Source organism: Vreelandella arcis (genome assembly GCF_900103865.1).
Taxonomy (GTDB): Bacteria; Pseudomonadota; Gammaproteobacteria; order Pseudomonadales; family Halomonadaceae; genus Vreelandella; species Vreelandella arcis.
In genome coordinates, this window is the sequence record NZ_FNII01000006.1 from 1 (window position 1) to 230,686 (window position 230,686).

Below are 230,686 nucleotides of genomic sequence, written 5' to 3' on the forward strand. Positions count from 1 at the left end.
GGCCCGTTGCAGCACCACGGTACGAACTTGGCTGGCCAGAGAGTGACGGATACGCTGCGGGTCGCGCTGATCGACCAGATTATCCTCCAGTGCGTCAATGACACCGCTGTTGTCGAGCGCTTCGCGGAGCAGCAGAGCACCGCTATCACTGGTGGTGCGCTCACCGCTCATTTCGACGCGGATAGACCCGTTGCAGGAGGGAGTCCAGGGAGATAAGATTTCACCCATAGCGAATGGCCTCTTGGAATCGTGTTCTTGCAGGAACTGTATGATTCTATTGGAGTTTACCATTCGCTATCTTCGTTTTCAGCACTCCCTCATGAATATCCCAGGCTAAATGCTGAGTTTTGAGCTGGCCTCCTTAAGATCGATTTGGCTAGGAAAAGCTTGATCGATTTCAACTTGGATCAATAGGTATAAGGGGCGTTGTTCCTCTTCATGACGCCCCTTCTGCTCAATCGTGGCTACATCACGCGGTGGGCGGCACCTGACCGAGAATGTCTAAACCATTGCCCAGCCGCTTTTCGATAGCCTTGCCAATGGCCAATAATCTGGCATCTTGCCAAGGAGCGGCCATCACTTGCAGGCCGACGGGCATGTTGGCGGCGTCCTTACCTATTGGCAGGGTAAGCGCACATAGCCCCATGAAGTTGGCCATAACGGTATTGCGCAACGCTTTCATGTTGGCCTTGGGATAGGCGCCCTCAGGCTCCAAGCTCTCAAGTGTTGGCGGAGTGATGGCCACGGTAGGCGTCAGAATGGCATCTACATGGCGGAGTTGTTCACCGGCCGTGCGGGAGAGCGCATCAATGACCTGACGACGACGAACGTATTCCCAACCGGGCATACCGTCGGCCGCGGCAATTCGAGCAGCAACATTGGGGTCTAGTGCCTCAATGGCCTCTGGCAGTGAGGTATGCAGAAAAGCAGCGAGCTCTGCAGCGGCTACGCCACCTTGTTGGAAGAGCGTGAAAGCGTCGTCGGTGTTGGGCAACTCTAGGGTGATGACTCGCGCACCTGCGGCTTCTAGCTGCTTGATGGCGTCAGATACGGCCTCGGCGATACCTGGGCTGCAATCGTCCCAGAAGAAGGTCTCCGGAACGCCGAATGTCAGATCGGCAAGGTTAGGCGTGGCGGGCACAGCACTTCCGCCAGGGTTTAAGCCAGGGTCGAGGGCGTCGAACGCAAACGCCAAATCATCGACGCGGCGGGCCAATAGCCCAGGTGTATCCAACGTTGTCGACAGCGGTACGATCTGAGCAGTTGACCAGCGCCCCACGCTGGTCTTGAGGCCGGCGACACCGGTCATGCTAGCTGGCACGCGTACCGAACCGGCGGTGTCGGTACCGAAGGCTAGGGCCGTCGTACCGCTTGCTAGAGAAACGCCGGCACCGGAGCTCGAACCGCCCGGCGTGCGGTGTGCAACCGGATCCCAAGGGTTTCTAGGAGCGCCGTGGTGAGCATTGGTGCCCAGGCCACCAAAGGCAAACTCAACGGTGTGCGTCTTGCCCATGACAACGGGTAGCTGGTTAAGAAGGGTGCTGACCACCGGCCCAGGCGTTTCCCACTCGGGCGGCAGACGACGCGAGGAGCCAGCGTAGGTGGGCAGCCCGGGCACGGCGTAGATATCCTTGATCGATACAGGCATGCCCATCAGGCGGCCCGCATCACCACCTTGCTTCAGTAGGGCATCGGTTGCCTGGGCGAAGGCCATGGCGGCGTCTCCGTTCCAGGTCTTATAGGCATGATCCTGCTGCCCACGGGTGCGGTAGGCCTGGATGGCACTTTCCGTGAGATCAACGGCGCTAAGGCTGCCGTCGCGGAGCCCCTGGTGTAAGGCGCGCAGCGGTTTTTGAAGTGGTGATGTCGTCATGGTGGCGTTCCTTGTCATTAGCGAATTTCGAAGATCGACTCTACCTCAACAGCGGCATTACCCGGCAGGGTGGCCACGCCGATGGCGGTGCGCGCATGACGACTGTTGTCGCCAAACAGGTCGATGAACAGTTCCGAGGCACCGTTGATCACTAGGGGTACATCATGAAAACCGGGCGCAACATTGACGAATCCGTTCATTCTGACACAGCGTACGATGCGGTCCATATCGCCATCGACGGCATCATTTAGCGCTGCGAGCAGATTGTGGGCGCAGGCTTGGGCAGCCTGCTTGCCGGTTTCTAAATCGAACTCTGCGCCTACCTTGCCGGGGAAGAGGACATCGCCATGCAGCTCACAGATCTGACCGGCGAGGAACAGCTGATTGTCGAGCCGTGACCAAGGGCGAAAGGCACCGCGCGGCTCGGGGATGGGGGGCAAGGTGAGGCCACGTTCGGCCAGTGCATCTGCAAGTAGCATGTTTATTATCCTTGTGCGCTGATGGGGAAATGAATTAACGGACCAGCAGAGTGCCGACGGCATCAGCCATTGCGCTGACTGCGACCTCGGCATCCTCGCGTTCGATATGCTCATCGGGATGATGGCTGATTCCTGATCGGCAAGGCATGAACAGCATGGCGGTGGGGCATTGATGCGCTAAATGAATGGCGTCATGAAAGGCGCCCGACACCAACTGTGGGGCATCGGGGGCGTATTTCTTTACGCTGGCATCAAGCGTTTCAACCAACTGTTCGTCGAACTCTACCGGCGGCACACGCGAGCTGACGGTCAGCTCGACATTGCAACCGGACCATGTCTCGGCAGCGAGGCGTTGGAAGGCGTTATCCAGTGATGTCAGCACAGCTGCGCTGGGGTGACGGAGGTCGATACTGAACGTCGCTTGCTGAGGGATGGTATTGGTAGCGTTGGGTTCCAGTGCGAACTTGCCGATGGTGAATCGTACCGACTCGCCGTGTTCGGCCACCGCCTCACGAAATGCGGTGATCAGCTGATGAGCGCCCGTAAATGCGTCTCGTCGTGCGTGCTCTGGTGTCGTACCTGCATGGTTGGCCTGGCCGTTTACCGCGATGCTGTACCAGTTAACTCCCTGAATGCCTTTCACAGCGCACGCGGGTACTCCGAGCGATTCCAGCACCGGCCCCTGCTCGATATGAAGCTCAAGAAAGGCGTAGGGGATAAACGGATCAGGACGATAACTTACCTCGTGGGCGTCGAGCTGCGCTAAGCAAGTCGTCAGCGCATCGGCAAAGCGCACACCATCGTCGTCGACAGTGTCCAGAATGCTTGCCGCTTCACGCTGGCCTGCGAACCAAGAGGATCCCGATGCACCAGGTGCGAAGCGGGCGCCTTCTTCGTTGGTCCACGACACGACTTCTACCGGCCGCTGATGAGGCAAGTCACTTGCCTGAAGGGCACGAAGCACCGCCAGGCCAGCAAGCACGCCGAGTGTTCCGTCGTAGCTGCCGGCACTTGGCTGGCTATCGAGGTGGCTGCCGATCAATAGCGGCGGCAGGCTAGGATCCAGGCCCTCTCGGCGAAGGAAAACATTTCCCATGGCATCGTAGAACGCTTCGCAGCCCAATGTGCGGCCCTGGTCGACTAGCCAACAGCGGGCACGGTTGTCATTCTCATCCAGTGCCAGGCGGCGAAGGCCTCGAGGCGTTAAAGCCCCGATCGTTGCCTGCTCGAGCATGTCGTACCAGAAGCGCTGGCCATCGACGCATTCGGCGAGAGATGTAGACGTGTTCATTATCTAATTCTCCTATGCAGGCCGCTCAGTAGATCAGCGACGGCAGCCAGGTGCTGAGCATTGGCACATAAGTGAGAATGATCAAGGCGATGAACATCATCAAGATCATCGGCAGACAGGCTTTAAAGACTTCCACCAGCGACATCTTGGAGATCGCCATGGCGACGAAGAGGTTGAGACCTACCGGCGGCGTGATCATGCCCACCGAGAAGTTCACCAGGGTGATGACACCGAAGTGCACGGAGTCGACGCCGACGCGACCGGCAATGGGCTCGAGCAGTGGCGAGAGGACGATAATGGCTGAGGCGCTGTCGAGAAAGAACCCTGCAATGATCATCACGACATTAAATAGCGCCATTACCTGCACGGGTTCGTCCGTTAGCGATAGCACCTCATTAGCGAGTTGAGTGGGCGTACCGGTAATCGCCAACAGCCAGGAGAAGGCTGAAGCACCCGCAGTAATCAACAGCAGAGTCGCTGAAGTAAGACCTGAACTGCGCAACGTGCCTAACAGGTCCGGCAAGCTGATGGTGCGGTAGATAACCATACCTACGAACAGACCATACATGCAGGCGACGGCGGCAGATTCGGTCGGGGTGAAAACGCCACTATAAATGCCGCCGAGCAGAATGAAGGGCAGCCCCAAACCCCAGGCAGCAGATCTGAATGCCCCCACTATTTCCTTAAGCGTAGGAAAGGGCTCGCGGGCGTATCCCTTGATTGAAGAATAGATGATGCAGTAGGCAATCAGCAGCGAGGCGATCAGGATGGCGGGGAGGAGACCAGCGGCGAATAGCTGTCCCACTGACGTGCCGGTAACAGAGCCATAAATGATCAGCGCGATACTTGGGGGCACGATGGGCCCAAGGGTCCCGGCAGTGGCAATGAGGCCGATCGCGAAGCGCTTGTCGTAGCCAGCGGCGACCAGAGCGGGGAACATGATCGAGCCGATAGCGACAACGGTGGCTGGACTAGAACCAGAAATGGACCCAAACAGCAGACAGGAGAGGACGGTGGCAGCAGCCAACCCACCCGGCACCCAACCCACGAGAGCCTTGGCGAGCTCGATAAGTCGCTCAGAGAGACCGCCAATGCGCATCAGTTCTGCCGCCAGGATGAAGAACGGGATCGCCATCAGCGAGAAATTGTTCATCCCGGTAAACATGCGCATTGGCACGATGACGGGATCTGTGCCGCCGAAAAACTGGATAGCAAGAAAGACCGCGAATGCCAATGCAGCAAAAATCGGCAGCCCTAATAGCAGCACTGCAAAGAAGATGGGCAGAAGTGCTGTAATCATAACGAACTCCAGGCGTTAAACGAGCTTGTCTTTTGCAGCGGCAAGCTCTTCAGCGAGGCTAACCGGCGGTTTGGTCCAGGCTTCATGGATGACCCAAAGGTATCGGACGACCAGCAGCAGCCCCGATATGGCGATTGGCAGATAAAACCAGGCCATGGGTAAACGCAGGGCGGCAGTCAACTGACCTCTTCCCAACGTGCTGAAGAACAGCTGGAAACCGTAGAAGACCATGAAGCCAGCAAATGCGATCCCTAGCGCGGCCGCCGTGATATGAAGCCAGCGATTGACAGCAGGCGGCGCGAAGGCGTTAAGCACGTCGACAGATATGTGCGCGCCGTGGCGAACGCCCATGCTTGCGCCCACGAAACTCATGCAGATGATGGAGTAAATGACGACCTCCTCAACCCAGAATAGCGAGCTGTTGAAGCCGTAGCGATAGACCACTTGGACTGACGTAAGGATGGTGGCAATGGACATGAAGAGCACCATTGCCATGCTTTCCAAGCGGTCGAGCATCTTGTTAAGCGTTGCGAACATGGTTAGGCCATTCGTAGTAAAACGCGTGAATGAGAGAGGGCGCCACAAAGGCGCCCTACGAGTCTTAGTACTCGATGCCGACGACGTCGTAGACCTTGTGAAGCAACTCGGTCGTTACCACGTCTTCGTACTCTTCATGGATCGGAATACTGGCTTCGACGAACGCTTCGCGAGCCTCGTCTGTAATCTCGTTGATCTCGATCTCACTTTCTTCTAGAGAGGCGAGTATGTCCTTTTCATCTTCTAGGGTGAGTTCTCGAGATGCAGTGCGACCACTTTCGAAGGCATCCAGCATGACTTCCTGAAGGTCTTCCGGGAGCGAATTCCACGAATCTGTATTCATCACGGCCGCATAGGCGTGGTAGGCATGACTGGTCAAGGACAGGTAATCCTGCACTTCATGGAAGCGCATGGTGTAAATATTGGCCAGCGGGTTTTCTTGACCTGACACCACGCCTTGCTGCAGGCCGTTGTACACTTCTGTGAAGGCCATGGCCGTCGCATTGGCATCGAAGTGTTCGTAGGTGGAGATAATGATCGGGGCCTGCATGGTGCGCATGCGAATGGCCTCAAGGTCCTCGGGCGTCTCGATGGGGCGTTCATTGTTGGTCATGTGACGGAAACCGGCACCCCAGAAGTTCACCCCGTACATGTTTTGATCATCCAGGGTATCGAGAATCTCTCGGCCGACGTCACCGTCAAGAAGTTCGACCATGGTGTCGTAATCTGAAATGAGGAACGGCAAGTCGAGAATCTGTAAGCGCTCTTCAAAATTGCCGAGCGTGGCAGTCGGCGGTATCCCGATATCCACAAGGCCCATCTGGATCTGCTCAATGATCTCGACATCGCCACCTACTTGGGCGGCGGGCAATACTTGTATGCTGATACGTCCGTCGGAGTTCTCCTCGACTTCTTCTTTAAAGCGTAAGGCAGCTTTACCGTTGGGAGTGTCTTCGATCAGGACGTGAGCGAACGTGAAGTTATACTCGGCAGCATTTGCCTGGCTCATCCCGAAAGTGGCGGCTGCTACGGCAGCAACCAGTGATGTTTTCATCAGCTTCTTATTCATGTCGTACCTCTAGAGGTCGTTGGGTGTGTCCATTACTACATGGCTTGCAGACCTGACAATGCGCGATGTTAGGCGTTATGTGTCGCCGCATCCGCGCTAGTCAGGGTTTTCAAACTCACCTCAATCGACCCATTGGGGGATGAGGCAAGCAGAACGGAGAGTGCCAATCGGGCTTTCCGAGCACTGATATCCTGTAGGGGTATTGCACCTGCGGACACGAGGTCGCAGAGGCTGCCTTCAAATTCGTAAACGGCTTCTATGGGCCCTACGTGGCAACTGCTGACAATCACCACGGGTATACCTTGCGAAACTACCCGAGCGATTGGCGAGCGCCAGTCAGGAGGCACATGACCTCGCCCCAAAGCGTCGATGATCAGGCCATGGCTACCATGGTTGATAACCGTTTCGATGAGGTCGTTAGAGGCCCCGAGGTAGGCGGGCAGTATGTCCACTCGCGGTAGCGTCTTCTCAAGCGTCGCACTGATAGGGTTCGGACGGACTGGCGTGGTGGCCAGGAGTATTCGAGTGCCGTCGATGTAACCGAGGGGACCTGTTTCCGGAGCAGCGAAGCCCGCCAACTGGAAGGTATTGACCTTACGCACTTGCCTGGCGGCAAAAATTGTCTGGTTAAATAACACTAGGGCGCCAAGCCCTTGCGCCTGAGGTGAAGCTGCCAACTTGATGGCATCGGCGATATTGCGAAAAGCATCTGTGCCCGGTTCGTGGGGGGCGCGCTGAGATCCGGTAATGACGACGGGGACTTTGTCGGAAAGGGTTATATCCAGGAAAAAAGCCGTTTCTTCCAAGGTATCCGTGCCGTGCGTGATCACTATGCCCATTACCTCAGGGGACTCAGAAAGCGCCTGACATTGGGCACGCAGCATCATCAAGTCATCCAAAGTGATGGCATTACTTGATTTTTGAAGCACTGATTTCACTTCGACTTGAACCGTCAGTCGCTCAGGCAAAGCGACTTGCGACAGTAAGGACTCACCTTTGAGAGCACCTGAACGATGGCGGCCCGAGTCAGTTTGGCCGCTGGCAATGGTGCCGCCTGTGGTTAGAACCATTATCTTCGGTGTTGTCATTATGACGCCCAATATCATCACATGGCAGACATCTGATGTCTGATATCATGATAATGACTCTAGTCAAAGATTCAGCACTCTTGCAAGCTATACTGATCAACGTTCTTATCTTTACGGTCTCAAAGAAGCGTCAAGACATGCTTGATTTTTACCGCAATGGCACGCCAGCTAATTGTTTCATTTGATAAAATTTAGAAAGACTGACAAAGCGAGAAAATACATGAGTCTGAAACCCCATCTCGCCGAGAGATCCTTCTCAAGCGAACCCTTCGGCGGTTCCATGGAGCGCAGTTCCGTCGCTATGCAGATTCTTGAGCGGATCAAGGCGGCTTTGATTCGTGGTGAACTAAAACCAGGTGACTACCTGCCCTCGGAAAACGAACTCACCCACACTCTGGGCATTGGCAAGTCGAGTGTGCGCGAGGCCATTAAGATGCTGCAGGCGATTGGTGTCGTTGAAGTTCGCCGCGGCCAGGGCACCATGATCCGTCGAGATCCGGGTGACCCGATTGTGGATCCCATGGCATTCGGGATGATCCTTGCGCGGGGGATGACGCGTGATGTGATGGAGTTCCGCCTGATGTTTGAGCCAGCCTACACCCTTCAGGCAATGCACAACGCCACGCCAGCGGATCACTCGCGTATCTGCCAAACGATCAATGAGTTGGAAGCCGCAATCTTGAACAATGAACAAACTGCTCATCATGACGTGGCGTTTCATCGTGCGATCTTGCACGCGACCCACAATCCAATGACCATTCGGGTGGGAGAGACGCTGATTCAATTGATCGAAGCCGCTCTGGAAACATCGATGCAGACATTGCCTGAAGTGGCCTTGAGGGATCATAAAGCGATATATGCGGCTTTTAAGGCAGGTGATGCTGCAGGCGTGCAAACTGCAATCGATATGAGCAGTAAAAGCTGGGAAACCAACCTCACCTATGTTGATTAGATGTTTGATCCTGCAAAGAAGTTGTTGAAAACATCCTAAAATATTTGAGGTACTTCAAGCCGTCCGACAGGGATGCGGCTTGACAGCGATTCATCGGATTAAGCAGACCTCGCGCCGAGCACCCTATCTGAGCGAATTGACGCGGGATAGCGAACGTCGATAGGGCAGCGGTGCCCACGAACGCGACCGGGAGGAATCCGCACAGGAGGCACCGGGAGGGCGACCCATTCGGGTAAGCATCGATGAGCTCTTTCAGACGCACGAAGACAGCCTCGATCTCTTCCTAAGTGCCTATTCAAAATTAATCGGGTGATAAGTTCCGTACCCCCCAGCAGCCGATGTACCTCATCACGTAGGCGATCAACGAGAGATATGCGCTAAAAGGCAGCCAGGTGTACTTCATCTTCCGCCTAAGAATCTCGATCAGGTGCAGCTCTGGTGAATAGGCAGACAGGTAGATCAGATGCACTCGTTGCGACATCCAATCCACTATCTTGCGCTTAAATGTCTTGGAGCTATGCATGCAGGCATTATCGAGCACCACAACGGCAAAGGCATCTGGATCCTTCTGGGCCGCAAACTGATTAAACGCTTCGAAGACCGTTTCCGTGGTCACTGTCTCGGTTGTCATGTGGTAGACCAGTTTTCGAGATAATAGCCTGGCGAATACTGCACCTGAGTACTGACATGGTATATACTTTGTAATACCAGCTTAGCAGGAGGGCAGAAAAATGGCTAAACAAGCTGTATTTACGATGAAGATTGAGTCAGATTTACGCGATGAATTTATGCATGAGGCTGAACTTTCACACCGTCCAGCATCACAGGTGGTACGTGAGCTGATGAGGGACTACGTTCAGCGTCAAAAAGAAGCGCGGGAGTATGAAGCGTTCTTGCAAGGCAAGGTGGATGCCTCCAGGCGCTCCAAACAGGCCGGTGAAGGGCTTAGCAATGCCGAAGTTGAGTTGCAGTTCAAGACACGACGTGTACGCGCTGAGGGGCAAGCATGAGGGTTACATGGTCACCAGAAGCTGTCGCTGATCGTGTTGCAATTTGGGAGTACCTGGAAGAACGTAATCCGCAAGCTGCTATCGGCATGGATCGATTGTTTAGCGCCGCTGCTGACCGGCTGGCGGACTTCCCCAAGCTGGGAGGTGTTGGACTGATAACAGGCACCCGTGAGACGTTCCCTCACGAAAATTACCGACTGGTCTACGAAGTAGATGATGATGAAGTCTGGATCCTCGCATTAGTACACACGTCACAACTGTGGCCGCCCGAGGAATGGGGGTAACTCGCTATACCTCTACTGGCTTTCCTGAAGCGACGCATCGACCAGATTCATGGCAAGAATCAAGGTGAGGGCGTTATCTTACCCCATGCCATCGAACAGGGCGGCCATTGGCGCCCTCCTGTCGGCAAGGGAAAGGCTTGGAATAACGCTTTAACGCTACAAAAAAGCCACCTCGAATGGGCGGCTGTGTAGTGGTTTCTGGTTGCCCTATCAGGCGGAGTGAGTATCGCGTGGAGGCTTGATTAAGCTTTCAGCCGGGATACCGAACATCTTGTGTAGCTTCCAGACCATGATCAAGGTCAGGTTGCGCTTACCGTTGAGTATCTCGTAAACACGGTTGCGCTTGCCGATGGCTGGCTCCAGATCTTTAGCGGTAAGCCCTTCCTGCTCCATGCGGAACTTGATCGCCTCAATGGGATCAGGCAAGTCCACAGGGAATTGCTTTGCTTCGTAAGCTTCGACCAGGGTCAGTAGAATATCGAAGCGGTCGCCGTCCTCGGTGCCGGGTTCGGGCTCGTTGTCGAAATATGCGGATACCTCGCGCAGCACAGCCTTGTAGTCGGCCTCAGTGTGAATCGGGCGAATATTCATAGGATCACTCCATTTCAACTGTCTCGGCGTCCACTTTGTCGTAATCAGCGTGGGTGATCTGCCCCGCTAAAAACGGACACTCGGTTAAGCACTGTTTTTGAGCTCGTAGTCCATGGGACTGACGTAACCCAAAGAACTGTGCCGTCGCCGGCGGTTGTAATCAACTTCAATGTATTCGAACACATGCTGACGAAGCCGCTCCCGGTTCATCATCGGCTCGTGGTGGATTGCTTCCACTTTCATTGAATGGAAGAAGCTTTCCACGCTGGCGTTGACGCTCCTATGTCAAATATTCTCCCGTAATTTTCCAAGATCCCTCATTATCAACGGGAATAGTTCTCGAACAATATATCTTTTCAGGCAGCGATGGATTTCCTTAGACGTAAGGCCTTCCGCTGTTCGGCGGTTCACGTAAGCACGAGTTCGGGGGTCGCTTCGCATTCTAACCATAGCAATCGTCCACAACGCATTGTTAGCAGCTCGGCTGCCGCCTCGATTTAGTCGGTGCCTTGTCGTCTTGCCTGAAGAGGCGGGCAGAGGGTTTACACCGCAAAGCGAAGCCAATGCTGCCTCATTCCTTAGGCGCCCAGGGTTGTCACCGGCAACGGACAAAAGAATAGCCGCAGTATGAGGACCTACGCCAAAGCGACTCCGTAACTGTTGCGCATGTGCTTGGGTAAGTGCCTCCAGCTGCTTATCAAATTGTACTAATTCGGCAGCCAGCCTCAGCCATCGCTTGGCTAGTGATCTGAGCGTTGAGGCCAACGCTTGCAAGAGGACACTATCACCCAAGTTGCGAACCTTTGCACAAGCCTTCACGCAGTCGCCTGTTTTCGCTCTCCATAGCTTCTCGCGGATATCCTGTGGTGCACTAACCAGCAAGGCCCGTAATTGATTGATGGCTTGCGTCTTAGCCTTTACAGCGCTGCGCCTGGCCACGGATATGATGCGCATCGCCTCACACGCACCTGATTGCTGTTTAGGTGTGGCGGTCGCTATACCTGACAACACTGCTCGGGCTGCACTCTCGGCATCCGTCGGGTCGGACTTGCCCTGCTGCCGTCGCTTCGATCTATCAGGTCGGTTAACTTCAAGAACCGTGATTTCATTATCGATCAGGAAACGGCAAAGACCTGCACCGTAGGTTCCTGTCCCTTCGATACCTGCACGAGTCAGTGTGCCAAAAGACGAAGCCCAGCTTAGCAAATCAGAATAACCTGCTGAGGTTGCGGAAACAGACCGAGTTCCAAGTATCTGACCTATCTCGCTGATAACCACACCTACATGTACATCCAGGTGTGTATCTACACCTAGAATAACTTCCTGTTGCGGTTCAAGTTTCATGGGACGCACTCCTTAGTGGTGGCGTATTCCCAATCTCAATCGCAGGACAGGACACTCACGGTGCAGAACAAAGCTCCTATTAGGTCACCAACGCTGAGCCCGGGAAGCCTCGGGGAACATCAGTACTGACCGACAGGTCAATGCAAAGGCAATTAAGCCAATCCCAGCACGGGTCAGGCCAATACGATGTTCACAAGAATAGTAGACTGAGTGTCCCAGCAGTTGCCTTTACGGCTCATACTTTGACGCAACTGATGCGTTCGCAGCCGATCCCGGTAGGCGCGGGAACAGTACTGGCTTCCCTGGTCACTGTGAGATCACCCCGGTGGGGAAATTGTGTCGCCACAGCGCCATTTCCAACGCATCGCAGACCAGGTCTGCGGTCATCCTGGTATTCATGGACCAGCCGACGACAGAGCGCGAATACAGGTCAATGATGACGGCTAGATACAGCCAGCCTTCAGAGCTCATCAGGTACGTGATTTCACCGGCCCACTTCTGGTTCGGGGCGGTCGCCTCAAAGTCCTGCTCCAATAAGTTGGGCGCCACAGGCAAGCTGTGGTCGCTGTCTGTGGTGACGACGAACTTGCGGGCGGCCTTTGGCACCAACGACTGGCGCCGCATACTGGCACCTATCGTTTTGACATCATATGGGTGGCCATTGGTCGCCAGTGTGGCCTGGATGCGTCGAGCCCCATCGCGCTGCTTGCTCTGGCCGAATGCCTCTTTCACGCGACGATCAAGCCTTTCCCTGGTTTGCTCCAGTTGGCTGGGCTGAAATCGAGTCTTCTGCCATTTGTAATACCCACTTCGCGAGACACCGAGAACAGACGCCATCCGGACCACGGAAAACCTGTGACTGTGCTCCAGCATGAACCTGTAACGCTTCACTTTTGGTTCTTGGCGAAGTAGGTCGCCGCCTTTTTTAATATGGCCAGCTCCTCTTCACGCTCGGCCATTTGGCGCTTCAGCCGGGCGTTCTCGGCAGCCAGTTCAGACTCGCGCTCGGAGACGTTGGCCTTCTTTTTCGCTGCCGAACGCCAACCATAGATTTGCGATTCATGGATACTCAGTTCTCGGGCGGCGCTGGCAACGCTGATCCTTTCTGCGAGTTTCAGCGCTTCGGCCTTGAACTCATCGGAATAGCGGTTGCGCGTTTGTTTGCTCATCTTGGATCACCTCATAAGCGGATTGTACTCGCTTAACGCGGTGTCCAGAATCAGCGGGACGGATCAATTTTCAAATGTCCTAGGATATGCGACAGACCTTGAGGCCCGTTGGTATAGTTTTTTAGATCTATAGAAGTAGATCAAAATCGTTCTATGATCTATTATTGTTGATCAATAATTCTTGAGCCTCACCGCATAGTGAGATCTAGTTTAATAGATCAAAATTACCGTGTGATATAGAAAAGTAGATCAAATGAGCTATGGAACGGAACACCTGGCCGCACGCCTCAAGGCCGCACGCGAAGCTAAAAGGCTGAGTCAGCGGGAGCTGAGCGCGCTTGCCGGTGTGCCGCAGTCTCACATCTCGAAGATAGAAAATAATGCCGTTGACCTGCGTGTCTCAAGCCTTTCTTCCATCGCCCATGCGCTGGATCTGGAGTTGATGCTCGTTCCCCGCAAGGCGCTTCCGGCTATCCAGTCTATCGTCCGTAGCGTTTCCAGCGCGCCGGTCATCAACGCGGCTACTCAGCGGGAAATCGATCGCATCCGCGAGAAGGTGGACGCACTCGCATCCCATGCATCCAGCGCAAGCATCGACAACCTCCAGCGCCGCATCCGCGAAATCACCCAAATCCCGAGCCAGCTTGACCCCGACATTCTGCAAAAGGTACGGCGCACCCTCGAGTCTATCGAGTCCTCGGGCAGCAATGAGGCCGTCAATCGGGCTGTCGAAAACATCCGCTCTTTGCGAAACCAGCTCGCCCATCGCGCCTCATCCCAGGAGACGCCACGTGCTCCAAGACCGGCCTATCGGCTGGAGGAGGATCAAGATGGCTGATGTCTCTGTCCTTGATGTCCTGCTTTATGGGGAGCCTATCGGCACGCTTACCAATGTTGGCGGAGACCGGACGATTTTTGCCTTCAACGAAGCCTATATCGACGACCCTGACAGGCCGACGCTGGGGCTGGCCTTCAAGGACGAATTCGGCGCGCTGCTTACGGACTTCCGAGCCTATCAGAAGCGCGTGATGCCGTTTTTCTCGAACCTTCTACCCGAAGGCCATCTGCGTAAATACCTTTCAGAGAATGCGGGCGTAAATCCCGAGCGTGAGTTTCATCTACTTTGGGCATTCGGTCATGATCTGCCCGGTGCGGTCACGATCAAACCCGCTGATGGCGAGGTATGGCCGCCGATTGGCGGTGAGAGTACCGATGCCGATGAGACCCAAGGTGGTCGTCGCGAGAACGCCTTGCGGTTCTCACTTGCAGGGGTGCAGCTCAAATTCTCGGCGGTTCTGGCACCGTCCGGCGGCCTGACAATTCCCGCATCCGGCGTTGGTGGGTCATGGATCGTGAAACTCCCATCGCGCGAGTTCGAAGGCGTTCCCGAAAACGAGTTTTCGATGATGACGCTCGCGCGCCTTATCGGAATAGACGTCCCACCGATTGATCTTGTCGATGTCGGCAGCATCAAGAATCTGCCTGAAGGAATCGACAAGATCGGCCAAAGCGCCTTCGTTATTGAACGGTTCGACAGGCTGTCTGACGGCAGCGCCGTCCATATCGAGGATTTCGCACAGGTCTTCGATGTCTATGCTGAGCAAAAATACAAAACGGCCACCTTGCGCAATATCGCACAGGTACTTGCCGCTGAGACCAGCGACGCCGATATCGCCGAATTCATCCGGCGGCTGGTGTTCTGCGTTCTGATCGGAAACGGCGACATGCACATGAAGAACTGGTCGCTTATTTATCCCGACCGGCGAAACGCTGCGCTCGCTCCGGCTTACGATCTTGTCTCGACCATCCCTTATATCCCCAACGACAATATGGGGCTCAGGATCAGCCGGGCTCGCGCGTTTTCCGAACTGACCAACGACGAGCTTGAGCACTTGGCAGCCAAAGCCGCCATTCCCGAAAAGCTTGTACTGGATACGGCTCACGAGGCTGTCGCACGCTTCCACCAGCACTGGCAGGCCGAGAAGCACCATCTTCCGATGACAAAGCAAGTTCGTGAGGCTATCGAGGGTCATATCAAGCGCCTTCCGATAGCGCAATAAGAAGCGACCACGATCAAGAGCGAAGCCTCCGGGTGATGGAGCTCGGAGGTCTCAACCCCCTGCCTGCTGGATAGGGCTTTGGAAAGGCTTTGAATCGGCATGACGATTTTGCACACTAGCCCATGGTGCGCACGATATTTCCGAGTGTTGCCAGAATATTGCGGCGGTCCGGGGTGTCAGGCTCGGTTTCGTTCAGCAGCATCGAAAAGAGCGGGTGCCGTTCGCCGAGTTCTTGAGCCGTTTAGCTTTGCAGTTCGTTCATAGTGAGAAGCGTGATCATGCGATCCTCAATTTCCTAATCAGCAACAGGCGCTAGTGAGAGGACATCATAGTTGTCGCGGACTGGACAGGATAGTTGACGCCGGTCAGATCATGGTTATCAAAATATACCGCTTATCGTTAAACGTTCAGTGGTTTCGCTTTTTCCTTGACACACGCTGCCGTTCAGCCCTGTGCGGCTGGCGACCATGTGAATGTGGACGTATTCGGTGTCGGAGTGCAGGACGGCAACGAACTGGCATTATGCGGGCCCGGTCCATGCTGCGCTATGTTAAGAAGCGTCTCTAAGCTGATTGAGCAAGTATGTTTGCATGGCCTCGCCCGAAGGAGAAAGCGTTTGGCCTGCACGCCTAAGCAGTCCCATGTTGCGTTGCAAATGCGGGGTCGATAGCGGAATAAAGCGCAGACGATCGTGCTCTTCCTGGAACGCCAGACGGGGCAGGGTGGTGACACCGATGCCAGCTTCCAGCATCGCGGTGAGCGAAATCATGTTGGAAATGTAGAGCGTGCTGTTTTTCAGTAGCTCTTCTGCCGGGGACCCTTCTAGCAACCGAGAGGTGCCATTACGAATGAGGGTGTAGGGCTTGAGCGCGTGCCAGTGTAGCGCGTCTTTCTGAGCGAGCGGATGGTCGTCGCGACACACTACCCCGATGTCATCATGCAAAAGCACCTCAAATGTTAGAGCATCATCCGGTAGCCAAAGACTGGTGATGCCGATCTCAACCTCGCCTTTAAGTACCATTTCATTGACCCGCTCTGAGTGGCCGTCCTGCAAACTGATATCGATACCTGGATACGCTTCCAGAAACCCTGCTAACAAGGTGGGCATCAGCCGGCTTGCAACGGAGGGTACGGCTGCAATATCTACACGCCCTCGCTGTTGGCTCGCAATGGCCAGCGCATCACGGCACACCCGGTCATGATGGGCAACAAGCTCACGAAAACGTGGTTCACACCAACGGCCAAAGGGCGTTAGAACGGCTTTGCCGTTACCTTTCTCAAATAACCGTTGGCCCAGCCGCTCTTCCAGGTCACGCACGGCCATCGAAATAGCCGGCTGGCTGCGATGCAACTGTTTTGCCGCTGCATGAAAGCCGCCTGTGTCGATAATGGACAAGAGGTAGCGTAAAGGCGCGAGTTTCAGGTCGGGTAGCATGTTCCGATCCAGTGGTAAGTTTTGCTGATCATATTATCTGAACTATTGATTATCCTTATCTTGATACCTCTTTTAGCATGTCGTCAACGACTTTAAAGGAGGTAGCTATGTCATCCCCTCATGCGCTCTATATCAACGGCCAATGGGTCGACGGTGAAAGCAGCATCACCAATATGAATCCCTCAGATCTTGCTGAGGTTATCGGTGAATACGCGCAAGCCTCTAAAGATCAGGTTGAAGCCGCCATAAAAGCAGCTCGCCTCGGTCAGCGGGAGTGGGCTAAGACTGGCCTTGAGCATCGCTATAGCGTGCTAATGGCGATTGGCGATGAGCTGATGGCGCGTAAGGAAGAACTTGGCCGCTTACTATCGCGAGAAGAGGGTAAACCCCTAGCAGAAGGAATGGGCGAAGTGGCCCGCTCGGCTCAATTCTTCCATTACTACGCCGCTGAGGTACTGCGCCAACTGGATGAGCGTGTTGAGTCCGTCCGACCTGGGGTTGAGGTCGATACTCGGCGGGAGCCTGTCGGTGTGGTCGGCGTTATCAGCCCTTGGAACTTTCCCATGGCGACGGCGGTTTGGAAGATAGCGCCTGCGCTGGCTTTTGGTAACGCGGTTATATTCAAACCTGCCAATCTCGTACCCGCCAGCGCCTGGGCACTGACCGAGATCATCAGCCGCCAGTCGTTGCCGGCGGGCACGTTTAATTTGCTGATGGGGAGCGGCGGAAGCGTAGGTGAAGCATTAATCACAAGTCCTGAGATCAATGCGTTGACGTTTACCGGCTCGCTCGAAGTGGGGCGTCGGGTGGCCGCCGCGACGGTCGGTAATCTGGTTAAGTGCCAACTGGAGATGGGATCCAAGAATGCGCTGATTGTTGCTGAGGATGCCGACCTGGATTTGGCCGTAGAAGCCGCTTTCAATGGCGCCTATTCCGGTACTGGTCAGAAGTGCACGGCTTCGTCACGTTTGATTGTGCATCAGGCCGTGCATGATGCGTTTGTCGACAAGTTAACTGCGCGACTGGCACAAGCCAAGGTGGGCCCTGCGTTGGAAGAGGGCGTTCAGATTGGCCCTGTGGCGGATGCTCGCCAGTTGGCGTCCAACCTGGAGTGGATCGAACGCGGCAAAGCCGATGGTGCTCACCTGGCTTTCGGTGGAGAAAGAATTACCTGCGCAAGCGACGGCTATTTTATGGCACCGGCGCTCTTCACTGAAACCACCAATCAAATGGCCATTAACCGAGAAGAGGTCTTTGGCCCGGTTGCCTGCGTGATCAAAGTGGCCGATATGGACGAAGCGATCGCGACATTGAATGACACCAATTTTGGTCTGACGGCCGGTATTATCACCAATTCATTGTCGCTGACCAGCCGCTTCAAGGCGGAAGCTGAAACCGGCTGTGTGATGGTCAACCTACCCACCGCGGGTACCGATTATCACGTGCCGTTTGGCGGTCGAAAAGACTCCAGCTTCGGCCCTCGCGAGCAAGGTCGCTATGCCCGTGAGTTTTATACCGTGGTGAAGACCTGCTACGTGAAGGCGTAAGGAGTGATGGATGTCTAGGCAGATGCTGACCGTTGATGGCCTGCAGTACTCCAACTGGTCCCGGGAGATCTTCGAACAGATGCGCGAGGGTGGCGTTGACGCCGTACATGCCACGCTCGTCTATCACGAAACACTGCGCGAAACGCTCACTCGTATCGGTGAGTGGAACCGCCGTTTTGAGATCCATAATGATCTGATCATGCCCGTCCATGGGCCGGACGATATTTTCCGTGCCCAGCAGTCCGGTAAGGTGGGCATCTTCTTTGGTGCTCAGAACTGTTCGCCGATCGAGGATGACATCGACATGGTGGCCGTACTGCGACAGTTGGGGCTTTTGATCATGCAGCTCACTTATAACAATCAGAGCCTTCTGGCGTGTGGTTGTTACGAAAGTGAGGACAGCGGTATTACCCGCTTTGGCCGCCAGGTGATTCGCGAAATGAACCGGGTTGGCATGGTGATCGATATGTCGCATAGCAGTGAGCGATCAACTCTGGACGCGATTGAGCTTTCCGAGCGACCGGTGATTATTTCCCATGCCAACCCAAGCTTCTTCCACGATGCCAAGCGCAACAAATCTGACAAAGTACTTAAAGCCATCGCCGACAACGACGGATTGCTGGGTTTTTCGGCCTACCCCTTTCATCTCAAGAATGGCCCTGACTGCACCTTGCAAGACTATTGCGACATGATCGCTCGCACGGTCGATTTAATGGGCATTGAGCACGTTGGGTTGGGCACGGATTTATGTCAGAACCAGCCAACCTCGGTGCTCGAATGGATGCGCAACGGCCGCTGGTCGAAAGAAATGGATTACGGCGAAGGCAGTGCCAACAATGCAGGATGGCCGAGTCCGCTTGCGTGGCTCCGCGATAGTCGCGATTTCCCCAACCTGATCGAAGGGTTACGCGCTAAGGGGTTCGGCGAGCAAGAAATTGCCCGCATCATGGGCGGCAACTGGGTCTCGCTGCTGGAGCGAACGACCAAGCCTATCGCTTGACGGATCCGGTTTATCACGCCTTTCACTATGACAACTAACAATAATCAATAAAGAGGTGTTCTCATGAACTCATCTAAAGAGACAGGTCCTGACGCAGGGCTTGGCAAGTTCGGCGACCCGGTCGTACTCGGGCTCAGTGGCGGCTTTGTTGTCCTATTCGTAGTGCTTTCTTTAATCGATATCGAAGGTGTCGCTGGGGCGATTTCCGTTGGCTTTGCCTGGACGGCCGCCGTAATGGGATCCTATTTCCAGTTGCTACTGCTACTGACCTTCTTTATCGCCATGGGGTTGGCTGTCTCCCCTGCGGCCAGCGCTAAAGTGGGCGGACTGGATACGCCAGAGTTGAGCACCTTCAAATGGCTTTCCATCATCATGTGTACGTTGTTAGCGGGTGGCGGCGTGTTCTTCGCCGCAGGGGAGCCGGTCTATCACTTTGTGGTCACGCCGCCTGCATTCGATAGCGAAGCAGGGACGGTGGAGGCGGTGGCCGGTGCGTTGGCGCAATCATTCATGCATTGGGGCTTTTTAGCTTGGGCGGTGCTGGGCTCGCTGACGGCCATTGTACTGGCTTACTGGCATTACGACCGCGGGCTGCCGTTACAGCCTCGCACCTTGCTTTACCCGGTGCTCGGCGAGCGTTTGATGCGTAGCTGGGTCGGAGGCGTGGTCGATGCCTGCTGCGTGATTGCCGTCGTGGCGGGCACCGTCGGCCCGATTGGCTTTTTAGCCACCCAGGTCAGTTTCGGCCTGCATGAGTTGTTCGGCCTGAGTGCAGGCTATGCGACTCAGCTCATAATTTTAGTGGTGTTGGGGGCGCTCTATGTGACCTCAGCGGCTACTGGCATTCATCGCGGGATTCAGTTACTCAGCCGGTTCAACGTATTTCTTGCCCTGGCGATCGCGGCGGTGATTTTTATCTTCGGGCCTACGCTATTCTTCACCAATGCTTACCTACAGGGCTTTGGTAAGTACATCAGTTCCTTCTTTGCCATGGCCACCATGACATCAGAAACCGCGCCTGGGTGGTGGATGCAGTGGTGGACCGTGTTCTTCTTTGCCTGGTTTATCGGTTATGGGCCGCTGATGGCGATTTTCGTGGCACGTATTTCTCGTGGCCGCACTATCCGACAGATGATTCTCGCCGTGGCGGTAATGGCGCCTATTGCCACGACTGTCTGGTTTACCCTGCTGGGCGGCGCAGGTATTCATTACCAGTTGACCGGGGCGATTGACCTAGCTGAAGCGCTCAATAACTTCCAGTTTGACGTCGCCACTCTGACCGTTGCTCAGGCGTTACCGGGCGGCATGTTGATGGCCCTGGCGATTCTGCTGCTGACCACCATTTTCGTCGCCACCACAGGTGACTCCATGAGCTATGCGATTGCTGTTGTGTGCACCGGGCATGATGAACCACATACGGCCGTGCGTATTTTCTGGGGCATCACCATGTCGCTGATGGCCGCGATCCTTCTCTACATGGGGTCAGGCCAGATCGGCGTACTGCAGCAATTTATCGTAATTACCGCCATTCCAGTGTCGTTGGTGCTGCTGCCGTCCCTGTGGCTGGGACCACAAGCGGCGTACGCCATGGCGCGTGAGCAGGGTTTGACCACACGCAAGAAGGTAATCGTTAATGAGTAACCGCGAGTGGGCGCTAGCACCACTGGCGCCTCTTTCCCTTCGTCCTGCTGACGACGTCATGCGTCTGGAGCGCTTGGGCAGCTTGCATGCATGCCGACTCAGCTTCGTGCGCACCCTGGTGCGCCAAATGGGTCGCCAGCGTTGGCAGGTAAGTCGAGTACGCTTTGATCTTGATGAAAACGGGTACGGCACCGCTGTCTATCGTTTGCAAACCCCTTATGGACGCTACCACGGCGTCATGTTCGCCCAGGCGCTAGATGATGAGCGTCGCTCTGATCGGGTGATTGCCGAGGCTTGGGATGTCACCTTTGGCATGGTCGAAGGCGACGTGGATGACAGCCTACTGGCTCAGATGGCTGCCAATATCCCGTTGCAAGAAGCAGGGCGTCAGCATCCACGCGTGTTGGTGCTGTCCCGTGCCAATAAAAGTTTGCGTAACTTTGCCCACTTTGTAGAAGCGCTTGCGAGTGGTAAACAGCCTGATCCGGCATGGCTGACGCGCGTTGGTTATCTTTATCGCACTACCGCTGTGTACGGTAATGGCAAGTTTGGCATCGCCGACTTTGCCCGGCTACATGAAAACCCGGATTTTCGTCGCCCTTTCTCTGCGCAAATGGCTGGTGTGTATATGCTGCGGCATTTCTCTATCGAGCAGGTAGAGCACCTTGCGCGTTGCCAATCGCCCGCAACAGCCTGTGAACTAGCCACGGAAATGCGGCGCTATTTGGGGATAGGTAATTCTACTGGTTTGGGGATGGCGCCGTTTTTGATCAATCATCCTCAGCTGATTGCTCAATGGGTCACTCAGCGTGAAACAGCGCTGGCGCTTGCACAGCGTCAGTCGCCTGGTAATGAGGAACGTCAGCGGTTGATCGCGCTGACCCGACGTGCCATGCAGCATCTGTCGGAAACAGTGACCGAAGATGCCGAGCAAAGTGAACGTAATGCGGTCACGGTGGCGGCATTGCCAGATGTGCTGAACTGGTTGGAAAGTGCCCCCTTGGAAGACGATCTATGGCACCAACTGGTTGCCTGGAGCGAAAGGACGCTATCGCTTGAAGCCCAAGAGCTAATCAATACGCTATTGATCGAGCTGTATCCTGAGCAGGTCGACCTGTTGGAAGATCAGATGGGGGTGGATGAAAACCTCGATCTTGAGCCCGATATGCCGTTAATACGCCTACGCCAACTAATGGAGACCTACTATGGCTGGGCACTGGAGCAAGATTACACCAGCCACGATGGTGCTTATTGGTTCTGGTATCGATCGACAGAAAAAGAAGAGCCTCGCCTAGGTATTCGTCACCAAGAACCGGGCGTTGAGAAAGAAGTCCCCATTGCCATGGGGCCCCGAGTCGCGCATAGCCATGCGGCGGTGTGTGTGTATCTAGAGGAGTTGCCACGTGCCAAAGTGGTTGATTTTCTCCTCGCCAAGCCTCGCCATAAAGAAATTATTCGCCGTGTGCAAACGCTGGTGAAAGCTACTTACGGTGATATTCATGCCAACCTTTGGCATCGTGAAATGAAACCGATGCATTTGCTGCGTGCCAAGCTGGCATTTTTTGGGGCCAGCCGGTTCGATCCCAAATCGGATCGCTGGGTGCGGATTACCCTGTTTCAGGGTGCGCCGTTAGTGGAAGAGCTTAACGCCGAGCCAGAAGACCTGGCTCACTTCGATGATTGGAGCTTTCCGTTGGAACCACAGTTTTCCAATGGAACCGTGAATCCTGCGTGTCAATCGCCTCAACATTCGCACGAAAAGTCACTTCACCCACCAGTCGAAGGAGAGAGGTCATCATGAAAGTCTCCTTTAACGAGCTACAAGGGTTATGTAGAAAAGCGTTTACCGGGATTGGGTTTGAAGAAGGTGACGCGGCTGATGCTGCTGACATGGTCGCGTGGATGCAGTGTCATGGCTTTAACGCGATTGACCAGCTGAGTCGTGGACTAGATTTCCTGCTGGAAGAAGACCTCGATGCATTGCCTGAGGTGATTTATCAAGATGGTGATTTGGCCGTTTTGGATGGCCATGGGCAAAGTGTCCTGCGCAGTATCAGCTTGGCCACTGAGTTGGGTTTTGCAAAGGCTCGAGCGCGCGGACTCTCAGTGGTAAAAATTCGAAGATGCCACAATCGCCAGCTGATCATGGGCTATCTGTCGCGTCTGGCTGGACGCGGTATCAATATCACGGCGTTTTGGCGCAATGCCCAGGAGCCACTCACCGAGCAGGTAGTCGGCTTTCGTGCGGGTCATTCAACACCAGAGGTGCGCATTTATGCAGTGCGCGACGTACCTGAAGAGAATGAGCCCAATGATGGTATCACCCTGGTGATGGCCAATCATGTAGAGCTACTTCCGTCCCTGGGAGCTGGCCACGACCTTGATCTGTTGGCTCGTCATTCGGAGTCCGATCTCATGGCGTGCCGTCAGCGGTCTCTGCAGGAAGGTATTGAGGTCGATGAAGCACTTTGGGTACGTTTGAAAACGCTTGCTCATCGAATTCTTGTGGAGTCCTCCGACGCCTCTCGTAGTGGAGCTGGCGCCGGCGTTAACGACAACGACTGACGCGTAACCAAGGAAATTGTAATGATTCAACCGGTAAAAACTAATCTGTATGCAGCAAAAGCCCCTTTAGAGTGGGCCGTGGTTGGTAATGGTATTCTGTTCACAGCACAAATACCTATCGATCCTGATGGCGCTGTGGTTGAAGGGGGCATTGAAGTCCAGACCCGACAGACGTTAGACAATTTGCAACATACCCTGGAAAGCGCCGGTGCCGGGATGAGTCAGCTCACGCAAGTGTTGATCTACGTTACAAAACGTGAGGATCTTGCAACAGTCAACGAAGTTTATGCTAACTATGTTCAAAAGCCTTACCCAAACCGAGCCGCAATCATTGTCTCTGGATTTGCAAGAGAGGAAATGTTGGTAGAAATGGTGGCATATGCAGCTCTTGCTCCCAGCTGGTAGTGAGTGTTCACAATCTGCCTGTCTACTCACTCCTCACATTTGCTGCATGAGAAGTCGGAAGACTCACCCAACGGCAGGAAGCCGACACAGACCTTCAGGACTGAAACCGGCATTTTCTTGCCTACGTATCTTATCGGAACTCGAACATGTGATAAGTAAAGTCTATACTCGCGATTTATTTGGCACCGACTAAGCCTGATTGGAAGGATTCTGAATGACTAAATCAGGACGCTTGCACCGTTCCATCGCCGGGCTCAGCCGGGGGAAAAAGCGCTTCATCATGATAGCGGCCGACCTGGTGGCTTTGCCGTTGGCACTTTGGTCGGCTTATGCACTGCGTTTTGCTGATTGGTGGCCCGAGTACTATATCGAACCTTACTGGTGGCTGTTCCTGATTGTGCCACCGGCAGGCGTTTTCGTGTTTGCTCGGCTGGGGCTTTATCGCGCCGTTGTTCGCTTCATGGGCCCCCAGGCCCTTTGGGCGGTGGTGAAGGGGTCGCTGTTGATGGCGGTGCTGATGTGGGCATCGGCCTTCTTTTATCAGTGGCAACAATTTCCTCGCTCAGTACCGGTTAACTTCGCGTTGGTTACTCTCGTATATGTGGGTGGTACTCGCCTGATTGTGCGTAGTTATTACCATTGGTTGATCAAACACTATACTGAGAAGGAACCCGTTGCCATTTACGGGGCTGGTGGGGCAGGGGCGCAACTAGCGCTGGCACTCTCTAGCGGGCGCGAGTTCTACATTGCCGCCTTCATGGATGACGATCCAGCGCTTTGGGGCAGTACCATCAAGGGTGTGAAGGTTTATAACCCTTCCAATTTTAAGGATTTAGTCGAGCGTTTGGGTATCAAGCGGGTACTGCTTGCTATGCCAACGGCGACCAAGTCGCAGCGTAAGCACGCGCTGGATCAACTTGCCGATTTCCCCGTTCGGGTTCAAACCGTGCCTTCCATGCCTGAGATTATCTCCGGGGTTGCGAATGTTGATCAGCTACGCGAGGTGGAGCTTGAAGATTTGTTGGGCCGTGACCCTGTCCCCCCTCGTCAGGCGCTGATTGATGCCAGCATTCGCAATAAGGTGGTGATGATTACCGGTGCGGGTGGTTCCATTGGCAGCGAGATGTGTCGGCAGGTGATGCGTGGTAGGCCTAAGTCGGTGATCCTGTTTGAAATCAGTGAGTTTGGTCTTTATGCCATTGAGCAAGAGCTTGAAGCGCTTCGCATCGAGATGGGCGAGGCGTTTCCCATCGTGCCGCTGCTGGGGAATGTCTGCGATCGTAATCGGGTCGAGGCGGTTATTCGTCATTATGGAGTGCAGACGCTCTATCATTCTGCTGCTTACAAGCATGTGCCCATTGTGGAAAATAACGTGCTTGAGGGTGTGCGTAACAATGTGCATGGAACCCAGGTCGTCGCCGAAAGCGCCGCCAAGCTGGGTGTCGAACGTTGTGTTTTGATTTCCACCGATAAAGCCGTGCGCCCCACCAATGTGATGGGGGCGACCAAGCGAATGGCCGAGCTAGTACTGCAGGACTTAGCCACGCGCTATGCCTTGAAGGATAATCACAGAACCATTTTTTCCATGGTACGCTTTGGTAACGTGCTGGGTTCCAGTGGCTCAGTGGTACCTCTGTTCCGCCGTCAGATCGAGCAGGGCGGCCCCATCACGGTGACTCATCCAGACATTACTCGCTACTTCATGACCATCCCCGAGGCGGCCTTGCTGGTGATTCAGGCAGGCTCCATGGCCGAAGGTGGAGATGTGTTCGTGCTGGATATGGGGGATTCGGTGAAAATTGTCGACTTGGCAAAGCGGATGATTCAGCTAACAGGCCTTGAAGTAAGAGATGCCGATAACCCCGAGGGCGATATTGAGGTTGTTTTCAGTGGGCTACGACCCGGTGAGAAGCTCTATGAGGAATTGTTGATTGGCGACAACGTAGCTGGGACATTGCACCCCAAAATACTGCGTGCCCATGAAGAGATCCTGCCGCGTCAGGAATTATCCGCACTTTTGAACGAGTTGATTGAGGCGGAAGAAAATCTTGACAGCTACCGCGCCTGTGCGCTGCTAAAGCGGGGGGTCAGCGGCTTCGCCCACAGCGGCGATGTGTGTGATCTTTTACCCAATTACCAGCGCATTGTTCACGAGGCTGAATATCGCCCAGCCAAGCATTGATTCAATAAGCTTCTGATCGCTCAACAAGTTGAACTCTTACAAACCCCTAATCATTAGGGCTTTGTGGGGGTTTGGCTTGTTGGGCGAGAGGTTTAGACAAGGTGATCCAACCTTACATAACAAAGCTTTTGATGCTTCCTTTCTGACGATGCTGGTGTATACATGTGATAGTATCCCGCGCTCAATTAACGTCAGTGTTGGAGTTTCCGTGAGTCAGTCATTTCCTGCTGTTTCCTTTCCCGCTTCTTCCTCATGGTCTTCTCCTTTGTCGATCTATACATCCCTTTCTGCTTTTTTGCTGTGTGCGATAGCGCTAGTCGTGCCAAGCGGTTACTCGCTGGGTGCTGTCATGCTGTTGCTGGGAAGTGTCGTGCTTTTAGTAAAACGCCCGGCGCTTGGTTTGAATCGTCAGGATGCGCTAGTGATGTTGGCCATGGCTGCGTATACGCTGGTGGGGGTGTTGGAGGCATGGTGGGACGGGCAGGGCGTAAGCGGTATGGATAAGCCGCTACGTTTCTTGTTGGCGATACCTGCACTGTTGTTAGTGATGGCTTACCCTCCGCGTCTGGCCTGGTTTTGGGGAGGGGTTACTATTGGCGCGTGTGCTGCCGGCAGTTGGGCGGCATGGTTCAAACTGATAGACGGTGTGGCAAGGCCTAACGGCTATACCAATGCAATCCAGTTTGGCAATTTAAGTATGCTGCTGGGGGTGTTGTGCCTTGCCGGGTTGGGGTGGGCCGCTATTCAGCCGCGTCGTCATTTATGGTACGCGTTATTTATTATCGGGGCGTTTTTGGGGCTCTTGGGTTCACTGCTATCGGGCAGCCGGGGCGGTTGGGTTGGCATTCCTTTTGTACTACTGGTGTTGTTACGTGCCTACGGCGGTTTTGCATCCAAGCGCATGCTTGCGGGGCTTGTAGGCCTCTTGATGGCGGGAGGGCTGAGTGTTTACGCCATTCCTGAGCTGGGCGTGCAAACGCGAGTCAACGAAGCAGTAGAACAAGTTCAGCGTTATGCGTCAGGTGATAGGGCGCCTTCATCTGTTGGTTTAAGATTTGAAATGTGGCGAGGGGCTAGCCATTTGATAGCGGAGAAGCCGATGACTGGCTGGGGCTCAAATGGGTACGAAAAAGGCATGCAAGCATTAGCTGACGAAGGAGTGATCACCGAGCGAGCTGCTGAATATGGCCATGCCCATAATGAGTTTATCGATAGCTTTGCCAAGCGTGGCCTGATTGGATTAGCGGTTCTGCTGGCCGTTTACCTGCTGCCAATGCGCTTTTTTGCCAGGGAAATGGGAGCCGGTGACCTATCTCTGCGCGCCACGGCTACCGCTGGGGTGTTGCTATCGGTGACCTATATTGATTTTAGCCTCACGCAGGGGTTTTTATCCCATAACAGCGGCGTGATGATGTTCGCGTTTTTGCTAGCGGTGCTGTGGGGGATTTATTCCCGCCAGCGGAAGGAGTTGGTTCGCGGGAATTCGCTGCTGTAAGCAGTGGGTTCTTTCAGGCGATTCTTTTTTGTGGCGGGATGATTGCTGATCGCTCAACGAGTTGAGCTCTTACAAAAACCCTCTGCATTGGGCTTTGTGGGGCCGGGTTTGTTGGGCGATTTTTGTTTTAGGGCGGGATAACTGCTGATCGCTCAACAAGTTGAGCTCTTACCAAACCCGCTGCATGCACCCAGCCCATGTAGATACCGTCTCTCGATAACAACCTCCAGCGCCGCGTGCCCCAAGACCGGCCTATCGGCTGGAGGAGGATCAAAATGGCTGATGTCTCTGTCCTTGATGTCCTGCTTTATGGGGAGCCTATCGGCACGCTTACCAATGTTGGCGGAGACCGGACGATTTTTGCCTTTCCGCCGCGAGAACGCCTTGCGGTTCTCGCTTGCAGGGGTACAGCTCAAGTTCTCGGTGGTTCTGGTACCGTCTGGTGGCCTGACAATTCCCGCATCCGGCGTTGGCGGGTCATGGATCGTGCTTCGTTATTGAACGGTTCGACAGGCTGTCTGATGGCAGCGCCGTCCATATCGAGGACTTTACACAGGTCTTTGATGTCTATGCCGAGCAAAAATACAAAACGGCCACCTTGCGCAATATCGCACAGGTACTTGCCGCTGAGACCAGCGACGCCGATATCGCCGAATTCATCCGGCGGCTGGTGTTCTGCGTTCTGACCGGAAACGGCGATATGCACATGAAGAATTGGTCGCTTATTTACCCCGACCGGCGAAACGCTTGTTCTGGATACGGCTCACGAGGCTGTCGCACGCTTCCACCAGCACTGGCAGGCCGAGAAACACAATCTCCCGATGACAAAGCAAGTTCGTGAGGCTATTGAGGCTCATATCAAAAGCCTCCCAATAGCGCAATAAAAAGCGACCATGATCAATAGCGAAGCCACCGGGGGGATGGAGCTCGGAGGTCTAGAAGCCCTGCCAGCTGAACAGGGCTTTGGAAAGGCTTTAATCGGACACCTTTGGATCCAACGTAGTGGAGCAGGCGCAACCTTTTCTGTCATGCATGATTTTCGGAAGGGCCGATGGACTGGCGCGGAAGGAAGGGTGGGGCGAGGGGTTATCGCTGATTGCCGATCACGTGATTTACGCGCGACGGATTAACCCTTAGCCTTGTCTCATTCTGAATCGCCTGAATTCTTGACCGCTCGCGGCCAACCGTCAATATTTTGCCCAAACCACTCCGGCGGGGCCTGACCGAGTGGTGTGTCAGTTCTCGTGAAATGGTGCTTGGGGCACGCCCCAACGGATGCGCGATAGCACGAATCGAGTAGTGGACACGCATCAGCATGATGGCTGCCTTAGCTTCATAAGAAAATTGGCGATAACAGTGAGTCATGGCAACACCCGCCTGATAGGTTAGGTGTTGCACTTCGATTTTGAGGCCGCTTTCCAGTTACTCAGGATTATGCTTAATACCTAAGCATAGATACTTCAGCTCGGTGTACTCGTCGATTCCATAGCGTGAACCCTCACGACCAATGCCCGATGATTTAACGCCGCCGAAAGGCGCTGAAGCAGTTGAGATTAACCCTGTATTGATTCCTACCATGCCATATTCCAACGCTTCCGATACGCGCCATATCCGTGAAGCGCTTTCAGCATAGAAATACGCCGCCAACCCATATTCGGTATCATTTGCCTGGCGAATAACCTCTGCTTCGGTCTCAAACTTAAATACCGGTGCCAATGGACCAAATGTCTCCTCGCGGGCACAGGTCATTTCAGCTGTTACATCAGCAACGACCGTTGGCTCAAACCAGGTGCCGCCTAACGCGTGGCGCTTACCTCCGGTGATTAAGCGTCCGCCTTTATTGAGTGCATCCTGCAAGTGGGCTTCAACTTTCTCTACCGCTTTTTCAGAAATAAGTGGCCCGACTTCAACGCCATCGTCGCTACCTTTACCGACATTCAGTTCACTGGTGCGTTGGGCCAATCGCTCAACAAACGCCTCGTAAACACCGCTTTGTACATAAATACGATTAGCGCAGACACACGTTTGCCCCGCATTACGAAACTTACTGTCCAGTGCCCCGCTTACTGCGTCCTCAATATCGGCGTCGTCAAATACGATAAACGGAGCATTACCGCCAAGCTCAAGTGATACCTTTTTTACTGTTGGAGCACAGGCGGCCATTAAATGCGCGCCCACCGAAGTAGAGCCGGTAAAACTCAGTTTGCGTACAATCGGGCTGTCTGTGAGCACAGGGCCAATCGTTTTGGCCTCACCGGTAACAATATTAATAACTCCCGCAGGAATGCCCGCTTGCTCGGCTAACGCTGCTAGCGCAAGCGCCGTTAACGGGGTTTCCATGGCGGGTTTAACAATAATCGTGCAACCCGCCGCTAAGGCAGGCGCCACCTTGCGGGTAATCATAGCCGCAGGAAAGTTCCAAGGGGTAATCGCTGCACATACGCCCACTGGCTCACGCGTTACAATGATACGTTTGTCATTAGCATGACCGGGAATCGTGTCACCGTATAAACGCTTCGCCTCCTCAGCGAACCACTCGATAAAGCTGGCCGCATAGGCAATTTCGCCGCGCGCCTCTTTTAATGGTTTCCCTTGCTCCAGGGTCATTAACTCACCCAGCGCGGCCTCATTATCTATAATCAGTGCGTGCCAGCGTTTTAAAAGCTGCGACCGTTCCGCCGCGGTTTTGGCGCGCCATGCAGGCAATGCTGCATTAGCAGCTTCGATGGCCTGAGCAACTTGCTCTGCGTTCAAGCTTGGGACGTGGCCAAGCGTCTCATTGCTAGCTGGGTCGGTTACCGTGACGCTACTGCCATCAGTTGCATCCACCCACTTGCCATTGATATACGCGGATTGTTTAAAAAACGATTGTTTTGAGATATGCATTCTATTGTCCATATTTAAGTACATATTAGTGAGTCGTTTGGTGCCAACGTCGCTGTTTTTTGACCAACGTAGATTGGTCTATACCCAATGCAGCGGCGGCCGCTCGGGTAGTGCCATGGCGAGTAAGCGCTTGAAGAATTAATTGCTTTTCAAACTGCATAACCTGCTGGCGAAGATCGCCACTTGCGGGCTCTTGGCTAAACGGCGTGCTTGGGAATACTTCGTTCGGCAGAGCCGTTGTGGTTATCTCCTCGTATAAAGCCGTAACGGCTAAACGCTCGGTTAAGTTGATCAGTTCACGGATATTGCCAGGCCACGAGTAGTTCGAAAGTAACTCCAACGCCTCTGGGGACCAGCACCTTTGAACCTCGTGTAACTGATTAAAATAGTCTAAGTAATAGTTCAGTAATGGGATCACCTCATCGCGCCGTTGCCGTAAAGGGGGCAGCCATAGCGGCACCACGCTAATGCGATAAAATAGATCTTCGCGAAAAAAACCGTGCTTTACCCGGTCGTTTAAATCCTGATGAGTAGCGGTAATCAGGCGTACGTTGGCATGACGAAAGGTCGTCCCGCCTACTGGCAAATAGCGGTTTTCTTCCACCACTTTGAGTAGTTTTACCTGCAATGCAAGTGGTAAATCACCAATTTCATCCAGAAAAAGCGTACCGCCATGAGCCACATCCAATAGCCCCTGTTTACCTCTAGGGGCCGCCCCAGTAAACGCTCCTGCGGCATAACCAAACAGCTCAGCCTCCAATAACCCTTCCGGAAATGCCGTACAGTTAAGCTCCATAAACGGACCATCTGCACGCTCGCTCTGCTGATGAATATACCTGGCCAACAACGTTTTACCGGTACCTGTTTCACCTTGAATCAAGATTTTTGCGGTAGATTTTGCAACTCGCTTAGCAAGCGCAAAGCAGGGCTCTGTTTGCTGACTGGTGATCACTCCCGGGGCACTCAGCGCCTTTACCTCGGGCACTTGATACGCCTCGCGAATTCGTTGGATTTGCTCTAGCTGTTCTTGGGCATGTTTCGCCAGTAGCAGCTCGGTAATATCCCGCACGTTGGTAACGACATAGGCAATTGAGCCATCGGCACTGAACATGGGCGTCCCAGTCACCACGATCTTGCGGCTGTCGTGGATAGTCTGCACCAGCGTAATTGGGCGGCGTTCACGGATCACTTCCAACGAGGCCGATTTAGAGATAAGCCCCGCCTTCACCAAGTCCGCCATATGAAAGCCCACCACCTTATCTCGCGAAATACCGGTGATACGTTCATATGCTTTATTGATCGTCACCGTAATACCATTGGCATCGGTGACATAAACCCCGTCATGCAAAGCATCCAACAGTGAGCGCATAGGCTCCTGGTCGAAACCAAACGCATCAACGTTTTTCACCTCCCCGGACGGTAGCATGCCCGTCACACGGTAGCGCATACACTCGCCCACCAGTTGACCTAACGCTGCATTGTGCTGCGCTTTTTCAATATCAGTGCGGGTTAACACCCCAATTACTTGCCCTTGGGTATTAAAAACTTCTACTGCATCCGTACCGTGTAAATCAAAAAGCGGCAGGGCGGTTTCAAGTGAAAGAGACTCTTCGATCCGTTGCATAACAGTTCCCCTGATAGGCTACCCCCGCTTTCACTACGGGGGTAGCGTTTCAGCCACTATAGAGCTTTAGGCTGTTATTTGCGCAACGGGACTGCCGGTTCAGGGTTCGTCTCTGAAGTCGAGGCCTCGTCCAAATCCTTAACGAAGGTTTTATCCACCTCACCGGAGAAGAAGCGTTTTCCATAAATTAATGCGCAAAGCAAAATGCCTACCCCGAAGGCCCAGGTAGCGCTTTTTATCACCAGCATGGCGGCAATAATCCCTGCGATACCCAAGTCCCGCTGGCTGCGCGCTTCCATAATGCCAATGCGCACACTGACATAGCCTTGAATCAACAGTGTTAGCGCCAGTGCAATACCCAGGATAGGTTCCACCAGACTCACGATCGGCAGCAATAACAAGCCAGTATTGGTGCCCCAGCGAAACGAGCCTGAGCCGCCGAAGATAGAGTTCATCGCCGCTTTACCCTGCTTATAGCGCTCTACCGTTACAACATGCATCGCTGCCCACAATGGGCCACACATGACCACATCGGGACCAAAAATACTCATCCAAAAGTTACGCCCACCAAAAATCATATGGGCGCGGTTAGGGTTATAGTCAATTTTTTCATCCTGGCGCTTCTCATCAGCCTCTTCCAATAGCGCCTTGCTTTGAAGCACATCGCCGAATAGCACAATATAGGCCGCAATAACGGTAGGAATCGCTGTGACAAACATCATCAAAGGCGGTAAGCCAACACCAAATACCGTGTATTCGCTGAACATCAACGCAAAATCGGGCTGACTAAACCCCCACTCAACGTCTGGCCAAGGCGCTTCACCAAACACCGGGGCCACCACAATCGCCAGTACGATGATCGGGAAAATGCCCAATTTACCAATAGTGCCCCACAAGCCTCCTTGCGCTTTAAGCTTGTTGAAATGGCGCGAGAAAATCAGATAAAAAGCGACCCCCACGGCAATCGCAATAGTAAAGGGGTACTGCTCAAAACGGCCGCCTTCATCAAACACCACTACAATTGCGGCTAGGCCCGCGCCCATAATAACCCCTGCTTTAATGGCTGAAGGGATGAGCCGCACCACTTTACTGGCCATACCGGTTACCCCCAGGCCCAGAGCCAGCGCCCCCAGCATCATTTGAAAGGCAATTAGCGCATGAACTCTGTCCACCCCTTCGGGAAAGGTCGACACATAAGCCATCAGCAGCGGGATAGCAGGGGTAATCCACCCAGGAATGACCGGGTCACCTAGTAGGTGATGCACCAAATAGAGCAGGCCATTTAAAATGACGATGGCCAACGCAGCTTCAAACGGCATCCCCAGTAGCTGCATCATCAATGGGATAGCGGCGAGATCCACCGCACACATCAACAGCCCTTGAAGGTAATCTGGCAGTTCAAAACGATAATGGTAAAACGGTAGGCGTACTTTAAACGGCCCTAGTGGGGTGTACGGGCTCTCTTCACCGTCAACGCGATGCTTCCAAGCGCTCATGGCATGAACTCCTGTTTTAAAGTTATTAGTATGTTTAATAAACGTTTTGTAGTTATTCAGTATTAATAAGCGGCGTGGTAAATAGCCTCAACATCCGCAAGCGTTAAGACCCGCGGATTATTCCTCAGCAAACGTTCCACCTTAATGGCCTCGGCTGCTAATTCAGGAATGTCGGCTTCAGGAATATCAAACGAGCGTAAACCGGAAGGAATCTCCACATCAGCGCAAAGTTTATGCATACGCTTGATAACTGCATTGGCTACTTCATCATCGGAAAGCCCAGCCACGGGTTCATCAAACGCCACCGCAATGCCCTGAAAGCGTTCAACGCACGCAAGCTTGTTCCACTCCATCACAAAGGGCAGTAACAGCGAATTAGTCACGCCATGGGCCAAGTGGTAACGCCCACCTAACGGATACGCCAACGCATGGACTGCCCCCACCCCGGCATTACCAAACGCCAGACCTGCCAGCAGGCTACCGGTGGCCATATCCTCACGGGCTTGAAGATGATTGGGGTTGGCAAACGCCTTAGGAAGCGCATGCACAATTAAGTTCATAGCCTTAACGGCTAATGCGTCGGTAATCGGCGTGGCAAAGTTAGACAGATACGCCTCAACCGCATGAACCAGCGCATCCACACCACTGGCCGCCGTTACAGAACGCGGGCAACTCAGCGTTAACTCAGGCGCCACAATGGCGACATCAGGTAGTAAGCAGTCACTAACAATGCCCTTCTTCATCTGCTGGGCTTTATCCGACAGGATCGCGATGTTGGTGACTTCAGAACCAGTGCCCGCTGTAGTAGGCATGGCGATTAAAGGTATTTCGCGTTGAGCAACCTTATTCTCACCAAATAATTCTTCAAGCGGACCATTGTAGTCGGCATATACCGCCACACATTTAGCAATATCCATTGCACTTCCGCCGCCCACGGCGATAACGCTATCGTGCTTTCCAGCATTGAAAGCGCGGGTACACATTTCAACCACTTCAACTTCGGGCTCGGGCGTTACCTGATCAAACATCCCATAGGTCACATTTAGCGCTATGAGTTGTTCGGTAATAATATCAAGCGTGCCTGAGGCTACCACGCCACTATCGGTAACAATTAAGGGGTGCTGCATACCCAGCGATTGAACATATAGCTGCAATTGCTGTGCAGCCCCATGGCCGGTAACCAACTTGCCGGCACTTTTAAAGCTGCTTACTTGCTTAAGGCTACTTAACTGCATTAGGCGTTTCCTATTGACGTATATTTGTTTGTTTTGCTAGCGCCATCAATTCATAGGCGATTTCGATGGCTATAACTAAACAAGCAACAACCGTGCCAATGGGTTATTTTATATAAATTACTGTTTTGTATGTAAAAAATGCTAATTAGATAAAGTGGCATTGAATTGATAAAGAAAAAAATCATCAGTGCTAGGTTTCTGATGATATTTTTCATCAATATAATTCTGGATCTGTGTTTGAAGCTGAAACTATCTCTACCCCGGTTACCATGTAATTGTGACCACTTGCATTTCCATTCTCGACTTGCTTGACGGCTGATGAACCGTCTATCGATCTCTTAGGTCTTCGGTTATAGGCCGTTTTACGACTCTTTCAGTGTCAGACTTAAACCCGCCTCAATCATCAGGGTGCCGAATGGGTGTATTGAACCGTGGGATTGTCGGTACTGACCTACTTCTTCAACGTCACCAAGCCACTTGATAGCCGGTTAGTCTATTCCTTATCCGACTCACGACTCGTCTATTCATACCTTATAAGCATCATGTCGAGCCGCGTCCGACGACCTTCGTTTTGACCGCTCTGTTTGCTGATTGGTTTGTGTGATACCGAGTGTCAAGCCAGGGATGTCAGCCGAGGCTGTCTCTTCAGCAAGCTCGGCCACCATTTGTCGGTTGCATCACCGAGGTGCTCCGTGATGCGACGGATGTGCAGCGATAACGTAACCGCGACCTTCAGCACCTGCTCGTGCATCCGTATCAGGCTCCCCTGGTGCGTCCGGCTGTCCAGCAGGTACTGCAGCCCAGGCAGGATCTGGTAGGCGAGAGGCTCAGCAGCAGGCTTAATTCGTTGCGACCACACGTCCTGGATCGTGGAGTCGCGGCGACCTGTCGGCGATACCACGCATCAGCAAAATGTCTGTGTGGGTGGAAGCATATCCACATGGCGCCGCAGAAAAGATACAGCGTCAAGGATGTGCCACAGACGGCTGGCTAGCAGTTGGGCGCTAGCGTTGGGGTAGGCGATTTTGGGGGAGCATTTTTTTACAGCTTTTATGGGCAGGCAACTTGCACTTACCCTACCGTAACGCCACCACAAACGAAAAGTGTCTGGCCAGTGATGAATCCACTACGCTCGTCGCAGAAGAAGCTTACCGCCTGGGCTACATCTTCAGGCTGGCCCATGCGTTTTAACGGAATATTTTCGACTATGCGTCGGGCACGCTCAGAATCGGGTGGATTGTTTTGCCAGAAAGCGCTGGTGGCTATAGGCCCAGGCGCAACGCAATTCACGGTAATGCCGTGGTCAGCGAGTTCCAGCGCCCATGTTCGGGCCATGGATTGCAGCGCTCCTTTTGTGGCGCTGTATATGGTGCGCGCTTCTTTTCCAAGTACCACTCGGCTCGTGTTCAGGACGATCCGACCCTTACCGTTCGCCTTCATATTAGGCAATAGCGACTGAGTACAGATCAGTGCCGAACGCACATTCAGATGCATTAGTTTGTCAAAGTCTTCAAGCTGTGCTTCCTCAATCAGCGCCGGGGCAACAATGCCGACATTGTTGATCAGTCGTGTCACCTGAAAACACTCGGCAATTTCCGACATGACACGGCGAGTAGCCTCGGCATCAGAAAGGTCGACTTGGTAGGAATCCGCTTGCAGGGATTGCGCTTCGGGTTCGACGATATCCACCACGACCACGCGATAGCCATCTTGCTGTAAACGCAAGGCGATCGCCTGGCCGATGTTTCTCGCACCGCCAGTCACCACGGCGCAGTGGCTTTGATTTGCTTGGCTTTGAGCGGCGTCTTGGCTCATAGGGGGGTCCTCGGCATAGGCATGGTGATTGAGTATGAAGGTGGCAGGCACGGCAGCCTCGCTGACAGATCAGCGAGGCGATGAGGCTTTGGTTATGAGTCGTCCTCACGTATTGACGAGGGATGGCGGCATAGCGGCTTTACCTGGATATCCATGTAGGGAAACAGGGGTAAGCCGCTGATGATTTCTTGCAGTTCGTCGTTGTCATTGACGTCGAAGATGCTGACGTTGGCGTAACTGCCGGCGACTCGCCAGAGATGGCGCCATTTACCCTGTCGTTGTAGCTCCTGTGAGTAGGCTTTCTCTCTTGCTTTGATGTCAGCCACTTGCTCTGTCGGCATGTCGGGCGGGAGCTTTACTACCATTTCTACATGAAACAACATCGTCTTCCTCCAATGTATTGTCGCGACAAGATTGTCCCTGCCCTAAAGGGTGTTCTTTCGGTTCAGGTAGGCCTGCCGCCAACGCACGATCTTGACCTCGTCGAATAGCGCCGCCTGGTGGAATGGGTCGCCCTTGATGAAGCGCTCTGCTTCCTCGCGGCTGTCCAGGTCGAGCAGGTAGATGCCGCCTGAGGCCGTTTCACCGTTATCGGAGAGCTTGGCCCCACAGGCCAGCAGAATATCCACGTTGGCATTCAGGTAATCTAGATGTTGTTGACGTACCTCCAGGCGCAGGGCCTGGAGGTCGGGCTTGTCGAAGGTCTCGATCAAAAAAGGCATTTGCAAACCTCTGTTAATAAACGTGGTTAAGCGCCGAGGTAGCCCCAAATAAGCATGGCGCTACCGTAGATGATTCCCAGGTAGATCAGGATCAACACCATGTAGCCCATCACATCGCGCAACTTCAAGCCGGAAATGGCCAGCACCGGGAGGATCCAGAATGGCTGGATCATGTTGCTCCACTGGTCGCCAATCTGCACCGCGAGCGCTGTGGCCGCTTGAGAAGCGCCAATTTCTGTGGCGGCTTGCACCATGACCGGACCCTGAACCGCCCACTGACCGCCACCGGATGGTGCCAGCAGGTTGATGATAGCGCCGCTGATGAACGACCAGATAGGCAAGGTTTGTGCACTGGAGATATCAACGAATGTATTAGCAAACGAAACCACCAGGCCTGAGCTCACCAGAATTCCCATGATCCCGGCGTAGAAGGGGTATTGCACGATGATACCCGAGACGATACGGATCCCGTCAGCCAGTGCGGCCAAGTAGTTGGCTGGTGATGCAAAAAGGAGTATCCCTAGGAATAGAAAGGCAAAGTTGACCGTGTTGAGGTTCAGCGAGCCGCCGTCGACTGCGTACAGCGCTATATACAGCATGCCCAGCAAACCGATGCCGATACCTACCGCCCGGCTGCGATTCAAGCGCTCTGCAATGGTGACTTTCTTGTCTCCGGGTAAGGGTGCTGCAGAAGGTTTTGCGACACTGCTTGGGTCGATTTCCACGATATCCTTATCCAGCTTGGGGTGTAGCCAAGCATTGAAGAAAGGCAATGTGAGCAGAATCAGAGCGCTGGTGATTAAGAGAATGGGCGAGAAAATCGTTTCGCTTAATGGAATCAGGCCGATGGCATCTTGAAGAAAATGTCCCTCAGTGGCGATCAGCAGCGGGACGCTACCGGACAGGCCGATGCCATAAAGGGCGAAGCCCGAGTACGCCGCGGCGATTACAAGGGGGTAGTGTAAGCCTTTTACGTTGAGCGCCAGCTTCTGAGCAACGATGCCGCCTATTACCAAGCCGAAGCCCCAGTTTAACCAGCTGCCAATGCCGCCAACCAAGGTGGCGACGACAATCGCCATGAACGGTGTCTTGACGCGTGCGGCGAGACGGTTGAGAGCACCATCCACCAAAGGCGTCTTGGCGAGGATATAGCCTGCCAGAAGGATGACCGTCATCTGCATGCTGAAGGCCAGCAAATCCCAGAAGCCGTCGCCCCAGTAACGCACCGCATTCAGTGGGCTAGTGCCTTGCATGAGCACCGCCAGCAGCATAGTAAGTACGGTCAGGAGGATAGCAATGACTAGGGGGTCTGGCATGTACCGATTAACGAGCCTGGTGAAGAAATTTGCCAGCGCATTCATAGGAAGAGGCCTCTTATTGTAGGTGTGTTTATCATGGTCTATTGTGTGCGCATAGCGTACACAAGTTCGTTTATTCTCTTATATTTAACCTGCGAATCATTTTGTTCAATGCGACATTTGTCTATGCCGCTTGAGATAAGTCGCCATTTCAGGCGAAGGGAGAGAGCTGATGCAACAAGACTCTTTGCGAGCTGTCGTGGTGGGTGCTGGCACCATGGGCACCACACTGGCCAAGTTGATGGCGCTGAATGGCGTCAAGGTCACCGTTGTGGATACCAATCCGAAAGTTCTGGAAGCCAGCCGTCAGCGTTTAGGACCCCATGCGGCTATGACGTGCTTCGCCACGGATTTGAAGATGGCGGAAGTCCCTGATTTCGTCATCGAGAGCGTGACCGAAAATGTCGATGTCAAACAGAAGGTCGTGGCGCAAATCGAAGCCAACGTGAATGACGCCACTATCATCATGACCAATACGTCGGGAATACCGATCGACGAAATAGGAAGCGCCCTGCAAGCCCCGCAACGATTCGTGGGGACTCATTTCTTTAACCCCGCGGACATTGTGCCCACTGTGGAAGTCGTTCCTGGTAGCCACACTGAGGCTGAAACAGTGCAAAAGGCTTGCGGTTGGTTAACGCGGTTGGGAAAACGGCCAGCGGTGCTGAAAACTTGCGTGCCCGGCTTCGTGGCCAACCGGATCCAGCATGCGGTCATGCGTGAATGCCTTTCCCTGCTGGAAAAGGGAGTGGTAGAGGCTGAGGCGCTGGATGACATCGTGCAGTACTCCATCGGCGTGCGCATGGCGTTGAATGGCCCCTTGTGTCAGCGCGATCTTAATGGGCTAGACACACATCTGAATATTGCCCGATATCTCTATCCAGATCTCGATGCACGTCAGCAGCCTTCAGCTCTTCTCGAAGAGTATGTTGCTGAGGGGCGTCTGGGAGCCAAGGTGGGGCGAGGCTTTTACCGCTGGGGCGAAGAGTCGCTTGCGCGTCACCAGGCTCAAGAGCGGAACAAGCTGCAGCGTATCATTGAACTCGCTGCGCAAGGCTCAAATGGAGGCGAATCATGAATCAGCCGCGCTGGAAGAAACGTCCCGAGGGGAGCAATTGGGGCGATTACGGATCCAATGACCAATTGGGGCGTGTCAATTTGATTGGGACAGAGCAAGTGCTCAAAGGCGTCAAGGAAGTCCAGGAGGGGGTAACGTTCTGCTTGTCTTTGCCCCTGGATATCCCGGGTGGGAAAGTACTGAACCCTCGCCGTTCGCCACCGACATTGACCCCGACGGCGCTCGATGAAGACCAGTACATCAACTTTCCCCTGTCCACTCATAGTCCCAAGCTGAACGACGTCATCAGTGACGACCAAGTCCAGCTATCGTTGCAGTACTCCACTCAGTGGGACTCCTTGGCTCATGTAGGCGCCCTTTTCGATGGTGATGATGACGGCACGCCTGAGCGTCGCTATTACAATGGCTATATGGCGGCGCAGGATGTGCTTGATTTAAGCGGTGAGCCTTCTCAGCGTCATGATTCTTATGCCAGACGTCTCGGCATCGAAACACTGGCCGCACATGGCATGCAGGGTCGGGCTGTTTTAGTGGATCTGGTGCGAGCCTTCGGTTCGGGAAGAACGCTGGTAGGGTACAGAGAGCTGCTGGAGGCGCTGGAACAGCAGAACGTAGTGGTGGAGCAAGGCGATATGCTGGTAGTGCGCACAGGGTTTGCCGAAGCATTGCTAGACATGAAGGGGACGCCCCAGCCGGATGTTCTGAAAAGCACTGGCGCAGTACTTGATGGTACTGATCAGGCGCTATTGGAGTGGATTACCTCAAGCGGCATTGCGGCGATTTGTGCTGATAACTACGCGGTGGAGAACCTTGACCGCGAATTGGAACCGGACTGTTGCTCCAAACTTCCGTTGCATCACCATTGCCTATTCAAACTAGGTTTGCCCCTGGCTGAACTCTGGTACCTGAAGGATCTGGCGGTTTGGCTTCATAGTCGAGGGCGTAATCGGTTCTTACTAACGGCGCCGCCTCTACGCCTGCCGGGTGCGATTGGCTCACCGGTTACGCCGGTGGCAACCGTATAGGCGCTGATCAGTGACAAGCGGTTATGAGCTCGGTAAACGTAAACTTCTATCTTAAAAACCCTCTTCCATGAAGTGGTTATGACCAACCAGTTTCGGGGGCATTAGTTAGTGCTCAAAGAAAAAACCTCGGTGTAAAACTAAAGTTGGATATCTGGCTTTTGCCCTTTCAAAGTAACCTACGATTGTAATGCGAATAAATGTACGCATAGCAAACAATTAATAGATCAGGGGTAATTATGAATAAGCTGCTCAATGTCCTAGGAATAGCCACCTGCGGCGGTGCGATTGCGCTCTCGCTTTCCGTATCTAGTGCCCAGGCACAGGAATGGCCTACTGACGATGTGCGTCTTGTCGTTCCTTATGCTCCGGGTGGTACCACTGACGTTCTGTCACGCAGTGTGGCTGATCTGCTTCAGGATGAGCTCGATACCAATGTTGTGGTTGAAAATCGCCCTGGTGCTGGCTCTACTGTCGCGACGGGTCGTTTAGCTCGAGGCGGTCGAGGCAATGATCATACGATTCTGATGGCTTCGCCAGGCCACACTATCGGGGCTGCCATATACCCTAACCTTGCGTACGATCCCGTCGAAGATTTTGTTTTCATTCAGAACATGATCGATATCCCTAATGTGATGGTGGTTCCGGCTGACAGCCCATACGATAACGTATCGGAATTCGTCGAGGCGGCTAAAGAAGAAAACATGACCTTTAGCCACAGTGGTGTGGGCAGTTCCATTCATATGTCAGGTGAGCTATTCAAGACGCTGACCGAGACCAATATGACCGCAGTGCCTTTCTCAGGAAGCGGTGCAGCTCTGCCTGCCTTGTTGGGTGGGGATGTCGATGTCTCTTTCGAGAACATGCCTACTGTGTACTCACACATTCAGTCTGGCGATCTAAAAGCGCTGGCCGTAACGTCCGCGGAGCGTTCAGAGTATTTGCCCGACGTGCCAACCCTAAATGAAATCGGTGAATATAACCTTGACCAGTTCACTACCACTGCTTGGTTTGGCCTGATCGCTAATGAGACTTTTCCTGAGGAAGCCGTTGTGGTCATGCAGGAAGCGCTGCAGGAAGTGATGGAGCGCGAAGAGTTTACTGATTTTGTAGATCAGTTGGGTGCACAAAAAGGCACTCTTGCGGGTGACGAGTTCAAAGCCTTCATTGCTGATGAAGTGGCCCGCTGGGACGAGGTGGCGGCTGAAGCCGGTATTCGTCAAGAGTAAGTCAATTTCGAATAATTGGCATGACGAGGCGAGGGTATGCCCCTCGCCTCAGTTGATTTACTTATGGAGCTTTTTACGTCGAGAGGGTATCCCCGATGACGAAGTCTCACTCTAATTCTGGCGCGCTGATCAAGGATCCGTGGGATGTGATCGCTGGGGTTATATTGCTGGGGTTCGCCCTGCTTTTGCTGTACTTCTTAATCCCGAATTACATCGGTCAGCCACCTGTTATGCAAAGCCCTATGATGTCTCCACGTTGGCTGCCAAACATCGTGGGCTGGTTGCTACTGATGTTCTCTCTGCTGATGATCGTCCAGGGTGTGCTAGTTGCCGATGATAATGAGGATACTGGGCGTCGCTTCGAACGGGGCCCATGGTTGCGCTTTTTTCTGATGGTGTCAGCGCTGGTTGTATATGCTGGCTTATTTGAAATGTTGGGCGCGATCATCAGCGGTATCCTTGCCACCTTTATGCTGTTCGTTGCTCACCCGGTGCGTACTTTGTGGGTCTATGGCCTAGCTATCGTCTTCCCCGTAGGCATAACACTATTGTTTACCGAGGTCATGAACGTCCCGCTGCCTCTGTTGCCGTTTTAACCCGGCGGCCATCTTTCAAGATCTGGTGACTTATGGAAACCATTACAGAAGTACTGCAGCTATTTTTGGCTCCAGAGAATTTCTTGGCCATAGCGGTGGGGGTGATAGTTGGCGTGACTGTCGGCTCCATACCGGGCCTTACGGCCACCATGGCGGTGGCATTGGCACTACCTTTTACTTTTTCTATGGAGCCGGTGGCGGCCATACTGTTATTGATAGGTATTTATAAGGGCGGCATGTATGGCGGCTCGATTACCGCTATTTTGATCCGAACGCCCGGCTCGCCTGCTTCGGCCTGTACGCTATTGGATGGCTATCCGATGGCGCAGCAGGGAGAGGCGAAAAAGGCGCTTAAGATGGCGCTGTACTCCTCGGTGATCGCGGATTTCATCTCTAATATTGCGCTGATCTTTTTCGCTGCTTATCTCGCTAAGATTGCCCTTAACTTCGGCGCGCCAGAGTTCTTCTGGCTGATCTGCTTTTCTTTGACCATCATCATCTCGCTTGCCAGTGGCTCAATGATCAAGGGGCTGATAGCGGCTCTTCTCGGTATACTGCTTTCGCTGGTAGGGCTGGACTCAGTGTTTGGCTCGCAGCGGTTAACCTTTGGCAACTATAACTTGATGGATAGCATCTCGTTTATTCCGCTATTGATCGGTCTTTTTGCAATACCCGAGATTATCGAGTTTTATCGCAAAAAGGTGGTTCCGCATCTACGTGCCAAAGCGAGTGGTGCTGGCATTTCATTCAGCGAGCTAAAAGGCAGCCTCACAAGCATCATTCGAGGCAGCTTGATCGGTGTAATGATCGGTGCTATTCCGGGCACAGGGGCTACGGCGGCTGCTTTTATCTCCTATAGCGATGCGAAGCGTCGTTCCCCCCACCCCGAGCGCTTTGGTAAGGGTGAAGTAGAAGGTGTGGCCGCTTCCGAGGCAGGTAACAACGGTGTAGCCGGCGCAACGTTGATCCCGCTCCTGTCGTTAGGCATTCCTGGCGATGTGATCACTGCCATCATCCTGGGTGCCTTTATGGTTCATGGATTGACTCCGGGGCCTATCATGTTTCAGGAAAACCTGCCTCTGATCTATGCACTGTTCCTCGGTATCATGATGAGTTCGGTGATCCTGCTGTTCGTGGGTAATGCGGCAATCCGCTACTTCTCCTTGATCGCGGAGATTCCCAAATCGATTCTTTTCCCGATCGTGTTGATGTTTTGCGTGTATGGGGCTTACGCAGTTAATAACAACACTTTCGATGTATGGTTGATGTTGGCGTTTGGCGTTATGGGGTATGTGTTTAATCGTACCGGTATTCCGACGGCACCTTTCCTGATTGGCTTCATTTTGGGACCGATGTTCGAGGACAACCTGCGTCGCTCATTGTTGATCGGTTCTAACGACCTGTCGGTTTTCGTGCGGGGCCCGATCACATGGTTCTTCATTGCTCTAACAGTAGGCTCTATATCGCTGGCCCTTTATCGATTTATTTCTTCGCGGAACAAAGCCAAACAAAGTGCGAATGAGACAAAGGCGGGAGTGTGAAGCTGCGGGTCTTGCTATAAGTGACGACTTACCTTAAGTCCGCAGGTTGGGCTTAAGGCTCAAGGAAATCGAGCCGACCTCTTAATGGAGGTCGGCTCGACTTATAATGGGGAGGTGGAATCAACCATGGGTCTCGGCAGACATGAACCAGTTGCAAGGGCGTGGTGTAGCCGTTTGCTCGTTGGTGTGGCCGTCCTGGCTGTAGTGCATTTATTGAATGGCGCAACGTGGGCCGAAAGCTTGGCTCAACTCCTGCTGGTTGGTTTTTTAATGCTTGGCTGGCCGCGCTTCAGCTCGATGGCTCGCATGCTGGCCTTGGCCTGTGTCGCCGTTTCGTTCTTTGCGCTATGGAGGCTTCCTGCACCTTGGGCTGTGCTTCATGAGGCTGCAGAAGGCTTTGTATTCCTGGCTGCGTTCATGACGGCACTTGCGGTGCTTCGCCTGCCAGCTTACCGTTCAAAACTCATTCGTCGCTGCGGTCATAGCCTACTGTTGCAGCCACCCACCTGGCGTTATCCGATTCTCGCGTTGGGCTCCACCCTTTTCGGAATCGTGCTCAACTTCGGCGTGTTGAATTTGTTCATGTCGATGATCGACAAGTCCAATACCCTCGGCTCGGCACAAGGTAGAGTATGGCTGCAAGAGGTACGTCGCCGACGCATGCTTCTTGCAACCTTGCGCGGTTTCACCCTGGCGCCGCTGGTTTCACCGTTAGGTATCGGTGTCGCGGTCGTTTTGGCTAATCTTGAAACGCTAACGTGGGGTGAACTCTTTCCCTACGTATTTCTGTCGGCAATCATTCTATTTCTGCTGGGTTGGGCCTGTGATCATGTCGCAGGTCCTTCCCCAAAAGCGCGAGGGTCGATAATCGAACGGCCGTCACTCATGCCGCTGGCAGCTTTTAGCTTGCTGCTGCTTACGTTAGTGATGTTGGTTTTTGCGCTTGCAACAGTGCTCTCGCTTAGGCTGCCTCAGGCGGTTGTGATTGGTGTTCCGTTGGGAGCTTGGATTTGGCTAGCTTGGCAGTGTCGAGGCATTAGCTATGCGGGCGTAGGGCCAGCTACTGTCATGCTAGCCCGTCGATTGCCTGATGTGTTGAGTGGAATTGGCAATGAGATAGTGGCGCTGGGCTCGGGGGCCTACCTCGGCTATCTCAGCGTTGCGCTGCTTGATCCTGCACAACTTGGCGGGGTGGCATCCTTGCTTGTCGATCTTGGTAACTGGTTGCCAGCAGTAGTGCTCTTGTTAATCGTCATTCTTGCCCAGGTAGGCGTTAATCCGATTATCAGCGTGACCTTCTTGACCAGCATGGTTGCTCAAGTGGGGCTAGAAAGCGTGTCTTTGCCATTGCTGGCGGCAGCGATGCTATCGGGCTGGTCGTTGACAATGGTGTCATCGCCGTTCACGGCAGCGATGATGATAATGTCACGTTTCACAGGGATGACGGCTGGGCAGATTGGCCTGCGCTGGAATGGCGCATTTCTGGCGGCATCGTTGGTGATGGCCGCCGTTCTCTTCCGGTTAGCAAGCTGAGAGCGGGCAAGTACTTCGCTAGTTCCAAACTCTGTATGTGAGTAAGTCCTTGCCAGATAGTTTAGCGGACCGGCAAGGGGCGTCGGCAGAAGTAATGCAAGCTGTGTGGTGCTTATTACTGGGCGTTGCGGATCATGTTACGCGAAATGATCACTTGTTGAATTTGAGTAGTTCCTTCATATAGCCGGAACAGGCGCACATCACGGTAAAACCGCTCAACGGCATATTCGCTGATATAGCCAGCGCCGCCATGAATCTGAACGCCTCGGTCGGCCACACGGCTACACATTTCCGTAGCGAACATTTTGGCACAAGAGGCCTCAGTACTGACGTTCTGGCCATCATCCCGCTTGCGAGCAGCATCGAGTACCATGCAGCGTGCAGCATAAATCTCGGCCTTGGAATCGGCCAGCATGCCCTGAATCAGCTGGAACTCGGCAATGGGGGTGCCAAATTGCTTGCGCTCCATGGCGAAGCGCAGGGAGTCATCTAGTATTCGCTCAGCGGCACCGACAGCAATAGCGGCAATGTGCAGGCGACCCTTGTCCAGAACCTTCATGGCGGTCTTGAATCCCACGCCTTCTTGCTCGCCAATCAGGGCGTTGGCCGGTACTCGCACATTATCGAAGATGACATCCGCAGTATGAGCGCCTTTTTGGCCCATCTTCTTATCGCGCTTACCGATGGTAATGCCAGGGGTATTTGCTTCTACGATGAAAGCGCTGATGCCCTTCGCACCCTTTATCTCGACGTTCGTGCGAGCCATGACGGTGAAAATACCAGCGTGCGGCGCATTGGTGATGTAGCGCTTGGTACCGTTTATCAAGTAGTCATTGCCATCTTTCACCGCCGTTGTGCGCAGTGACGCCGCATCCGAACCTGAGTCAGGTTCGGTTAGACAGAAAGAACTTAGGATATCGCCACTGGCTAGCCGAGGGAGATAGTTGGTCTTCTGCTCATCGGTGCCGTCGACCAAAATACCGATTGAGCCAATACCGTTGTTAGTGCCGATGTAAGAACGGAAGGCGGGAGATGTCCGTCCAAGCTCGAAAGCGATATTAACTTCTTCTTCCATAGTCACACCAAGTCCTCCGAACTCCTCGGGGATGGTGAGGCCAAACAGCCCCATATCGCGCATCTGTGTAACGATATCCTCTGGGATGTCATCACTTTCAGCTACTTCTTCTTCACGCGGAATAAGCTCTTCGTTAACAAAACTGCGGATGGAGTCGAGCAGGATCTGCATGGTTTCCTGATCACGAATCATGTGCGCGCCTCTTAAGAATTTGAATGTCGAAATGTCGAAATGTCGTATGGCTTATGAGATTTGGGTCTGTATATCGTTGACCAGTTGCACCAGTTGCGGCCCGATAGACTCTTCTAGTTTTTCGCGTGATATCTGGAATTCGGGGCCGCCACAATTGAACGCGAGGATTCCCAGCTGGGGATGATGGAGGGGCACTGCAACGGCATTAACCTTGCGTTGCCATTCACCAATCGATAGGCAATACCCGTGATCAGCGTAGTCTCGAAAAGCACGCTCTAATGATCTTCGGATAACTGGCCACTCTGTAGGGTGCGAGTTCCGCAGATGATCCATCAGCACATCAGACTCCTGAGTAGACATGGCAGCGAGACACGCCCGCCCCGCTGAACTCTGGTGGATGGGTAGGCGTGTACCGATCTGACGACGGATGGTAGAGCGAAGAGCACTCTGGACCACATCGAGATAAACCATGTCCAATCGGTCGCGAGCGGACATGGCCACTGTTGCACCGACCTCGTTAGCAAGGTTCACCATCAAGGGTTGGGCAATCGCACGAATGGGCAGGTTAGATATCATCGAATAGCCAAAGGCCATGACGCCCACATCCAACTGGTATTTCCCACGTTGCAAAGGACGCAGATAGCCCAGTCGAGCTAGCGTGTGGGTAAGCCTGCTGACGGTAGGGCGCGGCAGGCCCGACTTCTTCGCTAGGTCGAGATTGCTTAGAGCGTTTTCGCTCGGCGTAAAGCAGCGTAATAGCTCAAGTCCTCTGGCCAGCGCCGTCACAAACTGCCGATCCTCCTCCTGCTCGCCTGCTGTGTTCATGGGGTCCACCACGATCTGATAGTCACCCTGACTGTCTGTTGTCTTCACCGAGTTATGCTCCGCTCGTGGTTTGCTTAATGAACCGATTTTGCGATTCCTCACGAAGATATGTCAAGTATGCAGACTAAATGTTCGCATTGCAGACGTTTAGTTTTTATATGTTATGCAACTTTCCAAAAACAATTTTTAGAGTAAATACATGATTAAAATAGGTTTTAACTTGAATCGTATTTGGCCTGATTGACAGCCGTTCTCTAAGCTGTGTAAAAATAACCCATTAGCAAAACAAATGTTCGCAATGCAGACATAAATGATGAGGTTTATATGACGGACAAGCAACCGCCCGCTGAGGTCTATCTTGCTTCGCTTGATAATGGAGTGGCGGTGGTTCGAATAGATCGCCCAGGTGCCAAGAACGCCCTCAATGGCGCTGTTCGGTGTCAGCTCGCCGAGATGTTTTTATCTTTAACCCAGGATGACGAGGTTAGGGCCATCGTGCTAACCGGAGGCGAGCAGATGTTTGTAGCCGGTGCTGACGTGAAGGAATTTGCCACTGCGTCTCCGACTGACATGCATTTGCGACACAACGAGCGCTTTTGGGAGCCAATCGCTAACTGTTCTAAGCCAGTCATAGCAGCGGTCAACGGATTCGCTTTAGGCGGTGGCTGTGAGCTTGCCATGCACTGCGACATCATCGTTGCTGGGGAGTCTGCTCAGTTTGGGCAGCCAGAAGTCAAACTTGGCTTGATGCCTGGCGCTGGCGGGACGCAACGGTTGGTTCGAGCCGTTGGCAAATTTCAGGCCATGCGCATGTTGATGACCGGCTGCATGGTGCCAGCCCATGAGGCGTTGGGCATGGGCTTGGTGAGCGAGGTGGTGGCCGACGATCAGACATTGGAGCGTGCCAATACATTGGCTAAAGACATTGCGCGTTTACCAGCACTGGCGCTAGAGCACATCAAGGAGACAGTCCTCGCGGGTGCCGATCTGCCGTTAGAGAGTGCTTTGGTTCTTGAACGGAAAGCCTTCCAGATGCTTTTTGACACGGCGGATCAGAAAGAAGGGGCCGCTGCTTTTGTCGAGAAGCGCAAACCGAACTATCGAGGAGCGTCGTAATGTCGTTAGACGTGAACCGGCTGGGAATTGTCGGAACCGGCGTGATGGGAGCGGGTATCGCCCAAATTGCTGCCCAGGCTGGCTTGAATGTTGTGCTGTTTGACAAGAATGAAGGTGCGGCCCAAAAGGCTCGTGATGGCCTAAAGGCAACGTTCGACAAACTCGTGGGTAAGGAGAAGATATCTCGCGAATCGGCTGAGGTTGCGATGTCTCATCTTTCTGTCGTCGAGTCTTTGCCGGCCTTGGCAGATTGCGACGTGGTCATCGAGGCAATTGTTGAGGATCTGGGAATCAAGCAAGCGCTATTCGCTGACTTGGAAGCAATTGTTGCCCGAGATTGCATTCTGGCAACTAACACCTCTTCACTTTCTGTTACATCGATTGCCGCTGGCTTGAATTGCCCTGATCGTGTGGCAGGTTGTCACTTCTTCAATCCCGTGCCGTTGATGAAAGTTATTGAGGTGATCGGGGGCATCGATACGGATGAAATTGTCGTCGATAAGTTGCTTAAGCTGGCAAGCCGACTCGGCCATACTGGCGTGCGCGCTCAGGACACCCCTGGCTTCATTGTCAACCACGCGGGACGTGCCTACAGTACAGAAGGTTTGAAAATCCTTGAGGAGCGAGTAGCGCCTACTGAGGATATCGACCGGATTCTTCGCGAAGAGGCTGGATTCCGGATGGGGCCGCTTGAGCTTTTTGATCTAACGGGCCTGGATGTGTCGCATCCTGCGATGGAGGCGATATTCACGCAGTTCTATCACGATCCTCGTTACCGTCCGTCTTATATATCCCGGCAGATGTTGAAAGGTAACCGCTTGGGCCGCAAGACCGGGGTTGGCTTTTATCGCTATGAAAAAGGGCAAAAGGTTGATGTGCCGACGCCACAGCTAGTGCCTGACATCACTGAACTACCGCCTGTCTGGGTGGGATGCGAAGATGCCGACCTGCACACGCATGTGGTGTCATTGTTAGCGTCGCTTGGCGGACGAGTCGAGCAGACGGATTCACCCTCGGAAGAAGCGCTCTGCTTATTGCTGCCCTTTGGTGATGATGCAGTGAGTGCGAGTGCGTACTTCGGTACCGACCCAGAGCGCACGCTTTGCCTTGATGCGCTGATGGGCCTTGAGCGTCATCGTACGCTGATGGTGACGCCGGTCACCCGGGATGAAATGCGCGACGCAGCGCATGCGTTATTGGCATCAGACGGTACCTGCGTAACGGTGATCCGTGACAGCGTGGGATTTGTCTCTCAGCGGGTACTTGCCGCAGTGGTTAACTTGGCCTGCGATATTGCCCAGCGTGAGATTGCTACGCCTACCGATATCGATAATGCCGTCAGACTAGGGCTCAACTACCCCCAGGGGCCGCTGGCGTGGGGAGATGCCCTGGGGCCGAAACGGTTGCTTGGCATACTCATGCGCATCCACGCATTGACGGGTGATCCACGCTATCGGCCAAGCCCATGGTTGCGTCGTCGTGCCACGCTTGGCGTATCTCTGTTGCATCCATCATCGGGTGCTCGGTGATGTCGGAGATTCATGATGTTGGTTCAAAAGAGGGGGGTGTCATGGGAGCGCTAACGGGAGTTCGTGTGCTGGACTTAAGCCGGGTGCTGGCGGGTCCCTGGGGCAGCCAAGTGCTAGCGGATCTGGGTGCGGATGTTGTTAAGGTGGAGCGTATTGGGCGTGGGGATGATACTCGTGCCTGGGGGCCTCCCTACATGAAGACTGCTGACGGTAAAAATACTCAAGAAACCTCTTACTATCAGTCTTCCAATCGCAATAAACGCTCGGTGGCTGTCGATATTGCGACTGAGAAAGGTCAGGAAATTGTTCGTGCGCTGGCTGCCGAGAGCGACGTGCTGATAGAGAACTTCAAAGCAGGCTCTTTAAAGAAATACGGTCTGGATTACGAGTCACTTTCAAGCCTTAATCCAAGATTGGTCTATTGCTCCATTACTGGGTTTGGTCAGACGGGGCCTCGTGCGCAGGAACCTGGCTATGATTTTATTATTCAGGGTATGGGCGGGCTGATGAGCATCACCGGTGAACGTGATGGTGTTCAGGGTGGTGGCCCGCAGAAAGTGGGCGTGGCGGTGACCGATGTGATGACGGGCCTGTACTCAGTTATTGCTATACAGGCAGCGCTACTGGCTCGCGAAAAAACAGGGCGTGGCCAACATTGTGATATGGCATTACTGGATGTACAGCTGGCTGCGTTGGGGAATCAGACCCAAAACTACCTAAGCACGGGCGTATCACCTGGTCGCTACGGTAATGCGCATGCCAATATCGTGCCTTACAACTCCTTCCATGCTAGTGATAAGGACTTCATTATTGCCTGTGGCAACGATTCTCAGTTTGCCGCATTGTGCAATGCTATAGAGCTGCCTGAGTTGTCTGCTGATCCCCGGTTTTCAAAGAATGAAGATCGCGTCAGGAACAGGGAGGCGATTACCCGGATTCTTTCGGAGCATTTCAAACGCGATACAGCGGATGCCTGGGTGAAGAGGATAAGTAAGGTCAATGTGCCCGTCGGGCTAATCAATAACATTGCTGAAGCGTTAGCGGAGCCTCAAGTGGATGCTCGTGGCATGTTAGTCAACATCCCCCACGCCATGAATCCTGACTTCAAGATGGTTGGGAGCCCAATTAATCTTTCTGATACGCCAGTAGAGTATAAAAGGCCAGCACCACTGCTAGGGCAGGATACCAATGATGTGCTTACTGAATACCTAGGCCTTTCACCAGAGCAACTGTTGCAGTTTAAAAGTGACGGCGTCGTCGGTTAATCCATTTTTTATGTATATCACTAAGGATCTCTCATGAAAGTACTTGTCGCGGTGAAACGCGTCATCGACTACAACGTCAAAATTCGTGTCAAAGCGGATCATTCGGATGTTGATCTCACCAACGTCAAAATGGCCATGAACCCGTTCTGCGAAATTGCCGTGGAAGAAGCGGTTCGCCTGAAAGAGAAGGGCGTGGCGACGGAAATCGTGGCGGTCACCGTAGGCCCCAAGGCTGCCCAGGAGCAGCTGCGCACCGCGCTGGCGCTGGGTGCCGATCGTGCTATTCATATTGAAACCGACGAGCGGGCCGAATCGCTGGCCGTGGCCAAGCTGCTGGCCAAGGTAGTCGATGAGGAGCAGCCGGGCATGGTCATCCTTGGCAAGCAGGCCATCGACACCGACAACAACCAGACCGGCCAGATGCTCGCCGCGTTGACCAATCTGCCCCAGGGCACGTTTGCATCTGAAGTCGCAGTAGATGGCGACAAGCTCCATGTGACCCGGGAAATCGATGGCGGCCTGCAAACCGTCGCGTTGACGCTGCCGGCGATTGTCACCACTGATCTGCGCCTCAACGAGCCACGCTACGCCAAGCTGCCGGATATCATGAAGGCCAAGAAAAAGCCCATGGACATGAAAACGCCTGCCGACCTGGGCGTTGAGGTCGCTTCCAAGGTGAGCCTGCTTAAAGTGGAGTCGCCAGCAGAGCGCAAGGGCGGTATCAAAGTGGCCTCGGTAGACGAGCTGGTCGACAAACTGAAAAACGAAGCAAAAGTTCTTTAAGGTCGGTTCTTTAAAACCCGTACTTTGAGATAAGCGCTTTGAAAGGAGCTGATTTTATGAGCATTTTGGTACTTGCCGATCTGCATGAAGGTCAACTGGCGGGCGCCACGGCCCACGTCGTGGCGGCGGCTGAAGCCATTGGTGGCGATATTGACGTTCTCGTTGCCGGTGAAGGTGTTCAAGCTGCGGCCGAGGCGGCCGCCAAGCTTAACGGCGTGACGAAGGTGCGTGTGGCGGATAACGTCGTTTACGCCCACCAGCTTGCCGAGCCGCTGAGCGCGCTGTTGGTCGAACTGGCCGATGATTACACGCACGTGCTGGCCAGCGCCTCCACCACTGGCAAGAACGTGCTGCCGCGTCTGGCGGCCCTGAAGGACGTCAGCCAGCTTTCCGACATTATTGCCGTGGATAGCGCTGACACTTTCAAGCGACCGATTTACGCCGGTAACGCCATTGCGACAGTGAAAAGCGATGACGCGCTGAAAGTCATCACCGTTCGCACCACCGGCTTTGATGCGGTTAGCGAAGGCGGCAGCGGCAGTGCGTCTATCGAAGCGGTCGACGTGGTGGTTGAAAACAGCCAGTCCAGCTTCGTCAAAGAAGAACTGGCCCAGTCGGATCGCCCGGAGCTGGGCGGCGCCAAAGTGGTGATCTCCGGCGGACGCGGCATGGGCAATGGCGAGAACTTCAAACTGCTCGACGGCATTGCCGACAAGCTGGGTGCCGCTATTGGTGCCTCGCGCGCCGCGGTGGATGCAGGCTTTGTGCCCAACGATATGCAGGTGGGGCAGACCGGCAAGATTGTCGCCCCGGAGTTGTATATTGCCGTGGGCATCTCTGGTGCCATTCAGCACCTGGCCGGCATGAAAGACTCCAAGGTGATCGTCGCGATCAACAAAGATGACGAAGCGCCGATCTTCCAAGTTGCCGACTACGGGTTGGTGGGCGATCTGTTCGAGATCCTGCCGGAACTTGAAAGCAACATTTAACAGTTGCTGGTTACGCTAGTGGTCAAGTCTCCTTGGGCGCTAGCTTTTCCTGTGATATCGACCAGGGCATTGTGTGGAAGCGGCTAATAACCCGAAAATTTTAACGATCCACGTATGTAGGTAGCAGTCGGCATGGCTAATTCGTGCCTGACGAGAACTAGGTATTGACCGTTTGACGGATAAGCTGGGCTTTATCCTGTAATAAGGGCTTATAAATATCTAACAGCATTTGCATATCAACGCGTGCGGCGTTGGTGCTGATATTGATGGCACCTATGAGCTTGTCATGGATGTCGATGACGGGAACGGCAATGGATCGCAAGCCAGAGTCTAACTCTTGATCTACTACCGAATAACCTTGTTGACGTACCTCATCGATGCACCTCTTTAACTCCTCTTTATCAGTGATGGTTTTATCGGTGTATCGCTTCAATGAAATGCGTTCTAAATAGGCATTTAGCTCTGTTTCAGTTAACTGCGACAACAATACGCGACCCATGGATGTATGTGCTGCCGGGAGGCGCGTACCCACTGATAAAGAAATCGCCATCAAGCGATGTGGTGCCGCTGAGCGGGCCACATAAATGACTTCGTCTCCATCCAACACGGCAAGTGAGGATGACTCGCCACTTTGAGCGGTAATATCCTCCAGGTATTGTTGTATGACGCTGCGATAATTATTCGCCGAAAGGTATGAATATCCTAGTTGCAGTACTCTAGGGGCGAGTTCAAAGTAACGCTGATTTTTACGCACATAGCCTAATGCGTTCAGGGTTAGCAAAAATCGTCGTGCTTTCGCTCGATTCATACCTGTACGCGCAGCGACTTCGCTCAACGTCATTTTTGGATGGGAATCATCGAAGGCCATAATGACTTCCAAGCCACTAGCCAGTGCTGTCACGAAGTCACGGTCATCAGGTTTAAGCGTTTCTACCTGGGGTAAGTCTTCCATTATTTTGCTCTCATCCAGTTAATGCATGGTCATCTGATAATTTAGCATAGTGTTCGAATAGCGAACAAATGTGCTTTTGGGCTATGCCCGAGTGATGCCTGTGCCCCTTCTTTATACCTTGGTAGTAGCGAAGCACAGTGGAAGTGTGTCTGTGCATGGCTGAATTATGAATAAAGTATTGTTATTTATCATTTTTTAATTTCGATAAGCCTATGGACTGACCCGGCTTTGCTGATATGAGCTCAACAGCAATTTGACCCCGTATACATTCGGCAGTAAATTGTTCGTATTAAGAATCTATGTTCGTTTAACGAACAAAATGCCAATAAGTTAGTAACGTCCAGTTAAGAGGCACCCAACATGGCCGAGTTTCTAAGCTTGCATGACGCGGTAGCGCGCTACGTCGAAGACGGGGCTACCGTGGCCATGGAAGGCTTTACCCATTTAATTCCATTTGCCGCCGGTCACGAAGTGATCCGTCAAAAAAAGCGCGACCTGACGCTGATCCGTATGACCCCCGATATCATCTACGATCAACTGATCGGGGCGGGCTGCGCGAAGAAGGTGATTTTCTCCTGGGGCGGTAACCCGGGCGTGGGCTCATTGCATCGCCTGCGCGATGCGGTGGAGAAAGGATGGCCGCGCAAGATCGAGATTCTTGAACACAGCCACGCCGCCATGGCCTGCGCCTTTGAAGCGGGGGCTGCTGGTTTACCGCTGGCGGTTTTTCGCGGCTACATCGGCAGTGAACTGCCAAGCGTCAATGATCAAATCAAATTTATCGAGTGCCCATTTACCGGGGAGCGTCTGGCTGCTGTGCCGTCGGTGCGTCCGGATGTGTCGATTGTTCACGCCCAGCGAGCAGACCGCCAGGGCAATGTGCTGGTGGAAGGGATTGTTGGTGTGCAGAAAGAGGCGGTTTTGGCGGCCAAGCACAGTATCGTCACCGTGGAAGAGATTGTCGATGACCTCGACACGCACCCCAACGCCTGTGTGATTCCCGGCTGGGCCATCAGCGCCGTTGCCGTCGCGGAAAAGGGTGCTCTGCCTTCTTACACGCATGGTTACTACGACCGGAGCAACCGCTTTTATAAAGAGTGGGATGCGATTGCCCGTGATCGCGACGCTTTTACCCAGTGGCTCGATGACAACGTTTTTAACGATGTTCAACATCATGCAGGGGAGACTATTTAATGAGCCTCGAATATACCTCGTCTGAAATGATGTCGGTGACCGCCGCGCGGGCACTGGAAAATGGCATGACCTGCTTCGTGGGCATCGGATTACCTTCTGAAGCCGCTAATCTGGCGCGTCTGACGCATGCGCCGGATGTGGTGCTGATTTATGAGTCCGGCACGCTGCAAACCAAGCCCGATATTCTGCCGTTATCTATTGGCGATGGTGAGCTGTGCGAATCGGCGCTCACCACCGTGGCGGTGCCGGAAATGTTCCGCTACTGGCTGCAGGGTGGCAAGGTCGACGTGGGTTTTTTAGGTACCGCGCAAATTGACCGCTTTGCTAACCTGAATACCACGCTAATCGGCGATTACAAAGCGCCCAAGGTTCGCCTGCCGGGTGGCGGCGGCGCGCCGGAAATTGCCACCAACGCCGGTGAAGTGTTTATCACCCTGAAGCACTCCAAGCGGGCGTTTGTAAAAGACGTCGATTTTGTCACTACGCTCGGTTTTGGCCGCGACGGTAAAGGCCGCGACAACGTGCCCAACATCGGCAAAGGCCCCACCCGGGTGATCACCGACCTCTGCGTCATGAAGCCCGACCCGGAGACTAAAGAGCTGGTGGTGGTCTCGCTGCACACTGGTGTATCCCGCGAAGACGTGATTGAGGCCACTGGCTGGGAGATCCGCTTTGCTGAGCAGCTTGAGAGCACTCCCGAGCCCAGCGAAAACGAGCTGACAATTTTACGTGAGCTAAAAGCCCGCACCGAGCGCGCCCACGCGGGCGCATAAGGAGTTTTTGATGAGCGATGCCTACCTTTGCCATCCGCGTCGCACTGCTGTGGGCCGTTTCGGCGGTACGCTTGCCAGTGTGCGTCCAGATGATTTCGCCGCGACAATTTTCAAAGCCGTGCTGTCGGAAGCGCCGAACCTCAATCCTGTGTCCATAGACGAAGTGTTTATGGGCTGCGCCAACCAGGCTGGTGAAGATAACCGCAATGTCGCGCGCATGTCAGCGTTGCTGGCGGGTATTTCCGCCTCGGTGCCTGGTACCACTATGAATCGTCTATGTGGATCCGGCATGGACGCGGTGGGCACGGCCTTTCGCGCTATTAAAGCGGGCGAGATGGAGTTGGCGTTAGCAGGTGGTGTGGAATCCATGTCCCGCGCGCCTTACGTGATGGGCAAGGCCGACAGCGCCTTCGCCCGTGGGCAAAAAATCGAAGACACCACCATCGGCTGGCGCTTTATCAACCCGCTGATGAAGAAAGCTTACGGCGTTGAGTCCATGCCGGAGACCGCAGAGAACGTCGCCGAGCAGTTCGACATCTCTCGGGAAGACCAGGACGCTTTTGCGCTGCGTTCCCAGCAGAAAGCCGCCGCCGCGCAACAGGCCGGTCGCTTTGCTCAAGAGATCACCGCCATTGAGATACCACGCCGCAAGCAGGAGCCGCTGATCTTTGATCAGGACGAGCACCTGCGGGAAACCACCCTGGAAAAGCTTGCCGGACTGCCCACTCCCTTCCGTGAAGGCGGCAGCGTGACCGCAGGCAATGCCTCGGGCGTTAATGACGGCGCGGCGGCGATGTTGGTGGCAAGCGAGGCAGCGGTCAAACAGCACGGTCTTAAACCGATGGCCAAAATCATTGGCATGGCGACGGCGGGCGTTGAGCCACGGATCATGGGTTACGGCCCCGTGCCTGCGGTCAATCGTCTGCTTGAACGCACTGGCGTGAGTCTCGATGACATCGATATTATCGAACTCAACGAAGCCTTTGCCGCCCAGGCCTTGGCCTGCATGCGCGACCTGGGCCTAAAAGATGACGATCCACGTGTTAACCCGAATGGCGGCGCCATTGCCCTTGGCCATCCGCTGGGTATGTCCGGCGCGCGCCTGTTGCTGACGGCGGCCCATGAGCTACAAGCAAGCGGCAAACGCTACGCGTTGTGCACCATGTGCGTGGGTGTCGGCCAAGGCATCGCTACGCTGATTGAACGCGTTTAACGGAGGTAGCATGGCATTTCATACCATCAATGGCCGCAGCGTCGCTTACCGGCTGCTCGGCTCGGAAGTGAACCCACTTATCGTGCTGGCGCATCCGCTGGGCATGAGCCAGGCCGTATGGGATGACGTGATTCCCGCGCTACTGCCGCGTTACCGCGTGCTGACCTGGGATTTACCCGGCCATGGGGCAAGCGCGGCGGTAAACGGTGAGCAAATCACCGCAGCCGACTTGGCAGCCGAAGCACTGGCATTGGTGGAACTCGCTGGCGCTACGCGCTTTCACTTCGCCGGCACTTCGATTGGCGGCGTGGTCGGCCAGCAGTTGATTGCTGAGCATAGCGAATGGCTGATTACAGTGACATTGACCAACACCGGTGCGGTGATCGGCAATCCTGATCTTTGGAATACCCGCGCGGGTCGCGTACGTCAGGAAGGCTTGGTCGCGATGTCTGAAGAGATCGTACCGCGCTGGTTTGCCCCGGCGGCATTCGAGGCAAGCTCTGCCCTGAAAGCGGGCTGGTGCACCCAGATGGGCCGTGGCGATGATGAGTCTTATGCCCAGCTGTGCGAAATGCTCGGTCGCGATGTCTTTACTGGGAAGTTAGCTTCAAAGAGCGTCAACGTGCAGCTATGTGGCGGTAGCGAAGATATGGCCACTCCGCCAGCGACGCTGGAGGCTTTGTCTGCGGAACTCGACGGCGCCCCGCTGGAGGTTTTTGAAGGCGTGGGTCACGTGCCTTCGGTGGAAGTCCCGGCGCTGTTCGCGCAAAAGCTACTTTCTGTGCTCGACGCTGATTGAAGCGACGTAGCTAACAGTGGCGTGGTTTGTGTTACCTGCTTGTAAGCCTGCAAGTTGGCGCTAGGATAAAGCCATCACTGTTCACCTTAAAAAACAGGGTTAGGTGGCTTTTCGGGCTAGATTTCTGCCTTCCCCTAACTGTGAATAGCGATGTGATGGATGCCTGGGCAGGCGCTATTTAGCGCACTTGAAATCTACAAGTCCTTTTCACATTTTAACAATACGCTATACAGAGCCTTTAAATGACCCAAACACCGTTCCTTTCTACCGATGATGTTCGCGATCGTTTCTCTAAGGCCATGTCGGCCATGTATCAAACAGAAGTGCCGCAGTACGGTACGCTGCTTGAACTGGTAGAAAGCGTGAACCAGGAAACGCTTCGCCAACAACCGGAACTTTATCGCCGACTGGAAGCCCAGGGCGAGCTGGCACGTTTGAGCGTAGAGCGCCACGGGGCAATTCGTGTGGGAACAGCAGACGAGCTTTCCATGCTGCGTCGGTTGTTTGCCGTTATGGGGATGTACCCGGTGGGCTATTACGATCTCTCCGAAGCTGGGGTGCCTGTTCACTCAACAGCCTTCCGGCCTATCGACGATGATGCGCTGGCGCGCAATCCTTTCCGTGTTTTTACCTCGCTACTCCGTTTAGAGTTAATCGAAAGCGAGACGCTACGCCAGCGTTCAGAAGAGATACTGGTCAAGCGAGATATTTTTACCCCGGGCGCGCGGGAACTCATTGAGCGTCATGAAACCCAGGGCGGGCTAACCAGCAAGGAAGTTGACCAGTTTGTAAAGGAAGCTCTGGAAACGTTCCGCTGGCACCAAGACGCTACGGTAGATTTGGATACATATCATGCGCTGCATGATGAGCATCGTTTGATTGCCGACGTGGTTTGCTTCCGGGGGCCACATATTAATCACCTGACGCCGCGCACCTTGGATATCGATGAAGTGCAGCGCCGTATGCCGGGTATGGGGATGAACCCCAAAGCGGTAATCGAAGGACCACCACATCGTAAATGCCCCATTTTGTTGCGCCAAACGAGCTTTAAGGCGTTAGAGGAGTCGATTCGTTTTGCGGGTAATGCAGAAGGAACCCATACAGCACGCTTTGGTGAAATTGAGCAGCGCGGAATGGCTCTTACGCCTAAAGGGCGTGCACTGTATGACCAGTTACTTAGTGAAGGCCGCAAACAAACCGCAGGTCTGGGTAATGAAGCGCATCAAGCGGTAATGGAAGAGGTGTTTACCGCGCTGCCCGATAACGACGAGGCAATGCGCCTGGAAGGCTTGGCATATTTTCACTATCACCTGACAGTAGCAGGTCAGGCCGCTAAAGGTAATGCTAGTGACGATCTTGAAGTTTTGATCGAACAAGGCCTTGTGGAAGCCCAGCCCATTACCTATGAAGACTTTTTGCCGGTGAGTGCTGCGGGCATTTTCCAATCGAACCTGGGGGGAGGGCAGAACGAGGCCTATGCGGGTAATGCTAATCGCGATGCCTTTGAAGAAGCTTTGGGTGCTCAGGTAACCGATGAGCTATCGCTCTACGCAGAGCGCGAGCAGGCATCGAAAGCAAGCGTCTTGGCGAGTGTGGAAGGCGATACTGTAAGAGTTTAATATAACGGATGCATAGAAACCGGGTTCCGCCTGCACTTGCTGGCAGCGTTCCGCAACATGTCGATCGGTAAGAAATACATGTGTACATAGGATTAAAGAGCCCGTTCACCACTTTTTGAGCGGAAAACGGGCAAAAGACACAAAAATAGCGAAAAACCAGCATCTGAGATTACGATCTTTTTATCGGCTCAAGCGAGAGCTGGGGAAATCGGCAATCATTCAAAGCGATCTTAGAACTGGTAACTCACATTGAACCAGACGCGTGGGTCTTTCTGGCGTCCGTCTGACTGGGCATCGCCACCGTCCAGTTTCCAGGCGGATACGACATCCGCATTCCAGTTACCGTGGTTGGCGCGAAGGCCGAGGCCTGTGCCGGAGATGTTGCGGTCTTCTCCGTCGTTGATGCCGCCATTGGGCGTGTGGCCTCCATCCAACAGCAGGTAGGGGCTCAGACCATTGCCCAGGTTATAACGTAGCTCTAACTGAGCCAGCCAGCCTCGGCTATCGGAGCCTTCACCTACTGGGAACGCGCGTACGCCGTTGGGGCCACCCAGATAAAAGCTTTCAGAGCCATCCAGGAAACGCTGATCTGACCATTGGCCACTGAATCGACCGAACAGGGTCAGATTGGTGGTGAGCATTTGCAGTCGCGCCACATCCAGGTTCAGCTTGGTAAACCCATAGTCGTTACCGGCAAAAGCCGTCTGGTCGATTTCCAGTGTGCCAGGCGTCAGAGTGGCGGCGCCATAGCTGATACCTCCGCCGAACAGGTTGTCGCGATGATCGAACTGGAGTGTGAGCGGTAGTGAGTGGCTTTCAGTGGCCTTGGTATAGTCGATGAAGTCGACGGTGTCGTCCAGGTCCTTGTGCTGGTAGGTGGCGGCAACGCTGAGGTTGCTTTGTTGGCTACGCACCAGCGGATAGCTTAAACCAGCGGACATTACCTCGGCGGTGCCGGTATAGCCTTCGAAGCCTTTGCCAAGCGAGTAATCCGTGTGGTCGTAACCGATCATGCCGCGCAATCCTGAGTACCCAAGCGGCAGTGCGTAGCTGAGCTGGCCGAGCCATGTGTCCTCGTTGGAGTACAGTGCCGCGATGCTCAGCTCGTCGCCGACCGTCAACAGGCGGCTGGCTTGCAGATCCGCCCGGGTGCGATGCTCGCCAGAGAAACGGCTGCCGTGGTTGTCGGCACCCAGCCGGCCACTGACCCGATCATCCGCTTCCACTTGGGTATCTAGATTGCCGGTGCCATATGCCTCACCGGGGCGCATGACGGGCACTACGTTCACACCTGGAAGATCCCCCGCGATCAGCAGGGTTCTTTCCAGTTCCGAGGATTCAATGATCTCGCCAGGCGCTAGCGGGTGCAAAAAGCGCTTAACCGTACCGGCCAACGCCGGTTCGCCGGATGCGGTTACGTTTCCGTAGCGCCCCTCGATCACGGTGATCTGCAAGGTGCCGTTATCCAACGTCTGCGCGGGCAGAATTGCCCGAGCGAAAGGGTAGCCCTGGGCGCGATAAAATTCGCTGATTTGGTTGGCCAGTGACTGAAGTCCAGCTAGATCGTAGCTTGTTTCAAAAACATCGTCGCCCAGGGCGGCTAACAGGGCTTCTGATGAGAAGGCGGTGTTGTCTGTGAACTGGATCTGCGTAACGTCAACTTCGGCACCGCCCGCCTCGCGTTCGGCCAGCGGCTGTCCCTGGATCTGGATATCCACTGAGGGGCGTTGCGGTTCAAGTGTTTCCTGCTGGCTTTCCTGGTAGATTCGACCGGCTCCAGGCGCTTCCTGCGACAATGCAGGCAAAGAATACGTGGTGGTGGCCAAGGCGATGGCAATGGTCATTGGAGAAAATGCAAACAGCTTCATAATCAATCGTCCTGGCTCGTTTATTGTTCGGTGGAGTTATTGGAGTCGTTCAACCGCATGCCGCCTTCCACCACGAATAATGCGAGGGGCCCTAATTGATTACGATTGCTCGCTTGTGCCGTCATTGTGGCGCCATCGGTCTCGACCAGTTCCAACCCACCCGATAACTGACGGTTTTCCTGACTCGGCATGGCAGAAAACACATTGGTGCCCACATCAGCGCCAGGGCGACTGCCGCTGGTCATGCGAGGGGTTGACTGTTGAAGGGCCGCAATTACGCGCGAGGCTCTATTGGCACGGTCAGTGTTGTCAACACGGGTATCGTTACCGCTGGTATTGCCACCACCAGTATTACCACCGCCGGTATGTAGTCCCATCAGTTCGGCCCAGGTTTTTCCTTTGCCTAGGCCGGAGTCATTGGTCTGGTTAATGGCGTTGCCATCAGCATCAGTGGTGGCATAAAAGCTGTTGGTGTCGTTGGCGCCACTAACGCTACTGTATCCAACCAGCCCGCCGAGCTCACTATCGCCAGTAACTCTACCGGTGGCATAACTGTTGGTGATACTGCTGTTACTGCCATAGAGGGAGCCGACCAGCCCACCGACACGGCTGTTGCCTGAAACATCACCGGTGGCATAGGCGTTAGTAATGTTGCCGAGGCTGTACCCAGCCAACCCGCCAATATGATTGCCGTTGCCTGAAACAGTGCCGGTAGCATAGGCGTTGTCGATGTTTCCGTAATAGTTTTGCCCAACCAGCCCACCTACATAGCCACTTTCACCTGAAACAGAACCGGTGGCGTAAGCGTTGGTGATACTGCCATTGTTATATCCAACCAGCCCACCAACGATGAGTTTGCCACTTGCAACAGTGCCGGTGGCATAAGCGTTGGTGATACTGCCATGGTTATATCCAACCAGCCCGCCAACGTAGTTGTTGTCACTTGCAACAGCGCCGGTATTGTAGGCGTTGAGAATTACCCCATCGTTTCGACCGGCTAGACCACCTAGATTGAGGCTGTCTGATGTGACACTCCCCCCAATCAGCCCGACGTCACGCACAACCCCACCTGTATTGATGTAACTAAACAACCCGGTAGATGAGTTACCGCTATTTATAGTTAGGTTGGTGATGGTATTACCGAGGCCGGCAAATGTGCCGTCAAACTGGCTGTATCTATCTCCAACCAGCGCTTGGGAATAAGTAGTACTACTGGCATTCAGATTCTTGGCCAGAGCGTAGTGGCCATTTAGCCCGGTGATGTCAATATTATCCAGCTCGGTCATCGAGTGGATCAGGGTGTAAGCCTGCCCGTTGATGGCAAGGCTGGCGTTACTACCCGAGAGCGTTATCGGTGCTTGAATATGGTAATTGGTTCCATCGGCAACGGTACCAGCATTTTGATAGAACCCCCCATAGTTGAGATATAGCGCGGCAGACTCACCCGTAGCGGTAATCGGGGCGTTAATATTGATATCGCCGTGGGCACGCAGCTCCAGGTAAGTGTTGGCATCCCAGCTAATGGCTGATTCGATATTGATATCGCCTGCTTCGCTGCCAGTATCTGTGCCTGCGGTTTCCAGATAAAAACTGGTGCTGGCAAGGCTGTTAGACAGGGTATCTGCACCAATGCCGCTGCCTGCCTCAACCGCATCGCCAGTGCTGACGGTAAAATCGGTGGGGTCGATCAGCCATTCACCAGTTTGGCCACTGTCGGCGAGTGTGGTAACGCTGGTGCCACTGGCTACCCGTACCTTGGCACCGGAAGTTTCGATAAAGCCACCATCGCCGCCATTCGGTGCGCTGGCATCCAGAGTACCGGCGACTTGCACCTGGCCGCTGTCCATATCGCCCATCAGCATGATGCGGCCGTCTTCGCCGGTGGCGAGGGTGCGCGCTTCGGTGACGCCGGTGTGGTTGATGACGCTGGAGGCAAGATTGCCGGCGGCTTTGGCGGTGAGGTAGACCAGGCCGCCGTCGGCGCGGATGGCACCGCCTTGTTCTATGTAGGTGTCGAGCAGGGCTTCCTCGACTTCAATCTTCACCGGGCCGCCGAGATCCAGGGTGACCTTGCTGCCGGCGCCCATCAGCGTGCTGCCCTGGGGTGTGTTGATGCTGCCGGTGTTGATGATTTCAGCGGCAATCATCGCAACGACACCACCTTCAGCCGTGGTGATATTGCCTCGGTTGACGATGGCGTTGGCGCTGGCACCCTCGAAGTGGTAGTTGCCCGCCATGAAGTCTTCCGTGGAAATATCCAGCGTGGAGGTGACCAGTGCACCGACATCGACGCGGGCGGTAGAGCTGAACATGACGCCGTTGGGGTTGACCAGGAAGACGCGACCGTTGGCGTTGAGGGCACCCCGGATCTCAGAAACATTATTGCCCGTGACCCGGTTAAGCGCGGCGGCTTGAGCGTTTGGCTGGTTAAAGTTGACGGTATGGCCTTCGGCGATGGAAAAGTCCTGCCAGTCGATGGCCATGTTCTGGCTTTTCTGGTTGACCGTCAGTGTTTTGTCCGAGCTGTTGATGCTGCCCTGGCCACCGACAACGGTACCGCCACTGGGTAAGTTGGAGGCATGGAGGGGGAGGGCAATAAGCAGTAAGGCGCCTGCGGAGATGGTTTTCAGTGCCCCGGCGACACTAACTGCGCCACTGGATGAGCTCCGACTTGACTGGCTAAGCTCCGATGCAGCCTGCCAGACGCCTTTGCTTCGATTCCATACAACGTGATAAACCCGATTCATCCCCGCACCCCCAGTTTGTTTTTTTCCCGGGGCTAATGTGCGCGATGTCGTTGTTAGATGTCAGTCTCAAATCTCTCAAGTCTCTCAGCGTAAAGCTGATTTCTACGTTTATTCTTTGATCTGGCCGACAAATACCAGACCTTTACCAAAAATGGAGCGGATCGGCAGGGAGATATCGTGTTTCTTGGCTTTTTTACGCAGCCGGCTGAGGATGACATCAATGCGATGAAGTTCTGGTGTTTCTTCGTATTGAAACATGAGATCCAGCAGCGCTTCTTTGGCAAAAATCTCGCTGGGGGAACGGCCCAGTATGCTCAGTAGTTTATATTCCTGAGGGGATAGCTGAACGGTTGTACCATTGGGTGTCGCCAGGCACTGGTGGCCCGCCATCAGGCGCCATTCAGCGCCGTCGTGTTCTCGCTGATGTGTTACTCCGGTACTTTCCTGCTCATGCTGCATCCGTTGCCAAAGCGTTTGTAAGGTCGTTGCCAACTCGGAAAAATTAACGGGTTTGACCAGGTACAGGTCGGCACCCAGGTTCAGGCCACGAAGCTTGTCTGGCTGTTGGCCGCGAGCTGTGACGATGATCATGCCGAAATTGCCCAGGTCTGCCAGGTATTCGACCACGCTGAAGCCATCTTCGCCGGGTAAACCGAGATCTACCAGCACAATATCTGCGGGGCTGCGGTGCAGCTTTTTCCAGAAACTCTCTGCACTGTCCGCCCCCCAAACGCTGTAGCCTCGGTGCTGAAGAAAGAAAATCAGCTCTTCGCGGAGGTCGCTGCTGTCTTCGATGATGGCGATAGTGGGTTGTCTGGTTGTCATTAACCGACTGACTCCCATGTTTTTTGTTTAAAAAGAAATATAAAACAGCTGCCTTGCGGTGAGCTGCTGAGAAGCTGTAGGTCGCCATCGTGGGCGCGGGCAATCTGCCGAGCGACATAGAGGCCGAGGCCTGCTCCCCGTTGGCTGTGTGTGCCGCGGCGATAACGATCAAAAATCTGTTTGGCATCCTGTTCATCGATTCCAGGACCTTGATCGCATATGCGGACAGTGGGGCGGCCATCTTTCTGGCTGCAGTCTATGTGAATAGCGCCGCTAGCCGAATACTTAACGGCATTATCAAGCACATTCGAAAGCGCAATCCGAATCAGCGCGGTATCGGCGAGCACCGTGCACTCAGGCTTTGGCACTTCGTTGGCTGGCTTGCCCGCTATGGTCATGATGAGTTGGTGGTCATCTGACAGCTGCACCAGGGCCGCTGCAGAATCGATCAGCTCGTAAAGGTTAGCCGGCTGTGGATCCAGGTAGAGGTTTGTGGCGGCCAGCCGGGCATCGGCCAGGCAGTTATCGGTTAGTTGTACCAGCCGTTCAGTGGCCCGCTGAATCTTATTGTAGCGCGGCATGCGGCCACTGTTGGCCTGCTCAAGATACCGCAGGTTCTCGAGACTACCCGAGATGACTGCCAGCGGTGTCCTGAATTCATGCGAGACCATGCCCATGAATTGACGCTGATGAAAACTGGCATCACGCTCCGCCTTGAGTTCGCTGGCCAACTGGTGTTTTTCGATCTCCTCCAGTTTCTTTTCTCTGATGCGGTATACCGCAATTGCCATGACCAGCAGCATATTCACGATCAGGGCATATTGCCAGATAACGTAGATTTCAGGCTTGAAGGGTATCCAGCCAAACGCTGAAAACAAGCCGAACATGCTGGCGGTGATGCAGATTAACGGGCTCAATCCCAGCAGCAGGGTGGATACGCGGTAGTTGTCCAGGTGCCATACATACAGCACAGAGATAACGAACGTTATGGAGGTGGGTAGGTAAAACAGCGCCTGTATTTTGACCGCCAGGCCGTACTGGTTCAGTGGGATGAGAATCAGCAACAGCAACGTTAACCCGCAACAGGCCATCATGATCTTGTAGGCCCAGGGCAGGTGCTGTTTCATGTTGACCGTTTCAACGCAAAGCCAGAGCAACGCGATATAAGAAGTGAGCGTTAATATGCTGGTCATATAGTGTTGCACCGGGACGCCTATATCCGGTAATAACCAGTTCAGATAGCCCTGGACACTGGCAACAAACAGGTAGGTGATCGAAAAGGCGGTGACTGACCAAAGCAAGCGGCCACCTAATACGATCGCCAGTATAAAGGCGAGCAGGGTGGAAATAGCGGCCAGGCCAAAATAGAAGCTCCAGAAGGCCGTGGTGCGGCTTGCATGGCGCATGAACTCGGTCGGTTGCCACAGGCTGGCTCTCAGGATGGTGGTGCTACTGCTTTGTACCCGGATGATCGCTTCATAGCGCTGCCCGTTATCCAGAGGAGGAAGCACGAACACCGGGTTGCGGTAGTCGATATCCGATCGGCCGAGCAGCAGATCTCCCGTTTGTTTTACGTGCCAAGCCTGGTCGGAATGCTTCGGCCGATAGAAAAGCCGGATGTCGTCGACGAAATTCGGCCCCAACTCCAACCAGCGCGGCTGCTCGGCAAAAATGGCATCTGATAACTCAAACCGAAGCCAGAAAGTATCGTGCACATAGCCACGAGAGAAGGTGGCGTGTTCCGTCGGAACTTGTTGCTGGAGCCGTTCTGATGCCTGTTCGAGCGATAACTCCCCTTGCGTGTCTTGAAGGACGCTATACGGAATATCTTCCCCCAGCTTTAACGGCTCGGACATGGCGGCCGTCGTCCAGAGACAACCCAGCAGCAGGCAAAAGGCCAACATACACTGTCGCAGCAGATAGTCTTGCGGGAGCCGATACATCCGTCGGCGGTTAACCAATGCCCATGGTGTCATTAGTGGGGTGTTTTTGTTGTTCAAAATATTTTCTCTTAACTGAGCCTGAGCTGTGCCGGCTCGTAGACCGTTTCGTTTGCGCCAAGCTGTCTTAGACGCCTAAGTTGGGAACTCATCATACAGGGCGATTCAGTGCTCTAAGAAACTCATTGATCATGGTGTTAATTTTGAGGAAGGCTACTCAAAGCAAAAGCAACTGGTGCCGCTTTCCTATGGTAAATGGCACTCGGTGGTGGAAGGTGACGCGCTGATCATGAGGGTGAAACTCAAACGGGCGGGGCATATTCTGGGTTCCAACTATGTAGACGTGGCGCTGAACGATACCGCTCATGGTAACAAGCAGCGCGTTGTTTTTTCCGGCGATTTAGGCGCGCCGCATACACCGCTACTGCCTGTGCCGAAGTCTCCCTACCAGGCGGATGTGCTGGTGCTGGAATCCACCTACGACAACCGCAATCATGAATGCCGCCAAGCGCGTGGCCAGGCGTTGAAAGCCGCCATAGAGCAAGGGCTGACTAACCGGGGGACGGTGATCATTCCGGCGTTTAGCATTGGTCGCACTCAGGAGTTACTGTATGAATTGGAAACCATCGTACATGCGGCCTCCCCAACCTCAGACTGGTGCTCGCTGGAGGTGATCGTCGATTCGCCGTTGGCCGCGCGAAGTACGCCTGGTGCATGGCGATAACCACGCCTGCCGTGCATTGAAAGACGCCATCGAAGCTATGGCCCAGAAAGCCGGCCGGCCGATTAATGTCGTTTTGCCCGCGGTGTATGAATGACGTTTCGTGGCGGGATGCTTGCTTATCGCTCAATGAATTGAGCTCTTACGAATTCCCCGTAATCCGGCTCAGGGGTTATGCCGCTGGTTTCTCGTGTGGGCGCGCTGTGAGATCGACACCCAGTGCACGCGTTACGGCGAGCATGGTTTTTAGTGTGGGATTACCTTGCTCGCTGAATGAGCGGTAAAGCTGCTCACGCGAGAGGCCTGTTTCACGAGCCAGTTCTGTCATGCCCTTGGCGCGTGCAATCACCCCCATCGCTTTTGCGATGTAAGCTGAATCCCCGGTTTCTAGGGCATCCGCGAGAAACACGGCAATCGCTTCCTCACTCTCCAAGGCCGCTGCTGGATCGTATTCATAGATTTTGTCGCTCATGACGCCTCCCACTCTGATGCTAACCGGTGTGCAGTCTCGATATCGCTTTGCTGGGTGCTCTTATCGCCACCAGATAATAGAATGATGACTTCGTTGCCCCGCTGCTTGAAGTAAACACGATATCCGGAACCATGGTGAATACGTAGCTCGCTGATTCCATGCCCCACGGGTTTTACATCGCCTGGTAAACCACTTGCCAACCGAAAAACACGTGCCGCAATCAATGCTTTAGCACGTTGATCGCGGAGTTTCCGCTCCCATTTTCGGTAAGTATCCGTTTGTTTAATATCAAGCATCGCTTTAGTGTAGTTTTTGGACTACATAGACGCAAGATAATTCAAGAGCCTTTTTGGGGGCATCGTTGCTGATCGCCCAATGAATTGGGCTCCTTGTGTCTCTCAAGAGGGAATGATTAGCTACCATTCTCTCTGGCCAGAAGGGTAACCCGTTGGGCTCCTAAGGGGCATTGACCCTGTGTTGTAGATGGGCCCCTTCTGGTTTTTATCTCGTAAATTTGGACGGTATCCAAAGCCCTTCGCACGACGAAAGAGGCTGTACGAACAAGGCGAGACAACGAGATGGCATATATCGGCATTGATGTTAGCAAACAGAAACTTGATTGCCTGTGGGTGCGCGATCTAAGCAAGGGGAAAGTCAAAACGAAAGTATTCCCCAACCGCCATCAGGACTACCCAGGTTTGCTCGACTGGCTCATCAAGCAGACTGGCGAAGACGTCGACAACCTGCATGTCTACCTGGAAGCCACCAGTATCTATCATGAACCCTTAGCTTACTGGCTGCATGACGTCGGTGTCACCGTGTACGTACTGAACCCTGCCCAGGTGCGCCATCACGCCAAGGGGATGGGCGTTCGCAGCAAGACTGACCGCAAAGACAGCATGATGCTCGCCCGCTATGGGATTGAACGGAATCCTCAACCGTGGCAACCAGAGCCAACGGAGGTGAGAGAGCTCAAGCGCCTTATCAACCGGTTAGAGGCCGTAGAAGACGACCTACAGCGCGAGCGTAACCGCCTAGAGAAGGCTGAATTCAATACCGACACCAAAGCAAGCGAATCCATTAGCTATATGCTGGTCGCCCTTGAGCGAGAAGTACAGCGGCTCCAGCAGGCGATCACTGACCATTTCGAGGCGCATCCGCCGCTTAAACAGGATCGCCAACTACTCGAGAGTATTCCCGGCATTGGAAACGTCCTGTCAGCTCGCCTGGTGGCTACGCTACGTAGTCGCGATTTCCGCAGCGCTCGACAGGCAGCAGCCTTTCTGGGCCTCGTGCCGATACTGAAAGAGTCAGGTACATCGGTGAAGCTGCGATCCCATCTTTCCAAGGCTGGGGCGCCCAGTATCCGCCGGAAACTTTATATGGCCGCCGTCGTATCGACCCGCTGTAATCCTGGCGTCAGTGAGCAATTTGCACGACTCAAAGCCCGTGGCAAGCCAACGTTGTCGGCGCTGGGGGCGGCTATGCGCAAATTGGTACATATCGCTTTCGGGGTGTTGAAGTCACAAAGCGAATATCGGCCGCAAGGGACATAAAGCCCCTTGCAGTTGGTATCGAGAGACGGTATCTACGAAAAAACTGCTGCATGTATCCAACCTTGTAGAAGCTCGACTTGTCGGGTGGTCTGGCCTTCTTATGTAAGCAAAATGACATCCTGTTGACAGAAGGAGAAGACAGCCTCATCGCCAATCTCAGGCACTGGCTTGTCTGAGTTGGGTAGGTTTAACAGTACCACGCTCAGCCTCGTTGATGAGTAGGGATCGTCGAGTTCCAGGTAGCTGCGGTCGCCACGGAATGAGACAGTCGCGACCTTTGCCTTGCCAACGAACTCATCTGCCGCGTTGACGGTGGGATTGACGGCGATTCTTTCCGGCCGTACTGCAATGCTTAGGTTTTGGCTTACCTCCGCTGAGTGGTCCGCGTCGCGAGGGAGGTCCATCGTCCATTGCCCAGCAATTTCTACCCTGATGTTAGACGGATTAACGGCGATGATGCGGGCATCGAAAATATTGCTTGTACCAATGAAGTTGGCGACAGAGGCTGAGCGTGGACCATCATAGAGTCTGCGTGGCGTGTCGACCTGGGCGATCGCGCCGTCGAACAAGACGGCTACGCGGTCAGAAAGGGCCATTGCTTCCTCTTGGTCGTGCGTAACGAAAACAAAGGTAATGCCGACTCGCTTCTGTATAGCACGTAACTCAAGCCCCATTTCGTCGCGCAGTGTCTTGTCGAGCGCGCCGAGGGGCTCGTCGAGCAGCAGAACAGAAGGGTCCATAACCAGCGCACGGGCGAGTGCCACCCGTTGTTTCTGACCGCCGGATAAATGCTCAATGTTGCGTTTTTCAAGGCCACTGAGCTGTGTAAGTTCAATTAACCCATTGATCTTCTGGTTTTTCTCATCAGCCGTCAGGCCAGAGCGCCGAAGCCCGTAACCGATGTTGTCGATCACATTGAGGTGCGGAAAAAGCGCGTAGTTCTGGAAGACCATGTTGGTGTTACGTTTGTGCGGCGGCACATCGTTGACATGTTCTCCATTAATGTAGATGTCACCTTCCGTGGGAGTTTCGAATCCGCCGAGCATTTTGAGAAGTGTTGTCTTCCCGCCGCCTGAAGGGCCGAGTAGCGAGAAAAACTCGCCTTCGCGGATATCGAGATCTACCTGCTTGAGTGCATTATGGTCGCCGTAGCGCTTTGAGACGCCCACGATTCTGATGTGTGCTTGCGAGCTCAATCTGAAATCCTCTTGATGAAAACGGTTCATTAGGCTTTACCCCGACGGCGTATTAACTCGCTGGTAACGACAGCAAAGATGCTAAAGCCGAGCATGGCACTGCCAAGCGCCAGGATGACGGGGAGTTGTTCGGGAAAGCGGAGTTGATTCCAAATATAGAGTGGCAGGGTGATATCGGAACCCGAGACAAAGAATGCGAGCATGAATTCGTCTAACGAGATGGTGAAGCACAGGATGAAGCTCGAGATCATGGCGGGCCAGACGATCGGTAAGGTCACCCGGAAGAAGGTCATCCACCAGTTTTCGCCAAGATCTGCCGAGGCAAGCAATAGGTTCTTGTCGAAGCCACGCAAGCGGGCAGACTGCGTCAGAAATGCAAACGGTAGGGTGAGCAGAACGTGGGAGACGCCGATCGTGAACAGCGAGAGTGGCACGCCGAGCCCTTCGAAGAAGAGCAGCAGAAAGATGCCGAGAATGATGAAGGGTATGGCAATCGGCGCTGCGACGATTGCGCTGATGCTGGACTTGCCTTTGATCTCGTAGGTAGTCACGCCGATGGCACAGAATAACCCAAGAACCGTTGAGACAGCACTGACCCCTACCCCAACGATTAGGCTGTTCCACAGCGCTTCCAAAATCTCAGGGGATTGAAGGAGTTGCTCGTACCATTTCCAGGTAAAGTCTTTTAAGGGCAACGATACATAGATCGAGTCGTTGAACGAAAAGATCGGAATGAACAGGATTGGCAAGTAAAGCACGGCGATATAGCCGAGTGCATAGAGTCCAAGCAGCCAGGAAGCGGTTGGGCGAGACATCATTTTACCTCCACCTTGCGGACGCCGAGACACCAGCGAATCAACATCACGGTCAGGGCGATGGCGACGAGCGAAATAAGTGCCATCGCACTGCCTTGTGGCCAGTCATTGAGCTTGCCGAACATGGCGAACATCAAGTTGCCGATCATCGTGCCGTTGGTACCACCGACGAGCTGTGGTGTGACGTAGTCGCCAACGATAGGGATGAACACCAGGACGCTGGCGGAAAACACGCCAGGTAATGTTAGCGGCCAAGTGACCCGCCAAAAGCGCTGGAGCGCTGTATCACCAAGGTCGGCTGCGGCGTCGAGAAGCGTCCGGTCAATGCGTTCCATTGAAAGGAAAATCGGGATGATGGCAAAGGGCGCCCAGGCGTGGGCAAGGGTAATGATGACCGAGAAGTTGTTGTAGAGAATGAACTCAAGCGGTTGGGTGATCAGCCCGAGGTCAAGCAGCGTCGAATTCACGATGCCGTTGTAACCGAGGATGAGTTTCCACGAGAAGATGCGAAGCAGGTAGCTCATCCAGAACGGGAGCGTGATCACCATGATCCACAGGAGTTTATGGCGACTTACCTTGAAAGATACGTAGTACGCTACCGGATAGGCCGCGACCACCGTTACTAGGCTCGCAAGCAGTGCGATCAACAGGGATTTGGCGAGCAGGTAGGAGAAAATCGGTTCGCTGAGGAAATTGACATAGTTCGCCAGGGTTGGCGCGTAGACGATTTCCATGTAGTCCTGCGTCCACACGCTGTAGGCGAGCAAGCTGGCTATCGCGAAGCCGATGATGCCGAGCACGAACACAACGGCAGGCAGGACCAGTAGGATACCTTGACTCGATTTGCTATGCCGCAGGCGACGTAGTGAGCTTATCATTTGCGGGCCCCGTCAGTTGGTTTATTGGTCCACGGCCCTAGGTCGCGTAGCCGCGCATTCCAGATGTCCGGTGCATGCAGGATATGGGCGAGGGAGAGGATCGTTCTTTCGTCGTGGCGACGCCCCACAAGCTGCAAGCCGGTGGGAAGGCCATCCTGACCCAGCCCTGATGGAAGCGTAAGGGCGGGCAGTCGGCCAAAGAGGTTGAAGGGGAATGTCATGTCGAACGTAATGGATTTCCCCTCTGTATCGCATCCATTGAAATCAAACTCGCTCTTACCCAATGGTGTCGCTGTCCTTGGCATCGTCGGGCATGCGAGCACGTCGTAGCTTTCAAAGAGGCGAACCATGGTCTGCCATTCCCGGCTCACCATCATCTCGGTATCCACGAGATCAGCGGCGGAAAGCGAACGTCCGATGTCAAAGAAGTGAAGGAGGGTGGGGTCGAGCACATCGCGATGCGCGGATTCCAGGTGGCCGTAATATTGGTAGATTCGTGCGGAGAACAGCTTGTAGCCAGCGTCATAAAGCGCCTCGGAGAGGCCTAAATCCACCGTCTCGACCACCGCGCCCGCTTCTTCGAGCCGCTTGGTGGCAGCCCGGGCATTGTCCATAACGTCCGACTCAACCGAGAGAAAGCCTAGATCTGGCGAGAAGGCGACGCGCACCCCAGCTAGGTCCGATGCTAAGGGGGCGTCGCAGGCGGTGGACGCTGGCAGGGATATCGGGTCCCGGTCGTCAGGACCTGCGGTTACATGCAAGAACGCCACGATATCATCGACACTGCGGGCAAGGGGGCCGTGGTGCGCGATGGGGTCGTAGAGGCTTGGCATGAGCGCAAATGGAATGCGACCGAGCGCCGGCTTGAGCCCCAGAACCCCGCAAAAGCAGGCAGGGATGCGCACCGAGCCGCCCATGTCCGAGCCTTCAGCCAACGGTACGCAACCTGTCGCCACCGCCACGGCCGATCCGCCTGACGAGCCTCCGCTGCTGCGCGAAGGATCCCATGGATTACATGTCGACCCGGTTAGTGGGCTGTCGGTAACGCTGGCATTGGCGAACTCGGACGTTGTCGTTTTGCCGACAATGATGGCACCCGCCGCCCGTAGGCGCTCGACCACAATGGCGTCATGCTCGGGGATATTGTCAGCGAAAAGACGCGAGCCCATCGCGGTTCGCAAGCCCGCCGTAGGGGTTAGATCTTTGATAGCGACTGGTACGCCATCAAGTGGCCCTAGCGGTACACCGGCTGAAAAGCGTGTTTCAGAGTGTTGAGCATCGCGCATGGCGCGCTCTTCATCGAGCGCACAGAACGCATTGAGGTGAGGGTCGACGGCTGCGATTCGTGAAAAGCTCGCGGCTACTGCCTCGCAGGGCGATAGCTCGCCGCTGCGAAACAGAACACTGAGCTCGACGGCGGACAACCAGTTGATGTCGCTGGTGGTAGCTTCCATAGTTTGTCTAAGCACGCTGAATAAATATCCTCGGCTGGCGGTTTATACCAAACCGAAAAGACTTAGAAGCCTGCCTTCACCTCTTCAATCATTCTGGAGTATTTTTCGCGTATACGTCCTTCTATTTCCTCGTAAAAGACTCCTTTGTTGAGATTGCCGATCGGATCATCAAGACCGAGTTCGACTAAACGCTGGGACGAGACCAAATCAAACGAATTCTTGTTCGAGTGCCCGTAACCGATCTCCTCAATGAGATGTTGGCCTGCTTCCGGAGCGATCCAGGCGTTCATATAGTCGTAGACTTCTTCGTCGGAGGCATTGCCCTGCGTAGTGTGTACAACGCCGTCCAGCCAAGTGAGCATGCCTTCTTTGGGCTGCATGTAGGCGACGGGTATACCTTGCTTCTTGAGAGAATTAACAGAAGTATTCCAGCCGACGGCGGCAACGAGTGCACCAGAGGCAAGGCCTTGCTCCATATCGGTGATGCTCGACCAATAGTTACGTAGGTTTTCATGCTGCCGCTTGAGCAGCTGCTTGACCTCGGCAATCTCTTCATCAGTCATTGCAAAGATATTATCGACGTCTAATTGGAGTGCGGCAGGTAGGACGAGGTCTTCAAGGACCGTGCTTGCCGCGACGCGGCCACGGTACTTCGGATTAGAAAGCAACGCCCAACTGGGGTCTTCGACGTCTTCAGGGTCAACGAGATCGGTGCGATAAATAATCGAGGCGTTACCCCAACCGGTGGGGCAAATGAACGTTTCATCACCTTCCGAAACGCCTTTCAAGTTCTTCACCACGTCGAAAAGGTTCTCCCAATTCGGCAGGCGCGATGTATCAATCGGCTTAATCAACCCTGCGTCACGCCAGCGGCCTACAGAGGATGTGTTTGGGTGGGCGGTGTCAGTGGTGAAGCCACCACGTAGTTTCTGCAGAGCATCTTCGTCGTCGGACATGAAAGAGGCATCAGGAAGGCTGCCATATTTCGCTATATAACCAGGGATGAGCCCTTCCACGTGATAGTTGGTATAGGTCATGACGCTAAGGTTGGTTTGTTGCGCCATGGCCGGGCGAATCCCCATTGGGAGGCTGATACTCGCCAAGCCCAGGGCCGCCATGCTTGCGTTGAAGCGCCGACGGCTAGGATCAAAGGAATGCCGGGGAAGAGAAATCCTGCGTTTCATAACCTATGCCTCTTAGTTTTTAGCGTTCGGAGAGTGCTGCTGAGCCCGGTGAGGGATCTTTTTTTGAATAAGCGGAATGTTCTTGTTGACGGAATGTTATTTGAACAGGCCTGATATAGAAAATATATTTACCACTTGAAGGCTATCAAGTAATTATAGTTACCGGGTTGGGCGCAAATTATCAACGCTGTTGAACCTGCGGAGAAACTTGATGAAAAACCACTACATAGCGCGAGGCGTCTAAACGTCGTTGATATTTGACCGTCTGGTCAACAAGAAGTCTATGTGTGAATCGATTTTTATTAACAGGCTTACTATCTTGGGATTGCAGTCGGTTTTAAGCCAGTTTGAACTCTGTTAGGTGGGCAGGGTGATTCTGCAACGTTTTGAGGGCCGTTAGAGTTAAAATAACATGCTGATTTTTAAGATATAAGATTACCGCGTTTTCAATAAAAGCCAGAATGGCTGAAAAAAGTTCTTGACGTATAGTGGGTGTTGGTCAATATAGTTACCACAGGCGCGGCAGTGATTGCTGTAAATAGTGTAACTACAAGGTTAGCTGACCAATGACAGATACTCGATCCTATAATGTACAGAAAACGCGTTTCTTGAAGTCCGCAAAAGAGAAGGATGCGACCGCTGAGAAAAGCTTATATGAAACGGTAGATAGCATCATCAAAGAAGTACGTGCGCGAGGGGACGAGGCAGTAAGCGAATATTCAAAAAAATTCGATAATGTGGATCTCAAGGTAACAAAAGTAAGTGCTAGTGAAATTGAGAAAGCGCTGGAAAGTTTTGACGAGCAGACTTTAAAAGATAGCAAATTTGCTATTGAGCAAGTGAAGAATTTTGCTGAGGCTCAATACGCTACAATGCAACCGCTAGAGATTGAGACTTTAAAAGGGGTGCATTTGGGGCATCGTATCATCCCCATTGAAACGGTTGGATGTTACGTCCCTGGAGGGCGCTATCCAATTTACTCGGCTCCTATCATGTCAATCGTACCTGCCGTCGTTGCGGGCTGTAAAAATATCATTGCTTGCCTTCCGCCATCTGCACATGAGCAAATGTATGCGTTATGCCATTTAGCGGGGGCCACGAGTATTTATCGGATTGGTGGGGCTCAAGCCATTGCGGCTATGGCCTATGGTACTGAAACAGTGCCCGCAGTCGATAAAATTGTTGGACCAGGCAATGCGTTTGTTAATGAAGCCAAGCGCCAGGTCTTTGGAAAAGTAGGTATTGATGCGTTAGCGGGTCCCAGTGAAATTTTTACCATTGCTGATGAAAGCGCAAACCCTATCGTTATTGCAGCAGATCTTTTAGCCCAAGCAGAACACGATGTTCATACGCGTGTTGGTCTTGCGGTGACCTCGGAAGACATCGCGAATAAAACATTGCTGGAAATTGAGCGCCAATTGGGGAATCTTTCCACTGCGGAAACGGCTGGTAAAGCGTGGGAGGATCAGGGTGAAATCGTCATTTGTGAAGATGAGGAATCACTCGTTGAATTTGCCAACTACATGGCAACAGAGCATCTACAAGTCCATACAAAAGACCCGCACGCGCTGATTCCCAAACTTAAAAATTATGGTTCACTATTTATTGGTGAAAACGCCAGTGTTGTTTATTCCGATAAATGTTGTGGCACTAACCATACGCTTCCCACCATGGCAGCCGCTAGATATACCGGGGGCCTTTGGGTAGGCAGCTACGTGAAAACCTGCACCCACCAATGGATGGAAGAAGAAGGGATTCGTAAGGTTGCCCCGCGCGCTGTTCGACAGAGTTTAACCGAGGGGATGGAAGGGCATGCGCGAGCAGCTGCCTTACGACTTTTCCCATCGGAAATTAATCAAATCACCTCGGGAGATTTTCCGAAGATTTGAAGCAGTAGATCAAAAGGAAACTGTAAGTAACAAGATTTATAAAACCAAAAGGTGAAAAAATGATTCAACTACGACACTCAACAATTGCGGCTACGGCCATTCTGCTTGGTTTCTATACGGCGACGGCTGTCGCCGCAGACTATAATTTGGAAATTGGTGTGCTCGAATCACCAACAGGTGCGAACACACTGGGATGGAAAGCATTCGAGCAGTACGTTGAAAGTAACAGTGATGGTCGTATCGAAATTGATATCCTTCCGTCTGGCCAACTGGGTAATACAGAGGGGTTACTTGAAGGTCTTCAGCTAGGCATTCATAAAATGGCCCAAGGTGATGAGTCCATCACCGGTGCCTACAAACCAATGATGGCCTGGTTTGCTCCTTACCTTTTCCAAAATGAACTTTCAATGAAGAAGTTCTTTGAAAGTGACACCTATGCTGATTTAAATGAGCAAATGGCAGAAGATATGGGTGTTAGGTCTTTAGCAGCGACCCCATACGGTTTTTACAACTTCATTAATAGTTCTCACCCCATTGAAACGTTGGAAGACCTTGAAGGGCTCAAGCTGAGAACGTTGCCTAATAGCCAAATAACGATTAAAACGTGGGATGCCTTAGGTGCTTCAGCTACTCCTGTCCCTTGGGCGGAAATTTATACCTCCATCAATACAGGGGTTATTGACGGGTTAGGCCACACGCCTGGGATTATGATTGATCAACGCTATGATGAAGTGGCCCAGTATGTGACGCTTGATAATAGTATGGGTGTCGCTAATTTATACTTGATCAATGAAGATTTTTACCAGTCGCTACCCGACGACTTGCAAAATGTATTGACGCAAGGTGCTGAGATCGGTGCAAATGTGGAATTCGGCTTGGCGACTTATCGCAATAGAGTCGAATCTCTAAATGCACTCAAAGAAAACGGTGTTGAAGTTTATACACTGCCAGATGCAGAGCGCGAGCGCTTTCGTGAGCAGGCTCAAGAAGCGGTTATTCCGTGGCTCAAAGAGGAGTCTGGAGAAGAAAACGTTGATGCAGTCTTGGCAGAAATCGAAAGAATCGAAGCCGAGTAACATTTAAATTTTTGGGCTGGCTACATTATATTTGTAGCCAGCTTCATTTTTATTTGATCGAAAAAGTTAAAAAATAACACCATGAGTAGCAAGGTGTTGTTGTTAATGGGGTGGGGTCAAGATGATGGTTGATAATTATAACGTTTTTAACGTAGAGAGCTAGTTTGATATGAAAAATATAGTGCTATATGTTGATAATGCAATAAAGGGAGCAGTCGCTGTTTCCATATTCCTAATTATGGCTATTATATGTTTTCAGGTTTTTTTTAGGTTTGTATTGAATAATGCGCAGCCTTGGCCTGAGGAGGCCTCACGTTTTCTAATGATCTGGTCTCTCTTTATAGGAGGGGCATATGCATTTCTTGAAAAAGATCATGCTAGTATTACTTTTCTATCAAAAAGATTTCCTCCAAAGCTTTCTGCTTTCATTGAAATACTAAATAACGTTCTTATTATTTTATTTTTGGCGGCTATTATCTATGGCGGCCTCCAGCAAATGATACGTTTAGGAGGGCATACGACAGGGGCTTTGGGTATTTCACGCGCAATACCTTATGCGGCTATACCTGTCAGCGGCATGATATATGTCTTATTTGCTATCCGCCTGATTTTAAAAATTCTTAGTGGGAGGTCGTCGTAATGGCTTTAACGGTATTGGCAATATCATTTGTTGTATTGGTTATTCTTGGAATGCCAGTTGCTTTTGCTATCGGCGTATCATCATTAGCTGCATTTATAGTTTTAGGGGATCCTTTTGTCGTAATTTCCCATTATATGTTTTCTGGTGTTAATTCTTTCTTGCTTGTAGCTATCCCGATGTTTGTACTAGCAGGTGACATCATGCTGCACTCGGGTATGACAAGAACATTGACTAACTTTGCAGATTTATTTGTGGGCCGTTTACGAGGCGGGCTTGGCCATACTAATATCGGCGGCAGTGTGTTTTTCTCAGGCATAACAGGGTCGGCCACGGCTGACACAACCGCTATTGGTTCTATCATGATCCCTGCCATGGCAGACAAAGGGTATGGTAGGGCCTACTCTACAGCAATTACGGTTGCGTCCTCCGTGATAGGACCTATTATCCCTCCCAGCCTGACGTTTGTTATCTATGCACTGGCGGTGGGCAACGTTTCTATTGGTGGGCTTTTTATTGCTGGAATTGTACCGGGAATTATTACGTGCATTGGTTTGATGGTTATGAATCATATTATTAGTTCAAGGAGAAATTACCCTAAAAGAGACTTCAGTTATACCAGGTCTGACATTTTATCAATAACGAGAAAGAGCATCGTTGTTCTTGTTATGCCTGTCATTATTGCGTTTGGCGTAATTTCAGGTATTTATACTGCAACCGAAGCTGCGGCTGTTGCTGCTGGATATGCATTGGTAGTGGCATTGGCGACACGTTGCATTACCATAAAGGCACTTCCAAAAATATTTTTTGGCGCAGCGCGAACTAGCTCGATCATGTTTTTCTTGTTAGCTACGAGTAGCCTATTATCTTACATTCTATCAACTCAAGGCGTGCCACTTAAAATATCCTCTTTGATGCAGTCAGTGACCGAAAACCCCCTTGTTTTCTTGTTGGTGATGAATATAACACTGCTGTTAATTGGCTTAGTTCTGGATTTGTTTCCAGCCATCTTAATCTTCGGGCCTATTTTTGCTCCTATTGCTCAGCAATATGGCATAGACCCTTTGCATTTTGGTGTTATCTTCTGCGTGAATTTAGTTTTAGGCTTGAATACTCCTCCAGTAGGCTCCGGGCTTTTTGTTGGTGCCTCCATAGGAAAAGTGAGCGTCGAGGAGCTTATTCGTGAAATTACGCCGTTTATCATCATGCAGCTAGTCGTTTTGATGGTAATTACTTACCTACCTTTTCTGACAACCTTGCTGCCATCAATGGTAGGTTTTTAATATTTAATGAAGGCTGTTTTCAATAGCGAGATCTTTAATTAGAAAGTTGGTGGTGTCACTGAGCTAACGACGATGCACTCTTCTTCAAAGACGTTTTCCATCTTGTGAGGAAGAGTGCTATCAAAATAGTAGGCATCGCCGCTCTCAAGTACGCGGCTTTTATCGCCTACTGTAATCAAAATACGTCCCGAAACGACAACGCCGCCTTCTTCTGCATAGTGCTGATAGGTATCATCACCAGTAGATGCACCCGGAGCGTATCGTTCATGGAGAATCATCATTTTCGCATTTTTGAGATTGGCACCGACTTGTCTGTAAGATAGTTCTTTACCATCGGCAAGCTCTACTAATTCACTAGCTTTATAGAATGCAACTCGTTCAACTGAGACCTTTTCTGCAAAAAAATCACTTAGCGTTACATCTAGATTGTCAAGTATACGCTTCAGTGAGCTAATGGACGGATTGCCTGTGTCCTTCTCTATTGATGAAATAAATGGATGGCTTAGTCCACTGCGCTCAGCAAGTGCACGCAGCGACATCCGCTTACTTAGCCTTAATTGCCTTAGTCGGTAACCTAGCGTGGTGTTATTATCGTCCATATAAAAACCCTTTTACGCACATCATAAACAGTTAATATTTTCCTTCCTTAGGAAAAGAGATTCATTAGTTCACTTTATCCTTTCTGCTTGCTATTAACACTTCAGAACCGAGTGACGCGGTGCAGTAACGTTGCTTATACTCTCGGACATGAGTACCGACATTGACGCGTTTCCTACAGGATTTTTGGTTCAATACGCTCTTCTCAGCTTGCCGTGTCAAAATCGGGTCATTATAGCATTGGTAACCGCGATTCTGGACCATTGACTTGAGCCCTATGTGCTTGCGAGGCAATCTTTTTTTGTTGCTGGTGGGATGCCGTTGCATCAAGCCTCTTCACATTTCATAACCCAATCCATCGTTGACACCTCTCGGCCACTGTGGGGACATTAAATGGTTTAACGTTGGCCGATAGGCAGATGATGTTCGTTTTGCCTGCGGTGTATGAATATCGATTCGTGGCGGGATGATTGCTGATCGCCCAATGAATTGGGCTCTTACAAACCCCTTTTCATCTATTCATCTGGGGTCTTCCCCCAGAAGTGCTTTGATGCGTTCGCCATCACTGATGGCCGCTTTCCATAATTCATTCCAGCTTTCCGGTGGGTTACCGTTCTTGAGCATCTTGCGGAAGATAGCGTAAGCGTCCTGTTTGCTGTCATAGGCGCGCTTGGTGGATTCGTCGTTGACCCAGGCGTAGATAAGGATCTTGCTCGCAAGGTCGTATCGAAAGAACAGCCGGTACTGCTGGTAGAACTTTGCCCGGCACCAATGGGTGTGCTCAGACCCGAGGGCGTTTCCTTGACGATACTGAGGGCCAGCCGGATCCTGTGGAATGTCGTTCTTGGCCAGCTTCACAATCGCCGCCAGACGCTTGGTGGCTGGTTTGCTGCGATATCCGAGTGGATCCTTTTCTTGGAGTTGCTTCACCTTGCTGGTGAGCGCATCGACCTGCTCCAGGAATAGCGGATGTGCGTAGATCGTCCATCCGTTTATCTCCAGAGGACTCATGTGTCGTCGTCGTCCTCTGGCAGTTCCTCATCGAGATCTACCTCAATGCCTGCCGTCAGGCGTTCGGCCTCGGCAAAGGTACTGGCAGTGACAGGACGAATGTTTTCCGGGTGCTCGTGCAGATCCCGCTCTAGGAAGGCCAGGAAGCTGGCCATTACGGGGTCTTGGCTGGGCTCATCGCGGGCGCGAGTGAGCACCACTTCTCCATTGGGGCGAATCATGTAGTGAATCCGATCGCGGCGTTTCAGCTTCAACGCGCGACGTACCGATGCCGGAATGGTCGTCTGGTAGCGATCCGTTAGGGTGGAGTCATCCTCAATGGCCGTGGTCATGATTGGCCTCCGCTCAATGGCAATGCAAAAGTAATGCAGTTAAAATAATGCAACCGCATTGCCTCGTCAATGGTAGGGAAAGCGATCAACGTTGACGTATCGCTGAGCACTACCCGTAACCTGGAAGCGGCTAACCCTCAGCTTCAGCAGGATATTCGTGCTGAAGAGCAAAGCCTCGAAGATGATATCGATAAACTGCCTGTCTTCCCCGTCGCTGTCCTGGGCGTTGCTTATACGTTTTAAGTGGCTTGATCTATCCTGATCGCTCAATGAATTGGGCTCCTTGACTCCACCTGCACTTGGTTTTGTGGTGCCTCCCAGCCCCTTATAATGGTTTACTGATTCTGGATGCCAACGCAGGTGGTAATATCACCACCATAAGCGGGGTGTCTAATGACCAGGAAACGACTTGAGGCCATCCAGCGCTTGCCCGACCTTTTCAAGGCGTGCCAAGCAGGACTAGAAGGTCGTTCGCGGGTCGTGTATCGAGACCCATCACTACCTCATGAATTCTAGCCGCTCGGTCATCCAGCACGGGCTCAGCCAGTGCCTGAAATTTCTCGAGCAACTCCGCATCCGACAGTGGCTGATCCGGATTACCCCGCGCTTCAAAATTAGCACTTTCGATGACTTCACCGTTGTTTAGGTGCAATCGGGCACATGCCCAGCGCTCGGCAGGAAAGCGGGCGTTGAAGTTGTCATCCTCATGAATCTCTACTTGGCTGGCAAGCGCCTTGAGGTCGGGGGCGTCGAGCTCGTCGCAGACACCCGCAACATCCACGGTACCCCGCCCCAGTGCGCAAGCGACAGACCAGGGCAGGCTGTATTGAGCTTGCTCGGTGGTGGTCGGGTGCATCCCGTGCAGGCGCTTGCCCTCGTGAAAGGTGATAATTTCGATACGCGTGATGGCGGCAGGATCGCGTTTCGCTGCAGGAAGTGACAACACTGCTTCTACGGCGGGCTGGGCCCAACGGCAGACCGGGTAGGCTTTGAAGTACTGCTCGTGGAGATACCAGCGCTCGCCCAGGTCTTGCCAGATTACGGTGACGTCCGGCGCGGTCACGGTAAGCGCCGGGGCACCGGTGAAGCCGTCTTCGGCCAGCAGCGCTGCTGAGATCCCGGTCATTGCCCCCCAGCCAGAGCCGTCCTTGAGCATCGTGGGGTGGTCGATACAGCGCATCATCTGGCTGCGCGGGCCATAGAACTCTGCGATACCCAGGGCATGATGCATGGTCTCGACATCAACCCCGCGCAGGCGAGCGGCGACGGCAGCGACACCCAGGGCGTTCCAGGCGCCGGAGGTGTGGTAGTCCGGACTGGTGGCGTGTAGGGCGATCCCCGCGCGGGTGGCAATCTCGTAGCCGTAAGCGAGCAAGGCGAGGAATTCGTGTCCGGAAAGTCTGTTTACCTCGGGCAGCGCCAGTAGTCCGGGTAACAAGGCGACTCCAGCGTGTCCTTTGGTGAGTACTTGGCCGTCGTGGGCGTCGAGCGCGTCGATGAGCCAGGCCCCGTGTAGGGCGACGCCGGTTGGTGAGGCTTGGCCGTTGGCAAATAATAGCGGGCGGTCGCCGCCGTGCTGGGTGGTCACGAAGCGCCCGGCTTTTTCGGCGAGGGACGTGCGGGTGGCCCCAGCGGCCACCCCCAGCAGGTCAAGCAGGCATCGCTTGGCCTGATGAAGGTGAGCGTCGTCCAGAGTAGATAGATCGACCCCATGTATCCAGGAAAGGGAAGGATGGTCGTGCATGTTAGTGTCCTTTGGTGCTGGTGTTTGACCCAGAATCGTTTGATAGATGAAAAAGTCCCTGCCCTATCAATGTGCCAATACACATAGTATCAAGCTTACTTAACATAATGTGTTCGAAGATAAGAACCCTGAAAACTCGCTATCATTTATAAAAGTTTTAAGTAAATCCATTGGCATGGACGTCGCACTCGTGAACAAGTGTTTTATTAACGCGCTTAAAGACTTCAGACACTTTTTATAAGTTTCTATATAAAGAGCTTAACACGCCCTTCAGAGATATCTCCGGTTACGATATTCGGATGTGTCATGCCATTTATTTGCGATGGTAATAGGCATTGGATAGGAAATGCATGGGTTTCACCGTATGCTCGTCGAAGATTATTCAGTGTTTTCGTGTTTCTTGCGGGAGGCAACATTTTGAGCATTTGCAGGACGAATTACCGGCTCGCCGCCGCCCAGATTCAATGCTCGTTGGCTGATGTCGCGCACAATCTCGAGACACATCGTCGTGTCATTGAGGAAGCCCGTCAGCGGGAGATCGATGTATTGGTTTTCCCGGAGCTTTCCCTGACGGGGTATGACCTGGGCACCCGTGTCCCCGAGGTTGCCATGCATCGCGATGATCCGTGTCTTGTCCAACTGGCGGAGTCCGTCGGCAACATGCTGACAGTAGTGGGGTTCGTCGAGCGCTGCGGTCGCGGTGAATATGCCAATTCCATGGCCTGCCTGTGTTCTGGGCAGGTCGTTGCCGTGCATCGCAAGGTCAACCTTTGTACCTACGGGGGACACGAGGAAGGCAAGCATTTCGGCAAGGGACAGTCGCTTACCGTCGCCGATGCCGACGGTCTCGCCTGCGGTGTGATGATCTGTGCCGATCTCTGGAATCCCGGCTTGGCCCATGCGGCCATGATGGAGCGCCCCGACGTGATGCTGGCTCCGGTCAACGCGGCGACAGGGATGGTCGATGGCGATTTCGATGACGAAGGCAATTGGCTGATCTGCCTGAAGTTCTACGCCATGATGTACGCCACGCCGATGGTCATGGCGCACCGTTACGGAGCGGAGGGCGACGCCTGGTTCTGGGGTGGTAGTTGCATCGTCGGCGTCGATGGCAAGGTGCTGGTGCGGGCCGAAGATGGCGAGACGCTCGTCAGCGCCGACATCGACACCGACGAGATTGCCGCTGCCCGTTTCGCGATGCCGACCCACCGCGACGCTGACACGCCATTGGTGGCCTCGTTGCTGGCGCGGCGGGTCGAACGGGAGCGTCGTGGCTGAGGGCGTGGCTTACACCCAGCGTCGGCGGCGTCGGGTCTTCCAGCGTCGGTCGATAAAGCGTTCGGCCTCATCAAAGGCCTGCAGACGTGCTTCCAGGTAGAACCACTCGGCATCGCAGCTCAGTTCCGCCCAGGTCTCGGTGTGAACGTGCCAGCCGTTGCGCCTGAAGTCCTGACGCCAGCTCTTGCTCATGGTCGCAGTGGCTGGCACATCGGGATGGATAGCGTACCGCTCGTCCGCCGAGGCGATGTTGGTCAGGCCGTGGTCATAGGCGATCTCACCGAAGTCGTCGATGATGGCGTGTCGGGTCCAGCCGTCGGTCAGCGAGTGGGTGACGTCTCGGGACTGTTCGCCTGCGCGTACGACTTGATGCCGCATGGGCCCGGAAAACACTGCCGGTTCGAACTTCACGGGCGGTGTGTCGTGCGAGGCACGTTGGGGCAGCGTGAGGCGCGAGTCGGCTTCATGCAGGGTCAGCGTCACCGGATAAGGGCTCGGCCAGACCAGCGGCCAGTAGGCGGTGGTCACCGAGACGCGCAGCCGATGCCCGGCGATGAAGCGGTAGCAGGTCTGGTTCAGTGACACGGTCACGTCGAGCGACGTATCGCACGGCACCTCGGAGGGTGTGACGTGACTGTCACGGTGGCAGAGATTGAGCACGCCGTAGGAGACGCGTTGCGAGACGCCCTCGGGCGAGACGTCGCACAAGCGTACGATCAGATTGGCGCGCGGCTGGTCGACGCTGACCCGCAGCGATAGCGTGGGGCGCCCCAGAATCACCGAGTCGGACGCCAGCGGATCGGTGTCGTAGGTCAGCGAGTGGGCGTCGTCGCCGCGCTGGTCGCCGGCGATCTCGGGGCCGCTGCTGTGGGGGATATATTCACCACATTGTAGGCCGTTGTCTGCTGGCGCACGCAGTTTGACTACGCCGGGGCGGACGGTGCTGTCTTCCGGGGCCTGCAGCTCACCGTTGCCCAGCGCCAGGGCGCGGGAGGCGATGTGCGGGCTCGGCCATTGGGTCTCGGCGAGCCATTCGCCGGGCACTTCGAGCCGTTGCGGATCGGCCTCGGAAAAGGACGGACAGAACACGCGATATAGTGGTTCTTCCATGATGCCTGTGTCACGGTCTTTCAGCCAGTGATCCCACCAGCGCAGCGCTTCTTGGAGGAAGCCGATGGTTGGCCTCGGCATCGCCAGGTGCGGATAGGCATGCGGCCAAGGGCCGACGATGCCGCGCCGGGGGCAGGGCGCATGCTCGAGAATTTCGGCGACGAAGTTGACGTAGGCGTCGGCCCAGCCGGTAACGGCCAAGGTCGGCGTCGTCAGGCGCGAATAATCCTCGCACACCGAGCCATGGCGCCAGTAGGTATCGCGTGTCTGGTGCTCGAACCAGTTCTCCGCAACGAAGGGTTGATGGGCGAGCCGGTGCTGCCAGAGCTCGCGCCAGTCGTCGCGTAAGGCGGGGTCTGGCGGCCGCGACATGAACGAAAGCGACGAGGCCGCCCAGCCGAAGTTCTCGTTGAGCAAACAGCCGCCCTTGTAGTGCACGTCGTCGTGATAGCGGTCGACGGTGGCGCCGACGGCGATGATTGCGCCGAGCGCTGGCGGCTGGCGCGAGGCCACCTGCAATGAGTTGAAGCCGCCCCAGGAAATGCCCAGCATGCCGACGCGGCCACTGCACCAGGGTTGCTCGGCGAGCCAGGCGATTGCGGCGACGATGTCGTCCTGCTCGCTCGCCAGGTATTCGTCCTCGAGCACGCCGTCCGAGTCACCGCTGCCACGCAAGTCGATACGCAGTGCTGCATAGCCGTGGCCAGCGAAGTATGGGTGCATGCGTTCGTCGTCGGCACTGGTGGCGTCCCGTTTGCGGTAGGGGATGCACTCGATGATTGCAGGCACGGGATGGGTCTCGGCGTCGGCCGGCCGCCACATCCGTGCCGCGAGTCGGCTGCCATCGGGCAGCGGAATGAACAGTGCCGGTTCCTCGACGATCGGGTGCGGGAAGTCACGCACTTCCCAGGAATCGGGTTGGCTTCCACTTGGAAACATGGGGCGTCCTGTCACTTGGGGCGATGCCAGCATCGCCCCCGGAAAAGAAGATGGGATCGGAGTGGGGAGTTAGAGCAGGTCGTTTTCGGTCAGGAAGTCTTTCGCGACCCTTTCAATGTTCTGATCATCGACATCTACTCGGCGATTGATGTCAATTAGCGTCGGATCGTTCAACGCGGCGGACATATCGTTGAGCAGGGGACTCAGTTCGGGGTGGGCGTCGAGCGTTTCTTCGCGAACCACCGGTGCCAACTGGTAGACCGGGAAGAACTGCTGGTCGTCGTCGAGCACCTCGAAGTCGAAGGCACCGTTGCGGCCATCGGTAGCGAATACCAGCGCCACGTCGACTTCGCCTTCACGCAGCGCATTGTAAGTAAGCCCCGAATCCATGCGCTTGACGCGCGAGCGGGGAAACTCGAACCCATAGGCCTCTTGAAGCGGCCGCAGGCCGTCTTCGCGGGCATAGAATTCGGCATTAGAGGCGAGCGTCAGGTCGGCACCATCGTTCATCGCCGCGGCTAGATCAGAGAGGGTATGGATGTCGAGTTTTTCGGCGTCGGCCTCGCGCATGGCGAGTGCGTAGGTGTTGTTTGTGTCCGAAGGATTCAGCCAGACTAAGCCTTTCTCGCCGTCCAGACGCTTGGCAGTGGCGTAGGTCTCGGCGGCATTATCGGGTTGTGGCTGGTCATTGAACAGGATCACTGAGTTGCCGGTGTATTCCCAATAGAGGTCGACTTGGCCGTTTTCCTGCGCTTGGCGCAATACCGAGGTGCCCAGCCCCTCGCGCTTGTCGACGTCGTAGCCTTTGGCTTGCAGCAACTGGAAGGTGGCTGAGGTGAGAATCAAATGCTCAGTATAGTTGAGGCCGCCGACCACGATGGGGCCATCTTGTGCGTGTGCCGTCGTGGTGGTGGCGGAAAGGCCCAGTCCCAGAGTGGTCAGGAGTGTCATGATGAGATGTTTCATAGCAGCGACATACCTCTATTTTTATGAAATACAACTTTCGTGGTAATTCAAAATAGCACGCTTAGCTCTGTCGATTGATGAAGATACGTTATACCACCAATATCGAATTCTAAACGGTAACTGGAGTCTAGGCTCCCGAGGACTGTCCTCCGAAAACCGGTTTGGTGCCGCCATGGGAAACCTATCGCCCAATAAATTGAGCTCTTACGAAACCCTCTTCCTGCGGCTTCTGTGACTGGATCATTGCTGATCGTTCAACAAGTTGGGCTCTTTGTGACTGAAATAATTAGCTACCCTTCTCTTTGGCCAGGAGGGTAACCCGGTTCGCGTCTGACGGACGTTGACCTTGTTTCGTAGATGAGGTCGGAATAGATGATGAAGGAGAAGCGGGTCGATTTTATTGATAAAAAATCCCCCAGCACTTTGAACTGCCGGGGGATTTTGTGAGCACTGGATAATATCTCAATCTACTTTTAGAGGCCGTGTGAGGCTAAGCGTCTTCCGGTCTTGGGCGGTTTTGTCGTAAGTGGTAGCGAATGGCCAGTGCGATGGAGATGACCGCGAGTCCCAGGAGTACTGCAGAGATAGGCCGGGTAAAGAAAAGCGTCCAGTCTTCGTTGGTCATCAATGCACGGCGCAGGTTGGTCTCGGCGATTGGACCCAGGATCACCCCAAGAACCAGGGGGGCCAGCGGGTAGTCAAGCTTGGTCATGATGTAGCCAACGAGGCCAATCCCCAGCAGCAGGTAGATATCAGTGACTCGGTTATTTAGGGTAAACGCGCCCACCAGGCAGCAGGTCAGCACTACCGGAACGATGACTGATTTTGGAATGTTGGTGACCTTGAGGAACAGACGCATGCTTAGTAGGCAGACAACCAGCATCATGGCGCCGGCGACGAACATGGCCATGAACATGCCATAAACCGTATCGGCGTTATCCATGATAAGGCGGGGGCCGACCCCGATGCCGTGAACCATCAACGCTGCCATCAGCACGGCATCGACGGCACTACCTGGAATCCCCAGCGCGATCATGGGAATCAAGCCGCCACCGGATGTGGCTGAGTTCCCAGACTCTGAGGCAATGACACCTTCGCTACAGCCCTTGCCGAAGTCTTCAGGATGACGAGAGCCTCGCTTGGCCTGGTCATATGCGAGGAGGTTGGCGATGCTGCCACCCGCCCCCGGTACGGCACCGATGAATACCCCGACCATGGACGAGCGTAGCAGGTTGATGGGATTCTTCAGGACTTCACGCAAGGCCGAAAAAGGGCGGAATTCGATACGCCCGGTGATCAGTTGGCGTCCCTTTTGTACCTGGTCGGGGTTTTCCACTTCCTTCAGCAGTTGACTAACGGCGTAAATGCCGATCAGCACTACCAGGAAGGGAATACCCGCCGAGAGCAACCGCAAATCAAAGGTAAATCGGGTGACGCCCATGAGCGGGTCGGCGCCGACGGTGGCAATCAGCAGGCCCAGTAGACCGGCGAACAGGCCGCGTACCATTGAGCGTCCTACCAGGCTTGCCACGATGGTCAGAGCAAATACAACGAGTGAGAAGTATTCCCATGCGCCCAGCTTCACTGCAATGAGTGCCAGGGGCGGTGCAGCGGCAATGAGAACCAAGGTACTGATCAGGGTACCGAAAAACGAGGCCCAAATGCCCAAGGCCAAGGCTCTCCCCGGCTCACCGTTGCGTGCCATGGGAAAGGCATCAAAAGTAGTGGCCACGGCGGAGGGGGTACCGGGGATGCCCAGCAACGCCGCACTGATCATGCCACCCGTGTAGCCACCTATGTACACGGCCAGCATGGTCGACACGCCTTGCAGAGGCGGCATGGTGAACGTCAGCGGCAGGGTCAGGACAATCGCCATGGTGATGGTGAAGCCTGGAATCGCGGCAGCGATGACGCCCACCGTTACCCCCACCAGCATGGTGAGCATGGTCGTAAAGGTAAAGAGCTGATCAGCCCCTAAAAGGATGGCTTCTAGCATGAGAGGTTCCTTGTAACGGTGTCCCGGTCGTGGTGCTCAGCCCCACATGCCGCGTGGCAGTGAGATGGTGAAAACATGGCGGAACAGGCTTTCCAGGCCGAACGACAGTGCTAGTGCGATGACCGTCGCAATGACCAATGCCTTGGTGCTGCGTGCCCCCAGTAGATACTGGCAGACGATCAGAAAGGGAAGGCTGGCCCAGCGAAAGCCAAGAATAGGAACGGCTGCCGTCATCAGGCCGAACAGGATCAGCACCCCAAAGGCGAGCCGGTGCTCTATCAGCCACGCGCGAACGGCGCCCTGTGAGAGTGCCGATGTCTGCTTAAGGCTGGGCAGCTCCTTGATGATGATCATCACGTTAAAAACAACCAGGAACGCAAGCACAATCCTGGGGAAGGTACCTGCCCCCATGGGCTCCCACATCGAAGAGGGAAGCTCACCTGCGCGCACAAACATGAATGCGAACAACAAGGCAAGGATGGCATTGAAAATGATATGCCCCCACGCCTTGGCTCGCTTAGCGTCGATATGAGCCCGGTCATCCAATGACCGGGCGTTGTGATTTGCATCACTCATTGCTGCAACTGCCCTGCGAGGCGTTCAACTGTGGCATCGAGACGTTCCAGGTGGGCTCGGAAGTCGTCGGGCCCCATGAACTGAACCTCAGCGCCTGAATTGTTAACGGCGCGGACAAAGTCCTCATCGTTGGAGGTGGCTTCCAGCGCTGCCGCTAGTACATCGATGCGATCTTCCGGTGTACCCTTCGGCGCGATAAGCCCCCGGAGGATCGATAGCTGCAGGTCTTCGTAGCCGAGTTCCATCATGGTCGGTACATCGGGGGTCTGGGCCATGCGCTCGGTGTGGCCCACCGCCAGGAACGACAGATCGTCGTTCTCGACAAACTGATTACTGGAGGCAATGTCGCCCATGGCGGCATCGATGTGCCCGCCTACCAAGGCGCGGATGCGCTCGCCGGTGCCTTCAAAGCCGACGAAGCGGAATTCCAGATCCTCGGCTTCAGCGATCATCGCGGCGTGAAGGTGAGGAACGCCGCCGAGGGTCACCCCGAAACGAATTTCCCCAGGGTTTTCTCGGGCATAGTCGACGAAGTCTTCCATCGTCTCCCAGCCTTTGTCCGGATTGACGGTGAGGTACTGCGGTGAGGCGGTCATCGAACCGACAGGTTCGAAGTCGTCCCAGTTGAGCGGAGTCAGTCCGGTATGGTGAGAGACCAGGAAGCCATCATGGATCTGGCCGACCGTGTACCCATCGTCGGGACGTTCAGCCAGGTCAGCAAGGCCCACTGTCCCACTGACGCCTGGCATGTTGATAACCGGAAGCGGTTGACCCAGGTGATCCTCAATGTGGTTGGAGACTAGACGCATCAGAATGTCGCTACCGCCACCCGGCCCCCAGGGCACGATGAACTCGACGGGGTCTTCAGGGTAGGTGGCTTCCTGTGCGCTCGCCGAGGCACAGCCAACGGCAAGCACAGAACCGGCCACGGCGGTGAGAACTCGGCGCGACCAGGGGGAGTCGGTGTCATTGGCTTTAGAATGTCCAGCTTGCATGGTGAATCTCCTTGTCTTTTTGGTTGCATTGCCGACCGCAAAATCGTTTCGCTCGGCATCATGCCCGGGCTGTTACCAGGGCAGTACCGCGGCGTCGGTACGGGGCTCAGTGCCGCCGCAGAGCACCCCGGTTTCCGCGTCGCGCAGTATGATCTGCCCGCGACCGAAACTCACAGAATCTGCTTTCTTGACGATATGATGACCCCGACGCGCGAGTGCCTGCGCCAAGTGGTCAGGAAAGTTGGGCTCGACTTCGACAGTGCGGCCTTCCGTCCACTGCCAGCGTGGCATGTCTAGCGCCGCCTGAGGGTTCAGGGCGTCATCGAGCATCCCGGTGATGACCTGGACATGCCCTTGGGGTTGCATGAAGCCGCCCATGACCCCGAACGGCCCAACTGCCTGGCCGTTGCGGGTGATAAACCCAGGAATAATGGTGTGGTAGGTGCGTTTGCCAGGCGCCAGAGCGTTGGTATGCCCCTCGTCTAGCTTGAAGGACCAGCCGCGGTTCTGGAGGCTGATGCCCGTGCCCGGGATAACGATGCCTGAACCGAAGCCTTTAAAGTTGCTCTGGATGAAGGACACCATGTTGCCTTCTTCATCCGCTGTGGCGAGATAGACCGTTCCACCGGTGATGGGGTTGCCATGCACCGGATCCATTGCCTTTTCACCAATGGTGGCAGCACGTCGCTTGAGGTAGTCAGCGTCGAGCATTTGGGTGACGCTTGGCTTCATTGCCTCCGGGTCCGTGATGTGATGCAGCCCGTCCACATAAGCCAGTTTAGTGGCCTCAATGCGGCGATGCAGCGTCTCAACAGGATCCCTTCCTTCTTCACCAAGGTGTTCCAGCATGCCGAGTGCCTGAAGCGCAATCATGCCGCAGCCGTTGGGCGGGATCTCCCAGATCTCATGGTCGCGATAGCGGGTGCTGATGGGGGTTACCCACTCAGGCGCAAAGGCTGAGAGGTCCTCTTTGCGCAGCAGTCCTCCGTGCTCACGGGAGAAGGCGTCGATGCGATCGGCCAGTTCCCCTTCATAGAAGGCACGGGCGTGGGTTTCAGCAATCATGCGAAGGCTGTGAGCATGACCAGCGGAAGACCACATCTCGCCTGGCCGGGGCGCATGGCCTTTGGGAGCGAAGGTGTCGAACCAGGGCTGAAAGGCTGCAGCATCGTAGCGGCTGAAGGCCTTATAGGCGTCCTCCCACAGCTGGTTGACTAAGGGGGAGATCGGGAATCCTTCTTCTGCCAGGGTAATGGCTGGTGCCAGAAGATCAGCAAAAGGCAGGCGCCCAAAACGTTCGGATAGCGTGGCCCATGCGGCTGGAGCACCAGGAACTGTCACGGGAATGAGACCGTGCTCCGGCATGGTGTCGTGCCCCAGTCCTTTGACGGCCTCAATCGTGGCTGACTGTGGCGCCGGGCCACTGGCATTCAGGCCGTGGAGCTCACCATTCATCCAGACGATGGCGAAGGCATCACTCCCCAGCCCGTTGGAGGTCGGCTCTACCACGGTGAGGGCGGCAGCGGTGGCGATCGCTGCATCGACGGCATTACCGCCTTGACGCAGGATCTGCATGCCGGCTTCGGCGCCGAGGCTCTGTGAGGTGGCGACCATGCCACGACGGCCAAAGGTTGCCATGCGGCGGGAGGGGCTTGGGTAATAATGCGCATCGAATTGCATACTTGATTCCTCTTTGTGTCTTGCGTGCGCTATGGCCGTTCGGTCCTAGAGCGCTGAAACTTGACGTTGATACGCGTCGGGCAGCAACGAACGTGGTGTGGTGGTGCGGGGGCTCTCACTCCTTTCATGACTTTTTATCCAAGGAAGAGCCCTCCATAGGCCAGGGCGGCCATCACAACGAAGGCAGGGTGAATACGCAGTCTCAGCAACGCCAGCGCCGCTACGGCGCCGATCAACAGGGTGTGGATCAGGCCTGCCGTCTTTAATCCTTCGCTGAAAAAGCCCCAGGTAAGCCAAGCCATCATCATGGCGATGACCGGCCGTACCCACTGGCTCATTCGCTTGACGCGAGGTGAGTCACGATATCGATAGAGAAGCCCCAGTGCGCCCAGCATCAACAGCAGTGAAGGCACCACCGTGGCCAGCACGGCGACCAACGCACCGCCAGCGCCGGCGACATCAAAACCAATCTGGCCAGCCATCTTGGTGGCGATAGGGCTTGGGAGAGCGTTACCCAGCGCCAGGGTCTCCGCAAATTCTTGAGCGGTCATCCAGCCATAGCGGCCGACAACTTCTGCCTCGATGAGCGGAATGATGGCAGGGCCTCCGCCATAGCCGATGATGTTGGGAATAAAGAAGGCGAGAAAAAGCTCCCAGTAGATCATTTGCTGACCTCTTTACGGCGCGGCTCAGGGGCGAGCATCGCGGTCAGCAGCAGGGCACCGATGATCCAGCCGGGGTGAAGGCCAAGCAGGTAGATGAGCACGCCTGCCCCCGCGCCCATGGCAAGGCTCGTCCAAGGGCCCAAAGAGACACGTGATTTGTTCCAGAAGTCCAGCGTCAGTTGGCCCATCATGACCATGACCACGGGAATGACGGCGTAGCTCATCCCACGGATCCAGGTGACGTCGCGATAGCGGCTGAACAGACCCAGCAACAGGATCATGGCAAGTACCATGGGCACGATGACGGCCGCTACCGCGATGACACACCCCGCGATGCCACCGATGCGATAGCCAATGTATCCAGGCATCTTGGTGGCGATGGGGCCGGGGAGGGTATTGGCAATGGCGAGCACATCGGCGAAGGCATCGTCATCCATCCAGCGATGGCGGGTGACAACTTCATCGCGGACGAGGGGAATCATGGCCGGTCCGCCACCGAAGCCCAGTAGGCCAATGCGAGTAAAGGCCCAGAATAGCTTGCTGAGTGGGGCCGGAGACTGCTCAGTCATGCGTGAGCCTCCGACAGCAGGATGTCAGCACGTAAAATTGATTTTGGCATTGGTGTTATCTTTTCTGTCAAAAAAATCGATTATTCTATTTAAAATATAGATTGCGGCAGAAAGTAACGTCAACCTTCAGTGTAAAGAGGCACACGGAGGTAGGATGGGTATCTTCGAACGCAAACCTGAAGTTTATGGCGCACTTCGGTGGCAGGAATGGTGTTACTGGCAGTTGCTTCTCGATTACCCGTTCGATTAAGTGGATGGGGAAGGTAACGCCGCAGGCTTTGATCGCCTGAACGTCGGCAGGCATAGTTGTGGCACTCGAGTGACTGCCTCGTTGGTGTCGTACCCAGCCCTTGTGGGCCTCCGACGTGTCGGGCGATACTGCAGTGGCGGGGGCTCTTTGCGCTGGTCTCTATTTATCTACACATGTCGCCTTTCCTGCATGATGCCCATGCCTATTAAATTCGCAATCTCTTTTTGTAGTTCATCGTAAAAGGCAGCGGAGACATTACTCAGCGGTCGGCGTTTAGATTTTAGAAGTGCAATTTCCCACTCTATTGTTGGGTCAAGAGGTTTAGATACTACATCAGTACCTGGCAGCAATAGTTCCGCAATGGGGTCAACGACGGCAATGCCCACACCTCGATCGACCAGCGCACAGACGCCGCGCATAGGACGAATTTCTGCCGCAATGTTTCTTTTTATATCAATGGTTTGCATGATGTAGTCAACCCGGGATCGCAGCGGGCTGTCAGGCATCAGTTCAATGAAGGTCTGGTTCTGTAGGCTGGTAATAGGAACGATGTCGAGCGCTGCCAAGGGATGCTTTCGATGCATGATACAGCGGGCAGAACAGCGCGCTAAGCTAGTGACGCTGGCACCATAGGTATCGGCTTCAAGGGTAATGCCAAGCGCCATATCGCAGGTGTTGTTGTCGATCATCTTAAGTAGTTCCTGCATTCCCACATCGATCAAGCGAACCCCTACTTTGGGGTGTCGCTCTTTGAAACGTTTAACCACATCAAGCAGGAACGTATCGCAAAAGATCGGTTGTGCAGCGATCACGACATTGCCGATCTGATTGTTTGCGATGGCTTCAGCATCTTTTTGAGTGTCACGGATGCTCGAGATTAATCGAAGCGCTGAGTCATGGAAGGCGAACGCCTCAGCAGTTGGTTCAATCTGGTTGCGTGTTCGCTTGAACAGGACGAATCCCACCTCTTCCTCCAGCCCGCTGAGCAGGCGGCTGACCATTGATTGACTGATCGCCAGTGCATCGGCGGCAGCCTTGGTCGTGCCGTGCTTCATGAAGGCATCGAAGGCTTCAATTTCTTTGAGTTTCATTGTTCCTCCCGAAACATTGTAGCCAGGTAGTCACTTTGACAGTGCTGGCCGTTTGTACCTCTTAAACACACCGTACCCTAAGTCCGGCCTGCCTTACCCATTAACAACTCACATCGCCCAATCTCGTTCTGGCATGCAGTTTTGCGACCTTGCTAGTACTATAATGCATTCTGAAGCGATTTATTGAATTTTTTTTCATAGCTGTCTATGCTGAGACTGTTCGTCTGGCTTATGCCGTTTGGTGCGCCAGACGTAGCGCAAGCAAAAATAATCAAGGAGACAGGAATGAAACGCATATTGAACCTAGCCGCAGTGAGCCTATTGGTGACTTGTACGGCTCATGCACAAAGCTATCCGTCCGAAGCCGTTACCTTGGTCGTGCCCTATGGGCCTGGTGGCGCCTCCGACCTCGCTGGACGGGCATTGGCTGAATCTGCTCGCGAGTTCCTCGGCGAGCCGATTACCGTGTCAAATCAGTCTGGCGCTGGCGGTATGTCTGGTGCCCGTGCCGTATCAGAGTCTGAACCTGATGGTTACACCCTGCTGCTGGCCCGCGTGGGTATGGCGCTTTCGCCTGCTGTAAATGCTAACAGCAGCGTCGATTGGGACGAGTACACTTTTCTGGGTTCTCTAGAAGCCACACCGATGATTCTGGCGGTGGCCGAAGATTCTCCCTATGAAAGTGTCGAGGAGTTACTTGAAGGAGTCGAGAGCAATCCAGGCGCTATGGCCTATGCGGCTTCAGGCGCGACTGCTATTGATGGCTTTACCGTACAGACACTTCTTTCCGACGCTGGAATGGATCCGCTTTCTGCGGCGACGCTGGTGCCATTCCGTGGTGGTGGTGCTTTGGCAACCGCGCTGCTCGGCGGGCATGTTGATTTCTTGGCGATCGCTGCCGGGTCACTTATGCCGCACATTGAGAGCGGCGATATGCGTCCCCTGATGGTCTACGCACCGGAGCGCATGGACTCGTTGCCTGATGTCCCCACCGCTGAAGAGCTTGGCTATGAACTGGCTGGACAAGTTGTGGGCTGGAGCGCGCTGTACGGTCCGCCCAACCTGCCGGAAGAGGTGGTGACTACTTGGGAAGACGTATTAGAAGAGGTCGCTGAGAGCGATAGCTGGCTGAGCCGTGCTGAAGACCGTGGTTCGATCTCAACCATCGGTAGTGTCGATATGACGTCTTATGCCCAGGAACAGTATGAGTTCTATCGCAATCTTGCCGAAGAGTTTGGCTACCTGGAGTGATCAGTGGCGGACGTAAGACATCCGGCTGAGGAAACTATAACAAGCATCGGGAGGGGCATATGGGTATTACACGCGGCGTGATGGTAACGGTGCTGTTTGGGATCGTGTTGTTTGTGATGATCCCTATCTATGTGCCCCGACCCAGCTTCATTCCCGGGTTTGCACCACCCCCGGATATGTGGCCGCGGGTGGTCTCGATTCTTGGAATGGTGCTCGGCCTACTGTTGCTTGGGCTGTCGCTATCGAAGACAACCGAGGCAATCGCCGACCCCGATGCGGCCAGTGAGATCCGTGGTGATACGCCATTGGGAACATTGCTGGTACGTTTCGGCTTCGCAGTGCTGGCCTTCGCGGTATTCGTGGTTGCTGTTGAGCTGCTTGGCTTTCTTCTAGCCTGCATCCTGCTACTGGGTGCAGTGCTCGTGCTGACAGGCTACTGGCGCCATAAATGGATATCGTTGAGCGTTGCCGTGGCGCTACCGCTTTTGCTCTATCTGTTCTTCTCCAGCGCGCTCAATACGCGCTTCCCTGCCGGCACTTTGCTCAGAGCTTTAGGCCTCTGACGCACCGCGCACTACAGGAACCATCACCATGCTCAATGACCTGTTGATTGCCTTTCAGGCAGTCGCAACGATCGAAAATTTCCTGATCATGGCCGCGGGTATCTGGGGCGGCGTGATCATCGGCGCCATTCCTGGCATGACCGGTACGATGGCCGTAACTCTGGCGCTGCCATTCACTTTTTACATGCAGCCAATTCCCAGCATTCTGCTGCTGGTCGCGCTCTACAAGGGGTCGACTTACGGCGGCTCGGTGTCAGCGATTCTCATCAAGACGCCTGGCACTGCGTCGGCAGCCTGTACAACCCTGGATGGTTACCCGCTAGCTCGCCAGGGGAAGGCCGGTAAGGCACTCAACATGGCGCTCTACTCGTCGTGCACGGGTGACTTTATCTCCAATATCTCGTTGATCTTTATTGCTGCACCGCTTGCCCTACTTGCTCTGCGAATCGGGCCGCCCGAATACTTTATGTTGATGGTGTTCGCACTGACTATGGTGTCTGGGGTCTCGGGTCGCTCGCTTATTCTGGGGCTGGTATCTGCTTGCCTGGGACTGTTGTTGGCAACCGTCGGTGAGGATATGTACGGCTCCTTCCGTTTCGACCTTACCATGGACATGCGGGGCGGCCTGGCTGTGGCTCCGGTGTTAATCGGGCTGTTCGCGATTCCTGAGCTGCTTAAAATAGTGGTGTTTCGCAATACTGATACCCAGAAAGCCATGCAGCTTGGCGACAATCGCGTTACCCGCGAAGAGTTTCGCCGTTCTCTGAAGTCAATGCTTAAAGGAAGCATGATCGGTGTGATCATGGGTGCAATACCCGGTATTGGGCCGTCAGCGGCGGCGTTTTCATCCTACGGTGAGGCCCAGCGCAGCTCCAAGAATGGCGAAAACTTTGGTAAAGGCGAGGTAGAGGGTATTGCTGCTTCTGAGTCAGCCAATAATGGCTGCTGCGGCTCGACGATGATCCCGCTTTTGGCGCTTGGTGTGCCAGGCGATGTGATCACTGGGGTAATGCTTGGTGCCTTTATGATTCACGGAATGACACCGGGCCCGATGCTGTTCGAGACCAATCTTCACGAAGTCTACATGTTGTTTATCGGCATGCTGTTCTCGTCGGTTCTGCTATTCGGCGCTGGTAAGGCCACCATGCGCTTTTTCTCGCACATTTCGCGGATTCCGCCGGGGCTAATGGCACCCATCGTCCTGATTTTGTGCCTATTTGGCATCTTCTCGATTTCCAACAGCATGTACGACGTCATCGTGTTGCTGGCCATGGGTGTGTTCGGTTTCTTCATGTTCTTGCTCGCTATCCCCGCAGCCCCGTTTCTGATCGCCTTCATCCTGGGGCCAATGTTGGAGGAAAACCTCCGCCGGGCGCTTGCCATCTCCCGAGGTGATCCGAGCATTCTGATTTCATCGCCTATCACTTGGTTGTTCGCCTCGCTGGCGGTTTTCGCGATCGTGATCACGATTCGCCAGCAGCTCAAGAAAGCCAAGTCTTGAGACATACCCATTCATTTTCTAACAAGGATTAGACGCTATGCATGCCAGCTCTCAGCGACAAGATCATCCTCGTCTTGCATCTGCCGTTTCTCATCTTGAAGATCTGATCGGCTTCGATACAACCAGCGCCCATTCTAATCTCGAAATTATTGCGCACATGAAGCGTTACTTCGAAGAATTAGGTATGGAAACCACGATGCTTTACGACACGAGCGGCGAAAAAGCTAACCTGATCGCCTGCATTGGTCCTAAAGATGTGCCTGGTATCGTGCTGTCTGGGCATTCAGATGTAGTGCCGGCTAACCCTGAGCGCTGGACAAGCGATCCGTTTCGCCTGGAGCAGCGGGGAAGTCGGCTATTTGGACGTGGCAGTTGTGACATGAAAGGCTTTGCCGCTTGCGTAATGGCAGCGGCACCCGCACTGATACAAGGCCGCCTGCAGCGTCCCTTCTATTTCTGTTTTTCCCACGACGAGGAAGTGGGTTGTTTAGGGGCACCAGCGATCGCGAAACATTTGGCAGAGCTGGAAGTTCCGCCTGGTCTTGCGATCATTGGCGAGCCTAGCGAAATGCAGCTGATCAATGGCCAGAAGGGAAAGATTGCCATGCAGGTCACGGTGCGAGGCGAAGGTGGACATTCTTCCTTTTCGCCACAGCACGTCAATGCCGTGGAGTATGCGTCGCGTATTATCGCCATGATCAGTGAACGATCACGACGATACGAGCGCGAGGGACCATTTGACCATGACTTCAGCGTTCCCCATGCCACTACGTTGGCTACCTTGATCAACGGTGGTGTGGCTACCAATGTGACGCCTGATACCTGTGAGTTTGTTTTCGAGCTTCGAAGTATCGATCAGCAGGCTGCTTGGGGTGATATGCGGGCGTTGATTGACGAGGTGGAGGCAACTTTGCTGCCGGAAATGCGCAACCTCTCGACAGTAGCGGGAATAGAGTGGCAGGAGCGTTTTTCTTATCCTGCCATGGATGACGCCACTGGCAGCGAATTATTTAAGCTGTTAGAGCCGATTTTGCCGCCGCGCGGCGGTAAGGTCTCTTATGGCTCTGAGGGCGGGGTGTTTGAGATTGACGGCGGTATTCCATCCGTAATCATTGGCCCGGGCTCGATCCGCCAGGCTCATAAACCTGATGAGTTCATCGAAATTGATCAGCTGACTCAGTGTCTCGAATTCTTCGACACCCTGGGTGGCTGGATGACATGTGGATAAGGAAATCATCATGACCATTAACGCCGAACGCCTGTGGCAGAACCTCGAGGCATTATCGACGTTTACCGATCCTGATAGGCCTTGGACTCGTCGAGCGTTCACAGAACGTTATCAGGAGGGGCGTGACTGGCTCAAACGTGCCATGCAGACCGCTGGGCTTACGACTCGGCTGGACGATGCCGGTAACCTGATTGGCACTCTGCCCGGCAGCGAGCCTTCGCTAACTCCCCTAGTCATCGGAAGCCATATCGATACGGTTCCCAGTGGTGGTCGCTATGATGGGATTCTTGGCGTTCTCGCCGGTCTCGAAGCGGTGCAGAGCCTACAGGAAGCGGAGGTTCAGTTACGACATGATGTCGAGGTGATCGATTTTCTCTCCGAAGAACCAAGTGAATACGGCATCTCGTGCGTCGGTAGCCGTGGGATGGTGGGAGCTCTGTCAGACGAGATGCTCAATTTCCGAGAGCCGGGCGGTGAGCGTTTAGGCGATGCCATTCGCCGTGTGGGCGGCAACCCGGATGCCTTGAGTACACCGCTGCGTCAGCAGGGTGATATTGCCGCCTTTTTGGAGTTACACATCGAACAAGGACGCGTGCTGGAAGAAAATCATGTGCCCATTGGTGTAGTAAGCGATATCGTCGGTATTCATCGCTACGATATTGAGGTTTTAGGTCAGGCCGATCATGCAGGCACCACGCCAATGGAACTGCGACGTGATGCACTGGCCGAAGCGGCGGGTTTGATCAAAGCTATCCAACGAGAAGCGCAACATCAGAGCGTTGGGGACAATTATCTCGTCGCTACAGTGGGTCGCTTGAACGTTTTCCCCAACGCGACCAATGCCATTCCTGAGCGGGTTGAGATGGTGCTCGAAGTACGCAGTAATGATGCTCATCTGCTCCAAAACTTCTTTCCACCTATTCTCGACCAAGCAAAGCGCAATGCTTCAACCCTTGGCCTAGATATTATCGCAACGCCACTAAGCGAGGGATCCCCGACCCCTTGTGCAGACCTCATTCAATCAAAGGTTTGGGAGGCTGCTCAAGCCACTGGTTTGAAGGCTATGAGCTTGACCAGTGGTGCCGGACATGACGCGGTCTATATGGCAAAAATCGCCCCGACTGGCATGCTGTTTGTTCCATGTCATGAGGGTAGAAGCCATTGCCCGGAAGAAAGTATCACTCAGCAGCAAGCGACAAACGGCTGCCAAGTGATTCAAGAAGCCCTAAAAAGCCTCGATAACTATTTAGGTTGAAGGTGGGCGCCTTCCGAAAGACAGCCTGATGTCGAACAGATGCGTTCCAAAAGCCACCACTAACTGCGGTGGCACTATCCTTGCTGATCGCCCAATGAATTGGGCTCTTACGAAAACCTCGCTATCGGGATTTTGTGGGAGCCAGACTTTGTCGGGCGATAGCTTTCGGTGGCTCGATCCTTCCTGATCGCTCAACAAGTTGAGCTCTTACAAAACCCTCGATATCTGGTTTTTGTGGGAGCCAGACTTCGTCTGGCGATAGCCTGCGGTGCCTCGATCATTGCTGATCGCTCAATGAATTGAGCTCTTACGAAACCCCCGCTATCTGGCTTTTGTGGGAGCCAGACTTGTCGGGCGATAGCCTGCGGTGCCTCGATCATTGCTGATCGCTCAATGAATTGAGCTCTTACGAAAAACCTCGCTATCGGGATTTTGTGGGAGCCAGACTTCGTCGGGCGATAGCCTTCGGTGGCGGGATCGTTGCTGATTGCCCAATGAATTGGGCTCTTACAAAACCCCTTGCTGTCATCTATCGGCCTTTGGGGTGGTTTCCGTTACACTATGCGACTTTACGCTGACTGTTGGTCGGCGGGTGTTTTTTTGTCGAGGTGTCTCTTGGGTGACGCGTTACATGCTTGGTGGGCGCAGCAGTTAGTGTTGTGCGATTGGCATTTTACGCCGCATCCGTTGTCGGTGGATGCGGGGGCGGCGGAGCAGCGTTTGTTGAGCCAGGGCATTACCCATCGCGGTGAGCTGGCTGAGCAATGGTTGGACGCGCTGCATGCTCCCACGGGCGAGGCGGATCGGTTGTTGGCGGCGCTTGAGTGGGCGGCGCTGGCCGGTGCGGCCGGGTGGATAAGCGCTGACCAGGCAAGTGATTGGGCCTGCTGCGTGATGCAGCGCATTACTCAGGAGTACCGCGACCTGCGCGGCTGGCTGTGCGATGTGCGTCGCTCGTTGGGCGTGCGCGGTTGGGCCACCGGGGCCGATGATCGCTTTATTGATGCCTGCCAGGCGCTGGCGGATTCAGAAGCCGAGGGCGCGGGCATTACCTGGGAGATGTTCCAGGAAGCACTTCGCCAACGCGGCGAGGTAGCTCTGTGGCCGAGCGACCCCGAAGCTCAGCCATGGCGGCTTTGTGCACTGTTTCGACCGGTGTTGCATTACCCGGCAAGCAAGGCGGATTGGCCAGATGCGGCCAGTTGGTTAAACACCGCTTGGGAAATTGACGACCGTGAGGAGCTGCTCACTGGTTTACTGTGGCTGGGCGCCCAGGGCGAACGTCAGCGCTGGGATATTGAAGCGCGTGATTTATTGAGCATGGACACCGCCCAACGCCAGGAATGGCAGCGCAATGCCCGGAGTGAGTCGCGCCACGCCAGTGTGCTGTGTCGCTTTGTAAACCAGGGTGAGCCGCTGGAGTGGGCCGCTTGGGATTGGTTGCGCCTGGTCGAACTCGCCTGGGCGGGGGCCTGTAGCGGCTGGCTGAGCCAAGCCGAGGCGGACGCCTTTGCGGCCCACGCCGCCGACTTGATGCAGCGCCGTTACCACGACTGGCGGGCGGTGGTGACTGCTTACCGGCGCGGGCATAGCTTGTTTGACGGTATCGATCGCCGCGAGATGCCCCCCCCCGAACGCGAAACGCAGCTGCTAAGCAGCCCGTTCAGTCCTTGGAAGGTGGCCGTCGATAAGCTGCTGGATGACGACACTCAGGCCGCTTCTAAAGCATTGCTCAGCCAATGGCGTAACACCCCTCATCATTGGCTGTTGGCGCTGGCGTGCGTGCGTGAGCCGGATGCCATGCTGCGTTTGGCTAACCCCAGCGCGCCGATTAATGAAGACCAGCGGGCTGAAGCCGCCGAGTACCTTGACGCGTCGCTGAGCATGCACGCCGATGAAGGCGCGGCGGCCATGGCCCGCTACTGGCTGCCGGCCCAGGCGCATCACTTGAACCAGCTGGCTGCCGATGCGGCCCACGGGGTGATGCCGCCATCCGCGACGCTGTTTGGCCAGCCGGATTTCCCGATTAACGCCCAGCGTCAGGCATTGAAAGGCGTCAGTCGACACGCGGCGACCGTCCACATGGCGGAGAAGTTTGCCTTTTACCTGCACATGGCGTTGAACAGTGATGTGCTGGAGTCCGAGCCGCTGCTGGGCTACGCGCAGTCGCTGCGTAACTGTTTATGCCGTTTTTACCCCAACGCCAAACGCTTGCTGGAAGCCTGGTTGGCGTGGGAACACTGCCTGCCGGAAAGCGAGCATGCCTCGCTGTGCAACGAAATTGCCTGGCATTTGGAAGACCCGGGCAGCTTGTTCCATTGGTTGGAGTGGCGCGCCGAGTCGTGGAGCGAGCCCAGCGAGCGGCCTACGCTTATGCAGTTCACCGCGATGTCGCTGGTTGGGCCGCTGAATAGTGCCGTGTGGAGCGAGCCGCAGCCGGAAAGCCCCCGCGAGTGCGTGGAGATTCGCGAGTGGGTGGAAAGCCATTATCACCTCGCCAGCGCTGATGACATGCAGGCCTTTTTGACCTCCATGCTGGAAGTGGGCGACCGGCAGGAATACCAAATCAACTACGAACCCTACACGCTCAATCCCCAGCGTCTTGAGGCCGAGATTGCCATTCTGGAGTCCGGCGATTGCGTGGAGGAAGAGCGCCATCACCTGCTGCGGCTGCGCCGTGTGCGCGACAATGAAGACGGCTGCAACGAGGTGGACATGGCCGCTTGGGATATCGCCCAACTGGTCGATCTAGCGATTGCCGGGCGGCAGCTCGGCTGGCTGACCTCCGACGCCTTTACCGATGTGCTGGCGCGGGCCTATCAACTGGCGGCCGATCACTACGCTGGCTGGCAGGATTATGCTGTGGGTATGTACGCTGGGTTTTCGTTTTTTATGGGCGAAACCCCTGAGCGGGAAAGCTTTTTAGCCAGCTTTCGTCAGGCGTTGGTGGCCTGGCTGTGCGCAGCCCCGGTGCTCGCCGGGCCCTGGGCCAGCCTGGATTTTCCGGGCAATAAGCCGCGCCATTTTGCGCCGCTGCACATCGATACGCTACCCGGCGATCAACGTACTTTGCACTGAAGCTCGCCATTGCGGGTTAATTTCGCTTATAGTGACAGGCTATTTGAGCTTAGTGTCGCCGTGTAGTGTGCTGACACGGCGTGTTTTTTGGTTTTTTTCTTTGCTTACGAGGGATCGCGCATGGTTGCGTTGCCACCACCTGCTGTCACCGCTGTCCGTGTTGTTTTTCGATTTACCTGTCTGTTTCGCGAGCGCCACGCCCCCTTGGTGGTTGCTGGCTGTATGCTGGTAGTTGTCCTTAGCGGCTGTGCCGGCAGCGCACCCCGAGACGATGCCCCCGATGATTATTTTGCCCGCTCGCTGCCTGGACTTCCCGACGACTGGGAAGCGAAGATGTCGCCTTTAGATGGGCAATACGACTCCTTCGGCAATTGGCAGGCTTCCCCCAGAGAGCAAGTACGCAAGGCGTTGTTGGACCAGCACGAGCGCTGGATGGGTACGCCGTATCGGCTAGGCGGCACCAGTCAGCGGGGTATCGATTGTTCGGCACTGGTGCGTAATATCTTCCGCGATACCTTTGAGCTGGATCTGCCGCGCACCACCCGAGGGCAAGTTCATGAGGGACGCCCGATCGACCGCCAAGCTTTACAGGCGGGCGATCTGGTGTTCTTCCGCCCGCCGGGCGCGTATAACCATGTGGGCATTTACGTCGGCGATGGACATTTTCTGCATGCCTCTACCTCGCAGGGGGTGACCATCTCAAGCCTGGATAATGTCTATTGGAATCGTTATTACTGGCAATCGCGGCGGCCATTGGCGCCCTCGCAAATAGCCAAATTCAGCGACACGCCGACGTTCAACACCTCTCGGTCGATGTAAGCAGCTAACCGACCCGCGCAGGGCAGCCTGTTAGGAACGGCATGATTGAAGCCAACACCCGCGCCTGGTGGCGCGCTACCTTGGCCCTGTGTTTGGGCTCCTTTCTGGTCTTTATCAACCTCTACGCGCCGCAGCCGTTGCTGCCAGGGCTCAAAGAAACCTATGGGGTCTCGACCCTGGGGGTGAGCTTGGTGATGTCGGTGGCTACGCTGTCGCTGGCCTTTGCGCTGTTGGTGTTCGGGCCGCTTTCAGACGCCATTGGCCGCGAAGGCATTATGCGCATCACCCTGCTGTTGGCCGGTGGCTGTTCGCTGGCGCTGGCGTTTGCTCCCACCTTTGAAAGCCTGCTGGCGCTGCGCCTGGTGCAGGGCTTTGTGTTGGGTGGGTTACCGGCGGTGGCGATTGCCTGGATGGGCGATGAGTTCGACAAACCGGCGCTGCTGAGCGCGGTGGGGCTGTACATTGGCGCCAACTCGTTGGGTGGGATTAGCGGGCGCGTGGTGGGTGGCGCAGCTGCGGATATCGGCGGGCCGACGGCGGCGTTTTTGGCCGTCGGGGTCATGACGTTAGTGGGTGGCGCGGTGTTTTGGCGTTTGCTGCCGACCAGCCAGGCGTTCCGCCCTCAGCGTTTTCAATTGCGCACGGCGGTGAATGGCCTCGCCGGCCATTTGCGTAGCCCGGTACTGCTCGCCGCTTATGCGCTGGGCGGCATTAACTTCCTGATTTTTATTAACCAATACAGCTATATTACGTTCCGCTTGGCGGATGCGCCTTACCAGCTGGCGGCGAGTAGTCTGGGGTTGGTGTTTTTAACCTACCTGGGTGGCACTGTGGGCTCAACACTCTCGGGGCGGCTGGCCCAGCGCTTTTCCCCGGCAGCCTGCATGTGTGTGGGCGTGGTGATTTTAATGCTCGGCACGGCGATTACCCTGGCGGATTCCCTCGTGCTGATTATTGCTGGGCTGACCGTCAACGCTTTTGGGTTCTTCCTGGCCCACTCGCTGGCTTCCAGTTGGGTAGGGCGTTATGCCCAGGGTGCACGGGGCAGCGCCTCGGCGATGTATCTGGTGTTTTACTATGTGGGGGCCAGCCTGGGCGGCTTCTGGCTGGAGCCGTTCTGGCAGTGGGCGGGCTGGCGCGGCGTGACGCTGGGCTCGTGGCTGCTGCTTAGCGTTACCTTGGTGATTGCCTTGGGGCTGTGGCGATTTGAGCGTCGGGCTGCTCAGCAGGCGGCTCACGATACAGTTGCCCGTCGCTAAGCGTTAACCGGTGCGAGCATAGCCGCTGTAGCAAGGCGGCGTCGTGACTGATTACCAACACACCTATCTGCCGCTCATCGGCAATCTGGCGCAGCCCCTGCCAGAGGTCGAGCTGGGTGAGCGGGTCGAGCATGCTGGAGACTTCATCCGCCACCAGGTAGCGCACGTCGGGTGCCAGGGCGCGCAGTACGCACACCCGCTGCAGTTCGCCACCGGAAAGCGCCTGGGGCATGCGGTTCATCCAGTCGGGCTCAATCCCGAACGCCTCGCGCAATGCTGCAGGCGGTGTCCAGGCTTCTTCCAAAATACGTTTCACTCGCCAGCGTGGGTTAACTGCGAGCTCAGGCGACTGCGGCAGCCATTGCACGGGCCGCAGGCCGCGCCGGGGCAGCGGTGCGCCGTCAACCGTTACTGTTCCCGCCTGGGGCGTTAGATACCCCGCCAGCAGCTGGCCAAGGGTCGATTTCCCCGCGCCGGAATCGCCGTTCAAGCCAAGCCATTCGCCCGCCTCCAGCGACAGCGACACGTCATCGAGGATCGGCGGCTGGCCGGCAAAGCCAAAGCGTAAGTCTCGCGCGTTAAGCAACGTTTTGCGCCTGCTCGTCAGTGGAGGTGAGCGGGTTGCCAAATTGATTGTCAGGTAGCGCCTGCCACAGCGCTTGCGCGTAGTCGGTGTTTAACCCACTCCCTTCACCTTGAAACGCGGCGGCGGGGGCGGTTTCCACGCAGCGGCCCTGGCGCATAATCGTCACCCGTTGGGCAATCGGCAGGGCGTGGCGCAGGTCGTGGGTAATCAGCAGCACCGCTTTGCCCTCGCCGCGGGCCAGCGCCGCTAGGGCGTTAAGTACCCGGTCGCGCTGTTGCGGGTCGAGACCCACGCTGGGTTCATCGGCGATGATCAACTGCGCGCGGCTGACATGCGCCATAGCGGTGAGTACCCGCCGGGCCATGCCGCCCGAGAGCTGATGGGGAAACGCCTGTTGGGCGCCTGCGTTTAGTTGGTAGTGGTCAAGTGCCTGCGTTGCCGTATCCCGCGCCGAGGCGGGCGTATGCCCCGCGCGCTGGGCCGCCCAACTGACCTGGCGCTGGTTGCGCACTAACGGGTCTAAGGCGTTGAGCGATTGGGGGATCAGTGCCAGGTCACGCCCGCGCAGTTGACGTTGACGCGCGGCGGTGAGCGGCTGGCCCTGAAAGTGAAGGCGGCCGGTTTGTCGGCAGGGCGCGGGCAACAGGCCGAGTAGCGCGTGGGCCAGCAGGCTTTTGCCTGCCCCGGACGCGCCGACCACGGCGTGAACCTCGCCGGGGTGAATCTCAAGCGAGACATCACGCAACACCTCGGCCCAGCAGCGTCGCCACCAGTTGGCGTAATACGGCAGCTGTAGCGATAAGTGTTCGACCTTTAGCATAAAGCTCCTTTCAACTCATCTTGACGGTTGAGGTCAGGTTGACCAGGCGCGCCGTAGCGTCTCGCCCAACCGTTGAATACACAGCACCATCAGCAACAATCCCGCGCCGGGAAAGACCCCCAACCACCAGTCGCCGCCACTTACATGACGCATCGATTCGCCCAGCAGTACGCCAATGGCGGGTTGATCGGCGGAGAGCCCCACGCCCAAAAACGACAGCGCGGCTTCGTGGAGCACTGCGTGGGGGAATAGCAGCAGTGCGCCCACCAAACAGTGGGGCAGCACTTGGGGGATCCAGTGGTGGCGGACGATAAAGCGTCGTGGTTTGCCGAGCGCTTGGGAAATCTGCACGTAGGGCGCGTGGCGAATGTGCAGCAGCTCGGCGCGCAGCACTCGGGCAAGGCTCGGCCAATGACTCAGCGCCACGGCGATAATCACTGCCTGGGTGCCGCCGCCCAGGGCAAAGGCGATCATTAGGAGCAATAATAGATGCGGCACGCTGAGTAGCGTATCGATCGCAAGGCTAACCAGCGCGTCCCAGCGCGGGCCGAGCATGGCGAGTAGCGCCATGCTCAGGGCGATGAGCGTGCCAAGTAGCGCCGCGCTACTGCCGACCCAGAAGCTTAGCGTGAGCCCCGCCAGCGTGCGTGCGGCCATGTCGCGACCCAGCGCATCGGTGCCAAACCAATAGTTCGAGCCGGGCGGCGCCAGGCGCGCATCGAAATGCATCTGCTGGGGCGCGTCGCCGAGCCATGCGGCGGCCATCAGCGCGCTGGCGAGCACCAGCGCCGCCAAGGCGGTGCTGAGCAGGGCGGTAAGGCGGGGCTGCTGATTCATGGTGCTTGCGCCCGCAGCCGTGGGTCGATCAGCCGGTAAAGGCCATCGGCGGTGGCGTTGCCCAGACTGACCAGCAGCGCGGTGAACAGCGCGATGGCCATTAGCAGCGGGATGTCGCTGCGCAATGCGGCTTCCACCGTGGCGCGGCCAAGCCCTGGGTAGGCAAATACCTGCTCGATCAGCATCACGCCGCCAAACAGCTCGCCCAGCGATGCGCAGGCCAGCGTGATGGCGGGCAGACAGGCGTGGCGCGCGCCGTGTCGCCAGGCGACATCCCGGCGGCTAGCGCCCTGGGCAAACGCCTGGGTGGCCACTGGCGAGTGCATTAGGCTGCGTAGGCGGGCGCGGGTGTGCAGGGTGATCGGCGCGGTACTGAGTAGCGTGAGCGTGGCCACCGGTAGCGCCAAATGGTGTAGGCGGGTCGCCAGGCTTACCTCGTCACTCAGGCTGCCGCTGGGCCCGGCGCAGCATACAGGCGTCCAGCCCAGCGTTACCGAGAATAGCAACAGGCCGAGCATCGCCAGCCAAAATGCCGGGGTGGAAGCGGTGAGGTAGGCGTAGCCGCTAATTACGCGATCCAGTGTGCTGTGCGTTGGCTTAGCGGGCTCACGCATGCCCGCCAGCAGACCCAGGCCAAAGCCCAGCAGTGTGGAGAGCAACCAGGCAAGCCCGAGCAGCGCCAAGGAGCGCTGGAAGCGTTGGGCAATCACCTCGTTCACTGGCTGGTTGTAGACGTGGCTCCAGCCCAGGTTGCCGCTAAGTAGCTGGCGCAGCCAGTGGCCGAATTGCAACAGCGGCGGTTGATCAAACCCCCAACGTTCTGCGATCAGTGCGCGCTGTTCGGCGCCGGCCTGGGCAATTTGCGGGCCCAGGTAGGCGTCGATGGGGTCAATGGGCGAGGCGAGCATCAAGCCGAACGTCAGCCCCGCCACGCATAGCAGCACCAGGGCTATGCGTAGCAGGCGAACGCTTAGCAGGCGGATTACGGGCATGTCCAGCGCCAGTCGAGCAGGTTGGCGGTAATCGGCCAGCCGTGCCCGTGAGGCGCCACGCCCAGCTCGCCGACGTCTAAGCAGGTGTCGGCGGCGTAAACGTGGTCAAGGTTGACCAGCCACGCCCAGGCGGCATCACCGCGTACCCCGTAGCCGGTCTCGCCGTCCCACTGGGCATCACGCCAGTGGCGGTTGGCCTGTTCAACGCTCGCGGCGGCCTGGGCGGCATCCAGGTGGTCATCCACCGTATCGTTGGCGTAAAAGCCGCTGTTGAAGTAGCCGTCGCCGGCGTGCTTGCTGTGAAATAGCGTGTAGATTTCTTGGGGGCTACGGCTGCCCCAGCCAAACATCACCGCGTCCTGGTGCATCGCCTCGCGGCGCAGCTCGCTCCAGGGGCGGCGGGTCGGCTGCATGTCGATGCCTAGCGGGCGTAGCATCTCGGCGCTGGCTTCGGCGAGCCACTGGCGAGTAATGTCGCCGCTGGGGTAGCTTAGCTTGAAGCGGGCCGGCTGGCCGTCTTTTTCACGCAGGCCATCGTCGCCGCGTTGCCAGCCTGCTTCGTCGAGAATCGCCGCTGCGCGCTCGAGATCGGGGGTATCGAGGGTTTCATCGGTGCGGCTCCAGGGAAGGCCATCGGCGGGCCCAAAGGCGGCACGTCCATGGCCGTTGAGGGCCACGTCGACCAGTGTGTCGCGATCTAGGGCCAGGTTAATGGCGTGGCGAATCGCCGGGTCGGCGGTAACGTCGTTGCCGATGGGCGCGCCGTTTTCGGCTTGTTCGTCCTGGTTCGGCACGGTGGGAAACAGGATGCCCCGGTTATCAACGCTTTGCATGACGATGCGCTGCATGTCGTCGGGATAGGCGTCGGCCAGTGCAGGCGGCACGCTGGCGAGATCCACTTGGCCGGCCTGGGCGGCGCGCAGGGTGGTGTCTTCGCCGGTAAACAGAAACACTAAGCGCTCAAACGGCGGTGAGGGGCCGTAGAAGTGCGGGTTACGCTCGACAATCAGCTGTTCGCCTTCCTGCCATTCGATCATGCGGTAGGGGCCGCTGCCCAGCGGCTGGCGGCCGTAGCCCTCGTCATAGCCGTTATCGCGGCTGGCGGCGGGCACGATGCCCAGGCTATACAGCTGGTCGATAAAGGTAATACGCGGCGCGTGGAGGGTTAATTTGACCTGGTGGCTGTTTATCGCGGTGGCGTGTTTCAGGGCGCTTAAATCGGCGCGGCCACCGGCCTCGGCGGCGGCATTGAAGGTGTAGGCGACATCCTCGGCGGTGAGCGGGGTGCCGTCGGCAAAGCGGGCGTCGTCGCGCAGCGTCAGCTGCCAGGTGAGCCGGTCGTCGGAGAGCGACCAGTTGGTGGCAAGCGCCGCACGGGGGGAGAAGTCCTCGCCCTGGCTTAACAGCGTGGACTGAAACAGCGGGTGGCCGTATTGCCCCCAGCCCAGCAGTGGGTCGAAGCCCTGTTCAGGCTCGCCGCCAATCGCCAGTACCAGCGTTGATTTGGCGCTCGCCGGGCCTGCCAGCAGCAAGCAAATCAGGCTAGCAGCGGTTAGGATAGAAGCTGACAGTTGGGTGGCACGGCTAGGCAAAGCAGTGGACATGGTAAGTGCTTACCGTCGAGTATGATGTTTTATTAATATCATCATACTGGCCGCCGGGGGTCAATTTTGAAGGCTGTGTGGAGAAGGGCGATGTCAACGTTAAGGAGGGGGAGACGATGCAGCGAGTAACGGTGACACTTGATGAAGAGTTACTGGCCGACGTGGATGCACTGATTCAGGAGCGCGGCTACCAGAACCGTTCCGAGGCAATCCGCGATTTAACCCGCAGCGGGCTACAGCAGGTGCGCGAAGAAGCCGCGCCACAGGCGCCATGCATGGGGGCGCTGGTGTATGTCTACGACCATGCGGCCAGGGAGTTGTCGAAACGCCTGACGCAACATTCTCACGCCCACCACGATCTCACCCTTTCGACGCTGCATGTGCATTTAAACCAAGACAGTTGCATGGAAGTCGCACTGCTCAAAGGCCAAAGCGACCAACTGAAGCAGTTCGCCGCCGACGTCACCTCATCGCGCAGCGTCCGCCATGGTCGCTTGGTGCTGATTCCTGAGGAGTAAGTATAAAAAAGGCGACCGCTTGGGTCGCCTTTTCGCATGTCACGCTGGGCTGTCGGGCAGCCGCGGGGATGAGCTTAGTGCTCTTCGCCGCCTTCACCGTGTACATGGCCGTGTTCAACTTCTTCTGCGCTGGCTTCGCGTACTTCAGCGATTTCAACGTCAAAGTTGAGGTGCTGACCGGCTAACGGGTGGTTGCCGTCAACGACGACGGTGTCGCCTTCAACTTTCTTCACGGTGACCATCAGCGGGCCGCCTTGGGTCTGCGCCTGGAACTGCATGCCCGGCTCAACGCTTTCAACGCCTTGGAAAGCATCGCGCGGTACTTCTTGCATCAGCTGTTCCTGAACTTCGCCATAGCCTTCTTCCGGCGTTACTTTGACGTTCAGTTTTTCGCCAGAGGCGTGACCTTCGAGCTCTTTTTCCAGGCCAGGAATGATGTTGCCTGAGCCGTGGAGGTAGGTAAGCGGTTCGCGGCCTTCGGAGCTGTCCAGCACTTCACCCTCATCATTGGTCAGGGTGTAGTGGAACGCGACAACCGAGTTTTGCGCAATTTGCATTAAATAACCTTTCGGTGAGTACATGTTCCAACATAATAACGCGTGAGAGCTGGTTTGTCAGGGGGTAGCCAGGGTTTTTCCGACTCTCATCTTTTGGCGGTATTGCGCCCTGGATTGCGCAGGGCTACTCTAGCCACACACTTTTTTCGACGCACCTTCCATGGAGCAAAACATGACCGTATTACTGATTTGGCTGGTCGCCTTGGTGCTGATTGGCTATTTTGTCAATCAGCGCTGGGAAACCGTGAGTGCCGGGCTGGATAAAATGCTACCCGCCGCGCTGAAAACCCACGGCGATAACCGCTGGCTGTGGGTGGGTGCCTTGGCCGTGCTGGGTGCCACCACGCTGGTGCGCCCGGTGGATATCTTGCTGGTGGGTATTTTGCTGGCGATTATCGGCTTTGTGGTGTTTAAACTGATTAACTGGGCATCGAGTAAAGCACACAGCTAATGGCCCGTTAATTAACCGCCGCAACGACAAGCGCCCCGTCAGCGATGCTGGCGGGGCGCTTTGCTTGGGTACTTTAAGCTGTCAGGTAGCCTTAGTAAGGCGCCACGCTGACGTTGGCACCGCTGCCAATCAGGCGAACCCGCTGGCCGGGCTGGAACTGGCGGTCATCACGCTGAACAACGACGACATCGCTGCCGTCATCCAGGCGGATTTCCATTTCCAGTGCGCCAACCCGGTTAGCGCGGTCTTCAGCGGCCGTCCCTGCGACTGCGCCACCCAGAGCACCGGCCACTGTGGCGAGTTGACGCCCGGAGCCGCCGCCGACTTGGCTACCCAGCAGGCCGCCGATCACGGCACCGCCACCGCTGCCCAATAGGCCTCCCGCGCGGCTATCTGCCTGGATTTGCACCGGACGCACTGCGACCACGGTGCCGTAAGTGACGCTTTGGCTGGTTTTCGCTTGGTTGCCGCTGTACACATCGCCCGAATAACCTGATGTGTTGGCGCAACCGGCGAGCGCCAAAACGCTGAATGCTACGATAGGAAGAAAACGCTTCATTGAGACCTCCAGAGGTGATTCACCTAGCCGCTTCGCTTTTTACGAGAGTGTGCCGCTAGGTTGTAGAACAGTGTTCGCTAACAACATAACCGATTATTGACACGTTGAATAGCGGTCTGTTGAAAATTTGCCTATATGCGTAACTGACGAGTGTAGTCGTTGATTAAGAAAAAAGTATGCACAAGCCGATTAAAAGCCGTTGTGGTGACGAAGCAAAAAAACGCCCAGAAAGCCTGGGCCTTCTGGGCGTATGGGTGGCTAGCGTCAGCTAGCGCATTGGCTGAGCGTGAAGATTAACCAAACTGGTTCATGGTGTTGTCTTTGCCGCCCGCCTTGAGTGCTGCGTCGCCGTGGAAGAACTCTTTATGGTCATCGCCGATGTTGGAGCCGGCCATGTCCTGGTGCTTGACGGTGGCGATGCCCTGGCGAATTTCCTCGCGCTGGACTTTTTTGACGTAGGCCAGCATGCCTTCGTCGCCGAAGTAATCTTTTGCCAGGTTGTCCGTCGATAGCGCCGCCGTGTGGTAGGTGGGCAAGGTAATCAGGTGATGGAAGATACCTGCCTCGCGAGCGCTGTCACGCTGGAAGTTACGCGTCCACTCGTCGGCCAGCTGGCCAAGCTCGGTGTTGTCGTACTCGACGCCCATGAGCTTGTCGCGCTGGTAGGCTGACACGTCCTTGCCTTCTTTTTCCCAGGCATCGAACACTTGCTGACGGAAGTTGAGCGTCCAGTTGAACGACGGCGAGTTGTTGTAGACCAGCTTGGCATCCGGGCAGACTTCGCGGATACGGTTGACCATCGCGGCAATTTGGCCGACGTGGGGTTTTTCGGTCTCGATCCACAACAGGTCGGCGCCGTTTTGCAGGCTGGTGATGCAGTCGAGTATTACGCGGTCTTCGCCGGTGCCGGGCTTGAACTGGTAAAGGCCGGAAGCCAGGCGTTTGGGCTTGACCAGTTTGCCGTTCTGCTTGATGACCACGTCGCCGTTGTTGATGTCGGAGGCCGAGGTGACTTCGTCGCCGTCCAGGAAGCTGTTGTACTGATCGCCCAGGTCACCTGGCTCGTTGGTGACGGCGATTTTCTGGGTTAAGCCCGCGCCCAGCGAGTCGGTGCGCGCCACGATGACACCGTTTTCAACGCCCAACTCAAGGAAGGCGTAGCGTACGGCATTGATTTTGGCGATAAAGTCTTCGTGAGGCACGGTGACTTTGCCGTCCTGGTGGCCGCACTGCTTCTCGTCGGACACCTGGTTTTCCAGCTGGATGCAGCAGGCACCGGCTTCGATGAACTTCTTGGCCAGCAGGTAGGTGGCCTCGGCGTTACCAAAGCCGGCGTCGATGTCGGCAATGATCGGCACGATGTGGGTTTCGTGGTTGTCGATCTTGCTGATCAGTTCCTGCTCTTTGCTACGGTCGCCGGCTTCCCGGGCGTCGTCCAGCGCGCGGAACAGGTGGTTGAGCTCCCACGAATCGGCTTGCTTGAGGAAGGTGTAGAGCTCTTCGATCAGGTTGGCGACCGAGGTTTTCTCGTGCATGGACTGGTCGGGCAGCGGGCCGAACTCGGAGCGCAGTGCGGCGACCATCCAGCCGGAGAGGTAGAGGTAGCTGCGCTTGGTGGTGCCGAAGTGCTTCTTGATGGAAATCATCTTCTGCTGGCCGATAAAGCCGTGCCAGCAACCCAGCGACTGGGTGTAGTTAGCGGTGTCGGCATCGTAGGCGGCCATGTCTTCGCGCATGATGTTTGCGGTGTAGCGGGCGATATCCAGTCCGGTATGGAAGCGGTTCTGGGCACGCATACGCGCGGCGTATTCAGGCTTGATGTTGTCCCATTTGCCGCCTTGCGCTTCGCGTAGTTGGGCCAGTGCTTTAATCTCTTCGAGCAGTCCAGTCATGAGCTTATCCCTCCGGGGTTGTGATAGCGATGCGCATGTAAGCATGTTCTTATGCTGCACCTGCGAAGTCGCTTTCAGCATCGTTCAATTTGCTTGGCGTGTCTTTAAGAAAAAGGTCTCTTAATAGAACGTCGCAAACGTGAGTGTTCTCGGGCAGGCCTGTGCGGCACTGCAGTAAAAACACTATCCCTGAACGCGGGGGCGGCAACAATTGACACTTGGGGGCAGGCAACGTTGTAGCTCGACGACAAACGAGCTACAACGCGGTGGGTTTGTGTAGTGGAATTCCTAACTCAGCGGGGCGCGTTGTCGGTGAAGTTGAGGATCATCTCGCGGTGGGGGATGCCGGCATCCATAAATACCTCGCCATGGGCGATGAACCCCAACCGTTCGTAAAAGGGCAGTGCGTGGAGTTGCGAGCTGAGCGCTACTTGGCCGTGACCGACGCGCTGGGCGGTGGCCATCGCCGCTTGCATTAACATGCGGCCAATACCGGCACCGCGTGCTTCGGCAAGCACCGCCACGCGGCCGATATGGCCATCGGGGAGTAGCCGTGCGGTACCCACCGGGTCGCCGTTAAGGTAGGCAAGAAAGTGACGGCAGGCGGGATCCTGGCCGTCCCATTCTTCGTCCTGGGGCACGCGTTGTTCGTCGATAAATACCACGCGGCGAACGTCGCTGGCCAGGTTGCCGAGCAGCCACCAATCACCCTCTTGAATGCTGACGGGCCAGGCCATGTGCGTTATTCCTCGTCGTCATCGTCGTCTTGCAGCCAGCTCAGGCTGCCTGTGTTAATGAGCTGGGTAATAAGCGCTTTGGCACCCGGCAATTCCAGGACATCGTCGTGCAACGGTGCCGAGGATGCCAGGCGCTTGGCAAGCGGCTCTTCGCAGGCATAGGCTTCGCCGTCAGCAAACAGCGTCGTGGTGCCATTATCACTGCGCCATGCGAAGCGCGAGCCGGGCATGTGGTAAAGCGGCTCGCCTTCTTGTAGCTGAGCAACAAGGCTAGCTTCGTCGAGCGGTGTGTCGAGCGGTACGACCTGGTCGACATACTTGGGCTGGGTCATGGCGCGGCCAAACCACTGGGCGATTTGCTTAGGGTTATCCAGTGTCGAGAGGATTAACTGGCGCATGCGCTCTACCGAGACATCGTCCAACTCGCCACTGTGAGCTGCAGGGACTCGCCCAGCGTCGCTGTAACGCAGCGAGGCAGGCAGTTGCTCGCCCCTGTAGTCGGCGTAAGAGGTGACCGCTTCATCGGCAGACGGGGCACGGAAACCCACCGACATGGTCATGCAGTTGTCGGTTTGGCTAACGCCATGGTGGGCCCAGCCGGGGGGCAAGTAGAGCATATCGCCGGGCTCTAAAACCCATTCGGAGTCGGCTTCCACCTCGAAGGTTTCCAGAATGCGCAGGTCGATGCCTTGGACAATCGGTGCGTCATCGCCGGGTTGGCCGCCCAACTGCCAACGACGATTGCCGCTGGCTTGAAACAGGAACACGTCGTACTGGTCGACGTGGGGGCCGACGCTACCGCCGGGCGGGGCGTAGCTGATCATGATGTCGTCCAACCGCCAGCGGGGCAGAAAGTCGAATTCATCAAGCAGGGCCGCCACCGAGGGCAGGTAGTGATCCACGGCTTGCACCAATAAGCTCCAGTTACCCTCGGGCAGGCGCTCGAATGTGGCTTCGTCGAAAGGCCCGTGGGAGACCTGCCATGCGCCGTCGGGGCCGTTTTCTTCGACCAGGCGCGCTTCAATGCCGGGCTCGCAGGCAAGTCCCGCTAGTTCGTCGGGTTCGATGGGGCTGATGTAATCCGGTATCGCCCCGCGAATCAGCAGCGGCTTTTGCTGCCAGTAGCTCGCCAAGAATTCTGCCGGGGTCAGATCGCCTAACAGGGTAAGTGGCTCGTCGGAAGGGTGCATGACGTTATCCTAATGCGAAGCGTCGCAGTGAAACAGTTGGTTAAAACCCGTTTAGGGTTTTAACCGAATTAAGAGTAAAACACTATTCTAGTGTATTGAATTATAGAGCATCGAGCTGTTGGCGCAGGGCTTCGGCCTGAGCCTGGGCGTTGCCGATGTAGCTGGCCGGCGACATGGCTTTAAGCTCGGTTTTAACGCCGTCGGGCAGCGCCAGGGTATCAATAAAGGCGGCAAAGCCGGCTTGATCGATGCGCTTGCCGCGGGTCAGTTCTTTAAGCTTTTCGTAAGGTTTTTCAATGCCGTAGCGGCGCATCACGGTTTGGATTGGCTCGGCCAGCACTTCCCAGCTGTTATCCAGGTCGCTTTCCAGCCGCTCGGGGTTGGCTTCGAGCTTGCTGATGCCTTTGAGGCTGGCGTGATAACCAATCAATCCGTAGGCCAAGCCGACGCCCAGGTTGCGCAGCACCGTAGAGTCGGTCAAATCGCGCTGCCAGCGAGAGATCGGAAGCTTTTGCGCCAGGTGGCCGAGCACGGCGTTGGCCAGGCCAAGGTTGCCTTCCGAGTTTTCAAAGTCGATGGGATTGACCTTGTGCGGCATGGTCGACGAGCCGATCTCGCCTTCCACGGTGCGCTGCTTGAAGTAACCCAACGAGATATAGCCCCACACATCGCGATCAAAGTCGATCAGGATGGTGTTAAAGCGGCACACAGCGTCGAATAGCTCGGCGATGTAGTCGTGGGGTTCGATCTGTGTGGTGTAGGGGTTGAACGTGAGTCCCAGGCCTTCCACAAAGGTGCGCGCATTGGCTTCCCAGTCGATCTCGGGATAAGTGGTCAGGTGGGCGTTATAGTTGCCCACGGCGCCGTTGATTTTACCCAGAATTTCCACCGCTTCGATCTGCTTAAGCTGGCGCTTGAGGCGATAGGCCACGTTGGCCATCTCTTTACCCAGCGTCGTGGGGCTGGCCGTTTGCCCGTGGGTACGCGCAAGCATCGGCTGCCCGGCGTGGGCAATCGCCAGCGCCGCGATGTCGTCGGCGACGTTGTGCATCACGGGCAGCAACGCCTGGAGGCCGTCGGTGAGCATCACGCCATAGGAGAGGTTGTTGATGTCTTCCGAGGTGCAGGCAAAGTGAATGAACTCGGTGACGGCGTGCAGCTCGCTGTTGTCGGTAATTTTCTCTTTGAGAAAATACTCCACTGCTTTGACGTCGTGGTTGGTGGTGCGCTCGATGTCTTTGATGCGCTCGGCGTCTTCCACCGAAAACTCGCGGATCAGCTGCTCCAGGAAGGCGGTCGCCGGGGCGGAGAGCTGCGGCACTTCGACGATTTGGTTGTGCTCGGCAAGCCGCTGCAGCCAGCGCACTTCCACGATAACGCGGGCGCGAATCAGGCCAAATTCGCTGAAGTGTTCGCGCAGCGCGGCGGCTTTGTTGGCGTAGCGGCCGTCGACGGGGGAGAGAGCGGTCAAGGCAGAGAGTTGCATAGCATGGTTTCCAAGTCGGTAAAGCGGCTAACCCTGGGGGGTAAGCCGGGTTAGCTTAAATCATCGAGGGCGCGGCGCAGGGCTTTCCGCTGGAACATCAGCTTCCAGCGGCGGCCACCCTCCTGGTGCCACAGCAGTGCAAAGCGAATTCCCGCCATCAGGCAGGCACGCACGCGCTCGGGCATCATGCGGGTTTGCAAAAGCGATGGATCACCCTGCACCACAATGCGGGTTTTAAACGTCGAAATAGTTTCTTGGTAGGCTTCGCCGAGGCTGGCAATGACGTTTTCATGGGTGTCGCCGAAGTGCTCGGCCTGACCCTGAATATGGCTAAGTTTTTGCCCCAGGGTATCCATCATATTGCGGTTGTTGCGCAGCTTGCTCATCAATAGTAGCAGCGAAAAACCGTAACGCATCACCACCGGGTTGGCCTGCTGCCGGCCGACCAGCATTTCGAGGGTGTCTAGCCCTCGGCGCAGATTATTGGGGTGCCCGCCGTAAATGTCCTCAAAGCTATCCGGGTTGGGATCCACAGTGCCTTGAATCAGCGTTTCCCAGGCGCGGGGTTCCACCTGGCCGGTGCGGGCCAGTTCGTCGACCAGGCTGGCGGCCTGGAAAACCCCGGCTAGCGCCAGTGCTTGACGCGCGGCCGGGGTTTCCGGCGCGCGGTGTATGGGCGTAGTAGGGCTCATGCGACTGCCTCGGTTGCCTTCCATGTGGAGTGAATCACGCCGCCGCCCAAGCAAATATCGCCGTCGTACAGCACTAACGACTGGCCTGGGGTGACCGCGCGTTGCGGATCGTCAAAGCGAACCTCGACGCTGCCGTCCGGCCGGCTGACGATCTCGCAGCCCCGATCGCTTTGGCGATAGCGGGTTTTGGCGGTAAAACGCCCTTGAGTGACCGGCGGTTCGCCAGCGACCCAGTCCATCGGTTCAGTGATCAGCGCGTCGCTATAGAGCAGCGAATGGTGTTTGCCTTGAACAGCCACCAGGACATTGCGCTCCAGGTCTTTTTGGGCGACGTACCAGGGGTCTTCGGAATAGTTGGCCAAGCCGCCAATGCCTAGCCCTTGGCGTTGCCCCAGGGTGTAGTACATCAGCCCCATGTGCTCGCCAATCACGTCGCCGTCGGGGGTTTCGATCTTGCCCGGCTGAGCGGGCAGGTACTGCTTGAGAAAGTCGCTGAAGCGACGTTCGCCGATAAAGCAGATGCCGGTGGAGTCTTTCTTCTTGGCCGTGACCAGGCCGTGTTCCTCGGCCAGGGCGCGTACTGCGGGCTTTTCCAGCTCGCCGACCGGGAACAGCGTGCGGGCGATAGCCGCCTCGGGCACCGCGTGCAGAAAGTAGCTTTGGTCTTTATTGCCGTCCAGGCCTTTTAACAGGCGTGGGCGAACGTCGCCATTGCCTTGGCGCACCCGCGCTTCACGAACATAGTGACCGGTGGCGATTTTGTTGGCCCCGAGCATTTCGGCGTATTCAAGAAAAACCTTAAATTTGATTTCCCGGTTGCACAGGATATCGGGGTTGGGCGTGCGGCCCGCTTTGTACTCGGCCAGGAAATGCTCGAACACGTTGTCCCAGTATTCGGCGGCAAAATTCGCCGTGTGCAGCTTAATGCCAAGCTTGGCGCACACCGCTTCGGCGTCGGCCAAATCTTCCTTCGCTGTACAGTACTCAGTGCCGTCGTCTTCATCCCAGTTCTTCATAAACAGGCCTTCCACATCGTAGCCCTGTTGCAGAAGCAGCAACGCTGATACGGAGGAGTCAACGCCGCCGGACATGCCGACAATGACTTTGCCGGTGGAAGACGTTGTGGCAGTGGAGGTGCCAGTGGTGGATGTCATCGCCATCCTCGGTTGGAGTGGTCAGTTGGGCGTTGATTATACACGATGCAGCCACGCCGCTTCGAGTGCTTCACTCGCGGATCACCGTTAGCGGATAGCAACGGCCTGCCAGGGCGTCTTGGATACGCGTGACGACCAATGGGCTGCGCAGTCGCCCAGCGTTATTGAGTGCCTGGATTTCCGCCAGTGTCAGCCAATGGGTGGCGGTGATGTCGCGATCCAGCGACGTATCCAGGAAGGTTGTGGGCGTGGCGATAAAGCCGTGACTGTGAAACGTTTGCCCGTGGGGCGTATGAAAGATGTAAATTCCCAGGTAGTCGGTCAACGTCACCTGCCAAGCGGTTTCTTCCTCTACTTCGCGTAGAATGCCGGCAATAGGCCCTTCGCCGGGTTCTATATGCCCGGCGGGCTGGTTGAATACCGTGGTCGATCCGCCACGGGCTTCCTCGACGATTAAAAAACGCTCGTCTTGCTGGATCACGCAGGCCGCCGTGCTGTGAATCGTCTTCATGGTCACCGCCGCCGTCCTGAGGTTGGTTGTTTGCCCTGTTTTGGGGACTGTTTTTTAGATTGTTTTTGAGACCGTTGTTGGCGCTGGTTCGGCTTCGCCGCGCGGGGCGCGTGGAGGGTTTCTCGGCGCCATTCGCCGGGGCGAAGCGTGCCTAACTGCCAGGAACCAATCGAGGCGCGAATCAGGCGCAGAGTGGGAAACCCGACGTGGGCGGTCATGCGTCGCACTTGGCGATTACGGCCTTCGCTAATCGTCAGTTCCAGCCAGCTGGTAGCGGGGTGGCGCTTGGGATCAATGGCCGGATCGCGGGGCGCGATGGCGGGTGGCGAGATGAGGCGCGCCTTGGCGGGCAAAGTGGGGCCGTCCTTTAGCGTTACGCCGCTTTTCAAGGCCGCCAGGGCGGTCTCGTCGATATGCCCTTCGACCTGCACCCAGTAGGTTTTGGGCTGCTTATGGCGCGGGTGGGCGATGCGATGAATCAGGCTACCGTCGTCGCTGAGCAGCAGCAGACCCTCCGAGTCGTAGTCGAGTCGCCCGGCCGCATACACGCCGGGTACTTCGATCACATCCGCCAGGGTGGCACGCCCCTGGGGATCGGTAAACTGAGAGAGCATGCGGTAGGGTTTGTGCAGTAAATATAGGTTACTCATCGTTTCGTGGGGTCGTGCCTTTGATTTGTCGACAATCGCTCATGCGGTTAAAGTGCAGCGCTGATATACTCCTGCGTGACCGCTGGGGTCGTCGTCACCACCACCGATCAATCACCATGTGATAAGAGGAGCGACCCAAAAAGCTCCGCAAACTTCGCGGCATAGTGCCTTTTTGAGAGTGCCTTGATGAATGGGCCGCGACGTTTACGAATTGATAATCACAGCGATAAAGAAAAGAGGTTAACGCAAAAATGTCCAAAACGCCGAAGATCATTTATACGCTCACCGACGAAGCCCCTGCGCTCGCGACCTACTCGTTTTTACCGATTGTTGATGCCTTTACCGACTCGGCGGGGATTGCCGTTGAGACCCGCGATATCTCGCTTGCCGCGCGCATACTGTCCCAGTTTCCTGATCTGCTGAGCGAGGAGCAGCGCGTTAGCGACGATCTCGCCGAGCTTGGCCAATTGGCGACTACGCCCGAAGCCAATATCATCAAACTGCCCAATATCAGCGCCTCTGGCCCGCAGTTGAAGGCTACCATCAAGGAGCTTCAAGGCCAGGGTTATCCGCTGCCTGATTATCCTGACGAACCGAAAAACGACGCAGAGAAAGCCATCAAGGCCAGCTACGACAAGGCCAAGGGCAGTGCGGTAAACCCGGTACTGCGTGAGGGCAACTCCGATCGTCGTGCGCCCAAGTCGGTCAAGAACTACGCGCGCAAATACCCGCACCGCATGGGCGATTGGAGCGCTGACTCCAAGTCACATGTGGCGCACATGAGCGATGGCGATTTTTATGCCAGCGAGCAGTCCACGGTGATCAAGCACGCGAGCAAACTCAAGATTGAGCTGGCGCAAAAAGACGGTACGCGTAGCGTCTTAAAAGAAGACCTTGCCGTCCAGGAAGGCGAGGTGATCGACGCAGCCCGCATGAGCAGCCGTCAGTTGCGTAATTTCATCGATAGCCAGATTAAAGACGCCAAAAAAGACGACGTGCTCTTCTCCTTGCACTTAAAAGCCACCATGATGAAGGTCTCTGACCCGATCATGTTCGGCATCGTGGTAGAAGAGTTCTACAAAGAGGTGCTTGAGAAACACGCCGAGGGCCTCAAACTGGCAGGCTTTAACCCCAATAGCGGGATTGGCGACCTGTATAGCGCAATCGAAAAGCTGCCCAGCGAGCAGCAGGAAACCATCAAAGCCGACATTGAAGCGCTATACAAAGAGCGCCCGCCAATGGCCATGGTGAATTCGCATAAAGGCATCACCAACCTGCACGTGCCCAGCGACGTGATCATCGATGCGTCCATGCCCGCCATGATTCGCGACTCGGGCAAAATGTGGAACGCCAACGACGAGCTGCAGGATGCCAAAGCGGTGATTCCGGATCGCTGCTACGCGACTATTTATCAGGCGGTGATTGAAGACTGCAAGAAAAATGGGGCTTTCGATCCGACCACTATGGGCAGCGTGCCCAACGTTGGCCTGATGGCGCAAAAGGCAGAAGAGTACGGCTCCCACGATAAGACCTTCCAGATTCCCGCTGATGGCACTGTGGTCGTCACTGACGAAAACGGCCATACGCTGTTCAGTCATGATGTTGAGATGGGCGATATCTGGCGCATGTGCCAAACCAAGGACGCGCCGATCCAGGATTGGGTGAAGCTGGCTGTCAACCGTGCACGGGAAAGCGGCGCGCCGGCGATTTTCTGGCTGGATGCCAACCGCGCCCACGATGCTCAGCTGATCGAGAAGGTCGAAACTTACCTAAAAGACCATGACACCAGCGGCTTGGATATTCGTATTCTGACGCCGGTCGAGGCCATGCAGGTATCCCTTGAGCGCATTCGCAAGGGCGAAGACACCATCTCGGTCACCGGTAACGTACTGCGTGACTACCTCACCGACCTGTTCCCGATCATGGAGCTGGGCACCAGCGCCAAGATGCTATCCATTGTGCCGCTGATGAACGGTGGCGGCTTGTTCGAAACCGGAGCCGGGGGCTCTGCACCCAAGCACGTTCAGCAGTTCCTCGAAGAAAACCATCTGCGCTGGGATTCGCTGGGCGAGTTTTTGGCCTTGGCCGCGTCGCTTGAGCACTTGGGCAGCACCTTTGGTAACGCCCGCGCTACGCTGCTGGCGAACGCCCTAGACGAAGCCAACGGCAAATTCCTGGACAGCAACAAGTCACCTTCGCGTAAGGTGGGTGAGTTGGATAACCGCGGCAGCCATTTCTACTTGGCGCTATACTGGGCAGAAGCACTGGCCGCTCAGGACGAAGACGCCGAGATGAAAACGCTCTTTGCCCGCCTGGCGGAAACGCTGAAAGCCAATGAAGCGACCATTGTGGACGAGCTCAACAGTGTTCAGGGCCAGCCGGTTGATATCGACGGTTATTTCCGTCCAAGCGGTGAATTGGCAAGCCAAGCCATGCGTCCGAGCAAAACGCTCAACAAGGCGCTTGCGATGGTGGCCGTCGACTAACGCGGCTTGAACCCTTGGCATTAGGCCCTAAGCCCTCGTCCGCTTGCCGGGCGGGGGTTTTTTGTCCGCTTGAGTGTGATAATTTTAATTTTTCCATGAACCCTTGCTGATCGTGCACGTCTGATAAGTATCACATTGCGTATTCAGAACGTTGCCCATCAGCCGAGAGATGAACAAACCTTGCTGCTTATGTCCCATACAGACAGTCCATACCCGGATGCGCCGACCCTTGAAGCGGGCATGACGCGCCCCGATATGCCTGAATACGACGATGATCTGACGGTGCAGTCTGCTGAGCCTGAACTGGCTCAGCCGCCGCTATTTAAAGTGGTGCTGCATAACGATGACTTCACGCCGATGGAGTTTGTCATTGAAGTGTTGCAAGGCTTCTTCAACATGGACAGTGAAAAAGCCGTCCAGGTGATGTTGGCGGTGCATACCCAGGGAAAAGCTACCTGCGGGGTATTTACCCGCGATATCGCCGAGACCAAAAGTTACCAAGTGAATGAATACGCCCGCGAATGCGAGCATCCTTTAATGAGCGACATTGAAGCCGCCGATTAACAGCGTTGAAAAAAATCGGTAGGTAGGCTTGCAACTGTTCGATTTGTACCCGATGTTTGAAAGTGCCGGTCGATTAAACTGATCCGACGCAAGTCCTAGGTGGCGATATGCCCTAGGTAGTAGCGAAAAGGGGACTGCCATGCTGAGCAAAGAACTTGAACTGACCCTGAACACGGCTTTCACCGTGGCGCGCTCCAAGCGTCACGAGTTCATGACCGTCGAGCACCTATTGCTGGCGCTATTGGACAACGCTTCGGCGGTGGATGTACTAAAAGCCTGTGGGGCGAATCTCGACAAGCTGCGGTCCGATTTGCAGGACTTCATCAACTCGACCACACCCTTAATTCCTGACGGCCAAAACGACCGCGAAACGCAACCGACGCTGGGCTTTCAGCGAGTACTCCAGCGTGCCGTTTTTCATGTGCAGTCGTCTGGAAAAAGTGAAGTTACCGGTGCCAACGTGCTGGTGGCGATTTTCTCTGAGCAGGAAAGCCAAGCCGTTTACTTCCTCAAGCAGCAGAATGTTGCTCGGGTAGACGCGGTCAATTATATCGCGCATGGCATCTCTAAAGTCGCGGGTCATGGTCCTTCCCCTTCGCCATCACCCCAGGAGGGTGAAGAAGCCGAGGAGGGCGGCACCGAAGGGGCTGCCCATCCGCTCACCGGCTATGCCACCAACCTCAACGAGCAGGCGCGGCTGGGTAAAATCGACCCCTTGATTGGTCGCGATCACGAGCTTGAACGCGTGGTGCAAATCCTGGCCCGTCGGCGCAAGAATAATCCATTACTGGTGGGCGAAGCCGGTGTGGGTAAGACGGCGGTGGCCGAAGGCTTGGCCAAACGTATCGTCGAAGAAGACGTTCCCGAGGTGATCGCTGATGCGGTGGTTTACTCGTTGGATATGGGCGCGCTACTGGCCGGTACTAAATATCGCGGTGACTTTGAGAAGCGCCTGAAGAGCTTGCTCAGCGAGTTACGCAAGCAGCCTAATTCCGTGCTGTTTATCGATGAAATTCATACGGTGATCGGCGCAGGGGCCGCCTCAGGCGGTGTGATGGACGCTTCCAATCTGCTCAAGCCGCTGCTGTCGTCGGGCGAGCTGCGCTGCATTGGTTCGACCACCTTCCAAGAGTTCCGCGGCATCTTTGAGAAAGATCGTGCCTTGGCGCGTCGCTTCCAGAAAGTCGATGTGTTGGCGCCGTCGGTGGATGACACCATTAAGATCCTCAAGGGTCTGCGCTCACGCTTTGAGGAACACCACGAGCTCAAGTACACCGATGGTGCGCTTGAGAGCGCCGCACGACTGGCGGATCGCTACATCAACGATCGTTTCCTGCCCGATAAAGCGATTGACGTGATCGACGAAGCGGGCGCGCATCAGCGTTTGCTGCCTCCGGAAGTACGCGCCGACACCATTGATGTTGAACAGGTCGAAGCGGTTGTGGCGTCAATTGCTCGGATTCCGCCGAAGAGCGTGTCCAGCTCGGATCGCAAGCTGCTCGAGAAACTGGATCGTGACTTGAAAATGCTGGTGTTTGGTCAGGACGAAGCGATCGATACGCTGTCCGCCGCCATTAAGCTTTCCCGCGCTGGCTTGAAGTCACCCGATAAGCCGGTAGGTAGCTTCCTGTTTGCCGGGCCGACCGGGGTGGGTAAAACCGAAGTGGCCAAGCAGCTCTCGCATATCATGGGTATCGAGCTGGTACGCTTTGATATGTCGGAGTACATGGAGCGGCACACTGTGTCGCGCTTGATCGGCGCGCCCCCGGGCTACGTTGGCTACGATCAAGGTGGCCTGTTGACCGAAGCCGTCACCAAACAGCCGCATTGCGTACTGCTGCTGGATGAGATCGAGAAGGCGCACCCGGAAGTCTTCAACCTGCTGCTGCAGGTGATGGATCACGGCCGCCTGACCGATAACAACGGCCGCGAGGCGGACTTCCGTCACGTGATTGTGATCATGACCTCGAATGCCGGGGCCGAGCAGGCCGCGCGTCGCTCGATTGGCTTCCAGAGTCAGGATCACTCGACCGATGCGATGGAGGTTATTCGCCGCACCTTCTCACCGGAGTTCCGCAACCGTTTGGACGGCATTATCCAGTTCCATTCTCTGCCGGTCTCGGTGGTGCGTAACGTCGTCGACAAGTTCCTGATCGAGCTGCAAGCGCAGCTGGATGAGAAGCGTGTTCAGCTTGAAGTGGACGATATGGCACGGGACTGGCTGGCGGATAAAGGTTACGACCCCGATATGGGGGCACGCCCGATGGCGCGTTTGATCCAGGACAAGCTCAAGAAGCCGTTGGCAGAGATGATTCTGTTTGGCGAGCTTGCCGAGCAGGGCGGTATCGTGCACGTCAGCCTGGAAGAAGGCGAGCTACGCTTGTCGACCGAGTCGGAAATGGCCGATGCGCCCTAACCGGGCGCTTACTTTACCGCTCCTTAAACATCATGCAGCTAAAAACGCAGCGCCCTGTCTTCGACGGGGCGTTGTCGTTTTAAAGCAGACATCGGCAGCGCTGGGCAGGTAAAGAGAGCAGAGGCGTATAAACGCCTTGCTAGGCGCCGTTAGCGCGAGCGGTAAACGATGCGGCCTTTAGAAAGGTCGTAAGGCGTCAGTTCAACTTTGACCTTATCGCCGGTTAAGATGCGGATGTAGTTTTTGCGCATTTTGCCGGAGATGTGAGCCGTGACGACGTGGCCGTTTTCCAGCTCAACACGAAACATGGTGTTAGGCAGGGTGTCGACGATAACGCCTTCCATTTCAATATGATCTTCGCGTGCCATATAGGCAGTTCCTCGCTTTAATTAACGTAATAGGTATGCTCAAAACGACTGGGCATTGGGCGCTCCAGGCTGAGCAGCAACCCGAATAGCGCTATATTGTGCCGTAAGCCTAGCGTCAAGGCAAAAAAGCGTGGCTGATTAGCGAATTATTTCTCGCCACTGGCGACCATCAAGCATCTCAAGGGGCGTAAAGTTCTGCTTGTAGCGCATTTTGCGGCATGCTTCTATCCAGTAGCCGAGATAGAGGTGAGGTAAGCCTTTGGCGCGGGTCAGGTCGATTAGCTGCAATATGGCAAAGGTGCCCAGCGAGCGCTTATCCAGCGATTCGTCGACGCTGAAAAACGTATAAATCGCCGACAGGCCGTGCTCGAGCTGGTCAAACGCCGCCACGCCAACCAGTTGGTTATCGAGATATAGCTCCATCAGTTGGGCGTAGGGCTCGTCGAGGGTTAAAAACGTTCGATACTGTTCGCGGCTGGGTGGGTACATATCGCCGTCCGCGTGACGGTGGTGGATGTAGTCGGCGTAGAGTGCGTAATGGCGCGCATCAAAGTGCGCCGGGGTAATGCGCATGGTGATATCGCCATTGCGTCGGCCAATGCGTCGTTGAGTGCGGTTTGGGGTAAATCGCTCGACCGGGATACGCACGGAGCGGCAGGCGTTACAGCCTTCGCAGTGCGGGCGGTATAAATGGCGACCGCTGCGACGGAAGCCGAGCAGCGAAAGCGAGTCGTAAACGCCGGGAATGGGAGATTCCTGAGGATCCAGAAACAGCGTGGTGGCTTCGCGGTCGGGCAAATAGCTACAGGCATGCGGCACTGTCAAAAAGAAGCGCAAATCGCGTACCAGCCGACGGGGAGCGTTGCTGCTCAATGTTTGCCTCCTTTCTTTTGTTAACGATGACACTGTTAGCCTGCAAAGAGTGTCTGTAAATAAACGTTAGGCGATAGCCGATAGCCACGGGGAAGGCGGCACCTCGGGCGCGTCTTCCGGAGATGCGTTAAACCGAAACGCAGAGCCGGGTAGCCACTTTTCAAGATAGCTGATGAATGTCGCTCGGGCGACCGTTGTCGCGCCTAGACTTGCCAGATGGGGCGTGTGCATTTGGCAGTCAATGAGCTTGCCGCCATGGTTGCGCATGGCGTTGGTTAGGTGGGCTAGGGCCACTTTTGAAGCGTCGGGGACGAGGGAAAACATCGACTCGCCGAAAAATACCGGGCCCATGGCGATGCCGTAAAGCCCGCCTACCAGGCGCCCGTGCTGGTGCACCTCGATACTATGGGCAATGCCTTGCGCATGCAGGTCACAGTAGGCCTGGTACATGTCATCGGTGATCCAGGTGCCCGCTTCACCGTCCCGCGGGGCGGCGCAAGCATCGATCACCCGGTCAAAATGTTGGTCAACGGTGATCTCGAACCCCGCATTGCGCAGCTTTTTTGTTAAGCTGCGGCGCTGCTTAAATTGCTCAGGTAGGAGTATCATGCGGGGATCAGGGCTCCACCACAGAATGGGGTCGTCGTCGCTGTACCATGGGAAAATGCCGTTTCGATAGGCTTCTACCAGCCAACCGGGGGATAATTCGCCGCCCGCCGCCAGTAGTCCGTTAGGCGATGTTAGCGCTGCGGTTACTGTCGGGAAGTGAGGCATTGGCGAGGATAGCCAAGGTAGCATGGCGAGCTCCTGTGAGTCGGTACAGTAACAAGCGCGGATCGAGAGACCCTGTGACGGCAGCAGGATGCTCGGTATGATACAAACTCGCAAGTGGATTAACGACGCCATCGGGTGCAAAAGGGAGAGTCGCTTGAAAGTAAATAAAGCGGTCGACAAGCGAACACAGCGTAATACGCGCCAAAGTGGGTCTTCAGGGCGGGTCAATGCCGCCAAGGATAAAGCGCGTAAAGTTGGGTTACGCCTTCAGGGCGCGGCACGCGATGGCGTGGTCGTGGCGCTGCTGGCGGTATGTACGTTTTTATTATTGGCGTTGTTTAGTTATTCGCCGAGCGATCCCGGCTGGTCATCTCAGGGGCCGGAAACCGCCGTCAGCAATTGGATGGGGCCGGTCGGCGCCTGGCTGGCCGATGTGCTTTATTCGCTGCTGGGCGCCAGTGCCCTTTGGTGGCCTGGCATGGTGGGCTATGCGGCCTGGTGGTTAGTACGTTCACGCCAAGTGCGTTTTGCGCTTGATCCGGTGGCGATTGCGGTACGCGCTGGTGGTTTGATGCTGCTAATGTTTGGCACCACCATGCTCGGCGCGCTGCATTTTTATAATCCTGATAGCGTGTTGCCCTATGCCTCAGGCGGTATTTTGGGTGAGGGGCTGGTGGGCGCGTTGCGCCCGCTGGTGAACAGCGGCGGCGTTGGGTTGATCGCCGCAGCGCTTATCCTGAGCGGTTTTCCGCTGTTCAGCGGCATGTCCTGGTTGCAGGTTGCCGATGAAGTGGGGCGGCGTTTGTGCCGTGTGGGTGGCTGGTGGTCAGCCCGCCGCCAGGCCCGTCGCGAGCGTGCCAAACAGCGCGCCGCCGTGCGCCCCGCCCCAGAGCCTGCGCGGCGTCCGGCTAACCCAGAGCGCAGTGCCGAGAGCAACGCCCATAACAAGCGTCGAGAACCCGCGATGGCCAGTGCCTTGGCCGATGCAGACGCTAAGCCAGACACCAACAAGAAGGTAGGCGACGAGCCTATAGCGGGCGATAACGTCACGGATACGTCGATTCCGTGGGCGGCTGCGCGGACGCCTTCCGCCACGGCCTTCAAAGCGGCCCCGTCGTCTGAGCCGACGCCAGCGGAGACGCCAGTAAAAACGGATGAAGACACACATACCTCAACGCCCGAGCCAACGCCCTCATCGCCGACGTTAACCGCGCACATCGACGATGCACCCGAGCACGATGAGGCAGTGGCGACGGCCAAACCCGCCGAGGCTGAATCAAGCGAGTCGTTTCCACTGCACGCGTCCCGTCGGGCAGAGGAGGCTGAAACCCAGTCTGCCGCGCCGCTCTCCACGACGGATGATGATGCGCCCGAGCCGCCTGTTGAGCCACTGGTCACCGAGCCGCGTCGCCAGCGGGAGTCAGAGCGCGGAGCTGAACGCGTTCCTGAAATAGTCCCCGAGCCCGTGTGGGATGACGACGACGAAGATGAAGTCCCTACACCTGCACCTTCGGCACCGTCACCTGCTCGCCGTGAGCCGACCGTGAGCCCCGACGTATCATCGACGGAGCAAGACGTATCCGACGAAGGGCCAGCGCTGTGGACGGTTGAGCATCTGCAAAACCAACGGCCCTCGTTCGACACGACGTTAGAACCCGAAGGCAAGGTGCCTAGTCTGCGCCTGTTAACGCCGGCGGAACCGCATCAGCCGAATTACACCGATACCCAACTGGCGGATATGGCCGAGCTGCTCGAGGTTCGGCTGCGTGAATACGGCGTCAAAGCCGAGGTGGTCGATACTTGGCCTGGGCCGGTGATTACCCGCTTTGAGATTAAGCCGGCGGCAGGCGTCAAGGTATCCAAAATCAGCAATTTGGCCAAAGACTTGGCGCGTTCGCTGATGGTCAAGAGCGTGCGCGTGGTGGAAGTGATTCCAGGACGCCCGACGGTGGGCATCGAGATTCCCAATCCTCACCGGGCGATGATTCGGCTGCGTGAAGTGATCGATTCCGAGCGCTACCAGCAGGAAGCCTCGCCGCTGACCATGGCGCTGGGTCAGGATATCGGTGGCGGCCCGGTGGTCGCCAATCTCGGCAAGATGCCGCACTTGCTGGTCGCCGGTACCACCGGGTCGGGTAAATCGGTGGGCGTTAACGCGATGCTGATTTCGATGCTGCTCAAGGCCACGCCGGATGAATTGAAGCTCATCATGGTCGACCCCAAAATGCTCGAGCTGTCGGTTTACGACGGTATTCCACACTTGCTGGCGCCCGTGGTCACCGATATGAAAGAGGCGGCCAATAGCCTGCGCTGGTGTGTGGCTGAAATGGAACGCCGTTATAAGCTGATGGCCGCCATGGGCGTGCGTAATATCGCCGGCTTTAACGCGCGTTTGGATGAAGCCGACCGGGCAGGTGCCCAGGTTGCCGATCCGCTCTGGGAGCCGCAGCCCTGGGAGATGCATCAAACACCCCCGGTGCTTGAGAAGCTGCCCTACATCGTGGTGGTGATCGACGAATTTGCCGACATGTTCATGATCGTGGGTAAAAAGGTCGAAGAGCTGATTGCCCGCCTGGCACAGAAGGCCCGTGCGGCAGGGATTCACTTGATACTCGCCACTCAGCGCCCGTCGGTGGATGTTGTCACTGGTTTGATCAAGGCGAATATTCCGTCGCGGATGGCTTTTCAGGTGTCGTCGCGTATCGACTCACGCACGATATTGGATCAGGGCGGGGCCGAAAGCCTGTTGGGGCATGGCGACATGCTCTACCTGCCCGCCGGGTCGGGGCCGCCGAATCGCATCCACGGGGCCTTTGTGGATGACGATGAAGTGCACCGCGTAGTGGAAGATTGGAAGCGTCGTGGGGAGCCGGAGTATATCGAAGAGATCCTATCGGGCGGTGTCTCGGCAGACGCCTTAGCCGGGCTTGAGGCCGAGGGCGCCGACGGCGACGACGCCGAACAGGATGCGCTTTACGATGAAGCCGTGCAGTTCGTCACGCAAACGCGCAAAGCGTCGATTTCCGCCGTGCAGCGGCGCTTTAAGATTGGTTATAACCGCGCCGCTAGGCTAGTGGACGCAATGGAGGTTGCCGGGGTGGTGTCATCGATGGGTACCAACGGCGCCCGGGAAGTGCTGGCGCCACCGCCGGTCGGGCAGTAAGCAAACGTGCAATAAGCGTGAAAATAGCGCGGCCGGTGAAACCCGGCGGCGATACGCGCGTCTTAATGGGTACACGGACGGTTCTGCCGACCCATTTTACAATTTGTTTACTCGCTATTTTTATCTGGCAAGGTTGCCTAGGGAGATCGCATGAGCGATACGCAAACTCGACGTCCTTCATCATTAGCGCTGGCGGCAAGCGCATTGGGGTTAACGCTGGCGGCACCGCTGGCTCTGGCCAATGAAGCAGCCGAGCGGTTAACCGACAGGCTCGACCCATTAGAGAGCTATCAGGCGACATTTGAGCAGCGCATACTCGACGGCAGTGGCGATCATTTACAGGAAGCGCGGGGCGAAATGTGGCTGGCACGCCCTGGCATGCTGCGCTGGGAAGTCGAAGCACCTTATTCGCAAACCGTGGTATCAAACGGCGATAGCGTTTATCTCTACGATCCGGATCTCGAACAAGTTACCGTTCAAGCGTTGGATGACCGGGTGACCCATACACCTGCGCTGCTGCTGTCGGGGCGCGTTAGCGAACTGACGGAAAGCTACGAAGTGGATTACGAACAGGACGGCAGCGATGACGTCTTCACGTTGGTACCCAACTCGCCGGATACGCTGTTTGAGCAGTTGAGCATGACCTTCGACGGTGACATGCTCACCGAGCTGTGGATGACCGACAGCACCGGCCAGCGTACGGCGATTGTCTTTAGCGATCCCGTTCGCAACGAACAGATCCCCGACGAGCGGTTTGAATTTGATATCCCCGACGGGGTCGATGTGATCCGCGAAGAACCCCGTTAACTGCCCGCGACACGCTAGCTGACGTTGTAAATTGGCCGATCAGGCATCCGGTGTCTGGTCGGCTTCTTTGTCTTGAGCGTCTCGCCACGCCATGATCTCAGCAAAGCGCTTTTCCTGGCCATGCGCGCTGGGCTGATAAAAGGCTTGCTTGGGCAGCTCTTCCGGCCAGCAGTCGTGGGCGCTGCCCGCTGGGTAGCCATCGGGTTCATTGTGCGCGTAGCGATAACCTTCCCCGTGGCCAAGTTGCTCCATCAGCTTGGTCGGCGCATTGCGCAAGTAGGTCGGCACCTCGATCTGTGGCTGCTGACGGACGAACTGCTGCGCTTTGGTCCATGCTTGATCAATGCGATTACTTTTGGGGGCCACTGCCAAGTGGATCGCCGCATGAGCGATCGCTCGCTGGCCCTCATAGTCGCCTAACCGCCGATACGCATCCCAAGCCGCCATGACCAGCGGTAGCGCCCGCGGGTCAGCGTTACCCACGTCTTCCGAGGCAATCGCGCTTAGCCGACGCACCACGTCCAGCGGGTCGCCGCCGCCCTGGATGAAACGCGCCATGTAGAGCAGCGCTGCATCGGGCCGCGATGAGCGCACCGATTTGTGAATCGCCGAGAGCAGGTCGTAGTAGGCATCGCCCTGTTTATCGAACGCGCTAGCCTGATGGCCTATCACATCGGTTAGTACGCTTTCGGGCAGTATTTCCCGGCCTGCCCGTTGCGTGGTGAAGTCGCAGGCGGTTTCCAGTAGCCCCAGTGCGCGACGGGCGTCCCCGGCGCTGGCCTTGGCCAACGCTGTTAATACCGACGCCTCCACATCGATGTTGCGTTTGCCTAACCCGCGTTCGGGGTCGTCCAGCGCCTGTTGCATCACGCTGATCAATTCGTCTTGTGTCAGCGATTTCAGCACGTAAACTCGCGCCCGTGAGAGCAGCGCCGAGTTGACTTCAAACGAGGGGTTTTCGGTGGTCGCGCCAATCAGGGTCAGAAGGCCTGACTCCACGTGGGGCAGCAGGGCATCTTGCTGGCTCTTGTTTAACCGGTGAATCTCATCTAAAAAGAGAATAGTCGCTGAACTAAGCTGCTGGGCGCGTTCGACGACTAGGCGAATCTCTTTGACACCCGCCATTACCGCGCTGAGTTGTTCTAAATGGGCGTTGGAGGCACGCGCCAGTAATTCTGCCAGCGTGGTTTTACCTACCCCAGGAGGCCCCCATAAAATCATAGAGCGCACGATGCCAGACTCCGCCATACGGCGCAGTGGTTTATCTGCACCAACAAGCGCCTGTTGGCCGACGTAATCCTCAAGCTGACGCGGACGCATGCGGTAGGCGAGGGGGGCGTCGTCGGCAGGTGTATTGCGGCTGAAAAGATCCATGGAAGCTCCGTTGAACACTGGCCCATCGGTTGGGTCTGTCATCATAAGGTGTATGGTAAAGCGTGTCCGCTCAGACTACCTTTGGCGTTAGACGATAAAGGAGACGGCTCAATGTTAAACCAATTACGGTTAGATCATGCCAACATGGCCAGGATGCTGCACGTCCTGCAGCTCAAGCAAAAAGCCTTGGTTCAAGGCGAGCGTCCCAACTTCCAACTAATGCGCGAGGTGGTGGATTACATTTTGTCCTATATGGATAGCTTTGCCGGCCCGTTGGAACGGATCTGCGTTGAGCGACTGTGTCAGATTGCGCCTGAACATAAGGAGCTGACCGAAAAAATGGCCGCTGAGTATCTCCAACTGCGCCCTCGTTTGCAGCGGCTATCTGATGATATCGATACGATTTTGATGGATAACGTGTTGCCCATGGATAAGTTTGCCAGCGATTTAAAAGACTACCTGGAGGCACACCGTGCCTACCTTCGCCAAGAGCGAGAGACACTGTTCCCATTGATGGACAAGCACTTTAGCCAAGACGACATGGAGGCCCTGCGGCAGTCGCTACCGGTTGGCGCTGAGCAATCCCTTGAGCGACTGCAAACGTCCTACCCCGAGCTTTATGCTGAGCTACGTGGGGCTGACGTACCGCCTATTTAAGGTTAATTAATGGCTGGCCTGATGGCTTATCAGTTACCGTGCGCATGTTAAACTAGCCGCTTTAATGTAGCGGACAACGAGGCGATGGTGGCAAAACGCAACAGCGGTAGCGTAACAGGATGAGGCAAGGGCCCGTTTTGATATTTGATTCCGGCGTGGGAGGGCTGTCGGTGGCGTCAGCACTACGTCAGCACTATCCCCATGCCGGTTTTTGTTATGCCTGTGACAATGCCTGGCTGCCGTATGGCCTGCGCGATGACGCCACCCTGGCCGAGCGTATTGTGACCGTTTGCTTGGCCGCTGTGGCGGCCTGCCAGCCCTGTGTGCTGGTAGTGGCCTGTAATACCGCCAGCACCCTGGCGCTTGAAAAGCTGCGCTGGCATTTGACGATTCCCGTGGTGGGCACCGTGCCGGCCATTAAACCGGCGGCGGCGCTCAGTCAGACGCGTCACATCGGGCTGCTGGCAACTAAAGCCACCGTTGGCCGTCCCTATACCCAGGAACTGATCGCCAGTTTTGCCAGCGACTGTATGGTGACCAAGGTCGCGGCAGACGCCTTGGTGACCGAAGCTGAAGCATGGCTTGCGGGTCATGCACCTAGCTCGGCGCGTATCAATTCTGCGTTAGCTGGGCTCTGGCAAGCGTCGAAACCCGCTGGAAAGACGCCCGCGTTGGATACCGTTGTCTTGGGGTGTACCCATTTTCCTCTGTTAAAACCTTGGTTAGCCGAGCTTGCCCCCGAGCCGCTTCACTGGGTGGATTCCGGTGACGCCATCGCCCGACGCGTGGGCCAGGTGGCCGGGCCTCTGACGCCTAACGCACCTGACGGGCGCTGTTACACTACCGGCCCCGCCAATCACTTGACCGATGGCCTGGCACGCTACGGTTTTCAGCCAGCGCAGCGCTTATCCCTGGCGTGATAACCGTCTTTATCGATCGTCTACCGATTACCCACTTAAGATAGGAGCCGCTTTGGCTATCCCCGTTGTTGAACCCGAACGCTACGCTGAGCAACTAGCCGATAAGCGCGCCTATGTCGAACGCCTATTGGCCCCCTTTGAACCCCCGGCGCTGGAGGTGTTCGCCTCGCCGCCCAGTCATTACCGCCAGCGCTGTGAGTTCCGTATCTGGCATGAAGGCGATGACCTTTTTTACGCCATGTTTGAGGTGACGCCAGGTTCCCCTAAAACCAAGCGCGTTATTCGGCTTGACCAGTTTCCGGTGGCGAGCGAATCGATCAATCGCTTGATGCCGCGTTTGCGGGCGGCTTTTTTGGCCAGTGAAGAACTCCGCCACCGGCTGTTTCAGGTTGAATTTTTAACCACGCTGTCGGGAGAAGCATTGGTCACGCTGATCTATCATCGCCCGATAGGTGACGCCTGGGAAGCCGAGGCCCGCGCGCTTGAGGTTGAACTTGGCATTATGATTATTGGCCGCTCGCGCAAACAGCGTCTGGTGTTGACCCGCGACCACGTTTGGGAGCGTTTGCAGGTCGACGGCCGCACCCTGCACTACCAGCAGGTTGAAAATAGCTTTACCCAGCCTAACGCGCATATCTGTCAGGACATGCTGAGCTGGGCAAGCGATGTCACGGCGGGCCATCACCAAGACGATTTGGTTGAGCTCTACTGCGGCAATGGAAACTTCACCATCGCCTTGGCCAACAATTTCCGTCGCGTATTGGCTACGGAAATTTCGCGTACCTCGGTGGCCAGTGCCAACGTCAACCTGGCAGCGAACGGCGTGACCAACGCCCAGATAGCCAGAATGTCGGCAGAAGACTTCGCCCAGGCGCTGAAAGGCGAGAAAACCGGCCGCCGGGTGGCCGAGATGGCGCTTGAATCCTACGACTTCTCGACGGTATTGGTGGATCCCCCGCGGGCCGGGCTTGATGAACAAAGTTGCCGGCAGATCAGCGAATACGCTCAAATCGTCTATATTTCATGCAACCCCGTTACATTAATGGAGAACTTAACCCAACTGACGCGTAGCCATGAGATCGTCCGGTTTGCGCTGTTTGACCAGTTTCCGTTTACCCACCATTGTGAGTGCGGTGTTCTGCTTACGCGGCGCGACAAGCAGGGGTGATGCGCAAGTGGCATGTGCTATGAGTAAGAAGATAGATGGCTAGGGTCAGGCGTGCGGGTAGCGTAAGCTAACCGGTATATTGGCCTAAACGCCTATTGTCCTTCGTTTTTTGGCCAGGTAATGGCCCCGGCAGCTGAGGTGATGGATGCATTACGTTGCGATTGAAGAAAGTCGGCAAGATTTATTGAAGCAACTAAAAGAGCGATTGAACGATCGCTTGGAGCCGACCCGCGCTACGGCGATTGATGCCTTTGCGCGGCATTTCTATGCGACGGTGCCCGTGGAAGACTTAGTCGACCGCCGCCTGGATGATCTGTACGGGGCAACGCTATCGATTTGGCAGTTCTTACAGCACCACGATCCGCAATGCCCCAAAATCCGGGTGTTCAATCCCGACTTTGAGGAGCACGGCTGGCAGTCGACCCATACGTTTGTGGCGGTGCTGAACGAAGACATGCCGTTTTTGGTCGACTCGGTGCGCATTGAGTTGAATCGTCGCGGTCTGACCGTGCATGCGATTCAAAATGCGGTGTTGGCGGTGAGCCGAGATAACCAGCATCAACTGCAAACGTTAAGCTCACCGAGTGATGCAAAGGCGCCAGGGGATCGCGAATCGCTGATTGTGATTGAAGTCGACCGCCACACCGACCCCGAGCTGCTGGATAAAATCGAGCACAACCTGCACGACGTGCTGCGCGATGTGCGGACGGCTGTGGATGATTATGATGGGATGTGTCAGCAAATTCGTGGCTCTATTCAGGAGTTGGAGAGAAATTGCCCGCCGCAAATCGATCCTGACGACCACGAAGAGGCCATCGCTTTTTTAGAGTGGCTGCTTAAAGATAACTTTACCTTTCTGGGGTACGACGAGTACCTGCTTGAAGGCGGCCAGTTAACCCGTGACCCCAATAGCGTGCTGGGCGTATTCCGGTTGGATCAGCCGCGTTACTGCGAGCGAATTCGCACCGAAGAAGGCCTCGGCGAGCACAACGATTATGTGCTGGTGCCGCAGCTTTTATCGTTTGCCAAAAGTGCCCATCACTCTCGAGTGCATCGGCCCACCTATCCCGATTACATTACCGTTGATCGCTACGATGATCACGGCAACGTGATCGGTGAGCGGCGTTTCTTTGGGCTGTTTACGGCCACGGTGTACAACGAGTCGCCACGCAATATTCCGCTGCTGCGTCGTAAGCTAAAAGCGGTGATGGACATTGCCGGGTTCAACCCCCAGGGGCATAACGGCAAGCAACTGCTGCAAGTGCTCGAAGTCTATCCGCGCGACGACCTCTTTCAGATGAATACCGAGGCGCTGGCCAGCACGGCGCTGGGCATTCTCAATATTCGTGAACGCCGCCAAGTGCGGTTGTTCATACGCGCCGACGTCAGCGGCAAGTTTTATTCGTGCCTGGTTTTTGTACCGCGCGACGTATTTTCCACCGATTTGCGTCAGAGCATTCAGCACCTGCTTTGCGAAGAGCTTGATGCCCACTTTGGCGACTTCAATACTTACCTATCCGAGTCGGTGCTGGCACGTATTCAGTTGATCCTGCGCTTCAATGGCGATGCACCCAGCCAGTACGATCTTAAGCGGCTGGAAAGCAAGGTCGCCCGCTTGGCGCGCAGCTGGCGCGATGATTTACAGGCCGCGATGATTGAAGGGTTCGGCGAAGAGCGCGCTAATCACTTGATGGAGCAATTCCATGAGGCGTTTTCCGCGAGCTATCGCGAAGACTTTTCGGCGCGCACCGCGGTATTCGATATCCAGCACCTGCTGACGCTGGATAGCGGTGATGATCTATCGCTATCGCTCTATCGGCCGCTGGAAGAGCAGGGCGGTGGGGTTAATTTGAAGCTGTTCCACCGCGCGACGCAAATTCCGCTTTCCGACGTGCTGCCGATGATGGAAAATCTCGGCCTGCGGGTTATTGGCGAGCGTCCCTACGATATCAACGGCCCCCAGCAGCGCTATTGGATCCACGACTTTGAACTGGAGCACACGGGTGCCGAGGTGAGCCTGTCGGATATGCGCGAAACGTTCAGCGAAGCGTTTAAGCGCATTTGGGCCGGCGAAGCCGATAACGATGCCTTTAATCGCCTGATCATTGGCGCGGGCCTGGATTGGCGGGAAGTGGCCATGCTGCGGGGCTATGCCCGCTACCTGAAGCAAATTCGCTTTGGCATGTCCCAGGATTATATTGCCTCGACCCTGGCTAGCTACCCGGCCATTACTCAGGTGTTGGTGGAGCTGTTCCAACAGCGGTTTGACCCCAGTTTAGAGGGTCATGATACCAGCGACTGCGTAGCGCGCATTAACGAACACCTGGAAGCCGTTGCCAGCCTTAACGATGACCAGCTGTTGCGCCGCTTTATGGAACTGATCTTGGCGACGCTGCGCACCAACTATTTCCAGCAAGCCGATAACGGTCGCGCTAAAGACTATATCGCCTTCAAGCTTGAACCCTCCAAAGTGACCGGCATGCCCAAGCCACGCCCGGCGTTTGAGATTTTTGTTTGCTCGCCGCGAGTGGAAGGGGTTCACCTGCGTGGTGGGAAGGTCGCCCGTGGCGGCTTGCGTTGGTCCGACCGCCATGAGGATTTCCGCACGGAAGTGCTTGGCCTGGTAAAAGCCCAGCAGGTTAAAAACGCCGTGATTGTGCCGGTGGGGGCAAAAGGCGGGTTTGTCTGTAAGCGCATGCCGGAAAACGCCGACCGTGAAACCCAGCAAAAAGAGGGGATCGCCTGCTATCAGCTGTTTATCCGTGCGCTGTTGGATGTGACCGACAACCTCGTCGGCGGCGATGTGGTGCCGCCGCAAAGCGTGGTGCGTCACGACCCAGACGATGCCTATTTAGTGGTTGCTGCGGATAAGGGCACCGCTACCTTCTCTGATATCGCCAATGAGATTTCGTTGGAGTACGGCCATTGGTTAGGCGATGCCTTCGCGTCCGGTGGCGAGAACGGTTACGACCACAAGAAGATGGGTATTACCGCGCGCGGGGCGTGGGAATCGGTTAAACGCCACTTTAAAAATCTGGATCTCGACACCCAGCGCGATGAGTTTAGTGTGATTGGCATCGGCGATATGGCGGGCGACGTGTTCGGTAACGGGATGCTGTTATCGGATAAGATCCTACTGAAGGGCGCGTTCAACCACCTGCATATTTTCGTCGACCCAACGCCCGATGCCGAATCGACGTTTGCTGAACGTCAGCGCTTGTTCGGTCTGCCGCGTTCGAGCTGGGAAGATTACGATCAAACGCTGATCTCCCAGGGCGGCGGCATCTTTAGCCGCAGTGCTAAATCAATTCCCATTACGCCAGAAATGCAAACGGCCTTTGGTATTAAAGAGACGCGCCTGTCGCCGAACGAGTTGATTCGCGCCACGCTGGTCTCGAAGGTTGATTTGATCTGGAATGGCGGCATCGGCACTTACGTGAAAGGTTCAGAAGAAACCGATGCGGACGTGGGCGATAAAGCCAACGATGCGTTGCGTATTAACGGTAACGACCTGAACTGCCGTGTGGTTGGCGAGGGCGGTAATCTGGGCCTGACCCAGCGCGGCCGGATGGAAGCCGCCGCCAAGGGGGTAAGGGTTTACACCGACTTTATCGACAACGCCGGTGGGGTTAACTGCTCCGACCACGAGGTCAATATCAAGATTTTGATCGATGAAGTGGTCAAGCGCGGTGACATGACCGACAAGCAGCGTAACCAGCTGCTGGCCGAGATGACTGAAGAGGTCGCTGATCTGGTGATTCTGGATAACTATCGCCAAACCCAAGCGTTGGATCTCTCGGCCATTCTCTCCGAGCAGGGCATGGGGCCCTATCGTCGCTTTATCAGCGAGTTGGAATCGGCGGGCCAAATTGACCGTGAGCTCGAATTCCTGCCTACCGACGATGTGTTAAAAGAGCGTGTAAGTCATCAGCAGGGTATGCGTCTGCCGGAGCTTTCGGTGTTGATTTCTTACGCCAAGAGTACCTTGAAGGGCGATCTGATAACGTCCGAGGTGCCCGACGACCCGTATATTCATCGCCACCTTGAGCGCCTCTTCCCGGCGGTTTTAACCGAACGCTACCAGCAGGAAATGTACGATCACCGCTTGAAGCGTGAAATCGTCGCGACTCAGGTCGCCAACGATCTGGTCGACCACATGGGCATTGTGTTCGTGCGGCGGCTCATGGATTCCACGGGCGCTGGTCGGGCAGATATTGCTCGGGCTTACGTCGTCGCCCGGGACAGCTTTAATCTGCAGGCCCTTTGGGCCCAGCTTGAATCGCTGGATAATCAAGTGCCCAACCATGTGCAGTACGCGATGATGCTCGATGTGATGCGCATGATCCGCCGGTCGACGCGGTGGTTCCTGCGTCAACACATGGGACTGTCTACCCAGGATACCATTGAGTACTTCCGCCCCCGTTTGGCGCAGCTACAGGAAGGCATTGGTGAGCTGCTGAGCGGCGAGGAACTGGCCGCATGGCGTCAACGCTATGATGAACTGCAAGAGGCGGGCGTCCCCGAGGCCCTGGCCTCGACGGTCGCGGCGGCGCCGAGCTTGTATGCTGGCCTGGGTATTATCCAGGCAGCGCGAGCCACCAATGAGAAGCCCCAGCGTGTCGCCGAGGTGTTCTATGAAATTGGCAGCCGCTTGGAGCTACCGTGGATGATCCAGCGGGTCACCCAGCTTGAGGTGCGCGACGCTTGGCAGGCCCAGGCGCGGGAAACCTTCCGCGATGACATCGACCGCCAGCAGCTGGCGCTGACCACCAGCGTACTCAAGCTGGAAGCGGGTAGCCGCGACACCCAAGAGCGGGTTGCTCAATGGTTAGAGCTGCATGCCGATCTGCATCGCCGCTGGTGCCGCTTGATCGACGAGGTGCGCGGCGGCAGCGACGGCGGCTTTGCGCTATTCGCCGTGGCCATCCGTGAGCTGGTTGACCTGGCGGAAAGCGATAGCGAGGGCTAACCCCACGCGTAACCGCTGCCCCTAAGCACGTCCTGGATCCACCAGGGCGTGCTTTTTTACGTTATACTTGCGCTCGTTTTAGCCGCCTGTTTTAAGAGACCCGCCATGTACGCCTTTGCCCGCTCGCTTTTATTTCGCCTCGACCCTGAAACCGCCCACGGTATCGCGCTGGGTGCTTTGGACTCGTTGCACCGAGTGAAGAGCGTTAAGCGTTTGGTGGGCAAGCCGGTCGACGATCCAGTTGAGTTGATGGGATTGCGCTTTGCCAATCGCGTGGGCTTAGCGGCGGGGCTGGATAAAAACGCTGACCACCTGGACGCACTGGGCGAGCTTGGCTTTGGGTTTATTGAAGTTGGTACGGTGACCCCCAAGGCTCAGCCGGGTAACTCCAAGCCCCGAATGTTTCGACTGGCGGCGCACTCGGCCATCATTAACCGGTTTGGGTTTAACAATCGCGGCGTTGAGCACTTGGTGGCGCAGGTTAAACAGCGTCAGTATGGGGGGGTGGTGGGCATTAATATTGGCAAAAACCTGACCACCTCGGTAGACAACGCGCTGGATGATTACTTGGCCTGTTTGGAGGCCGTCCATGGGGTGGCCGATTACGTGACGGTCAATATTTCCTCGCCCAACACCCCAGGGCTGCGCACGCTGCAGTTCGGTGACCAATTGGATGCCTTATTAGGCCCCATTCGCACGCGTAGCCAGATGTTGGACGAACAAGCGGGGCGCAGTGTGCCACTATTGGTGAAAATTGCCCCGGATATGACGGATGAAGAAGTAGCGCTAGTGGCGGGCAGCATCGAGCGCAATGGGTTTGACGGCGTGATTGCCACCAATACCACGGTCGCTCGAGAGGGCGTGCAGGGTGACCCACAAGCGGAAGAAGCGGGTGGGCTTTCGGGTAAGCCGGTGTTCGAAGCGTCGAACCGGGTGATCCGGCTACTGCGCGAACACTTGCCGCATTTGCCGATCATCGGTGTTGGGGGTATCGACAGCGGCGACGCTGCCAAAGCAAAGCTCGCCGCCGGCGCGGATTTAGTGCAGCTTTACTCGGGGCTAATTTATCGTGGGCCGACGCTCGTCCGCGAGTGTGCTGATGCCTTGAAATCGGGGTAACCAGTGTTGGCTAAAGCGGTTTACGCGCAATAAAAAGCCCGCTCAATTCAGCGGGCTCACTGCAAACATCATGTAAAGGTAAAGGGTTAGGTCATGACCACAGGGTTTTTGTGAATGCCGGAGACGCCGGTCATTCCATCCCACTGGTCGCCGCGACCTTCACGCCAACCGCTCATCCAGTATTCGCGTAAATTAACCTCGTGACTGGGACAATCATCTCGGGAGCGACCCGAAACACCCGCTTTGTAGCCGTGTACATAAGCACGCTGGAAGCGATCACGTTTTTGTCGTTTCATTGGCTAACCTCTTTTATGAAAGCCTTTGAGATGAAATAAACAGAGGCGCGAAACAGGGCGCGTTGCCCAGGAGTCTCGCCGCCGCTATTTCAAGCGCTGTTTGAGAGTTAACTCAAGGAGTTAGTTTCCGTCCCAGCGTAGCGGTCTAGCACTCACGTGCTGAACCTGCTGAACGGCTCTCTGGTATACGCCATGGTCGCTTGGACCCTGACAGGTAACGCATGCGTTTTCAGTAGCTACTATCTTATTGTTAGACCATGATGGGGTCACTTGTCGACCATCAAATTGTCATAAGACGTAAACTCATTTGCAATATATAGGAATTTCGCGCGGTTACGCGCAGCCATTATGATGACCGAGTCGAGCCAAACCGCCCCCCTCAACCTGCTGGCGACCTGCCCTAAGGGCATCGAAAGCCTGCTTGCCGACGAACTCGCAGCGCTGGGTGCCACCCCGGGCAAAACGACCGTGGCAGGTGTGTATTTTACCGCTGATCAAACCACTGCCTACCGTGTCTGCCTTTGGTCGCGGCTTGCCAACCGCGTCATTTTGATCGTGACACGCGAGCCCATGATCGAGACCGCCGAGCAGCTGCACAATATTGTCGCGCGGCTGGATTGGACTCGACATTTAGCGCCAGGTCGAACCATGGCGGTGGATTTTCATGGCCGCAGTGAGCATATCCGACATACGCGCTTTGGCGCGCAAACGGTCAAGGACGGCGTAGTCGATGCGCTGCAGTTAGCCGGGCAGGCACGCCCCACGATCGATACCAAAACACCGCACCTGCGCTTGTATGCCCACTTACACAGGGCGAATGCGACCATTGGCATCGACCTTTCGGGGGAAAGCCTGCACCGCCGTGGCTACCGCCGCGATGTGGGTCACGCGCCGCTGAAAGAAAACCTGGCCGCTGCGTTATTGGTTCGGGCCGGCTGGCCTGAGCGAGCGAAGGCCGGCGAACCGCTTATTGACCCGCTATGTGGCGCGGGAACGCTGCTGATTGAAGCTGCCTTGATGGCGGCTGACCAAGCACCTAATTTACACCGCGAACGCTTTGGTTTTCACGGTTGGGCAGGCCACGATGAGGCGCTGTGGCATGAGCTTAAACGCGAGGCGGACGCTCGCGCATCGATTGGCCGAAAGCGCTGCAAAACGCAGCTGGTAGGCTTTGATGAAAGCCCGGCAGCGCTGTCCGCCGCCAAGGCGAATGCGATGCGTGCCGGTATTCCTGCGTTGCTGAATCTGCACGGCCAAAGCCTCGCTCAACTGACGCGGCCAGACGAGTTAACCGCTGAGCAGGGCTTGTTGATCACCAACCCGCCCTACGGCGAGCGGTTAGGCGAGTTGCCTGAGTTGGTGCAGCTTTACGCCCAGCTTGGCGATAAAGCTAAAGCGCTGTTTCCCGGTTGGACGCTGGCCGTGTTTACCGGCAACCCTGACCTTGGTCACCGCCTTGGCTTACGGGCGCATAAGCAGTACGCGCTGAAAAACGGCGCCTTGGACGCCAAGCTGCTGCTGATGGACATTGACCGCGCGACTGGCGGTGATGTGGCAGACAGGTCTGAGGCTGAAGGGCTTGTGGGTAACGGCCAAAAGGGCGACGAGCCCACGACCACTGTGAACGTGCCGCCTAAGGTGGCTGAGAACGCGCAGATGTTTGCCAACCGGCTAGCCAAAAATCAAAAACGCCTGAAAAAATGGCTGAAGCAAAGCGGTGAAACCTGTTACCGGCTTTACGATGCCGATATGCCCGAATACGCCCTGGCGGTCGATTGTTACGGCGACCGGGTGCACGTGCAGGAATACGCAGCGCCGCGCTCGGTGGATCCCACTCATGCGCAGAAGCGCTTGTTCGATGCGCTAGAGGTGATGCCCGGCGTACTCAATGTTCACCCCAGTAAAATTCACGTTAAACGCCGCGAGCGGCAAACCGGTAGTGCGCAGTACCAAAAGCGCGAGGCTAGCGGCGAGCGCTTTGAAGTGCGCGAAGGTAGTGCCAGGCTATGGGTGAATCTGCGCGACTACTTGGACACCGGGTTGTTTCTTGACCATCGCCCCGTGCGTCGCATGCTGGGTGAGATGGCCAGCGGCAAGCGCTTTTTGAACCTATTTTGCTATACCGCAACGGCCACCGTGCAGGCGGCGTTGGGCGGCGCTAGCGATAGCGTTAGCGTGGATATGTCCAATACCTACCTGGAGTGGGCACGGGATAATTTCACTCTCAACAAGTTGGATCCGCGGCTGCATCGAGTGGTGCGCGACGACTGCTTTCGCTGGTTGGAAACCGCCAACGCCGAGTTCGACCTGATCTTTATGGATCCGCCGACGTTTTCCAACTCCAAGAAGATGCGCGATACGCTGGATGTGCAGCGCGATCACGCGCGTTTAGTGGCGTTGGCCATGGCCCGATTGGCCCCTGGCGGCACTTTGGTCTTCTCCAACAATCAGCGCCGTTTCAAGCTGGATGAATCGCTTAGCGAGCAATTTGTTGTCGAGGACATTACCTCGCGCAGCTTTGACCCGGACTTTCAACGTCGCAGCAACGCGCACCATGTGTACTTGCTACGCCACCGCGAATAAAGTGAAGTACCAGGGGCCGGTGAGATGATTTGGTTAACGATTTACACCACCCAGGGCTGCCACCTTTGCGACGAGCTTGAGGCGCGGGTGGCCGCGTTAACCCACCCAGTCATTGAGTGGCAGCGCGTTGAGGTGAGCGACGACGAGGCGCTGATGGCGCGCTACGGCGAACGCATCCCCGTGTTAGCGGACGACAAGGGCCAAGAGCTGGATCGGGGCAATGAGCTTGAACGCTTAACTACCTGGCTGCGGCAACGGGGTTGGCTTGATGAAGCAGCGTTGAGCGCTCTCAGCGCGCCGGTGGAAACCTCGGCGCGGGGTGGCGCGCATCAGCGTAACGGGCGGCGTTTTCTGGGTTGAAGAGTGCTAGAGTGCGTCGAGCAGTGACAGCTGGCGCATGGCTTCTTGGCCTTCCGGGGTGTGATCGGCGACGTCTAAGACTTTACGAAACCCTCGTGATGTTTGGATGGTGGCCTCATCTTCCAGCCACATATGGGCTTGGGCCAAGGTGTCGGCCAACTGGTGCTTCAGACCGCCATACTGGGTGCCGATTTGCCCCCAGGCGCGGCTAAAAATCCAATCACCCAGCATATCCTGGTGAATATGGATCAGCACGTAGTCATGGTCGGTTTCCCAGCGTACGATCAATTTAGTCTCCTTAAATGCCGCTAAAATACGCCTGCACCCCAAGCGATTGCGGGCGTATTGTAAAGCTCGGATAAGCAAACGCCTATGAAACTTGTTATCGATGCGAATATTCCTGCCGCCGACGCTTGCTTTGCGCCTTTTGGCACACCTATCCGCGTGCCCGGGCGCGAGATTAGCGCAGCCGAGGTGGCGGATGCCGATGCGTTGATTGTGCGCTCGGTAACCCAGGTTAACGAGGCACTCCTCGCCGATAGCCGCGTGGGGTTTGTGGGCACCTGTACGATCGGCACCGACCACGTGGATCAGGCCTTTCTGGAAGAGCGTGGTATCGGCTTTGCCAGTGCACCGGGCTGTAACGCTGAAGCGGTGGTGGATTATGTGTTAAGTAGCCTGCTGACGCTTGCTGAGCGGAAGGGCTGGTCACTCGGTGAGCGCAGCGTGGGCATCGTGGGGGTGGGCAACGTGGGTAACCGGCTGCTGGCGCGGTTAACGGCGCTGGGCGTGCCGACGCTTGTCTGCGACCCGCCGCGGGCTGAGCGCGAAGGCACGCAGGGGTTTGCCGAACTCGATGAACTCATCGACCGTTGCGATGTGCTGTGCCTGCATACGCCGCTGGTGGCGTCAGGCCCTTACGCCACCCACCATTTGCTCGATGCACAGCGCATCAACGAATTGGCGCCGGGGAGTATATTGCTGAACGCAGGGCGCGGCGACTGTGTGGATAGCCTGGCGCTGCGCAGCCGCTTGGCGGGTAAAGGGGATATAACCGCGGTGCTGGATGTGTGGGAGCAGGAGCCGGCCATTGACCCCAGCTTGCGCGATTTAGCGGCGCTGGCGACGCCGCACATTGCCGGCTATAGCCTGGACGGTAAACTGCGCGGCAGTTGGATGATTCACCAGGCGCTGGCTCGCCATCTAGGCCAGCCGAGTCGCCTCACGTTTAGCGAGCTTTGTCCGCCGCCTGCGCTGGCCAGCTTGACGCTTGAACAAGCGTTGCCGGTGGATGATGCGCTTAGGCTATGTACACGGGCGGTTTACGATGTACGCCGTGACCACGATATGCTTCAGCGCCAGGTGCTTGGTTTAGGCATGACGAAGGGCTTTGACCGCTGCCGTGCCGATTACCCATTGCGCCGTGAATTCGCCACGCTCAACGTGCAGCTTTCAGAGGAAGCAGTAGCGCTAGAGGGTATGCTGCGTGGGGCAGGGTTTGGTGTGAGTAGTAATTAAATGGCGATTGGTGCGAGTGTTTGTAGTGCCATAACGTATTTTTTCAAGAAGTAAAAGGACTGCTAGGTGTTTGCAACCAGCAGTGTGTATTTATGTGTAGGAATAAACTGTTGCTATAGCAGCTTTGACGCTTTGATGTTCTGACGCTATAGTGCTAAGACGTCACGAAATTTGGAAAACATCATGAGTAAGACATCGAAGCGTTCTACGGTTTATTTTGATTCTGAGTTACATGCTGCGTTGCGGTTGAAGGCCGCGCATACGCATCGTTCGTTATCAGATATCGTCAACGATGCTGTTCGTGAGGCACTAGCTGAGGATCAAGAAGATTTGGCGGCATTCGATGAACGAGTTTCCGAACCAACAATGAGCTATGAGGCGTTGCTGGACGATTTGAAGGCCCATGGCAAATTATAAGCTTGTCTTCAGGAAATCTGTCTCCAAAGATTTTCGGCCAATTCCAAACAAAGACGTTACCCGCATTCTTAAGCGCATAGAGGAGCTGCAAGAAGAACCCCGTCCTATCGGTAGTGAAAAGCTTTCAGGACAAGAGCGCTACCGTATTCGGCAGGGTGTTTATAGAATTATATATGAAGTGGCAGATGAGCTTCTTGTCGTGACTGTCGTTAAGGTTGGGCACCGAAAGCATGTCTATAAGCGTAGCTAATGCTTCTGATGTCAAACCCAATACAGAATAAGGCCCGCAGATGCGGGCCTTAAACTTATGGAGCTGCTGAAAAACTTACTGCCGATAAGCGGCTTCTTTTAGCGCGCGAATGCGGTCATCCAGCGGCGGGTGGCTGGCAAACAGTTGCTCTATCAGCGAGCGTGTCTGGCCTTTGGTGATTGCCATGGCGCGCAGGGTATCGGGCATTTGGTCGGGCAGTTCGGTTTCGCTTTTTAGCCGAGCCAGGGCGTTGACCATAGCCCCGGTGCCGGCTAAGCGCGCGCCGGCCTCGTCGGCGCGGTATTCGCGAAAGCGCGAGAACCACGCCACGATGGCCGAGGCCAGGATGCCAAAGACAATCTCGGCGACGATCACGACGGCGAAGTAGCCAATAAAGCCCAGCCCGCCTTCGCCACCGCTGCGGCTCTTCAAGAAGCTATCGACCAAGTGGGCGACGACGCGGGCAAAGAACATCACGAAGGTGTTAACCACCCCTTGAATCAAGGCAAGGGTGACCATGTCACCGTTAGCTACGTGACCGATCTCGTGGGCCAGTACGGCGCGCACTTCCTCGGGGCGCATGCGGTTTAAAAGACCCGCGGACACCGCGACCAGGGCATCATCTTTGTTCCACCCGGTGGCGAACGCATTAGACTGCTGGGCGGGGAAAATGCCCACCTCCGGCGTCTTGATGCCCGCTTCATGGGCAAGCTCGGCGACGGTGTCGAGTAACCACTTTTCGGTTGAGTTCGACGGGGTTTCAATGATCACGGTGCCGGTGCTGCGCTTGGCCATCCACTTTGAAATGAACAGCGATATCATTGACCCGGCCATACCGAAGATAAAGCAGAAAATCAGTAAGCCGGTGAAGTTGATGCCTTGGGCATTGAGGTAGCTTTCAACCCCAAGCAGTCGTAGCGTCAGGCTGGCGACCAACAACACCGCAATGTTGGTGCCTAAGAACAGCAAAATGCGCATCATGTGGCGGATTCTCCCTTGGGTGTAACCGTCTTAAGTGTGACTGCGTTGAGTAGTACAGTAGCCATCGGGCCGTACTGGTTTGATTAGATACGTGCGCTACGCTTGGGTTTCAAGTACTAACGGCCATTCTGTTGATTTATTGCGGTTATTATTGCCGATAGCGCGCCAGAAAGTTAGCAAAACGATCCAGTGCGTCGCCCAACTGGTCAGCCCAGGGCAGGGTGACAATGCGCACGTGGTCAGGCTCCGGCCAGTTAAACGCAGTGCCTTGAACCAGTAGGATTTTTTCTTGCAGCAGCAGATCAAGCACCAGCTGCTGGTCGTCCTTGATGTTAAACACCTTGGGGTCGAGGCGTGGGAAGGCATACAGCGCCCCTTTGGGAGTCACGCAGGAAACCCCGGGGATGGCATTGAGCTTTTCCACGGTGATATCGCGCTGGGCCAGCAAACGCCCGCCGGGCAGGATCAGATCGTTGATCGACTGATAGCCGCCCAGTGCTGTCTGAATGGCATGCTGGGCGGGTACGTTGGCACACAGGCGCATCGAGGCCAGCATGGTCAGCCCCTGGATATAGTCGCTGGCATGGAGTTTGGCGAGGGAGCCTGAAATGGTCATCCAGCCAGAACGAAACCCGGCGCAGCGGTAGCTTTTCGATAGACCGTTCATGGTGATTACCAACTGGTCGTCGTCCGCCAGCGCGCCGGTGGCGGTATGTTCCACGCCGTCGTAGAGAATCTTGTCGTAGATTTCATCGGAGAACACCACCAGGTTGTGCTGCTTGGCAATGTCCAACACCTCGCGCACCACTGCGGGTGGGTAAACCGCACCGGTAGGATTGTTGGGGTTGATCAACACGATGGCGCGGGTGTGGTGGGTGATTTTAGCGCGAATATCGGCCATGTCCGGTGCCCAGTCGGCCTGCTCATCGCACAAATAATGCACCCCGTGGCCACCGGACAGGTGGGCGGCGGCTGTCCATAGTGGATAATCGGGCGCGGGGATCAGCACTTCGTCACCGTCGTTGAGCAGCGCCTGCATGGCCATCACGATCAGCTCTGAAACGCCGTTGCCGATATAAATATCTTCGATGCCAACCCCGGGAATCTCTTTGCGTTGGCACTCCTGCATAATCGCCTTGCGCGCCGAATAAAGCCCTTTGGAATCACAGTAGCCTTGGGCAGTGGGCAGGTTGCGCATCACGTCCTGAAGAATTTCTTCTGGTGCCTCAAAGCCAAACGGCGCGGGGTTGCCGATATTGAGCTTGAGAATCCGCTGGCCTTCTTCTTCCAGGCGCTTGGCGTGGTCAAGCACCGGGCCGCGAATGTCGTAGCAGACGTTGCTCAGCTTGTGCGATTTTTTAAGCGTGGGCGATTCTAGAGGTTGGGGGGTGTCCATGAGCGGTTATTTCCAAAAAGTGTCCAGTGGCCGCGCGGCATTGCCGGTCGATGCGCCATTATGCGTCGGAATGCGAGGCGCTGTCTTCGTCGTCGTGTGCGGGCGGCGGCGGAATATCGTCGGGGGTTTCCAGCGTCAGCCTGCCTAGCTTGCCGTCGCGCAACTCGTGCAGCAAGACCTCGGCACCGCGGTGCAGGTCGACTTCACCGCCGGGACGCAGGCCACCGCGCTTGCCGGCGATTTCCTTGAGGATCGCGTGGCCGTCAAAGCCAGCAAGTGCCAGGAAATCAGGCTTTTGCGGGCCGTCGGCATCGACCTCATCGGCGCTGGGCGGCGCATACGCGGGCAGCGCCTTGAGCTTGTAGCGGGCGGTCAGCGCATCCGGGTAGCGCTTGGCCAACTCGGCGCTGGTGACGATGGCCACGTCGATGTACTCGATGGCGGTATCACGAATCGCCCCGCTGGCGGCGAGCCGGTAGGCGCTGGCCTGGTCTTCAATTTTGGGCCATAGCACCCCTGGGGTGTCGACCAGCGCCACGCGCCCGTCGATGCGAACTTTTTGCTGGCGCTTGGTAACGGCTGGCTCGTTGCCGGTTTTGGCGATTTTGCGCTTCGCCAGGCCGTTAATCAGCGTCGACTTGCCCACGTTGGGGATGCCCATGACCATCACGCGAACATCCCGGTCGGCACGCACCGCACCGGCTAATGCGTGGCACAGCTTGGGGATTTGTTTAAGTTCGCGGGTGTTGGTGGTGGTTACCGCCAGCGCGCGCATATCGTCCTGGGCGTCGAAAAACGCCACCCACTCGGCGGTGCGTTCCGGGTCGGCGAGATCCGCACGGGAGAGAAGCTTGAGCACCGGCTTATGGCGGGTCAGCTCGGCCAGCATAGGATTGGCGCTCGAATAGGGCAGACGCGCATCGAGCACCTCGATGACCACGTCAATTTCCGGCAGCGCCTCCTGAATCTGGCGGCGGGCCTTGTTCATGTGTCCGGGGAACCAGCCGAGCATGGGTTTCTCCTGCAGATAACAAATGCGCTGCATCTTAACAGAAGGTGGTCAATAAACGGTTGTTGACGCGAGATCTCGCTCGTATATTCATTTGTGGTATAAAGTTATAATTTAATACGCGTGGCGTCGCCGCGAAGCAATCGTACAAGCAATCGAAATCGAGGAGGGCAGCATGGAACTGGCATCGAGCCTGCAGGGGCTTGCGGGCGGTATCTTGATCGGTATCTCGGCGGTCTGGCTGATGGCAAGCCTGGGACGAATTGCCGGTATTAGCGGTATTGTCGGCACCTTGATAACCCAGCGCCCCCAAGGCGATAGCGCCTGGCGGCTGGCTTTTTTAGCCGGACTGGTTAGCGGTCCGTTGGTATTGATGCTTTTTGGTGGCGGGCTAGGCAACGTCGTCAATAGCCCCGGCGAGGTGATCGGGGAGCCGCTCGGCGGCGTGTCGTTGATGTTAGTGGCCGGTTTACTGGTGGGGCTGGGTACCGGGTTAGGCAGTGGCTGCACCAGTGGCCATGGGGTGTGCGGGCTGGCCCGTCTCTCGCCGAGGTCTTTGGCAGCTACAGTAACCTTTTTGCTCGCCGCGCTGGTCACGGTGTATGTCCAGCGCCACGTCTTGGGAGCTTGAGCATGAAAAAACAATACCTGACTTTGGCAGCCAGCTATTTGGCCGGGTTGCTGTTTAGTCTAGGACTGGCCGTATCGGGCATGACCGACCCGGCAAGGGTCGTTGGATTCTTGGATATTGCCGGCAACTGGGATCCAACGCTAATGTTTGTGTTGGGCGGCGCGGTTATCACCACTTTTATTGGTTACCGGTGGGTGTTTAAGCAACCTACCCCCTGGTTGGCTGGGCGCTTTGCGTTGCCCACCAAAAGAGACTTAGACGCTAAATTGCTGGGCGGCGCGGCGCTGTTCGGCGTGGGCTGGGGGCTGTCGGGCTATTGCCCAGGGCCTGCGATTGCATCCCTGGGCGGGGTTTCGTTACCGCTGGTGGCGATGTTGGCAACCATGGTGCTGGGCTGGTGGATCGCCAAGCGCATCGCCTAAGGTAGGCATTGCAGGCCTTGCGACGACTAAAAGACGTCGTGATTATGGCGGTGCCGGGCCGCCCATCATTTCCTCTAAGCGCTCCTCGCTGGGCATACCTTCGACGCGATCCAGTCGAGTGACACCCTCGTCGGTCTGTCGCTTGAAGGCGCTGGTCGGCGTGGCATAGAGCCCCAGTCCTTCGAAAAGCTGGTTGTTGGCATATACTTGTTCTTCGATATCACGGGGCTGCGCACTGGCACTAATCGTTTGCCCTTGCTTGTGTTCAGCAAGCGCCTCGGCGGGGTCATCCGCACCTAGCAATGCTGCGGCCTTGCCGGGGCTGTCGGCGGCCAGAATGCCGACCATGATATGGCGCAGCTGTACGTCACCCGCCTCGACCCAAGGCCGCGCTGCTTCCCAAAAGGCCTGGCAGTAGGGGCAGTTAGGATCGGTAAAGGTGTAAATGACGCGGGGTGCGTCGCGCTCGCCGTCTTGAATCCAGTGGCTGTCTTTAAGCAGTTGCCAGGTTTGCGCTTCAAGCGGTGCGCGGACGTGCTCATCCAGGGCGGCTTCTTCGAATTGATTGCCGCCGTCTGGGCCGGTGAGCGTTCCGGTAATGGCGTGTTCGCCGTCGGGGGTTAAGTAAATCGCTAACTCGCGGCCTTGGCGACTGGCACCGAAACCGCGCATGCCCCCGGGCGCATCAAACTCGCCGTGAATCTCTAGCCCTTGATCTGCTAAGGCCTGTATAGGGGCAGGGAGTGAGTCTGCCAGGGCAACCGGCATTAAGGTAATACTGACCACTAGAGGCCAGCAGCGTGAAATCGAACCGGGTAAAGAAAACCAGCCGCGCATAGCGTTCCTCATCGTTTACTGAAGCCAGGCGCTAGCCTACCGCGCATGAGGCGGATCGGCATCTTTTTCTCGTCAAAAAGTTCTATTCTTATAATGCTAAGGACTATTAACCAGCCAGCGCACGGCGTAGGGCGGTAACGGGTCAGTGGGGCCCCAGCCAGCATTATCATTTAGGCAGTGCCAGTTAACCGAGGTGATCGCCTCTTGAACCTCCTCGCCAAGCTGCTCGAAGGGCAGCGGTGTTTCCGTGACGTTGTACAGCGCGAGCAAGCGGCGGCCATCGGCCAGTGGGCCACGCTCGATGGCCAGTAGCGAAGCGGGAGAGGGCACGACACGCTGTGCCGCGTTAGGGTGGAAGCACGGCTCTTGGCGACGGCGCTCGAGAAAACGACAGAGTGCTTTGAACACGTCGTGGGTCGGGGTGGAAGTGCTGTCGAGCAGTAAGTCAAGCTCTTGACGCTGCCAGCGACGGCGGTTGATCGAGCGTAGGTGACCGCTGCGCTCAACGCCTTCGACATCGTTAAGCGAGCCGGTAAGGGTGTGAATATACAGCGCGGGAATGCCCTGTAGGCTGAGCATGATCGCCTGGCTGCATAAAAACCGTGCTATTTGCCAAGGGTCGGGGCCTCTACGGGTGCCCTGCATGGCTTCAAACCAGGTAATGTTGATTTCGTAAGGTGTATCGCTGCCGTCGGGATTGCTGCGCATACTGACGAAGCCACCAAAGCGGTGCATTAGCTCGAGTAGGGCATCGCGCTCGTGATCGGGTAGCAAACCTTCCAGCGGGCGCACGCCGATACCGTCGTGGCTGGCCGTAAAGTTGAGGTAGGTGCAGTGGTCAGGTAGCCCGGGCAGGCTTTCCAGCCAGGCTTGTAGGGTGCTGGTTTCGCCCCGGGTGAGGGTGTGCAGCAATAGCGGCGGTAGGGCGAATTGATAAATCATGTGCGCTTCGTCGGGCGGGCCGTCAGCCAATCGGTCGAGCCCGAAGTAGCTGATGTTTTCGTGGTGCGGTACGTTGGTTTCGGTGACTAGCAGAGTGCTAGGGGCGACGTGGTCGACAATGGCGCGCAGTAGGCGTACCACGGTGTGCGTTTCGGGCAGGTGAATACAGGCGGTGCCGAGACGTTTCCATAAGAAGGCCACGGCGTCCAACCGCACGATGCGGGTGCCTTGTTCCAGATAAAACAGTAGGATGCCGACAAATTCCAGCAGCACATCGGGGTTTTCGAAGTTGAGGTCGAGCTGGTTCTCGGAAAACGTTGCCCATAGATGGCGGGTTCCCCGGCGGGTGGAGATAGGCACTAACAGTGGGTTGCTGCGGGGGCGCACGACCGCCGAGACATCGGTGTCCGGGTCGACTTCGATAAAATAATCGCGCCCTGGCAAGCTGCCGCTCAAATAATCCACAAACCATAATGATTCCCGAGAAACATGGTTGAGCACCAAGTCGGCCATTAAATCGTAATGATGGGCAAGCGTTTGGATATGCGTCCAATCGCCTAGGTCGGGGTTTACTTCGCGGTAATGAATTACCGAAAAACCGTCATCGCTGCTCCAGGGGAAAAACGGCAGCACGTGAACACCACTGATACGCTCGCCAAGCCGGGTTTGTAAAAAATCATTGAGAACCGCCAACGGTGGCGTTGGGTCGTCGATAATCGAGTCACTATAGCTGATCAACCATTGGTCTTTTTCGCTCCACGATGGTGCAGGCGTCGCTGTTGGGGTGTCTTCGTTCGACGGATGGTGGACCGTGCCAAAATGCGCAAGGCGTTGATTGAGCCGGCGCTGAACCTCATCGGCGCGGGGGCCGTAGAGGTGTTCCAAGTAGGCATGCACGGTATCGTCGAAGGCAGTCATGAAGGTTCCCCATAAACAATCGTTCCTAAACGCTGCAGCTTGTGTGCCAAAACGTTACAATGAACGGTTAATAACGCATTAACTGGTTACATTATGCTTTCTCGTGCAGCGTTGCGGCACGGGTAGACAACAGGTTGAACGCCATGCATTGCCCTTTTTGTGGTGCAAACGATACTCGAGTGACCGACTCCCGGCTGGTGGCCGACGGTGACCAAGTGCGCCGTCGTCGTCAATGCGCAAGCTGCCAGGAGCGTTTTACCACTTATGAAACCGCCGAGTTGGTGATGCCCCGCGTGGTCAAGTCAGATGGTTCTCGAGAGAGCTTCAACGAAGCCAAGTTACGCGCGGGTATGCTACGGGCACTGGAAAAGCGACCGGTCAGCTCGGAAGCCATTGAGGCTGCCGTCGAGCGGATACGCCAGACGCTGCGCGCACGGGGCGACCGGGAAATCAACGCGCGTGATATCGGCGAGTCGGTCATGCAGGCGTTGAATAACCTTGATCAAGTAGCCTACATTCGCTTTGCTTCGGTGTATCGCAAATTTCAGGATTTGGACGAATTCCGGGCAGAGATTGATCGCCTTTCCCAAGCGCCTTCGGATACTGGGCCCACCTCGTGAATATGGCTTCTTTTAGCGCTGACGACCATCGTTTCATGAGCCGCGCGTTGGCGCTGGCGGCGCGTGGCTTGTATACCACCGATCCTAACCCCCGGGTGGGCTGCGTGATCGTGCGAAATGGCGAGGTGGTAGGTGAGGGCTTTCACCGCCGCGCGGGTGAGCCCCACGCTGAGATCAATGCGTTAATCGCCGCCGGTGACTGCGCCCACGGCGCGACTGCCTACGTAACCCTAGAGCCCTGCTCGCACACCGGGCGTACCGGCCCCTGTGCGGTTGCCCTTGAGGCTGCCCAGGTGGCGCGGGTGGTGATCGCGATGGAAGACCCTAATCCCCAGGTCAGTGGCAGGGGGATACGCCTGTTAGAAGCGGCGGGCATTGCGGTGGACGTAGGATTGTTAGCCGATGACGCCCAGGCGCTCAACCCAGGCTTTATTGCTCGGATGCAGTCCCAGCGTCCCTTTGTGCGCATGAAAATGGCGATGAGCCTTGATGGCCGTACCGCCATGGGCTCGGGTGAATCCCAATGGATTACCGGCCCTGAGGCACGCTGTCAGGTTCAGCGGTTGCGCGCCCGCTCCAGTGCCATTTTGAGCGGCGTCGAGTCCGTGATTATGGATGACTCGCGGCTCACTATCCGCGCGGAGCAGCTTGCCCTAGACAATGGCGATGACGTGGCTAGTCGTCAGCCGCTGAGGGTGATTGTCGATAGTCACCTGCGGTTACCGCTGGCAGCGGCCTGCTTGCGTGAGCCTGGGCGTACCCTGGTTGTTACAACGCCTTCCCACGATGCTGACAAGCGCGAGCAACTGATTGACGCGGGGGCCGAGGTTCAGGTGTTGACCGCCGATCATCAAGGGCGCGTTGAGCTTTCGGCATTGCTGAACTGGCTAGCGACCAATGAGCAGGTCAATGAGCTGCTGGTCGAGACCGGCGCCACGCTGGCCGGGGCCATGATCAGCGCCGGACTGATCGATGAAATGCAGCTGTTTGTCGCACCCACTTTGTTAGGTGGCGACGCTCGGCCGCTTTTCGCGCTGCCGGGGCTGGCCCTTATGGCCGACCAGCAGCGTCTTAATATTCACGACATTCGCGCGGTGGGCCAGGATTGGCGGATTACTGCTTCGCCGTTAGCGACTGGCGCCAGTGGCGATACCAAGGTACCCTGACGCGCGAAATCGCACCCATTGCGACAACCTTTTTTGGAGATTCCATGGCGCACGCTTCCTCTGGGGGATTAGCCCCCATTGCCGAACTGGTCGACGATATTCGCCAGGGCAAAATGGTGATTCTCATGGACGATGAGGATCGCGAAAATGAAGGCGATATCATCATGGCCGCTGAAAAAGTCCAGGCGGAACATATCAACTTCATGGCGCGTTTTGCTCGTGGCCTGATCTGTTTGCCGATGACGCGTGCTCGCTGCGAGCAGCTTAATTTACCGCTAATGGTACGCGACAATGGTTCGGGGTTTGGGACCAAGTTCACCCTATCCATTGAAGCGACCGAAGGGGTGACCACGGGGATTTCCGCGGCTGACCGGGCCCGCACCGTCCAGGCGGCGGTAGCGCCTCACGCCAAACCGACGGATATTGTCCAGCCAGGGCATATTTTTCCATTAATGGCCGAACCCGGTGGCGTACTTCGTCGCGCCGGTCACACCGAGGCCGCCTGCGACTTGTCGGCCTTGGCCGGTTGTGACCCGAGCGGCGTGATCTGTGAAGTAATGAACGACGATGGCAGCATGGCACGTCGCCCTGAACTTGAAGCCTTTGCGCAGACCCATGACATCAAGATGGGAACCATTGCCGATTTGATTCATTACCGGATCGTCAATGAACAGACCGTGGATCATCTGGAAACCTCGCCAATAATGACCGCCCAGGGCGAGTTGGCGTTGCATGTGTTCCGCGACCGTATTCAGGGCGCGCATCACCTGGCATTGGTCAAAGGCCAGCCCACGCCGGCGCAACCCACCACGGTAAGGGTTCATCTGGCTGACACGTTGCGCGATGTGTTGGGGCTTACGAAAGGTGATCAATGCCGTTGGGATGCTCAGCGAGCACTGGCCGAGATAGCGGCCGCCCCAGCGGGGGTATTGGTGCTGATCGACGATGGTCGCCCGCATCAGGATCTTAAGGATCAGTTGGATATTTTCCTAGAGCGGGTTCGCCAACCGCGTACCAGTGATTCAGATGGTGCGGGCAATTACTTAACCATTGGCACCGGCTCGCAGATTCTGCGCCATCTTGGCGTGGGTAAAATGCGCTTATTAAGCTCACCGTGGAAGTTCTCGGCGCTCTCAGGCTTTGATCTTGAGGTCGTGGAGCGATTAGGGCCGAACGATACTTCCGATGAGCCAACTTCTTAGTAGGTATAAATTGATGCAATCCCTTTCTCAAGTTGAAGGTACCTTTGTCGACGTTGATGGCCGTTACGTCATCGTGGTCGGACGTTTTAACCACCACGTCGTGGATAGTTTGGTGGAAGGTGCCGTGGATAGTTTGGTGCGTCACGGCGTTGATATGGAGCACATCGACATCGTCCACGTGCCCGGCGCCTGGGAACTTCCGCTGGCCGTCAAGCGTGTGCTTACAGTGGTCAAACCCGAGGCGGTGATTGCCCTGGGAGCCGTGATTAGAGGCGGCACGCCGCATTTTGAATATGTGGCAGGGGGCTGTAATACCGCCCTCAACCAGCTGCAGTTGCAATTCGACACCCCCATTGCCAACGGCGTATTGACCGTCGAGTCGATCGAGCAAGCCATTGAGCGGGCCGGAACTAAAGCCGGTAATAAGGGCACAGAAGCGGCCATGGCAGCAATGGAAATGGTCTCGCTGCTGCGCGCCATCACGCCAGGAGATGATACACATGAGTGAGCGTCGTGAGCGTAAGCCGTCGGCGGCCCAACAGGGCCGACAAGCGGCGCGCGAACTGGCGGTGCAGGGGCTCTATCAATGGCACATGACCGGCAAGTCGATCAGCGCCATTGAAGCGGAATTTCGCAGCCAGTTGCCCGATGACGACATGGAAGACTTCGAGAACTGGGCCAAGGTAATGGAAATCGCCGACAAGGCGCTGTTTCATGAGCTGCTGCTCAACACGGCCCGCTTCCGTGCCGAGCTGGATCGTGAAATAGCGCCGCTGCTCGACCGCCGTCTGGAAGACCTGGATGCCGTCGAGCTGGCGATTCTTCGCCTGGGCGCTTACGAGCTTTCCCGGCGGATGGAGGTGCCTTACCGTGTCGTTATTAACGAAGGTGTTGAGTTGGCCAAGTCATTTGGTGCCACCGACGGCCATAAATACGTAAACGGTATTCTCGACAAGCTGGCTATTCGCTTGCGGAGTGCCGAGGTCACCGCGCGTCGTCGCTAACTGGCCGTCTAAGCCGGGTGATTTCGCGCGCGTACTGACGCTGCGTTTAAGGGGCCTTTGTGCTTGCCGAATTTGATCTGATTCGACGTTATTTTACCTTGTCGTGCAATGATGCCCGCCAAAGTGGCGTGGCGTTGGGTGTCGGTGATGACGCCGCTTTGTTGACACCGCAGCCGGAGCACCAATTGGTGGTGAGCGTCGATACCTCGGTTGCCGACGTGCACTTTCCCAGCGACGCCCCCGCCGACGCAATCGGCCACCGGGCGCTGGCCGTGGCGCTGAGTGACTTAGCGGCAATGGGCGCTACGTCGCGTTGGTGTCTGATGGCGTTGACACTCGACCAAGCACGTTTTGCTGATGACTCAGCCACCGAGGCCTGGCTTACGGGCTACGCGCGTGGTTTTAGCGCGTTAAGTCAGCGGCACGCCACTGTGCTCGCGGGCGGCGATGTGACGTCGGGTTCGCTGTCCATTGCCGTGACCGTGATGGGCGAAGTGCCAAGCGGCAAGGCGCTGACCCGAAGCGGAGCTCAGCCGGGTCATGTAATTGCCGTGACCGGTGCCCTGGGCGGTGGCGCTGGCGGCTTAGCCGCCTGGCAGCAGGGCGAGCGCGACTCGTCGCACCCGCTACTGGCGCGCTATTTATGGCCCATACCCCGTCTGGAGGCAGGGGAGGCTTTGCGCGAGCTGGCCAGCGCAGCGATCGATATTTCGGATGGGTTATTAGCCGATCTAGGCCACCTGCGCGAGGCTTCCGGTGTGGGAGCTGACCTATCGGTTGATGCGTTGCCGTTGGCCGAGGGGCTGGAAGACGCCTTGGGGACAGACGCCGCGCGGCAGGCCGCATTAACCGGCGGCGATGACTATGAACTACTGGTAACGTTGCCTAGTGCGCATGTTGAACAAGCGCAACTGCAGCTAGCCGCGCTAGGCGTTCCGCTCCACGTGATTGGTGAGTGCCGTGATGCGTTAGGCATCCACGGATTACCCGCTCAGCGCTATCACGGTTGGCAGCATTTTAAGGGAGAGACGCCATGAATCACGCCCCTGCGAGTGTTTGGCGTCGGCCCACCCATTTCTTTGCGTTCGGGTTAGGCAGTGGTGCGGTGCCCTGGGCACCCGGTACCTTTGGTACCCTGGCCGGGATCCCTTTTTATTGGTTAATGGCGGATTTATCATTAGGCTGGTACTTAAGTATTGTTTTTATCGCCTTTGTTATTGGCGTATGGCTATGTGATAGAACGTCCCATGATCTGGGCGTACACGACCATTCCGGGATTGTTTGGGATGAATTCGTCGGCTACTGGATTACCATGGCTGCCGTGCCGTTTTCGTGGGAATCTGCATTATGGGGATTTGTGGTGTTCCGCATCTTCGATGTGTTTAAACCCTGGCCTATCCGTTGGGCAGACCGGCGGGTAGCCGGTGGTTTTGGCATCATGATAGATGATGTAATGGCAGGGATTTACGCCTGGAGCATTATGCATCTTTGGTTTTGGCTGCACTGATCGCTTTAAAACGCCGCCCATTGGCGCGTTTGGCTCAAGGGAGACGCCGTGCGCATGCGCAAGGAACGTTTGATTGTCCCCGTGTTGGCAGTCATCGCAGTGCTTTGGGTTGCTTCGCAGCTGCTTTCGAGCGTGCTGTTCGAGAGAGGTCTGCGCCAGGCGCTGGACGATCTAGCCGCCCGGGGCGAATGGCGCGTAACCCGTACTGAGAGCGATCAGGGCTGGTTGAGTTCCCAGGGGCGGCTGATTCTTTCGCCGCTGCTTGGACGCCCTTGGCAGTTGGAGCTTAGCTATAACGCTCGTCACGGTATTTTAAGCACTGACGTGGAGGGCACGTTATTGCCTCGCCTCGACACCGCTTTGCAGCAGGCATTGGGAGAGGTGAGTGCGCCCTCGGTGCCACGCTGGAAAGGTCGCTACCATACTCTCAGCGGGCACAGCGAACTGCGCCTGGCGCTGGCGCCCTTTGTGATTCAGCAAAATGGCAGAGAGCTTGAAGTACGCGGTGGTCGGTTGCGCCTGGAAGGCGTGTACGGGGATTGGCGGCTGCGCGCAATGATGGATCAACTGACCCTGACCGATGGCCCGGCCGAGTTGAATATGGGGGCTTCTTGGTTGAAAAGCCGTTATACCTACACCGAAGATGCCTACCATTTTACCCAACGCGACCACCTGCATTTCGACAACTTGGCGTTGTCGTATCCGAGTTTCGACATCAGCGTATCGCCTCTTGATGTACATAGCCGAATGGTGCTCGATGAGCAGGAGTTGCGGATAAAAGGCGAGCTCACCGTTGGGGAAGTCATGGTGCCATCAGAAAACCCCGAGACGCCACTGCTACAAAACGGCCGTATGGTAATGGAACTCTCGCGGATCAATGCGGATGCCGTGCGCGATACCATTCGCCAGCTGCGCCAGGAAGCCGCCTCGGGCGACGCCCGCCTGCCCATGTCGGAAGGCACGTTAACGCGTTTAACGCCCGATTTTCGCCAGTTGCTAAGTGATTCGCCGCGCTTAGACGTCTCGACAGTGAGCGTTGAGAGCCCTCTGCTGGGTATTCGTTTAGACGCCGATGGCGCGCTATTTTTCGATAACCGCCAGTTGGACGAGCTAGATGTCACCCGGCTGGGTGAGCCCAAAGAGCAGGCTCGCTGGCGTGAACGCATCGACGGGGACTTTACCTGGCACGATGCCCCCACCGTTGCGGCGCTTTGGCTCGGGTTGCCACTCGGTACGCGAGAACTGGCTTTCGATGTCGTTCGCGGTCAGTGGCGTGTCAACGGTCGCCCCATGCCAGATCTATTGCCCTGACCGTTAACGGTTGAAGTTTGCCCGATGTGCCCGCATTTTCTTCACAAAGCCGAGCGGCAGTCGCCACCGGCAGGTGCTGATTGGAGGGTGCATGAGCGACCAGGAATTTGACCGAGACGACCACCTTGACGTGCAGGACGACAACGAGCAAACCTCCCAAAGTGAGGATGATCAATTCCGATCAGACGGCGAGCGTGTGAACTCGCTGGTATCCGCCAGTGACATGCTTCCCGAGCGTATCTACTTACTGCCGATCCATAATCGGCCTTTCTTCCCTGCCCAAGTGCAGCCGCTGGTGATTAACCGCGAACGCTGGGAAGAAACCATGCGTCGTGTGGGTAATACGCCGCACCACACCGTGGGCGTTGCGTATGTGGGCGAGCACGGTGTCGATGAGCTGAACAGCGAAGGTTTCCCGACCATTGGCACCGCCGTCAAAGTCCACAAGATGAAGGGCGAAGACCAGCAAATTCAATTTATTGCCCAGGGCGTACAGCGCTTCAAGATTAAGCGGTGGTTATCGACCACGCCGCCTTATCTGGTAGAAGTCAGTTACCCCAAAGAGCCAGTGGATGCGGAAAACGAAGAAACCCGCGCTTATGCCATGGCGATTATTAATGGGATTAAGGAATTACTGCCCATTAATCCGCTTTACGGCGAAGAGCTCAAGCACTATCTCAACCGCTTCAGCCCTAACCAGCCGGGACCGCTAACTGACTTTGCGGCGGCCATTACCTCGGCCAAAGGGCAAGAGCTTCAGGATGTGTTGTCAACGCTGGACGTTGCCGAGCGGATGCAAAAAGTGCTGCCGTTACTGCGCAAAGAGATTGATGTCGCTCAGCTGCAAAGCGAAATCAGCGATCAGGTCAATGCGCAGATGCAGGATCGTCAACGCGAATTTTTCCTGCGCGAGCAGTTGAAGGTCATTCAGCGCGAGCTGGGCATTTCCAAGGACGACCGTGAAAACGACGTCGATACGTTCCGTGCCCGGTTAGAGTCCCTGGTGGTGCCCGAGCGCGTCCAGTCGCGTATCGACGATGAGCTGGACAAGCTGAGTGTCCTGGAAACCGGCTCGCCGGAGTACGGCACTACGCGCAACTACCTCGACTGGCTGACGTCGCTGCCTTGGGGCGTGACCAGTCAAGATCAACTGGACTTACCTCACGCGCGTGGCGTACTGGATCGCGATCATGACGGTCTTAAAGACGTCAAAGAGCGGATTATCGAATTCCTCGCCGAAGGCTCGTTCAAGGGCGATGTCGGCGGCTCCATCGTACTGCTGGTCGGCCCGCCGGGCGTGGGTAAAACGTCCGTTGGTCGTTCGATCGCTGAAGCTCTGGGCCGTCAGTTCTACCGCTTCTCTGTCGGTGGTATGCGCGATGAGGCTGAGATTAAAGGCCATCGCCGCACCTATGTAGGGGCTATGCCGGGTAAATTGGTTCAGGCGTTTAAAGAAGTAGAGGTCGAAAATCCAGTGATTATGCTGGATGAAATCGACAAGCTAGGCCAGTCCTTCCAAGGCGACCCGGCCTCGGCGCTCCTAGAGGTGCTTGACCCCGAGCAAAACGTTGACTTCCTCGACCACTATTTGGACGTCCGTATGGATCTCTCCAAAGTGTTGTTTTTATGTACGGCCAATACGCTGGATTCGATTCCCGGCCCACTGTTAGACCGCATGGAGCAAATTCGCATGTCGGGCTACATCGCCGAAGAAAAACTGGCGATTGCTAAAAACCACCTGTGGCCCAAGCTGTTGAAACGCGACAACCTACCGAAAAAGCGCATCCAACTGTCCGACGCCGCGCTTAAACAGGTGATTGAAGGCTATGCGCGCGAGGCCGGGGTGCGTCAATTGGAGAAACAGCTGCACCGCATTGTGCGCAAAGCTGCGGTTAAGCTGCTGGAAGACGACATCGAAACGGTGAAAGTCTCGGTCAAAAACCTTGAAGAGTTTTTAGGTGCGCCGATCTTCCGCAAAGAGAAAGTCATGAAAGGTGAGGGCGTGGTCACCGGACTTGCCTGGACCTCAATGGGCGGCGCCACCTTGCCGATTGAGGCGGGCAAGGTTCACTCATTGGATCGTGGCTTTAAGCTCACCGGCAAGCTGGGCGACGTGATGCAAGAGTCCGCCAATATTGCCTATAGCTATACCCTTGGTCACCTGCAGGAATACGGTGCCGACAGCGACTTTTTCGATTCCGCTTTCGTGCACTTGCATGTGCCCGAAGGAGCTACGCCGAAAGACGGGCCCTCAGCGGGGGTGACCATGACCACAGCGCTGCTGTCGTTGGCTCGCCATCAGGCGATTAACCGTCCGCTTGCCATGACGGGTGAGCTGACGCTAACCGGCCAAGTGTTGCCCGTGGGCGGGATTCGCGAAAAAGTGATTGCCGCTCGCCGCAGCGATATCTTTGAGTTGATTTTGCCCGAGGCGAACCGGCGCGATTATGAAGAGCTGCCCGATTACCTAAGGGAGGGAATGACGGTGCACTTTGCCAGCCGCTACCGCGACGTGGCTAACGTGGTGTTTAAGTAACGCGATAAGCCGCGAAGCAAGTTAAACGACGTATAATCTCTCAAGCGCTATCTGCCAAGGTAGCGCTTTTTTATTATGCTGACTCGCTATTTAGTTTTAGTTCGAGCAGCCGATAGTACGGATAGTCGGTGTTGGAAACAGTAGCTTAATAAGAAATTTATCTTGGGGACTCCATGCGCAACAACCAGCCTGTAACGCAGCAAGAATATACCTTAACCGAAGAAACCGTGTTGATATCGCGCTCGGATTTGAAAGGTCGGGTGACCTACGCGAACCCTTCTTTCGTCGAAGTTAGCGGCTATTCTCGTGATGAGTTAGTGGGCGCGCCGCATAATTTAATTCGTCATCCCGATATGCCCGAAGCGGCGTACGCTGATTTGTGGAAAACCCTTAAAGCGGGCACCACCTGGCAAGGGTTGGTAAAGAACCGCCGAAAAAACGGTGATCACTACTGGGTGCACGCTACGCTTGCGCCATTGCGCGACGGTGACCGTATCGTCGGCTATACCTCGGTACGCCGTAAAGCCAACCCAAAAGCAGTGGCCAAGGCTGAAAAAATCTACGCCGAGATGCGCGAGAAAGGCAAGTCCAAGCACTACACTTTGGTGCGCGGTACGCTGCGGCGCAAAGGGTTAACAGGGACACTCTCGCGTTTCAAACTGACCAGCCTGCGCGCCAAATTAATCGGTATGGTATTGGCGTCGGTGTTGCTGCTTGGTATTGCCGGGGGATTGGGTATCTACGGGCTGGTGGTGTCGGGCGATCGACTGAATACCCTAAGCCGCTCTGGACTGGACGACGTGGCCAGTTTGCAGAATATGGAACAAACCGTGGGCCAAGTGTTAGAGCAGTTAGAGCCCGCCGTGCGTAATCCGCGCAGCGTCGATGCCGACGAGTTGGCGCAAACCCTGGGGGCTCAGTTGGATAGGCTGCAGGGTCGCTGGGATGAATACCGTGCGGCTGGAGGCGCCAATAACGAAGCGCTACAGCCCTTTGGCAGTGCACTGGGCAACTGGACCGACGGCGTTGATCAAGCGGTGACGGCGCTCGTTGAGGGCAACGGCTTTGGCGCTTTTGAAGCGCTAAACGACATTGTTCAGCCGAGTACGCAAGTCTTACGTGAACAGGCCAGCGAACTGGTGGAAAGTGAACGCGCGCTCGCCGCAGACATGCTGGCAGAGGCCGAACAAGGCCGCCAACAGATGCTGACTGCCCAGTTGGTGCTAATGGGCCTGGGGGCGTTGATCATGATTGGGTTGAGCGTCCTGATTTTAAAATCGGTACTGCGCAGCTTGGCAGGGGCGCGCTATATGACCTTCCAGATTGCCGCCGGCAACTTGGCCGCCCGGGAGCGGCGCCAAACAGGCGATGAGTTGGGCGAGCTACTTTATTCGCTGGATACCATGCGTTTCAGCTTGTCAGGTATTGTCGGCGACGTGGAAAACCGTGTGTCGGTGGTGACGCCGGCTATCCAGCAAATTGCCGCTGAAAACGAGGAGCTGTCCTCGCGTACCGAGCAGCAGGCCTCCTCACTCCAGGAGACCGCCTCCAGCATGGAGGAGATGACCTCGACCGTGCAGCAGAATACCGATAACGCCCGCCAAGCGAGCGAACTGGCGGTACAAAATGCGCAAAGCACTAAAGAGACCGGCGATCAGATGCAGCAGCTGGTGGAGCGTATGCAGCGGATTGCCCAAAGCGCGGAAAAAATGACCGAGATGATCAGTGTGATCGACGGCATTGCGTTCCAGACTAATATTCTTGCCTTGAATGCTTCCGTTGAGGCGGCGAGGGCCGGGGAACATGGTCGCGGCTTTGCGGTGGTGGCTAGTGAAGTGCGCAACCTTGCGGGTCGTAGTGCGGAGGCCGCGCAGGAAATCCGCCGCATGATCGACAGCACCACTCAAGAGGTGACCGGCGGCCGGAGCGCCGTGGAGCAGGCTGAGAAAGCCATCGACGCTGTTATGCACCAAGTCAACCGCGTGAGTGAGCTGATGGAATCCATTAGCACGGCGTCTAGCGAGCAGAGCAGTGGTATCGGTCAGATCAATTCGGCGATTGCGGAAATGGACAACGTGACTCAGCAAAATGCCACGAAGGTGCAGTCCATCGCCGCATCGGCGGATAACCTGGCGCTTGAGGCCTTTGAACTGGCCAACGTGGTGGATGCATTCCGCTTAGAGGGGGCGCAGGAAGAAAGTATTAAAATAGCCCGTGCGCAATTGGACAAGGTGAATCAAGCCACCCAGAAAACCGCCAAGGCCTTGCCCAGCCAAGTGTCATCATCCAAGTCGCGCGAGGTCGAAAGCGTCAGCGCCGATGAGTGGGATGAGTTCTAAGCGTTGTGTGCGCCCGCCAGGTAGCGGGCGCACAGTGGGCGGCGGGCTTATTCGTCAGCGTGAAACTCTAGCGCTACCGAGTTGATGCAGTAGCGCAGTCCGGTGCTTTGCGGTGGGCCGTCAGGGAAAACATGGCCAAGGTGGGCATCGCAGTGGGAGCAAACCACCTCGGTGCGCGCCATTCCATGGGAGGTATCCTGGTGCTCTTCGATGCAGCGCTTCCCGAGAGGACGATCAAAGCTCGGCCAGCCACAGCCTGCATCATATTTATGCTCGTTCTCAAACAGCGGCGCATGGCAGCAAACGCAGTGATAGATCCCTTGGGCATCACTTACTTGATAGTCGCCGGTAAACGGACGTTCGGTGCCTTTCTCGCGGGTAACGCGGTACTGCTCGGGGGTCAGTTGTTCGTGCCACTGATCCGCGGATTTCTCGATTTTCGCCATGGGGTTCTCCTCTCCCGCTGAAGTCTCGCAGGCTAACGTATCATTATCTCCAATGACAGTGGTCAGCCTAGCTGAGTTCAGCATGCGCAATATCCGTTAAAACCGCCAGCCGCGGCTTTACACGCTGGCGGCGCCACCGTTGCTGCGTGGGTCGTGGGCGCTTTCAATCAACCCGTCGGGATGGTGGACGATGCCACCAGCGTGCCCCATGGTATCGCTGAACGGCTCGTTGAGCACTTCCACGTCATGGCCTGCCGCCTTCAGCGCAGCTACCAACGTATCGTCAAACCGATCCTCAAGTTTTAGATTCATGCTCGATTCGCCCCAAGTGCGGCCCAATAACCAACGCGGAGCGGTGATCGCTTGCTGCAATGGCATGTGGTGGAACGCATAGCGTGAGAATACCGCCGCTTGCGTCTGTGGCTGGCCTTCACCGCCCATCGTGCCATAGACCATGGTGCGGCCGTCGTTAAACCGCGCAAGCGCTGGATTAAGCGTATGGAACGGCTTGCGTCCCGGGGCGAGTCCGCGTAGTGCATCGGGGTCGAGCGAGAAGCTAATGCCGCGGTTTTGCCACAGCACACCGCTTTCGGGCAGCACAACGCCGCTGCCAAACTCCCAATAAATGCTTTGAATGAAGCTGACGGCGCGTCCTTCATTATCCACCGCGCCCATCCAAACGGTATCGCCCGGTGCGGGCTCGTGAGGCCAGGGCAGCGCCTGGGAGGCTTCGATTTGCGCGGCCTCGGCGTCAATCCGTTCATTACTGAGTAACGCTTGAAGTGAGGTGGGAACCCGCTCTGGGTCGGTCACATACTGGTCGCGCAGCATAAAGGCCCGCTTGGTAGCTTCAATTAGCCCGTGCAGGTGACCAAATCCATTGGCTTCGGCGGCTTTTAGGCGCTCGTAAATAGCAATGATCATTAACGACGCCATGCCCTGAGTGGGGGCGGGCAGGTTATACACGGTGGCCTCGGCCAAGCTGACCTCCAGCGGCGTGACGCGCTGGGCGCGGTACGCATGGAAGTCGTCCAAGCGCAGTGGGCTGCCCAAGGCTTCTAGGTCGCGTGCCATGCTCGCGGCCAGCTCGCCGCGATAAAAATCATCCAGCCCGGCGCTGGCGAGCCGCTTAAGCGTGGTGGCCAAGCGCGGCTGGCGTAGTCGCTCGCCTTCACGGGGGGCTTTGCCATCCATCAGTAATGCATCGCTAAAGCCGGGGCTTTGCGATAACCGCTCAATGTGTTTGGCGGTTAGGGTTTCTTGGCTTTTGGAAACCGCCACGCCGTATTGGGCGTGGCCAATGGCGTCGGCCAGCAGGGTGGTCAACGGCAAGGGTCGCCCCCAGTCGGCGGCCACTTTCAGGGCTTCATGCCAGCCGCTGACGGTGCCTCCCATGGTGAGGGCTGCCTTAGGGCCGCGCTCGGGAATCTGCGTTTCACCGGCATAGAAGTCGACATTGGCGAAACCGGCGGCCGGGCCGCAGGCATCAATCGCCACCGGCGCTTTGCCGGGTTCATGGATCAACCAAAAGCCATCGCCGCCCAGGGCGTTCATGTGCGGGTAGACGACAGCGATGGTGGCGGCAGCGGCGACCATGGCTTCAACGGCGTTGCCGCCTTGCTTGAGTATATCGCGCCCGGCGCTCGCGGCGAGGTGGTGGGGTGCGACACAGCTGCCCCCAAAGCTACGTTGCGTATGGAGCATAACTTATCCTTTTATTATCGAGCCGGGCGACTACCAACCAATGGCGTTGGGTAGCCAAGTGGCAATACCCGGAAATAATAACACCATGGCAATGGCCAGAAACTGTAAAGCGATAAACGGTAGCACGCCGAGGTAAATATCCAGCGTTGTAACCCCTTTAGGCGCCACACCTTTGAGAAAAAATAGCGACCAGCCAAAGGGTGGGGTTAAAAATGAGGTTTGCAGTACCAGCCCGACCAGAATGCCCAGCCACACCATATCCACGCCTAACTGGACAAAAAACGGCAGAAAAAGCGGTAAGGCAATGTAGCTAATTTCGATCCACTCAAGAAAGAAACCCAGTACAAACATAAGCAGCAGCATGAAAAGCAGTGCGCCTATTTCACCGCCGGGCACCCATTCAAATAAACGCGCGACTAAATGCTCGCCGCCCAGGCCACGGAACGATAAGCCAAACACCTGTGCGCTAATCAGGATAAAGAACACCATGGATGAGATGATCAGCGTTGCCTTGGCGACCTCCGTCAGCAGGTTAAGACTAAGCCGCCCTGAGCTGGCAACAAATACCAGTGCGCCCAGTGCGCCCATGGCGGCCGCTTCAGTAGGCGCGGCAATGCCGCCAATTATCGAGCCAAGCACGGCAATCACCAAGCCTACCGGCGGGCCTACTACCAGTATGACCTTGCGTAACAATTGCGCCTTACCCATTTGAGCCCGCTCTTCGGCAGGGATAGGAGGCATTAGATGTGGCTTCCAGGCGGCAAGCGCAAGAATCGCAATGATGTAAACCGCTGCCAGGGTTAACCCCGGCATCATGGCGGCAGCGAACATGGTGCCCACCGACTCACCCAGGATTTCGGCCAATAGGATGAGCACCAAGCTTGGGGGAATAATCTGACCCAACGTGCCCGAGGCACAAATCATGCCGCTGGCGAGCGCCTTGGGGTAGCCCCGGCGTAGCAGCGTCGGCAAGGTAAGGAGGCCAAGCGTGACAATCGTGGCGCCGACGATGCCTGTCGCGGCACCGAGCAGGACGCCGACAAAAATAATTGCCACACCCATTCCGCCCGATACGTTGCCGAATAAGTGGCCGACCACGTCGATCAATTCGGCGGCGAGTTTCGACTTTTCGAGCATCACGCCCATGAACACGAACAGCGGGATGGCCATGAAGGTGTAGTTGGTCACCACACCGTAGATACGCGACGGCAGCAGGTTGAACAGCATCGGCCCAAAGCCGATAAAGCCAAACACAAACGCGGTCGTCGCGATGCTGATCGCCACTGGAATACCAATCAGCAACATAACGAAAAAGGCTCCGATCATGCCGATCGCCAGCCATTCATTTAGAGACATGGATTAGTCACCTTGTGCGGGGAGTGCGAACGCATTGCGTAGTGCATGAGCCAGCCCTTGCAGCGCAAGCAGGGTGAAGCCAAAGGGAAGGAACGCTTTTAAGAGCCAACGGTAAGGCAGGCCGCCAGGATTTGGCGACCCCTCGCCGCGGCCAAACGATTGTGCAACCCAGGGAAGCGTCAGCCAGGCGATATACAAGCCCATTACCAGCAGCGCCAGGCCGCCGAACACCTCAATGATGCGTTTCACGAGCACCGGGAAGTGCTCGTAAAAGACATCCACCCGAACTTGTTCGTCGTTCAGCAGCAAATACGCCATGCCGAACAGGGCAATGGGCGATATCAAGTGCCACTGTAGTTCTTGCAGCCACAGGGCACCGAAGTCGAAAAGGTAACGCAGTATTACGTCACCGGAGACCAACGCTACCAGCAACACACAGATCCAGGCGGCGACCCGGCCAAATAGCCGGACCAGCGCTTCGATGCTATTAACGACATTTTCTACCGCTCGCATATCACACTCCGATGATATCGCTTAGCCAAGCGCGTTCGCTGGCACCTGCCCAGCGGTCATGTTGGGCTTTAAAGGCCATGTAGCTGTCGTGGATTTTACGCACCGCCGGGTCGGCGTTGGCCTCGGTTTGAAGCGTATCCAGCGTGGCCTCGCGCAGTGCATTGACGATCGACTCAGGCAGTTGGTTGGCGATAACGCCGTGATTATCGACCAGGTCGGTCATGGCTTCGCCGTTGACGGCTTCTGACCAGGTCAGACTTTCCAGGCAGGCGGCCATACACGCCGAACGCACGATCATCTGCAGATCGGCGGGTAAGCTGTCCCAGTGCGACTTGGAAATCAGCAGTTCCCCTGTCGTGGAGGGTTCGTGCCAGCCGGTGGTGTAATAGTATTTAGCAGCGTCTTGAAGCCCCATGCGCCGATCCTGGAAGGGGCCGACAAACTCGGCGGCGTCAATCACACCGCGTTCCAACGCCGGGAAAATCTCGCCGCCCGGCAGTACGCGGGCATCCACTCCGAGTGACGAGTAGACCTTCCCGGCCAGGCCTGGAACGCGCATGCGTAGGCCATCAAGCTGGCTGATGTCTTCGATCGGTTCGCGGAACCAGCCGGTCATTTGTACGCCAGTGTTATTCAGTGGGAAGGCGACCATACCGTACGGCTCATAAAGCTCGTGCCAAAGCTCAAGGCCGCCTCCGTGGTAAAGCCAGGCCATATGGCCCATAAAGCTCATACCGAATGGCACGGTGGTGAAATACTGAGCGGCAAAGGTGGTGCCCGACCAGAAGTAGCTATTGGCCGCGTTCATCTGGATGGTGCCGCTTTGCACTGCTTCAAAGCCCTCGAGGGCCGGGATCATTTCGCCAGCGGCATAGTGCTGGATGGACAGTCGGCCGCCCGACATCGTATTGATTTTTTCAATGACGTCGGTGGGGCTGCCCGGACCTTCCACGTAAAATGGAGAACCAGGCCCATAGGCATTGGTCATTCGCCAGTTGAAGGTTTCAGACGACTGCGCCCTGGCAATCGATGGCGCTCCAAGCACGAGCCCGGCAGTTGAAGATGCGGCAGCGGTAGTTAGGAACTTGCGGCGTGTAAACGTCATGTGACACCTCGTGGTGGTCGATGAATCAATGTTGTCCCACCAAGGTGTTAGCAAGCGGCATGCCAAAAAATCGATTTTATTTTAAATAAAAGATTTTTATGGCGTTTGTCGGTTGTCGTTTTATTTATGGGCGACGTTGATGCACTAGCGTCGCGCGTTAAATAGCTTTAATTGCACTACATTGAAGCGCCGTTTTACTAAGAAGTGAGCCAGTGCCTTGTGTTGTTAGGTAAGCCTGGTTGAGCGGGGAATGCTTGACAGCTTCATAAGGGCTGAGTAACATACGCGCCACCTCGACGAGGCAATGAAACGTCCCATTCGTCTAGTGGTCCAGGACACCGCCCTTTCACGGCGGTAACAGGGGTTCGAACCCCCTATGGGACGCCACTTAAATCGTTAAGGTATCGGAGTGCGGGAATAGCTCAGTGGTAGAGCATCGCCTTGCCAAGGCGAGGGTCGGGAGTTCGAATCTCCTTTCCCGCTCCAAGTGCTATTAAGTGCTTACTGCGTCCCATTCGTCTAGTGGTCCAGGACACCGCCCTTTCACGGCGGTAACAGGGGTTCGAACCCCCTATGGGACGCCAATCTGATTGCGAGACCGTCATTAAGCGAAGTAAGTTATTAAGCGGGAATAGCTCAGTGGTAGAGCATCGCCTTGCCAAGGCGAGGGTCGGGAGTTCGAATCTCCTTTCCCGCTCCAATAACGCAGTTTGAAGTGATGGATAGGCCCGAGTATCGGGAGCTGGTGCGCCAGCCCGGTCGATCTCCTTTCCCGCTCCAAGTTCACATCGCTTATATCTGTGTCCCATTCGTCTAGTGGCCTAGGACACCGCCCTTTCACGGCGGTAACAGGGGTTCGAACCCCCTATGGGACGCCATCTCGTTGTTTGTCCAGTGCGTTGCGGGAATAGCTCAGTGGTAGAGCATCGCCTTGCCAAGGCGAGGGTCGGGAGTTCGAATCTCCTTTCCCGCTCCAAGCACCCCCTCCTTATGATTTGCCCTCTGGTCTTTCTGTTTACGCTCAGCGTAGTGCGGGAAAAGCGATTGAAAAAATCGTTTGTGCCCTAATATCTAGTGCTTAAGTATGCACCTCTTTCCTTATTTTGCTGACAGGACATGTTCATGGCCGAACCGGCATTGTCGATACGTGGCCTTACCAAACAGTATGGCAACGGCTTCCAAGCGTTAAAAGGTATTGATCTCGACGTCCAGCAGGGCGATTTTTTTGCGTTGTTGGGTCCTAATGGCGCAGGTAAATCCACCACCTTGGGTGTGGTTTGTTCGCTGGTTCAAAAGTCCCAGGGCAAGGTGTCGATTTTTGGTATCGATATTGATAAAGACTTTGCCAAAGCTAAATATCAGCTTGGTGTCGTGCCGCAAGAGTTCAACTTCAACCAATTCGAAAAAGTCCACGATATCGTTCTCGCGCAAGCGGGCTACTATGGCATGACGCGTCGCGAGGCAATTCCCCGCGCTAAGCAACTGCTGACCGATCTCGGGCTATGGGATAAACGTGACGGCAGCGCGCGGATGCTCTCCGGCGGCATGAAGCGCCGGTTAATGATCGCTCGCGCGCTGATGCACCGCCCTAAATTACTGATTCTTGACGAGCCAACGGCAGGCGTGGATATCGAGCTGCGGCGTAGTATGTGGGAATACATGCGGCGTATTAACCGCGACGAAGGCACCACGATTATTCTAACCACACACTATTTGGAAGAAGCGGAAAGTCTTTGCCGTAATATCGCGATTATTAATCATGGCGAAATCGTCCGTAACACCAGCGTGCGCGAGCTGCTCACCGAACTGAGTCGAGAAACCTTCTTGCTGGATCTTGCCGCCCCGGTTAGCGACGCTCCAGTGATCGATGGGTTTGATATCCAGCGGGTGGAAGCATCGCAGTTATCGTTAGTTGTTCATCGTGGCCAGCGGCTCAACGATGTATTTGATGCACTAACCGACCAGGGTTTGCAGGTCGTCTCGATGCGTAACCACGCCAATCGGTTGGAAGAGATGTTTGTGTCGATGGTGGATGGCAGTCAAAACAAGATCGATCAACCGTCTGACAACAAGCAGGAGGCGCGAGTATGAATGCGAGTCAAACCCTCGTCGCCCTATGGACGCTGGTGCTCAAAGAGATTAAGCGCTTCACGCGGATATGGCCGCAAACGTTGTTGCCACCCTCTATTACCATGGCTATGTACTTTATTATTTTCGGAAACCTGATTGGCTCGCGCATTGGCAGCATGGACGGCTTCACCTACATGGACTTTATTGTCCCCGGCTTGATCATGATGTCGGTCATCACCAACAGTTACTCCAATGTGGCCTCTAGCTTTTTCTCTAACAAATTTCAGCGGTCGATCGAAGAAATGATGGTATCGCCAATGCCCAACTGGGTGATTTTGGCCGGCTTTATTTTGGGTGGTATGGCTCGTGGTCTTGGGGTAGGGCTAATTGTCACGCTAGTGTCGCTGTTCTTTACCCGCTTGACCGTCGAGCACCCGCTACTCACTGTACTGGTCGTGGTATTAACCTCTGCGCTGTTTTCCATTGGCGGCTTTATTAATGCGTTATTGGCCAATAAGTTTGACGATATTTCGATTGTGCCCACCTTTATTTTGACGCCGCTTACCTATCTGGGTGGCGTGTTTTACTCTATCTCCATGCTGCCCGATGTCTGGCAGGGCGTGTCGATGCTCAATCCTATTTTGTACATGGTGAACGTCTTCCGCTATGGCTTCTTAGGAGTCTCGGATATCCCCGTGGGCTGGGCGCTGACGGCCGTGTTGGGGTTTATCCTGGTGCTCTTTTGGGTGGCGCTCAGTATGCTGGCGCGCGGTAAGGGAATTCGGAGTTAATCATGTCTCATCGACCGGATACGCTAGCCCACGCTCCCCTCGGACGTGAATCCGCCTATCCAGCGCAGTATGACGCTGGGCTTCTATACTCAATTCCTCGCGCGGCGAATCGCGCGCCACTGGGCATTGACGAAGCCAATCTGCCGTTTGTCGGCGAGGATGAGTGGCACGCCTTTGAGGTCTCATGGCTAAACGGGCGCGGTAAACCGATTGTCGCGGTGGCACGCTTTCGCTTGCCCGCCAACTCGCCGCAGCTGATTGAGTCGAAATCCTGGAAGCTTTATCTCAACAGCTTTAACCAAACCCGCTTTGCTCAGCGCGATGAGGTTATCGCTACGCTCAGCCACGACTTGTCGGCAGCGGCGGGGGCGCCGGTAAGCGTTGAGTTGTTTGATGTGGACGCCGACGCATTAGCGCCGCAGCGTTTGCCGGGTGAAAGCCTGGACGCATTGGACATCGAAGTGAGTGATTACACACCCAGTGCTGACCATTTGGTGGTGGGCGAGCCGATTGTTGAAGAGACGCTACACTCGCACTTGTTGAAATCCAATTGCCCGGTGACCGGCCAGCCCGATTGGGGCAGCGTGATGATTCGCTACAAAGGCCCAAAGCTTGATCGCGAGGGGCTACTGCGGTATCTGATCGGTTACCGACAGCACCAGGATTTTCATGAGCACTGCGTTGAACATATTTTTACCGACTTGATGCACCGTGCGAAGCCGAGCGAGCTATTGGTGCTCGCGCGTTACGTGCGGCGCGGTGGGTTGGACATTAGCCCATGGCGGGCTACGCCGGGGCTTACGCCACCAAGCCCGCTGCGCCTGGCAAGGCAATAAATTAATGCGCTACCGTTGCGCTTACACCATTGATTAAGTGGGAGTTATCATGGACGCACTGACGCTGCTGCACGAACGTAGCTCCATGGGCAAGTTGACCGAGCCTGCCCCCAGCGATGAGCAGCTTAGCGCAATCTATCAGGCGGCGCTGCGCGCTCCCGATCATAAAGAGTTACGCCCCTGGCGGTTTATCGAGTTTAGTGGGGAGGGGCGCGAACGGCTGGGTGAGTTATTTGCCGAAGCCGAGTTTCAGGAGGATCCCCACGCCGATGATGCGACGCTGGAATCGGCGCGTAAAAAGCCATTGCGCGCCCCGATGGTGATTGCCGTTATTGCCAAGGTGACGCCAGATATTGCCAAAGTGCCCAAAATGGAGCAGGTGATCTCAGCTGGCTGTGCGGCTCACGGTATTCTGCTGGCCACCCATGCGCTCGGTCTGGGAGCCATGTGGCGCAGCGGCAAGTACGCTTTTGACCCCGTGGTACGTAAAGGCTTGAGCTTGGACGAAGACGACGAGGTTGTAGCGTTTATTTACCTCGGTACCCTGGGCGGTCGGCACAAGCCACTGCCGCAACATGATGCCGCTGATTTTGTCGAACGTTGGGGGTAGCGATGGCCGCCACTCGTCAAGTCGGCGTGCCGCACCCGCGCTTACCGCTACCCGAGGGGCAGGATGATCTCGTAGCCTTTCAGCAGTGGTTGGGGGAGGCGATTCCTATGGTCGGCGCGCTGGGTATCACGCAAATGGCTCGCCAGGGCGACGTCCTCACTTGGCAATTGGCGTTAGCGCCCAGCTTAAATGACAAAGGGACTGGCTTTGGGGGTGCACTGACCGCGCAAACCACGCTCCAGGGTTGGTGCTGGGTCACTCTTTGGCTGCGCGAACGCGGGTTAGCACGCGACGTGGTGGTGGCAGAGGCTAGCCAGCGGTTCCATGCGCCGGTAACGGGTGACTACCGCCTGGTATGCGCTCCGCGCGATCCACAAGGCCCTGACATCCTCGCCGAGAAACTAACGGAACGCGGAAAAGGGCGCATTACGCTAGATCAAAGGCTCTACTGCGGCGATAAGCTTTGCCTGGATGCCACCGGTAGTTACGCGGTGCTTCCTGAGGGCTAATCCGAAAACGGCTTGCTATTTCGCAGTTTAGACCATAGAATGTGCGCCGTTCTGTTGGGAAAGGCAGCGCCTTACTTGAAAGGACAAACAACGCGGAGGGGTGTCCGAGTGGTCGAAGGAGCGCGCCTGGAAAGTGCGTAAGCCGAAAGGCTTCGAGGGTTCGAATCCCTCCCCCTCCGCCAAGAATTTTAGAAGGGGAATCAACATCTTATGTTGGTTCCCCTTCTTCGTTTATAGGCCCTGGGAGCGGTTTTGGGAACAGTCCTGGGAATGCCTAAAGGCCTAGCTGCTTCTCGATTAGGGCAGGGATGTCCGGGCCGTCGCCACGAATCCACTTGCCATAACGCTGCTGGATCATGGTGATGGTCGCGTGGCCAACGTGGTTCGAGATCCTGAGAAGCGGCACTACGCCAAGCGAAAGCAACTGGTTGATGAAGGTGTGTCGGCACTGGTCGTGGCCGCGATAGCGAACTCCCGACTATTTCAAATGTGTTTTCCATAAGCGATCGCGGATAGCGTTCTCGTAGAACGGCTAGTTGTTGCGTGAATTCAAAAACACCCGGCGCAATTTCTCTTTGCGCTCAGTGCGGTTATCACGATAGACGACTTCATAAACACATACCCCGCCCGTCGGTAGCGAATTACCCCCTTATCTACGTCAAGCACGTCTTCCTACGCGAGCGTCTGCCCCTCTGAAATGCGCAGGCCATCTATAGCAAACTTGATCAGGTTTAGCTCTTGCTCGCGGTTGGTTGGTGTCGAGGGGATCTGGTCGACCTCACTTCGCGTAAAAGGATCTGAGTCTTCATCATCCGGTAGCCGGATGGTAATCCCATTGGTGGGGTCAAATGTTTTCTTGTTGCGCGTGGAAAAAGCCGAAAAGTTTGCCGCATGATGCTGACGGTTTCTTTGATCGTTTTGGGCAGGGCAGTTGGAGTCGCTTCCATAATTCTCTACCGTGTTTCTTATCGTCTCAGATTAGCGCGTAGATTTACTGATGGTCACGTAAACCCCGTTAGCATTGGCCATAAAGCCACTTATTTGCTGAGGACTCCATTTGTCCATCAATTGGCCTTTGACCCAGCGAATCAGGCTTGGCAGCCGCTTCGTCTTTTTCAAGGCGGTGCGTCGGCGCTGATCACTTGCCGACAGGGCCTGTTCATGCGCAATAACCACTGGTCAGCTCGTTGCGCTTTATCTCGCGGCTAATGGTGCTGCTGTGGATCTCAATGGCCTTGGCTATCTGTCGCTGGCTTCAAGATAAGCAAAAATTTGGTATCGTTGGCTCTGGGTCAGTTCTCGGTATCCCATGCTTTTCTTCACTTTGGTCGGTAAAACAGTGAGGGTGTACCGGCGCTGGCCGTCCTGCTTCTACCGGGTGGTTCAAAGTGCTGCGCTTATTCTATGAATCCAGGGTTTAAATTATCTGATATTAAAAAAACGGCCTGCATCAGGCTGGTTTATAATAAAAGGTGGTTGTTTTGAGTCGAGCATTATTGGTGCGTAGCCCTGCGATATTGAGCCATCAATATCAGGTTGGCTATGGTTGGCCGAAGGTGAACTTTTCTGATTATGCGAGCGCTGATGACCTCATGGGCGCTTTTCGTGAACAGAATATTGAGGTTGGGCGAAAAGAAAACCAAATTCGTCGTTTTTTCAATATCCAGCAGGGGGATCTTCTGGTCGTTCCGGTGAACCGAGCAATCTTGCTTGCCAGAACAACCGGTAAGAAAAGTTTTAGCTTAGATGTGCCGTATGGAGAAAACCGTGTAGGCGCAGAGTTTCTGCGTAATCATGACGGTAGCCTGAAACGTGTACCCCGTAATGATCTCCCTAATGCGCTTGAAACGCGTCTTAAAATCCGTATGGCCATTGCCTCGTTGGATGAGTTCGCCGAGGAGCTAGAGGCTTTGTATGCAACCTTGGAGGAAGGCGGGCATAGCAGCATAAGTAGCCAATACGAAGCAAAAAACGCTGACTTAGTCTCTGAGGCTAAATACGAACTTCTTAAGCGAATTCAGACGGGCGGCACCTACCTTGCTAGCGGGGGAGAAGGTTTTGAAAGGCTAGTCATGGAACTGCTTGAACTAGAGGGATATAGCGTTCATCGACCTAGTAAAAATCACTACCCAGGTATTGCAGATGCTGACATTGAGGCTTATCGACAGGATCGGTTCACATCGGCCAAGCTATTACTTCAGGTTAAACATCACCAGGGCACAACAAATGCTCATGGCATTAAGCAGCTGACGGCAATCGAAGAAGAAAGCGCACAACGTTGGTTAATTACATCTGCACTTATTGAGGACGAAACGAAGACATACGCGGAAAGTCATGACGTGCAAATTATGGATGGTGCTGAGTTCGTTGATTGGCTTTTTGAACAGGCCCACCGCTTGAAGATAACGACAAGAAGCCGTTTGGGCCTATCTGATGCACCTGTGTTGGTATAGAGGGTGCAATTAATGGGAACACTAACAGAGCTCTATTTCCACAAGCTCTGCGAAAACACATAAGGACCAAGGGAATGAAACAATGGATTACTGCAGCCGCATTGACAAGCATGGCACTTACTGCCTCACCAGTCGTCGGTGCTGATGAAGATACGCAGCTATTCAAGGAGTGGCACTATGGCCAGCACATTGACGAGTTTCCGCGCAGTCTTGGTTATTACGACTGCACTGCGGATCTAGGCGTATTAGCGTTATGCAATGACAACGTGACATTCCTGCAGCACTCGTTTCAGGGCCAGCTATCGTTCGCTGACGATAACACGTTAGTTAGCACAAGCATTGTGACTGACTACAGCAATGATCTATATGCAACCTTAATAGGAGCATTGATCCGAGATTTTGGGTTGATATTCGCCGAAGGGCCGGATGACAGTTTAGATCTTGTATATGAGATCCACCAAGGGTCCTTTACTGATGAGGCAAGTCTTAAGCGCGCACTGAACAGCTTTGAAGGTGAACAACTGCGTGCTGGCTACTTGGTAATGACGTTAGTGGAGCAGAGCGCTCTTGACCAGTTATTTGCTGATTCGCGCAGCGCTGATGACATTCTACTGAAGCTGCAGCCCGGTACGCGTGCAATCGATGTGTTTGCCTATGAGGATGACTACTGGGGGCCGACGTTGGAAGCATCCTTCCACTTACCCGGACGGCAGCTGCGTCGTATGGAAGACAAGGTGCGACAGGCACCGGTTGAGGATTTCTGATAAATGTTGGACACGATTTGACGCCTTGATGGGCGTGTGAATCGCACATAGGAAAAGCTCTAAACTAAATGTGATTCAGGCCGATAGAGTTATTGCGGTGCCTATATCTTAAAAAAGGAAATTAGAATGAAGTTAGCAACTGCTTTGGCCTTATCGGGCGCGATGGGGCTGGCAACAGTACCCGTGACTGCTTCAGCATATTTTGGTGAACCCGGTACGTGGGCTAGCGGGTGGGGGCAAGGAGTTTCTGAGTATATGGCAGTCAGCGAAGATGCGTCTGCTGAGCTATATATCGCTTGTAGCGAGGTAAATCCGGTTAGCATGACCCTGACCGTAGATGGTGTTACCTACGGTAATGACCAGCAAGGCGAGTTTAATCTGATTTTGGATGATCATGAGGTTTCTAGTCCGCACTTTACGAATTCACGTGTTCACGCCGATAACTTTCTTTATGCGTGGGAGCGGATGCGCAAGGCGAATAGCATTATGGCCGTAACAAGCGATGGTCAGCGTGTTGAGTTGCCGAGTAGTGGCTCAGCAAAAGCCCTCCCGAGTGCCAACTCACAAGAAATGAGCTGCAAAACTGCTTTTTATTCCTTTTGATTAATGGGTTATGTGCTTACTTGTGAGGTGACGCCTTCTTTTAAGTGCGTCAAAAAACTATTACTAGTATCAGCAATTTTAGTGACTAAGTATCGGGTGCCAGGTGATTATTTATTGCTGTTTCTAGCTGGAAATTCCGTTCGTAAAGGATGATAAAACCATCTATATATTAGATGGTTCTCTAAGATTAATGAGTCTATGGCGAATTTTTTTAAATTACTTATCTTTTGATAAAAAAAGCTTGTTAACCAAAGTAATTGTAAGTATTCAAATGATTGAATTAAGGTGATAACGTAAGTAAAGACGATATACAAGCATCGTTGGGTTAAAAGATCAATGCACATGCAGATAGTTATTCTGATGATGGCTTTTGGAATAAGACGGCAAAATATGCCAAGAAGGCTGGTGAAAAGGCGCCATCTCCTACACTGAAAATGTACTACGCAGCCCAAGATAGTGATACTCCTATGTGGGCAAAAACTACAATTTATGGTGCGCTTGGATATTTCATCTCCCCAGTTGATGCCATTCCTGACCTTGCCCCCATTGTTGGTTATGCCGACGACATAGGTGTTCTTGCCGGTGCTCTGGCGATGGTGGCAGCACATATAAAAGGGAGCACTATGAACAAGCACAGCAGACTTTAAAGCGCTGGTTGAGCTAATCATATCAATCGATATCCTCAATGCATGGTGTAAAAATTCTTATTGTTTATCACGCCAGCTTGATCCAAATAGCCGCCAAGCCTTTATTCATTGGTTAAAACTAGTCATGGTAATGCGCTAATGCCTGCCCAGCATTGGCCTTTAGCGATTCTCGCCCAAGATTCTGGCGAAATTACCTTCACGTTGGCTCCCATGCCTATCAGCCACCATAGCGTTTGCTGATCATTGGGCACACGAGCGGTTGCGGGATGCGCAGATAACTAGGATCGTATGAGCGATGTTGTTGCGACGCATGACCCCACAAGGTAGGTAGAAATTTTTTCTGTAACCTTACTTGGGGCCAAGTGACGCGACCTACCAGAGCGCTTACAGGATCTGGCCGAGGGATAGAATATTTAATCCTCAGGCCAGTCCAGTGCAATTTCCGGTCTGACATCTATCGATGTCAGACCGGTGTTACAGGGTTAGAGATTGCGAACGAAGGCAAGAGGTTCTCTTGTTCCATCGTGCAGCGTCATCTGCAGGGTGAATCCGTTGTTATCATTAAATATCTGCCGAAGTGACCAGTCATAGGATTGGCCATTGAGAACGAGGCGGAAGGTCACGATGGCATTATCTCGATCCACATTAGTGATGTTAACCGGGATTCGCTCACCATCGATGGTGAGGTGGCTATTATCGCTGTCCCGAAAATCGACGCGCACCATGGTGTTGTCGGACTCCGACACCCAGACACCGCTGACTTCTTCGAGTTGGTATTGTTCCATCTCCTGGCCGAACCCGGGAGTCAGAAAGGATACACCCAACACCAGTAGTAAGGCGCCAATGGAGGCAATGGTCAGCCCTAGGGGCTTGGTGAAGAAATCAGGCGTGCCTGGCCAAGCTGTTTCGTCTTTCATTACCTTTCGGTAGTAGTCATGGTTGGCGAGTTGGGCACAAATGACCGCGCCAGGTATCCAGTACACCACGTCGGGAAGACTGAAGCCGAGGGCCACCTCTACCAGGGTGAGTGCCGTAGAGAGTAACCAAATTAATGCCAGGAGCAATAGCCCCTTGGCCCACATCTTCTTTACGAAGTAGTAAAGGGGGCCAAAAATAAATGCCCAGAGGTTGAAGGTGATTCGTTGCTTATCGCGAAACCCCAGCGCCTTGTATTCCGCCGTCCCCATTGACCGATATATCGACTGGTGGTCGGCGCCCACCTTTTCTAGCAGATCGAACTTGTGTTGCCAGGTTTTGCTGAGTTCCTGTTGTCGCTCGTCCCTACCAGCTTGAAGCGTTTCTTCCATAATAGTTTCCTAGATGATGAGTGCCCTGGGTCCTGTACCCAAAACCCTAAGTTTAATAACGGCCATTTCTAATAAAACTTTATGATCGGGGCGGGAAAGGCCTAGCGGGGCTCTCAGGTCGCGCATGAACGACTGGAAGTACCGGTATTGCCCTTCCAGAGGGCGACGCACTCGATAACTGCAGCGGGGTCGACAATCGGTTTAACGACGGCATCCATGCATAGGGTTTCCCTGGTGCAGGATGTTCTCGTTTAGCGTCAGGCTACCACCGAGAGTCAACATCCGAGGGCGGAAGCCCATGAATTCATGATAATGGCGCTATTTTTGCACCTTCGCCCTTCATGTTTTGCCGCGCATGTCGATCAAGTGTTGAGTGCTGGTTACGTGAACTTGCGAAAAAAATGGGTTTTGTCGAAGAGTTCATCTAATCGTTCATAGCGATCTCGGGCTTCGGGCCAGCGCTGCTCCTGGACGGCGGCGATCATGGTTTCCAACAACATCATAGTCGACACGTTGGAATCCCATCCTGAGGGAATCTCTACCCAGCAGTTGAAGGCGACGTCGGTGAGTGACGTGATGGGCGATCCCCACTGATCGGTGAATAGCACGATTTTTACGCCTTGTTTTCTCACCATTTCGGCTAGCCGAAGCAGGTTGGTCTCATAACGCCTGATATCGAATATTAATAACGTTTCACCCGGTTTCATATCGAGCACGTAGTGTGGCCACGTGGCCGAGGATGAGGTCATGTGGCTCACATTGGGTCGCACAGCCTGAAAATGCGTAAAGGCATAATCAGCAAGTGCCTGGGTGATGCGCCCGCCGACAATGTAAAGACGTTGATCGGCATCGGCCAACTGGTAGGTCGCCTGGTCGAACCTATCGGTCTCAACCTGGGAAAAGGTCTGTTGCAGGTTATGGGTGACCGCTTGGGCGAATCTGTTCAAAAGATGCGAATCGGGCGCTTCGGATGACCAGTTGTTGCGACGCTGAGTGGGCCCTGTCCCTTTTGCATCCAATTCACGCAGCAGGGCCTTGTGGAACTCTGGATAGCCTTTGAACCCCAGCTTCTTAACCATCCTCGCCACGGTGGGGGATGACACCCCCGCATTGCTCGCCACGATAGTGATTGAGGTGAGGCCTGCCGCTGGATAGTTATCGAGAAGCGCGTTGGCAAATTTCCGTTCCGATTGCGTTAGGGACGGATAATGTTGGCGGATCAGCTCGCGAACGGTTGCGGTGTGGTTGGTCGACAAAGCGCGTCTCTCGTCTGTGTGGCGGATCAGGGTTACATCGAAACGGGGCTTGAAAAAATATTGACAGTTTGGTTTGGCGTTGTCTATATCTTTTCAGAGGCACGGAGGATTCCTGATGGGCAGTGAAACCGAACAGTCGCACCCCAGCGTTGAAATACGAAATCGGCACGCAAACGGCCCCGTCGTTATCTTGTGCGAGCATGCTTCATGCCATATTCCTTTGAAATATCAAGGTCTTGGCCTGGAGCCTGACCATCGTCACAGTCATGCGGCATGGGATCCTGGCGCTCGTGGTGTGGCCGTGAAGCTGTCTAAGGTACTTCATGCACCGATGGTAGCGAGCCGTGTTTCGAGGCTCGTCTACGACTGCAATCGCCCGCCCGAAGCGGCCAGTGCGATGCCTGAACGCTCGGAAATTATTGACATACCGGGAAATTGCAACCTGACGGCAGCGCAGCGCGCCGACAGAGTTGAGGCTGTCTATCGCCCATTTTGCGACGCGATTACCAGCGTGCTGGCGTCTCGTAATGCCCAGACTATCCCTACGGTATTGATGACGATCCACAGCTTTACGCCAAGTTTTCATGGTCAAGCCCGGGATGTCGAGATAGGCGTTCTTCATGATGCCGATCGTCGAATGGCTGATGCGATGCTCGCGCAATCCCACCGTCTGCCACATAGGAACATCCAACGTAACGCCCCTTATGGGCCTGAGGATGGGGTCACCCATTCTTTGAAGCTGCACGGTATTGGCAACGGATTGCCGAATGTGATGATCGAAATTCGCAATGATCTGTTGGCGACACCCGCAGAGGAAGATTGTATAGCTCAAGAACTGTTGCAGTTGATTGATCCTGCCCTTGCAACCTTCGGCGTCAGCTTGCCACCTCAGGGAGGAAAGCAAGATGCCTAAAGCCATTCTCATTTATATCGGCTGTATCGATACGATGAACCGATTTATCGGCCGAATGGCGATGTATCTGATCTTTGTCTTGATTGGGGTGCTGCTCTGGTCATCCGCCTCCAAGGTATTGATGACGCCATCGATGTGGACGCTGGAAACCGCGCAATTTGTCATGGTGGCGTATTTCGTATTGGGAGGTCCTTACTCGATCCAGATGGGCTCGAATGTACGCATGGATCTCTTTTATGGCGAATGGAGCCCAAAAACGAAAGCTTGGGTCGATGCCATTACTGTCTTCTTCCTGATCTTCTATCTCGGCGTTCTCCTCTATGGTGGTTTGGTGTCGACGGCTTACTCGCTTGGTTATTTTGGCAAAGAGCCCTTTGATTTTTTCCTCAACCTCCTTGGAACGTTTTTGATTGAGGGGCCGTCAGCGGCGGGCGAAGAGCTTGGCTTCCTGGAACGCAGTCCCACGGCTTGGCGGCCCTGGTTGTGGCCGATAAAAACGCTGATTTGTTTCGGGGTTTTTCTAATGATCCTTCAATCGTTAGCCGAATTTTTTAGGGATCTAGGACGTCTTCGGGGAGTGATCGACTGATGCCGTATGAAATGATCGCCATTGTGATGTTTGGCTCGATGATGCTGATGCTGCTGACCGGGCAGCGTGTGTTTGGCGCGATCGGTTTTGTCGGGGCATTGGCGGGTGTCCTGTTGTGGGGAACTGGCGGTGTCGATATCCCATTTTCATCCGCGATGAAGCTGATGAAGTGGTATCCACTACTGACCCTTCCGATGTTCATCTTTATGGGATATGTGCTGTCGGAGAGCCGTATCGCAGACGATCTTTATAAGATGTTTCATGTCTGGATGGGGCCGGTCAAAGGGGGGCTGGCCATCGGTACGATCGGATTGATGGTGTTGATTTCAGCCATGAACGGATTGTCGGTGGCCGGTATGGCGATTGGCGCTACGATTGCCTTGCCTGAACTGCTTCGCCGTGGCTATGACAAGATCATGGTCACCGGTGTTATTCAGGCAGGTTCCAGTCTCGGGATTCTCGTTCCTCCCTCGGTGGTATTGGTGCTGTACGCGATGATCGCTCGCCAGCCAGTAGGGCAGCTTTGGCTTGCCGGGGTGTTACCGGGATTGATGATGGCGACGCTCTTTATCATCTACATTTATGTCCGCTGCCGTCTCCAGCCATCCCTGGGCCCTGCGCTGCCTCCCGAAGAACGCGATGTGTCCCTTACCGAGAAGTTGCGCTTGCTGAGAGCAGGTTTGCTGCCGCTAATGATCTTTGCGGTGATGATGGTTCCCTTCGTGAAAGGATGGACATCACTCGTCGAAAGCTCGGCTATCGGCGCAATGGCCGCACTACTAGCGGCGATACTCAAGGGGCGAATGACGCGCAAAGTGTTTGAAGTGTCAGTACGACAGACGCTGGGCATCACCTGCATGTTCATGTGGATTATCTTGGCTGCTCTAGCCTTTGGGGCCATCTTCGATGGCCTGGGAGCGGTTAACGCCATTGAGGATCTGTTCACCGCTCGTCTGGGATTATCCCCCTGGATGATCCTAATCCTGATGCAGCTGAGTTTTATCGTGATGGGAACCTTCCTTGACGATACGGCCATGCTGGTGATCGTGGCCCCACTCTACGTCCCGCTTGTCGATGCGCTGGGTTTCAACCTGATTTGGTACGGGGTGCTCTATACCATCACCACGCAAATCGCCTACATGACCCCGCCATTCGGTTACAACCTGTTTTTGATGCGCGCTATGGCGCCACCCGAAATTACTCTGCGCGATATTTACTGGTCGATTATTCCCTTCGTCTTGGTCATGACAGTGGCCCTCAGTCTAGTGATGATCTTTCCGCAAATTGCACTCTGGCTTCCCGGCTACGTTTATGGAAATTGACCTAACGAGAAATAAAAAAAGAGCCTCACCAAAGGCCGAATCCATGCTGTATCCGATAGTTAACATCAGGAGAGCAAAGAAATGACAACTAGACGTAATTTTCTCATCACTGCTGCATCCGGTGCTGCGCTTGCGCCACTGGCTTCAAGGGTCATGGCCCAGTCTTCCTCCGAGCCGACGATTAATTGGCGCATGCAGACCTATGCTGGTGCTGCCTTGGCCGAGCATGTTGCCAAGCCCGCCATCGACCTGTTCAACAGGATAGCCGGCGACCGTATGCAGATAGAGCTGTACTACGCTGATCAACTGGTACCCACAGGCGAACTCTTCCGTGCGATGCAGCGTGGCACCATCGATGCTGTGCAATCGGATGACGATTCCATGGCATCGCCTACCGAGGTTGCGGTCTTTGGTGGCTATTTCCCCTTTGGGACGCGTTACAGCCTTGATGTGCCGGTGCTATTCAATCAGTACGGGCTCAAGGAAATCTGGGAAGAGGAATATGCCAAAGTCGGCGTTAAGCATGTTAGTGCCGGCGCCTGGGATCCGTGCCATTTTGTTACCAAGGAGCCGATCCGGAGTCTCGACGACCTGCAGGGCAAGCGAATCTTTACCTTCCCAACCGCTGGGCGCTTTATGTCGCAGTTTGGCGTCGTACCGGTAACGCTTCCTTGGGAGGATATTGAGGTTGCCGTGCAGACCGGTGAGTTGGACGGAATCGCCTGGTCGGGTATCACGGAGGATTACACGGTGGGGTGGGCCGACGTCACCAACTACTTCCTCACCAATAACATCTCGGGGGCCTGGATTGGGCACTTCTTCGTCAATATGGAGCGCTGGGAAGCGTTGCCTGAAGATCTCAAGTTGCTGTTCGAATTGTGTTGCGAACAATCCCACTATTATCGCCAGCATTGGTACTGGGGTGGAGAAGCCCGCTTGCGCGTCCATGGCGAGAAGCTCGAGCTCACCACCATCCCGGATGACGAGTGGGATAAAGTGGAAAATGCTGCCCAAGAGTTCTGGGAAGAAATCGCGGCCCAATCAGACACCAAGGCTAAGGTGGTCGAGATCTTCAAGCAATACAATGCCGATATGCGAGAGGCCGGCAGACCCTACCGTTACGGCGATGCGTGAGGAGGCTCCGTGCCCTGGTTGCTATCGGGGCACATCATTTAAGCAAGTGGCCCGACGGATTGCCGGGCCTTGTCATGGTGAAAAGATAAGGAGCCTCACAAATGACCAATGCGCAGGCTTTGGATGCCCTTGAGGCCCTGAAAGCCAAGGTAGAAGCTGGCGACGTCGATACAGTGATTGTTTGTATTGTCGATATGCAGGGGCGCCTCATGGGCAAAAGGTTCCATGCACGTCACTTTGTGGATGTTGGCTGGGGCGAGACACATTGCTGTAACTATTTGCTGGCGACCGATCTCGAGATGGCCACACCTGATGGGTATGCGAGTACCTCCTGGAAGGCAGGGTATGGCGATTACATCATGAAGCCGGATATGGCCACACTGCGTCCCGTGCCATGGCTCGAAGGGACGGTCATGGTGTTATGCGATGTATTGGATCATCACACCCATGAGGCGGTACCCCACTCACCGCGGGCTATCCTCAAGCGCCAGCTTGCGCGTCTGGAAGAGATGGGCTTCGACTCGGTGATGGCCACCGAGCTTGAGTTTTTCATTTTTAGGAAGAGCCTCGACGAGATTCGCAAGGACGGGTTTCGTGATCTTGAACCGCTTAGTAGCTATAACGAAGACTACCATATCTTCCAGGCGACTAAGGAAGAGCATGTCTTGCGTCCGTTGCGCAACCATCTCTACGCCGCGGGTATTCCTGTTGAGGGGACGAAAGGTGAAGCGGGTCTAGGCCAGGAAGAGCTCAATATTCGATATGCGAAAGCTCTCGACGCAGCGGATTACCATACCATCGCCAAACACGCTACCAAGGAAATTGCTTGGCAGCAGGGGCGCGCGGTGACCTTTCTATCAAAGTGGCATAACGATCATTCAGGCAGCTCCAGCCATATCCATCAATCGCTGTGGCAGGGTGGTGCCTCTGCTTTCTTTGACGAAAATGATGCGCTGGGCATGTCCTCGCTGATGAAACATTATCTGGCAGGATTGCTTAAATACGCGACTGACTATACCTATTTTCTGGCTCCTTACGTCAATAGCTACAAGCGCTTCCAGAAGGGGTCTTTCGCGCCCACCCGTACGGTCTGGTCGGTGGATAATCGCACCGCAGGGTTTCGTCTGTGCGCTGAGGGGTGCCAATCGGTGCGCATCGAATGCCGTATTGGCGGGTCAGACTTAAATCCCTACCTCGCCATGGCCGCTCAACTGGCGGCCGGCATCCAGGGAATCGAGGAGCGCTTGGCATTGCCTCCGCCCGCCGAAGGTGACAATTACGATGGAGAGACGGGCCTAATTCCGCAAAATCTGCGCGATGCCCGGGACGCGTTGAAGCATTCGGCCATGCTGCGTGAGGCAATGGGGAATGACGTGATTGATCACTATACTCGTGCTGCCGAGGTTGAGTTAGAAGACTTTCAGCGAGTCGTTACAGACTACGAGGTGGCTCGAGGCTTCGAGCGATCATAACAATAGCCCAATGACATTGCGCCCTGTTCGGCCGAGAGCGCCTGGAAGTCGTGTTCCTGGTGGGTTTGTGGCGGAAGTGGGCAGGTGAATATGGGGCACACAAACACAGGAGATGACGATGGGTCATATTCTGAAATGCATCTCACCGATCGACGGGTCGGTCTTCGCTGAGCGTGATGCGCTGTCACCTGATGCAGCAAAGCAGGCAGCCCAGCGGGCGAGGTCGGCTCAGGCGAACTGGGCCGCAAGGCCAATTAAGGAGCGTGTTGACTTGGTTCGGGCCGGCATTGCCGCCGTGGGGGCGATGAATGACGAAGTGGTGCCTGAGCTTGCGCACATGATGGGCCGACCCATTCGCTACGGTGGCGAGTTTGGGGGCTTCGAGGAGCGCGGCGGCCACATGGCTGATATTGCCGAAGAGGCGCTGGCGGATATCAAGGTGGGGGAGGATGCCACGCTCAAGCGCTACATCAAACGCCTACCGCATGGGGTGGTGTTAGTGGTGGCGCCCTGGAATTACCCGTATATGACCGCGATAAATACGGTGGCACCTGCCCTGATAGCGGGCAATACCGTCTTGCTGAAACATGCGACCCAGACTCTGCTGGCCGGTGAGAGGCTGGCACGTGCCTTCCATTCAGTGGGTGTGCCCGAGGATGTATTCCAGAATGTGTTCCTCGATCACGATTCCACCTCGGCGCTGATTGCCGAGGGTGCGTTTGATTTCGTGAATTTCACCGGTTCCGTGGGCGGTGGATATGCCATGGAAAAAGCCGCGGCCGGTACTTTTACCGGTTTGGGTCTGGAGCTTGGCGGTAAAGATCCTGGCTATGTGATGGAAGATGCTGACCTGGATGCATCGGTTGCTTCGTTGATCGATGGAGCAATGTTCAACTCGGGGCAATGCTGCTGCGGTATTGAGCGAATCTACGTACATGAAAGCCTGTACGAGGCCTTTGTCGAAAAGGCGGTGGCGATTGTCGAGAGCTACAAATTGGGTAACCCGTTGGACGCCGATACCGATATCGGCCCTATGGCGAATGTTCGTTTTGCCAAGGAAGTTCGTGCCCAGATTGATGAGGCAGTGGCTGCCGGGGCCAAGGCCCACATTACACAAAAGCCCGAAGATGACGGCGGCACCTATCTGAGTCCTCAGATACTCACCCAGGTAACCCATGACATGCGCGTGATGCGTGATGAGAGCTTTGGTCCAGTGGTCGGCATCATGAAGGTCGCCGACGATGAAGAGGCAATCCGGTTGATGAATGACAGTCGGTTTGGTCTGACGGCCAGCCTATGGACTGCCGACGTTGAGCGCGCCCAGCGTGTCGGTGACCGGATTGAGACCGGTACGGTGTTTATGAACCGCGCGGATTATCTCGACCCAGGCCTATGCTGGACCGGTTGCAAGGATGCGGGTCGTGGTGGTGGTCTGTCGGTGATCGGTTACCACAATCTGACAAGGCCTAAGTCCTATTATTTGAAAAAGGTGACGACATGACGCTGATTGGAAACTGGACATACCCGACCCCCATCAGATTCGGTGCGGGCCGTTTGCAAGAGTTACCCGAGGCCTGTTCCGAGGCGGGCATCAACCGCCCTCTGCTGGTAACGGATCGAGGTCTTGCCGATTTGCCAATCACCCGTGCCGCGCTTGACGTTATGGAAGCATCAGGCCTTGCTTGTCGCTTGTTCGCCGAGGTGGATTCCAATCCGAATGAAAGAAACCTTGCGGCCGGGGTCGAGGCCTATCGTGCGGGCGAGCATGATGGGGTTATTGCCTTTGGGGGCGGCTCTGGGTTGGATTTGGGCAAAATGGTGGCTTTTATGGCCGGGCAGACGCGTCCGGTATGGGATTTTGAAGATATTGGCGATTGGTGGACGCGGGCTAACCCGGATGTGATCCCGCCCATCGTGGCAGTACCCACCACCGCCGGGACAGGGTCGGAAGTGGGCCGTGCCAGCGTTCTCACCAATTCCCAAACCCATGAGAAGAAGATCATCTTTCACCCCAAGATTCTGCCTGCAGTGGTGATCTGTGATCCTGAGCTCACGGTAGGCATGCCCAAGCCGATTACGGCGGGTACCGGGCTGGATGCGTTTGCACACTGTGTCGAGGCGTTTTCGAGCCCCCACTACCATCCCATGAGCCAGGGGATCGCGCTAGAAGGTATGCGATTGGTCAAGGATTACTTGCCGCGCGCCTATGCCGATGGCTCGGACCTTGAAGCAAGGGCTCACATGATGAGCGCGGCGATGATGGGGTCCACTGCGTTTCAGAAGGGGTTAGGCGCCATTCATGCGATGAGCCATCCCATTGGTGCGGTGTTTAACTCCCACCACGGCACTACGAATGCTATTTGCATGCCAGCCGTTCTTGAGTTCAACGCCGACGAAATCCGCGAGCGATTCGACATGGCGGCCGCTTACCTGGGTATTGAAGGTGGTTTTGATGGTTTTAGAGCCTTTGTTCAGGAACTCAACGATCAGATGGGCATCCCGCGTAGCCTCTCGGAGATAGGCGTTACCCTTGACCACATCGACGAGCTGGCGGAAAAAGCCATCCAGGATCCCAGTTGTGGCGGGAACCCAGTGGCATTGACGGTTGAGAATCTCAAGACACTGTTTCGACGGTGTGTATAAACGTCACACCAAGTCGACTTAAAATGCGGACATATTCTCTGCCAGATCAAGCTGAAAATCCGCTGAGCAATCAGTGGGTTTTTTTATGAGCAGTGCTTCAGTCAGTCTTCAGACAATGGTCGTCATTTAACCCGCGAACCACTAATTATCTGTCATCCTTGTTAATGACTGCCGCCATGGGCGTATCATGGCCTTAGCGTACAAGGAGAGTGGCAAACCATGGTTCGATACCAGACATTACTTAGTGCCGCCTTCCTGTTGATTCCCCGGCTGGCTCACTTCGCTTGGCGTGTATTGGGCAATTTCTTAAAGAATCGCGGCATCCTGCTTGCCGGTGGGGTGGGCTACAATATTTTGCTTTCCATCGTGCCGCTATTTGCTTTGCTGGTGGTGCTGTTGACGCAAGTAGTAGACGAGCAGCATCTCCTCAATGTTCTGGCAGTACAGGCGCGCCACCTTACACCTGCCCATGCTGAGGTCTTGTTGGAAGCTGTGCGCAGCCTGCTAGACTCCCGCGATGTGATCGGCATCTTTAGCTTTCCCGTTATGTTGATCTTCAGTTCCTTTGCCTTTCGTATGCTCGAAGATGCCTTGGCCATTATATTTCATGCGCCAGAGAGCCCTCACTTCAGGCGCAGCGCCTGGGTTTCGGTATTGCTGCCTTATGCCTTCATGCTGGTACTGGGCGCGGCGCTGTTGGCATTAACACTGGTCGTCACCCTGGCTAGTTCGCTCAATACGATGGTATTGGCGATTTTCGAGCGGGAGCTGCCGTTAGCCAGTTTTTCCGAACCGGTGCTTAACCTGACCAGCTTTGCCGGGGTGTTCTTGTTGTTCAGCGCTATCTATAAGGTGTTGCCGGTAGTGCGTATCGCTTTACGCCGAGCGGTGGTAGGTGGTTTTGTGGCAGCACTGTTATGGGAGGGCGTGCGGCTGCTACTGGTCTACTATTTCACCAATCTCTCGTTCGTTAATGCCGTCTATGGCTCCCTGGCAACACTGGTGATTGTGCTGCTTAGCCTGGAAGTCGGCGCCATCATTTTATTGCTGGGTGCCCAGGTTATTGCTGAGCTCGAGCGTAATTCACGCCTTGGCCTGCCATGGCATGTCGACCCCAATCGCCAAGCCATCACCCGAATTGACTAATGATGAGTCTCCCCGTTATTGATGGTGCGTAAGCACCCTTTATACCCATGGTAGGCCCTGATAGGCTTCCCTTGAATCTACCCAAGGCCTGAGGAGCGACCCAATAAAGCATTAGGTAGAAGTGAATAGAAGGTTTTAAAATTTTAATAACTTGTTTGCAGCCCACTCAACGTTGATGAACGCAACACACTGGCATCCTAGGGCCCTACTATGAATTTAAACGACGACCCTACGTTTCACACCTGGAGCCAGTCATTTTTCGAAGCGGCAATGTGGAACTCGCCCGATGCGGTGATTGTGACGACCGCCGAACTTGATCTGCCTGGCCCGCGTATCCTTTATGCCAACCCGGCCTTTTGTGAAATGACAGGCTACGAAGCGGGGGAGCTTCTCGGGAAAACGCCTCGCATTCTTCAGGGCCCCGACACTGATCCAAGGGTATTGCAGGCATTACGCGCCTCCCTGATCCGCGAGGAACCTTTTATCGGTTCCACCATTAATTACCGTAAGGATGGCACTCCCTATCAAGTCGAGTGGAGCACCTCCAACGTTAAAGATAAGGCGGGGGGGAGCGCATTTTTTGTCTCCTTCCAGCGTGTCGTTAACGCAGATTCGGCTCGCTTGCAGCACATGGAAGTCATCCTGCGGGCGGCGCCGGTTGGCATGATGCTAACCGGGCCCAACGGCATTATCGAGACCGCTAATGGAGTTGCCGAACAGATTTTCGGGTACTCGCCAGATGAGCTGAAGGGACAGCCGGTCGATTTACTGGTTCCAGACCAACTCAGGGTAAAACACGCCCAACATCGCAAAGACTTTGCTCAATCACCCCAGACACGGCCGATGATGCCTGAACGAGAACTTCAGGGGCAACGTCAAGATGGCAGCTATTTTCCTCTGGAAGTCGGCTTAGCCCCGATTAACATCGATGGGGTACCACATACCCTCGCCTCGGTGGGCGACGTTAGCGAGCAAAAACATATAGCACAGTCGATGGCGTTCCACGCCCGACTACAAACAGCCCTGGCGGCCTTTGGCCGAGCTGGGCTGCAGGGTGCTTCCCTCGACGAACTTTACCGGCAGACCGTCGAATTAACGATTGATGTTTTTGCTTTCGAGGCAGCGGTGCTGGTTGAACTGGGCTCATCGGGCCAACAAGGGAATGTTGTCGCAGGTATTTGTAGCACATTGGAGATACATTGGCCTGACACCTTACCACTGAGCAGTGACCCTTTAGCCAAGCTTGCAATGAAGGGCGGAGAGTACGCCATCGGTGAACTTCCCCCTATGCTTCGTGAGTCAACGGAAAATGGGGCTCAGTCAATCCAGACCCTATGTATTCCAGTACAAGAACCGGATCGGTGCTGGGGTCTGTTGTATGTATTCCGAGTTAACCAGGAAATACCCGATGAATGCTGTTTGCAAGGGCTCGCGGGCCTTACACATACGTTGGCCTCGGCGACACGGCGGGAGCGCGACCAACGTGACATGCACCAAGCTGCTCATCTCCGCTCGATTGCGGGTCAAATGGCTAATCTGGGAAGCTGGAGCTATGACCCGCAAAGCAAGGAAGTTCACTGGTCAGACGAAGTTTGCGGTATCCATGAACTGCCTAATGGCTACACGTTAACCAGAGAAGAAGGGCTCGCCTTTTACTTACCCAAATACCGTCAGCGAATCGCATCTCTGATCGATACCTGCGCCCAGTCAGGCAAGCCTTTCGACGAGGAAGCCGAGATCGTTACCGCCAAAGGTAATCAACGGCTAGTCAGAGTCATGGGAGCTTGTTTTGCTGGCAAGTCCAATGAAGGCGGACATATCCAAGGCGCTTTTCAAGATATTACCGACCAACGCCGAATCGAACAAAGTCTGGCACAGAGCCAAGAGCAATTCAGGCAACTCGCTGATGCAATGCCCAATATTGTCTGGACTGCTGATGCAGAGGGACGATTGGATTACGCCAATCGGCGCTTTCAGGAAGTTACCGGCATATACAATGAGGCGTTACCTGGAAAAGGCTGGATCCATGCCCTGCACCCTGGTGACGAGCTCCGGTGCAAGGAGGCTTGGTATAAAGCCGTCGCGAACCAAGAGAACTACAGTATTGACCTGCGTCTATATCACAAGAGAGATCATCACTATTGCTGGTATCGAGTCAGTGCCGTTCCTGTTCGGAATGCTCAGAGCCAGGTGTATAGGTGGTATGGCAGCGCACTCAACATCCATGACCGCAAAGTGCTAGAGGAAGAGCTCACTCAGTCCGCCAACATGCTGACCCAAACACTGGAGAGCATCACCGATGGTTTCTTTACCTTGGACAGACACTGGCAAGTCCAATATTTCAATCTTGAAGCCGAGCGGTTATTAGCTACGTCACGCGATGCGGTATTGAACAAAAGCATTTGGAATGCCTTTCCCAACGCGGTGGGATCTGATATCGAAAGTGAGTTTCGCAAGGCGATGGTTGAAAGCGTTACCGGTAATTTCGAGTATTTCTGCGCTGATTTAGACACGTGGCTTGAGATCCACGCTTATCCTACAAAAGATGGCCTTACCGTCTATTTCCGCGACATTACAGAGCGGAAACAGAGTGAAGATCAGATTGAGTTTCTGGCGTTTCACGATCCACTGACGCATCTGCCGAATCGCCGACTTTTTCAAAAACGGCTTGACGCTATCATTGCGATAAAAAATAAAGCTCAGACATACGCTGGGGTCATGCTGATAGATCTGGATCACTTTAAGGTTCTCAATGACACCTGGGGGCATGGGCGGGGGGATCAGCTTCTCAGTGCGGTCGCCCGTCGCCTCGAGAGTTTTGAGGACGAGGGATTCTATGCAGCACGCCTGGGTGGCGATGAATTTACGATCCTGATCGAGCACCTCGGCACTTCACGCGAAGCGGCTATTATCGAGCTAAAACGCATTGCCGAGCGAGTCCGCGCGCTTATTGGCGAACCTCTTCAAAACGGAAGTTTCGTTATGCAGCGTACCTGTAGTATTGGGGTTACGTTGGTGGATCTAGACGGTGACAGCTTGGAAGAGGTAATGAAACGTCTCGACCTTGCTCTCTATGATGTCAAACATCGTCATCGTAATGCAGTGGGGCTGTTTGATCCCGCGCTGCAAGCAAAAGCCAACCTCAGAGCATGGCTTGAAAGCAGCATTCCGGCAGGCATCCAGGCGAATGAGTTTATGCCTTACTACCAACCCAAGATGAACAGCGAAGGGCGCTGTGTGGGAGCTGAGGCCTTAGTGCGCTGGCATCATCCTGAGCGAGGTATTATTTCGCCCGCTGAGTTCATTCCTTTTGCTGAAGAGACCGGGTTGATTGGGATGCTTGGTGAGTCGATTTTCAGGAAAGTGTGCGAGCAGATAGCCCGTTGGTCGACGTTAGATACGCTTAACGACATTGAAATATCCGTCAACGTCAGTGCAAGGCAGTTTCATGAGAGTGGCTTTGTTAATGAGATCACCACCATTATCAACGAGACCGGGATCGATCCGAAAAAAATCCAGCTCGAAGTGACCGAGACGCTTCTGCTTGGTGATCTTGAGCAGACGGTGGAAAAGATGAATGCCTTGCGTAGCATTGGCATTAGCTTTTCTCTGGATGACTTCGGCACTGGCTATTCATCCTTGGCCTATCTCAAGCAGTTACCGCTGGATGTTCTCAAGATCGACCAGAGCTTTATACAGAACCTGCCTGACGACAGTGACGATGTAGCTATCGTACAGACGATTATTGCCCTGGCTGGAAGCTTGGGCCTTGAGGTGCTGGCTGAGGGGGTAGAAGAGAAGAAAATTCAGGATTTTCTAATGCATGAAGGTTGTCATGCCTTTCAGGGCTACCTCTACAGTCGGCCTTTACCCGCTGACGAGTTCGAACGTTATCAGTCAGCGCGGAAAACCTCGTACTTTTAAGTGCGAGGATGGATAGCGCGGCATCCGCTAGGACGCCTTGTGTCTTGCTAGCTTACAGTATCTCACTTAAACTGTAAGCCATGAAAACCGAACGCGCTTTCAAATACCGCTTTTACCCCACGCCCGAGCAGGCAACCTTGCTGGCACGGACGTTTGGGTGCGTGCGGTTTGTCTGGAACGCGGTGCTTCGCTATCGCACCGATGCGTTCTATCAGCGTCAGGAAAAGATCGGTTACAACGACGCTAGCGCGTTTCTAACGCAGTTGAAAAAGCAGCCTGACACCGCGTTCCTGGCCGACGTCAGTTCGGTGCCGTTGCAACAATGTCTGCGACATCAGCAAATGGCGTTCAAACACTTCTTTGCCAAGCGGGCACGCTATCCCAGCTTTAAATCCAAAAAGCATCGCCAGTCGGCCACCTTTGCCAGTTCGGCGTTTTCATACCGTGACGGCCTGATCACGCTAGCCAAGTGCAGCGAACCGCTTACTATTCGCTGGAGCCGCGACTTGCCCGCCCCTCCGAGCAGCGTCACCGTCTCGAAAGATGCAGCCGGTCGCTATTTCATTAGCTGCTTGTGCAAAGTGGATACCGACGCCCTCCCGATCACGCCAAAGATGGTGGGCATTGATCTCGGGCTAAAAGATCTGCTCGTGACCAGTGACGGAATGCGGGTTAACAACCCCCGCCATACGGCGCGCTATGCCCGCAAGCTGGCGCGGGCGCAGCGTCAGCTATCACGCAAGCAAAAAGGCTCGAATAACCGTGCCAAGGCGCGGCTAACGGTCGCTAAATGCCACGCCAAAATTGCCGATACCCGGCTTGATCACCTCCATAAACTCACCCGCCAGATCGTCAACGAGAACCAAGTGATCGCGGCGGAGAGTTTGCAGGTTAAGAATATGGTCAAAAATCGGCCTCTATCCAAAGCCATCAGCGATGTCGGCTGGGGTGAGCTGGTGCGCCAGCTTGACTACAAGGCGGCTTGGGCGGGACGGCAGTTCGTCCAAATTGATCGCTGGTACCCCAGCAGCAAGCGCTGCCTGGGCTGCGGGTATGTGATGGCCTCTCTGCCGCTCAATGTTCGCACCTGGGACTGCCCAGGCTGCGGCACCCAAGGCATTGACCGTGACCTCAATGCCGCCCGCAATATCCTACAAGCAGGCACCGCGCTGTTAGCCGGTGCCGAGAGTTGAAGTAATACCGAAGGGCATTCGGGAATATACGCCTGTGGAGTTTGTGTAAGACCGGCAATGCCAAGGCATTGAAGGCAGCGAACAACGAAGCAGGAACCTGGGAGGTGACAACCAGGGAATCCCCTTCCTTTCCGCCGCAAGGCGGCAGCGCAAGCTGAGGGAGGGGAGGATGTCAAATAACGGGGCTCGATGCCCCGGTGAACTCGATCCATAAATGAACGACGCGATATTTTATACAAAGAGCCCCGTTAACGCGGGGCTTGTAGCTTTGCCTTGTTCCACCCGCCCTGAATTTGAGCGTAAGTGCCCCTAGCAGGGCAGGTATCAAATAACCGCAGGCATTGTTCCTCGCCATGAGGCTTTGCTGTAAAGTCGTTTAGATCACACTGGCAATCATGAACAACATGCTTGTCGTACCGGAGCGTGTTTGCGTTAATGCCTAGAAACAGCGACCTTTTTTCAGCCGAGCACGAACAGCAGCGCTTAAAAGCCCTGGACGCGTACCAAATCCTCGATACGCCCGAGGAGCCAGCGTTTGATGAAATCGTCGAGATGGCTTCCTTAATCTGTGATGCGCCGATCGCCGTCATCAACTTCGTCGATCGCGACCGGCAATGGTTCAAATCGGTAAAGGGGCTATGCGTACGTGAAACCCCACTGGATATCTCGATTTGTGCGCATGCCATTTTGCAGCCTGATCTGTTCATTGTGCCCGATACCACTCAGGATCCGCGGTTCGCCAACAACCCCCTGGTGACCGGCGAGCCTCATCTACGCTTTTATGCTGGAGCGTTGCTAAAGAGTAACGATGGCTATCCGTTGGGGACGCTTTGCGTGCTCGACTATCAGCCCCGAGAACTGACTGAACGTCAATGCTTTGCGCTCCAGGCGCTCGCCAATCAGGTCATGGCACACATGGAGCTGATAAGGACTCATCGCGAACAGGCCGGGCTGATTCGTGAACTAGAAGAAACCCGGCTGGAATTGTCCAAGCTTGCCACCACCGATCAGCTTACCGGCTTACTTAATCGACGAGCCTTCGAGCATCGTCTTGACCAGGAGTTGGCGCTGATCCAACGCGATAATCACCCCGCCAGCTTTATTATGATCGACTTGGATCACTTTAAGACAATCAATGACACCCTAGGGCACCAGGCTGGAGACAAAGTCCTCGCGCGCTTTGCTAATCTTTGCCGAGAGGTATTTCGGCAAGCCGATGTGATCGGCCGCTGGGGAGGCGAGGAATTTGTGGTTATGCTGCCAAGCTCCAGCGTGGAGGAAGCCCGTCACGCGGCCGAGCGACTTCACAAACGACTTGCCACTACGCCCATGCTGGAAGACACCTCCTCACCGCTGTATATCACCGTCAGCCTCGGGATTTGCTTGCTTGCCGGTTCCAGCACCTTTAATGATTGCTTGTATAAAGCTGACAACCTTCTCTACCAGGCAAAAGAGCAAGGCCGCGATCGCACAGTCTATGAGCAACCAGGAACGTTCTCCTCAACGTCATCTTGAGGGTTCAATCAAACCGGATCCCTATATCGATGGCAAGCGTAGTTGCCGTGATGATTGCTGACCGAATGCCGTAGAAATTCCTACCGAGGGGGAAAGATTTAATCGTTTCTTAAGATATTGTCACGATGATGGGGCAAGTATCCCGTGACATCATATCGAGGAGAACGTCATGCCCCTTGCCCCTTCTTTCAATGCGCCTTTTCAGCCCGCCTTTTGTCATTTCCGGACGCTCTTGCTGGTAGCGTTGGGCATTATATGGTTATTCGTGAACAGCCGTACCGTGCCCTGGTCAACGCTGGATTTTCCGTTAGGCTTGATTGCCTTGATGGCAGGAACAGTATGGTTTTTGATTCCGCATAGTGATACGTATCTGGAACGTGATGATCTCGATGATGTTTGCTTAAAAGAGGTGTTATATAGCGTGACCATCGCGACGGTGTTAACCATGGCGGGGTTACATTTGATAACTTGATACAGACATCTGAAATATAAAATGCGTCGTGAATAGGGAGAAGGAATGTTGTTACCGATGTTGGCCATCGTGGTAGGGGTGATCTTGCTCCTATGGAGTGCTGATCGCTTTATTGACGGTGCGGCGGCCGTTGCGGTTCATGCAGGCCTCCCGCCGTTGTTGATAGGCATGGTCATCGTCGGGTTTGGTACCTCGGCACCTGAAATTGTCGTGTCGATCATGGCGGCGGTGGATGGTAACCCGGATTTAGCACTGGGCAATGCGCTTGGGTCAAATATCTACAATATTGGCCTGATCATTGGCGTGACGGCGCTCATCATGCCAATGGCTGTGCATTCAAAAATCATTCGTCGCGAGTTACCCCTACTTTTCTTGTTTGGTTTGGTAGCGGGTATTCTCTTTTGGAACGGTGACCTCACTCGCCTTGAGTCATGGGGTCTGTTAGCCAGTTTTTTTGGGCTAATGGGATGGACAACGTGGACGGCATTAAAAGGTCAGAAAGATCCGCTCAGCGCTGAAACTGAGCAGACCTTGGGTGAAGAACCCATGCCAAAAAGCAAGGCGGTTTTTTGGCTCGTTGTGGGCCTTGGATTACTCTTAGTGAGTTCTCGGATGCTGGTTTGGGGGGCTGTCTCGGTAGCCAGTGCGCTAGGGGTGAGCGACCTTATCATCGGTCTTACCATCGTGGCGCTTGGTACCTCGCTGCCCGAACTGGCGTCTTCGATCATGGCGGTGCGCAAGGGTGAGCACGACATTGCTATCGGCAATGTTGTTGGTTCTAGTATGTTCAATCTGCTGGCCGTCGTCGGCATCGCTGGCGTTATTACCCCTATGGATGCGCTATCACCCGAGATTATGCTGCGTGATTGGCCAATGATGATGGCGATGATTGTCGGCTTATTTATTATGGGCTATGGGTTTCGTGGGGAAGGGCGCATCAACCGATTCGAGGCCAGTGTGTTGTTGATGGCGTTGTTGGGATACAACGGCTGGCTCGTTAATACGGTACTAACGGCCTAGTCATCAGGCAGACCTTTTAACCAATGGCGACATTCTGATGACGAAAACATTTTCTGGAAGTGTTTGAATTCAGCGGCAGTTCTAGCGTCACCCTGGTCAGACAAAGCGCTATTTGTGCCGCGCTACTTGTGGGTTGGCGGGCAAGGCGCGCATGATGGACTCAAACGTCTTTTTTGGAGTTATCTTCCATGCGTGTTTTCGCCAACCCAGTCGGCGCCGGTACTCTCTGGTTCGACAATCTCACCACTGCAGATGGAACCCCGGTCGCCTATGACCCACAGGCGCGGGCTTTTCTGCCGATGCCGCCGTTCTGTGCTAATCGAGAAAGAATCGGCTGCAACTGGATAGCACCAGAAGAGGGGGCGTTTTGTCGTTCCTGTGCCATGACGGCGCTGGCCCCTGATCCTACCATCCCTAACGCCATCCCCAACTGGGCGCAGACGGAGGCGGCCAAGCGGTGGGCACTGGATAACCTTGGGCGCTGGCATTGGTTCCGGCCGGAAGATCCAGGCGCACCGCCGGTGTTTCATCTGTTGGCTGAAGGTCCAACACCGGTTCCCATGGGGCACGTGGCAGGCGTAGTGACTATTAGCGTGGCAGAGGTTGATCCGGTGTTGGTCGCCACGCGTCGCGAGGCGCTGGAAGAGCCGTATCGCACCATGATTGGCCACATGCGTCATGAAATTGCCCATATGCTTTGGTGGCGGTTGAGCTTGCGTGATGATTTTCTTGACGCCTTTCGTGCGATGTTTGGTGATGAGCGCATCGATTACCCGGGGGCGCTCCGCCACCACTATGAAAATGGCCCGCCGCCGGAGTGGAAGCAGCATTATCTGACAAGCTATGCTTCTGCGCACCCTCATGAAGATTGGGCGGAGACGGCAGCGCACCTGCTGCACTTGACCGACATTGCCGACAGTTTTGTTGCCACCGGCCTGTCATCACCGCAAATCCCCAACGGTGGCTGGGATCCTTATTCGGAGCCCGATGCCGATCAACTGATTCATGTTGCCGCTTCGCTCACCGTAGGCGTCAATCATATCAACCGCTCGATGGGGCTATCGGATCTCTATCCGTTTGTGCTGTCAGACCACGCTCGCCATAAACTGGCCTTCGTGCACAACTGGTTACGGCGGGGTGCCCAAGGGCTTTGAGGCTTAAGTGTCGCGATAGGTGAGGCGCTACGGTGAATGGCGCCGTAGCGCCTCACCTAACCCAGCAAAGTAGTGGCCAAATAACCCGTTAGTTCGCTCTCGTTGTTCGCCTTGAGGGTAAAGCCCTAGTGTTGCTTCAGGCGAGGCTTTGCTGCCTTTCACTAAAAAGTGATTCTTTATCGTCGCGTCTTGCACGAAGGCTTCAAAAGCGCGGGCGCAGAGTTCTTCGGGCTTGCTGTAATAAAGCTGGCCCAGTTGTTTATCCATCTTTACTGAATGATTAAACAGTTCACTCGGCTGGTCTCCCTCCGGCTGGAGAAGTATCGCCTTGAAGCACTGTATGAGCCGATCATTAAGCGGGTGGGCAATGGGCGTGGCATCCGCAAGCCAGGCGGTGGAGGCGAACATCCCACTGGACGTGCCGCGAAAGCATTTGGTGGCAATATAATGATCGAAGGCGTGAAACCACTCGTGAGCAATGCTGCCCGGACCGGCATTTTTGGCCAGCGCAAAGCTGCGTTGGCTGGGGTCGTAATGGGCAGATACCCCCGGTCTGCCGCCGCTGCCGTACTGCAGTGCGAGCGAGCCGCGAAGTGACACCAGCGCTTCCGGCCCTTGCAAAATCAACATTAAATCGCACAGCGCATCGTGGAAGAGTTCCGCTGCGCGATCGCGTTCGATGTTCGTCACCCAGCGGCCAATTTCAATAGAGCGAAAATCAAATTGACGTCGAATGAGCGCGAAGCTACTGGCGCGTTCAAGGCGGTGCGCTGGCCCATTACGATAAAATTCACGCGCGTTAATGCTCACGGGGATCTCGCTGTGATGTGGGGTGGCGTGTTTCTCTATGGTATCGCGGCGGCATCTAGTTTGCGCGGTTAGCTCATGCCACAATCTACTCTGATATCGTTGGGTTTAATGTCAACGGTTTTGATGCCGTTAGCCACCTTCGCCTACCAACAGGCTGGGGTTGATGCTAGCAAACTCGATTGACCAGTAAGGAATGCAATGAAGTCTATTATTAATGTAGGCCTAGTGGGCTACGGTTTTGCGAGCAAAACGTTTCATGTGCCGTTGATCCGTGCCACGCAGGGGCTAGACCTAGTCGCTGTCTCCTCAAGCGATGCAGCAAAAGTGCATGCCGATTTACCCGACGTTGATGTTGAAAGCCAAGCGCTGGCGTTGTGCGAGCGTAAGGATATCGATCTCATCGTGATCCCCACGCCCAACGATACGCACTTTCCGCTCGCCAAAGCGGCGCTGACGGCAGGTAAACATGTGGTAGTGGATAAGCCGTTCACCGTAACGCTTTCCGAAGCGAAGCAGCTCAAAACCTTAGCGACGAATAAAGAGCGTATGATCTCGGTGTTTCATAATCGTCGTTGGGACAGCGACTTTTTGACCATCAAGGCGCTGCTTGAGGCGGGAACCTTGGGTCGGGTGACCGGTTTTGAGTCGCATTTTGATCGCTTTCGGCCTGAGGTGCGTGATCGCTGGCGGGAAAAAGCCACGCCAGGCGGCGGGATTTGGTACGACCTTGGCCCTCACTTGTTGGATCAAGCCTGTGAACTATTTGGCATGCCAAATGCCATTTTGCTGGAGTTAGGTGCGCTACGTGAGGGCGCTAAGGCGGACGACGATTTCCTGGCGCTACTCGAGTATGACGGTTTACGCGTCACACTTGCCGCAGGCACTCTGGTGGCCGAGCCGACGCCGCGTTTTCGGATTCACGGCACCCAAGGCAGCTTCATCAAATACGGCTTGGATCCGCAGGAAGATCGCTTGAAAGCTGGCGAGACGCCCGCGCCTCAGTGGGGTGAAGATACTCAACACGGTGTTTTGACGCTGCGAGACGGCTCGGAAGAAGACGCCCCGCTGGTGCGCCATGAACACCCCACCCAACCCGGCGATTATTTGGCCTATTACCAGGGTATTGCCAGCGCGATTCTCGATGAAGCGCCGCTGCCGGTGAATATCGACGACGCGATGCGCAGTATGTCACTGCTAGAGGCGGGGCTCGATAGTCATCGCCAACGGCGTTGGATCTCGCTGAAAAACCACCTGTAAGTAAACGCTTACTGAGTGGGGCGACCGCTCGGTCGCCCCTTGTTACAGTAGATCGGTTTCCCTGTAGCGTTGCTCATCGCGCAGTTTATCGCGGGCGATGTACAGCGCCGCGATTGCCCGGGCCTCGTGGAAATCCTCACGCAGTAGCAGGGCCGGCAGCTCTTCAATCGCGTGCGTTTCGACAATCAGCGGCTCGGGTTCATCGCCTGGCAGACGCTTGGGATAAAGATCCGTCGCTAGCAGCACCTGCATCCGATGGCGCATGTAGTTCGGCGCCAGGGAAAGCTCGGCAAGCGGTTCAATACGGTGCGCGCCCACCCCACACTCCTCCATTAACTCGCGGTTGGCGGCGGTGATGATATCTTCACCAGGATCCACCAAGCCTTTAGGAAGCGTCAGCACATAGTCTTCAAACCCGGCGGCGTACTCGCGAATCAACAGCACGTGCTCGGGGTCAGGCATGGCCACCATCATCACGGCACCGCGGTCAGCACCGGTTAAACGTTCAAACTGACGCTCCTCACCGTTGGAAAAGCGCAAATCGAGTGATTCAACCTGAAACAAGCGGCTCTGCGCCACGGTAGTGCGCGTCAGAATCCGCGGCTTTTGGGGATAGCCGGATGAGGAATGATTGGCGGTGGGGTCGTGGCGGGGCATCGTGCCTCCATGGCTGGTAAATGGCGGTTAGGCTACAATAGCACGGCTTATAACATTCGCGATGGGAGCGGCAATGATCGAGTGGAGTGAAATTGATACCGTACTACTAGACATGGACGGTACCCTGTTGGACTTGCACTTTGATAGCCATTTCTGGCTAGAGCATTTGCCGCGGCGCTACGTTGAGCTTCACCAATTAGATGAGGCGACTCAAGACACCCTACGGGCCAGAATTATTGGCGAGCAGGGCACGCTCAACTGGTATAGCTTAGCCTATTGGAGCCGTGAACTCGGCGTCGATATCGTCGCCCTCAAGCGGGAAGTGCAGCACTTAATTGGCTTACGCGGCGACGCCCTGGATTTTCTGACCTGGCTAAAGCAAGCCCACCCTCGTGTGGTGTTGGCGACCAATGCCGACCGTGCCAGCCTAGCGCTAAAACTACCGCTGACGGGGTTGGAAAACTACCTGGATGCCATCATTTCATCAGAAGATGTGGGTGCGGCAAAAGAAGATCAAGCGTTTTGGGCGGCGTTACAAACGATAGAACCCTTCGACCCGGCTCGGACGCTGTTTATCGACGATAACCCTCACGTTTTGGCGAGTGCCCGCATCTACGGTATTCAGTATTTGCTCGGCATTAAACAGCCGGATAGCCAGCGGCCGGAGAAGGCGCTGGAGGAATTTATCGCCCTGGATCGATTTGCCCAACTGCTGCCCCGTGTTTAAGCAGCGAGGAGAGCGTCAATGAGCGACAGCGTTCGCTTGGATAAATGGCTGTGGGCCGCCCGGTTTTTTAAAACCCGCGCCCTGGCCAAAAAAGCCATTGAAGGTGGCAAAGTGCACTATGATGGTGCCCGTGCCAAAACCAGCAAAAATGTCGAACTAGGGGCGCTCATTAAAGTGCCTCAGGGCTGGGACGTGTTTGAGGTGGAAGTGACCGCACTGTCCGACCAGCGGCGAGGTGCCTCGGAGGCTCGCAAGCTCTACACCGAAACCGAGGAAAGCGTTCAACACCGTGCCCGCGAGGCCGAAGCACGCCGGTTGAACAATCAAGTAATGCAGCATCCGCTTAAACGGCCTGATAAAAAGCAGCGTCGCGAAATTCAGCGTTTTCAACGCCATCAGGGTGAGTGAATCCTTACTGGCGTTCCCCCCCAATTCTGTAACGGTTTTTTATGTCTGATCAAATCCAACGTTTTCTGTTCGACCACACCAACGTGCGCGGCGAGATCGTGACACTCGCCAACGCCTACCATGAAGTGCTGGATCGGCACGCCTATCCACCCGTGGTGAACCAGCAGCTTGGCGAGCTTTTAGCCGCCGTTGCGCTGCTGACCGATACCGTCAAGCTGGATGGCACCCTGAGCATCGAAGTACGTGGCCAAGGCGTGCTGTCATTACTGATGGCCGAATCCAATCCCGGTGGTGAACTGCGGGCGATCGCGCGGATTGCCGACGGCGGCGATTTACCTAGCGAGTCCGCCAGCTTTCGCGAACTGGTAGGTAACGGGCAAATCGTGATTACCCTCGATCCGAGCGAAGGCAATCGCTACCAGGGCATCGTCGCGCTTGATCACGAGACGCTAAGCGGCTGCTTGGAGGCTTATTTCAGCCAGTCGGAACAGCTACCCACGCGGCTGTGGCTGGCCGCAGACGGTGAGCGGGCAGGGGGCTTATTATTACAACGCCTGCCCGATGCCTCGCAAAACCAGGATGTGGATGCCTGGGAACGTAGTGTGCATCTCGCCGACACCATCAAACGCGAAGAGCTGCTCGGCCTTGAACAGCGCGAGGTACTCTACCGCCTCTACCACGAAGAAACCGTGCGGGTGTTTGACCCCAAAGCGCTACGCTTTGGCTGCACATGTTCCCGTGAGCGAATGAGCAATGCATTGTTGACTCTGGGCAGCGAGGAACTGCGTGATATTTTGCGCGAACAAGGCGAAATCGACACCCAGTGCCACTTTTGCCACACGAAATATCACTACACGGTCGCGGAAATTGAAAGTTTATTGGAAGACCCTGACGCACCGGCACCCACCATTCATTGATTTTGTAGTCGTGGCCGTAAACGTACCGGGTTAATGCACCATTCGCGGGCGCGAGTCATAGCAGTGAGTTGGGCGATTCGGCCAAACGGCTGTTTGAAAAAATACTGCGCCGCAACACAAAATATGGTGTCAATGTCGTAGTTTAACTACAAGATATTTGCTTTAGGCCCCCGTTTTCCGGGGGCTTTCTTTTTGCCATAATGCGCCGGACTTAAGCGCCCAGCCACGAGCCGGGATGAACTTTTGAAAGGCGTCGGTGACGCCCGGTAAACGAGAAAAGCGGCCGCAAGGCCCAGGAATCGACATGACCACGACTCAAGCCGCTCATCAAGCCCACGTTAACCTCTGCAGCGCCGAACTGATCGAGCGCGCCGTGGCCCGTGGCGAAGGCCGCCTGTCAGCTAACGGTGCTCTGGTAGTGAACACGGGCGTTCGTACCGGCCGTTCACCGAAAGACCGCTTTATCGTTGATGAACCGTCTACCCGTGATAGCATTGATTGGGGTAGCGTCAACCGGCCTTTCGATGCCGACAAGTTCTCCGCACTGTGGGCGCGCGTCGAAGACTATCTCGGCACGCGCGAGCACTTTACCTCCGAGCTGCACGTGGGCAGCGATTCCGTCCACTACCTACCGGTGCGGGTCAGTACCGAAACGGCCTGGCAAAACCTGTTCGGGCGCACCATGTTTGTCCGCCCCCAGGCTTTCAACCCGGCCGTGAAAGACGAGTGGACGATTCTCAACGCTGCCGATTTTGTCTGTGACCCAAGCCGTGACGGCACCCCCTCAGATGGCTGTGTGATCATTAACTTCGCCGAGAAGAAGGTGCTTATCGCCGGTATGCGCTACGCCGGTGAAATGAAGAAAGCCATGTTCTCGGTGCAAAACTTCCTGCTGCCCGACGCCGATGTGCTGCCCATGCACTGTTCCGCCAATGTCGGTGAAGATGGCGAAACCTGCCTGTTCTTCGGCCTCTCCGGCACCGGTAAAACCACCCTGTCCGCCGACCCGGCCCGTTACCTGATCGGTGACGACGAACATGGCTGGGGTGACGGTACCGTGTTCAACATGGAAGGCGGCTGCTACGCCAAGTGCATCGACCTGTCCGAGAAAAACGAGCCGGTCATCTGGAACGCCATCAAGTTCGGCACCGTGCTTGAAAACGTCGTACTCGACGACCATCGCGAGCCGGATTACGTCGACGATAGCCTGACGCAAAACTCGCGGGCAGCTTACCCGCTGGAGCATATTGAAAAGCGCGTGCCTGAAAATCTGGCGGGCGAGCCAAGCGCCATCGTTTTCTTGACCTGCGACATGTCCGGCGTGCTGCCACCAGTCTCCGTGCTATCAAAGGAAGCGGCGGCGTACCACTTCTTGTCAGGTTACACCGCTAAGGTGGGCTCCACCGAAATGGGTTCTTCGGAAGGGCTAGCGGCAACGTTTTCTACCTGCTTTGGTGCACCGTTTTTCCCACGCCCTGCACGCGAATACGCTGACCTGCTGGTCAAGCGTGTCGCTAAGAAAGATGCCCAGGTGTACCTGGTCAACACCGGCTGGACCGGCGGGGCCTACGGTGAAGGTGGCTCGCGCTTCTCGATCCCGACGACCCGTGCGATCATCAGCGCGATCCAGTCCGGCGTGCTGCGCGATGTGCAGACCAAGCATATTGATGGGCTGAACCTGGACGTGCCGGTGGCAGTGCCAGGTGTTGAAACACGCTTGCTCGACCCCCGCGATACTTGGGAAGACCGAGCAGCCTACGATCGTCATCGCAAAGAGTTGGCGAGCAAATTCGTCGACAACTTTAAGAAGTTTGAGGGCGTTAGCCCGGCCATTCTTCAGGCGGGGCCGCAGGTAACCTAATCATAGGTTTCGCGTGTAAGGTTAGAACGTTAGCACCACTCAGGTGTCAGAAAAGGGTAGCGCTGCAGCGCTACCCTTTTTCAATGGGCGTGTTGATATGCGCCTTTTTGACCGTGATGGGAGTTGGCTTATGAAACGTCGTCACTTTTTAGGTCTGACCGGGCTCACTGGGCTCGCTGGGTTTATTCCCGGCCTGTCGTTTGGTTTTCCGCGGCTTGATCTTGAAGCGGCTCCTGGCTTAGAGAAGCTCGAGCTCAGCGAGTCTGAATGGCGAGAGCGGCTCTCGGACGAAGCGTTTGAGGTGCTGCGTGAGGCGGGCACCGAGCCGGCCTTCTCAAGCCCGCTGGATCAGGAAGAAGGTGAGGGTGGATACCGCTGTGCAGGCTGCGACCTGCTGCTGTTTACTAGCGCAATGAAATACGATTCGGGCACCGGCTGGCCGAGCTTTTTCGAACACGTTGAAGGGCATCTGCTCAGCGAACTAGATTTCAAAATGGTGTGGCCGCGCACCGAGTATCATTGCGCTCGCTGCGGTGGTCACCAAGGTCATGTGTTTGAAGATGGGCCCGAGCCGACCGGGCTGCGCTGGTGTAACAATGGTGTCGCGCTCAGGTTCGTGCCTGCGTAATCACATCTTGCTGGGTGGGCGTTTGGACGACCGTCGCAATGAAAGAGCGTGAGGTGGTAGGCGTATCGCCCAAGCCATGCCAGCCGTGATGGGATTATGGTACCTTGTTAGCACTTATTAGTGCTGCATGAGTTATTAGTCATTTATGGATGTTAATCAGCGTATTATTTCTCGCTTAGCCGTCGAGCTAAACGTTCGGCCTGAGCAGGTCTCCGCCACAGTGGCGCTTCTGGACGGCGGCGCTACCGTGCCGTTTATCGCCCGCTATCGTAAAGAAGCCACCGGGGCGTTAGACGATACCCAGCTTCGTCAACTTGATGAACGCCTGCGCTACTTGCGCGAGCTGGAAGAACGCCGCGAAACGGTTCTTGCCGCCATTGATGAACAAGGCAAGCTGGACGCGACACTCAAGGCCGCGATTGACTCGGCTGAAACCAAACAGCGCTTGGAAGACTTATACCTACCGTTTAAGAAAAAGCGCCGCACCAAAGCGCAAATTGCCCGCGAGGCAGGCCTTGAGCCGTTGGCCGATGCGCTGTTGGCCGATCCAACGCTCACCCCGGAAAGCGAAGCTGCTAGTTATTTGCGCCCAGCAGAAGGCGATATACCCGCTATTGACGATGCTAAAGCTGCCCTGGATGGCGCCAAACAAATCCTTATGGAGCGTTTTGCCGAAGACCCCGAGCTGATCGGCCAGCTACGCGAACGGCTTTGGCAAGACGGTGAGCTAAGCGCTCGTGTGCTGGACGGCAAGCAGGAGGAGGGCGCTAAGTTCTCAGACTACTTTGAGCACGATGAGAAACTCGCCAAAGCGCCATCTCACCGTGCCCTGGCAATGTTCCGGGCGCGCAACGAAGGCGTGCTAAGCCTGTCGATTCGCCTTCCCGGCGAAGAAGAGGCCCCCGTTCATCCCGCCCAAGTCGCCATTGCCAAGCAGTTTGGCATCAGCGACCAGAATCGCCCGGCGGATAAATGGTTAGCCGAAGTAGTGCGCTGGACATGGCGCGTCAAACTTTACACCGCCCTGGAAACCGAGCTGCTAGGGCGCTTGCGTGAGCAGGCCGAGAAAACCGCCATCGACGTGTTTGCCGCCAACCTAAAAGACTTGCTGCTGGCTGCGCCAGCGGGGCAAAAAGTCACCTTGGCGATTGACCCGGGCTTGCGAACCGGTTGCAAAGTAGCCGTGGTTGATGCCACCGGACAATTTATCGACCAAGCGACGATTTACCCCCACGCACCGCAAAACCGTTGGGATGACGCGCTAGCCGAGTTGGCCAAGCTGGTGAAACAGCACGGCGTACAGCTGATTGCGGTGGGTAACGGCACCGCCAGCCGTGAAACCGATAAACTGGCTGGCGAGCTGCTTAAGGCGCTTGCGCCCGATCAGCGGCTAAGCAAGGTCATGGTGAGCGAAGCGGGCGCCTCGGTTTACTCTGCCTCGGAATACGCCTCTAAAGAGCTACCAGACCTTGACGTGACCGTGCGCGGGGCGGTGTCGATAGCCCGTCGCCTGCAGGATCCCCTGGCCGAGTTGGTCAAAATCGAGCCTAAATCGATTGGCGTTGGCCAGTATCAACACGATGTCTCCCAGGTGCAGCTTTCCCGCAGCCTGGAAGCGGTCATCGAAGATTGTGTTAACGCCGTGGGGGTCGATCTCAATACTGCGTCCAGCGCGCTGCTATCTCGCGTGGCCGGGCTAAGCGCAGCGATTGCGGATAACATCGTCGCCCAGCGTAACGTCCAGGGGGCATTCAAAAGCCGACAAGCGCTTTTAGACGTCAGCCGCCTCGGGCCCAAAACCTTTGAGCAGTGCGCCGGCTTTTTGCGTATTCATCAAGCGGAAAACCCACTGGATGCCAGCGCCGTTCACCCGGAAGCCTATGTCGTCGTCGAGCGTATGGCGAAACAAAGCGGTCGTAACGTGAAAGGCTTAATCGGCGATAGTGCAACGCTTAAAACATTGAAGCCTGGCGACTTTGCCGACGAGCGCTTTGGCGTGCCCACGGTCAGCGATATTCTTAGCGAGCTGGATAAACCCGGCCGCGATCCGCGCCCTGAATTTAAGGCCGCTGAATTCCGCGAAGGGGTCGAAACGCTTAAGGATCTCAAGCTTTCGATGGTGCTGGAAGGCACGGTCACCAACGTGACGCACTTCGGCGCCTTTGTCGATATTGGCGTTCATCAGGATGGCCTGGTGCATATTTCGGCGCTCTCCGACCGCTTTATCGACGACCCGCGTAGCGTGGTCAAGGCGGGCGACATCGTCACCGTGAAAGTCATGAGCGTGGATATTCCGCGCAAGCGGGTGGGGCTTTCCATGCGTTTGGATGACGAGCCGGAAACTGAGCAAAATGGCGATCGCCAGAGTTCTCGCGATGAACAGCCGCGCAAGCCTTCGCGTAGCGATAAGCGACAAGCCAATAAACCCAGCGAATCACCCGCCGCAGTGGGGGCGCTTGGCGCAGCGCTGCTCAAAGCCAAGCAAGGCAAATAGTCGCGCGTCATGAAAAGCTGTGTCTTGAAAAACCATGGTTGCCGCCATATCCTGCTGGCTATTTTTAATGGGTAGGCGTTGGCATTACCACACGATTTCACCAAGGCCCGTGTGTGCGGGCCTTACTGACAAGGAGTGTTCACCTTGCCTGAACCACTCACTGTGCCGTCTTCATTAACGGCCACGGTCGATCGCTTGTTACCCAGCGCTCGGCTGGGTCGTCTCGGTCGCCTGCGCCGTGGGCTTGAGAAAGAAGGTCTGCGCGTTGATGCAAATGGCCACATTGCGCAAACGCCGCACCCGTACGCGTTGGGCTCTAAGTTAACCCATCCGCATATTACGACTGACTACTCTGAGGCGTTGTTAGAGTACATCACACCGGTTTTTTCGGAACCTCGGGAAGCACTGTGCTTTTTATCTGACCTGCACACTTTCTCCTATCATCACCTGGAAAACGAGTGGATCTGGCCGGGAAGCATGCCGTCGCGGTTGTCGGGTAATGACAGCGTGCCGATTGCCGATTACGGCTCTTCAAATGTCGGCACCATGAAATATGTTTACCGTAAAGGGCTCGACGTGCGCTACGGGCGCATCATGCAGGCTATTGCCGGGGTGCATTATAACGTCTCGTTACCCGACAATATGTGGCAGGCGCTGCGTGAGTTGGAAGAGGCGACGAATGTATCCTTCAACGATTATCGCTCGACCCGCTACTTCAGCATGATTCGGCATTTCCGTCGCCACAGTTGGTTGCTGCTATACCTCTTTGGAGCTTCCCCTGCGGTGGATAAAAGCTTTTTGCCGGAGGGCCAGGTGCCCGAAAAGCTCAAGCCGTTAAGCGACGATACCTACTATGCCCCCTACGCCACGACGTTGCGCATGTCGGATTTGGGCTATCAAAACAAGGTACAGTCGCAGTTAAAAATTTGCTTCAACTCGCTGTCCAACTATGTGAATACACTTCGCCATGCGATTTCATCACCTTGGCCGGATTATCAAAAGCTAGGTGTAAAAACAGGCGACGAATGGCAGCAGCTTAATGCCAATATTCTGCAAATCGAGAACGAGTACTACAGCGATATTCGCCCCAAGCGGGTTGCAAAACATAACGAAACACCCAGCCAAGCACTGGAAGCCCGGGGCGTGGAATACATCGAAATCCGTTGTTTGGATTTAAATCCTTTTGCCCCGCTGGGTATTGACGAAACCCAGATGCGCTTTGTCGATACCTTCCTAATGTGGTGTTTGCTAAGCGACAGCCCGTGGATCTCGGATGAAGAGTGCGACCGGTTGGATGACAACCGTCGCTTAGTCGTGGAGCGCGGGCGAGACCCGGCCCTGACGCTGATTAACGACGGCGAAACCACGACCGTCCGGCAGTGGGGCGAGCAAATGTTTGCTGAAATGGCAGAAGTCGCGCGGCTACTGGATGCGGTAGAAGACGGCACGCCGCATGCAGCGGCACTAGAGGCGCTCGCGCCGCGTCTCAAAGATCCCTCGTTAACGCCATCGGCTCAGTTGCTGGCGCAACTGCAAGCCGGCAACGGCTCACTCAGCGATACACTATTAAGCCTTGCCCAAGCCCAGGGCGTCGAGCTTAAAACCACGCCCATGCAGCGTTCGCGCGAAGCGTTATTAGCTCAGTTGGTTGATACCTCCCATCAACAACAGCACGATATCGAAGCCGATGATCAGGTGAGCTTTGACGAATTTTTATACGACTACTTTGCCCAAGCGCGGGAGTCGCGGATGTTATCGCCACTGCCAATGGAGAATAAACCATGAAAACGCCGTCTATTCGTCCAGCGGCGCTGTTGGGGGTCGCTTTTTGTATCTTGATGATGGCGGTCGCGTTGGGGCTTGAGCATCTGGGTGGATTGGAACCTTGCCCGCTATGTATATTCCAGCGCGTGGCCGTGATAGCGACCGCGTTAGTGTTATTGATAGCCACGCTGCATAACCCCGCTGGACGGGCCGGCAAAGTGGTATACGGCGTGTTGGGGCTTTTGACGGCTGGTACAGGGGCCTTTATCGCAGGTCGCCATGTCTGGCTACAATCGTTGCCCGCTGATGAAGTGCCTTCCTGCGGCCCAGGCTTGGATTACATGATGGATATTTTGCCGATGCAGGAGGTCGTCGCCATGGTTCTGACCGGCTCAGGCGAGTGCGCCAATATAGACTTCAGCCTATGGGGACTATCGCTACCGGCGTGGACGCTGATTGGCTTTGCACTACTGTTGCTCATACCACTACGTATGATTGTACTAGCGCGCCAGCGCGCAATGCTGTTCAGTTAATAGGCTTAACCCAATATTAAGGAAACCATTCTGGCCAGGATTGACAGGGCCGAGTGGAAAAGCGAGTCTAGCTTTGTTAACGGTGGCGACAAGCAAGGAGAAGCCCCATGCTCGAAGATTGCAAGAATGCCCAGGAGCGCTGGGGTGGCGTTCACAGCCTAATTGACCGGTGGCTGCAGCAACGTCGTGATTTATTGGTAAGTTTTATCGAGCTAAAAGAGGCCTGTGACGCAGAACTCGAAAGCGTCAGCAAGTCGCGCATTGATCATTTCAGCGAATCGCTGATGGATTATATCAGCGCGGGGCACTTTGAAATTTACCCCCAGCTTGCCGAGGAGGCCCGCGCCTTCAACGATGAAAGCGCGCTTCAAACGGCAGAAAAACTGCTCGAGCGTCTGGAGATGTCAACGGAGATGGTGCTGGCGTTCGATACCGATTACGCCTCATCGGTGAGTTGCCAGCAAAACCTTGCGCGGCTGCCTGCCTGGATAGATCGGCTGGCGCGTGGTTTAACCGAGCGCTTTGCTCTGGAAGATCAGCTCATCGCCCGCCTGCACGCAGCACACAGCCCCGAAACATCCAACGCCCCCGCCTGATAATAATAATCGTGCCGCCGCAGTTTAACGCTTGTAGATGACCTGATCGCCCGACAAGTCGGGCTCCTACATGGGCCCTGTGCATGCATTGGGTTTGTAGGAGCGCAATTCATTGCGCGATCAGGAATCATCGAGGCGCCGAGGGTGATTGCTTGTAGATGGCCTGATCGCCCGACAAGTCTGGCTCTTACAAGGGCTAGGTGCATGCATTGGTTTTCGTAGGAGCCTAATTCATTGGGCGATCAGCAATGATTGAGCCACCGCAGGTTATCGCCGACAAGTCTGGCTCTTACAGGGGCTAGCTGCATGCATTGGGTTTTGTAAGAGCTCAACTTGTTGAGCGATCATGACGGATCGGGCCGCCGCAGGTTATCGCCCGACAAGTTGGGCTCATACAGGGCTGTATGCATTGGGTTTGTAGGAGCGCAATTCATTGCGCGATCAGCAGTGATCATGGCGCCGAAAGTGATTGCTTGTTGTCAGCGCCATCGCCCCCCTATCACCAGCATGCAGGGTGTAAGCAGCAGCGTGAGCGCGGTGGCAAAGGTGAGTCCGCCGGCAATGGCGCTCGACATCTGTGTCCACCATTGCGCTGAAGGCGCATTAAAGCCAAGCGCCGGGGCGAATAAATTAACGTTAATGCCGAGTACCATCGGCATTAACCCAAGCACCGTGGTGATGGCGGTAAGCAATACCGGGCGTAGGCGCAGGCTGCCTGCTTCCAACGCTGCCTCTGTTGGGGTTATACCTTGACCACGCAGTTCGTTGTAAGTGTCGATCAAGACGATATTGTTGTTCACCACGATCCCCGCCAGCGCGATGACCCCCATACCGACCATAACAATGCCAAACGCTTGGCCGGTGATCAGCAGCCCCATCAATACCCCAGCCGTCGAAAACACAATGGCCGAAAGCACCAGCACCGCCTGGTAATAGCTATTGAACTGGGTCACCAAAATCAATGCCATCAGGCCAATGGCAATCAAGAAGGCGCTCACTAGGAACTGCATCGATTCCTGCTGATCCTCCTGCTCCCCGGCTACGTTGACCATCAAGCCATCTGGCAGCTTATCTTGGCCTGCGGCTAATAACGCTTGCAGGCGCTCGTCAGCCAAGTAGCCGGGCACTAAATCCGCCTCAATGGTAATTGCACGGCGCCCATCAATACGGTTCAGGGTGCCTACTTTGGGGGCAGGCGTAAACTCAACAAAGTGAGCAATCGGCACCTGACCACGCGGGGTGTTAATGGTTAAACGCTCAAGCTGGTTGAGCGTGCGCCAGTGTTCCGGCAATCGCACGCGAATATCGACTTCATCATTAGCGGTAGGAGGGCGGTAGCTAGCGACTTGTAGCCCTGTAGTGAGCAGTTGAACGGCACTACCAATGGTGGTGATATCGGTGCCCATGCGGGCGGCCGCTTCTCGGTCGACGTTTACCTGCCACTCCACCCCAGGCAGGCTGCGGTTATCCTGAATGTCGGTGAAGCCGCCCAGCTCGCGCATCAGCGCGATAATTTGATCAACCCCAGCGTCGGCAATGTCGGGGTCGGTGGCACTCACTTCCAGCACAATGGGCTTCCCGCCGCCGGGGCCCATTTCCTGCTCCTGGAATTCCAGGATAATGCCGGGAATATCCTGGGTACGCTCAGCCATATCGTCCAGAATCACACGGGCAGGGCGGCGCTTGTGCCAGTCGATAAACTGAAACTGCAGCATCCCAATGACATCGTTGCCCATTTGCTGGTTGGGTACCGCAAAAGAGCGGGCATATAGCGCTTCGACTTCCCCCATGTCGCCCAGCCGGTGTTCTACTCGCCGTAGAATGGCATCGGTTTCTTCGGCGGAAAAATCGCCGCGGGCGCGCACCAGCACTTGGGCGCTGTCGGGCTCTACGTTGGGGAAAAAATCAACGCCGTGATTAAATCGGGCATAGCCGGTGTACAGCAGCGCAATTAGCAGTAGTGCAAATAGCAGCACCCAAGCGGGGTGCTGCAATAAGCGCCCCAGCACGCGGCGATAGCCACGCCCAAGCGCCGTACTTTCGTTAATGGGGCCAGCACTTGCAGGGGCTGAGTGAGACGTACGGGTAAACAACCGCCCTAGGGTGGGCAAAAACACCAGTGCCATGGCCAGCGATGCGAGTAGGCATAAGATGACCGTTGCTGGCAGGTACTTCATGAACTGTCCCACCACGCCGGGCCAAAACAGCAGCGGCAGAAATACCGCCAGTGTGGTGGCGGTGGACGCAATCACCGGCCAGCTCATTCGAGTTGCCGCGTTTAACCATGCCTGATGGGGTGTTTGCCCTTCATGGAGGTGGCGATCGGCCAGCTCGCTGACCACAATGGCGCCATCCACCAACATGCCCGCTACCAAAATCAGCCCGAACAACACCACAATATTGAGCGTAAAACCAAACGCCCAGATCAATAGAATACCGGTTAAAAAAGCGCCGGGGATGGTGAGGCCGACCAGCAGTGCCATACGCCAGCCCATTACCGCCACCACCACAATCAGCACTAGCACGACGGCGGTTACCACGTTGTTCAATAGCTCAGAGAGCATGTTTTCTACGGTCTCTGATTCGTCCAAAATCGTGGTTATACGCAACTGTTCGGGCAGTAGGTCATCCGCTTGGGCAAAGCGATCCCGAACTGCTTCAATGGTGGCGATAATATTTGCCCCGGCACGTTTGGAAATCTCCAGTACTACCGCAGGCTGGCCATCAATGCGCGCAAACCCTTCCGGATCTTTGAAGGTGGGGTTGATCCACGCCACGTCGCCAAAGGTGACCACCTGGTCATCGTCAACCTTCACCGGCATGTTCATAACATCGTTTAACGATTCGATAATGCCAGGGACTTTTAGCGCCAGTCGCCCCGCGCCGGTATCCAAACTACCCGCTGCCACCAAGCGGTTATTGCGTGAAACCCGATTAAATAGCGTATCGAAATCAACGCTATAGCTGTCTAGAACCAGCGGGTCGACGACAATTTCCAAAAGGTCTTCCCGCTCACCGGCAATATCGACTTCCAGCACATCCGCAATGCCTTCAATTTCCTCCTTCATGCGGCGTGCAATGGTCATGCGTTCGCGGGTGTCCAGTGCTCCGGAAAGCCCGATGCTCAGCACCGGAAACTCGGAGACGTTGACCTCCATCACCCGCGGCTCTTCGGCCTCATCCGGTAGACTGCTACGCGCGATATCAACGCGCTCGCGCACATCGGAAAGCGCCGTGTCGGGGTCAAAGCCAGGGTCGAACTCCAGGGTAACCGAGCCATGCCCCTGGTTGGACTGCGCGGTAAACTTGCGTAGCCCTTCAATCCCTCGCAGTTCTTGCTCCATCGGGCGGATCAGCAGCCGTTCGGCGTCTTCAGGGCTAACACCTTCTAATGAAAGCGAGACATAAATAATCGGGATGGTAACGTCGGGATTGGCTTCCTTGGGGATCACCTGCCAAGCGGTGGTGCCCGCCAGCAATAGCCCGACCAGTAACAGAAGGGTGGTGCGCGTGTGGGTGAGCGCCGTATTAATCAACTGACGCATGACCACCTTCCTGAACAGGCACGGGCGTTACTCTCTCGCCTGGGCTGACTAAGCCTGCCCCAAGGGTAATCAACTCAACGGGATCGGGCAGGCCAGTAACGTAAGCACGTTCGGTACCAGCGCTGACTAACTCAATGGCGGTTTGGGCAACGCGGTTATCTTCAACAATATGTTTGATGGCTAATTGACCCTGCTCGTTGAGGTTGAACAGGGCGGGTGACAGTGTATGAACCTGGCGTGGCGGAAGCGTCACAGTGAATTCGGCGCTGCCCCCCGCCAAGCGCAGCCTATCAGGGTTGTCCAGCATCACTTCGATATAAAACGTTCGGGTGGCTTCGTCGGCACGGCGGCTAATGTAAGACACCTCGCCAGAAAGCGAGTGGCCATTGAGTAGCCGCGCGGTGACCGGCAGGCCAACGCTCAAATCGCCTATCTGCTGTTGGGAGACCCAGGCGGTGCCGGTTAAGCGGCGATCATCAATCAGTCTTGCCCACTCCTCGCCAGGCTGCAGCAAATCGCCAAGCTCTACTTGCACGCGGTCAAGCATGCCTGCAAAGGGTGCAGTGGGGCGGGTATCGCTTAGTTGTTTTTCCAGTTGGGCCACTTGCGCGGCGCTGGCGCTGAGCGCGCTTTGCCGACGTAGCAGCTCCGGCTGGGAAATCAGCTCGCGGTTGCGTAGGCTTTGGGCACCCGCAAGCTCTGCCTCAGCGAGGGCCCGTTCATCGCGTGCCTGCTGTAACCGCTGAGGGAGGGCATCGTTATTCAGCACCAGTAGCGTTTCCCCCTGGCTGACCATTTCCCCCTGGGTCACGGGCTTTTCCGCCACATAGCCGGTTACGTTGGCGCGCAGCCGTGTTTCGCGTTGGGCGGTAAGTTGGCCTTGCAACACCTGTTGGGGAACATACGGGGTGCTTTGCTGGGTGATTACTTCCACCCGAGGCGTTGTGTCGCGTTCAGTGGCGTTTGATTCAGGTGGCGTGCTTTGGAAATGCTGGAAATCGCCAACCGCCAGCCATATCCCCAATACCAGTACGAGGAGGCTGGCCAGGGCGTAAGAGATGGGGATTCGTCGCATGGGGTATTGATATCCCTAGTAACCCAAAAAATATGTCGCAGGGTAAAGCGTCGTAAGGTAGAGCAAAGCAGAAAGCTAAGCTAAATACCCCGACATACCATAGCGCAACTGGCGTCTAGCGGCGAGTACCAAGCCGCTGTTTGGATTGGAGTCGTCTGTTTGTCTGATTGAGTTTTTTTTATCCTGGGCATACCATCTTCTGCTGAACCACTCCTCAGGCGAGAACCATCCCTAGGTTAACCAATCAAGGAGCAACGATGAAAGATCCAGTACGTATTGCGATTACCGGCGGTGCCGGCCAGATCAGCTACTCTCTCATTTTCCGCATCGCCGCTGGCGACATGCTGGGGCCGGATCAGCCTGTTATTCTCCAACTGCTGGAAATTCCCCCGGCAATGGACGCCCTGAACGGCGTGGTCATGGAAGTTAACGACTGTGCCTTCCCGCTGGTACAAGACATCGTCGCCACCGACGACCCCAACGTCGCGTTCAAAGACGCCGACTTCGCCCTGCTGGTCGGTGCACGTCCGCGTGGGCCGGGTATGGAGCGTAAAGATCTGCTCGAAGCCAACGCAGCGATCTTCTCCGTGCAAGGCAAAGCGCTGAACGACCACGCCAGCCGTGATGTGAAAGTGCTGGTAGTGGGTAACCCGGCCAACACCAACGCGCTAATCGCATCCTGCAACGCGCCGGATCTGGATGTCGGCCAGTTCACCGCCATGACGCGCCTGGATCACAACCGCGCCCTGACGCAGCTGGCTCAGAAAACCGGCAAGCACGTCACCGACGTTGAAGACTTGATCATCTGGGGCAACCACAGTGCTACCCAGTACCCGGATCTGGCCCAGTGCAAAGTCGACGGCAAGCCAGCGTTCGATCTGGTTCAGCGTGACTGGTACGAAAACGACTTTATCCCCACCGTGCAGCAGCGCGGCGCGGCGATTATCAAGGCACGTGGCGCTTCCTCTGCCGCTTCTGCTGCCTCTTCCGCTATCGACCATATGCACGACTGGGCGCTGGGATCTAAAGGCATCGTCAGCATGGCCATTCCGTCCGACGGCAGCTACGGCATCGAAGAAGGCATCATCTACTCCTACCCAGTGCGTTGCCAGGGTGGCCAGTATGAAATTGTGCAAGGCTTTGAAATTGACCAATTCAGCCAAGAGAAGATGAAAGCTACCGAGAATGAGCTGCGCGAAGAGCGTGCGGCGGTTGAGCATCTGCTCGGCTAAACGCTTTCGCTGCTGCTTTTATATAAGCGCCAGTAACGCAAAACCCCGCAAGCCATGCTTGTGGGGTTTTTTACATCTTACAAATCCTTTCACCGTTCACTATCCACTCTGCAATTTCTCAATCCCGCAGGCTCATTATCCGCCATTGGCGCTCTTCGGCGACGTTGCGTAGGGTGTCGTCGGGATCCACGGCGACCGGGTGGTCGACTTGCTCCAATAGCGGCAGGTCGTTGTGAGAATCGCTGTAAAACCATGCCTCGTCCATGCTCTGCTCTTGTTCCTCCAGCCACTGCTTAAGGCGGGTCACTTTACCTTCGCGATAGCTAGGCACGCCCAGCGCGCGGCCGGTGTAATGGCCGTCAATACGTTCGGGCTCAACGGCAATCAGGTGGTCAACGCCCAAGCGCTTGGCAATCGGCTGGGTAATAAAGCGGTTCGTGGCGGTAATGATCAGCAGCGTATCGCCCTTGGTGCGGTGGCGGGCGAGTAATTCTTCCGCCTTAGGCAAAATATGCGGCTCGATTTTGCTAGCCATAAATTGCTGATGCCAGGCGGCCAGTTGTTCGGGGGTGTTGTCGGCGAGCGGCTTGAGCGCTACTTCCAAAAACGCCGCCATATCCAGGTTGCCCGCTTGGTAATCGGCCATAAAACGCTCGTTGGCTTCGCGGTAGGCAATAGGGTCTACCGCGCCTTGTTCGAGTAAAAACTCGCCCCAAGCGTGATCGCTATCGGTGGATAGCAATGTATTATCCAAATCGAAAATGGCCAGACTCACGGTGCTCCCCTTATCGTTCATAATGATTAACACAAGGCGTGTTATTGGGCTTTAGCGGGGGCGGATTATCGCAGAGTCATCGGGGCTTTCCCACCAAGATAGCGCGTGCGTTGGTAAGTTAGCGTCATATTGTATTGATACGTCTGTTGTCCTTGTGGAAAAATGGCGATAACTGAAAATTTATAAGGTGATGTCCGTGATCGACGCTGACGGCTTTCGCCCCAATGTTGGCATTATTATCGCCAACCGCCAGGGGCAGCTGCTATGGGCGCGTCGTGTAGGGCAAAATGCGTGGCAGTTTCCCCAGGGAGGCATTAAAGCAAGCGAGACGCCGCAACAAGCACTTTTTCGTGAGCTTCACGAAGAAATTGGCCTGACCGCCAATGATGTTGATATTGTCGCCTGCACCCGGGGCTGGCTGCGCTACCGTCTGCCACGACGCATGATTCGCACACATTCGCGACCGGTTTGTATCGGCCAAAAGCAGAAGTGGTTTTTACTCGAAATCCGCTGTGAGGAAAGCCGTATCTGTATGACGGCAACGCCACAACCCGAGTTTGATGGGTGGCGCTGGGTAAGCTACTGGTACCCCCTCGGCCAAGTGGTGCCGTTTAAGCGTGAAGTGTATCGCCGCGCGCTCCGCGAGCTATCGCCCCGCGTTCAACGACTGGCACTATTCGACGAGTGAGCCGCAGCGTCCTTCGATAGGGCGGCGGCTGACTGCCCAGGAATTCCTCAGCGAGGCTTATCACAGTGAAAAATAAAACGTCCATGCTTGAGGTGCTGCGACGCGTTATTCAAGAAGTGAATGGCGCACGAAACCTTGATGCCGCCTTGGCCACGATGGTGCGCCGCATTCGTAAAGCCATGCAAACCGATGTGTGCTCTTTTTATCTTTACGATAAAGAGCTTGAATCGTTGGTGCTTATGGAAACGATTGGCTTGCGCACTCAGGCCGTCGGGCAGGTCGTGCTTCCGCTTGGCGAAGGCTTAGTGGGGCTGGTGGCTAAGCGCAGCGAGCCGCTCAATTTGGAAGACGCCCAATCGCATCCGCAATTCCGCTATTTTGAAGCCACCGGCGAAGAACGCTACTCAAGCTTTCTGGGTGTGCCGATTATCCATCAGCGTTTAATGCTGGGCGTGCTGGTCGTTCAGCAAGCCGAAAAACGCCAATACGACGATGAAGACGAAGCGTTTTTGGTCACCATGGCGGCGCAATTGGCCGGCGTGTTGGCGCATGCCTTGGCGACCGGTAACTTAAACCGCCGTGCGCTTCCCAGCGGGCAGACGATGTTCAAGGGGGTCGCCGCGTCGCCAGGCATGGCGTTGGGGGAAGCGGTGGTGATTACCCCGCCGTCGGATCTCAACAGCGTGCCTGACTTGGTTCCCAGCGACGAAGCCTACGAAATCGCACGCCTCAAAGAAGCCATCGGCAAAACCCGCGATGAAATCCGCTCGGCGGCCGAGCGCTTGGTTAACCGTATTTCCACCCAGGAGCTGGCGCTGTTTGACGTCTATCAACAAATGCTGGGTGAAGCGGCGCTGTCAGAAGAAGTTGAAAAACGTATTCGTGAAGGCCAGTGGGCGCCAGGCGCGCTTGCCGATGTGGTGCGCCGTCATGTGCAATACCTAGAGCGCGTGGATGATAACTATCTGCGTGAGCGAGCGGCGGATATCCGTGATTTGGGTCGCCGTGTCCTTGCGCACTTACAGGAAGACGCGCCCTCGACGCCGGAAACCTACCCTGATAATGCCATATTGGTCGGCGATGAAATTAGCGTCGCCATGTTGGGGGAAGTGCCTCGCGACAAATTAAAAGGGCTGGTATCTGTGCGCGGCTCCAGCACCTCCCACGTGGCGATTGTGGCCCGCGCGATGGGGATTCCCACTGTGCTGGGGATGGTTGACTTGCCGTTGCCGCGCCTGTCGGGGGCTCCGGTAGTGCTGGATGGTCATCGGGGGCGGCTGTTTGTTCGCCCGGCCCCCGAGCTAAAAGCGCGCTATGAAAGCCTGATTGCCGAAGAAGAAGCGCTTAGCGAGCTGTTGTCCCACGAGCAGGATCTGCCTAGCGAGACGCCCGACGGCCACGATATGCCGTTGATGGTCAACACCGGGTTGGCCGTTGATGCGGCGGCGCTGCTCAAAAGCCGCATCAATGGCGTGGGGCTGTACCGTACCGAAGTGCCGTTTATGATTACCGAGCGCTTCCCCGGCGAGAAAGAACAGACCCGGCTCTACCGTGATCAGTTGGAGAGTTTCTCGCCACTGCCGGTGGTTATGCGCACGCTGGATATCGGCGGCGACAAGGACTTGCCGTATTTCCCAATCGAAGAAGCCAACCCGTTTTTAGGCTGGCGTGGGATGCGAGTCACCCTGGATCATCCGGAAGTCTTGATGGTTCAGCTGCGAGCCATGTTGAAAGCATCACAAGAGCTCGACAACCTGTATGTGCTGTTCCCCATGATTACCAATGTGGAGGAGGTCGACGAAGCGCTTAGGCTGTTGGATCGCGCCATTCTGGAATTAGGCGAAGAAGGCATTGAGGTAGAGCGCCCCAAGGTCGGGGTGATGATCGAGGTGCCGGCGACCATTTATCAGATGGACGCCTTGGCTAAGCGGGTGGACTTTTTCTCGGTGGGCAGTAATGACCTAACCCAATATCTACTGGCGGTCGACCGCAATAATCCTCGGGTGTCTAGCCTTTACGATGCGCTGCATCCTGCGTTACTGGGCGCGCTTTATGAGCTTGCCCAGGATGCGACACGGCTGAAAAAGCCCATCTCGTTATGCGGCGAGTTGGCGGGCGACCCCTCGGGTGCGCTTCTGCTAATGGCGATGGGCTTTACCAGTCTTTCGATGAATGCGCCCAGCCTGCCCAAAGTGCGCGCTGCGATTCGCCGCGTCACGCTAAAGGATGCTCAGCAGTTGCTGTCGGAAGTAATGCTGTTGGATACGCCTGCCCAGGTGCATATGCATCTTGATAAACGTATGGACGACTGGCAGCTTTCCCACTTGCTGCCTCCGCGAGACTAGCCTCTTATCTAGTTAGTCCTCTTCCGCTCACCGCTCGCAGCGAACGTTGAGCGTGTTCTCGCCTTCAAATGCGCCCCACGGCCCATATCGCTGTTCGGTTAACGAAACGTCGCCATTGTCAGCAAGCGATAGCCAGGTGGTGGCACGTGTGCCATAGCGCTCGCCAACGATAAACGCTGCGGATAGCTGGCGTTCAAGCTCAAGCCCTACGCCGGTGTCCGGTAGTGCCGATCTAGGGGCTGTTTGAGGGTCATGGAAGGCGGATAACACTTTGCCGGGGAAGTGTGCTGGGCTCACCTGCTCAAGCACTCTGGTCACCGACGTTAGCTTCGGCCATGGGGTGTTCAGCGCCGCATTCGACAATCCGTGAACCCCTGGAGAGACTTGGCACAGCGACAGCTGCTCAGAGCCGCGATGCAAATACCAAAGTTGGCTGGGCGTGGCAACCAGCAAATTGAACCCGGCGTAGTCAGCCGCAGCACCGTCAGCTAAGTTGCCCAACCAAGCCGCAATATCGTCGCACTCCAACGCCTGGCTAACCAAATGCCCTCGACTGGGAGCGCCTTCGGGGGGCGTTAAGGCGGGGTCGCGGACATTGGTGAGCGCGGCGACCCGTCCCTGGTGATTGGCTGCGAGCCAACTTCCTCCCGCTTCCAGGTCGCGTCCGCCTACCAGTGACGGGTGATCCGGCCATTGAGCCAGGGGGGCGGTGGGGCGGGCGTGAAATTCATCGCGGTTGCCAATCAACTGTAAGGGCGTTGCCGTTCCAGGCCGCCAATTAAAAGCGATTAAACACATGGGCTCTCATTGTGTGATGGGTACTGAATGGTGAAGTGGATCGTCACGCTAACACGCAGACCGTGCATGACACTCCTCGCGTGTCGACGTACACTTAAAGCCTTTTGATTCCTACAATAACCCAAGTTTGTGTAATAAATGCGTTGCCCGTTGGGAATACGCATCAGCTTGTGTCGATTGGCCAGCAAGGAAGACGCTATTTTATGCAACGTAGCCCGCGGGAACATTTCTGGAATACGCTGATCTGGCCGTTGCTATGGCCATTACTATTGGTGCAGGCCGCCTTAGTGGCGCTTTGTGTGTTGGTTATTTGGCTGCTGGGGTGGATGTCTCCCGGCTATGCTTCATGGAGCGCCACGCTATGGTTGATGCTGGCGCTGTTGGTGGGCAGTTGCTTGAATGTCGCGGCGTTTTTGATGCTGGTGAGAACCCGCGCCAAACACAAAGAAACGCGCCTTATGCAGCAGTTGGTCGAGCTTGAACGACATACCCAAACGCTGGCTAATCAGCAAGCGGTGACCCCCTCTGACCAAGCGCCTGCGCAGGGTGACCTGTCTGCCGTACTGCCAATCGCACGTCTCGCCCAAGCCAATCGAGTGTTATCCAGCGTGGCAACGTCAATGACCGAGCATTCGCCCCCGCCGCTCACCTCACAAAGCGCTGACGACGATGCCAAAAGGCTACTCGATGACCTGCATTATGAGCAGCAACAGGTAAGGCAGTTGTTGGCGGGGCGTGACCGCGCCCGGGAAGAGTCGCGCTTAAAGTCGGAGTACCTGGGCTTGCTTCAGCGTGAGGCTGACGGATTATTTGATCATTTAAACGAGCAGTTAACCACCCAGGTCAGTGAAGATTGCCGTGCCAACATCCTCGAAGTGCGCGAGCGGGTGGCCGATATTCGCGCCTTGCTGATGAACCTTGTTGAACATCGCGACGTGAAAACCGAGGACAGCGCTGGCGCAGTGCCAGTGACGTCAGCGCTACGCGTGTTGGTGGTTGACGATGGCCCTGTGAATCTCATGCTGGCGCGCCAGATGCTCGAAAATCAAGGCTTATACGTCGAAGGGGTGAGCAGCGGCGAACAGGCGCTAGAGCGTCAGCAACAAAGCTTTTTTGATCTCGTGTTCATGGATATTTTTATGCCTACGATAAGCGGGCTGGAAACCACTCGCCGCTGGCGCGAGGTCGAAGCTACTCAAGGCGGGCGCAAGAGCGTTCTCGTCGCTCTCACGGCGAATGCCGATAACACGGGGCGTGAAGAATGTCTGTCCGCCGGGCTTGATGACCTGCTGACCAAGCCTTACCAACCTGAAGCTTTGCTGGGTGTTATTAACACGTGGTTTCCCGGCACTGTTGGAGCGGCGTCTGACCAATGAATGTGTTGGCGGTGACGCTTCTCGGTTATCTAATGCTCGGTGCTGTGGCCGGTACGCTGGCTGGCCTTTTGGGGGTCGGGGGCGGTTTAATTATCGTGCCGGCGTTGGTGGCGGTGTTTACCTTTCAAGGGATATCCCCTGAGGTAGTGATGCACCTGGCCATCGGCACCTCGCTGGCCACCATTGTGGTCACCGGGTCTTCTTCCGCGCTGGGGCATTGGCGGCGAGGCAGTGTTCAATGGCCTTGGTTCGCCGCCTTGCTTCCGGGGTTAATGGCCGGCGCGATTATCGGCGTTTTGGTAGCCGGGCAGTTAACAGGGCCGCTGTTGGGCACGCTATTTGGCCTCTTTGTCCTGGCGATTGCCGCCAAAATGGCGTTCGGTTTTAGCCCGGTGATCCAGCGCGACAGCCAACCCTCCCCGTATGCCATGGCGCTAGCCGGGAGTGTTATTGGCGGCGTGTCAGCGTTTTTCGGGATTGGCGGGGCCACCATGGCGGTGCCTTGGCTTTCGCGCTGTGGTGCCAGCTTAACCCAGGCGGTGGGCACCTCGGCCGCCTGCGGCGTGCCCATCGCGGTGCTTGGTGCGCTCACCTTCATCGTGATGGGGTGGGGGAATCCGCAGCTGCCTTCCTGGGCCACCGGTTACGTGATGTGGCCGGCCTTTATCATGATTGTTATAACGAGCATTCCCTTCGCGCATTTGGGCGTTCGTTGGGCGCACCGGTTACCCAGCCACGTATTGCGCTGGGCATTTGCAGCGCTACTCACCGCCGTAGGGCTGAAGTTTTTGTTGAGCTAATATGGCTAACGTATCAAGACACTCCCACTGACATATCAAGCAGAGAGCGTAGATGATTAATTATTCGACAATTGACCCCGTTGCCATTGCCATTGGACCGTTGCAAGTTCATTGGTATGGGTTGATGTACGTGGTGGGGTTTGTCGCCGCCTGGTGGCTAGGCTGCCGGCGAGCGGCGCGGATTGGTTTAACCCGGGACGATATTGGCGATTTGCTGTTTTACGCAGCCATAGGGGTCGTAGCAGGCGGGCGTTTAGGCTATGCCTTGTTTTACGGACTAGACCAATGGTTTGCCGACCCGCTATGGGTGTTTAAGGTCTGGGATGGCGGCATGAGCTTTCACGGCGGCCTGATCGGGGTATTTATCGCTGCTTGGTTATTTGCTCGGCGCAAGCAGCTCGCCATACTCACGCTAACCGATTTTATTGCCCCGCTGGCCCCCATTGGGTTAGGCGCCGGCCGTATCGGCAATTTTATTAATCATGAGTTGCCTGGCCGTGTTACCTCGCTACCTTGGGGTATGCCATACCCTGGTATGGGGCCGGAGCCGCGCCACCCGTCTGCCCTTTACGAAGCGTTGCTCGAAGGCCTGGTGTTGTTCTGCATTATGTGGTGGGCATCCGCCGAGCCTAAGGCGCGTGGCTTTTTGTCAGGCCTCTTCTTGATTAGCTACGGTGTCTTCCGCTTCGTGGTGGAGTTTTTCCGCATGCCCGACGCCCATATCGGCTTTATCGCCTTTGGTTGGGTGACCATGGGGATGGTCTTGACGCTGCCCATGATTGCGCTGGGGGCCGTGATGATCGCATGGTCGCGTCACCAGCCGGTGGATGCCAAGCGGGCTTAAGCGCCCGCGATTTCGGGTGTTTCATTGCCCGCTGAGGCCTTGCGGCCTAGAATAGTTCGCTATATTGCCCCTTTACTCTGGAAATGCTGTGACTGCTACAACGCCTGTACCAGATGCCTCCGTATCCGCGAATGCCTTGCCCGCGCTAGAGCAGCCTTATTTAGATTTAATGCGCTTGGTGTTGGATCAAGGGACTGACCGCCATGATCGAACGGGCGTGGGAACACGCTCGGTGTTTGGTCATCAAATGCGCTTTGATTTGTCGCGCGGGTTTCCGCTGTTAACCACCAAAAAACTGCACCTGCGGTCGATTATTCACGAGCTGCTATGGTTTTTGAAAGGTGATACCAATATCGCCTATTTAAAAGACAATGGCGTGCGTATCTGGGACGACTGGGCGGATGAAAACGGCGATTTAGGGCCGGTATACGGTTACCAGTGGCGTAGCTGGCCCGATCCCAAAGGCGGCAGCGTCGACCAAATCGCCAATGTGCTGGAACAGATTCGCACCTCGCCCCAGTCGCGCCGACTGGTGGTCTCGGCCTGGAACCCAGCCCAGGTAGACGATATGCAACTGCCGCCGTGCCATTGCCTGTTTCAGTTTTACGTGGCCAACGGTCGGCTTTCCTGTCAGCTGTACCAACGCAGCGCTGATATTTTCCTGGGCGTGCCGTTTAATATCGCCAGCTACGCCTTGCTGTTGAGTATGGTTGCTCAGGTGACCGGTCTAAAGCCTGGTGAGTTTATTCATACCCTGGGTGATGCCCATCTCTACAGCAATCATCTAGAGCAGGCTCAGCAACAGCTTAGCCGCACGCCCAACGCGCCGCCCGCATTGAAGCTGAACCCTGAGGTTAATAACCTCTTTGACTTCAAGTTT

Annotated in this window: 201 protein-coding genes, 7 tRNA genes and 7 pseudogenes (1 of these 215 cut by a window edge); 123 read left to right on the forward strand and 92 right to left on the reverse strand. The window is 55.6% G+C overall.

Annotated features, from left to right (window positions below; translation table 11 throughout):
• The 8 genes from BLR97_RS08240 to BLR97_RS08275 form a co-directional block, all read right to left on the reverse strand.
• Positions 1 to 228 (reverse strand): transposase (locus BLR97_RS08240; RefSeq protein ID WP_422821915.1); only part of this gene is annotated, 228 nt, incomplete at its 3' end.
• 241 nt (positions 229 to 469) lie between these two features.
• Positions 470 to 1,873, reverse strand: coding sequence for an amidase (locus BLR97_RS08245; RefSeq protein ID WP_089704787.1), 1,404 nt, complete (start codon positions 1,871 to 1,873; stop codon positions 470 to 472).
• A gap of 17 nt (positions 1,874 to 1,890) precedes the next feature.
• Complete coding sequence (locus BLR97_RS08250; protein WP_089704790.1) at positions 1,891 to 2,352, reverse strand: RidA family protein; 462 nt, start codon at positions 2,350 to 2,352, stop codon at positions 1,891 to 1,893.
• A gap of 34 nt (positions 2,353 to 2,386) precedes the next feature.
• The gene (locus BLR97_RS08255) at positions 2,387 to 3,643 is read right to left on the reverse strand and encodes a M20 family metallo-hydrolase (protein ID WP_089704793.1); all 1,257 of its coding nucleotides are present in this window, start codon (positions 3,641 to 3,643) and stop codon (positions 2,387 to 2,389) included.
• Positions 3,644 to 3,668: 25 nt separating this feature from the next.
• Positions 3,669 to 4,943 (reverse strand): TRAP transporter large permease, encoded by a 1,275-nt coding sequence (locus BLR97_RS08260; protein WP_089704796.1) that lies wholly within the window; start codon positions 4,941 to 4,943, stop codon positions 3,669 to 3,671.
• 15 nt (positions 4,944 to 4,958) lie between these two features.
• Positions 4,959 to 5,480 (reverse strand): TRAP transporter small permease, encoded by a 522-nt coding sequence (locus BLR97_RS08265; RefSeq protein WP_089704800.1) that lies wholly within the window; start codon positions 5,478 to 5,480, stop codon positions 4,959 to 4,961.
• Positions 5,481 to 5,544: 64 nt separating this feature from the next.
• Positions 5,545 to 6,489, reverse strand: coding sequence for a TRAP transporter substrate-binding protein (locus tag BLR97_RS08270; RefSeq protein ID WP_244511261.1), 945 nt, complete (start codon positions 6,487 to 6,489; stop codon positions 5,545 to 5,547).
• Between the two features lie 128 nt (positions 6,490 to 6,617).
• Positions 6,618 to 7,637: an asparaginase gene (locus BLR97_RS08275; RefSeq protein ID WP_089704806.1), complete on the reverse strand. Its 1,020-nt coding sequence runs from the start codon at positions 7,635 to 7,637 to the stop codon at positions 6,618 to 6,620.
• 220 nt (positions 7,638 to 7,857) lie between these two features.
• On the opposite strand from BLR97_RS08275, the gene BLR97_RS08280 reads away from it, so the two are divergent.
• Complete coding sequence (locus BLR97_RS08280) at positions 7,858 to 8,589, forward strand: FadR/GntR family transcriptional regulator (RefSeq protein ID WP_244511262.1); 732 nt, start codon at positions 7,858 to 7,860, stop codon at positions 8,587 to 8,589.
• Between the two features lie 291 nt (positions 8,590 to 8,880).
• Here BLR97_RS08280 and BLR97_RS08285 read toward each other — a convergent pair.
• Positions 8,881 to 9,247, reverse strand: a pseudogene (locus tag BLR97_RS08285) (transposase); the annotation flags it as partial.
• A gap of 73 nt (positions 9,248 to 9,320) precedes the next feature.
• Between BLR97_RS08285 and BLR97_RS08290 the strand changes: the two are divergent.
• A complete protein-coding gene (locus BLR97_RS08290; protein WP_089704811.1) occupies positions 9,321 to 9,599 on the forward strand; it encodes an antitoxin of toxin-antitoxin stability system in 279 nt (92 codons plus the stop codon).
• On the forward strand, positions 9,596 to 9,883 hold the full coding sequence (locus tag BLR97_RS08295) for a type II toxin-antitoxin system RelE/ParE family toxin (protein ID WP_089704814.1): 288 nt from the start codon (positions 9,596 to 9,598) through the stop codon (positions 9,881 to 9,883). Before BLR97_RS08290 ends, BLR97_RS08295 begins: the two co-directional genes overlap by 4 nt.
• Positions 9,884 to 10,093: 210 nt before the next feature.
• On the opposite strand, the gene BLR97_RS08300 is transcribed toward BLR97_RS08295, so the two are convergent.
• From BLR97_RS08300 to BLR97_RS19915, 4 genes and pseudogenes are all read right to left on the reverse strand, one after another.
• Positions 10,094 to 10,474, reverse strand: coding sequence for a helix-turn-helix domain-containing protein (locus BLR97_RS08300; protein ID WP_089704817.1), 381 nt, complete (start codon positions 10,472 to 10,474; stop codon positions 10,094 to 10,096).
• A gap of 84 nt (positions 10,475 to 10,558) precedes the next feature.
• Positions 10,559 to 10,747, reverse strand: a pseudogene (locus BLR97_RS08305) (IS3 family transposase); the annotation flags it as partial.
• 12 nt (positions 10,748 to 10,759) lie between these two features.
• Complete coding sequence (locus BLR97_RS08310) at positions 10,760 to 11,818, reverse strand: IS110 family RNA-guided transposase (protein WP_089704819.1); 1,059 nt, start codon at positions 11,816 to 11,818, stop codon at positions 10,760 to 10,762.
• Positions 11,819 to 12,030: 212 nt separating this feature from the next.
• Positions 12,031 to 12,987 (reverse strand): annotated as a pseudogene (locus tag BLR97_RS19915) (IS3 family transposase); the annotation flags it as partial.
• Between the two features lie 253 nt (positions 12,988 to 13,240).
• Here BLR97_RS19915 and BLR97_RS08330 point away from each other — a divergent pair.
• Together BLR97_RS08330 and BLR97_RS08335 are read left to right on the forward strand one after the other, a co-directional pair.
• The gene (locus tag BLR97_RS08330; RefSeq protein ID WP_089704830.1) at positions 13,241 to 13,825 is read left to right on the forward strand and encodes a helix-turn-helix domain-containing protein; all 585 of its coding nucleotides are present in this window, start codon (positions 13,241 to 13,243) and stop codon (positions 13,823 to 13,825) included.
• Positions 13,818 to 15,047, forward strand: a complete 1,230-nt coding sequence (locus tag BLR97_RS08335; protein ID WP_089704833.1) for a type II toxin-antitoxin system HipA family toxin — start codon at positions 13,818 to 13,820, stop codon at positions 15,045 to 15,047. Before BLR97_RS08330 ends, BLR97_RS08335 begins: the two co-directional genes overlap by 8 nt.
• A gap of 379 nt (positions 15,048 to 15,426) precedes the next feature.
• Here BLR97_RS08335 and BLR97_RS20150 read toward each other — a convergent pair.
• Positions 15,427 to 15,552 (reverse strand): annotated as a pseudogene (locus tag BLR97_RS20150) (hypothetical protein); the annotation flags it as partial.
• A gap of 45 nt (positions 15,553 to 15,597) precedes the next feature.
• Positions 15,598 to 16,482 (reverse strand): LysR family transcriptional regulator, encoded by an 885-nt coding sequence (locus BLR97_RS08340; protein ID WP_089704836.1) that lies wholly within the window; start codon positions 16,480 to 16,482, stop codon positions 15,598 to 15,600.
• A gap of 107 nt (positions 16,483 to 16,589) precedes the next feature.
• Between BLR97_RS08340 and BLR97_RS08345 the strand changes: the two genes are divergently transcribed.
• The 10 genes from BLR97_RS08345 (at position 16,590) to BLR97_RS19925 (ending at position 28,158) form a co-directional block, all read left to right on the forward strand.
• Positions 16,590 to 18,029 carry an aldehyde dehydrogenase family protein gene (locus BLR97_RS08345; RefSeq protein WP_089704840.1) on the forward strand — a complete coding sequence of 480 codons (1,440 nt, stop codon included), beginning with the start codon at positions 16,590 to 16,592 and terminating at the stop codon, positions 18,027 to 18,029.
• Between the two features lie 10 nt (positions 18,030 to 18,039).
• Positions 18,040 to 19,029, forward strand: a complete 990-nt coding sequence (locus BLR97_RS08350) for a dipeptidase (protein WP_170833002.1) — start codon at positions 18,040 to 18,042, stop codon at positions 19,027 to 19,029.
• A 63-nt stretch (positions 19,030 to 19,092) separates the two neighbouring features.
• On the forward strand, positions 19,093 to 20,670 hold the full coding sequence (locus tag BLR97_RS08355; RefSeq protein WP_089704843.1) for a BCCT family transporter: 1,578 nt from the start codon (positions 19,093 to 19,095) through the stop codon (positions 20,668 to 20,670).
• Positions 20,663 to 22,471, forward strand: coding sequence for a hypothetical protein (locus tag BLR97_RS08360; protein WP_089704846.1), 1,809 nt, complete (start codon positions 20,663 to 20,665; stop codon positions 22,469 to 22,471). The genes BLR97_RS08355 and BLR97_RS08360 overlap by 8 nt, the downstream gene beginning before the upstream one ends.
• Positions 22,468 to 23,235 carry a DUF3726 domain-containing protein gene (locus BLR97_RS08365; RefSeq protein ID WP_089704848.1) on the forward strand — a complete coding sequence of 256 codons (768 nt, stop codon included), beginning with the start codon at positions 22,468 to 22,470 and terminating at the stop codon, positions 23,233 to 23,235. Before BLR97_RS08360 ends, BLR97_RS08365 begins: the two co-directional genes overlap by 4 nt.
• A 21-nt stretch (positions 23,236 to 23,256) precedes the next feature.
• A complete protein-coding gene (locus BLR97_RS08370) occupies positions 23,257 to 23,640 on the forward strand; it encodes a RidA family protein (protein WP_089704851.1) in 384 nt (127 codons plus the stop codon).
• A 214-nt stretch (positions 23,641 to 23,854) separates the two neighbouring features.
• Positions 23,855 to 25,822, forward strand: coding sequence for a polysaccharide biosynthesis protein (locus BLR97_RS08375; protein WP_089704854.1), 1,968 nt, complete (start codon positions 23,855 to 23,857; stop codon positions 25,820 to 25,822).
• Positions 25,823 to 26,030: 208 nt separating this feature from the next.
• Positions 26,031 to 27,317 (forward strand): O-antigen ligase family protein, encoded by a 1,287-nt coding sequence (locus BLR97_RS08380; protein ID WP_244511263.1) that lies wholly within the window; start codon positions 26,031 to 26,033, stop codon positions 27,315 to 27,317.
• 282 nt (positions 27,318 to 27,599) lie between these two features.
• A complete protein-coding gene (locus tag BLR97_RS19920; protein ID WP_244511264.1) occupies positions 27,600 to 27,818 on the forward strand; it encodes a hypothetical protein in 219 nt (72 codons plus the stop codon).
• Positions 27,787 to 28,158, forward strand: coding sequence for a HipA domain-containing protein (locus tag BLR97_RS19925; RefSeq protein WP_244511265.1), 372 nt, complete (start codon positions 27,787 to 27,789; stop codon positions 28,156 to 28,158). The genes BLR97_RS19920 and BLR97_RS19925 overlap by 32 nt, the downstream gene beginning before the upstream one ends.
• Before the next feature lie 365 nt (positions 28,159 to 28,523).
• Here the strand turns inward: BLR97_RS19925 and BLR97_RS20155 are convergent.
• The 10 genes and pseudogenes from BLR97_RS20155 to BLR97_RS08435 all read right to left on the reverse strand — a co-directional run.
• Positions 28,524 to 28,682, reverse strand: a pseudogene (locus BLR97_RS20155) (helix-turn-helix domain-containing protein); the annotation flags it as partial.
• Between the two features lie 57 nt (positions 28,683 to 28,739).
• Positions 28,740 to 30,203, reverse strand: a complete 1,464-nt coding sequence (locus tag BLR97_RS08395) for an NAD-dependent succinate-semialdehyde dehydrogenase (RefSeq protein ID WP_089704856.1) — start codon at positions 30,201 to 30,203, stop codon at positions 28,740 to 28,742.
• 25 nt (positions 30,204 to 30,228) lie between these two features.
• Positions 30,229 to 31,827, reverse strand: a complete 1,599-nt coding sequence (locus BLR97_RS08400) for a sigma 54-interacting transcriptional regulator (protein WP_089704859.1) — start codon at positions 31,825 to 31,827, stop codon at positions 30,229 to 30,231.
• A gap of 74 nt (positions 31,828 to 31,901) precedes the next feature.
• Positions 31,902 to 33,323: a permease family protein gene (locus BLR97_RS08405; protein WP_089704862.1), complete on the reverse strand. Its 1,422-nt coding sequence runs from the start codon at positions 33,321 to 33,323 to the stop codon at positions 31,902 to 31,904.
• 62 nt (positions 33,324 to 33,385) lie between these two features.
• Positions 33,386 to 34,558 (reverse strand): iron-containing alcohol dehydrogenase, encoded by a 1,173-nt coding sequence (locus tag BLR97_RS08410; protein ID WP_089704865.1) that lies wholly within the window; start codon positions 34,556 to 34,558, stop codon positions 33,386 to 33,388.
• Positions 34,559 to 35,171: 613 nt separating this feature from the next.
• Positions 35,172 to 35,456 (reverse strand): annotated as a pseudogene (locus BLR97_RS20160) (IS1380 family transposase); the annotation flags it as partial.
• Between the two features lie 173 nt (positions 35,457 to 35,629).
• Entirely contained in the window at positions 35,630 to 36,373 is a 744-nt protein-coding gene (locus tag BLR97_RS08420; RefSeq protein ID WP_089704872.1) for an SDR family NAD(P)-dependent oxidoreductase, read from the reverse strand.
• Between the two features lie 92 nt (positions 36,374 to 36,465).
• Positions 36,466 to 36,756, reverse strand: coding sequence for a muconolactone Delta-isomerase (catC, locus tag BLR97_RS08425; protein WP_089704875.1), 291 nt, complete (start codon positions 36,754 to 36,756; stop codon positions 36,466 to 36,468).
• 42 nt (positions 36,757 to 36,798) lie between these two features.
• Positions 36,799 to 37,095, reverse strand: a complete 297-nt coding sequence (locus tag BLR97_RS08430; protein WP_089704878.1) for a YciI family protein — start codon at positions 37,093 to 37,095, stop codon at positions 36,799 to 36,801.
• A 26-nt stretch (positions 37,096 to 37,121) separates the two neighbouring features.
• A complete protein-coding gene (locus BLR97_RS08435) occupies positions 37,122 to 38,456 on the reverse strand; it encodes a short-chain fatty acid transporter (protein WP_089704881.1) in 1,335 nt (444 codons plus the stop codon).
• A gap of 169 nt (positions 38,457 to 38,625) precedes the next feature.
• Here BLR97_RS08435 and BLR97_RS08440 point away from each other — a divergent pair, with 169 nt between their 5' ends.
• From BLR97_RS08440 to BLR97_RS08465, 6 genes are all read left to right on the forward strand, one after another.
• Entirely contained in the window at positions 38,626 to 39,531 is a 906-nt protein-coding gene (locus tag BLR97_RS08440) for a 3-hydroxyacyl-CoA dehydrogenase NAD-binding domain-containing protein (RefSeq protein ID WP_089704885.1), read from the forward strand.
• Complete coding sequence (locus BLR97_RS08445) at positions 39,528 to 40,556, forward strand: cyclase family protein (protein WP_089704890.1); 1,029 nt, start codon at positions 39,528 to 39,530, stop codon at positions 40,554 to 40,556. Before BLR97_RS08440 ends, BLR97_RS08445 begins: the two co-directional genes overlap by 4 nt.
• 236 nt (positions 40,557 to 40,792) lie before the next feature.
• Positions 40,793 to 41,782, forward strand: coding sequence for a Bug family tripartite tricarboxylate transporter substrate binding protein (locus tag BLR97_RS08450; protein WP_089704893.1), 990 nt, complete (start codon positions 40,793 to 40,795; stop codon positions 41,780 to 41,782).
• A gap of 95 nt (positions 41,783 to 41,877) precedes the next feature.
• Complete coding sequence (locus tag BLR97_RS08455; RefSeq protein ID WP_089704896.1) at positions 41,878 to 42,378, forward strand: tripartite tricarboxylate transporter TctB family protein; 501 nt, start codon at positions 41,878 to 41,880, stop codon at positions 42,376 to 42,378.
• A 32-nt stretch (positions 42,379 to 42,410) separates the two neighbouring features.
• Positions 42,411 to 43,919, forward strand: coding sequence for a tripartite tricarboxylate transporter permease (locus BLR97_RS08460; RefSeq protein ID WP_089704899.1), 1,509 nt, complete (start codon positions 42,411 to 42,413; stop codon positions 43,917 to 43,919).
• Positions 43,920 to 44,159: 240 nt separating this feature from the next.
• Positions 44,160 to 45,452, forward strand: coding sequence for a hypothetical protein (locus tag BLR97_RS08465; protein WP_244511266.1), 1,293 nt, complete (start codon positions 44,160 to 44,162; stop codon positions 45,450 to 45,452).
• 115 nt (positions 45,453 to 45,567) lie between these two features.
• Here BLR97_RS08465 and BLR97_RS08470 read toward each other — a convergent pair whose 3' ends face one another.
• The gene (locus BLR97_RS08470) at positions 45,568 to 46,719 is read right to left on the reverse strand and encodes an acyl-CoA dehydrogenase family protein (protein ID WP_089704902.1); all 1,152 of its coding nucleotides are present in this window, start codon (positions 46,717 to 46,719) and stop codon (positions 45,568 to 45,570) included.
• A 51-nt stretch (positions 46,720 to 46,770) separates the two neighbouring features.
• Positions 46,771 to 47,592, reverse strand: coding sequence for an IclR family transcriptional regulator (locus BLR97_RS08475; protein ID WP_211605074.1), 822 nt, complete (start codon positions 47,590 to 47,592; stop codon positions 46,771 to 46,773).
• Between the two features lie 276 nt (positions 47,593 to 47,868).
• On the opposite strand from BLR97_RS08475, the gene BLR97_RS08480 reads away from it, so the two are divergent.
• The 5 genes from BLR97_RS08480 to BLR97_RS08500 are packed head-to-tail and all read left to right on the forward strand — an operon-like array spanning position 47,869 to position 53,226.
• Positions 47,869 to 48,660: an enoyl-CoA hydratase gene (locus BLR97_RS08480; protein WP_089704904.1), complete on the forward strand. Its 792-nt coding sequence runs from the start codon at positions 47,869 to 47,871 to the stop codon at positions 48,658 to 48,660.
• Positions 48,660 to 50,189: a 3-hydroxyacyl-CoA dehydrogenase gene (locus BLR97_RS08485; protein ID WP_089704908.1), complete on the forward strand. Its 1,530-nt coding sequence runs from the start codon at positions 48,660 to 48,662 to the stop codon at positions 50,187 to 50,189. Before BLR97_RS08480 ends, BLR97_RS08485 begins: the two co-directional genes overlap by 1 nt.
• Positions 50,189 to 51,454 (forward strand): CaiB/BaiF CoA transferase family protein, encoded by a 1,266-nt coding sequence (locus BLR97_RS08490; protein WP_244511267.1) that lies wholly within the window; start codon positions 50,189 to 50,191, stop codon positions 51,452 to 51,454. Before BLR97_RS08485 ends, BLR97_RS08490 begins: the two co-directional genes overlap by 1 nt.
• Before the next feature lie 33 nt (positions 51,455 to 51,487).
• The gene (locus tag BLR97_RS08495) at positions 51,488 to 52,237 is read left to right on the forward strand and encodes an electron transfer flavoprotein subunit beta/FixA family protein (protein ID WP_089704912.1); all 750 of its coding nucleotides are present in this window, start codon (positions 51,488 to 51,490) and stop codon (positions 52,235 to 52,237) included.
• A gap of 56 nt (positions 52,238 to 52,293) precedes the next feature.
• Positions 52,294 to 53,226, forward strand: a complete 933-nt coding sequence (locus BLR97_RS08500) for an electron transfer flavoprotein subunit alpha/FixB family protein (RefSeq protein ID WP_089704915.1) — start codon at positions 52,294 to 52,296, stop codon at positions 53,224 to 53,226.
• A gap of 157 nt (positions 53,227 to 53,383) precedes the next feature.
• On the opposite strand, the gene BLR97_RS08505 is transcribed toward BLR97_RS08500, so the two are convergent.
• Positions 53,384 to 54,178 carry an IclR family transcriptional regulator domain-containing protein gene (locus tag BLR97_RS08505; protein ID WP_089704918.1) on the reverse strand — a complete coding sequence of 265 codons (795 nt, stop codon included), beginning with the start codon at positions 54,176 to 54,178 and terminating at the stop codon, positions 53,384 to 53,386.
• Between the two features lie 360 nt (positions 54,179 to 54,538).
• On the opposite strand from BLR97_RS08505, the gene BLR97_RS08510 reads away from it, so the two are divergent.
• From BLR97_RS08510 to hglS, 5 genes are all read left to right on the forward strand, one after another.
• On the forward strand, positions 54,539 to 55,372 hold the full coding sequence (locus BLR97_RS08510) for a CoA transferase subunit A (protein WP_089704921.1): 834 nt from the start codon (positions 54,539 to 54,541) through the stop codon (positions 55,370 to 55,372).
• Positions 55,372 to 56,145 carry a CoA-transferase subunit beta gene (locus BLR97_RS08515; protein WP_089704924.1) on the forward strand — a complete coding sequence of 258 codons (774 nt, stop codon included), beginning with the start codon at positions 55,372 to 55,374 and terminating at the stop codon, positions 56,143 to 56,145. Before BLR97_RS08510 ends, BLR97_RS08515 begins: the two co-directional genes overlap by 1 nt.
• 10 nt (positions 56,146 to 56,155) lie before the next feature.
• Positions 56,156 to 57,358, forward strand: a complete 1,203-nt coding sequence (gene pcaF / locus BLR97_RS08520; RefSeq protein ID WP_089704927.1) for a 3-oxoadipyl-CoA thiolase — start codon at positions 56,156 to 56,158, stop codon at positions 57,356 to 57,358.
• 10 nt (positions 57,359 to 57,368) lie between these two features.
• Positions 57,369 to 58,157, forward strand: a complete 789-nt coding sequence (locus tag BLR97_RS08525) for an alpha/beta fold hydrolase (RefSeq protein ID WP_089704930.1) — start codon at positions 57,369 to 57,371, stop codon at positions 58,155 to 58,157.
• A 242-nt stretch (positions 58,158 to 58,399) separates the two neighbouring features.
• A complete protein-coding gene (gene hglS, locus BLR97_RS08530; RefSeq protein WP_089704934.1) occupies positions 58,400 to 59,776 on the forward strand; it encodes a 2-oxoadipate dioxygenase/decarboxylase HglS in 1,377 nt (458 codons plus the stop codon).
• Positions 59,777 to 60,006: 230 nt separating this feature from the next.
• Here hglS and BLR97_RS08535 read toward each other — a convergent pair whose 3' ends face one another.
• The 4 genes from BLR97_RS08535 to BLR97_RS08550 all read right to left on the reverse strand — a co-directional run bounded on the left by BLR97_RS08535 (position 60,007) and on the right by BLR97_RS08550 (position 67,216).
• Positions 60,007 to 61,644, reverse strand: a complete 1,638-nt coding sequence (locus tag BLR97_RS08535) for a ShlB/FhaC/HecB family hemolysin secretion/activation protein (protein WP_089704937.1) — start codon at positions 61,642 to 61,644, stop codon at positions 60,007 to 60,009.
• Positions 61,645 to 61,664: 20 nt separating this feature from the next.
• Entirely contained in the window at positions 61,665 to 64,391 is a 2,727-nt protein-coding gene (locus BLR97_RS08540) for a two-partner secretion domain-containing protein (RefSeq protein WP_089704940.1), read from the reverse strand.
• A gap of 108 nt (positions 64,392 to 64,499) precedes the next feature.
• Complete coding sequence (locus tag BLR97_RS08545) at positions 64,500 to 65,216, reverse strand: response regulator transcription factor (protein ID WP_089704943.1); 717 nt, start codon at positions 65,214 to 65,216, stop codon at positions 64,500 to 64,502.
• Entirely contained in the window at positions 65,216 to 67,216 is a 2,001-nt protein-coding gene (locus BLR97_RS08550; RefSeq protein WP_139172913.1) for a sensor histidine kinase, read from the reverse strand. Before BLR97_RS08550 ends, BLR97_RS08545 begins: the two co-directional genes overlap by 1 nt.
• A gap of 175 nt (positions 67,217 to 67,391) precedes the next feature.
• On the opposite strand from BLR97_RS08550, the gene BLR97_RS08555 reads away from it, so the two are divergent.
• Entirely contained in the window at positions 67,392 to 67,880 is a 489-nt protein-coding gene (locus BLR97_RS08555) for an MBL fold metallo-hydrolase (protein WP_211605076.1), read from the forward strand.
• Between the two features lie 169 nt (positions 67,881 to 68,049).
• Here the strand turns inward: BLR97_RS08555 and BLR97_RS08560 are convergent, their stop codons facing one another.
• Both BLR97_RS08560 and BLR97_RS08565 read right to left on the reverse strand, forming a co-directional pair.
• Positions 68,050 to 68,349 (reverse strand): addiction module antidote protein, encoded by a 300-nt coding sequence (locus BLR97_RS08560; protein ID WP_089704949.1) that lies wholly within the window; start codon positions 68,347 to 68,349, stop codon positions 68,050 to 68,052.
• A complete protein-coding gene (locus BLR97_RS08565; RefSeq protein WP_089704952.1) occupies positions 68,346 to 68,645 on the reverse strand; it encodes a type II toxin-antitoxin system RelE/ParE family toxin in 300 nt (99 codons plus the stop codon). The genes BLR97_RS08560 and BLR97_RS08565 overlap by 4 nt, the downstream gene beginning before the upstream one ends.
• 282 nt (positions 68,646 to 68,927) lie before the next feature.
• On the opposite strand from BLR97_RS08565, the gene BLR97_RS08570 reads away from it, so the two are divergent.
• Positions 68,928 to 69,905 carry an IS110 family RNA-guided transposase gene (locus BLR97_RS08570; RefSeq protein WP_089704956.1) on the forward strand — a complete coding sequence of 326 codons (978 nt, stop codon included), beginning with the start codon at positions 68,928 to 68,930 and terminating at the stop codon, positions 69,903 to 69,905.
• A gap of 98 nt (positions 69,906 to 70,003) precedes the next feature.
• Here BLR97_RS08570 and BLR97_RS08575 read toward each other — a convergent pair whose 3' ends face one another.
• From BLR97_RS08575 to BLR97_RS08595, 5 genes are read right to left on the reverse strand one after another with little or no spacing between them, the layout of a single operon-like run.
• Positions 70,004 to 71,131: an ABC transporter ATP-binding protein gene (locus tag BLR97_RS08575; protein WP_089704959.1), complete on the reverse strand. Its 1,128-nt coding sequence runs from the start codon at positions 71,129 to 71,131 to the stop codon at positions 70,004 to 70,006.
• Complete coding sequence (locus BLR97_RS08580) at positions 71,131 to 71,919, reverse strand: ABC transporter permease (RefSeq protein ID WP_089704962.1); 789 nt, start codon at positions 71,917 to 71,919, stop codon at positions 71,131 to 71,133. Before BLR97_RS08580 ends, BLR97_RS08575 begins: the two co-directional genes overlap by 1 nt.
• Positions 71,916 to 72,794, reverse strand: coding sequence for an ABC transporter permease (locus BLR97_RS08585; RefSeq protein WP_089704963.1), 879 nt, complete (start codon positions 72,792 to 72,794; stop codon positions 71,916 to 71,918). Before BLR97_RS08585 ends, BLR97_RS08580 begins: the two co-directional genes overlap by 4 nt.
• Positions 72,791 to 74,263 carry an amidase gene (locus BLR97_RS08590; protein ID WP_139172915.1) on the reverse strand — a complete coding sequence of 491 codons (1,473 nt, stop codon included), beginning with the start codon at positions 74,261 to 74,263 and terminating at the stop codon, positions 72,791 to 72,793. The genes BLR97_RS08585 and BLR97_RS08590 overlap by 4 nt, the downstream gene beginning before the upstream one ends.
• Before the next feature lie 47 nt (positions 74,264 to 74,310).
• Positions 74,311 to 75,432 (reverse strand): ABC transporter substrate-binding protein, encoded by a 1,122-nt coding sequence (locus tag BLR97_RS08595; RefSeq protein ID WP_089704968.1) that lies wholly within the window; start codon positions 75,430 to 75,432, stop codon positions 74,311 to 74,313.
• Between the two features lie 566 nt (positions 75,433 to 75,998).
• Here BLR97_RS08595 and hisD point away from each other — a divergent pair.
• The 4 genes from hisD (at position 75,999) to BLR97_RS08615 (ending at position 80,317) form a co-directional block, all read left to right on the forward strand.
• Positions 75,999 to 77,321 carry a histidinol dehydrogenase gene (gene hisD, locus BLR97_RS08600; protein WP_089704971.1) on the forward strand — a complete coding sequence of 441 codons (1,323 nt, stop codon included), beginning with the start codon at positions 75,999 to 76,001 and terminating at the stop codon, positions 77,319 to 77,321.
• A gap of 59 nt (positions 77,322 to 77,380) precedes the next feature.
• Complete coding sequence (locus BLR97_RS08605; protein ID WP_089704974.1) at positions 77,381 to 78,397, forward strand: TRAP transporter substrate-binding protein; 1,017 nt, start codon at positions 77,381 to 77,383, stop codon at positions 78,395 to 78,397.
• Between the two features lie 169 nt (positions 78,398 to 78,566).
• Positions 78,567 to 79,037: a TRAP transporter small permease gene (locus BLR97_RS08610; protein ID WP_089704978.1), complete on the forward strand. Its 471-nt coding sequence runs from the start codon at positions 78,567 to 78,569 to the stop codon at positions 79,035 to 79,037.
• Positions 79,037 to 80,317 (forward strand): TRAP transporter large permease, encoded by a 1,281-nt coding sequence (locus BLR97_RS08615; RefSeq protein ID WP_089704980.1) that lies wholly within the window; start codon positions 79,037 to 79,039, stop codon positions 80,315 to 80,317. Before BLR97_RS08610 ends, BLR97_RS08615 begins: the two co-directional genes overlap by 1 nt.
• Before the next feature lie 38 nt (positions 80,318 to 80,355).
• Here the strand turns inward: BLR97_RS08615 and BLR97_RS08620 are convergent, their stop codons facing one another.
• The 3 genes from BLR97_RS08620 to BLR97_RS08630 all read right to left on the reverse strand — a co-directional run bounded on the left by BLR97_RS08620 (position 80,356) and on the right by BLR97_RS08630 (position 82,257).
• Positions 80,356 to 80,916, reverse strand: coding sequence for a cupin domain-containing protein (locus BLR97_RS08620; RefSeq protein ID WP_089704984.1), 561 nt, complete (start codon positions 80,914 to 80,916; stop codon positions 80,356 to 80,358).
• Between the two features lie 517 nt (positions 80,917 to 81,433).
• Positions 81,434 to 81,925 carry a type II toxin-antitoxin system YhaV family toxin gene (locus BLR97_RS08625; RefSeq protein ID WP_089704988.1) on the reverse strand — a complete coding sequence of 164 codons (492 nt, stop codon included), beginning with the start codon at positions 81,923 to 81,925 and terminating at the stop codon, positions 81,434 to 81,436.
• A complete protein-coding gene (locus BLR97_RS08630) occupies positions 81,922 to 82,257 on the reverse strand; it encodes a type II toxin-antitoxin system PrlF family antitoxin (RefSeq protein ID WP_089704991.1) in 336 nt (111 codons plus the stop codon). The genes BLR97_RS08625 and BLR97_RS08630 overlap by 4 nt, the downstream gene beginning before the upstream one ends.
• 69 nt (positions 82,258 to 82,326) lie before the next feature.
• Here BLR97_RS08630 and BLR97_RS19720 point away from each other — a divergent pair, with 69 nt between their 5' ends.
• Positions 82,327 to 82,500, forward strand: coding sequence for a hypothetical protein (locus BLR97_RS19720; protein ID WP_170833001.1), 174 nt, complete (start codon positions 82,327 to 82,329; stop codon positions 82,498 to 82,500).
• Positions 82,501 to 82,696: 196 nt separating this feature from the next.
• Here the strand turns inward: BLR97_RS19720 and BLR97_RS08635 are convergent, their stop codons facing one another.
• Positions 82,697 to 84,001: an MmgE/PrpD family protein gene (locus tag BLR97_RS08635; RefSeq protein ID WP_089704992.1), complete on the reverse strand. Its 1,305-nt coding sequence runs from the start codon at positions 83,999 to 84,001 to the stop codon at positions 82,697 to 82,699.
• A gap of 417 nt (positions 84,002 to 84,418) precedes the next feature.
• Between BLR97_RS08635 and BLR97_RS08640 the strand changes: the two genes are divergently transcribed.
• On the forward strand, positions 84,419 to 85,279 hold the full coding sequence (locus tag BLR97_RS08640) for a nitrilase-related carbon-nitrogen hydrolase (RefSeq protein WP_089704995.1): 861 nt from the start codon (positions 84,419 to 84,421) through the stop codon (positions 85,277 to 85,279).
• A gap of 9 nt (positions 85,280 to 85,288) precedes the next feature.
• On the opposite strand, the gene BLR97_RS08645 is transcribed toward BLR97_RS08640, so the two are convergent.
• The 9 genes from BLR97_RS08645 to BLR97_RS08685 all read right to left on the reverse strand — a co-directional run bounded on the left by BLR97_RS08645 (position 85,289) and on the right by BLR97_RS08685 (position 96,116).
• Positions 85,289 to 87,328, reverse strand: coding sequence for a CocE/NonD family hydrolase (locus BLR97_RS08645; RefSeq protein ID WP_089704998.1), 2,040 nt, complete (start codon positions 87,326 to 87,328; stop codon positions 85,289 to 85,291).
• 69 nt (positions 87,329 to 87,397) lie between these two features.
• Positions 87,398 to 88,294, reverse strand: a complete 897-nt coding sequence (locus tag BLR97_RS08650) for a glycine betaine ABC transporter substrate-binding protein (protein ID WP_089705000.1) — start codon at positions 88,292 to 88,294, stop codon at positions 87,398 to 87,400.
• 490 nt (positions 88,295 to 88,784) lie between these two features.
• Entirely contained in the window at positions 88,785 to 90,290 is a 1,506-nt protein-coding gene (locus BLR97_RS08655; protein ID WP_089705004.1) for a tripartite tricarboxylate transporter permease, read from the reverse strand.
• Between the two features lie 36 nt (positions 90,291 to 90,326).
• The gene (locus BLR97_RS08660; RefSeq protein WP_089705007.1) at positions 90,327 to 90,866 is read right to left on the reverse strand and encodes a tripartite tricarboxylate transporter TctB family protein; all 540 of its coding nucleotides are present in this window, start codon (positions 90,864 to 90,866) and stop codon (positions 90,327 to 90,329) included.
• Entirely contained in the window at positions 90,863 to 91,861 is a 999-nt protein-coding gene (locus BLR97_RS08665; protein WP_089705010.1) for a Bug family tripartite tricarboxylate transporter substrate binding protein, read from the reverse strand. The genes BLR97_RS08660 and BLR97_RS08665 overlap by 4 nt, the downstream gene beginning before the upstream one ends.
• Before the next feature lie 72 nt (positions 91,862 to 91,933).
• The gene (locus BLR97_RS08670) at positions 91,934 to 93,541 is read right to left on the reverse strand and encodes a gamma-glutamyltransferase family protein (RefSeq protein WP_089705012.1); all 1,608 of its coding nucleotides are present in this window, start codon (positions 93,539 to 93,541) and stop codon (positions 91,934 to 91,936) included.
• Positions 93,542 to 93,675: 134 nt separating this feature from the next.
• Complete coding sequence (locus BLR97_RS08675; RefSeq protein WP_089705015.1) at positions 93,676 to 94,206, reverse strand: chromate transporter; 531 nt, start codon at positions 94,204 to 94,206, stop codon at positions 93,676 to 93,678.
• Positions 94,203 to 94,775 (reverse strand): chromate transporter, encoded by a 573-nt coding sequence (locus BLR97_RS08680; RefSeq protein ID WP_089705018.1) that lies wholly within the window; start codon positions 94,773 to 94,775, stop codon positions 94,203 to 94,205. The genes BLR97_RS08675 and BLR97_RS08680 overlap by 4 nt, the downstream gene beginning before the upstream one ends.
• A gap of 417 nt (positions 94,776 to 95,192) precedes the next feature.
• Entirely contained in the window at positions 95,193 to 96,116 is a 924-nt protein-coding gene (locus BLR97_RS08685; RefSeq protein ID WP_089705023.1) for a LysR family transcriptional regulator, read from the reverse strand.
• Between the two features lie 285 nt (positions 96,117 to 96,401).
• Here BLR97_RS08685 and BLR97_RS08690 point away from each other — a divergent pair, with 285 nt between their 5' ends.
• The 8 genes from BLR97_RS08690 to BLR97_RS08725 all read left to right on the forward strand — a co-directional run bounded on the left by BLR97_RS08690 (position 96,402) and on the right by BLR97_RS08725 (position 107,070).
• A complete protein-coding gene (locus tag BLR97_RS08690; protein WP_089705026.1) occupies positions 96,402 to 97,367 on the forward strand; it encodes a Bug family tripartite tricarboxylate transporter substrate binding protein in 966 nt (321 codons plus the stop codon).
• A 59-nt stretch (positions 97,368 to 97,426) separates the two neighbouring features.
• Complete coding sequence (locus tag BLR97_RS08695) at positions 97,427 to 97,930, forward strand: tripartite tricarboxylate transporter TctB family protein (protein ID WP_089705029.1); 504 nt, start codon at positions 97,427 to 97,429, stop codon at positions 97,928 to 97,930.
• Between the two features lie 28 nt (positions 97,931 to 97,958).
• On the forward strand, positions 97,959 to 99,431 hold the full coding sequence (locus tag BLR97_RS08700; protein WP_089705032.1) for a tripartite tricarboxylate transporter permease: 1,473 nt from the start codon (positions 97,959 to 97,961) through the stop codon (positions 99,429 to 99,431).
• Positions 99,432 to 99,468: 37 nt separating this feature from the next.
• Positions 99,469 to 100,659 carry an acetylornithine deacetylase gene (argE, locus tag BLR97_RS08705; RefSeq protein ID WP_089705037.1) on the forward strand — a complete coding sequence of 397 codons (1,191 nt, stop codon included), beginning with the start codon at positions 99,469 to 99,471 and terminating at the stop codon, positions 100,657 to 100,659.
• Between the two features lie 10 nt (positions 100,660 to 100,669).
• The gene (locus BLR97_RS08710) at positions 100,670 to 101,914 is read left to right on the forward strand and encodes a Zn-dependent hydrolase (RefSeq protein WP_089705040.1); all 1,245 of its coding nucleotides are present in this window, start codon (positions 100,670 to 100,672) and stop codon (positions 101,912 to 101,914) included.
• A 615-nt stretch (positions 101,915 to 102,529) separates the two neighbouring features.
• Entirely contained in the window at positions 102,530 to 104,992 is a 2,463-nt protein-coding gene (locus BLR97_RS08715) for a DUF1266 domain-containing protein (protein ID WP_089705043.1), read from the forward strand.
• A 120-nt stretch (positions 104,993 to 105,112) separates the two neighbouring features.
• On the forward strand, positions 105,113 to 105,811 hold the full coding sequence (locus tag BLR97_RS08720) for an NlpC/P60 family protein (RefSeq protein ID WP_089705046.1): 699 nt from the start codon (positions 105,113 to 105,115) through the stop codon (positions 105,809 to 105,811).
• A 41-nt stretch (positions 105,812 to 105,852) separates the two neighbouring features.
• On the forward strand, positions 105,853 to 107,070 hold the full coding sequence (locus BLR97_RS08725) for an MFS transporter (protein WP_089705049.1): 1,218 nt from the start codon (positions 105,853 to 105,855) through the stop codon (positions 107,068 to 107,070).
• Here the strand turns inward: BLR97_RS08725 and BLR97_RS08730 are convergent.
• The 5 genes from BLR97_RS08730 to BLR97_RS08750 are packed head-to-tail and all read right to left on the reverse strand — an operon-like array spanning position 106,985 to position 111,909.
• On the reverse strand, positions 106,985 to 107,656 hold the full coding sequence (locus BLR97_RS08730; RefSeq protein WP_089705052.1) for an ABC transporter ATP-binding protein: 672 nt from the start codon (positions 107,654 to 107,656) through the stop codon (positions 106,985 to 106,987). The two genes, BLR97_RS08725 and BLR97_RS08730, sit on opposite strands and share 86 nt — an antisense overlap.
• The gene (locus tag BLR97_RS08735; RefSeq protein ID WP_089705056.1) at positions 107,649 to 108,476 is read right to left on the reverse strand and encodes an ATP-binding cassette domain-containing protein; all 828 of its coding nucleotides are present in this window, start codon (positions 108,474 to 108,476) and stop codon (positions 107,649 to 107,651) included. Before BLR97_RS08735 ends, BLR97_RS08730 begins: the two co-directional genes overlap by 8 nt.
• A gap of 33 nt (positions 108,477 to 108,509) precedes the next feature.
• Complete coding sequence (locus tag BLR97_RS08740) at positions 108,510 to 109,313, reverse strand: ABC transporter permease (protein ID WP_089705058.1); 804 nt, start codon at positions 109,311 to 109,313, stop codon at positions 108,510 to 108,512.
• Positions 109,310 to 110,305, reverse strand: coding sequence for an ABC transporter permease (locus BLR97_RS08745; RefSeq protein WP_089705062.1), 996 nt, complete (start codon positions 110,303 to 110,305; stop codon positions 109,310 to 109,312). Before BLR97_RS08745 ends, BLR97_RS08740 begins: the two co-directional genes overlap by 4 nt.
• Positions 110,296 to 111,909, reverse strand: coding sequence for an ABC transporter substrate-binding protein (locus BLR97_RS08750; protein ID WP_089705064.1), 1,614 nt, complete (start codon positions 111,907 to 111,909; stop codon positions 110,296 to 110,298). The genes BLR97_RS08745 and BLR97_RS08750 overlap by 10 nt, the downstream gene beginning before the upstream one ends.
• A gap of 116 nt (positions 111,910 to 112,025) precedes the next feature.
• Here BLR97_RS08750 and nikR point away from each other — a divergent pair, with 116 nt between their 5' ends.
• Positions 112,026 to 112,427 (forward strand): nickel-responsive transcriptional regulator NikR, encoded by a 402-nt coding sequence (gene nikR, locus BLR97_RS08755; protein WP_089705068.1) that lies wholly within the window; start codon positions 112,026 to 112,028, stop codon positions 112,425 to 112,427.
• 74 nt (positions 112,428 to 112,501) lie between these two features.
• On the opposite strand, the gene BLR97_RS08760 is transcribed toward nikR, so the two are convergent.
• Positions 112,502 to 112,984 (reverse strand): FKBP-type peptidyl-prolyl cis-trans isomerase, encoded by a 483-nt coding sequence (locus tag BLR97_RS08760; RefSeq protein ID WP_089705071.1) that lies wholly within the window; start codon positions 112,982 to 112,984, stop codon positions 112,502 to 112,504.
• Positions 112,985 to 113,156: 172 nt separating this feature from the next.
• Between BLR97_RS08760 and BLR97_RS08765 the strand changes: the two genes are divergently transcribed.
• On the forward strand, positions 113,157 to 113,435 hold the full coding sequence (locus BLR97_RS08765; RefSeq protein WP_089705074.1) for a hypothetical protein: 279 nt from the start codon (positions 113,157 to 113,159) through the stop codon (positions 113,433 to 113,435).
• A gap of 91 nt (positions 113,436 to 113,526) precedes the next feature.
• On the opposite strand, the gene BLR97_RS08770 is transcribed toward BLR97_RS08765, so the two are convergent.
• The 9 genes from BLR97_RS08770 to BLR97_RS08810 form a co-directional block, all read right to left on the reverse strand.
• Entirely contained in the window at positions 113,527 to 113,994 is a 468-nt protein-coding gene (locus tag BLR97_RS08770; RefSeq protein ID WP_089705077.1) for an outer membrane lipoprotein, read from the reverse strand.
• 293 nt (positions 113,995 to 114,287) lie between these two features.
• Entirely contained in the window at positions 114,288 to 115,886 is a 1,599-nt protein-coding gene (locus BLR97_RS08775; RefSeq protein WP_089705080.1) for an isocitrate lyase, read from the reverse strand.
• A gap of 293 nt (positions 115,887 to 116,179) precedes the next feature.
• Positions 116,180 to 116,623 carry a GNAT family N-acetyltransferase gene (locus BLR97_RS08780; RefSeq protein WP_089705084.1) on the reverse strand — a complete coding sequence of 148 codons (444 nt, stop codon included), beginning with the start codon at positions 116,621 to 116,623 and terminating at the stop codon, positions 116,180 to 116,182.
• 5 nt (positions 116,624 to 116,628) lie between these two features.
• Positions 116,629 to 117,813: a cupin domain-containing protein gene (locus BLR97_RS08785; RefSeq protein ID WP_089705087.1), complete on the reverse strand. Its 1,185-nt coding sequence runs from the start codon at positions 117,811 to 117,813 to the stop codon at positions 116,629 to 116,631.
• Positions 117,814 to 117,913: 100 nt separating this feature from the next.
• On the reverse strand, positions 117,914 to 119,299 hold the full coding sequence (purB, locus tag BLR97_RS08790) for an adenylosuccinate lyase (RefSeq protein WP_089705090.1): 1,386 nt from the start codon (positions 119,297 to 119,299) through the stop codon (positions 117,914 to 117,916).
• 50 nt (positions 119,300 to 119,349) lie between these two features.
• The gene (gene hflD, locus BLR97_RS08795; RefSeq protein WP_089705093.1) at positions 119,350 to 119,991 is read right to left on the reverse strand and encodes a high frequency lysogenization protein HflD; all 642 of its coding nucleotides are present in this window, start codon (positions 119,989 to 119,991) and stop codon (positions 119,350 to 119,352) included.
• Complete coding sequence (gene mnmA, locus BLR97_RS08800) at positions 119,988 to 121,145, reverse strand: tRNA 2-thiouridine(34) synthase MnmA (RefSeq protein WP_089705096.1); 1,158 nt, start codon at positions 121,143 to 121,145, stop codon at positions 119,988 to 119,990. The genes hflD and mnmA overlap by 4 nt, the downstream gene beginning before the upstream one ends.
• Positions 121,146 to 121,215: 70 nt before the next feature.
• The gene (locus BLR97_RS08805) at positions 121,216 to 121,656 is read right to left on the reverse strand and encodes an NUDIX domain-containing protein (protein WP_089705099.1); all 441 of its coding nucleotides are present in this window, start codon (positions 121,654 to 121,656) and stop codon (positions 121,216 to 121,218) included.
• Between the two features lie 2 nt (positions 121,657 to 121,658).
• Positions 121,659 to 122,306, reverse strand: a complete 648-nt coding sequence (locus BLR97_RS08810) for a pseudouridine synthase (RefSeq protein ID WP_089705101.1) — start codon at positions 122,304 to 122,306, stop codon at positions 121,659 to 121,661.
• A 251-nt stretch (positions 122,307 to 122,557) separates the two neighbouring features.
• On the opposite strand from BLR97_RS08810, the gene BLR97_RS08815 reads away from it, so the two are divergent.
• From BLR97_RS08815 to clpA, 3 genes are all read left to right on the forward strand, one after another.
• Positions 122,558 to 124,792 (forward strand): NADP-dependent isocitrate dehydrogenase, encoded by a 2,235-nt coding sequence (locus BLR97_RS08815; RefSeq protein ID WP_089705104.1) that lies wholly within the window; start codon positions 122,558 to 122,560, stop codon positions 124,790 to 124,792.
• Between the two features lie 255 nt (positions 124,793 to 125,047).
• Positions 125,048 to 125,356 carry an ATP-dependent Clp protease adapter ClpS gene (clpS, locus tag BLR97_RS08820; protein WP_035574422.1) on the forward strand — a complete coding sequence of 103 codons (309 nt, stop codon included), beginning with the start codon at positions 125,048 to 125,050 and terminating at the stop codon, positions 125,354 to 125,356.
• A 139-nt stretch (positions 125,357 to 125,495) separates the two neighbouring features.
• Positions 125,496 to 127,772: an ATP-dependent Clp protease ATP-binding subunit ClpA gene (clpA, locus tag BLR97_RS08825; protein ID WP_089705107.1), complete on the forward strand. Its 2,277-nt coding sequence runs from the start codon at positions 125,496 to 125,498 to the stop codon at positions 127,770 to 127,772.
• A gap of 149 nt (positions 127,773 to 127,921) precedes the next feature.
• Here clpA and infA read toward each other — a convergent pair whose 3' ends face one another.
• From infA to aat, 3 genes are all read right to left on the reverse strand, one after another.
• Positions 127,922 to 128,140, reverse strand: coding sequence for a translation initiation factor IF-1 (infA, locus tag BLR97_RS08830; protein WP_007111068.1), 219 nt, complete (start codon positions 128,138 to 128,140; stop codon positions 127,922 to 127,924).
• Between the two features lie 138 nt (positions 128,141 to 128,278).
• A complete protein-coding gene (locus tag BLR97_RS08835) occupies positions 128,279 to 129,013 on the reverse strand; it encodes an arginyltransferase (RefSeq protein WP_089705110.1) in 735 nt (244 codons plus the stop codon).
• Positions 129,014 to 129,079: 66 nt separating this feature from the next.
• Entirely contained in the window at positions 129,080 to 129,811 is a 732-nt protein-coding gene (aat, locus tag BLR97_RS08840) for a leucyl/phenylalanyl-tRNA--protein transferase (RefSeq protein WP_089705113.1), read from the reverse strand.
• A gap of 130 nt (positions 129,812 to 129,941) precedes the next feature.
• Between aat and BLR97_RS08845 the strand changes: the two genes are divergently transcribed.
• Both BLR97_RS08845 and lolA read left to right on the forward strand, forming a co-directional pair.
• Positions 129,942 to 132,950 (forward strand): DNA translocase FtsK, encoded by a 3,009-nt coding sequence (locus BLR97_RS08845; protein WP_089705116.1) that lies wholly within the window; start codon positions 129,942 to 129,944, stop codon positions 132,948 to 132,950.
• Between the two features lie 150 nt (positions 132,951 to 133,100).
• Positions 133,101 to 133,757 (forward strand): outer membrane lipoprotein periplasmic chaperone LolA, encoded by a 657-nt coding sequence (gene lolA / locus BLR97_RS08850; protein ID WP_089705119.1) that lies wholly within the window; start codon positions 133,101 to 133,103, stop codon positions 133,755 to 133,757.
• 39 nt (positions 133,758 to 133,796) lie between these two features.
• Here the strand turns inward: lolA and BLR97_RS08855 are convergent, their stop codons facing one another.
• The gene (locus tag BLR97_RS08855; RefSeq protein ID WP_089705122.1) at positions 133,797 to 135,131 is read right to left on the reverse strand and encodes a replication-associated recombination protein A; all 1,335 of its coding nucleotides are present in this window, start codon (positions 135,129 to 135,131) and stop codon (positions 133,797 to 133,799) included.
• 111 nt (positions 135,132 to 135,242) lie between these two features.
• Between BLR97_RS08855 and BLR97_RS08860 the strand changes: the two genes are divergently transcribed.
• The 5 genes from BLR97_RS08860 (at position 135,243) to BLR97_RS08880 (ending at position 143,964) form a co-directional block, all read left to right on the forward strand.
• Positions 135,243 to 135,788 (forward strand): hemerythrin domain-containing protein, encoded by a 546-nt coding sequence (locus BLR97_RS08860; RefSeq protein ID WP_089705125.1) that lies wholly within the window; start codon positions 135,243 to 135,245, stop codon positions 135,786 to 135,788.
• A gap of 119 nt (positions 135,789 to 135,907) precedes the next feature.
• Positions 135,908 to 136,708, forward strand: coding sequence for a glutamate racemase (gene murI / locus BLR97_RS08865; RefSeq protein WP_089705127.1), 801 nt, complete (start codon positions 135,908 to 135,910; stop codon positions 136,706 to 136,708).
• 52 nt (positions 136,709 to 136,760) lie between these two features.
• Positions 136,761 to 137,876, forward strand: coding sequence for a tRNA (uridine(54)-C5)-methyltransferase TrmA (gene trmA / locus BLR97_RS08870; protein WP_089705130.1), 1,116 nt, complete (start codon positions 136,761 to 136,763; stop codon positions 137,874 to 137,876).
• 145 nt (positions 137,877 to 138,021) lie between these two features.
• Complete coding sequence (locus BLR97_RS08875; protein WP_089705132.1) at positions 138,022 to 142,845, forward strand: NAD-glutamate dehydrogenase; 4,824 nt, start codon at positions 138,022 to 138,024, stop codon at positions 142,843 to 142,845.
• A 105-nt stretch (positions 142,846 to 142,950) separates the two neighbouring features.
• Positions 142,951 to 143,964, forward strand: coding sequence for a quinone-dependent dihydroorotate dehydrogenase (locus tag BLR97_RS08880; RefSeq protein ID WP_089705135.1), 1,014 nt, complete (start codon positions 142,951 to 142,953; stop codon positions 143,962 to 143,964).
• An 86-nt stretch (positions 143,965 to 144,050) separates the two neighbouring features.
• On the opposite strand, the gene rmf is transcribed toward BLR97_RS08880, so the two are convergent.
• Complete coding sequence (rmf, locus tag BLR97_RS08885) at positions 144,051 to 144,260, reverse strand: ribosome modulation factor (RefSeq protein WP_089705138.1); 210 nt, start codon at positions 144,258 to 144,260, stop codon at positions 144,051 to 144,053.
• A 351-nt stretch (positions 144,261 to 144,611) separates the two neighbouring features.
• Between rmf and rlmKL the strand changes: the two genes are divergently transcribed.
• Entirely contained in the window at positions 144,612 to 146,843 is a 2,232-nt protein-coding gene (gene rlmKL / locus BLR97_RS08890) for a bifunctional 23S rRNA (guanine(2069)-N(7))-methyltransferase RlmK/23S rRNA (guanine(2445)-N(2))-methyltransferase RlmL (protein ID WP_089705440.1), read from the forward strand.
• 24 nt (positions 146,844 to 146,867) lie between these two features.
• On the forward strand, positions 146,868 to 147,203 hold the full coding sequence (locus BLR97_RS08895; RefSeq protein ID WP_089705141.1) for a glutaredoxin family protein: 336 nt from the start codon (positions 146,868 to 146,870) through the stop codon (positions 147,201 to 147,203).
• 6 nt (positions 147,204 to 147,209) lie between these two features.
• On the opposite strand, the gene BLR97_RS08900 is transcribed toward BLR97_RS08895, so the two are convergent.
• Positions 147,210 to 147,491, reverse strand: coding sequence for a hypothetical protein (locus BLR97_RS08900; RefSeq protein ID WP_089705144.1), 282 nt, complete (start codon positions 147,489 to 147,491; stop codon positions 147,210 to 147,212).
• 84 nt (positions 147,492 to 147,575) lie between these two features.
• Between BLR97_RS08900 and pdxB the strand changes: the two genes are divergently transcribed.
• The 3 genes from pdxB (at position 147,576) to BLR97_RS20165 (ending at position 149,388) form a co-directional block, all read left to right on the forward strand.
• Entirely contained in the window at positions 147,576 to 148,721 is a 1,146-nt protein-coding gene (gene pdxB, locus BLR97_RS08905; protein ID WP_089705147.1) for a 4-phosphoerythronate dehydrogenase PdxB, read from the forward strand.
• Between the two features lie 183 nt (positions 148,722 to 148,904).
• On the forward strand, positions 148,905 to 149,138 hold the full coding sequence (locus BLR97_RS08910; RefSeq protein ID WP_089705150.1) for a CopG family transcriptional regulator: 234 nt from the start codon (positions 148,905 to 148,907) through the stop codon (positions 149,136 to 149,138).
• Positions 149,125 to 149,388, forward strand: a complete 264-nt coding sequence (locus BLR97_RS20165; protein WP_089705154.1) for a type II toxin-antitoxin system RelE family toxin — start codon at positions 149,125 to 149,127, stop codon at positions 149,386 to 149,388. The genes BLR97_RS08910 and BLR97_RS20165 overlap by 14 nt, the downstream gene beginning before the upstream one ends.
• A 75-nt stretch (positions 149,389 to 149,463) precedes the next feature.
• Here BLR97_RS20165 and htpX read toward each other — a convergent pair whose 3' ends face one another.
• The 3 genes from htpX to ylqF all read right to left on the reverse strand — a co-directional run bounded on the left by htpX (position 149,464) and on the right by ylqF (position 152,777).
• Positions 149,464 to 150,369 (reverse strand): protease HtpX, encoded by a 906-nt coding sequence (htpX, locus tag BLR97_RS08920; protein WP_089705157.1) that lies wholly within the window; start codon positions 150,367 to 150,369, stop codon positions 149,464 to 149,466.
• A gap of 148 nt (positions 150,370 to 150,517) precedes the next feature.
• On the reverse strand, positions 150,518 to 151,765 hold the full coding sequence (locus BLR97_RS08925; protein WP_089705160.1) for a pyridoxal phosphate-dependent aminotransferase: 1,248 nt from the start codon (positions 151,763 to 151,765) through the stop codon (positions 150,518 to 150,520).
• 58 nt (positions 151,766 to 151,823) lie between these two features.
• Positions 151,824 to 152,777 (reverse strand): ribosome biogenesis GTPase YlqF, encoded by a 954-nt coding sequence (ylqF, locus tag BLR97_RS08930; RefSeq protein WP_089705163.1) that lies wholly within the window; start codon positions 152,775 to 152,777, stop codon positions 151,824 to 151,826.
• Positions 152,778 to 152,949: 172 nt separating this feature from the next.
• Between ylqF and BLR97_RS08935 the strand changes: the two genes are divergently transcribed.
• Both BLR97_RS08935 and BLR97_RS08940 read left to right on the forward strand, forming a co-directional pair.
• Positions 152,950 to 153,405 (forward strand): YeeE/YedE family protein, encoded by a 456-nt coding sequence (locus BLR97_RS08935; protein ID WP_089705166.1) that lies wholly within the window; start codon positions 152,950 to 152,952, stop codon positions 153,403 to 153,405.
• Between the two features lie 2 nt (positions 153,406 to 153,407).
• Positions 153,408 to 153,827 (forward strand): DUF6691 family protein, encoded by a 420-nt coding sequence (locus BLR97_RS08940; RefSeq protein WP_089705169.1) that lies wholly within the window; start codon positions 153,408 to 153,410, stop codon positions 153,825 to 153,827.
• Between the two features lie 42 nt (positions 153,828 to 153,869).
• Here BLR97_RS08940 and dsbG read toward each other — a convergent pair whose 3' ends face one another.
• The gene (gene dsbG / locus BLR97_RS08945; RefSeq protein ID WP_170833005.1) at positions 153,870 to 154,664 is read right to left on the reverse strand and encodes a thiol:disulfide interchange protein DsbG; all 795 of its coding nucleotides are present in this window, start codon (positions 154,662 to 154,664) and stop codon (positions 153,870 to 153,872) included.
• A 96-nt stretch (positions 154,665 to 154,760) separates the two neighbouring features.
• A complete protein-coding gene (locus BLR97_RS08950) occupies positions 154,761 to 156,524 on the reverse strand; it encodes a sugar phosphorylase (RefSeq protein WP_089705172.1) in 1,764 nt (587 codons plus the stop codon).
• 143 nt (positions 156,525 to 156,667) lie between these two features.
• Between BLR97_RS08950 and nrdR the strand changes: the two genes are divergently transcribed.
• The 10 genes from nrdR (at position 156,668) to BLR97_RS09000 (ending at position 168,209) form a co-directional block, all read left to right on the forward strand.
• The gene (nrdR, locus tag BLR97_RS08955; RefSeq protein ID WP_089705175.1) at positions 156,668 to 157,144 is read left to right on the forward strand and encodes a transcriptional regulator NrdR; all 477 of its coding nucleotides are present in this window, start codon (positions 156,668 to 156,670) and stop codon (positions 157,142 to 157,144) included.
• Between the two features lie 2 nt (positions 157,145 to 157,146).
• Entirely contained in the window at positions 157,147 to 158,310 is a 1,164-nt protein-coding gene (gene ribD, locus BLR97_RS08960) for a bifunctional diaminohydroxyphosphoribosylaminopyrimidine deaminase/5-amino-6-(5-phosphoribosylamino)uracil reductase RibD (RefSeq protein WP_089705179.1), read from the forward strand.
• Between the two features lie 44 nt (positions 158,311 to 158,354).
• Positions 158,355 to 159,512, forward strand: coding sequence for a bifunctional 3,4-dihydroxy-2-butanone-4-phosphate synthase/GTP cyclohydrolase II (ribBA, locus tag BLR97_RS08965; protein ID WP_089705182.1), 1,158 nt, complete (start codon positions 158,355 to 158,357; stop codon positions 159,510 to 159,512).
• Between the two features lie 13 nt (positions 159,513 to 159,525).
• On the forward strand, positions 159,526 to 160,020 hold the full coding sequence (ribH, locus tag BLR97_RS08970) for a 6,7-dimethyl-8-ribityllumazine synthase (protein ID WP_089705184.1): 495 nt from the start codon (positions 159,526 to 159,528) through the stop codon (positions 160,018 to 160,020).
• Positions 160,013 to 160,516 carry a transcription antitermination factor NusB gene (gene nusB, locus BLR97_RS08975; RefSeq protein WP_089705187.1) on the forward strand — a complete coding sequence of 168 codons (504 nt, stop codon included), beginning with the start codon at positions 160,013 to 160,015 and terminating at the stop codon, positions 160,514 to 160,516. The genes ribH and nusB overlap by 8 nt, the downstream gene beginning before the upstream one ends.
• 59 nt (positions 160,517 to 160,575) lie before the next feature.
• Positions 160,576 to 161,553: a thiamine-phosphate kinase gene (gene thiL / locus BLR97_RS08980; RefSeq protein WP_089705189.1), complete on the forward strand. Its 978-nt coding sequence runs from the start codon at positions 160,576 to 160,578 to the stop codon at positions 161,551 to 161,553.
• Positions 161,550 to 162,023, forward strand: a complete 474-nt coding sequence (locus BLR97_RS08985; RefSeq protein ID WP_089705192.1) for a phosphatidylglycerophosphatase A family protein — start codon at positions 161,550 to 161,552, stop codon at positions 162,021 to 162,023. Before thiL ends, BLR97_RS08985 begins: the two co-directional genes overlap by 4 nt.
• A 54-nt stretch (positions 162,024 to 162,077) precedes the next feature.
• Positions 162,078 to 163,334: a DUF945 family protein gene (locus tag BLR97_RS08990; protein WP_089705197.1), complete on the forward strand. Its 1,257-nt coding sequence runs from the start codon at positions 162,078 to 162,080 to the stop codon at positions 163,332 to 163,334.
• Positions 163,335 to 163,425: 91 nt separating this feature from the next.
• On the forward strand, positions 163,426 to 165,870 hold the full coding sequence (gene lon / locus BLR97_RS08995; protein WP_089705200.1) for an endopeptidase La: 2,445 nt from the start codon (positions 163,426 to 163,428) through the stop codon (positions 165,868 to 165,870).
• Positions 165,871 to 166,043: 173 nt separating this feature from the next.
• Entirely contained in the window at positions 166,044 to 168,209 is a 2,166-nt protein-coding gene (locus BLR97_RS09000; protein ID WP_089705203.1) for a methyl-accepting chemotaxis protein, read from the forward strand.
• Between the two features lie 47 nt (positions 168,210 to 168,256).
• On the opposite strand, the gene msrB (BLR97_RS09005) is transcribed toward BLR97_RS09000, so the two are convergent.
• The 5 genes from msrB (BLR97_RS09005) to BLR97_RS09025 form a co-directional block, all read right to left on the reverse strand.
• On the reverse strand, positions 168,257 to 168,655 hold the full coding sequence (gene msrB, locus BLR97_RS09005) for a peptide-methionine (R)-S-oxide reductase MsrB (protein ID WP_089705206.1): 399 nt from the start codon (positions 168,653 to 168,655) through the stop codon (positions 168,257 to 168,259).
• Positions 168,656 to 168,772: 117 nt separating this feature from the next.
• A complete protein-coding gene (locus tag BLR97_RS09010; protein WP_089705210.1) occupies positions 168,773 to 170,359 on the reverse strand; it encodes a gamma-glutamyltransferase family protein in 1,587 nt (528 codons plus the stop codon).
• 30 nt (positions 170,360 to 170,389) lie between these two features.
• Entirely contained in the window at positions 170,390 to 171,715 is a 1,326-nt protein-coding gene (locus BLR97_RS09015; protein ID WP_089705213.1) for a TRAP transporter large permease, read from the reverse strand.
• Positions 171,716 to 171,718: 3 nt separating this feature from the next.
• On the reverse strand, positions 171,719 to 172,228 hold the full coding sequence (locus BLR97_RS09020) for a TRAP transporter small permease subunit (protein ID WP_089705216.1): 510 nt from the start codon (positions 172,226 to 172,228) through the stop codon (positions 171,719 to 171,721).
• Between the two features lies 1 nt (position 172,229).
• Entirely contained in the window at positions 172,230 to 173,333 is a 1,104-nt protein-coding gene (locus tag BLR97_RS09025; RefSeq protein ID WP_089705219.1) for a TRAP transporter substrate-binding protein, read from the reverse strand.
• Positions 173,334 to 173,644: 311 nt separating this feature from the next.
• On the opposite strand from BLR97_RS09025, the gene BLR97_RS09030 reads away from it, so the two are divergent.
• From BLR97_RS09030 to BLR97_RS09085, 12 genes are all read left to right on the forward strand, one after another.
• Positions 173,645 to 173,720 (forward strand) — tRNA-Glu (locus BLR97_RS09030).
• Between the two features lie 24 nt (positions 173,721 to 173,744).
• Positions 173,745 to 173,819, forward strand: a tRNA-Gly gene (locus BLR97_RS09035).
• A gap of 22 nt (positions 173,820 to 173,841) precedes the next feature.
• Positions 173,842 to 173,917: transfer RNA gene (locus BLR97_RS09040), tRNA-Glu, on the forward strand.
• A gap of 41 nt (positions 173,918 to 173,958) precedes the next feature.
• Positions 173,959 to 174,033 (forward strand) — tRNA-Gly (locus BLR97_RS09045).
• Between the two features lie 102 nt (positions 174,034 to 174,135).
• Positions 174,136 to 174,211, forward strand: a tRNA-Glu gene (locus BLR97_RS09050).
• Positions 174,212 to 174,234: 23 nt separating this feature from the next.
• Positions 174,235 to 174,309: transfer RNA gene (locus BLR97_RS09055), tRNA-Gly, on the forward strand.
• A gap of 146 nt (positions 174,310 to 174,455) precedes the next feature.
• Entirely contained in the window at positions 174,456 to 175,424 is a 969-nt protein-coding gene (locus tag BLR97_RS09060; protein ID WP_089705222.1) for an ABC transporter ATP-binding protein, read from the forward strand.
• Complete coding sequence (locus BLR97_RS09065) at positions 175,421 to 176,194, forward strand: ABC transporter permease (RefSeq protein WP_089705225.1); 774 nt, start codon at positions 175,421 to 175,423, stop codon at positions 176,192 to 176,194. Before BLR97_RS09060 ends, BLR97_RS09065 begins: the two co-directional genes overlap by 4 nt.
• 2 nt (positions 176,195 to 176,196) lie before the next feature.
• Positions 176,197 to 177,030, forward strand: a complete 834-nt coding sequence (queF, locus tag BLR97_RS09070; protein ID WP_089705228.1) for an NADPH-dependent 7-cyano-7-deazaguanine reductase QueF — start codon at positions 176,197 to 176,199, stop codon at positions 177,028 to 177,030.
• Between the two features lie 49 nt (positions 177,031 to 177,079).
• The gene (locus BLR97_RS09075; RefSeq protein WP_089705231.1) at positions 177,080 to 177,640 is read left to right on the forward strand and encodes a nitroreductase family protein; all 561 of its coding nucleotides are present in this window, start codon (positions 177,080 to 177,082) and stop codon (positions 177,638 to 177,640) included.
• A gap of 2 nt (positions 177,641 to 177,642) precedes the next feature.
• Entirely contained in the window at positions 177,643 to 178,149 is a 507-nt protein-coding gene (locus BLR97_RS09080) for a YiiD C-terminal domain-containing protein (protein WP_089705234.1), read from the forward strand.
• Between the two features lie 94 nt (positions 178,150 to 178,243).
• A tRNA-Ser gene (locus BLR97_RS09085) sits at positions 178,244 to 178,331 on the forward strand.
• Positions 178,332 to 179,044: 713 nt separating this feature from the next.
• On the opposite strand, the pseudogene BLR97_RS20170 reads toward BLR97_RS09085, so the two are convergent.
• Positions 179,045 to 179,460, reverse strand: a pseudogene (locus tag BLR97_RS20170) (transposase); the annotation flags it as partial.
• A 170-nt stretch (positions 179,461 to 179,630) separates the two neighbouring features.
• Between BLR97_RS20170 and BLR97_RS09095 the strand changes: the two are divergent.
• The 4 genes from BLR97_RS09095 (at position 179,631) to BLR97_RS19785 (ending at position 182,616) form a co-directional block, all read left to right on the forward strand.
• Complete coding sequence (locus tag BLR97_RS09095) at positions 179,631 to 180,602, forward strand: restriction endonuclease (protein ID WP_089705240.1); 972 nt, start codon at positions 179,631 to 179,633, stop codon at positions 180,600 to 180,602.
• A 74-nt stretch (positions 180,603 to 180,676) separates the two neighbouring features.
• The gene (locus tag BLR97_RS09100; protein WP_089705244.1) at positions 180,677 to 181,366 is read left to right on the forward strand and encodes a hypothetical protein; all 690 of its coding nucleotides are present in this window, start codon (positions 180,677 to 180,679) and stop codon (positions 181,364 to 181,366) included.
• 126 nt (positions 181,367 to 181,492) lie between these two features.
• Positions 181,493 to 181,969, forward strand: coding sequence for a hypothetical protein (locus BLR97_RS09105; protein WP_211605078.1), 477 nt, complete (start codon positions 181,493 to 181,495; stop codon positions 181,967 to 181,969).
• 467 nt (positions 181,970 to 182,436) lie between these two features.
• Positions 182,437 to 182,616: a YkvA family protein gene (locus BLR97_RS19785; RefSeq protein WP_211605080.1), complete on the forward strand. Its 180-nt coding sequence runs from the start codon at positions 182,437 to 182,439 to the stop codon at positions 182,614 to 182,616.
• A 482-nt stretch (positions 182,617 to 183,098) separates the two neighbouring features.
• Here the strand turns inward: BLR97_RS19785 and BLR97_RS09115 are convergent, their stop codons facing one another.
• Positions 183,099 to 183,923, reverse strand: coding sequence for a DUF2628 domain-containing protein (locus BLR97_RS09115; RefSeq protein WP_089705247.1), 825 nt, complete (start codon positions 183,921 to 183,923; stop codon positions 183,099 to 183,101).
• A 380-nt stretch (positions 183,924 to 184,303) separates the two neighbouring features.
• Positions 184,304 to 185,179 (reverse strand): MurR/RpiR family transcriptional regulator, encoded by an 876-nt coding sequence (locus tag BLR97_RS09120; RefSeq protein WP_089705250.1) that lies wholly within the window; start codon positions 185,177 to 185,179, stop codon positions 184,304 to 184,306.
• 115 nt (positions 185,180 to 185,294) lie between these two features.
• Between BLR97_RS09120 and BLR97_RS09125 the strand changes: the two genes are divergently transcribed.
• The 14 genes from BLR97_RS09125 (at position 185,295) to BLR97_RS09190 (ending at position 203,676) form a co-directional block, all read left to right on the forward strand.
• Entirely contained in the window at positions 185,295 to 186,092 is a 798-nt protein-coding gene (locus BLR97_RS09125; protein ID WP_089705253.1) for an N-formylglutamate amidohydrolase, read from the forward strand.
• Entirely contained in the window at positions 186,085 to 186,681 is a 597-nt protein-coding gene (locus tag BLR97_RS09130) for a TRAP transporter small permease subunit (RefSeq protein ID WP_089705256.1), read from the forward strand. The genes BLR97_RS09125 and BLR97_RS09130 overlap by 8 nt, the downstream gene beginning before the upstream one ends.
• Positions 186,681 to 188,003: a TRAP transporter large permease gene (locus tag BLR97_RS09135; protein ID WP_089705259.1), complete on the forward strand. Its 1,323-nt coding sequence runs from the start codon at positions 186,681 to 186,683 to the stop codon at positions 188,001 to 188,003. Before BLR97_RS09130 ends, BLR97_RS09135 begins: the two co-directional genes overlap by 1 nt.
• A gap of 81 nt (positions 188,004 to 188,084) precedes the next feature.
• On the forward strand, positions 188,085 to 189,137 hold the full coding sequence (locus BLR97_RS09140; RefSeq protein WP_089705262.1) for a TRAP transporter substrate-binding protein: 1,053 nt from the start codon (positions 188,085 to 188,087) through the stop codon (positions 189,135 to 189,137).
• Positions 189,138 to 189,238: 101 nt separating this feature from the next.
• Positions 189,239 to 190,609 (forward strand): glutamine synthetase family protein, encoded by a 1,371-nt coding sequence (locus BLR97_RS09145; protein WP_170833006.1) that lies wholly within the window; start codon positions 189,239 to 189,241, stop codon positions 190,607 to 190,609.
• Positions 190,610 to 190,727: 118 nt separating this feature from the next.
• Positions 190,728 to 192,110, forward strand: coding sequence for an aldehyde dehydrogenase family protein (locus BLR97_RS09150; RefSeq protein WP_089705265.1), 1,383 nt, complete (start codon positions 190,728 to 190,730; stop codon positions 192,108 to 192,110).
• The gene (locus tag BLR97_RS09155; RefSeq protein WP_089705268.1) at positions 192,107 to 193,252 is read left to right on the forward strand and encodes an iron-containing alcohol dehydrogenase; all 1,146 of its coding nucleotides are present in this window, start codon (positions 192,107 to 192,109) and stop codon (positions 193,250 to 193,252) included. Before BLR97_RS09150 ends, BLR97_RS09155 begins: the two co-directional genes overlap by 4 nt.
• Before the next feature lie 219 nt (positions 193,253 to 193,471).
• Positions 193,472 to 194,398: a YihY/virulence factor BrkB family protein gene (locus BLR97_RS09160; RefSeq protein ID WP_089705272.1), complete on the forward strand. Its 927-nt coding sequence runs from the start codon at positions 193,472 to 193,474 to the stop codon at positions 194,396 to 194,398.
• A 210-nt stretch (positions 194,399 to 194,608) separates the two neighbouring features.
• Positions 194,609 to 198,322 carry an EAL domain-containing protein gene (locus tag BLR97_RS09165; protein ID WP_089705275.1) on the forward strand — a complete coding sequence of 1,238 codons (3,714 nt, stop codon included), beginning with the start codon at positions 194,609 to 194,611 and terminating at the stop codon, positions 198,320 to 198,322.
• An 80-nt stretch (positions 198,323 to 198,402) separates the two neighbouring features.
• Complete coding sequence (locus tag BLR97_RS09170; RefSeq protein ID WP_089705278.1) at positions 198,403 to 199,515, forward strand: RNA-guided endonuclease InsQ/TnpB family protein; 1,113 nt, start codon at positions 198,403 to 198,405, stop codon at positions 199,513 to 199,515.
• A 435-nt stretch (positions 199,516 to 199,950) separates the two neighbouring features.
• A complete protein-coding gene (locus tag BLR97_RS09175; RefSeq protein ID WP_089705281.1) occupies positions 199,951 to 201,030 on the forward strand; it encodes a sensor domain-containing diguanylate cyclase in 1,080 nt (359 codons plus the stop codon).
• A gap of 169 nt (positions 201,031 to 201,199) precedes the next feature.
• Positions 201,200 to 201,502: a hypothetical protein gene (locus tag BLR97_RS09180; RefSeq protein ID WP_089705283.1), complete on the forward strand. Its 303-nt coding sequence runs from the start codon at positions 201,200 to 201,202 to the stop codon at positions 201,500 to 201,502.
• Between the two features lie 45 nt (positions 201,503 to 201,547).
• Positions 201,548 to 202,522 (forward strand): calcium/sodium antiporter, encoded by a 975-nt coding sequence (locus tag BLR97_RS09185; protein WP_089705288.1) that lies wholly within the window; start codon positions 201,548 to 201,550, stop codon positions 202,520 to 202,522.
• Positions 202,523 to 202,710: 188 nt separating this feature from the next.
• Complete coding sequence (locus tag BLR97_RS09190; protein WP_089705291.1) at positions 202,711 to 203,676, forward strand: zinc-binding metallopeptidase family protein; 966 nt, start codon at positions 202,711 to 202,713, stop codon at positions 203,674 to 203,676.
• Positions 203,677 to 203,703: 27 nt separating this feature from the next.
• Here the strand turns inward: BLR97_RS09190 and BLR97_RS09195 are convergent, their stop codons facing one another.
• The gene (locus BLR97_RS09195; RefSeq protein WP_089705294.1) at positions 203,704 to 204,486 is read right to left on the reverse strand and encodes a CLCA_X family protein; all 783 of its coding nucleotides are present in this window, start codon (positions 204,484 to 204,486) and stop codon (positions 203,704 to 203,706) included.
• Positions 204,487 to 204,684: 198 nt separating this feature from the next.
• On the opposite strand from BLR97_RS09195, the gene BLR97_RS09200 reads away from it, so the two are divergent.
• Positions 204,685 to 205,743 carry an oxidoreductase gene (locus tag BLR97_RS09200; RefSeq protein ID WP_089705297.1) on the forward strand — a complete coding sequence of 353 codons (1,059 nt, stop codon included), beginning with the start codon at positions 204,685 to 204,687 and terminating at the stop codon, positions 205,741 to 205,743.
• A 42-nt stretch (positions 205,744 to 205,785) separates the two neighbouring features.
• On the opposite strand, the gene nudE is transcribed toward BLR97_RS09200, so the two are convergent.
• On the reverse strand, positions 205,786 to 206,400 hold the full coding sequence (gene nudE / locus BLR97_RS09205) for an ADP compounds hydrolase NudE (protein ID WP_089705300.1): 615 nt from the start codon (positions 206,398 to 206,400) through the stop codon (positions 205,786 to 205,788).
• 73 nt (positions 206,401 to 206,473) lie between these two features.
• On the opposite strand from nudE, the gene yrfG reads away from it, so the two are divergent.
• From yrfG to rsd, 9 genes are all read left to right on the forward strand, one after another.
• Positions 206,474 to 207,127, forward strand: coding sequence for a GMP/IMP nucleotidase (gene yrfG, locus BLR97_RS09210; RefSeq protein WP_089705303.1), 654 nt, complete (start codon positions 206,474 to 206,476; stop codon positions 207,125 to 207,127).
• Between the two features lie 18 nt (positions 207,128 to 207,145).
• On the forward strand, positions 207,146 to 207,535 hold the full coding sequence (gene hslR, locus BLR97_RS09215; protein WP_089705306.1) for a ribosome-associated heat shock protein Hsp15: 390 nt from the start codon (positions 207,146 to 207,148) through the stop codon (positions 207,533 to 207,535).
• 41 nt (positions 207,536 to 207,576) lie between these two features.
• Complete coding sequence (hslO, locus tag BLR97_RS09220) at positions 207,577 to 208,452, forward strand: Hsp33 family molecular chaperone HslO (RefSeq protein WP_089705309.1); 876 nt, start codon at positions 207,577 to 207,579, stop codon at positions 208,450 to 208,452.
• 304 nt (positions 208,453 to 208,756) lie between these two features.
• Positions 208,757 to 210,313 (forward strand): phosphoenolpyruvate carboxykinase, encoded by a 1,557-nt coding sequence (locus BLR97_RS09225; RefSeq protein WP_089705312.1) that lies wholly within the window; start codon positions 208,757 to 208,759, stop codon positions 210,311 to 210,313.
• Between the two features lie 130 nt (positions 210,314 to 210,443).
• Positions 210,444 to 210,941, forward strand: coding sequence for a peptide-methionine (R)-S-oxide reductase MsrB (msrB, locus tag BLR97_RS09230; RefSeq protein WP_089705316.1), 498 nt, complete (start codon positions 210,444 to 210,446; stop codon positions 210,939 to 210,941).
• A 145-nt stretch (positions 210,942 to 211,086) separates the two neighbouring features.
• Positions 211,087 to 213,435, forward strand: a complete 2,349-nt coding sequence (locus BLR97_RS09235; RefSeq protein WP_089705318.1) for a Tex family protein — start codon at positions 211,087 to 211,089, stop codon at positions 213,433 to 213,435.
• A gap of 144 nt (positions 213,436 to 213,579) precedes the next feature.
• Positions 213,580 to 215,220, forward strand: coding sequence for a glutamate--cysteine ligase (gene gshA, locus BLR97_RS09240; protein WP_089705321.1), 1,641 nt, complete (start codon positions 213,580 to 213,582; stop codon positions 215,218 to 215,220).
• The gene (locus tag BLR97_RS09245; RefSeq protein ID WP_089705324.1) at positions 215,217 to 215,732 is read left to right on the forward strand and encodes a disulfide bond formation protein B; all 516 of its coding nucleotides are present in this window, start codon (positions 215,217 to 215,219) and stop codon (positions 215,730 to 215,732) included. The genes gshA and BLR97_RS09245 overlap by 4 nt, the downstream gene beginning before the upstream one ends.
• 107 nt (positions 215,733 to 215,839) lie before the next feature.
• Positions 215,840 to 216,328 carry a sigma D regulator gene (gene rsd, locus BLR97_RS09250; RefSeq protein WP_089705328.1) on the forward strand — a complete coding sequence of 163 codons (489 nt, stop codon included), beginning with the start codon at positions 215,840 to 215,842 and terminating at the stop codon, positions 216,326 to 216,328.
• A 479-nt stretch (positions 216,329 to 216,807) separates the two neighbouring features.
• Here rsd and BLR97_RS09255 read toward each other — a convergent pair whose 3' ends face one another.
• Together BLR97_RS09255 and BLR97_RS09260 are read right to left on the reverse strand one after the other, a co-directional pair.
• The gene (locus BLR97_RS09255) at positions 216,808 to 219,873 is read right to left on the reverse strand and encodes an efflux RND transporter permease subunit (protein ID WP_089705331.1); all 3,066 of its coding nucleotides are present in this window, start codon (positions 219,871 to 219,873) and stop codon (positions 216,808 to 216,810) included.
• On the reverse strand, positions 219,857 to 220,948 hold the full coding sequence (locus BLR97_RS09260; protein WP_089705333.1) for an efflux RND transporter periplasmic adaptor subunit: 1,092 nt from the start codon (positions 220,946 to 220,948) through the stop codon (positions 219,857 to 219,859). Before BLR97_RS09260 ends, BLR97_RS09255 begins: the two co-directional genes overlap by 17 nt.
• Positions 220,949 to 221,205: 257 nt before the next feature.
• Between BLR97_RS09260 and BLR97_RS09265 the strand changes: the two genes are divergently transcribed.
• The gene (locus BLR97_RS09265) at positions 221,206 to 222,180 is read left to right on the forward strand and encodes a malate dehydrogenase (protein WP_089705336.1); all 975 of its coding nucleotides are present in this window, start codon (positions 221,206 to 221,208) and stop codon (positions 222,178 to 222,180) included.
• Positions 222,181 to 222,298: 118 nt separating this feature from the next.
• On the opposite strand, the gene BLR97_RS09270 is transcribed toward BLR97_RS09265, so the two are convergent.
• Positions 222,299 to 222,955: a histidinol-phosphatase gene (locus tag BLR97_RS09270; RefSeq protein WP_089705339.1), complete on the reverse strand. Its 657-nt coding sequence runs from the start codon at positions 222,953 to 222,955 to the stop codon at positions 222,299 to 222,301.
• Positions 222,956 to 223,151: 196 nt separating this feature from the next.
• Here BLR97_RS09270 and BLR97_RS09275 point away from each other — a divergent pair, with 196 nt between their 5' ends.
• Both BLR97_RS09275 and ptsP read left to right on the forward strand, forming a co-directional pair.
• Positions 223,152 to 223,643, forward strand: a complete 492-nt coding sequence (locus tag BLR97_RS09275; protein WP_089705345.1) for an RNA pyrophosphohydrolase — start codon at positions 223,152 to 223,154, stop codon at positions 223,641 to 223,643.
• Between the two features lie 83 nt (positions 223,644 to 223,726).
• Positions 223,727 to 225,988, forward strand: coding sequence for a phosphoenolpyruvate--protein phosphotransferase (ptsP, locus tag BLR97_RS09280; RefSeq protein ID WP_089705454.1), 2,262 nt, complete (start codon positions 223,727 to 223,729; stop codon positions 225,986 to 225,988).
• A gap of 27 nt (positions 225,989 to 226,015) precedes the next feature.
• On the opposite strand, the gene BLR97_RS09285 is transcribed toward ptsP, so the two are convergent.
• Positions 226,016 to 226,786 carry an NRDE family protein gene (locus BLR97_RS09285; protein WP_089705348.1) on the reverse strand — a complete coding sequence of 257 codons (771 nt, stop codon included), beginning with the start codon at positions 226,784 to 226,786 and terminating at the stop codon, positions 226,016 to 226,018.
• A gap of 203 nt (positions 226,787 to 226,989) precedes the next feature.
• On the opposite strand from BLR97_RS09285, the gene BLR97_RS09290 reads away from it, so the two are divergent.
• From BLR97_RS09290 to BLR97_RS09305, 4 genes are all read left to right on the forward strand, one after another.
• Positions 226,990 to 228,162, forward strand: a complete 1,173-nt coding sequence (locus tag BLR97_RS09290; protein WP_089705351.1) for a response regulator — start codon at positions 226,990 to 226,992, stop codon at positions 228,160 to 228,162.
• Positions 228,159 to 228,962, forward strand: a complete 804-nt coding sequence (locus BLR97_RS09295; RefSeq protein ID WP_089705354.1) for a sulfite exporter TauE/SafE family protein — start codon at positions 228,159 to 228,161, stop codon at positions 228,960 to 228,962. Before BLR97_RS09290 ends, BLR97_RS09295 begins: the two co-directional genes overlap by 4 nt.
• 52 nt (positions 228,963 to 229,014) lie before the next feature.
• On the forward strand, positions 229,015 to 229,806 hold the full coding sequence (lgt, locus tag BLR97_RS09300; protein ID WP_089705356.1) for a prolipoprotein diacylglyceryl transferase: 792 nt from the start codon (positions 229,015 to 229,017) through the stop codon (positions 229,804 to 229,806).
• A 169-nt stretch (positions 229,807 to 229,975) separates the two neighbouring features.
• On the forward strand, positions 229,976 to 230,686 hold the 5' portion of the coding sequence (locus BLR97_RS09305; protein ID WP_244511271.1) for a thymidylate synthase. Its footprint extends 63 nt past the window's final position; only the first 711 of its 774 coding nucleotides appear in the window; it begins with the start codon at positions 229,976 to 229,978; the stop codon falls past the right edge of the window.

Coding starts and splice junctions, on each gene's coding strand:
- BLR97_RS08245 (WP_089704787.1), bottom strand. CDS start 1,873: ATGACGACATCACCACTTCAAAAACCGCTGCGCGCCTTACACCAGGGG.
- BLR97_RS08250 (WP_089704790.1), bottom strand. CDS start 2,352: ATGCTACTTGCAGATGCACTGGCCGAACGTGGCCTCACCTTGCCCCCC.
- BLR97_RS08255 (WP_089704793.1), bottom strand. CDS start 3,643: ATGAACACGTCTACATCTCTCGCCGAATGCGTCGATGGCCAGCGCTTC.
- BLR97_RS08260 (WP_089704796.1), bottom strand. CDS start 4,943: ATGATTACAGCACTTCTGCCCATCTTCTTTGCAGTGCTGCTATTAGGG.
- BLR97_RS08265 (WP_089704800.1), bottom strand. CDS start 5,480: ATGTTCGCAACGCTTAACAAGATGCTCGACCGCTTGGAAAGCATGGCA.
- BLR97_RS08270 (WP_244511261.1), bottom strand. CDS start 6,489: ATGAGCCAGGCAAATGCTGCCGAGTATAACTTCACGTTCGCTCACGTC.
- BLR97_RS08275 (WP_089704806.1), bottom strand. CDS start 7,637: ATGACAACACCGAAGATAATGGTTCTAACCACAGGCGGCACCATTGCC.
- BLR97_RS08280 (WP_244511262.1), top strand. CDS start 7,858: ATGAGTCTGAAACCCCATCTCGCCGAGAGATCCTTCTCAAGCGAACCC.
- BLR97_RS08290 (WP_089704811.1), top strand. CDS start 9,321: ATGGCTAAACAAGCTGTATTTACGATGAAGATTGAGTCAGATTTACGC.
- BLR97_RS08295 (WP_089704814.1), top strand. CDS start 9,596: ATGAGGGTTACATGGTCACCAGAAGCTGTCGCTGATCGTGTTGCAATT.
- BLR97_RS08300 (WP_089704817.1), bottom strand. CDS start 10,474: ATGAATATTCGCCCGATTCACACTGAGGCCGACTACAAGGCTGTGCTG.
- BLR97_RS08310 (WP_089704819.1), bottom strand. CDS start 11,818: ATGAAACTTGAACCGCAACAGGAAGTTATTCTAGGTGTAGATACACAC.
- BLR97_RS08330 (WP_089704830.1), top strand. CDS start 13,241: ATGAGCTATGGAACGGAACACCTGGCCGCACGCCTCAAGGCCGCACGC.
- BLR97_RS08335 (WP_089704833.1), top strand. CDS start 13,818: ATGGCTGATGTCTCTGTCCTTGATGTCCTGCTTTATGGGGAGCCTATC.
- BLR97_RS08340 (WP_089704836.1), bottom strand. CDS start 16,482: ATGCTACCCGACCTGAAACTCGCGCCTTTACGCTACCTCTTGTCCATT.
- BLR97_RS08345 (WP_089704840.1), top strand. CDS start 16,590: ATGTCATCCCCTCATGCGCTCTATATCAACGGCCAATGGGTCGACGGT.
- BLR97_RS08350 (WP_170833002.1), top strand. CDS start 18,040: ATGTCTAGGCAGATGCTGACCGTTGATGGCCTGCAGTACTCCAACTGG.
- BLR97_RS08355 (WP_089704843.1), top strand. CDS start 19,093: ATGAACTCATCTAAAGAGACAGGTCCTGACGCAGGGCTTGGCAAGTTC.
- BLR97_RS08360 (WP_089704846.1), top strand. CDS start 20,663: ATGAGTAACCGCGAGTGGGCGCTAGCACCACTGGCGCCTCTTTCCCTT.
- BLR97_RS08365 (WP_089704848.1), top strand. CDS start 22,468: ATGAAAGTCTCCTTTAACGAGCTACAAGGGTTATGTAGAAAAGCGTTT.
- BLR97_RS08370 (WP_089704851.1), top strand. CDS start 23,257: ATGATTCAACCGGTAAAAACTAATCTGTATGCAGCAAAAGCCCCTTTA.
- BLR97_RS08375 (WP_089704854.1), top strand. CDS start 23,855: ATGACTAAATCAGGACGCTTGCACCGTTCCATCGCCGGGCTCAGCCGG.
- BLR97_RS19920 (WP_244511264.1), top strand. CDS start 27,600: ATGTCTCTGTCCTTGATGTCCTGCTTTATGGGGAGCCTATCGGCACGC.
- BLR97_RS08395 (WP_089704856.1), bottom strand. CDS start 30,203: ATGCATATCTCAAAACAATCGTTTTTTAAACAATCCGCGTATATCAAT.
- BLR97_RS08400 (WP_089704859.1), bottom strand. CDS start 31,827: ATGCAACGGATCGAAGAGTCTCTTTCACTTGAAACCGCCCTGCCGCTT.
- BLR97_RS08405 (WP_089704862.1), bottom strand. CDS start 33,323: ATGAGCGCTTGGAAGCATCGCGTTGACGGTGAAGAGAGCCCGTACACC.
- BLR97_RS08410 (WP_089704865.1), bottom strand. CDS start 34,558: ATGCAGTTAAGTAGCCTTAAGCAAGTAAGCAGCTTTAAAAGTGCCGGC.
- BLR97_RS08420 (WP_089704872.1), bottom strand. CDS start 36,373: ATGAGCCAAGACGCCGCTCAAAGCCAAGCAAATCAAAGCCACTGCGCC.
- catC (WP_089704875.1), bottom strand. CDS start 36,756: ATGTTGTTTCATGTAGAAATGGTAGTAAAGCTCCCGCCCGACATGCCG.
- BLR97_RS08430 (WP_089704878.1), bottom strand. CDS start 37,095: ATGCCTTTTTTGATCGAGACCTTCGACAAGCCCGACCTCCAGGCCCTG.
- BLR97_RS08435 (WP_089704881.1), bottom strand. CDS start 38,456: ATGAATGCGCTGGCAAATTTCTTCACCAGGCTCGTTAATCGGTACATG.
- BLR97_RS08440 (WP_089704885.1), top strand. CDS start 38,626: ATGCAACAAGACTCTTTGCGAGCTGTCGTGGTGGGTGCTGGCACCATG.
- BLR97_RS08445 (WP_089704890.1), top strand. CDS start 39,528: ATGAATCAGCCGCGCTGGAAGAAACGTCCCGAGGGGAGCAATTGGGGC.
- BLR97_RS08450 (WP_089704893.1), top strand. CDS start 40,793: ATGAATAAGCTGCTCAATGTCCTAGGAATAGCCACCTGCGGCGGTGCG.
- BLR97_RS08455 (WP_089704896.1), top strand. CDS start 41,878: ATGACGAAGTCTCACTCTAATTCTGGCGCGCTGATCAAGGATCCGTGG.
- BLR97_RS08460 (WP_089704899.1), top strand. CDS start 42,411: ATGGAAACCATTACAGAAGTACTGCAGCTATTTTTGGCTCCAGAGAAT.
- BLR97_RS08470 (WP_089704902.1), bottom strand. CDS start 46,719: ATGATTCGTGATCAGGAAACCATGCAGATCCTGCTCGACTCCATCCGC.
- BLR97_RS08480 (WP_089704904.1), top strand. CDS start 47,869: ATGACGGACAAGCAACCGCCCGCTGAGGTCTATCTTGCTTCGCTTGAT.
- BLR97_RS08485 (WP_089704908.1), top strand. CDS start 48,660: ATGTCGTTAGACGTGAACCGGCTGGGAATTGTCGGAACCGGCGTGATG.
- BLR97_RS08490 (WP_244511267.1), top strand. CDS start 50,189: ATGTCGGAGATTCATGATGTTGGTTCAAAAGAGGGGGGTGTCATGGGA.
- BLR97_RS08495 (WP_089704912.1), top strand. CDS start 51,488: ATGAAAGTACTTGTCGCGGTGAAACGCGTCATCGACTACAACGTCAAA.
- BLR97_RS08500 (WP_089704915.1), top strand. CDS start 52,294: ATGAGCATTTTGGTACTTGCCGATCTGCATGAAGGTCAACTGGCGGGC.
- BLR97_RS08505 (WP_089704918.1), bottom strand. CDS start 54,178: ATGGAAGACTTACCCCAGGTAGAAACGCTTAAACCTGATGACCGTGAC.
- BLR97_RS08510 (WP_089704921.1), top strand. CDS start 54,539: ATGGCCGAGTTTCTAAGCTTGCATGACGCGGTAGCGCGCTACGTCGAA.
- BLR97_RS08515 (WP_089704924.1), top strand. CDS start 55,372: ATGAGCCTCGAATATACCTCGTCTGAAATGATGTCGGTGACCGCCGCG.
- pcaF (WP_089704927.1), top strand. CDS start 56,156: ATGAGCGATGCCTACCTTTGCCATCCGCGTCGCACTGCTGTGGGCCGT.
- BLR97_RS08525 (WP_089704930.1), top strand. CDS start 57,369: ATGGCATTTCATACCATCAATGGCCGCAGCGTCGCTTACCGGCTGCTC.
- hglS (WP_089704934.1), top strand. CDS start 58,400: ATGACCCAAACACCGTTCCTTTCTACCGATGATGTTCGCGATCGTTTC.
- BLR97_RS08535 (WP_089704937.1), bottom strand. CDS start 61,644: ATGAAGCTGTTTGCATTTTCTCCAATGACCATTGCCATCGCCTTGGCC.
- BLR97_RS08540 (WP_089704940.1), bottom strand. CDS start 64,391: ATGAATCGGGTTTATCACGTTGTATGGAATCGAAGCAAAGGCGTCTGG.
- BLR97_RS08545 (WP_089704943.1), bottom strand. CDS start 65,216: ATGACAACCAGACAACCCACTATCGCCATCATCGAAGACAGCAGCGAC.
- BLR97_RS08560 (WP_089704949.1), bottom strand. CDS start 68,349: ATGAGCGACAAAATCTATGAATACGATCCAGCAGCGGCCTTGGAGAGT.
- BLR97_RS08565 (WP_089704952.1), bottom strand. CDS start 68,645: ATGCTTGATATTAAACAAACGGATACTTACCGAAAATGGGAGCGGAAA.
- BLR97_RS08570 (WP_089704956.1), top strand. CDS start 68,928: ATGGCATATATCGGCATTGATGTTAGCAAACAGAAACTTGATTGCCTG.
- BLR97_RS08575 (WP_089704959.1), bottom strand. CDS start 71,131: ATGAACCGTTTTCATCAAGAGGATTTCAGATTGAGCTCGCAAGCACAC.
- BLR97_RS08580 (WP_089704962.1), bottom strand. CDS start 71,919: ATGATGTCTCGCCCAACCGCTTCCTGGCTGCTTGGACTCTATGCACTC.
- BLR97_RS08585 (WP_089704963.1), bottom strand. CDS start 72,794: ATGATAAGCTCACTACGTCGCCTGCGGCATAGCAAATCGAGTCAAGGT.
- BLR97_RS08595 (WP_089704968.1), bottom strand. CDS start 75,432: ATGAAACGCAGGATTTCTCTTCCCCGGCATTCCTTTGATCCTAGCCGT.
- hisD (WP_089704971.1), top strand. CDS start 75,999: ATGACAGATACTCGATCCTATAATGTACAGAAAACGCGTTTCTTGAAG.
- BLR97_RS08605 (WP_089704974.1), top strand. CDS start 77,381: ATGATTCAACTACGACACTCAACAATTGCGGCTACGGCCATTCTGCTT.
- BLR97_RS08610 (WP_089704978.1), top strand. CDS start 78,567: ATGAAAAATATAGTGCTATATGTTGATAATGCAATAAAGGGAGCAGTC.
- BLR97_RS08615 (WP_089704980.1), top strand. CDS start 79,037: ATGGCTTTAACGGTATTGGCAATATCATTTGTTGTATTGGTTATTCTT.
- BLR97_RS08620 (WP_089704984.1), bottom strand. CDS start 80,916: ATGGACGATAATAACACCACGCTAGGTTACCGACTAAGGCAATTAAGG.
- BLR97_RS08625 (WP_089704988.1), bottom strand. CDS start 81,925: ATGAGTCCTCTGGAGATAAACGGATGGACGATCTACGCACATCCGCTA.
- BLR97_RS08630 (WP_089704991.1), bottom strand. CDS start 82,257: ATGACCACGGCCATTGAGGATGACTCCACCCTAACGGATCGCTACCAG.
- BLR97_RS19720 (WP_170833001.1), top strand. CDS start 82,327: ATGGTAGGGAAAGCGATCAACGTTGACGTATCGCTGAGCACTACCCGT.
- BLR97_RS08635 (WP_089704992.1), bottom strand. CDS start 84,001: ATGCACGACCATCCTTCCCTTTCCTGGATACATGGGGTCGATCTATCT.
- BLR97_RS08645 (WP_089704998.1), bottom strand. CDS start 87,328: ATGTTTCCAAGTGGAAGCCAACCCGATTCCTGGGAAGTGCGTGACTTC.
- BLR97_RS08650 (WP_089705000.1), bottom strand. CDS start 88,294: ATGAAACATCTCATCATGACACTCCTGACCACTCTGGGACTGGGCCTT.
- BLR97_RS08655 (WP_089705004.1), bottom strand. CDS start 90,290: ATGCTAGAAGCCATCCTTTTAGGGGCTGATCAGCTCTTTACCTTTACG.
- BLR97_RS08660 (WP_089705007.1), bottom strand. CDS start 90,866: ATGAGTGATGCAAATCACAACGCCCGGTCATTGGATGACCGGGCTCAT.
- BLR97_RS08665 (WP_089705010.1), bottom strand. CDS start 91,861: ATGCAAGCTGGACATTCTAAAGCCAATGACACCGACTCCCCCTGGTCG.
- BLR97_RS08670 (WP_089705012.1), bottom strand. CDS start 93,541: ATGCAATTCGATGCGCATTATTACCCAAGCCCCTCCCGCCGCATGGCA.
- BLR97_RS08675 (WP_089705015.1), bottom strand. CDS start 94,206: ATGATCTACTGGGAGCTTTTTCTCGCCTTCTTTATTCCCAACATCATC.
- BLR97_RS08680 (WP_089705018.1), bottom strand. CDS start 94,775: ATGACTGAGCAGTCTCCGGCCCCACTCAGCAAGCTATTCTGGGCCTTT.
- BLR97_RS08685 (WP_089705023.1), bottom strand. CDS start 96,116: ATGAAACTCAAAGAAATTGAAGCCTTCGATGCCTTCATGAAGCACGGC.
- BLR97_RS08690 (WP_089705026.1), top strand. CDS start 96,402: ATGAAACGCATATTGAACCTAGCCGCAGTGAGCCTATTGGTGACTTGT.
- BLR97_RS08695 (WP_089705029.1), top strand. CDS start 97,427: ATGGGTATTACACGCGGCGTGATGGTAACGGTGCTGTTTGGGATCGTG.
- BLR97_RS08700 (WP_089705032.1), top strand. CDS start 97,959: ATGCTCAATGACCTGTTGATTGCCTTTCAGGCAGTCGCAACGATCGAA.
- argE (WP_089705037.1), top strand. CDS start 99,469: ATGCATGCCAGCTCTCAGCGACAAGATCATCCTCGTCTTGCATCTGCC.
- BLR97_RS08710 (WP_089705040.1), top strand. CDS start 100,670: ATGACCATTAACGCCGAACGCCTGTGGCAGAACCTCGAGGCATTATCG.
- BLR97_RS08720 (WP_089705046.1), top strand. CDS start 105,113: ATGGTTGCGTTGCCACCACCTGCTGTCACCGCTGTCCGTGTTGTTTTT.
- BLR97_RS08725 (WP_089705049.1), top strand. CDS start 105,853: ATGATTGAAGCCAACACCCGCGCCTGGTGGCGCGCTACCTTGGCCCTG.
- BLR97_RS08735 (WP_089705056.1), bottom strand. CDS start 108,476: ATGCTAAAGGTCGAACACTTATCGCTACAGCTGCCGTATTACGCCAAC.
- BLR97_RS08740 (WP_089705058.1), bottom strand. CDS start 109,313: ATGAATCAGCAGCCCCGCCTTACCGCCCTGCTCAGCACCGCCTTGGCG.
- BLR97_RS08745 (WP_089705062.1), bottom strand. CDS start 110,305: ATGCCCGTAATCCGCCTGCTAAGCGTTCGCCTGCTACGCATAGCCCTG.
- BLR97_RS08750 (WP_089705064.1), bottom strand. CDS start 111,909: ATGTCCACTGCTTTGCCTAGCCGTGCCACCCAACTGTCAGCTTCTATC.
- nikR (WP_089705068.1), top strand. CDS start 112,026: ATGCAGCGAGTAACGGTGACACTTGATGAAGAGTTACTGGCCGACGTG.
- BLR97_RS08760 (WP_089705071.1), bottom strand. CDS start 112,984: ATGCAAATTGCGCAAAACTCGGTTGTCGCGTTCCACTACACCCTGACC.
- BLR97_RS08765 (WP_089705074.1), top strand. CDS start 113,157: ATGACCGTATTACTGATTTGGCTGGTCGCCTTGGTGCTGATTGGCTAT.
- BLR97_RS08770 (WP_089705077.1), bottom strand. CDS start 113,994: ATGAAGCGTTTTCTTCCTATCGTAGCATTCAGCGTTTTGGCGCTCGCC.
- BLR97_RS08775 (WP_089705080.1), bottom strand. CDS start 115,886: ATGACTGGACTGCTCGAAGAGATTAAAGCACTGGCCCAACTACGCGAA.
- BLR97_RS08780 (WP_089705084.1), bottom strand. CDS start 116,623: ATGGCCTGGCCCGTCAGCATTCAAGAGGGTGATTGGTGGCTGCTCGGC.
- BLR97_RS08785 (WP_089705087.1), bottom strand. CDS start 117,813: ATGCACCCTTCCGACGAGCCACTTACCCTGTTAGGCGATCTGACCCCG.
- purB (WP_089705090.1), bottom strand. CDS start 119,299: ATGCAACTCTCTGCCTTGACCGCTCTCTCCCCCGTCGACGGCCGCTAC.
- hflD (WP_089705093.1), bottom strand. CDS start 119,991: ATGAGCCCTACTACGCCCATACACCGCGCGCCGGAAACCCCGGCCGCG.
- mnmA (WP_089705096.1), bottom strand. CDS start 121,145: ATGACATCCACCACTGGCACCTCCACTGCCACAACGTCTTCCACCGGC.
- BLR97_RS08805 (WP_089705099.1), bottom strand. CDS start 121,656: ATGAAGACGATTCACAGCACGGCGGCCTGCGTGATCCAGCAAGACGAG.
- BLR97_RS08810 (WP_089705101.1), bottom strand. CDS start 122,306: ATGAGTAACCTATATTTACTGCACAAACCCTACCGCATGCTCTCTCAG.
- BLR97_RS08815 (WP_089705104.1), top strand. CDS start 122,558: ATGTCCAAAACGCCGAAGATCATTTATACGCTCACCGACGAAGCCCCT.
- clpS (WP_035574422.1), top strand. CDS start 125,048: ATGCCTGAATACGACGATGATCTGACGGTGCAGTCTGCTGAGCCTGAA.
- clpA (WP_089705107.1), top strand. CDS start 125,496: ATGCTGAGCAAAGAACTTGAACTGACCCTGAACACGGCTTTCACCGTG.
- infA (WP_007111068.1), bottom strand. CDS start 128,140: ATGGCACGCGAAGATCATATTGAAATGGAAGGCGTTATCGTCGACACC.
- aat (WP_089705113.1), bottom strand. CDS start 129,811: ATGCTACCTTGGCTATCCTCGCCAATGCCTCACTTCCCGACAGTAACC.
- lolA (WP_089705119.1), top strand. CDS start 133,101: ATGAGCGATACGCAAACTCGACGTCCTTCATCATTAGCGCTGGCGGCA.
- BLR97_RS08855 (WP_089705122.1), bottom strand. CDS start 135,131: ATGGATCTTTTCAGCCGCAATACACCTGCCGACGACGCCCCCCTCGCC.
- BLR97_RS08860 (WP_089705125.1), top strand. CDS start 135,243: ATGTTAAACCAATTACGGTTAGATCATGCCAACATGGCCAGGATGCTG.
- murI (WP_089705127.1), top strand. CDS start 135,908: ATGAGGCAAGGGCCCGTTTTGATATTTGATTCCGGCGTGGGAGGGCTG.
- BLR97_RS08875 (WP_089705132.1), top strand. CDS start 138,022: ATGCATTACGTTGCGATTGAAGAAAGTCGGCAAGATTTATTGAAGCAA.
- BLR97_RS08880 (WP_089705135.1), top strand. CDS start 142,951: ATGTACGCCTTTGCCCGCTCGCTTTTATTTCGCCTCGACCCTGAAACC.
- rmf (WP_089705138.1), bottom strand. CDS start 144,260: ATGAAACGACAAAAACGTGATCGCTTCCAGCGTGCTTATGTACACGGC.
- rlmKL (WP_089705440.1), top strand. CDS start 144,612: ATGACCGAGTCGAGCCAAACCGCCCCCCTCAACCTGCTGGCGACCTGC.
- BLR97_RS08895 (WP_089705141.1), top strand. CDS start 146,868: ATGATTTGGTTAACGATTTACACCACCCAGGGCTGCCACCTTTGCGAC.
- pdxB (WP_089705147.1), top strand. CDS start 147,576: ATGAAACTTGTTATCGATGCGAATATTCCTGCCGCCGACGCTTGCTTT.
- BLR97_RS08910 (WP_089705150.1), top strand. CDS start 148,905: ATGAGTAAGACATCGAAGCGTTCTACGGTTTATTTTGATTCTGAGTTA.
- BLR97_RS20165 (WP_089705154.1), top strand. CDS start 149,125: ATGGCAAATTATAAGCTTGTCTTCAGGAAATCTGTCTCCAAAGATTTT.
- htpX (WP_089705157.1), bottom strand. CDS start 150,369: ATGATGCGCATTTTGCTGTTCTTAGGCACCAACATTGCGGTGTTGTTG.
- BLR97_RS08925 (WP_089705160.1), bottom strand. CDS start 151,765: ATGGACACCCCCCAACCTCTAGAATCGCCCACGCTTAAAAAATCGCAC.
- ylqF (WP_089705163.1), bottom strand. CDS start 152,777: ATGCTCGGCTGGTTCCCCGGACACATGAACAAGGCCCGCCGCCAGATT.
- BLR97_RS08935 (WP_089705166.1), top strand. CDS start 152,950: ATGGAACTGGCATCGAGCCTGCAGGGGCTTGCGGGCGGTATCTTGATC.
- BLR97_RS08940 (WP_089705169.1), top strand. CDS start 153,408: ATGAAAAAACAATACCTGACTTTGGCAGCCAGCTATTTGGCCGGGTTG.
- dsbG (WP_170833005.1), bottom strand. CDS start 154,664: ATGCGCGGCTGGTTTTCTTTACCCGGTTCGATTTCACGCTGCTGGCCT.
- BLR97_RS08950 (WP_089705172.1), bottom strand. CDS start 156,524: ATGACTGCCTTCGACGATACCGTGCATGCCTACTTGGAACACCTCTAC.
- nrdR (WP_089705175.1), top strand. CDS start 156,668: ATGCATTGCCCTTTTTGTGGTGCAAACGATACTCGAGTGACCGACTCC.
- ribD (WP_089705179.1), top strand. CDS start 157,147: ATGGCTTCTTTTAGCGCTGACGACCATCGTTTCATGAGCCGCGCGTTG.
- ribBA (WP_089705182.1), top strand. CDS start 158,355: ATGGCGCACGCTTCCTCTGGGGGATTAGCCCCCATTGCCGAACTGGTC.
- ribH (WP_089705184.1), top strand. CDS start 159,526: ATGCAATCCCTTTCTCAAGTTGAAGGTACCTTTGTCGACGTTGATGGC.
- nusB (WP_089705187.1), top strand. CDS start 160,013: ATGAGTGAGCGTCGTGAGCGTAAGCCGTCGGCGGCCCAACAGGGCCGA.
- BLR97_RS08985 (WP_089705192.1), top strand. CDS start 161,550: ATGAATCACGCCCCTGCGAGTGTTTGGCGTCGGCCCACCCATTTCTTT.
- BLR97_RS08990 (WP_089705197.1), top strand. CDS start 162,078: ATGCGCAAGGAACGTTTGATTGTCCCCGTGTTGGCAGTCATCGCAGTG.
- lon (WP_089705200.1), top strand. CDS start 163,426: ATGAGCGACCAGGAATTTGACCGAGACGACCACCTTGACGTGCAGGAC.
- BLR97_RS09000 (WP_089705203.1), top strand. CDS start 166,044: ATGCGCAACAACCAGCCTGTAACGCAGCAAGAATATACCTTAACCGAA.
- msrB (WP_089705206.1), bottom strand. CDS start 168,655: ATGGCGAAAATCGAGAAATCCGCGGATCAGTGGCACGAACAACTGACC.
- BLR97_RS09010 (WP_089705210.1), bottom strand. CDS start 170,359: ATGCTCCATACGCAACGTAGCTTTGGGGGCAGCTGTGTCGCACCCCAC.
- BLR97_RS09015 (WP_089705213.1), bottom strand. CDS start 171,715: ATGTCTCTAAATGAATGGCTGGCGATCGGCATGATCGGAGCCTTTTTC.
- BLR97_RS09020 (WP_089705216.1), bottom strand. CDS start 172,228: ATGCGAGCGGTAGAAAATGTCGTTAATAGCATCGAAGCGCTGGTCCGG.
- BLR97_RS09025 (WP_089705219.1), bottom strand. CDS start 173,333: ATGACGTTTACACGCCGCAAGTTCCTAACTACCGCTGCCGCATCTTCA.
- BLR97_RS09060 (WP_089705222.1), top strand. CDS start 174,456: ATGGCCGAACCGGCATTGTCGATACGTGGCCTTACCAAACAGTATGGC.
- BLR97_RS09065 (WP_089705225.1), top strand. CDS start 175,421: ATGAATGCGAGTCAAACCCTCGTCGCCCTATGGACGCTGGTGCTCAAA.
- queF (WP_089705228.1), top strand. CDS start 176,197: ATGTCTCATCGACCGGATACGCTAGCCCACGCTCCCCTCGGACGTGAA.
- BLR97_RS09075 (WP_089705231.1), top strand. CDS start 177,080: ATGGACGCACTGACGCTGCTGCACGAACGTAGCTCCATGGGCAAGTTG.
- BLR97_RS09080 (WP_089705234.1), top strand. CDS start 177,643: ATGGCCGCCACTCGTCAAGTCGGCGTGCCGCACCCGCGCTTACCGCTA.
- BLR97_RS09100 (WP_089705244.1), top strand. CDS start 180,677: ATGAAACAATGGATTACTGCAGCCGCATTGACAAGCATGGCACTTACT.
- BLR97_RS09105 (WP_211605078.1), top strand. CDS start 181,493: ATGAAGTTAGCAACTGCTTTGGCCTTATCGGGCGCGATGGGGCTGGCA.
- BLR97_RS19785 (WP_211605080.1), top strand. CDS start 182,437: ATGTGGGCAAAAACTACAATTTATGGTGCGCTTGGATATTTCATCTCC.
- BLR97_RS09115 (WP_089705247.1), bottom strand. CDS start 183,923: ATGGAAGAAACGCTTCAAGCTGGTAGGGACGAGCGACAACAGGAACTC.
- BLR97_RS09125 (WP_089705253.1), top strand. CDS start 185,295: ATGGGCAGTGAAACCGAACAGTCGCACCCCAGCGTTGAAATACGAAAT.
- BLR97_RS09130 (WP_089705256.1), top strand. CDS start 186,085: ATGCCTAAAGCCATTCTCATTTATATCGGCTGTATCGATACGATGAAC.
- BLR97_RS09135 (WP_089705259.1), top strand. CDS start 186,681: ATGCCGTATGAAATGATCGCCATTGTGATGTTTGGCTCGATGATGCTG.
- BLR97_RS09140 (WP_089705262.1), top strand. CDS start 188,085: ATGACAACTAGACGTAATTTTCTCATCACTGCTGCATCCGGTGCTGCG.
- BLR97_RS09145 (WP_170833006.1), top strand. CDS start 189,239: ATGACCAATGCGCAGGCTTTGGATGCCCTTGAGGCCCTGAAAGCCAAG.
- BLR97_RS09150 (WP_089705265.1), top strand. CDS start 190,728: ATGGGTCATATTCTGAAATGCATCTCACCGATCGACGGGTCGGTCTTC.
- BLR97_RS09155 (WP_089705268.1), top strand. CDS start 192,107: ATGACGCTGATTGGAAACTGGACATACCCGACCCCCATCAGATTCGGT.
- BLR97_RS09160 (WP_089705272.1), top strand. CDS start 193,472: ATGGTTCGATACCAGACATTACTTAGTGCCGCCTTCCTGTTGATTCCC.
- BLR97_RS09165 (WP_089705275.1), top strand. CDS start 194,609: ATGAATTTAAACGACGACCCTACGTTTCACACCTGGAGCCAGTCATTT.
- BLR97_RS09170 (WP_089705278.1), top strand. CDS start 198,403: ATGAAAACCGAACGCGCTTTCAAATACCGCTTTTACCCCACGCCCGAG.
- BLR97_RS09175 (WP_089705281.1), top strand. CDS start 199,951: ATGCCTAGAAACAGCGACCTTTTTTCAGCCGAGCACGAACAGCAGCGC.
- BLR97_RS09180 (WP_089705283.1), top strand. CDS start 201,200: ATGCCCCTTGCCCCTTCTTTCAATGCGCCTTTTCAGCCCGCCTTTTGT.
- BLR97_RS09185 (WP_089705288.1), top strand. CDS start 201,548: ATGTTGTTACCGATGTTGGCCATCGTGGTAGGGGTGATCTTGCTCCTA.
- BLR97_RS09190 (WP_089705291.1), top strand. CDS start 202,711: ATGCGTGTTTTCGCCAACCCAGTCGGCGCCGGTACTCTCTGGTTCGAC.
- BLR97_RS09200 (WP_089705297.1), top strand. CDS start 204,685: ATGAAGTCTATTATTAATGTAGGCCTAGTGGGCTACGGTTTTGCGAGC.
- nudE (WP_089705300.1), bottom strand. CDS start 206,400: ATGCCCCGCCACGACCCCACCGCCAATCATTCCTCATCCGGCTATCCC.
- yrfG (WP_089705303.1), top strand. CDS start 206,474: ATGATCGAGTGGAGTGAAATTGATACCGTACTACTAGACATGGACGGT.
- hslR (WP_089705306.1), top strand. CDS start 207,146: ATGAGCGACAGCGTTCGCTTGGATAAATGGCTGTGGGCCGCCCGGTTT.
- hslO (WP_089705309.1), top strand. CDS start 207,577: ATGTCTGATCAAATCCAACGTTTTCTGTTCGACCACACCAACGTGCGC.
- BLR97_RS09225 (WP_089705312.1), top strand. CDS start 208,757: ATGACCACGACTCAAGCCGCTCATCAAGCCCACGTTAACCTCTGCAGC.
- msrB (WP_089705316.1), top strand. CDS start 210,444: ATGAAACGTCGTCACTTTTTAGGTCTGACCGGGCTCACTGGGCTCGCT.
- BLR97_RS09235 (WP_089705318.1), top strand. CDS start 211,087: ATGGATGTTAATCAGCGTATTATTTCTCGCTTAGCCGTCGAGCTAAAC.
- BLR97_RS09245 (WP_089705324.1), top strand. CDS start 215,217: ATGAAAACGCCGTCTATTCGTCCAGCGGCGCTGTTGGGGGTCGCTTTT.
- rsd (WP_089705328.1), top strand. CDS start 215,840: ATGCTCGAAGATTGCAAGAATGCCCAGGAGCGCTGGGGTGGCGTTCAC.
- BLR97_RS09255 (WP_089705331.1), bottom strand. CDS start 219,873: ATGCGTCAGTTGATTAATACGGCGCTCACCCACACGCGCACCACCCTT.
- BLR97_RS09260 (WP_089705333.1), bottom strand. CDS start 220,948: ATGCGACGAATCCCCATCTCTTACGCCCTGGCCAGCCTCCTCGTACTG.
- BLR97_RS09265 (WP_089705336.1), top strand. CDS start 221,206: ATGAAAGATCCAGTACGTATTGCGATTACCGGCGGTGCCGGCCAGATC.
- ptsP (WP_089705454.1), top strand. CDS start 223,727: ATGCTTGAGGTGCTGCGACGCGTTATTCAAGAAGTGAATGGCGCACGA.
- BLR97_RS09285 (WP_089705348.1), bottom strand. CDS start 226,786: ATGTGTTTAATCGCTTTTAATTGGCGGCCTGGAACGGCAACGCCCTTA.
- BLR97_RS09290 (WP_089705351.1), top strand. CDS start 226,990: ATGCAACGTAGCCCGCGGGAACATTTCTGGAATACGCTGATCTGGCCG.
- BLR97_RS09295 (WP_089705354.1), top strand. CDS start 228,159: ATGAATGTGTTGGCGGTGACGCTTCTCGGTTATCTAATGCTCGGTGCT.
- lgt (WP_089705356.1), top strand. CDS start 229,015: ATGATTAATTATTCGACAATTGACCCCGTTGCCATTGCCATTGGACCG.